This is a genomic window from Onishia taeanensis (assembly GCF_003268885.1).
GTDB lineage: Bacteria > Pseudomonadota > Gammaproteobacteria > Pseudomonadales > Halomonadaceae > Onishia > Onishia taeanensis_A.
The window spans coordinates 225,991-453,629 of record NZ_QLSX01000001.1; the positions used below are offsets into that span (position 1 = coordinate 225,991).

A 227,639-nucleotide genomic window follows, 5' to 3' on the forward strand; every position below is an offset into this window, starting at 1 on the left:
CCTCGAAGTCATCTGCAGCATCAGCGGCTCGCTAGTGCATGACTTTCAGGAAGGCCTATTGGATGCTGCCCTAGTGGTGCGCCACGGGCCGACCCAGACCGGCCGGCTGCTGGGACGCGAGCCGATGGTGTGGGTGGTGGCCGAGGACTGTTCGCTCGAGGAATGGGATACCCTGCCGCTGGCTCTGAACCCCGAAGGCTGCACCTTCCGTTCCCATGCCTTCGCGGCACTGGGTCCTACCGACTGGCGCTGGAACGTACGCTACTCCAGCCAGTCGCCCACCGGTATCAATCTGCCGGTTCAGGCGGGCCTGGCGGCCACCGTCAAGACCCCGCGAAGTGTCCCCGCAGGCTGTCGCATCGTCGGCGATGACGAAGGCCTGCCCTCGCTTGGGCATGTCGAGATCGAGCTGCATCGCACGCCGGGGCATTCAAGCGACGCCTTCACCGCCTTCTGCGACAAGCTGGAAGCCATCGTCACCGGCACCGCTTCGCTGGAATCGCTCAAGTATGTGGCAAGCGAAGGAGTGGGTGACTAGTCTTTCTTAGGCTTGGCCGCGCTTGGCCACTAATCAGGAGTCGCTTGTCATGGGGCATGACATTCAGTTGAAGCGTATCTATGCCGAACCGGAGGCCGACGACGGCTCACGCGTGCTAGTGGATCGGCTGTGGCCCCGGGGCAAACGGCGGGAAACGCTGGCACTGAGTGACTGGTACCGAGATGCCTCCCCTTCCAATGGCCTGCGCCGTGACTGGCACCAGGCCAAGATCAGCCATGGCGTCTTCACCCGCCGCTATCGCTGGGAAATGGCGGATGCCAAGGACTGCCTGCTGCCGCTGATGCGCTTGGCGCGCCGCGGGCGGCTGACGCTGCTGTCTGCGGCGCGCGACCTTGAACAATCTCACCTGCCGATCCTGCGCGAGGCGCTGCTGGAAGCACTTGCCAAGGAAGACCGCGAGGCAGACGGCACTGCCCCCAGCTCACCGCCCTGCTATGCGGCCTCGATGGCCACCGAGCCTGCAGCCGGCCAACGGCCGGACTCTTGACCCGACGCCGGCCGACGCTGAAACAACGCCGCGTGAAGCATCTAGCTAGACACCGGCCTGCCTCTAGCCAGTCGGCTTGCTGGCTGGCACCCTTTCGATCATGACCCGACGCCTGCTGATTGTGGCCCATGCGCCCTCCCCCAATACCCAGCGCCTGCGCGAGGCGGCCGACCGTGGCGCCCGCCACCCGGATCTCGACGACATCGAGGTGATGGTAAAGGCGCCGCTCGACGCCGGCCCCGACGATATTCGCGCCTGCGACGCCATCCTGCTCGGCACCACCGAAAACCTCGGCTACATGAGCGGAGCGTTGAAGGACTTCTTCGATCGCAGCTACTACGCCGTGCTCGAGGAAAAGCAGGGCCTGCCCTGCGCGCTCTACGTGCGTGCCGGCCATGACGGCACCGGCACCCGCCGGGCAGTGGAGTCGATCGTCACCGGGCTGCGCTGGCGGTGGGTGCAGGACCCGCTGATCCTGCGGGGTGACTGGCAGGACGCCTTCGCCGACCAGGTGGAAGAACTGGGGCTCTACCTGGCCGCCGGCCTGGATACCGGGATTTGGTGAGCGCCATGAAGCCGTCCTGATCCAGGCGCGCCGGGGGTTCCGACCCCGCCCATGGCCTGGCCAGCAGAAACCAGAACACTGTCACGCGCATGTCACCCTTCACTGAATAGACTGGAAACCTCACTCCCCAAGACACGACGAGGTTTCATGAAAGTCGCCCTCTCTTCCCTAGTCGCCGCTGGCCTGCTGTTTGCCGCGTCCGCCCAGGCGCAGCAGAACGTCTTCGACTATCCGCAAACCGATGACGCGCCGGCCAGCTTCAACGTGGTCAACGAGATCCCCGCCGGGAGTTTCACCAAGTACGAGATCAATGCCGAGCACGGTCAGTTGATTGTTGATCGTTACGTCTCGATGCCGGTGCGCTACCCCGCCAACTATGGGTCCATCACCAGTTCGGCAGGTGGCGATGGCGACCCGCTGGACGCGCTCGTACTGACCCGCGACAGCATCTATCCCGGCGCGGTGATCACGGTCAGGGCCATCGGCGTGCTGCGCATGGTCGACGACGGCGAGGCCGACGACAAGATCATTGCCGTGCCTACCAACGATGTGGACCCTACCTACGCCGACGTCATGGCGATCGAGGATCTGCCCAAGATGCAGGCCGAGCGCATCAACGCGTTCTTCCGCGTTTACAAGGACTTGCCGGATGGTGGCGACATCGAGCTGAACGGCTTCGGCGATGCCAGCGAAGCGCGCGACATCCTGACCCAGGCCTTCGACGCCTATCAGGCACAGCCGTAACGAGCACTGCAGTAACGAACACAGTACCCCGTAACGCAAACGGCGCCCCGAGGGGCGCCGTTATTGCTTCTACTGCAACCATCTAGCGGGTCGTTACTTCAAGCGCTCGAAGATGGTCGCTACGCCCTGGCCCATGCCGATGCACATGGTGGCAAGCCCCAGGCGGGTGTCCTGCTGTTCCATCACGTTGAGCAGGGTGGTGCAGATCCGCGACCCCGAGCAGCCCAGCGGGTGGCCAAGGGCGATGGCACCACCGTTCAGGTTGACCACCTCGTCCATGCGATCAAGCAGCCCGAGATCCTTGAGCACCGGCAGTGATTGGGCGGCAAAGGCCTCGTTGAGCTCGACGGTCTGGATGTCATCGATGGTCAGGCCGGCCGCCTTAAGCGCCTTCTTGGTCGCCGGCACCGGGCCATAGCCCATGATCGAGGCATCACAGCCGGCAACGCCAGTGGACAGCACCCGGGCGATCGGCTCGAGCCCCAGCGCCTGGGCGCGCTCGTAGCTCATCACCGCCATGCCGCTGGCACCCACCGACAGCGCCGAGGACGTCCCGGCAGTGACGGTGCCGTGGCGCGGGTCGAAGACCGGCTTCAGGGCGCCCATCGATTCGAGGCTGGCTTCGCCACGAATCACTTCGTCGCGGTCCACGCACACCTTGAAGCCCTCGGCGTTATGGCCCTCGACGCCGATGATCTCGTTGTCGAAGCGACCGGCATCGCTGGCTGCCTGGGCACGCTGGTGAGAGCGCACCCCGAAAGCGTCCTGCTGCTCGCGGCTGATGTTGTGCATCTTGCCCAGCAGCTCGGCGGTCAGGCCCATCATCATCGCCGCCTTGGCGGCATGCTTGCTGGTGGCCGGGTTCACATCGACGCCGTGCGTCATCGGCACGTGCTCCATGTGCTCGACGCCGCCGATGATGTAGAAGTCGCCCATGCCGGCCTTGATGTTGGCACTGGCAATATGCAACGCGCTCATCGAGGAGCCACACAGCCGGTTGACGGTCTGGGCCGGCACGCTGCGCGGGATGTCGGTCATGATCGCCGCGTTACGGGCGATATTCATGGCCTGCTCGAGGGTCTGATTGACACAGCCCCAGATCACATCATCGACTTCCTTGGGGTTGAGCCCCGGATTGCGATCGAACAGCGCCTGCATCACTGACGCCGACAGGTTCTCGGCGCGCACGTTGCGGAAGGCGCCGTGCTTGGCCTTGGCCATGGCGGTACGCACGCCGTCGACCACCACGATATCTCTCGGATTCAAACTCATCTGACAACCTCTCCTGTACGTGGTGGCTCAGGCCTTCCCGGCATCGGAATAGAAGCGCTCGCCGGCCTTGGCCATGGCGCGCAGTTTGTCGGTGGGGGCATAGAGCGGCCCCAGTTCCTCGGCCAGACGCTCGGCCTGGGCGACGAAGGCATCAAGGCCCATGGCGTCGATATAGCGCAGCGCGCCGCCGCGGAACGGCGGGAAGCCGATGCCGTAGATCAACGCCATGTCAGCCTCGGCCGGGGTGGCAACGATGTTGTCTTCCAGGCAGCGCACGGTCTCCAGGCACAGCGGGACCATCATGCGCGCGATGATCTCCTCGTCGGAGAAGTCCTGGCTTCCCTTAGCGAGACCCTTGACCAGGGAAAGCGCTGCATCGTCATCGACCTTCTTCGGCTTGCCCTTCTTGTCTTCCTCGTAGGCATAGAAGCCCTTGGCGTTCTTCTGGCCCAGACGGTCAGCCTCGAACATCGCCTGAATAGCCGTTTTTTCTTCGCGTGCCATGCGATCCGGGAAGCCTTCGGCCATCACGGCATTGGCGTGCACGGCGGTGTCCATGCCCACTACGTCGAGCAGGTAGGCGGGGCCCATCGGCCAGCCGAACTTCTCCATGACCTTGTCGACCCGGCGGAAGTCGGCGCCCTGCTCGACCAGCAGGCTGAAGCCGCCGAAATAGGGGAAGAGCACGCGGTTGACCAGGAAGCCCGGGCAGTCGTTGACCACGATCGGTGTCTTGCCCATGGCGCGGGCGTAGGACACGGTGGCGGCCACGGCCGCATCGCTGGTCTTCTCGCCGCGGATCACCTCGACCAGCGGCATGCGGTGCACCGGATTGAAGAAGTGCATGCCGCAGAAGTTCTCGGGCCGCTTGAGGTTCTCGGCCAAGCGGGTGATGGAGATGGTCGAGGTATTGGAGGCGAGAATGGTGTCCTCGCCGACCTGCCCTTCCACCTCTGTGAGCACGCCGTCCTTGACCTTGGGGTTCTCGACCACCGCCTCGACCACCAGATCGACGTGACCAAAATCGCCATAGGAAAGGGTCGGGCGAATGTTGGTGAGCTTTTCGGCCATCGTCTCGGTGGTCAGCTTGCCGCGCTCTACCTGCTTGGTGAACAGCTTGCGCGCTTCCTTGAGGCCAAGCTCGATGGCGTCGTCCTTGATATCCTTCATCAGGATCGGCGTGCCCTTCGAGGCGCTCTGGTAGGCGATGCCGCCGCCCATGATGCCGGCGCCCAGCACGGCGGTCTGGTTGACCGGTTGCGCCTGCTTGGCGTACTGGCTGCCCTTCTTCTTGACCACCTGATCGTTGATGAACAGCCCGACCAGGTTGTAGCAGACATCGGTTAGCGCCAGCTTGGCGAAGGCCTTGGCCTCGATGGCCTGGCAGCGCTCACGCCCTTCACCGGCGCCCTTCTGGATCACCTTGATGGCCTCGATGGGTGCCGGATAGTGCGGGCCCGCCTTGCCGGCCACATAGCCTTTGGCGGTCTCGAAGACCATCATCTGCTCGATGGCGTCGAGCTTGAGCGGCGAGGTCTTCTCGTCGCGGCGGGCCCGGTAATCGAGCTCGCCGGCATTGGCACGGGCCAGGATGTCCAGGGCCGCCGCCTCGAGACGCTCGCCCGGCACCACCGCATCCACGGCGCCGACCTTGAGGGCGGCGTCGGCGCGATTCTCGGTGCCACCGGCGATCCATTCGATGGCGTTATCGGCGCCGATCAGCCGCGGCAGGCGCACGCATCCGCCCCAGCCGGGCAGGATGCCGAGCTTGGTTTCGGGCAGGCCGATCTTGGCGGTGTCGGCCATGACGCGGAAGTCGGTGGTCAGCGTGACTTCGAAACCGCCGCCCAGTGCCAGGCCATTGATGGCGGTGACGGTGGGAAACGGCAGGTCTTCGATGGCGTTGAAGATGGCGTGCACTTGCTGGTTCATCTCGACCAGATAGTCCTCACCCTTCTCGAACAGGCCATGAAACTCGGTGATGTCGGCGCCAACGATGAAGGCGTCCTTGGCACTGGTGATCACCAGGCCGCTCAGGCCCTGGGTCGCGGCGATGGCCTCGACCGCCTCGCCAAGCTCTGCCACTACCGCGCTGGATAGCTTGTTGACCGACTCATCCTTCAAGTCGAAGGTGAGCGTGGCGATGGGCTCGCCCCCGTTATTGGTATCGCTCGCCACCGAAATGGCGTTGCCTTGATAGATCATCCATTCATCTCCAAACAGGGTTGGATGCCGGTGCCCGGCCGCGCATTCATACGGCCGTTTGATTATGGATCAGCTTGCGCCAGCCACCGCGAAGCGTCAAGTCCCACGGTCTTAGCGAAAGGTACTAATTAAAGGGCTTAGCTATAGGTACTGGTTAGAGGTGCTGGTTAACCGTATTGAATACAGGTGTTAGTGATAGGAGCCTAGCTGAAGCGCGAGACCCGTTCAGAGAAGGGCCTAGTCAGAAAGGAGGCGAGCCAGGAAAGCCGATAAGCCCAGAAAGCCAGGGAAAAAGGAAGGCATGAAAAATATGTCGCGCTGGCGAAGACTCTTCCAGACCGCCCGACGATGCGAACCCATTCGCATCGTCGGGCGTACCACGGCGCCAGTTGAACCCTCAACCGAGCGCCCACTGGCCGGGGCATAGCCCGTCGGGCATTAACCCGTGTTACGCAGCCCCGCGGAAATGCCCGCCATGGTCACCATCAGGGCGCGGGTCAGCGCCGGACTGATGGCGCCATCAGCATCCCGGTTACGCTGCAAAAGCTCGGCCTGGAGGCCATGCAGCGGGTCGATATAGGGATTGCGCACCTCGATGGCCTGGTGAATCAGCGGCGTGTTCTCCAGAAGCTCCTGCTGGTCGAGGATATCGAGCAACGCCGCCTGCAGCTTGGTGAAGCGCCCGCGAAGCTCACCGCCCAGTTCCAGCAGTCCCGGCTCGTCGACCAGGCGCCGCTCGTAGTAGGCGGCGATGTCGATATCGGCCTTGGCGGACAGCATCTCCAGCATGTCCAGATAAGTGCCGAAGAAGGGCCAGCGGCTGCGCATTTCCTGCAATCGCTCGAGGCCCCCGGGCTCGGCCAGGCGCTGGGCGAAGGCCTCGCCGCTGCCTAACCAGGCCGGCAGCATCAGGCGGGTCTGGGTCCAGGCGAAGATCCAGGGGATAGCACGCAGGGTCTCGACGCCACCGTCCTGGCGGCGCTTGGTGGGTCGCGAACCCAGCGGCAGGCGTCCCAAGGACCCTTCCGGCGTCACCGCGCGGAAATAGGGCACGAAATCCGGGTTCTCGCGCACCACGCCCACATAGGCCTTGTGCGCCACCGCGGCGAGGTGATCCATCTCCTCCCGCCAGGCCGGCTCGGGGGCCGGCGGCGGCAGCAACGTCGCTTCCAGCACCGCGCAGGCATAGATCTCCATCGAGCGCAGGGCAATGTCCGGCTGACCGAACTTGAAGCGGATCATCTCCCCCTGCTCGGTGACCCTGAGGCTGCCGTTCACCGAGCCCGGCGGCTGGGAAAGAATTGCCGCATGCGCCGGGCCGCCCCCGCGACCCACGGTGCCGCCACGACCATGGAACAGCGTCAGATCCACCCCATGGCGCTTGCAGACCTCGACCAGGGTCTCCTGCGCCCGGTACTGGGCCCAGGCGGCGGCCAGCTGGCCGGCGTCCTTGGCCGAGTCGGAGTAGCCGATCATCACTTCCTGCTCGTCGCCGGCCAGGCGACGATAGCCCGGCAGCGCCAGCAGCCGGTCGATGACGTCGCCGGCCCGGTTCAGGTCATCCAGGGTCTCGAACAGCGGCGCGATGGGCAGCGCCACGTCGCCGCCGACCTCCTTCATCAACAGCGCCACCGCCAACACGTCAGACGGCTGGCCGGCCATGGAAATGATGTAGGTGCCGAGTGCCTCGCGCTGCTCGGAGGCGATCACTCGGAAGGTATCGATAACTTCGCGGGTCTCGCCGGAGCATTCCCAGCGACGCGGAATCAGCGGGCGACGGGAGGTGAGCTCGCCGAGCAGGAAATCCTGGCGCTTCTCCTCATCCCAGTCCTGGTAGTGGCCAAGGCCCAGATAGTCGGTCAGCTCGTCGAATACCTGGGTATGGCGCGACGATTCCTGGCGCAGGTCGAGCTTGGTCAGGGTGACGCCGAATACGGCGACACGGCGCAGGGTGTCGAGCAGTACGCCGTTGGCGATGGTATCCAGGCCGACATCGCACAGCGAGCGGTAGCAGGACAGCAGCGGCGCATAGAGCTGGTCACGGTGCTCGATGATCGGCCCGCCTTCGTGGGGCTCGCCGTCGAGGCCGGCCTTGGCCCAGTCGCGGGTGGCCTCGACCTTGGTGGTGAGGCGCTTGAGCAGTTCCCGATAGGGTTCCGTGGCATCACCGACCTCGGCGCGCAGGGCACTGTTAGCTTTCCACATCGACAGCTCGGCCTTGAGCTGGTCGAGATCGCGCAGGTACAGATCCGCGGCCATCCAGCGGCCCAGCAGCAGGACCTCACGGGTGACCTTGGCGGTCACGTTGGGATTGCCGTCGCGGTCGCCACCCATCCAGGAGGCGAAGCGCAGCGGCGCGGCATCCAGCGGCAGACGCTCGCCGGCGGCGTCGAGCAACAGGCTGTCGAGGTCGCGATGGAAATCGGGCACCGCCTGCCACAGCGAGTTCTCGATCACCGCGAAGCCCCACTTGGCCTCATCGACCGGAGTAGGACGCTCGTGGCGGATCTCGTCGGTATGCCAGGCCTGGCTGATCAGCTCTTCCAGCCGGCCATGGACCCGGGTCAGTTTCTCGGGGGAGTCGACGGTCGACTCGAGCCCAGTCAGGCAGTCATCGATAGCGTCGTATTTCTGGATCAGGGTGCGGCGAATGACCTCGGTGGGATGGGCGGTCAGCACCAGCTCGACCCGCATGCTGGCCAGCGACTCGACCAGCTCGCGAGGCGAATGACCGGCCTTGCGCGCCCGGGCGATCAGGTCGCCAAGTTCGGGCTGGAAGCCCGGCTTGTAGTCCTCGACGCGACGGAAGCGCGCCCGGTAGTGCTGTTCGGCGATGTTGGCGAGGTTGAGGAACTGGTTGAAGGCCCGGGTGACCGGTAAGAGGTCGCGATCCGGCAGCCGACGCAGGTACTCGATCAGCTCACGGCGCCCTTCGGGATCGCCCTGCCGGCCGCGCTTGGCCAGGCCACGGATGGACTCGATCTTGTCGACGAAGCCCTCACCCAGGTCATCGGCGATGGTTCGCCCCAGGCTATCGCCCAGCACGCGAACATTGTCTCGCAAAGATTCATGCAGATCGCTGCTCACAGACATCCCTCCTGTCGGCTATTGGAATTGTTGACCCGCTACTGCAATGTGGCGAGGCCGTGCCGAACCTGTTGATTTGCCAACTGATCAGCTCGGCGTCTCGCCTTGTTTTTCACGCGCCTTGGCGTCCTGCCAGTGCGTTTCCATGTCCTCGAGTGCGGTCTGCCCGGGCGCCTTGCCCTCGGCGAGCAGGGCCGACTCCACGTGACGAAAACGCCGCTCGAACTTGGCGTTGGTGCCGCGCAGGCGTTGCTCGGGATCGGTCTTGAGGGTCCGTGCGAGATTGACCACCGCGAACAGCAGATCGCCGACTTCCTCGCCGGCATGCTCGTGATCGCCCGCGGCCAGCGCCTCCTCGACCTCGTCGAGTTCCTCGCGGATCTTGTCCAGCACGCCGCGATGATCGGGCCAGTCGAAACCGACCCGCGCGGCACGCTTGGAGAGTTTGGCGGCCCGGGACAGCGCCGGCAGGCTGCGCGGCACGTCATCGAGCACCGAAACGGCCTTGGCATCATGACGTGCTCGCTCGGCGCGCTCCTCGGCCTTGAGGGCCTCCCAGCGGGAATGCACCTGCCGGGTCTCGACCTCGGCGGCACGCTCGCCGTCGCGGCGCGAACTCAGGGTGCCGTCGGGAAAGACATGGGGATGGCGGCGCAGCATCTTGGCGGTCAGCACATGCACCACGTCATGAAAGTCGAACCGCCCTTCTTCATCGCCAAACTGGCTGTAATAGACCACCTGGAACAACAGATCGCCAAGCTCTCCGGGCAGTTCATCGAAGGCGCGGCGCTCGATGGCGTCGGCGACCTCATAGGCTTCCTCGAGGGTGTGCGGCACGATCGTGTCCCAGTCCTGCTTGAGATCCCAGGGGCAGCCCTGATCGGCATCGCGCAGCACCGACATCAGCGTCAGCAGGTCATCGAGGCTGTGGCGCTCGCTCATGAGCGCCCTCCCTTACCGCGAGCCTTGCCCTTGCCGCCGCTTCTCAGTCGCTTGACGTCGAGCACGTTGGAGAGCTGCTGGATGCGCGAGAACAGCCGCCCCAGGGTCTCCAGGCCATCGACTTCGAGGGTGATGGTCATCTTGGCCAGGCCCTCGATCTCATCGGTCTGGGTGTTCACGGAGAGCACGTTGACCTTGTCGTTGCCCAGTACGCCGGTGACGTCGCGCAAGAGGCCCGAGCGGTCCCAGGCTTCGATCTCGATATCCACCGGATAGCGGGTCGCGGCCCGTTCGCCCCACTCGACCTCGATGATGCGCTTGGGCTCGTCCAGGCGCAGCTGAAGAATGTTGGGGCAGTCCTGGCGGTGCACGGTGACGCCGCGGCCCTGGGTGATGAACCCCACGATATGTTCGCCGGGCACCGGATGACAGCAGTTAGCCATGCTGGTCTTGAGATTGCCGACCCCCAACACGGTGATGCCCTGATCGCCGGCGGCCGGCTTCTCGCGGCGCGGCTTGGCCAGCAGCCGGTCGAGCTGCTCCTGGTCATCGTGCTCGCCGAACAGCTGCTGGGCCTGATGCAGCACCTGGCCAATGCGCAGGTCGCCGGCGCCGATGGCGGCATACATGTCCTCGGGCGTGGTGTAGTTGACCTTCTGCGCCAGGGTGGTGAGATCGATATCCTCGACGTCGAGGCGCTTCATCTCCTTGTCGAAGAGCGCCTTGCCCTCCTCCAGGTTCTGGCCGCGCGCCTGCTGCTTGAACCAGGCCTGAATCTTGGCCCGGGCCCGGGAGGTGCGTACGAAGCCCACGGACGGGTTGAGCCAGTCGCGGCTGGGCCCACCCTTGGTAGCAGTCAGTATCTCGACCTGCTGGCCGGTCTTGAGTTCGTAGGTCAGCGGTACGATGCGGCCGTTGACCTTGGCGCCGCGACAGCGATGGCCAATCTCGGTGTGGACCCGGTAGGCGAAATCGATCGGCGTGGCGACCCTCGGCAGGTCGATCACGTGCCCGTCGGGGGTAAAGACGTAGATGCGATCCGGCGCCACATCGCTCGAGAGCCCTTCGCGCAGGTCGCCGAAGCCGCCGACTTCCTCCTGCCACTCGAGCACCTGACGCAGCCAGGCAATCTTGTCTTCGTAGCTGCGGCTCTTGGCCTTGGTGTCGTGGCCTTTGTAGCGCCAGTGGGCACAGACGCCGAGCTCCGCTTCCTCGTGCATGGCGAAGGTGCGGATCTGAATCTCGAGCACCTTGTTCTCGGGGCCGAACACGGCGGTATGCAGCGACTGGTAGCCGTTCTTCTTGGGGTTGGCGATGTAGTCGTCGAACTCGTTGGGCACGTGGTGCCAGCGAGAATGCACGATGCCGAGCACCGTGTAGCAGTCGGCCACCCGGGGCACCAGGATGCGCACGGCGCGCACGTCGTAGACCTGGGAGAAATCGATGTGCTTGCGCTGCATCTTCCGCCAGATCGAATAGATGTGCTTGGCACGGCCATCGACGTCGTACTCGTGGATGTTCTGCGCTTCCAGCAGCTCCTTGAGTGTACCCACGACATCGTTGATATAGCTTGTGCGGTCGAGACGCTTCTCGGCCAGCTGCTTGGCGATCGACTTGTACTCGGCCTCGTGGAGGTAGCGAAAGGACAGATCCTCGAGCTCCCACTTGAGATGGCCGATGCCCAGCCGATGCGCCAGCGGGGCATAGATATCGAACACCTCGCGAGCCACCCGCAGGCGCTTGTCGCGGGTGGTCTCCTTGACCTGACGCAGGGCGCAGGTGCGCTCGGCGATCTTGATCAACGCGACCCGCACGTCGTCGATCATGGTCACCAGCATGCGCCGCAGGTTGTCCTGCTGGCTGTACTGGGACATGTCCTGACTGGGCAGGGCCTGATGGCTGATCGCCGCCATGTGCAGCACGCCTTCGATCAGGGTGGCGACTTCCTGGCCGAAGCGCTTCTCGACGGCCTCGACCGAGATCAGCTTGACGCGCACCGAGCGATACAGCACGGCCGCTTCCAGAGCGGTCTGATCGAGCTTGAGTTCGCCGAGGATATCGGCCATTTCAAGGCCCATGCGATAGCTCGACCCGTTGCCAAGCCCAAACTGCTGCGCCTGGCTGGCCTCGTTGGCAAGGCTGCGCACCAATTCACAGGCTTCACGCATCCGCTCTGGGTCGGTCAGCACGGATTCCTCGCCGAGGCGAGCCAGCCATTGGTCGAGGTCCACCGCGCCGTCGTCGGTCAACGGCTGGTCATCACGCACCTTTACCATGGTGCTTCACTCCTTTGGCATCTGCGCCGGCGTCACGTCGGACGCAGGAATTTCGGGATGCTCGAACAGCAAAACGGCCTCGAGGTGGGCGGTCTGCGCAAACATGTCGGCAACCGCCGAGCGCACCAGTCGATAGCCACCGGCGGCCAGGTGTGCCGCGTCGCGGGCAAGGGTAGCCGGATCACAGGAGACATAGAGAATCCGTGAGACCCGGGACGTGGCCAGCTGACGCGACAAGGCCTCTGCGCCTTCCCGGGGCGGGTCCAGCACCACCAGATCCCAGTCGGTCTCATCGAGTAGCGCGCGGACCTGATCTTCACGCGTCAGGTCCGCCTGGCGGGCGCTAACCCCGGAAAGATCGTTGCGCCGGGCATTGGCGGCCAGGCGCTCGACCATCAGCGGGTTGCCTTCCACGCCGGTCACCATGCCGGTGTATGCGGCCAGTGCCAGGCTGAAGTTGCCCACCCCGGCGAAGCAGTCGAGCACTCGCTCGCCGGATTTAGGCGCCAGCCACTCAAGCGCCGTGTCGACCAGGCGCTGGTTGACCTCGGCGTTGACCTGCAGGAAGTCACCCGGCGCAAAGCCGAGTACCAGCTCTCGCACAGGTTCACGCACAGATTCACGCGCCGGTTCCTGGGCGTTCTCGCGTTCAGTCGCGGCCAGCATCACCCCATAGTGAAGATCAGGCACCTCAGTGAGCCACTCAAGGCGCGGCGACTCGCGGCCAAGCAGCCAGCCAAGCGATAGCTCGTGGGCCGCGGCAAAGGCTTGCCAGCGCTGTGCATCGTCTGGCTGAGCGCGCAGCTGACGCACCACCAGGCAGACGCCTCCATCGCTTGCGATAAGCTCAAGATGCCCTACCTGACGCGGCGCATCGAGGCTCGCGAGCTGCTCGCGAAGCGGCGCCAGCAAGGCCTCGAGGGCCGGCACCAGCACCGGACACGCTGCCATGTCGATCAGGTGGTGGCTACCTCGGGCGCGAAAGCCCAGGTGGATGCGGCCCTCGGCATCGACCTTGACGCCAAGCCGTGCACGCCGCCGGTAGCCGAGCCCTTCGGAGGTCAGCAGCGCCGGTGCGTCACCCAAGGTGAGCCCCTGACGTGCCAGTTGCTCGACCAGCACCTGCTGCTTGTGGTGGCGCTGGGCCTCGAGAGCCTGGTGCTGTAGATCGCAGCCGCCGCAAACGCCGAAATGCGCACAGGGCGGCGTCACACGCTCAGGCGCCGCCTTCAGCACTTCCCGCACATGCGCCTCATCAAAGCGCTGACGGCTCTTGTGAACGGCTATTTCAACCCGTTCACCGGGCAGGGCACGATCGACGAACAGGGTCTTTCCGGCCGCATCGCGCGCCACGCCTCGGCCATCGTGGGCGAGGCGCATAATCTCCACGCCCCGGTCGTCGGAAGCCGTCTGCTGAGCCCGGCGGGGCGTCGGTGCTTTCCTGGCAGCGGGTTTTGGCGTGCGGCGCTTGCCTAGCATCGCCATCTTATTGCTCCGGCGCATAGAGGCCGGTGGACAGGTAGCGATCGCCGCGATCGCAGACGATGAAGGCGATCACCGCATTCTCGACCTCCTCGGCGACCTTCAGGGCACCGGCCAGGGCACCACCCGAGGAAACGCCAGCGAAGATGCCCTCTTCCCGCGCCAGGCGGCGCATATGCTCTTCGGCCTCGGTCTGACCGATATCGATCACCCGATCGACCCGCGCAGGCTCGAAGATGCTCGGCAGGTAAGCCTCGGGCCAGCGGCGGATACCGGCGATGCTGGCGCCGTCCTCGGGCTGCAGGCCGATGATCTGCACCTCGGGGTTCTGCTCCTTGAGATAGCGAGACACGCCCATGATGGTGCCGGTGGTACCCATCGAGCTGATGAAGTGGGTAATGCTGCCCTCGGTCTGGCGCCACAGCTCTGGCCCAGTGGTGCGATAGTGCGCCATGGGGTTATCGGGGTTGGCGAACTGATTGAGGGGCTTGCCCTCACCACGAGCGATCATGGTCTCGGCCAGGTCCCGAGCGCCTTCCATGCCCTGCTCTTGAGTCACAGGGATAAGCTCGGCGCCGAAGGCCGCCATGGCCTGCTTGCGCTCGCTGGAGGCATTGTCGGGCATGATCAGCACCATACGATAGCCCTTCATGGCGGCCGCCATGGCCAGCGCAATGCCGGTATTGCCGGACGTGGCCTCGACCAGGGTATCCCCGGGGGTAATCTCGCCGCGTGACTCGGCCTCGGCGATCATCGAAAGTGCCGGCCGGTCCTTGACCGACCCCGCCGGGTTGTTGCCCTCGAGCTTGGCCAGCAGCGTGTTGTTGCGTCCGGCAGCGATGCGCTTCAGGCGCACCAGCGGGGTGTTGCCGACCACATCCTCGAGCGTGGGAAATTGCATCTAACCTTCCTTCTGGAAAAGTCTTTGGCGCCATTATATCGCCGGGCGTGTCCCGGTGACAGGGATCGGCCATGGCTGTGGCATACTGCATGCAAATGAAGTTTCTAGAGAGTCATGCATGTCGATCAAGACGCGCCTGCTGCTGTGGCTGATGTTACTGCCGCTGGGGTTGCTGGCCATCACCTCTGCCCTGAACCTGACCCACGAGGCCAATGAGCGTCGCTCATCGCTTCAGCAACACCTGATGGACAGCACGTCCCTGACCGCCAAGGCGATGAGTGAGGCGCTGGACGATCAACAGGACGATGCCCTGAGAACGCTGGGCGAGGCCCTGCTCGAGATCGAAGAAATACGCTCGGTGCGCCTCTTTACGGCGGCCGGCACGCCCCTATTGTCGCTCGGCCAGCCTCCCCGCTCCTCGGCACGCCCCCCAACCGAGCCGACGCTTGATACCAATGGCGCCGGCTGGCAACTGACGCTGCCCTTAAGCAGTCCTCACGCCGAGTGGCTGGCAGTTGAAGTCGAGACCCTTGGCCTTACGCTGAGCACCTATCGTCATCTGCTGATCCACGGGCTGGGCCTGCTGCTGGCTGGCCTGGGCCTCTTTCTGCTGGCCTATTCGCTGAGCCGCCGCACCACCGAGCCCTTGGTCGCGATCCAGGCGGCACTGGATCGCCTCAATCGCGGTGATCATGGGATTCGGCTATCCGAAACGGGGCCCGAAGAGACGGTCAAGCTCATGGTGGGAGTAAACGCCCTTCGCGATCACCTGGAGCGTGTCCAGGAAGACATGCAGGCGCAGATCGAGCAGAACACCCAGGACCTTCAGGAATCGATGGAGACCATCGAGGTCAAGAACATCGAACTCGACATCGCCCACCGTCGTGCCCTGGAAGCCAGCCGCATCAAGTCCGAATTCCTGGCCAACATGAGTCACGAGATCCGCACGCCGCTCAACGGCATCATCGGCTTCTGTCAGCTACTAGGCCGCTCACGGCTCGATAGTCGCCAGCAGGATTGGCTTGAACACATGCAGAAGACCTCGGACAGCCTGTTGCTGCTGGTCAATGACATCCTCGATTTCTCCAAGATCGAGGCGGGAAAGCTCGAGTTGGAGACCGTCCATCTGGACATGGTCAATCTGGTCGATGATGTACTGGGAATGCAGGCGCCCCAGGCCCATCAGAAGGGGCTTCACCTGCTGGGCCTGGTCTTCGACGACGTGCCGACCGACCTGCAGGGGGACCCGCTGCGCATTCGCCAGGTGCTGACCAACCTGGTGAACAACGCCATCAAGTTCACCGAAAGTGGCGAGGTCATCGTGCGCGTGATGCTCGAGGAATCCCGAGATCATCAGGACACCCTCAGGGTCAACGTCAGCGACACCGGCATCGGCCTGCCCAAGGAACAGCGCGATCGGCTGTTCAAGGCCTTCAGTCAGGCCAACTCGAGTGACACCCGTCAGTTCGGCGGCACGGGGCTTGGCCTGGTGATCTGTCGCCAGTTGATCGAGCAGATGGGCGGTGCTATCACCATGTCCAGCGAACCCGGCAACGGTTCGACCTTCTCCTTCAATCTGCCACTGGCCACGCGCACGAACATCGCACTCCGGAGCTCGACCTCGGCGGTCGAGTGGTGGCCCTTTACGAGCCTCACCTCGCGACCCGGCGCGCCATTAACCACCTGCTCTCGACCTGGAACGCCAAGGTCCCGATTCTGGGTGACGGCGGCCATATCTCTCCACCCTCGCCGCCGGATCTGGTGCTTGCCAGTCTCGACGCCAAGGATCTGGCCCCCGAGCGGTTGGCAAGCTGGCAGGCCTGCCTGGATGAAACCACCTGCCCGACCATCCTGATGGCCAACACCAGCCCATACGATATGCCAGAGCTACGCCTGCCACTGGGCGGCGAGACGCTGACCAAGCCCATCTCGCGCCAGGTGCTGGCCGACACGATCAAGCGACAGCTCGGCCTGACGGCGACATCCAAGCTTCCGGTGCCGCAAACCGCGTTGCCGAAACTTGCCGCTGCAGACTTGCCGAGGGTGCTGGTGGTCGACGACGTGGCATCCAACCGCCTGCTGCTGCAGGAACTGCTGCGCGAAGCGGGCATCATGTCACTGCTGGCCTCCAGCGGAGAAGAAGCCCTGGCACTGGCCCAGAGTGAGCGTGTTGACCTTGTCTTGATGGACATCCGCATGCCCGGCATGGATGGCGAAGCCACTCTGGAGGCGCTACGTCAACTAGGTGGCGTATGGAAGACCTGTCCGGTCATCGCGGTCACCGCTCACGCACGGGAGGAGGAGCGACAACGCCTGCTTTCATGCGGCATGCACGATGTGCTGATCAAGCCCGTCGACGCCAAGGTACTGGTCAAGCTTCTCAGCCAGCACCTGGCGCTGACCCTGCCGGCCCCGCGTCAGGGTAATGGCGGGACATCGGGGATGGCACCCGGCGAGAGCCATGTCGAGGCTGACGGTGAGCTGGCGGTCGTGGACATGCAGATGGGCGCCAGGCTTGCCGGCGGGCGGGAGGACTTGGCGCGCAAGACATTGACGCTGCTGCTGGAAAGCCTCGATGAGAGCGAAGCCAGCCTGGATACGGCCTGGCAGGCCGAGGACGAAGAGGCCCTGCTTGACGCCATCCATCACCTGAACGGCGCCTGCCGCTATTGCGGTGTGCCGCAACTGGCGCTGCTCGCCGAGACCCTGGAGACCCGGCTGCGGGTGCAGGGTGTGGCGGCAGTCGGGTCCCTGCTCAATGAGCTGTACGCCGCCATGGGGCGCCTGCGCGCCTGGCAGTCGCGACAGGCTTAGACCTCGGGACCCATGTTCTCAAGACCGACATTCTCAAGACCCATGATCTCAGGATTCATGAGCGCACAAAGCCCGTTACCCTTCCAGTACCACCAGCGCCATCGCCAGCTCGGCCTCATCTGAGATCGAGAGATGCATGCCGGTCACGCCCAGCCCCTCGGCAAGAACCTGGGCCTGGCCGGAGAGCACCAGCGAAGGCCGACCCAGGCTGTCGTTGACCACCTGGATCTCGGCCCAGCGCATGCCCTGTCGCATGCCGGTACCCAAGGCCTTGACGAAGGCCTCCTTGGCGGCAAAACGCTTGGCCAGATAGGCCGCGGGTTGGCCGTGCTCGGCGAGGCGCGCCTGCTCATGAGGGCCGAGCACACGCGCCGCGAAGCGATCACCATGACGCAACATGGCCGTCTCGAAGCGTGCCACCCTGGCGATATCGGTCCCGATGCCAAGGATCATGTCGGCTAGCCCTCAGCGTGGTCATGCCCATGATCGTGGTCATGATGATCATGGTCGTGATCGTGCGTTTCCATGGCGGCCACCAGGCCGGCTTCCTGACCGGCGATCGCCAGACGCTTCATGTCGGCCACGGCTTCCTTGAGGCCCACAAACAGCGAACGGGCGATGATCGCATGGCCGATGTTGAGTTCGGTGAGCCCGGGAATGGCGGCGATCGCTTCGACGTTGTGGTAATGCAGGCCGTGGCCGGCATTGACCACCAGCCCAAGCTCCAACGCCATCTCGGTGGCGGCGCTCAGGCGCGCGTACTCGCGCCGGGCCTCATCGCCGGACGCCTCGGCATAGGCTCCGGTGTGCAGCTCGATCACAGGCGCCCCCACTTCCTTGGCCGCTTCGATCTGCACGGGCTCAGGATCGATGAACAGCGACACCTCGCAGCCAACGGCGGCCAAGCGCTTGCAGGCGGCAGCGATGGTCTCACGGGCACCGGCCACATCAAGCCCACCCTCAGTGGTCAGCTCTGCGCGCTTTTCTGGCACCAGGCAGACATGCGCCGGGCGAATTTCCTCGGCCAGTTCAAGCATCGCCGGCGTCACTGCCATCTCGAGGTTCATGCGCGTGTTGAGTACCTCACTCAAGAGGCGAACGTCGCGCTCCTGAATGTGGCGGCGGTCCTCACGCAGGTGCACGGTAATGCCATCGGCCCCGGCCTCCTCGGCGAGCAAAGCCGCCTGAACGGGATCGGGAAACCGCGTGCCGCGGGCCTGGCGCAGGGTGGCAATGTGATCGATGTTGACGCCGAGCAGGATACGAGGGGGGAGCATGGCAATCTCTCCAGTAAATCGTCAGGGGAAAATCAGCGGATAGGGGCAAGTAAATCGGGGCAAGACTTCAGCCGGAACGGCGGCGCGCAGCCAGCTGCTGCATCAGTTCGCGGGCCCGCAGGGGACGCTCGCCAAGCAGCGGCGCTAGCGCGGCCCGGGCCAATGAGCGTGCCGGCGCAGCAAGCCCCGGCGCCGCCCAGTCACCCTGCTCCAGCAGTTTGAGCGTGCGACCATCGAGACCGCCACTGTTACCTGGCGCCAGGGGGCTGAAGCGACGCGCTTCAGCCCGGTAGATATAACGAGTCTGGGGGTCTAGCTCGACGCCGTCGAGATCACAGAACACCGGCTCGCCGTCCAGCGCCTCGAGCAGGGCAAATTCCAGACGCCGCAGCGCACCGGCCCGCTCGCCGGGCAGCGGTAATTCCTTCAGGGCGGCGCCATAGAAGGCAAAGACCTCGGCCACCGGCAGTTCCAGCGGCAGCAGCCGGGTCAAGAGCTCGTTGGCATAAAAGCCGCACAGCAGCCCCTCGCCGGCGAGCATGGGCGCACTGCCGGTGCTCTCCATCAGGCGCAGGCGCTTCAACTCGCCTGCCCCCACCCAGGTCAGGTGCAGGGGCGTGAAGGGTTGCAGGCGCGACCGAGAGCGGCTACCCGGCCGCTGCACGCCCTGGGCCACGGCGCGAATACGGCCATGGTCCAGGGTCAGCAGGTCAACCAGGGCACTGGTCTCACGGTAGGGACGCTTGTGCAGCAGAAACGCCGGCTGGGGCTGCATAACAGGGCTCAGTCGAGGTCGTAGCCCAGGCTCTTCAAGGCCCGCTCATCGTCGGACCAGCCGCGCTTGACCTTGACCCACAGGTTGAGCATCACCTTGGCATCGAAGGCGCGCTCCATCTCCAGGCGCGCCTCGCGACCGATCTTCTTGATGCGATCGCCGGCTTCACCGATCAGGATCTTCTTCTGCCCCTGACGCTCGACCATCATCAGCGCACTGATATGCAGAGTGCCGCGCTGATCGGTCTTGAATTCCTCGATCTCGACGGTCATCTGATACGGCAGCTCGTCACCCAGCTGACGCATGACCTTCTCGCGCACCAGCTCAGCGGCCAGGAAGCGTGAGCTCTTGTCGGTGATCTGGTCATCGGGGAAGTGATGAATGCCTTCCGGCAGGTGCTTGGCGACCTCGGCCTCGAGCTCGGGCACATTGGTGCCGTGCTTGGCCGAGATCGGCAGGATGGCGGCAAAGTCGCGCTTGGCACCGACCTGTTCGAGCCAGGGCAACAGGCTCGCCTTGTCCTCAAGCCAGTCGACCTTGTTGACGGCGAGAATCACTGGTGCGGTGACATGCGTCAGCTTGTCGAGCACCACCTGGTCTTCCGGCGCCCAGCGGGTGCGGTCGATGATGAAGACCACGCAGTCGATGTCGCGCAGGGCCTGGGTGGCCGCCTGGTTCATGAAGCGATTGATCGCCTTGTTGCGATCCTTCGACATGATATGCATGCCCGGGGTGTCGACGTAGATGAACTGGGTCTCGTCTTCGGTCTTGATGCCCATCACCTGGTGGCGCGTGGTCTGCGGGCGCCGTGAGGTGATGGAGACCTTCTGACCGAGGATGCGATTCATCAGCGTCGACTTGCCGACGTTGGGACGCCCGACGATGGCGACGAAGCCACAGGATTGCGTCATGAGCGACCTCCACGGGGATCAAGGCGAGTCAGGGCAAGCTCGGCGGCCTGCTGTTCGGCATGGCGACGGCTGGAGCCTACCCCCACGGTGTGCTCGTCGATCATCTCGATGTGGCACTCGACGGTGAAGGTCTGGGCATGCGCCTCGCCATCCACGGTGACCACCTCATAGCGCGGCAGCGGTGACTGGCGCGACTGCAGGAACTCCTGCAGGCGGGTCTTGGGGTCTTTCTGGGTGTCCTGCAGGTCCAGCGCCTCCAGGCGCGTCGCGAACCAGGACAGCACGCGGGTCTTGGCCACGTCCATGCCGGCATCCAGATAGATGGCGCCGATCACGGCCTCGACGGCATCGGCAAGAATCGAATCACGACGATGACCGCCGCTCTTCATCTCGCCGGAGCCCAGCCGCAGGCATTCACCCACGGAAAACTCGCGGCCCAGTTCGGCAAGGGTCTGCCCCTTGACCAGGCGGGCACGCAGGCGCGAAAGCTGGCCTTCGCGAGCTTCCGGAAAGCGCCGGAAAAGCGCCTCGGCGATCACGAAGTTGACGATCGAATCGCCGAGGAACTCGAGCCGTTCGTTGTTCTGGCCGCCAAAGCTGCGATGGGTCATGGCCAGCTCCAGCAGGCCGGGGTCGGCGAACTCATGGCCGACCCGGCGGCTGAAGGCATTCAAGGGGTTGCTCACGAAACTCCTGCTACTCTCTGAAAGGTTGTCATCATCGATGGGCATTGGCATCTCACCGGACGCGGCCCATCGGGCCGCGCCAGGATCAGTCGATCACCCGGACCTCGCTGAAGCTCGGCAATCCGCCGTTCCAGTGCATCCACACCGCGAAGGCCTCGCCAACGATGTTTTCCTCCGGCACGAAGCCCCAGTAGCGGCTGTCGTTGGAGTGGTCACGGTTGTCGCCCATCATGAAATAATGCCCCTCGGGCACGCGCAGTTCGCGCATCTGCGGCCCTGGGTCACGAAAATCATTGTAAATGGGGTGTGTGGTATCGCCCAAGCTTTCCTGGAGCAACACCTCTTCGAGCTGGTCGGTATCGCTTTCATCGACCAGTTGCTTGGGGACCGCCTCACCATTGATATAGAGCTGCTTGCCCTCGTAGCGAATGCGATCACCCGGCAGGCCAATCACCCGCTTGATGAAGTTGACCGAAGGGTCCTGGGGAAAACGAAACACCATCACGTCTCCCCGCTCAGGCTCGCCAATATCGATCAGCTTGGTGTTGGTCACCGGCAGACGCAGACCATAGGTGAACTTGTTGACCAGGATGAAATCGCCGATCTCAAGAGTCGGGCGCATCGACCCCGAGGGAATCTGGAAGGGCTCGACGACGAAGCTGCGCACCACCAGCACCACCAGCAGCACCGGGAAGAAGGAACGCGCATAGTCGACGAGCCAAGGCTCCTTGGCGCTCTTGACGGTGCCCTTATCCGCCGAAGCGTATGCCACACCGCCCTCTTGACTGCCTGAGTGGTGGCCAGATTCGTGACCAGACCCATGCGCCAGCTCTTGCCCTTCGCCGGCGGCGAGCGCCATGCGCTGTTGGCGGCGCTTGGACCACCAGACACTGTCGAGCAACCAGATCAACCCGGTGACCGTGACGGCCACCACCAGCAGAAGCGAAAAATCCATTTGTCAGTGTTTCCTAGTCGTTCACCTTGAGCACGGCGAGGAAGGCATCTTGCGGGATCTCGACCCGACCCACCTGTTTCATGCGTTTCTTACCCGCTTTCTGCTTCTCGAGCAGTTTCTTCTTGCGGGATGCGTCGCCGCCATAGCACTTGGCGGTCACGTTCTTGCGCAGTGCCTTGACCGTCGAACGGGCCACGACCTGTCCGCCGATCGCCGCCTGAATCGCAACGTCGAACATCTGGCGCGGGATCAGCTCTTTCATCTTTTCGACCAGCAGGCGACCACGGGAATGAGCATGATCACGGTGGATGATCACCGCAAGGGCATCGACTCGATCGCCGTTGATCAGCACGTCCAGGCGAACCAGCTTGGCGGCCTCGAAGCGCTCGAAGCTGTAATCAAGTGACGCATAGCCCTTGGTGATCGACTTCAGACGGTCGAAGAAGTCCATCACCACCTCGGACATGGGCAGTTCGTAGGTCAGCTGAATCTGACTGCCCAGGAACTGCATGTCGAGCTGGGTGCCGCGGCGCTGCTCACATTCGGTGATGACGTTACCGACGAATTCCTGGGGCACCAGAATGCTGGCCCGCACCACCGGCTCACGCATCTCGTCGACGTTGGCCATATCCGGCAGCTTGGAGGGGTTGGAGACGTAGTTGACCTCGCCGTTATCCATCGCCAGTTCGTAGACCACCGTGGGCGCCGTGGTCAGCAGGTCGAGATTGTATTCCCGCTCCAGGCGCTCCTGGATGATCTCCATGTGCAGGGTGCCGAGGAAGCCGACACGAAAGCCGAAGCCCAGAGCGTCAGAGTTCTCGGGCTCATAGCCCAGGGATGCATCATTGAGTGCCAGTTTTTCGAGGGCATCGCGGAAGTCCTCGTAGTCATCGGCGCTGACCGGGAACATGCCCGCATAGACCTGCGGCTTGACCTTCTGGAAGCCTGGCAGGCGCGGCACATCCGGCGTCTTGGTGTGGGTGATGGTGTCACCCACCGGAGCGCCATGAATATCCTTGATGCCGGCGACCACAAAACCGACCTCACCGGCCCGTAGGATGCCGGTTTCCTTGCGCAGCGGCGTGAAGATACCCACCTCGCCGACCGGCCAATCGCGGCCTGTCGAGGTCATGCGGATCTTTTCGCCCTTCTTCAGGGTGCCGTCGAAGACCCGCACCAGCGAGACCACGCCCAGATAGTTGTCGAACCAGGAGTCGACGATCAGCGCCTGCAGCGGTGCGTCCCGGTCTCCCTTGGGTGCCGGAATGTCGCGCACCAGACGCTCGAGCAGGCCTTCCATGCCCATGCCGCTCTTGGCTGAAACCTGACAGGCATCGGTGGCGTCCAGGCCGATGATCTCTTCGATCTCCTTGCTCACCTTGTCCGGGTCGGCCTGGGGCAAGTCCATCTTGTTGAGTACCGGCAACACCTCGAGACCCTGCTCCACGGCGGTGTAGCAGTTAGCCACGGACTGCGCCTCGACCCCCTGACCGGCATCGACCACCAGCAGTGCGCCCTCACAGGCGTAGAGCGAACGGGAGACTTCATAGGAGAAATCGACGTGCCCCGGGGTATCGATGAAGTTGAGCTGGTAAGTCTTACCATCTTCAGCCTGGTAATCCAGGGTGACCGACTGTGCCTTGATGGTGATGCCACGCTCGCGCTCGATATCCATCGAGTCGAGCACCTGCTCCTTGAGCTCGCGATCGGTCAGGCCGCCGCAGATCTGGATGATGCGATCCGAGAGGGTCGACTTGCCATGATCGATGTGGGCGATGATCGAGAAGTTACGGATCAAGCTCAGGTCTTTGCTCGTTGCGTTGTTGCTCATGCACAGTCATCCGGTTCTTGGTACGCATCCCGGCGACCATCGGGCAAGGCCCGATGGGTGGGGCGTCTTGAAAAAGAATGCCGGCATTGTACCGGCAAGGGCTCGACAGGAACAGCGACGCCGCCGGGAAGGTCCTTCCAACGAACGACGGGGCCCGCAGGCCCCGTCGATGGTGTCGAGTGAGGTTACTCGTCGGCCTCGAGCCGCAGCGCGACATACAGGGAGCGGCCCTCACGATAGAGGCGCACCGGCACGGCGCGGCCAGCTTCCAGAGAGTCGATGACCGACATCAGCTGTTTCGGCGAGGAAATGGCCTGATGATCGACAGACACCAGCACATCTCCCGGGCGAATGCCCGCCTGCTGAGCGACGCCACCGGGTTCGACCGATTCGACACCTACGCCGCCGTCGATACCCAGGCGCTCGAGGATCTGATCATCGAGAGCGCTGACGGTCAGTCCCAGACGCGTCTGGCTGTTGCTGGACTGGCTAGAGGCCTGATCGCCATTTGGCGCATCCGGCCAGTCACCGACGGTGACCGTGATCTCACGCTGGCGGCCATCGCGCATCACGTCAAGGTCAACGTCGTCGCCCGGGCGCACCCGTCCAATCAGTCGCGGCAAGGTGCTGGAGCGGTCGACGTCCTGACCGTTGACACCCACGATCACGTCGCCGGCTTCCAGGCCATCGCGAGCGGCAGGACCCTCGGGGTCGAGATCAGCGATCAGCGCCCCATTCTGGCCATCCAGACCGAAAGACTCGGCCAGGTCCTGCGAGACCGGCTGGATCACCACGCCCAACCAGCCGCGGCTGACACGCCCTTCGCTCTTGAGCTGGTCGGCGACGTCCATGGCGACGGTGATCGGAATCGCGAACGAGAGGCCCATGTAGCCACCGTTACGGGTAAAGATCTGCGAGTTGATGCCCACGACCTCACCATCGAGATTGAACAGCGGCCCGCCGGAGTTACCCGGGTTGATGGCCACGTCGGTCTGGATGAAGGGCACGTAGGCGTCGGACGGCAACGTGCGGTTGATGGCACTGACGATGCCAGCGGTCACCGAGTGATCGAAACCGAAGGGCGAGCCGATGGCCGCGACCCACTCACCCACCTCAAGGGTATCGGAGTTACCGATCTCGAGCGTCGGCAGGTTGTCGGCATCGACCTTGAGGAGGGCCACGTCGGTCTTGGTATCAGCCCCGACCAGCTCGGCCTTGAGCTCCCGGCGGTCATTGAGACGCACCAGGATCTCATCGGCATCCTTGACCACATGCGCGTTGGTCATGATGTAGCCGTCTTCGCTGATCACGAAGCCCGACCCCAACGACTGACGCTCGTGTTCCTGCTTCTGGCCACCACCCGGCATGGGCAGCTGGTCGCCGAAGAAGCGCCGGAATATCTCGGGAATATCCTCACCGCCGGGGCCGTGATAGGAGAAACCGCCCGAGGAGACGGTGCGCGTCGTCGAGATATTGACCACACCCGGGGCGGCCTGATCGACCAGCTCGGTGAAGTCAGGTAATTCCCGAGCCTGGGCCGAGGCACAGGCCAGAGACAGCATTAACAGCAAGGCAAACACGAAAGAATGGCGAAGTGTGCGTTCCATAATCACTCCTGCAACAGCATGGAAAGGCAATGCGTGGATCGGCAATGGTGAGTGCCAGCGACCCCGCTTCGGCGGAGTCTCGGCCATTCCTATGAACTATCCCTAATATAATCGTTATATGTTGTTGGCTTAGCCGGTGCTCACGGCGGCGAAGGGTCGAGTAGCACCGGTCGATAGACGGGAGATTGGTACCTACCCCACAGGGCCAGGCCGAGCACGCCGCAGGCAAGCCCGGCGAGAAAGATCACCGGCACCAGCGGGTGGCCGGGCTTAAGCCAAGCCTCGGCCGCGCCACCGGCCAGCAATGACGTCGCCAACGGCAGGCCATAGATCGCCAGGGCGCCTTCCAGGAAACGCCGAGCCGGCAGGCCAATACGTACTGTCTGCCCTACCGAAAGCTCAGATGAGGTCGCGATGGTGAACTGCCGGGGACGAACTTTGCGCTTGGTGGCCAGCAGGCCTGTGCCGCAGCCCTGTCGGGAAGCACAGCCCGCACAGCCGCTCTGGGTGAGCACGCTGACACGGACACCTTCCGGCAGGAGAGCATCGACCCGTGCCGTGGCGTCGAGCCAGTGTCCCGAGTTCATGCCAACGCTGAGGCTCATGGCGCTTCCTCTGGGGTCAATTCGTCGTTCGAAGCCTCGCCGCTGCGCGCTTGGCTACTGCTCTCGGCACCGGTAAGGCTCACCTGCTCGACCACCCTGATCAGAACGTCAGGCGGCAACTCCCCCATTGCCACCACCTGCATGGGCTGGCCGCCCAAGACCATATGCCGGACCGCCGCGTAAGAGATGCCAAGGCGGTGCAGGCCAGGAGCTAGGGCAGGACGCTCGGGGTCGAGAGGCTCGACGAACATGCTGAGGCTGGAGAGGCCATCGCTGTAGAGGCGGTGATGCACCGCATCGGCATGACGGGCATCGGCCGTGGCCACCGGCTGAGGGACGAACCCGGGCGGTAGCCAACCGGGCTGCCAGGCATCGTTGGGCGGGGTGCGCACCCGGTCCATTTCGATCCGACCCTCAAACACCGATGGATGTTCGATGTCGGTGATCTGGAAGGTTTCGAGTACCCGCCCTTGGGTGTCGAGCAACATCTGCTTGAGGGGCAGCGCCGTCATCTTGTCGAGCCACAGACGCTGCCCGAAGCGCATATCATCGAGCGGCTCGATATCCAGACGAACGGCGGCACGGCCGGCAATTCGCTCCTCGCCGCCAAGGCTCAGACGATAGTGGTCACCAAGTTTGGCCATGATCGCCTGTGGCGAGGCCGGCGCCTTGGCGTCGCCTGACGCCCAGCCGCCGCGACCGATTCGGCCACGGCGCTCGAATATAACGGGGTCGCCATCCAGAAAGCGCGCCACCTCATGCTCGACGCCGTCACGGATATTATGGGTCAGGGCCAGCGTCCGCACACCGTCGCTGCCGATGCGCACGGCACGCGCCTTGAACTCATAGCAGTGGTTGGCCCAGAGACTGCGGTCGAACCATTCACTGGCCGTGGTCGGCGCTGACTGCTCCAGCAGTCGCTGGCAGTCATACCCATCGGCTGCCTCATCGGCCGCCAGGGCCGACGTCATCGGCCAAGCCATTGCCAGCAAGGCCGAGAACGTCAACACGTGGGAAAGCGATCGCCGGCGAACGAGATCTCGGCTCATGACAGGGGGTACCAGCATCAACGCAGGCCCAGCGACTCTTGGCCTGAAGCCCTCAGCAGCGGCATCCAGGCATCGCCGCTGCGATATGCCGCGCCTTCCGCATGGCGGTCGAGGTAGGACTGCAGCAAGCGGGCCTGCTGCTGATCGCCGCGCTGCGACTGACGAACGCTGGGCGCCATCATCATCGGTGATTCGACGGTGGCTCCGACATTCATCAAGCCACGGTCGGCCGCGGACGACTGAAACAGCGGCAGGTCGACCAAGGACGGTCGCTGTATCTGATTAGAGACGCCACTGCCCCCGCTCGGCGCGCTGACCAGGCCAGACTGCCCCGGCTGGGCACGCTCGTCGGACGAGTTATAGAACTGTACGCCGGTAATCACCATCAACGAGACCGCGGCCGCGGCAGCGGCACTGCCGGCAAAGGATCCAGCACGGGAAAACAGGCTGCGCGACAGCGCAACAGGCACTTCCATTTCCGGTGACGGCTCATCGGCGAGCCTCGCCATGATGCCTGCCGACAGATCGGTGGACACGTCGATGTCCCGGTCACGCTGCATCAGGCTGCGAGCCAGATGGTAGCGGCGCCAGGTCTCGGCGACCTCAGGAGACTCGTCCAGCGTCTTGAGCACCCGAGGAAGTTCGAGATCGTCTGCCTCGCTGTCCATCAAGGCAGACAATGACTCCTGTGAATTCTGATTCATCACTTACACCCTCACACTTTAAGGCGTGTCGCCCTTAGATCAGTTGTCGACTCGAGTGGTGACAACGTGCCTTTACGACCTGCCTACCCGGATGAGCAAGACGGTTATCGTCAGACCATCTCTTCTCAGGCATTGCCACCGCAATACATTCGACCCATGCATGTGACGCCACAAGGCGACAACAGTTCAGCCTCGGGGTCAAAAATGCTGGCATCGATTATTCATGCACCATGTCCTGCGTCCTGGCGGTCACCACCAGCGGCTGGATATGGCGATCGACGGCCTCACGCGCACGGAAGATACGTGAACGCACCGTGCCAACCGGGCAGTCCATGATGTGGGCAATGTCTTCATAGGACAGGCCATCGAATTCACGCAGGGTAATCGCCGTGCGCAGATCCTCTGGCAGGTTCTCGATCGCCTCGAAGACCGCCGCTTCCAGCTGGTCACGTGCGATGGACGCTTCCGGTGACTCGATATCGGACAGCCGACCGCTCTGATCGATGATCTCGGCATCGACAATGTCCATATCACTGCCCGGAGGACGTCGCCCGCGGGATACCAGGTGATTCTTGGCGGTATTGATGGCGATACGATATAGCCAGGTGTAGAAGGCGCTATCGGCACGAAATTTACCTAGCGCTCGGTAGGCCTTAATGAAAGCCTCCTGCGCCACATCCTGGACCTCGGCGTGGTCATGCACGTAACGGCCGATCAGGCCAATGATCTTGTGCTGATACTTCTTTACTAGCAGGTCGAAGGCCCTGGTATCTCCCCGCTGAGCTCGTTCAACGAGCTGCTGATCGGTTTCCCGGGTATCCATTCAGCCCCCCTTTATGCAGGCAGGGCGTACAATCGACGCGCCGAGGGGCAGCCCCACGGGGAGGCACCGTCCGAGGGCCGAACTCTCGGTGAACGCTGGAGGCAAACAAGCAGTCATAACGTCTATGTGGAAACCTGGTGGCATTCGATGATGATTATCCGTCAGTGTTCCTGTTTATTGGCATTCCATCAAGCACACAGCATGCCAGCGGTAACGAACCGCTGGGACAGCAGTCACCGGCAACGAGTTCCCTGTCGCCGTTGATTTTCACTAGGCCCGCGGGCGATAGTAGATGTCTATTCATCATTTTCACGCGCGTATTCACGTCACAGGTAGCGGCATGTCACAACAGCAGGTCAACAACCTCAACGTCCTGGCCCAGGATGTCCTGATCACCCCCGAGACGCTCAAGCAGGAAATCCCCCTGACCGACGCCGCCGAACGCACGGTCATCGATGGCCGCGAGACCATCCAGCGCATTCTGGATGGCAGCGATCCCCGACTGCTGGTCGTCGTCGGCCCCTGCTCCATCCATGACGTGGACGCGGCGCTCGATTACGCCCGCCGTCTGCGTCGCTTGGCTGATGAGGTCAAGGACAGCCTGTACATCGTGATGCGGGTCTACTTCGAGAAGCCGCGCACCACCGTCGGCTGGAAAGGCCTGATTAACGACCCGCACCTCAACGGCTCCTTCGAGATCGAGGAAGGCCTGCACATTGCGCGCCGGCTGCTAGTGGAGCTCGCCGAGATGGGCCTGCCGTTAGCCACCGAGGCCCTCGATCCGATCTCCCCGCAGTATCTTCAAGACTGCATCAGCTGGTCGGCGATTGGCGCCCGCACCACCGAGTCCCAGACCCACCGCGAGATGGCCTCCGGCCTCTCCTGCCCGGTAGGCTTCAAGAACGGCACCGATGGCAGCCTCGACGTGGCGGTCAACGCCCTGCAGTCGGTGGCGCACCCGCACAACTTCCTCGGCATCGACCAGGCCGGCCAGGTCGCGATCATTCGCACCCGCGGCAACGCCTATGGCCATGTCGTGCTGCGCGGCGGCAACGGTAAGCCCAACTATGACAGCGTCAGTGTGGCGCTTGCCGAGAAGGAACTGGAAAAGGAAGGCATCAAGCCGAACATCATGATCGACTGTTCGCATGCCAACTCCAACAAGGATCCGGCGCTACAGTCACTAGTGATGGAAAACGTCACCAATCAGATCCTCGAGGGCAACCGTTCGATCATTGGCCTGATGGTCGAATCTCATATCGGCTGGGGTAGCCAAAAGATCAAGGGCGACAAAGCAGACCTGACCTACGGCGTCTCGATTACCGATGCCTGCATCGACTGGGACACCACCGTTTCCACCTTCACCGCCATGAACGAAAAGCTGACACCGGTACTGGCCAAGCGTCGTGACTAGTGCTGTCCGATGCGCATCCAGCATTTGCCGGCATCGGCTTTGATATGAAAACGCCCGCGATCATCGCGGGCGTTTTTCATTACCTGGCTACGTCTGCCGTTTATTTCCCACTTGGCCTCCTGGCCATGGAACCCGTTGGGGCCCCTATCCCTGACAAGCGACCTTTTCCAAACTCAGCTTCCAAACTCAGCAAGCGCCACTGCCGAGACGCCTCAGCCGCCCTGCACCACGCCATCGATCTCGCGGGTAAAAGGCGGCAGACCGTCGAGCAGCGCCTGGCCATAGCGGCGCGTCAGCACCCGCCGGTCGAGAAGCGTAATGCGACCGCGATCGTCTTCCTTGCGAATCAGTCGACCACAGGCCTGCACCAGTTTGATCGAGGCATCCGGCACGGTGATGCGCATGAAGGGATTGCCGCCACGGCTCTCGATCCATTCGGCCAGGGTCGCGCCCACCGGATCGTCGGGGACCGCGAAGGGCAGACGAGTGATCACCACATGGGTCAGGTACTTTCCAGGTAGGTCGATGCCCTCGGCAAAGCTCGCCAGGCCGAAGATGATGCTGCCCTCCCCCGCGTCGACCCGGGCGCGATGGCGCTCGATCAGCTCGCGCTTGGGCAGTCGATCCTGGGCCAGCACCCGCTCGCGATAGGCTCGCGGCAGCGCCTTCTCGACGGCGCGCAGCTGGGCCCGCGACGAGAACAGCATCAGCACGGCTTCGTCGTCCCCTAGCCCCTGCACGAAGTCGACGATGGCACGCTCGTGACCCTCACGATCGCCAGGATCTACCGCTTCGCGGGGAACGCTCAGCACCGCCCGGGAATAATCGAAGGGACTCGGCAGACGCTGATAGCGGTAGCGGTTGGCGAGCCCTGCACGCTCCTGAAGGCGCTCGAAACGCCCCAGGGCGGTGAGGGTCGCCGAGGTCACTACTGCGCCATGACAGCTGCCCCACAGGGTGCGTGCCAGGGTATTGGCCGCCGAGACCGGGCTGGCCGCAAAGACCAGCTCCGGCTCGCCGCTGACCTGTTCGAAGCTCAGCCAGCGGGCCCGCGGTGGCTCCTGGGTGTCATCGACCTCGCTGAAGGCCAGCCACAGGGCGTGGGCCTCGAGGGCGCGGCCATGCAACAGGGCGATCAGCGGCAGCCAGGGCTCGGCCTGCTCACGGGGCAGCCCGGTGGATTTCTCCGGATCGAGGCTCTCGCGCAGGATATCGGCCATGGTCTCGAGATTGCGCAACAGCTCGGCGAAGACCGTCACCAGGGCACCGGCCTGCTCGCGCAGCGCCTCGGGGGCGCGACCCATGTCGAAACGCAGCTGGCGAGTCTCTTCACCAGCGCCATTGGGCAGTTCGGCGAGCTGATGGCCAAGCGCGAAGACCTCGCCCAGACGTGGCTCAAGCGCGGCAATCGCCTCAGGGAAGCCGCCCAGCAGGCGCGCCAGGGTCGGTTGAACGCCGAGCGCGGTATTGAGCTCTGTCAGCGATTTCTTGAGCGTGCGCAGCCAGCGCAGGGCGCCGTTGACGGCGAAGCGATGGGTGAAGTGGCCGATTGCCTTGTCGGGCAGATGATGCCCTTCGTCGAAGACGTAGATGCAATCGGAGGGGCTTGGCAGCACCGCGCCCCCGCCCAATGCCAGGTCGGCGAGCACCAGGTCGTGGTTGGCGACGATGATGTCGGCGCTGTCCAGGTAGCGTCGGGCGCGGAAGAAGGCGCAGGCGCTGAAGTGGTCGCAGCGCCGGTTGGTGCACTGACGGTGGTCGGTGGTCAGGCGCCGCCACTGAGGGTCGGCGATGGCCACCGGCCAGCTGTCGCGGTCCCCTTCCCAGCGGCCGTTGCCGTAGGACTCGGCCAACTCCTTGACCAGCGCATGAAAGTCGTCGCCGTCGCGGGACTCCATCGCCTGCTCGAACAGCGACAGGGTGGGGTTGTCCTCGACGCCATCCAGCGCCTGTTCGAGCTTGGCGACACAGATATAGCGACCGCGCCCTTTGGCCAGGGCATAGTCGAAGTCGAGACCGCTGTGCTTTTTGAGGGCCGGTAAGTCCTGATGAAGCACCTGCTCCTGCAGCGCCACGGTGGCGGTGGAGACCACCAGCCGCTTGCCGCGCGCCTTGGCCACTGGAAGCGCCGCCAACAGGTAGGCCAGGGTCTTGCCGGTACCGGTGCCAGCCTCGAGCACGCAGACGTGCTCATTGGAGGTCCGCTTGCCGGCATCATCGGCCTGAATCCCCGCCAGAGTGCGGGCGATCTCGGCGATCATCAGCCGCTGACCGTAGCGCGGCGTCAGCTCGAGGCCCTCGAGAACCCGCCGGTAGGCGGTCTGGATGTCGCCCTTGAGCGCCTCGTCCAGCATCGTCGATATCGTCCTTACGGCCTTCGCCGTTACAGCGTGCCTTCCGGCGGGTGCTCGCAGGGCAGTTTGTCGTTGATGTAGCGCTCGATCTCGGGCAGCGAGAAGGCGTCTTCCTCACCCACGAAACTGATCGACACGCCCTTGGCGCCGGCGCGACCGGTGCGGCCGATGCGGTGCACGTAGTCTTCTGGATCTTCCGGCAGGGTGTAGTTGATCACGTGGCTGACGTCTTCAATGTGAATGCCGCGACCGGCCACATCTGTCGCCACCAGCACCCGCACATCGCCTTCGCGGAAGCGCTCGAGGGTCTCGATGCGCTTGGTCTGCGGCACGTCACCGGAGAGCATCGCCACGTTGACGCCAGCTTCACGCAGCAGGTCGTCGAGCTTGCGCACCAGATCACGACGGTTGCAGAACACCATCACCCGCTCGAGGCTGTCGTCCTTCAGCAGGTTGATCAGCAGGCGTGACTTGTCCTCGTCGCTGACCAGGTAGACGTGCTGGTCGATGTCGGCCGCGTTGTCGACGGTGACCTCGATCTCCACATGCGCCGGGTCCTGAGTCCACTGGCTCGCCAGATTGAGGATATCCGGGGTGAAGGTCGCCGAGAACAGGAAGGTCTGACGCTCTTCCTTCTTGGGGGTGTGGCGAATGATCCGCTTGACGTCGGGAATGAACCCCATCGACAGCATGCGATCCGCCTCGTCGAGCACCAGCACCTCGACCTGGGTGAGGTCGACATCACGCTTCTCATGGAAGTCGAGCAGCCGGCCTGGAGTCGCCACCAGCACATCGACCTTCTTGGCCAGCTGATCGCGCTGCTCCTGGTAGTCCATGCCACCGACGACACTGGCCACATTCAGCTTGGTAAACCGCGCCAGAGCCTTGGCATCCTTTTCGATCTGCAGCGCCAGCTCACGGGTCGGTGCGATGATCAGGGCGCGCGGTGCTCCGGGCTTCTGACCGTCGGGCGTCTCTTCCTCGAGGAAGTAGGCCATCATCGAGATCAAAAAGGCGGCGGTCTTGCCGGTGCCGGTCTGCGCCTTGCCGACCACGTCGCCGCCCAGCAGGGTCTGGGCCAACGCCTCGGCCTGAATGGGCGTGCAGTACTCGAAGCCCAGCGCATGGATGGCGCGCATCAGCGGCAGGGGCAGGTCGAAGTCGTGGAAACGCCACTTGCCCGCGACGGCAGGCACCTGGAACTGGCGAATGTCCCAGTTGGACTGTGACTTGCGCGGTTTGCGGCGCCGACGCTTCGGCTTGCGGGTCTGCGCCGGGGCGGGATTCTGTTCCGACTCGCTCATAGGCTGTGCTTAGGTCCCAATAACAGTGGATGTGATGCACTGACGCCAGGGTCAGGCCAGTTCCGGGTGAGGTATTGTACCAGCCCTTGACCGTCTCGGCTTGTCCGGGTGACATCTTGGCCAAGCAGGATGCCCCTTTGGCCGACGTTCGACGAAGCCAAGCTCGACGGCGCGATAGGCGATGACGCGCCAGGATGGTGAACGTGGATCTGCTGGCCGCTGCCGATGGCGCCCGGTGATTGCTGTTGATAGCGCCCGGTGATTGCTAGAATGGCCGTCGCTCAGGAAAGGACACGATGTCATGACACGCAGAAAGAAGACTCGCTCGCTGGCCGACAAGGTCACGATTCGCACCGGCCGGCGCAAGGATTACAAGCAGTGGCGCCACGACCATCCCGATGAGGTCGCTCCGTCGCGCCGCTTCACCGCCAAGAAGCAGGACCAGCGCAAGCAGCAGGCCGCCCGCAAGCTTGAGCGCATGCAGCGGGCGCAGTCGATCGAAATTCATCCGGACAAACACTCCCGACCCGACGGCGAGGACAAATAATGCGGCTGGTGTCGTTCAACATCAACGGGGTGCGGGCACGCCCGCACCAGCTCGAAGCCCTGGTTGCGTCCCACGCGCCGGACGTGATCGGGCTGCAGGAAACCAAGGTTCAGGACAGCGAGTTCCCCCGTGCGGCCCTGGAGGCGCTGGGTTACCACGTCTATTTCCATGGCCAGAAAGGCCACTATGGCGTGGCCCTGATGTGCCGCCAGGAGCCCGAAGAAGTCCATTACGGTTTCCCCGACGATGACGACGACGCCCAGCGGCGCATGATCGGCGTACGGCTGCGACTGGCCGATGGTGAAAGCCTTACCGTGTGGAACGGCTACTTCCCCCAGGGCGAGAATGTCGAACACCCCACCAAGTTTCCCTACAAGGAACGCTTCTACGCGCAGCTCTCGCGGCTGCTCGAGGAAGACTGCCAGCCGGACGAGCGCATCGCCATCATGGGCGACTTCAATATCTCGCCTGAGGATCGCGACATCGGCATTGGTGAATCCAACCGCAAGCGCTGGCTGCGCGAAGGCAAGACCAGCTTCCAGCCCGTCGAGCGCGGCTGGCTGACCCGGGTCAAGGACTGGGGCCTGACCGACAGCTATCGCCTGGTGCATCCGACCCGGGACGATCACTTCAGCTGGTTCGACTACCGCTCCAAGGGCTTCGATCGCGAGCCCAAGCGCGGCCTGCGCATCGACCACATCCTGGTCAGCCGCCCGCTGATCGACAAGGTCACCGATGCCGACATCGACTATGACCTGCGCGGCATGGAAAAGCCGTCAGATCACGCCCCGGTGTGGACCGAACTGGCGCTCTAGCGCTGATTGCCGCCCCGCCCTGGCTCGTCGTCTCGGCGAGCCATGACCCGCCTCTCAAGCTCTCCTGCTAGGCTACTGCGTTGCCACCGGATGCTGATCGAGGTAGCTCAGCCAGGCGCTGGCCTGCTCGCTACCCAGGGACTGCGCCCGTGACAGCGCCTCGCGAGCGGGCGCATCCTTTCCCCACCTCGCCGCCAGCTGGCCGATATATAGCCAGTCCTCAGCCTCGCCGCTCTGCTCGGCGACCCGTCGCCAGGCCTCAAGAGCCGAGGGGCGAACCCGCGCCTGCTGATAAGCCGTTGCTAACAGCCGCCGATGCGCCAGGCTGTCGCCAAGCCGGCCTTGCTCAAGCGCGGCCTTCAGCAGCTCAGCGGCACGCGCCGGAGTGCCGGCCGCCAGATGTAGCCGAATGCGTCGCTCAAGTGCGGCTTCGCCTTCGAGCACACCCTGGCGCCAGCCGGCTTCCCAGAGCGCGGCGGCGTGAGCGTGCTGCCCCAACCGCTGAGCGAGCCCGGCGGCCCGCCGCCATGTATCGGGGTTCTCCGGTGCGCGGGCCAACAGCCGCTCGAGCATGCGCAGTGCCTTGTCATCCTCGCCGGACTGCTGATAGATGCTGGCGGCCAGCATCAGGTGTGCGTCGCTCGGCGAGTCATCGCGCGCCAACCCTGCAGAGACCGAACCCTTCGCCGCCTCCCAGCGCTCTAGTCGCGCCTGCGCGCCGGCGAGTTGCCAGTAATCTGCGACGTCGCCCGGATGCTCGCCAAGCCAGTCTGACAGCAGGTCTGCCCCCCTAGCCTGCTGTCCGCCGCCAAGGCGCAGACTCGCCTCCCGGTGCTGCCAGTGCGCCCGCATGTCCGTGCCGATGCCGCGCACCGCTCGGGCCTTAGCGATGTGCTCGGCGGCTTCGACATAGGCTTTGCGGTGAACGGCGGCCTCGGAGGCCAACTGCAGATAGAGTGCCCGCGCCCAGCGATCGGCGGCGTTGCCGCCCGCCAGGCGCTCGGCCTGGGACAGCGCGCGCGCCTCAAGCGCCCTGATATCGCCAGAGCCGTCGGCCGCCTCGAGGTCCTGCTCGATCGACTCAATATCCCGCAGGATGCCGCCGGGCAGCGCCGGTGCGGCAAGGCAGGGGGCCGCGACCGCAATGGCCGTGAACAGCAGCGCTGCCAGCACGCGACGCATGGCAGACGCCGACGTTGTCATAGGCATGAACATGGACATGAGCACCGGCATGTACATCACCTCAGCTGGAATTCCAGGCGTTGACGAACCCGCCGCGACGAGCCGGCCGCAGGAAATTCCCAGCCGGCAATGGCGCGGGCGGCGGCTCGGTCGAAGACGCGAGCGGGGTCGGCCTCGACTACCGTGATCGAATCCCGTTCGACCTCGCCATCGGGGCGGATGGTGAAGGCCACCACCACATGCCCTTCCAGGCCGCGGCGCCGTGCCCGCGACGGATACTCAGGCGGCACCCGGCGCGTCGGTCGCGGTGCGGCGCTGACCGCTTGCTGGCCGGCCGCCTCCGCCTCTTCACTGCTTGCACCACCCCCGCTGGCCGCTGCCGTCTTGGCCTCCTCGACGGGCTTGGCGGCGTCTTCTGGCGGCGCGGTTGACTCGACCGGCTCGGGGGCGGGCTCGGGTTTATGTTCCGGCGTGGGCTCCGGTGTCGGCTCTGGCGTCGGCGCCGGTTCAGGGAGCTGCTCTTCCAGGGGGGGAAGGGTCATATCGGCAGGCACCGACGCTTGAGGCATTGCTGGCAGCTCGGGCTCAGGGAGCTCGATCGAGCTTTCCACCTGAGGAGACGGCGCAGGGGCCGGAGGCGGCGGCGCTGTCGCTGGAGCCTGCGGCGCTGGGCGCGGTGCGGCGCTGGCTGACGGCTGACTCGGCGCCTCGACCATGGCCATCGGCACGGAAGGCATATCAAGCGTTGGCGTATCGTCCGGCGGAGCCACCAGCAGCGCCAGCAGGGCGAAGAGCCCACCGACCAGCATGACGCCCCCCAGAAAGGCGACGAGGTGTCGCATCAGGAGGCCTCTCGACTGGCCGCTACTGCCATATTTTCGACGCCGGCCTCGCGCAGGCTATCCATGACCTCGATCAACAGGCCGGTGGTGGCGTCACGATCGGCCTGGATCACTACCGCCCCCTCATCGGTCACAAGGCCAGATACGGTGTCGCCCAGGCGGTGCAGATCCACCGGCTGGCCGTCGACCCAGACCGCCCCCTCGGCGGTGATGGCCACCATCACCTGGGCATCCGGTCGCGGTGTGGCGGCACTCGATTCGGGGCGCTGTATCTCGACACCGCTCTCCTTGATGAAGGACGTGGTGACGATGAAGAAGATCAGCATGATGAAGACCACGTCGAGCATGGGGGTCAGGTTGACCTCGCCCTCGCTGCCATGGTCGCCCTCCAGGCGACGCCTACGCATGGGAGTCCTCCGTGGCGCGAGCCATCCGATCGTGGAGTTTCTGGTCTTCGCGACGAATGATGTGTTCCAGACGGGTAGTGAACAGAAGCCCCACCACCGCCACCGCCATGCCGACCAGGGTCGGCAGCGTGGCGCGAGCGACGCCGTCGGACATCGCTCGCGCCTGATTGACCTCGCTGAGCGAGAGGCTATCGAAGACGCTGATCATGCCGGTCACCGTCCCCAGCAGCCCCAGCAGCGGGCAGACCGTCACCAGCCACTTGAGCCAGGGCAAGGGGCGACGCAGCCGTGCGATCAGCTCGCGGGTCCAGGCCTCGCGCAGGGTAAGGGCGCTCCAGCTGAGATGATCGTCCCGCGCCACCCAGCGCTGAATCAGCGCCCGCCGTGCCCGCCGGTAGGTCAGGCGGAAATACCACCAGCGCTCCAGCGCCAGGCTGAACAGCACCACGGCTACCAGGGCGATCGCCACCAGCACCGGCCCGCCGGCGCGAAACAGCCAGCTCAGCGGCTCAAGCCAGGTTGGCATGGGTCGCGGATCCTTTCTTGTTCATTTCAGCCGGGCTCGCAGCGGCCGGCGCGAGGCGCTCGGCAAGGGCGGCACTGGCGCGGCCTTCGATCACCCCGACCAGCGCACGACTGCGGCTTGAGAGCGCCGTATGAGCAAACAGCAGCGGCACCGCAGTGATCAGGCCCAGCACCGTGGTCACCAGCGCCTGGCTGATGCCGCCGGCCATCATCTGCGGATCCCCGGTGCCGAAGACCGTGATCGCCTGAAAGGTGCCGATCATGCCAGTCACCGTGCCCAGCAGGCCAAGCAGCGGGGCCACCGCTGCCAGCAGCTTGACCAGCGGCTGACCGCGTTCAAGCCGCGGCTGCTCGGCGAGCAGTGCCTCATCGAGGCGGGCCTCGAGGGCCTCTGGGGCATGATCACGGGACAGCGAGGCCAGGCGCCGAATCACTCGGCCCAGCGGATTGTCATCGTCGGGACGGCCAAGGTCCCTGAGCTGGCGACGCACGGCCAGACTGACCCAGACCAGGTAAGCGTACTGAACGATCGCTGCCAAGAGCCCCAGCGCCCCCAGAGTCACGACCACGTAGCCGACCACGCCGCCCTGTTGGAAACGTTCGAGCAGGCTCGGCTGCTGGGCAAGCACCTCCATTACCTGGCCCTGGGACGGGTCCATCACCACACGATCCCCACGGCCGGCCTGGAAGTTCTTGAGCGTTTCTGCAGCGGCCCCGGGCGTGTGAGCGCTCGCCGACAGCTGCCCGTCGGGGCCGGGACGATGCAGCAGTTGACCGTCGCTGAAGGCCAGCATGTCACCGACACGAATCACCTCCCGCGGCCGGCGTTCACCGCTCGCATCGGCCACCAGTGCGGTAACGCGCTGGGCCTGGGCGCTTGCCACGGTCAGCGACATCAGGCTGTCGGCCAGGGCCTCGAGATGCTCAAGACGTGGCAAGGCATCCTTGCCCAGTCGCGGCGGCAGGCGGGTATCGCCCAAGGTCAAGAAGCTGTCGGCGAGGTCATCACGCAGTGCGCTGGTCTGGCTCGCCAGCGTGCCGGCAATGGCATCCAGTTCGCCCCCCGCCTGACCACGTCGCTCGGCCAGCGCCTCGCGCCGGGCATCGAGTTCCGTCTGGCGAGCATCGAGACGTTCGCGACGCACCCGGGCCTCTTCCAGTTGCGACGTGACCTCGGCCAGGCGCGCCGACAGGGCATCGCGATCCTCGATCAGCGCCGACAGACGTGCCCGGTCGCGCGCCTCGGCGGCTTCGCGCTCCGCCTTGAGCGTCTGGATGGGCGAGGCCGAAAAGCCCTTCTGAGCCTGGTCCTGGGCCAGAACGTTCTGGACTAGAACGATCTGCATCAGGCCGAGAGAAACGGCGGCAACGGTCATGCGCAGGAGTCGCTTCATGCGTCACCCTCCTTCCCTGAGCGCTGATTCACGGCTGTCGAGGACGTTGACATGCGCGGGGCATCACTGACGGCCTGGGATATCGGCAGCGTCAGCAGTTCCGGTGCACGCTGATCGCGGGCAATCCGCAGCCCCTTGTCGAGCTCGGCCCGCTCGGCCCCATTGAGGGGCTGCCACTCTCCTGCCGCGGCCTTCCACACGCCGCCCTCTCGGCCATCAGGTGTCAGATAGTAGAGCCCGGCACGGCCGATACGCAGGAAATCGACCTCTCGCGACAACGATTCGTCTGCTCCCGCCTGTGAAGAGTCAGTTGGGGCATCATTCGCCCGGGCCTGCATCGAAGCGACATCCACAAGACCTCGCCAGGCATCCAGCTCACGACCGTAATCGAGCTCGCGCCGCCAAGCGGCCAGCACGCGATCGAGCGCCTCGGCGTGGCTCACCTCACCGTCGGCCAGTTGGGCCTCGAGGCTGTCCACCCGAGCCAGTCGCTCTTTCTTCAGGAACGGCAGATCCGCCTCGATCCACTGGCGCAGGCGTTCTACCAGGTCGCGAAGCATGCCCGGCAGCGCCTCGCGAGTGTCGCCAAAGGCGTCCAGAGCCGCTTCGCGCTCATCAAGCGTCGATGCTTGCTGATCGAGGCGCGGTGCCAGCTCGCGGTTATAGGCGGTTAACTGACGCAGCTCTGCTTGGCGCTCGCGTAATGCCTCGATATCGGCGCGAGTGGCGTCGTCGGCGGCATCGATGCGGGCTTGTAGCGCGGCCTGGGCTTCCTCGGCCGCCAGGGCCTCTTTGCTTAAGGTCTCTGCACTTAAGTTCTCTGCGCTCATGGCCTCATCGGCAGAAACCTGCGCGACCGGCGCGGCCAGGGCAAGCGACAGGGCCAGCCCTGCCTGCCATCGATTCAAGGTGTGTCGCACCATGTTCTCCTGCAAAGGGGTCGCAACAAGTGAATGACACGCTACCTCAAACAATAACAATTATCAATAACAGCCATAGCCTGAGCACTCGCTCTCAGGGCCGCGCAACAGGCCACCACATCGATAGAGCATACAAAAAAACCGGCCTCCCCGAAGGAAGGCCGGTCGCAGACGATCACGCCGCCATAGCGGCTTAGAGCTTGCTTTCGAGTGCCGGCAGCACTTCGAACGGGTCACCAACCAGGCCGCTGACTATCGAGAGCGCGACCTGGAAGATCCCGATCTTGCTACAGTTTGCTTTCGAGTTCCGGCAACACCTCGAAAAGGTCTCCAACCAGGCCGCTGACTATCGAGAGCGCAACCTGGAAGATCCCGATCTTGCTACAGTTTGCTTTCGAGTTCCGGCAACACTTCGAAAAGGTCGCCGACCAGGCCGTAATCAGCCACCTGGAAGATCGGCGCTTCCTCGTCCTGGTTGATGGCGACAATCACCTTGGAGTCCTTCATCCCCGCCAGGTGCTGGATGGCACCACTGATGCCCACGGCGATATACAGATCCGGAGCAACGATCTTGCCGGTCTGGCCGACCTGCATGTCGTTGTGCGCATAGCCGGCGTCCACTGCTGCACGCGAGGCACCGATGGCCGCGCCCAGCTTGTCGGCGATACCGTCGAGCAGCTTGAAGTTTTCGCCGTTGCCCATGCCGCGGCCACCGGAGATGACCACCTTGGCGGCGCCGAGTTCGGGCCGATCACTCTGGGCCAGTTCTTCCTTGAGGAAGCTCGACTGGGTGTTGTCCACCACCTTGTCGACTGACTCGATGCCGGCACTGCCGTCGGCCGCCACGGCATCAAAGGCAGTGGAGCGCACGGTCATCACCTTGAGGGCGTCATCGCTCTTGACGGTAGCAATGGCGTTGCCGGCGTAGATCGGGCGGCAGAAGGTGTCGACTCCCTCGACGGCAATGACATCGGAAAGCTGGGAGACATCCTTCAGCGCGGCGAGGCGCGGCATGACGTTCTTGCCGGTGGTCGAGGCGCTGGAAAGCACATGGCTGTAGTCATCGGCCAGTTCGACCAGCAGCGCGCCCAATGGCTCGGCCAACTGGTGGGCGTAAACGGCGTTATCCGCCACCCGCACTCGGCTGACACCATTGAGCTTGGCCGCGGCCTCGGCAATGGCGCTGACGCCTTCACCGGCCACCAGCACGTCGATATCGCCACCGCCGGCCTTGGCAATCTCCTGCGCTGCGGCTACCACATGGGCGGTAGTGCCGGCGAGCTGTCCGTCGTGATGGTCGGCGAGTACCAGAATGCTCATGAGATCACCTTGGCTTCGTTCTTGAGTTTGTCCACGAGCTCATCCACCGAGCCCACCTTGACGCCGCCCTTGCGCTCGGCCGGCGCCTCGACCTTGATCAGGCTGACCTTGCTGCCGGTGGCCACGCCGTAGTCTTCTGGCGTTTTGACGTCCAGCGGCTTCTTCTTGGCCTTCATGATATCCGGCAGCTTGGCGTAGCGCGGGTCGTTGAGGCGCAGGTCGGTGGTGACGATCGCCGGCAGCGACAGCTCGACGGTCTGCAGGCCGCCATCAATCTCGCGGGTCACCGCGACCTTCTCGCCCTGGACATCCACCTCGGAGGCGAAGGTGCCCTGGGGCATGCCGGCCAGCGCCGCCAGCATCTGGCCAGTCTGGTTGTTGTCGGTGTCGATGGCCTGCTTGCCGAGAATCACAAGCCCTGGCTGCTCTTCGTCGATCACACCCTTGAGCAGCTTGGCCACCGCGAGCGACTCGACCTTGTCATCGGTCTGCACGTGGATGGCGCGGTCAGCACCCAGCGCCATGGCCGTGCGCAGCTGTTCCTGAGCCGCCTTGGGCCCTACGGTCACGGCGACCACTTCGCTAGCCACGCCCTTTTCCTTGAGGCGGACCGCTTCTTCCACGGCGATCTCGCAGAAGGGGTTCATCGCCATCTTGACGTTGGTGAGATCGACGTCGGAGTGATCCGGCTTGACGCGGATCTTGACGTTGTAATCGATGACGCGTTTGACCGCGACCAATACTTTCATGGTGTCCTCGCTTTACGCTGGGGCCTCGCTGAGGCGTTACTCGGGGATGGCACGATCATGCATCGGCCGCCCCGTTATCACCGATGGGCAGGTCGTTATATTCATTCGTTAAGTGCATGATCAACCGACAGATCCCGGGCAGGTGGGTAATCTGCCACAGGGCCAGTTTCGCCACAATATTGACGGCATAAATGGCCTTGAAAGGGCCATAATTCCATCCATTGCTAGTCGGCAGCATCGTCGTCAAAAGCCACCGTAAAAGGAGGTGACAGAAGCGGCTTTCGTCGCTCGTCGAGCCCCGTGCTGCAACGCTTTCCTATCAGTATGCTTACCATGGACGAGACATGGAAGCAAACGACCGTTTAAAATTATATACTCTCGGCCAAGTCGGCTACCCGAGCGGGCTCTAATACCGCACAATAGTCATTATAAATCTGGCGCAATTCGCACGGGCATTGCCAGGCCGCGGCATCGAACAAGAGGAGAGATCAAGTGGAAGAGCAAGAACGCGAATACATGGATTTCGACGTGGTCATCGTCGGCGCCGGCCCTTCCGGCCTGGCGGCGGCCTGCCGTTTGATGCAGCAGGCGAACGAGGCCGAGCAGGAACTCTCGGTGTGCGTCGTGGAGAAAGGCTCTGAAGTCGGCGCTCATATCCTCTCGGGGGCGGTCTTCGAACCCCGCGCGCTGGCCGAACTTTTCCCCGACTGGGAAAGCCGCGGCGCTCCGCTGACCACGCCGGCCATTCGCGACGAACTCTATCTGCTCAAGGATGCCGACAAGGCCCAGCGACTGCCCAACGCCCTGGTGCCGAAGTCCATGCATAACACCGGCGGCGACCAGACGCGCTATGTCATAAGCGCCGGCAACCTGTGCCGCTGGCTGGGCGAGCAGGCTGAGGAGCTCGGCGTCGAGATCTTCCCGGGCTTTGCCGCTCAGGAAACCCTGCATGACGAGGACGGCACCGTGCGCGGCATTCTGGTCGGCGACATGGGCCTGGGCGCCGATGGCGAGCCCAAGGACGGCCACATGCCGGGCATGGAGCTGCGGGCCAAGTACACCCTGTTCGCCGAGGGCGCGCGCGGCCACCTGGGCAAGCGCCTGATCGACACGTTCGACCTGGACGCCGGCAAGGACCCCCAGCACTACGGCATCGGTCTCAAGGAGCTGTGGGATGTGCCCGCCGAGCAGCACGAGCCGGGGCTGGTGCTGCATGGCTCTGGCTGGCCGCTGGACAAGGACACTCACGGCGGCTGGTTTCTCTACCATGCCGAGAACCAGCAGGTAGTGGTCGGACTGATCATGGATCTTTCCTACCAGAACCCCTACCTGTCGCCCTTCGACGAGTTTCAGCGCATGAAGCACCACCCGGTGCTCAAGCAGTATCTGGAGGGCGGCAAGCGCGTGGCCTACGGCGCCCGTGCCATCGCCAAGGGCGGCCTCAACTGCCTGCCCAAGATGACCTTTCCGGGCGGGCTCTTGATCGGCTGTGATGCCGGCACCCTGAATTTTGCCAAGATCAAGGGCCTGCACACCGCCATGAAGTCCGGTCTGGTGGCCGCCGAGAGCGTCTTCGAGGCCTTGAAGGCCGGTGATGACGGCGGCAGTGACCTCCGCACCTTTACCGAGAAATGGGAAGCCAGCTGGGCCTACCAGGAGCTCAAGGAGAGCGCGAGCTTCGGTCCGGCGATCCACAAGTACGGCACCGTGGGTGGCGGCGCCTACAACTTCCTCGACCAGCTCCTGGGCGGCAAGCTGCCCAACGTCCACGACACCACCGCCGATTACGCGGCCCTCAAGAAGGCCAGCGAGTGCGAGAAGATCGAGTACCCCAAGCCAGATGGCAAGCTGTCCTTCGACAAGCCTTCCTCGGTGTTCCTCTCCAACACCAACCACGAGGAAGACCAGCCCTGCCACCTGCGCCTCACCGACCCCGAGGTGCCGGTAAGGGTCAACCTGCCGGAGTATGCCGAACCGGCAACCCGCTACTGCCCGGCCGGTGTCTACGAAATCGTCGAAGACGAGGCCGGCACGCCCAAGTTCCAGATCAACTTCCAGAACTGCGTGCACTGCAAGACCTGCGATATCAAGGACCCGTCCCAGAACATCACCTGGGTGGCGCCGGAAGGCGGGGGGGGGCCCAACTACCCCAACATGTAAGGGAAAGTCTGATTCATTGCTGCGCTCGCGACATGAAGCAGTTCTTTCCCTAATGTGAGATGACGCAATAAAAACGCCCCGCAGGCCACTGGCCTGCGGGGCGTTGTCGTTGAAGGGAGCTCGGCTCGCCTATCACTATCTGAGTCAGCCATCCCCGGTCGCGACAGGGCGGCCTGGATCGCGAATCCAATCGCTCCAGGAGCCGGCATAGAGGCGCGGCAGCGGACGACCGGCGATGGCGTAGGTGAGGATGTTGTGACAGGCGGTAACGCCGGAGCCGCAGTAGGCGATCATGCCGTCGGCAGCCTGAGCATCGACGTCAGCCAGCTCGGCGTTAAGCTTTGCCGCTGGCTTGAAGCGCCCGTCGGCGGTCAGGTTGTCGGCACTGGGTCGGCAGCGCGCGCCGGGAATATGACCAGCCACCGGGTCGATGGGCTCGACCTCGCCGTGAAAGCGCGGCAGGCCCCGAGCATCCACCAGCGCCGAGCGCCCCGGCGTGATGTCGGCGGCGGTCACCAGGGTGCTGTCATCAAAGTTCGGCCGCCAGTCACTCGAGGCAGGCGTGGCCACCTCGCCGGCCTCGAGCGCCCCGCCACTGGCCTGCCAGGCCGGCAGACCGCCGTCGAGCACGCGCACTTCGGCATGGCCCGCCCAGCAGGCCAGCATCCACCAGGCTCTGGCTGCGGCGAGCTGGCCGCCCATATCGTCATAGACCACCACCGGCACATCCGGCGTAATCCCCAACCGCTGGATCACTGCAGTAAAGGCCTCATGGCTCGGCAGGGGATGGCGGCCGCCCTCGCCTGCCGGCGCCGACAGATCGTGTTCCAGGGCCAGATGCTGGCTGCCTGGCAGGTGGCCGTCCCGCCACAGGGCTCGCCCGGCGTCAGCGTCATCGAGCCGGGCACGACAATCAAGCAACAGCGGTGGACGTGATGACGCCTGGGCAGCGGCAAGGGAAGCGCTATCGATCAGCGGTTGGTTCATGCAATGTCTCTCCTGACGTGCTCCTGACGTTCATGAGATGAGTCGCGGCCTACTCGGCGATCGGCGTCGCTGACAGCGGCTCGATGGGGGCACGGCTGGCGATCAGCCGGCGCTTACCGGCCTGAGCGAAGCGTACCTCGATGACAGGGTCTCGCGGGTCGCCCTCGACAAGGTCCACCTCGCCCTCACCGAACACCGCATGCCGCAGACGCTGGCCGACGCTGAAAAAGAAACCGGACGCCGATTCACTCGGGCTGTCGGCCTGGGGGGCAGACGGCTCGGTCCTGACCGTCACCGGAATCGAACGCCCTTGAGCAGTCAGATACCGCTCGGCCAGGGCCGGCTGCTCCACCGCCAGCGGCACCGGCGACTCGGCGACACCCTCGCCAGATCCAGCGTCCTGCGCATCGCCCTCGTTCAGCGCCTCGGCGAGGCGCTGGCAGTCCTGCCAGGCGGTCTCGGCGATGAAGCGGCTGGGGCGATGCTCGCCGCCGTCATGCAGCATCAGCAAGCGCTCTCGGGCGCGCGTGATGGCGACATAGAAGAGCCGGCGCTCTTCCTCGAGACGCTCATCGCTAAGCGGATTCTCGCGGCTGTAGTGGGGAAAATCTTCCTCGTTGGTTCCCCACAGGGCCACCAGTGGCCATTCAAGGCCCTTGGCGCCATGCACGGTGGTGATCAGCACGCCATCCTCGCGGCTCTCGACCGGTTCGCGCAGCAGGGCAATGAAAGCGTCGGGATCATGGGCTAGCTCGCCGGCCTGTTCAATCAGCACGTCGAGCAGGCGCACGTCCTCCTCGCCCTTCTCGCGGCGCGCCGCAGCGCGCTTCAAGACCTTCTCGGCGTCCAGCCGCTCGACCACATGGGTGAGCAGCTTGGCCGGCGGCCAGGCAGCCAGACGCGGCAGCTCGCAGAGCAGCTCCCAGCGACGCTTGAGGTTGCGACGCTGCAGGGGCTTCAGGCTTTGCAGCAGCGGGTCCTGGCGATCCGGCCAGCACTGGGTCTCGGCCAGACGCAGCGCCAGGGCACCGAGCCGTTCCCGGGCCACGAAAGGCGTGGGCTGGGCAAGCAGTAACTCGAGGTGTCCGGGGTCCCTGAGCAGTTCGGGTTGGCGGGCCAGCATCAGATAGCCGGCCAGGGCCTGGACCAGCGGCAGGCGGAATACGAAGCGGTCGTCCCGGGACAGCCGGAAGGGAATGCCTGCCCGCAGCAGGGTCAGCTGCACCGACACCGACAGCGCCCAACTGCGCACCAGCACACAGCTCTCCGAGAGCATCCGCCCCTGGCGCTGCCAGCCGACGAGCGCCTCGGCGAGCCGCTGCCCGCCCTGCGCCACCTGCAGCGTGGTGAACGGATTCTCGGGAATGGCCAGGCACAGCTGATCCGGACGACGCCGATTGGCAGCGATGGCGTGGTTGGCGGCCAGCGCCAGGGCATGGCCGTGGCGGAAAGTGGTCGAGAGCGGATAGTCCCGCGCCTCACCGAAGATGGCAGTGAAGTCGTCGAGCATGGTATCGGGGCGGGCCCCGCGCCATTCATAGATGCACTGGTTGGCATCGCCCACCGCCATCACCGCCGCCGTCTCACCGGCCAGCAGGGCCAGCAGCCGCTGCTGGGCGGCATTGATGTCCTGATACTCGTCGATGATGACTTCGTCGAGGAAGCCCTGCACCCGCGCCTTGAGCGCTGGCTCCCGCTCGAGTGCCTTGAGCGGGCGATACAGCAGATCGGCGTAGGTCATCTGGTGATGGTCGGCGAGCAGGGTCTCGACGGTATCGAAGGCCTCGACGAAGTGGCCGGTGTCGGCGCCGTAATCGAGACGCTCATGCAGCTCGCTGGGATCGGCAAGTTCGGCCTTGACCAGTTCGCAGAAATGGCCGAATGCCTCCAGGCGGTCGGGCTCCAGGGCATCCTCGAGCCGCGTCTGGTCACCGGCCAGCGTCTGCTGCACGGCCTGGCGCAACAGGCGCTCGCGCTGCCAGTCGGCGGCCAGCAACTGGCGCGGCGCCAGCGCCCCCCAGCGCGTCAGGCTCTGGGTCAGACGGTGGCCCAGCGAGTGAAAGGTGCGCACATCGGGCAGCGGCGTGCCGGCCGGCGCCCGAGCCACCAGCTTGGCGGTAAAATCCTCACGGGCGGCGCGATTGAACATCAGCACCAGCATGCGCCTGGGCGGCACGCCCGTGGCGAGCAGATGCAGCACCCGAGCCACCAGCGTAGTGGTCTTGCCGGCGCCGGCCACGGCGGCCACCCGAGCATGCCCGCCGGGGTGACCGACCACCGCCTGCTGCTCAGAGGTCAGCCTCACGGGCCCTCCTCGGCAAACCGACCCAGCGGCTGCCAGATGCCGGCACTCTCGATGCCAAGCTCCTGCTGGAGAGCGCCACCGTCGACGACCGTGTGGCTCTCGGCCTGCTCGACCAGCCGATAATAGACATTGCGGTGCAGCCGCGCCGACAGACCGAAACGCACCGGCACCGAGGGGATATCCCGGTCCAGCCTCAAGCGATGATCGCTATCCAGCGTCAGCCGGTCGCCGACGTTGGTGGTCAGGGTCCAGATGCCGTCATGGTGGTCGGCATCGACGATCAGGAAGGCGCAGTCCTCGACCTTGATTCGCCACTTTTCGACCGGCGTCAGCAGGTAGTGCGCCCCATCGTCCTCACGGCGTAAAATGGTCGAGAGCAGTCGCACCAACCGGCCACGGACAATCGGCTCGCCCTCGTGCCACCAGCGGCCGTCGGCACGGATGCATAGGTCCATCTCGCCCGACAGCGGCGGGTGCCAGTCCTCGAGCGGCGGAATCGCTCCATCGCCCTCGATGTGTCCCAGCAGGGGCTCTAGCGGCGGGTGATCGATCGGCATCGGATGTTCTCCTCGACGGCGGCGACGGGCTCAGATCAACCCGGATTGGGCCAGGGACTCTCTGAGGTCGTCAGGCGCCTCCGGCACGGCGGCACGGAAGAGTCGATAGAAATTGGCGGTGGTCTGCATGGCCACTTCGTCGACGCTGATGCCGCGCTCCTCGGCGATGCATTCCGCCACCTCGACGACCCACTGTGGCTCGTTGGGTTTGCCACGGTGCGGGACCGGCGCCAGGTAGGGACTATCGGTCTCGATCAGCAGGCGATCAAGCGGCACCTTGCGTGCCAGCTCGCGCACCGTCTTGGCATTGCGGAAGGTGACGATGCCGGACAGCGAGATGAAGAAACCGTGGCGAACCGCCTCACGCGCCATGTCCAGGTCCTCGGTGAAACAGTGCAGCACGCCGCCGATGTTGGGGTCAGTGTGCTCACGGATCAGCGCCAGGGTGTCCTCGCGGGCCTCGCGGGTGTGGATGATCACTGGCAGCTCGAGCTCGGTGGCGGCCATCAGATGGCGGCGAAAGCGCTCGTACTGCACCTCGCGAGACACACCATCGTAATGATAGTCGAGGCCAGTCTCGCCGATGGCGACCGCTTCATGACGCTCGGCGCACGCCGTGATGGACGCCACCGTCGGCTCGTCGGCCACCTCGTGCAGCGGATGCACGCCGGCGGAGATCACCACGTCGTCATGCGCGCGGGCGATCTCGGCGAGCCCGGGCACGTCTTCGAGGGTCACGGCGATGGCCAGGAACTGGCGCACATCGCGTGCTCGAGCGGCATCGAGGGCAGCATTCAGGTCGCCGTCATGGGCGCTCAGGTCGAGACGATCGAGATGGCAGTGGGAATCGACAAACATGGGTCACTCGGTCAGCGAAAAAGAGGGAAAACGAGAGAGCGTCACAGGGTATAGGTGGGAGCGCCCTTATCGAGCTGGCCGGCCAGCAGCGTCTCGATGCGGTCGCGCACGCCCTGGTCCTCGGCACGAAAATGCAGGCCAATGCCGGGTACCCGCCGCCCGGTTACGCCGGGCGGCGAAACCCAGACTACCTGCCCAGTCACCGGGTAGCGCTCGTCATCGCCGGGCAGGGTCAGCAACAGCAGGATTTCCTGGTCGAGCGTATAACGCTCACGGGTCGGCACGAAGATGCCGCCCCGCTCCAGCGAGGGCATGTAGGCCGACAGCAGGGTCGGCAGATCCTGAATCGTCAGTGACAGCGCTTTCTGACCGGCCATGATGATTCCTCGTGGTGAAAAGAACGACGAGAGTGGCGCTATGAGCGCAGCAGTGCCGACCAGCGCACCAGCCAGGCTTCCAGCACCAGTTGGGGGTTGGGGTTGCCGCCGGAGGCCAGCAAGCGACGCTGCTCGCGGGCGAAGTCGAGCAGCCTGAACCAGTCGCGCACCCGAGCATTCTTGACTGCCTGGCGGTATAGCGGCAGCAGATCGGGGTTGCGCAACGCCGCACTGTCACCGGACAGGCCCAGGCGGATCAGGTCCTCCAGCCAGCCGATACCGTACCACAGGATGGCCTCGACCGATTGACCGGCCAGTCGCGAGGCCTCGGCCACCGGCTCGGCGCCCCGCACCAGGGCATCGAACAGCTCATGCAGGGTCTGGCGCAGCTGACGGGCCTCACCGGTGGCGAGATCACGGGCCAACAGCGGCAGCCCGCCGGCCACCTGCAGCCAGAAGGCGGCATCCTGATGTTCTCCCAGCGCCTCGACGAGCCAGGCCTGGCACGCCTGTGGTTCGGGCGTGGCCAGCCGCCACTGCTGGCAGCGCGAGCGCACGGTGGGCATCAGCCGCGAGGGAATCTCCGCCAGCAGCACGAACAGGGTGCTGCCACCGGGCTCCTCGAGGCTCTTGAGCAAGGCGTTGGCAGCGGCCACGTTCATGGCCTCGGCGGGTTCGATCACGATGACCCGGTGGCCACCCTGCTGGGCGGTCTGATTGACGAAGGCGTTGACCTCGCGAATCGGGTCGATGCGAATCTGACGCCCCTTGTCAGCAGGGCTGACTCGCTTAAGGTCCGGATGATAGCCCGATGCCAACATCGCGCAGCTATGACAGTGCCCGCAGGCGACGTCTCCGGGATGATGGCAAAGAGTGCGGGCGATCAGCGCCTCGGCAAGCGCCTGAGGCCCGACGCCCTTTGGCCCGGAAAGCAGCAACGCATGGGGCAATCGCCCGCCATCCTGAAGGGCGACCAGCTGCTGCCATAGCTCGGTCTGCCAGGGCAGCGGCGCAGGCATGGTCTCGGCGCTCATCCGCCCTCCTCGGCCGGCCCCTGGCCCAGTTGACGCTCAAGTGTTGTGACAATCGAGGCCTGCACGGCCTCGAGCGACTGGCCGGCGTCGATGACGGCGAATCGCTCGGGGGCGGCTTCGGCTCGGGTGAGGTAGGCGTCGCGAACACGGGTGAAGAAGCCCAGCCGCTCGCGCTCGAAGCGGTCGCGCTGACCGCCCTGATCGTCAATGCGCGAGGCCAGGCGTTGCTGGGCGGCATCGGCCGGCATGTCAAGCAATAGTGTCAGATCCGGCGTCAGCTCACCCTGCACCAGGTGCTCCAGGGTGGCGATACGCGAGGGATCGAGACCCCGACCTCCGCCCTGGTAGGCAAAGGTGGCGTCGGTAAAGCGATCACAGACTACCCAGGCACCACGCGCAAGCGCCGGCCGAATGCAGCGCGCCAGGTGCTGGGCGCGTGCCGCAAATACCAGCAGCAGCTCGGCATCGTCATCCAACGGCTCATCGATATCCGGGTCGAGCAACAGGCCGCGAATGGCTTCGGCCCGGGGTGTGCCGCCGGGCTCGCGGGTGCGCACTACCTCGATGCCTCGCTCGCTGAGAAAACGACACACCAGCTCAACGTTGGTGGTCTTGCCTACGCCTTCGCCGCCTTCCAGGGTGATAAAGCGTCCGCGGGTGTCCATAAGGCTCCAGGCTCAGCGGTTGAGAATATAACGCCGCACGGCGGCATTGTGCTCGCGCAGGGTACGCGAGAAGTGATGGGTGCCGTCGCCCTTTGCCACGAAATACAGCGTATTGCCTGGCGCCGGATCCACCGCCGCCTCGAGGGCCGCTCGACCCGGCATGGCGATTGGCGTCGGCGGCAGGCCATCGATCACGTAGGTGTTGTAGGGCGTGGCCTCACGCAGGTCGGCCCGGGTGATGTTGCCGGCATAGTCCTCGCCCATACCGTAGATCACGGTGGGGTCGGTCTGCAGGCGCATGCCGCGCTCCATGCGACGCGCAAAGACCCCGGCGATGGCGCGGCGCTCCTGGCTGGCCCCGGTTTCCCGCTCGATCAGCGAGGCCATGATCAACGCCTCGTAGGGGCTGTCGATGGGTAACTGGCGATCCTTGTCGCGCCCTTCCCAGACCTCATCGAGAATGGCCTCCATACGTTCATGGGCTTGGCGCAGGATTTCCATATCCGTGACGCCCTTGTGATAGCGGTAGGTATCGGGGAAGAACCAGCCTTCGGGATGCTCGCCTTCGCGATCCAGCGCGGCCATGATCTCGGCATCGCTCATGCCCTGTGTCTCATGAACCAGCTTCTCGGCCTCATTCAGACGCGCGCGCATTTCAGCGAAGGTCCAGCCTTCAGGAATCGTCAGCGGGTAGGTCACCACTTGGTCGCTGCCCAGCAGGGCCAGCGCCTCACGGCCAGTCATGCCCGGCTCGAGCCGATACTCGCCAACCTTGAGACTGGGAACCGACGACGGGTCGAGGCGAGTCAGCAAGCGAAAGGCCCAAGGGTCTTCAAGAATACCGCGACTGGCCAGGTCCAGCACAACCTGATGGAAACCGGCCCCGGCAGGCACTTCGTAGAGGGTCGGCTCACTGATGTTGATCGGCACGACCAGCCGGCTTTCCCAATAACGATAACCGCCGATCGCCAACGCAGCCGTAACGGCTAGCAGGGCCAGCAGAATTTTTCCCACTCGCATGATGTCTCCTCAAGGAACCGCCGCCAGCCGGGATCAGGTCAGCGACGGATAGCCCAGCAGGCGCTGGGCGTCGTTCTGCAATCGGCGATGCGTCTCGCCAATCGTCCAGGTGATGAGCGCATGGCCATCGCTGTCATCGAGCCGGGTCACCGGCCACAGGCCTTGCAGGGAGTTACCAAGCCACAGAGCCTCGGCCTGCTCAAGACGCGCAGGCATCGCCTCGACTTCTGCGATCGAGCGCTCGTCGAGCAGTGCCTGACGCAGGGTGCCGGCGACGCCGCAGCGGTCGAGCCGCGGAGTTTCCAGGCGTCCGTTGCGCTGCCAGAAGAGGTTCATGCAGGTGGCCTCGATGATCTGCCCGTCGCTGTCGCAGAGCAGTCCCTCGGCGACGTCGGGATCCGACCACTCACCGCGGGCCAGCACGTTCTCCAGGCGGTTGAGGTGCTTGAGCCCGGCAAGCCGCGGCTGAATACCCAGCCGCAAGGCGCAGTGCCGAACCCGCACACCCTCACGCCAGCGTGCCTCGGCGGGAGCAAAAGGCAGGTGCTGAACCAGCAGGCGCGGCTCGGGATCAGCCGGCGCCAGATAGCCCCGCCCGCCGCTGCCACGCGTCACGATCAGCTTGAGCACACTCAGTCCGGCCGGCGCCCGAGCAGGCAACTGATCCAGCTCGTCACGCTGGGGGGCAGGAAAGCCCAGCCGCTCACAGCCACGCGTGAGGCGCGCCAGATGCGCGTCCCACAGCCGGGGGGTGCCGTCTCGTACCAGCACCGTTTCGAAGACGCCATCGCCGTAGGCCAGACCGCGGTCGTTCAGCGGCAGCGCTGCCTCACTCATCGTTTACTCAGACCCGGGTAAAGATCAGCGAACCGTTGGTGCCGCCGAAGCCGAAGGAGTTCGACAGCGTGGTGTCGATCTTCATCTCGCGGGCGGTATGCGGCACGTAATCCAGATCGCAGCCTTCCTGGGGGTTGTCCAGGTTGATGGTGGGAGGCGCCACCTGATCCCGGATCGCCAGCACACAGAACACCGCCTCGACGGCACCGGCGGCGCCCAGCAGGTGACCAATCATCGACTTGGTGGAGCTGACGGCCACGGACTTGGCGCCCTCGCCCATCACCTTCTCAACGGCCCGGCTCTCGGCCAGATCGCCGGCTGGCGTGGAGGTGCCATGGGCGTTGATGTAGTCGATGCTGGCGGGGTCGATGCCGGCATCGTGGACGGCGTTGCGCATCGACATGGCGGCACCGCTACCGTCTTCCGGCGGCGCCGTCATGTGGTAAGCATCGTCGCTCATGCCAAAGCCAGAGAGCTCGGCATAGATGGTCGCCCCGCGCGCCTTGGCATGCTCGTATTCCTCGAGCACCATGACGCCGGCACCATCGGACAACACGAAGCCATCGCGGTCCCGGTCCCAGGGCCGGCTGGCCGACTCGGGATCGTCATTGCGGGTCGACAGCGCCCGCGCCGCCGAGAAGCCGCCCAGACCCAGCGGCGTAGTGGCCATCTCCGCCCCGCCACAGACCATGACGTCGGCATCGCCGTAGGCGATGGTGCGCGCGCTGTACCCAATGTTGTGGGTACCGGTGGTGCAGGCGGTGGTAATGGCGATGTTAGGACCACGGAAACCGTGCTGTATCGCCAGGTTGCCGGAGATCATGTTGATGATCGAGCCGGGTACGAAGAACGGCGAGATGCGGCGCGCACCGCCCTTGTTAAGAGCGTTATGGTTATGCTCGATCATCGGCAGCCCGCCGATGCCGGAGCCAATCGCCACACCGATCCGGTGAGCGTTGTCTTCGGTGCACTCCAGGCCCGCGTCGCTGATGGCCTGTCCGCCGGCGGCAATGCCGTACTGAATGAACAGGTCCATCTTGCGCGCGTCCTTGGGGTTCAGATAAGGACTGATATCGAAGTCCTTCACCGACCCACCGAAGCGCGTGTTGAACCCGCTGGTATCGAAATGTTCGATGGCGGAAATACCGCTTTTGCCGGCGACAATGTTCGCCCAACTTTCATCGACGGTGTTTCCTACGGGCGTTACCAGACCAAGCCCAGTCACCACGACCCTTCTACGAGGCATCAGCTTCCCTCCAGACTATTCAGGTGGCATGCCGCAGCATACCGACGTTGCGGGAATTATACCTGAACTCCCCGGGGGTGTGTCTCCACCTGGGGGCTCCCACTCCGGCCGGCATATCGGCGTATCGCACCAAAAAAAACGGGAGCCACCCATCGATAGTCAGGGTGACTCCCGTGTCAGGTCACGTATGTGAACCTGGCGACCATTGAGGTCGCGATCTCAACGCCCGCTTACTGGTGGGTGTTGACGTAGTCGATCGCTTCCTGAACGGTGGTGATCTTCTCGGCTTCTTCGTCGGGAATTTCGGTATCGAATTCCTCTTCGAGCGCCATCACCAGCTCGACGGTATCAAGAGAATCGGCACCGAGATCTTCGGTAAAGGAAGAGGTGTTCTGGATATCTTCTTCCTTGACGTTCAGGCGCTCGGCCACAACCTTCTTCACGCGCTCTTCGATGGTGCTCATTAGTTACTCACTCCAGTCGTTCAAGATAGCCGTTAACTTACAGCCGGATAGAATCCGCAAGCCCAAAAAAGCTGCGGAGTAGTGTATAGACCGCTAGGGGCCTTCGCAACATGAGAGTCGGCCAAGCCGTCAGCGCATGTTCATGCCGCCGTTGACCTGCAGTGTTTCGCCGGTGATATAGCCGGCGGCGTCACTGGTCAAGAAGCCCACGGCCGCAGCAATTTCCTCGGGCTGACCGAGACGAGTCAGCGGAATCTGTGACATCAGGGCATCTTTCTGCGCCTGCGGCAGCGATTCCGTCATGTCGGTGGCGATGAAGCCAGGTGCCACATTGTTAACGGTGATGTTGCGCGAAGCAACCTCACGCGCCAGCGCACGGGAGAAGCCTTCCATGCCAGCCTTGGCCGCAGCATAGTTGCTCTGCCCCAGATTGCCCATGGTCGCGACTACCGAACTGATGCTGACGATACGCCCAAAGCGCGCCTTGGTCATGCCGCGAACGCATGCCTTGGTGACGCGATAGAGGGACTTCAGATTGGTGTCGATGACATCATCCCACTCGTCTTCCTTCATGCGCATCAGCAGGTTGTCGCGGGTGATCCCGGCGTTGTTGACCAGAATGGTCGGCGCGCCGAACTCATCGCCGACCGACTTGAGCAGCGCATCGATGCTGCTCTGGTCAGTAACGTCGAGCCTGCGGCCGGCACCCTCTATGCCCTGCTCCTTGAGATAGGCATCGATGGCCTCGGCGCCACGATCGCTGGTGGCCGTACCGATGACGACACGGCCCTGCCGGCCTAGTTCAAGGGCGATCGCACGACCGATGCCACGACTGGCACCCGTCACCAGGGCAATTCTAGATTCACTCATAATTCAATCCGCATTATTGCTGTCGTCTTGTAGCGACATGCCTCCACCTTATTCGGTAGCGGCACTGCGCGCCAGTTCGAGTGCGCTTTCCAGGCTGTCCGGATCGTTAACGGCCAGCCCCTTGACGGAGCGATTGATGCGCTTGCCAAGGCCGGTCAACACCTTGCCGGGCCCGCACTCGATGAATACTTCGGCGCCCTGCCCCGCCATCTTCTCGATGCAGGAGGTCCAGCGTACCGGCTGATAGAGCTGCTCGACCAGCCGGGTGCGCAGGGTGTCGACATCGGCATGAGCCTGGGCATCGACGTTCTGCACCACCGTATAGCGCGGAGGACGCATCTCGATGTCGCTCATGGCGCTCGACAGTCGGTCGGCAGCCGGGCGCATCAGGTCACAGTGCGAAGGCACCGACACCGGCAGCGGCAGCGCACGCTTGGCGCCCGCCTGCTGGCAGAGTGTGATAGCGCGCTCGACGGCAGCCTTGCCGCCGGCAATCACGACTTGGCCCGGCGCATTGTAGTTGACTGCGGCCACCACCTCACCTTGAGCCGCCTCGCGACAGGCCTGCTCCACGGCGCCATCATCGAGCCCGAGGATCGCGGCCATGCCACCGGTACCCGCGGGCACGGCTTCCTGCATGGCCTCACCACGCAGCCTGACCAGGCGCACCCCTTCGGCGAAGGGCAGCACGCCTGCACAGACCATGGCACTGTACTCGCCAAGGCTGTGTCCGGCCATGGTGCCAGGGCGCGGGCCTTCCAGCTCCTGCCAGACACGCCAGATGGCAACGCTTGCCGTCAGCAGCGCCGGCTGGGTGCAGGCAGTAGCGTCCAGGTTTTCGGCAGGTCCTTCCTGGACAACATGCCAAAGATCATAGCCCAGGGCGTCGGAGGCCTCTTCGAAGGTGGTTCGTACCACGCTGTATCGTTCAGCCAGCTCCCGCATCATGCCTACTTGCTGGGAGCCCTGCCCCGGGAACACGAGGGCCAGGGATTGCGTCATGACTTTCACCTTTACGTCTTCTATTCGTTGGTCTGACAACGGGCATCCATCCCGCTATCGCCTCGACCGCACGCGACCGACGCGATAACAGGGCGCCTTTCACCGAGTTCATGAGCCAGCTGTGACGGCAAGTCTTCTCTGACTTCCTTGATGGCACGTGAAATGGCATGGGCAAAGCCAATGGCATCGGCACTGCCATGACTCTTGACCACGATGCCGTCCAGCCCAAGCAGACTGGCGCCGTTATAGCGCACCGGGTCCAGCTCGCCACGCAGACGGCGCAGCGCAGGACGCGCCAGAAGCCCCACCAGCCGACTGCCCCAATGTGCTTCGAAGGTCTGCTGAACACGCTGAATAAGCATTTTCGCCAACCCTTCACTTGCCTTGAGCACGGCATTGCCAACGAAACCGTCGCACACTACCACATCTACAAGGCCAGAGTAGATACCATCGCCTTCGATAAACCCACGGTAATCCAGTTGAGCAAAATCGCGTAAGCGTGCATCCGCCTCACGAACGCTGGCGGTACCCTTGGTTCCTTCGATTCCCACATTGAGCAGCGCGACCCGCGGCTTTTTCAGGCCATCAATCCGTCGCGCCATGACCTCGCCCATCAACGCGAAGTCGACCAGCCGCTCGGCGTCGGCCTCGACGTTGGCCCCCAGGTCCAACAGATAGCAATGCCCCTTGCCCCGGGTCGGCACGGCCGTACTGATCGCCGGGCGTGGAATACCCGCCACCGTTCCCAACGCGCGACGCGCCAGCGCCATCAAGGCCCCCGTATTGCCGGCCGACACCGCTGCCTGAGCTTCACCGGAGGCCACACAGTCGAGCATCATCGAAAGGCTCGAATCCTTGGATCCGCGCAGAACACTCGAGGGTTTGGCGTCTTCGGCGACAACAGCAGGGGAATGGTGCAGGGTCAGGCGGGAAAGCGAGGATGCATCGCATCGCGACAGGTGCGCGAGCGCTTCATCGAGGGCGGGCTGCTGGCCGAACAGGCTCAGGTGCAGCTGAGGATGGGCCTGAAGAGCCCGAACGGCGGCTGACACGGTGGCACGGGGACCTAAGTCCCCGCCCATCGCGTCGATGGCGATTCTCACGTCAATACGCAGAGCGTCGCCAGCCGAAGCACTGACTTACGCTTCGACGACCTGACGACCACGGTAGAAACCGTCTGCAGCCACATGGTGGCGACGGTGAGTGGTGCCGGTTTCCTTGTCCTGAGACAGGGTCGGGGCGGTCAGTGAGTCGTGGGCACGACGCATGCCGCGCTTGGAACGGGTCTTACGGCTCTTTTGAACTGCCATGGGGTTTCACTCCAGAGTGCATCGATGATCTATCAGGATTTGCCTTTCAAGGTGCGCAGCACATCGAAAGGACTATCAGCAGGCGTTGCCGAGGCCTCGGACGCGTCGCCGCTGCTCAGCTGGTCTGATGAAACGCCACACTGCGCTTCATCGTGGTAAATCACCTGCGGCAGACTGAGGATCAATTCATCCTCGATCACCGTCAGGAGATTCAGCTGTTCGTCTTCCACCACTACCGGCTCATGTGTGCTCGGCAAATCGGCGGCAAGCGCATCGCTGCTGACCACACCCAACAGGAAATGGCTACTGACGTGGGTCGGCATTGGCTCCAGGCAGCGCCGGCAAGGCAACTGCACATCGGCTTCCAGCCGACCCTCAATCACTCGACGCCCTTGAGTGTCGATGGCGAAGTCCAGCCAGACTTGGCAATCGCCCTGCTGGGGTCCGGCATCTTGAGCTAGGCGCGCGAATTCATCGAGTGCCACAAGGCCTTCGATATGTTCGGCGTTGGCGGCGAGCCGATGGGGCTCAACCTTCAAGGGGAGTCGTGTGGTCAACATAGGCGCGCAATGATAGGCACTCCCCCGCCGGGTGTCAAAGCATCCTGGCAAGGCTGTATGCTTCCGGGTTCGAAGGGCACGCTTGACTGCCTCGATACGTTCATTTACTTGCCCCTCTGGAGACCGCATGACACGCCTGGTTCTCGCTTCAAGCTCCCCCTGGCGCCGCCAATTGCTCGAGCGCCTGGGCCTACCCTTCACCTGGGCAAGCCCCGAGATCGATGAAACGTCTCACCCCGGAGAAACACCCGTGGCCCTGGTACATCGCCTGGCGCTGAGCAAGGCCAGCCGCCTGGCCGACACCTTCTCCCACCACCTGGTCATCGGTTCCGATCAGGTAGCGGTGTTCGACGGCGAGATACTCGGCAAGCCTGGCAGCGAAGCCGCCGCTCGCGCCCAACTGCTGCGCTTTTCAGGCCAGCGTGTGCGCTTCCTGACCGGCCTTGCACTGCTCGATACTGCCGGCGCCCGCCACTGGCTCGCCCACGACACCTATGACGTGGTGTTTCGTCGCCTCGAGGAAGACGAGATCGCCCGCTACATTGCCCGCGAGCAGCCGCTGGACTGCGCCGGGAGTTTTCGCATGGAAGGCCTGGGCATCACCCTCTTCGAGCGTCTAGAAGGCGATGACCCCAACAGCTTGATCGGCCTGCCGTTGATCCGCCTCTGCGCCATGCTGAGAGAGGCAGGCCTCGATCCACTAGGCGCCGAGGCGACCGCCCAACGCCCTCAATAGGCCTGATAGCGCAGCGGTGACTGGGCCTGAGGCAGCCCCATCCATTCGGCGGCCACCCGCCCGAAGCGCCGAGTCAGGCGGTCGAAGGGGTCGAGCCCAGGGGTGTAGTCCTTGAGGCGTGGCGCTTCCAGACGCGCCCGAGCTACCCCATCCAGCGTGTCCAGCCGATCCACCAACCCAAGATTGACGGCCTGCTCACCGGTCCACACCAACCCTGAAAACAGCTCAGGGTCATCGGACAGCCGCTCTCCGCGGCCGGCCTTGACGTCATCGATGAACTGGCGATGGGTGGTATCGAGCACTTCCTGCCAAAACGCCCGCTGGCGAGGCGAAATGCCCTTGAAGGGATCAAGGAACGCCTTGTTATCGCCGGCAGTGAAGACCCGGCGCTCTATCCCCAGACGGTCGATGGCTTTCTCAAGGCCGAAGCCGGAGAAGATCACCCCGATAGAGCCCACCAGGCTTGCCGGCGCAGCGACGATCTGATCGGCCGCCGCCGCAATATAGTAGGCGCCGCTGGCACCGATATCTTCGACCACCGCAATGATCGGTTTGTCGCCCTGATCCCTCAATCGCATGATCTCTTCATAGATACGCTGCGACTGCACGGGGCTGCCGCCGGGGCTGTTGATATGCAACACCACCGCCGTTGCTCCTGGTGCCTCCCAGGCGCGCCTGAGCCCCTCGATGATGCGCTCGGCATTGGCCGGCGACTGGCTATCGATCACGCCTTGGACCTCGACGACACCCAGATGCTGCCCCGCCATCACCGACGGCTGCGCGGCCCTGTAGAAGCTATAGAAGGTCGTCGCGATCATGGTCAGGATCAGCGCGGCAAACAGGAACCGAAAGAACAGCTTCCAGCGACGTGAACGCCGCTGCTCAGTCAGCACGCCACCGACCCAGCGATCCATCATCTCGAGCTGGGCAAGGCGCTGGCGTTCGCGCAGGGTCTCGGCATCCTCGTCGCTCGCGGGCCCGGCACCTTTGGCGGCTTGCTGCTCGGCACGCCGCGCTTCTTCCCGGCTTAGCTCCGGCCCCTGGGTCCATCGATCCTGCGGTTTATCGTCACTCATGGGCATCCTGCTCAAGATCAAAAATGGCTTGGTGACACCATATTGGCATTTCTACCTCGGCGTCATCGCGACACTCACCGTGCAACGATAATGACAGCAGCCGCGCCAGTTCAGCCGTGAAGCCAGTCGATTAGCTCGGGAAAATTGTCGGCGGTAAAGGTGGGCCGGCTGGCGGCCAGTCGCTCGCGATCATGCACGCCGTAGGTCATAGCGACCCGATCCATCGACAGCGCCCGCGCCATCTCCAGATCATACTCAGTATCGCCCACCATCACGGCTTCGTCCGCCGACACCCCGAACTCGTCAAGGAGCTCTTCGAGCATGCGCGGATGCGGCTTGGAGCGCGTCTCGTCGGCAGTGCGGCTGGCATCGAACCAGGCCCCGCTGCCGTTTTCGGCAAACACCCGATCCAGCCCCCGCCGACTCTTGCCGGTGGCTACCGCCAATCGCATGTCGGCACGCTCACGAAGCCTTGCCACCCCGGCCTCGACTCCCGGGAAAAACGCCAGCGGCTCAGCCTCGGCGGCCACGAAATGATGCGCATAACGTTCACGCAGCCGTTCGGCCTGCTCAGCGCCGATGCCCGGGCACATCCGCGCGATGGCCTCCGGCAGACCAAGGCCAATGATGTCGCTTACGGCCTCTCCGGGCAGCTCGCCCCACCCCGCATCACGCGCGGCGGCCTGCATGCAGGCCACGATCCGCGCCTCGGAGTCCATCAGCGTGCCGTCCCAATCGAAGATCACCAGTCGATAACGCATAACTCTCCAATTTCCGGCTCGCCCATTTGCCCGCTTGCCGGTTTATTCGCCTGCTGGCTTGCAGCTCAATTTTCCTGACTCAGGACTGCTGGCGTGCCCGCGCGAGCACCGCAGTCAGTTCATCGCCCAGCGGCGCCTTGACGTGCACCGGCCGGCCGCTATCAGGCTCGGGGAAGGTCAGAGCCGCGGCATGCAGGAAGAGACGGTTGAGCCCGAACTTGGCAGCCAGCGCCTCGCCGCTACGGGTGCCGTACTTGTCATCACCGAGCAGCGGATGCCCGGCATGGGTAGCATGGACGCGGATCTGGTGGGTACGCCCGGTGACCGGCTCGGCCTCGATCAAGGTGGCATTGGCGAAGGTCTCGCGCACCCCGAAACGGGTTCTGGACACCTTTCCCGCCGGGTCGACCCGCACCCGGCGCTCGCCATTGCCGGCCTCGAAGCGATCCAGGCGCGCGCTGACATAGTCGCGCCGTGCCGGCCAGCGGCCGGCCACCAACGCCAGGTACTGTTTATCCATCTTGCGCCCCTTGAGCGACTCGTTGAGGGACAGCAGTGCAGGACGCGACTTGGCCAGTAGCAGGCAGCCCGAGGTATCCCGGTCCAGCCGATGCACCAGTTCCAGAAAGTCCAGGTCCTCGCGCACCTGGCGCAGGGCCTCGATCAGGCCAATCTTGACGCCGCTGCCGCCGTGAACGGCGAGCCCCGAGGGCTTGTTGATCACCAGCCAGCCCGGCCCCTCGACCAGCACGCTGCCGGCCAGCAGGTTGCGCAGGTTGTTGCTGACCTCGCGCACCGCCTCTTCCGGTGCCAACCGCAGTGGCGGCACCCGCACCAGGTCGTTGAGCTCGAGCCGATAGTCGACCTTGACCCGCTTCTTGTTGACCCGCACCTCACCCTTGCGCACGATCCGATAGATCAACGCCTTGGGCGCTCCCTTCAATCGGGTGCGCAGAAAGTTGTCGATGCGCTGCCCTACCTGGCCCTCGGTGACCTCAATCCACTGTACTTCTCGCCCCTCGGCCATTCGTTACTCCGTCTCACCTGGTCATGTCTTGCGCTCGATAGATCGGCCCATTCTACCGCACCGACGCCCTCACTGCGCCAATTGCTGCTATTGGGCATTGCTGTTATATTTCCAGTTCGCTCAAATGGGGCCAATAGCGCCCCACAATGGCGCCTGCACGTCAGACACGCAGGCCGGGGCCAGGAATCAGGCCGCCACGACGACTGCCCGAAGCAGGGTCGCGGCGCCACTGTAAGAAGAAAGCGAAACTTGAACGCCACGCCCGGACCCCGGGCCGTTCCCAAGACGGGACGACCCGCAGGCCACGGGAATACTCAACAGCGAGCCGGAGGCCGGCGTTGGCGAATCGATGTATGCCAGGTGTCTGGCGGTAGACCGCGGGGCCGGCAGGGCGTGATGCCCGCCGAAACATGTCCCGCCACCGCCGCGTACTCAACATGATCACGCTCGAACAGTCATGGGATCTACCCACTGCCCGAGCCGGGCGCACAAGCATCCGCGACATGCGCTGAGCACAAGCACGCAGCACCCAGAGGTTCGCCTTCGTCGACCGCTTACGGGCGCCATCCGGTGCGCGCCAGCAAGCGAGACAACATGAAACGGATGCTCATCAACGCGACCCAGCCAGAAGAGCTGCGGGTCGCTCTGGTCGATGGACAACGCCTTTACGACCTGGACATCGAATCCGGTGCCAGAGAACAGAAAAAAGCCAATATCTATCGCGGCAAGATCACTCGCGTAGAACCCTCCCTCGAAGCCGCCTTCGTCGATTTCGGCGCCGACCGCCACGGTTTCCTGCCGCTGAAGGAAATCTCCCGCGAGTACTTCGTCAAGGAGCCCAGCGGGCGCCCCAACATCAAGGAAGTGCTCAAGGAAGGCCAGGAAGTCATCGTCCAGGTCGATAAAGAAGAGCGCGGCAACAAGGGCGCCGCCCTGACCACCTTCATCAGCCTGGCCGGTCGTTTTCTGGTCCTGATGCCTAACAACCCGCGGGCCGGCGGCATTTCTCGCCGCATCGAAGGCGAAGAGCGTGCGCAGCTCAAGGACGCCATGGGACAGCTCACGCTGCCCGACAAGATGGGCGTGATCGTGCGCACGGCAGGGATCGGCCGCTCCTCCGAAGAGCTGCAGTGGGACCTGGACTACCTTGCCCAAGTGTGGGAATCCATCACCGAAGAAGCCGGTAAGCGTCCCGCTCCCTTCCTGATCTATCGCGAATCCAACGTCATCATCCGTGCCATGCGCGACTACCTGCGCAACGACATCGGCGAGGTATTGATCGACAGCCCCGAGGTGCATGAAGAAGCGCTGGCCTTCATCCGGCAGGTCATGCCCTCCTACCAGCAGAAGATCAAGCTGTACGCCGACGAAGTACCGCTGTTCTCGCGCTTCCAGATCGAATCCCAGATCGAGACCGCCTACCAGCGGGAAGTCAAACTGCCCTCTGGCGGCTCGATCGTCATCGATCACACCGAAGCCCTGGTCTCCATCGACATCAACTCGGCGCGCGCCACCCGCGGCAGCGATATCGAGGAAACTGCGCTGCAGACCAACAGCGAGGCGGCCGACGAGATTGCCCGCCAGCTGCGCCTGCGCGATATCGGCGGTCTGGTGGTCATCGACTTCATCGATATGAGCCCCGCACGCAACCAGCGTGAGGTCGAGAATCGCATGCGCGACGCCCTCAAGCTCGACCGCGCCCGCGTGCAGATCGGCCGTATCTCGCGCTTTGGCCTGATGGAAATGTCGCGCCAGCGCCTGCGCCCCTCGCTTGGCGAGACCAGCGGCGTGGTCTGCCCGCGCTGCGACGGTCAGGGCACCATCCGCGACGTGCGCTCGCTGTCGCTTTCCGTCATGCGCCTGCTCGAAGAAGAGGCGATGAAGGAACGCAGCGCCCAGATTCGTGCCATCCTGCCGGTGCCGGTGGCCACTTATCTGCTCAATGAGAAGCGTGCAGTGCTCGCCGAGATCGAGCGCCGACAGGGCGTGCGCCTGCTGGTGCTGCCCAACCCGGAAATGGACACCCCTCACTACGACGTACAGCGCCTGCGCGATGACCACGTCGATGAGGATGAGTCGGTCAAATCCAGCTATGAGCTGCCCACCGACAGCGAAGTTGGCAAGGAACCGGATGCGAGCATCGCCAAGCCGGTGCAGCGCGCCGAAGCCGCGGTCAAGAGCGTGATTCACACCGCCCCTGCCCCTGCCTCGCTGCAGGAAGAGCCTGCTGCCCCCGAGGCCAAGGCACCGGCCGCCGCCCCCCAGGCGCCGGCAGTTGACGAAAGCGGTGTAATCTCTCGCCTGTTCAAGGGCCTCGGCAAGCTGCTGGGCAGCGGTGAAGCCTCTCCCGCCTCGACAGGCAATCAAGCCGGCAGCGGCAAGCAGCAGGAAGAACAGCGCCAGACAAGCAATCGCAACGAGGATCGAGACAGCGAGTCTCGCCAGAACGGCAACAACCGTGGCGGCCGAGGCGGACGTGGAGGCAACAACCGCCGCGGCCGTGACGACAACCGCAACCAGGGCAACAAGAAGCCGGACAACCGCGGCGACGGCAACAGCGATAACCGTGACGCCAAGCCAGAGGGTCGCAGCGACGGCAACCGCCAGGGCGGCAATCGGGGCCGGGGACGCCAGGACGACGAGCGTCGCCAGCAGAAGCCCTCGACCAAGAGTCAGGGTGACAAGGGCCAGAACGACAAGCCCCAGACCGATAAGCCCCAGAGCGATAAAGCGCAAGGCGACAAGAAGTCGAGCCAGGGCGAGCGCAAGGACAAGCCTCAGCAGGCCGACAACAAGAAGCCGCAGTCCACTGACAAGTCCAATCAGGGAGAGCAGCCGGCCAAGGAAACCGCCAAGAGCGACGGCAAGCCTAAGCGCACTCGCAACAACCCGCGCAACCGGACCCGCAAGCAGGCCCTGAATCCTCAGGCCGAAGCCGAGCAGAAGCGTCTGCAGGCAGAGGCGCAACAGGCGGATTCCGAAGCGCCGAAGGACGAGGCCCAACAGGCCGAGACTGCCAAGCAGGAAGCCCCGAAGCCGCAAACCCAGAAGACTGATGACGAGCCCCAGCAGGCGTCTGCGAAAGAGCAGGCGCCGAAAGCCAAGCAGCCCAAAGCGGAAGAACTGAAGGCTGAAGAGGCCAAGGCTGAAGAGCCGAAGGCAGAGGCTCCGACACAGACGCAAGAGCAGACCAAGCAGGAAACGCCGCAGGCTGAAGAGCCCCAGCAAGCGACTCCGAAGCAGCAAGCGCCGAAAGCCAAGCAGCCTAAGCCTAAAGAAGCCAAGTCTGAAGAGCCGAAGGCAGCAGCCCCTAAGCAAGCACAGCCTGAGGTAGAGGCACCGGCACAAGAGGCATCCGAGCAGGAAGCGCCTAAGGCCGAGCAGCCGCAAGAAGTGCCTGAGTCTGAAGCACCTAAGCCTGAAGCGCCCAAGGCAGAGACTTCGGCACAAGAGGTTCCGGTACAAGAGGCAGGCGCGCAGCAAGCCCCGAAGGCCGAGCAGCCGCAAGAAGCGCCTGAGCCTGAAGCGCCTGAGCCTGAAGCGTCCAAGGCAGAGGCACCGGCACAAGAGGCATCCAAGCAGGAAGCCCCAAAGGCCGAGCAGACGCAGGAAGCGCCTGAGTCTGAAACCGCTACGCCTCAAACGTCCAAGGCAGAGGCACCGGCACAAGAGGCATCCAAGCAGGAAGCCCCAAAGGCCGAGCAGACACAGGAAGCGCCTGAGTCTGAAACCGCTACGCCTGAAACGCCCAAGGCTCCAAAGCAAGAGGAGTCTAAGCCCAAGGCGCGTCGCCGTCGCCGCGCTCATAACGACCCGCGCGAGATCCGTCGTCGTGAGCAGCAAGGCAAGTCCGACGACGGCCAGTCCTGATCGGCAGGCCCGGGGCAACCCGGGCCACCGCTGAAAGGCGGCAACCAAAAACGCCCGCAGGCTAAGCCTGCGGGCGTTTTTCATGGGCGCCTATTCGACCCTCAGAGCGGCCTATTCGAGCGACCTACTTGACCTGTCTACGCCGTGATACCGACCTGCCTCGGCTCGCGCTCGAGCGCCACACCAAAGCGTTCCAACACTCGCGAGGCGATGCTGTCGGCGAAGCGCAAAAGCCCCTCGGCATCGCCACCGCCATGATGGACCAGCACCAAAGCCTGGCGATCATGCACGCCGAAGGCGCCCTCGCGATGGCCCTTGAGCCCGCACTGATCGATCAGCCAGCCAGCCGCCAACTTGTAACGGTCGCCGGGCTGGGGGAAATGCGGCATCTCGGGATAGCGCTCAAGCAGTGTATGCGCCAGGTCAGCTTCGACCACCGGGTTCTTGAAGAAACTACCGGCATTGGCGAGCGCCGAGGGGTCTGGCAGCTTTTCACGGCGCAGGGCGCAGACCGCCTCGGCGACCTCAAGGGGCGTCGGTGTCGGCCCGACACGGCTCGCCAGGTCACCATAGCCCAGGCGAGCTGCCGCCTGCGTGGAAAGGCAAAGCTCGAGGCGCGTGATCACCACCTGGCCATCGAGGGCGCGCTTGAAGAGGCTATCCCGGTAGCCAAAGGCGCAGTCGGCAGCATCGAGCACCTGCTCGCGACCGTCGGCAAGATGCACCAGATGTACCCGCTCCAGCACCTCCGCGAGCTCGACGCCGTAGGCGCCGATATTCTGAATCGGGGCGGCACCACACTGACCGGGAATCAGCGCCAGGTTCTCGATACCCCATAGGCCCTGCCCGGCCAAGGTCATGACCAGCTCATGCCAGTTCATGCCGGCATCGACGTGCACCCTCACCCGCCTGTCATCCAGCGTCTCGCAGCGATAGTCGGCAAACTCAGGGTGAACCACCAGCCCCGGCAACCAACCGCCGAGGATCAGGTTACTGCCGCCTCCAAGCACGGTGACCGGCCAGCCGGCCGCGCGGGCCTCATGAAGCACCGCGACGAGCTCCTCCGGCGTCGAGGGCGCCACGAAGCGCTCGGCCACGCAGGGTAACCCCAGGGTGTTGGCGCCGCTAAGATCGTGATGCGGATGCCAGACGAGGCTCACGATGTCGAGTCCAGCCGCTTGCGCAGGACCCCGATGAGCCCATCGGCGGCGGCCTCGACCAGATCCAGCACTTCGCCGAAGCCGTCTTCACCGCCGTAGTAGGGGTCCGGCACCGCTGCTCCTTCACGACCGGCAAAATCGAGAAAGAGTCCGACGTGGGCGTCACAGTCGCTGGGACGCATCGCCAATAAATCGGCCAAATTGTCATGATCCATGGCCAACAGGTAATCGAAGCGCTCGAAGTCGGCGCGCTCGAGCTGGCGCGCCCGCAGGCCGCTAAGATCGATACCCCGGGTGGCAGCGGCTGCGGTGGCGCGGCGATCCGGCGCCTTGCCCACATGCCAGTCGCCGGTCCCACAGGAATCGATAGTCACGCTCTCGGCAAGGCCTGCCGCCTCGAGCTTGTGGCGCAGCATGCCCTCGGCGGTCGGCGAGCGGCAGATGTTGCCGAGGCAGACGAACAGCACGCGCATCTCAGCGCTCCTTTTTCTTTGGTGAAATGTCTTCTGGTGAGACGTTTTCTGATGGAATGTTTTCTGGTTGAGTGCCGGCAGACTGGGCGGCGGTGTGCGCGAACAGGGCGCGCACCCGCTCAAGGTCGGCCTGGGTATCGACGCCGGCGGGATGCGGCTCGCCGGCCAGGGCGACCTGGATACGGTGCCCGTTCTGCAGGGCGCGCAGTTGCTCGAGCTGTTCCAGCTGTTCCAGCGGCGCCGGGGCCCAGTGGCGATAGGCGGCCAGGAAGCTGGCGCGGTAGGCATAAAGGCCGATGTGGCGCAGCCAGGCATCCTGTGCAAGCAGTTCCGGCCGGCTGGCGAAGGCCTCCCGATCCCACGTTTCCCGATCCCAAGGGATAGGCGCGCGAGAGAAATACAGGGCGCGGCCGGCGAAGTCTCGCACCACCTTGACCACATTGGGGTTGAACAGCATCTCGACGTCGCTGATCGACTCGCCCAGGGTCGCGATGGACGCATCAGCGTCCTCCTCGAGTCGCGCGGCCACCTGGTCGATCAGGGCCGGCGGCAACAGCGGCTCATCCCCCTGGACGTTGACCAGGATGGCATCCTCGGCGAGCCCCAATCGTTCAGCGACTTCGGCGAGCCGGTCGGTGCCGGAAGGATGGTCGGCGGCGGTCATCACCACCTCGGCGCCGGCCTCCTCGGCTACCTCGCTAATGCGCGGGTCATCGGTGGCCACCACCACACGGCTTGCCTGGCTGGCCAGGGCCTGGCGCCAGACCCGGACCACCATAGGCTCACCGGCGATGTCGAGCAACGGCTTGCCAGGCAGCCGGCTGGAGGCAAAGCGAGCCGGGATCACGGCGACGAAGTCGCTCATGCCTGCCCCCCTGCCTCACCACGATTCGGAGCCGCCTTGCCGAGCTTCTCGTCGACGTCCATGACCCGAGCTTCCTCGGCCAGCATGACCGGAATGTCGTCGCGGACCGGGTACGCCAGGCCATCGAAGTGGCACTTGAGCTCTGCGTGTTCACGGTCGTACTTGAGCTTGCCCTGGCACTGTGGACAGACCAGCATGGCCAGCAATTCCTTATCCATCATTGTCTTTCCCCTTGCGCGACGCGCGTCAGCGCATCGAGTTGCGTGGCAAACCATTCGATAAAGCCGGCCGACGGACGGGCTTCCACGTCCAGCGCCCAGCAGCGCGCATCGGCGAAGCCACGGCACTTGACGGCATCCTTGGCGGTCATCACCACCGGCGCTTCATCGTCAAAGCGCAGATCCTGCGACGTGAAACGATGATGATCAGGCTTGGGATGCGGCGCCACCTTTAATCCCAGCCCCTCGAGGGTCGCGAAAAAGCGCGGCGGGTTGCCGATGCCGGCCAAGCCATGCACGTCGCAGGCGAAAGGCAACGGCGACAGCGGCAGGCGCTGATCGTCGCTGAGCCGTCGCCAGGCAACCGGATCAAGGGTCATGCTGAAGCGCTGCTCGGCTCCTTCGGCCCCCGCCACGTCACCGGGATCGGCACCGTTGACCACCAGCGCATCGACGCTCTCAAGCCTTGCGAGCGGCTCGCGCAGCGGCCCCGCCGGCAGGCAGCGGCCATTGCCAAAGCCACGTTGTCCGTCGACCACCACCAGTTCCAGGTCACGCCCCAGCGCCAGATGCTGCAGGCCATCATCACTGATCAGGATATCGCAGCCCTCGTCGAGCAGCCTCTCGGCGCCGCGGGCGCGCTTGGGGTCGACCACGACCGGCACGCCGGTCTGGGCCGCCAGCATCAGCGGCTCATCGCCGCAGACATCGACCGCTGTCGAGGCGGTGACGCGCAGCGGGTAGTCGGCGCTCTCGCCGCCATAGCCGCGCGACAGAATGCCCGGACAATAGCCCTGCTCGGCGAGATACCGCGCCAGCCAGGCCACCAGCGGCGACTTGCCGGTCCCACCCAGCGTCAGGTTGCCGACCACCACCACCGGCACGCCGGGATGATGGACCGGCCGTTTGCCGGACTGAAAATCGGCCAGACGACGAACCACCTGGCGGCGATAAAGAGCCTCCAACGGCCGCAGCAGGCCAAGCCAGGCAGCATCGCCGTACCAGGCGGCCAGCAGCGCCTCGCCGAGACGTTCGCTGACCCGGCTCCACACCGTCATGGCGTTTCCTGAAACTGCAGCTGATGCAGGGCGGCATAGGCGCCCTCGCGGGCGAGCAGCTCGGCATGGCTGCCCTGCTCGACGATCTCGCCCTGCTCCATCACCAGAATGCGATCGGCGCGCTCGATGGTCGAGAGCCGGTGCGCAATGACGAAGGTGGTCCGACCACGACAGACCTCTTCCAGGGCTTTCTGGATATAGCGCTCGGACTCGCTATCCAGCGCCGAGGTGGCCTCATCGAGAATCAGCAGCGGCGCATCCTTGAAGATCGCCCGTGCAATCGCCAGCCGCTGGCGCTGGCCGCCGGACAGCATGACGCCGTTGTCGCCCACCGGGGTGTCGTAGCCTTTCGGCAGTTCCATGATGAAATCATGGGCGAAGGCGGCACGAGCGGCGGCTTCAACGGCGTCCTGATCAGGATCATCGACGCCATAGGCGATGTTCTGGCCGATCGTGGTATTGAACAAGGTGACCTGCTGGGACACCAGCGCAATCTGACGACGCAGCGGTGACAGCTTGAAATCATCCAGTGCCACCCCATCGAGAGTGATAGCGCCCTCGCAGGGCCGATAGAAACGCGGCAGCAGGTTGACCAGGGTGGACTTACCACTGCCGGAGCGACCGACGATGGCGATCATCTGGCCCGGCGCGACATCGAGATCGATGCCTTTCAGTACCTCGTTCTGGCCCTCGGCGTAGGCAAAACGCACGCCCTCGAAGAGAACCCTCCCCGTCAGGCGGCCCGGCTCGGTGGTTCCCTGGTCGGGTTCGGCCGGCTCCGCGATCAGGCCAAACAGCTCGCCAGACGCGGCGATGCCCTTCTGGATGACGCTATTGACGTCGGTGAGCTGGCGCACGGGCTTGGCCATCAGCGAGGCCGCGGTGATGAAGGCCACGAACTCGCCCGGCGTCATGTCATCGAGCAGGGCCGGCGACATGGCCAGCCAGACAAGCCCCGCCAGGGCCAGTGCAACCAATAGCTGAATGACCGGCGTGCTGATGCCCTTGGTCAACGCCTCCTTCATGCTCTGGCGGCGGTTGTCATCGCTGGCCTTGGCGAAGCGACGCTTCTCATAGGCCTCAGCGCCATGGGTACGGACCACGCGATAACCCGACAGCGCCTCGGAGGCCACGTGGGTCACATCACCCATGGAGCGCTGTATGCGCCGGGACAGGCGCCGAAAGCGTTTGCTGGCATAGCTGACGACCAGCCCGATCAGCGGCGTGACCGCCATGAACACCAGGGTCAACATCGCATTGGTCCACAGCAGGTACCCCAGCAGACCGAGCACGAAGAGCCCCTCGCGCAGGATCACGGTGATGGCGTTACTGGCCGCCCCGGTGACCTGTTCAACGTGGTAGGTCACTCGTGAGACCAACTGACCGCTGGAATGCTCATCGAAGAAGCGCCCCGGCAGGTGCAGCATGTGATTGAAGACATCGCAGCGCAGGGCGTGCACCACGTTGCGCGCCACCTGGCTCATGAAGTAGGTGCCAAGAAAGGTCCCCAGCCCACGGGCTGCGAACATGCCCACCACGAACATCGGCAGGAAAAGGCGGAAGGCCGCATCCGGGTTCTGAATACCATCGATCAGGCGCTTCATCATCTCCGCCAGGGCCGTGCTGGACGCGGCGTAAATGGCATAGCCGAACACGGCCAGCATGAAAGAACGCCAATAGGGCCTGACATAGTCGAGCAGGCGCTTGTAGAGAGCCCATCCTGAGTCGTAGGTCACGGTGTCTCCGCTTGATTGGTACTGTCGTTTGCTTCGCGAGTCGCGATGCGCACACGGGTGATGTCCAGGGCAGCAGCCTGATCGAGAGCGGCCACCACTCGGCGGTGGGCGACCCGCCCATCGGCCTCGATCACGAGCCCATGGTCGCGGGCAGCATCGGCCTGGGCGGCCAGTGCCGCCGCCAGGTCACGCTGATCGACGGATGTCTCTCCGAGCCGATAGTCGCCGGCAGCACTGATCGAAAGCACCACCGGCGCGGTATCGGCCGGCGCCGCACTAGCGCTTTCGGGAAGTTCGAGTTCCAGAGCCTGGCGGGTCTCGAAGGTGGTCGAGACCATAAAGAAGATCAACAGCAGAAACACCACATCGATCAGGGGCGTCAGGTTGATCTCCACCGGCTCCCGGTGACGGCGCGGAAACTTCATGCGCCGCGAACTCCCTGACCCAAGGCCTCGTCACGCTCGGTGAGGGTCAACTCGCCCGGGTAGTGGGCCAGGAACTCCACCAGCTGGCTGGCCTGCTGCTCCATGCGCACGGTGATGTCCTCGACCCGGCGCTGGAAGAAACGGTGAAACATCAGCGCCGGTATCGCCACCGTCAGGCCCGCGGCGGTGGTCATCAATGCCTGGGAAATCCCGCCGGCAAGCTCTGCGGTGCGCCCGGCCCCCTGGGCACTGACCAGCACCGAGAACACCTCGATCATCCCGACCACGGTACCCAGCAGGCCAATCAGCGGCGTGATCGCGGCGATGGTACCCAACGGGCTCAGGAAGCGCTCCATGTCATGGATCACTGCGACGGCCGCCTCCTGCAGCCGGGCACGCACCTGATCATGGCCGAGCCGAGCATTGCGAAGCCCGGCGGCCAGCACGCCACCCAGCGGTGAGTGGCTTTCCAGCCAGTAAAGATTGACCTGCCCCTGAGCGACCAGGGCGCAGACCTCTCCGCCCAGCCCTGCCGGGGCGATGCGAGCAGCGCGCAAGGTCCACAGCCGCTCGATGATGATCACGGTAGCGACCAAGGAACAGCCCAGCAGCGGCAACATCAACCAACCACCGACCTCCAGTGCGCCGAGCATATCCATATCAGAGTCTCCCAAATGCCATGACCGCCGGGGACGCCATCGACGGTCATCTAGGGGCGAGATTCTACCCCATGGCAGCCGCCATCGACACCGCGTCGCCAGCTCGGTTGGCGCTCGGCGGTCACCACTGGCGCCTCGCCCGGGGTCAGCGTGACCGTCACCGCCCCGTCAAGCGCGGTATTCCAAAGGCAACTGCCCCGTCGGCGAAAGCGTCGCACCACCTCCGCGGCCGGGTGACCGAAACGGTTGTCACGCCCGGCACTGAAGATGACCTGGCGAGGATCCGTCGCCGTCGCGAAGGCCGCTCCCGAACTGGTGCGGCTGCCATGGTGCCCGGCGACCAGCACATCGATACGCTCGGGCAGAGCGGACAGCAGGCGACGTTCCACCGCCCGCCCGGCATCACCGGTGATCAATATCGCCTGTTCGCCGAGACGCACCAGCAGCACACAGGAGCGATCGTTGGCAGAAAGCGCATCGAGAGGCCCGGCCGGCGGCCAGAGTACCCGGAAGTCAACATCGCCGCTGCTCCAGCGCTGGCCGGCGACGCAGGGGCGGGAGTCGTGCCCGATGGCCTCCCCACTAGGCGCCAGCCACTCGCCCACCCGGTGATCGGCAAGCGCCGGCACGCCGCCCGCATGGTCCTGATCGCCGTGACTCACGATGACCCGCGAGAACGCCTGCCCAGGGGGCCAGAGTCCGGCTAGCGGCATGAAGCCAGAGCTGAAACGCGGCCCGGTGTCGTACAAGAGCCGCGTTGTCTGAATGCCGTTATCAGCATCGCCATCACGGCCACCCTGTGTACCGTCATTCACGCTGTCGTCGGCACGGGGCCGAATACTGGTGCGAATATCAGTACTGCGAGAGTCAGTCGTCAGTTCAATCGCCTGACCCTGGCCCACATCATAGACCTGCATCCGCAGACTCCCTTGGGCAGGCAGCGGCGCCTCAAGGGTGACAGGCACGGCAACCATCAGCAGTGAAACCGCCACTCGCAGTGACCGTGTCACACTCGGCAGCCCCCAGGCCAGGGCGACACCGGCGAGACACAGCGCCACCGGCAGACGTTGCCAGGCTGGCAGCGAAAGCAAGGGCGTGACCGCCACGGCGTCGCTCAAGCCGGCATGCAGCAGCGTCGTCAACGCCTCGAAAAGCAGCCAGCAGACATGGGCCAGGGGCGGCACCCCACTTAGCACCCAGACCAGCAGACCCAGCGGCACCATCAGCATGCTGACCCATGGGACTGCCAGCAGATTGATGATGGCCGACCCCGGCGCCAGCCGTCCGAAGGCGATCACCACTGCGGCGGCCATAAGCGGGGCCAGCAGTAGCTGGGTGCGAACCAGCGCCCAGGCCCAGCCCTTGAGGCCTTGGGGCCGGGAACGCCCCTGCCAGATCAGGATGAGCCAGGCCACGGCCAGAAAGGACAGCCACAGCCCCGGTCGCCAGAGCGACAGGGGGTCGACCAGCACGACCATCGAAAACGCCAGCCACCAGGCCTGCCAGGGTCCGGGCGCGTGACGCCCGCAGGCGACCCAGAGGCCAACCAGGGTCATGATCAAGGCACGAAGCGCAGGCGGCTCGAGACCCGCCAGCCAGGCATAACCGCCGGCCGCCGCGCCGGCCAGCACCCAGGGCCAGACCGCCATGCGCCAGCGTCCGGGCGTCACCCAGCGGGCCAGACCGCGCATCAGCCATAAAACGCAGGTCGCGACCAGTCCCACATGCAGCCCCGATACCACCACCAGGTGCGTGGTGCCACTGGCATTCAAGAGCGCCCAGTCATCATCATTGAGTCGCTCACCGGCTCCCAGCGTCAGGGCCGCCAGCCAGCGGCGACCAAGACCTTCGGGATAATGGCTATCGAGAAAGGTCAGAGCCGCCTGACGAGGTGAAAAAGGCGCGCCGGCCAAGCGCTCGGCCGGCGGTGAGTGCCGCACATAGCCGGTTGCTCCCAGCCCCTCGCGCCACAGCCAGGCGCGATAGTCGAAGGTGCCGGGGTTGGCGAAACCCGACGGCGGACGCAGCCGCACCGTCAGGCGCCAGCGCTCACCCACCGCCATGGCGGGGCCGTCGTAAACCGACAGTCGCACCCGCTCGAGGGCGTCACAGCTTGCAAGGCCAGGTTCCAGAGTATGGCAATCATCTACGGCAAAGCGCAGCCGGCTCGCCGGTTGACCGGCCTGATAGGCGAGGACGCGCCCCTCGAGCCGGAGCTCTTGCCCGACCAGGCCTCGGGGCAGTTCGGCGTCCCGCGTCAGCAGCAGCGAGCCACCGACCAGGGTGGCGGTGACGAACAGCACCAGGTGAGGCCACTGCCGGGGCAACCGCGCAAGAATCAGCAGCCCCGCCACGCCCCAGACCGCCAAGAGCCCGTCCGGTGTTTGGATGGCGAGCCCGGCCCCCACCATGGCGGCGATCGCCAACGGCATGCCAAGCCCACTGCGCATGGTACGCATGACAGTCTTCGGCCCTCCCTGGCCCTGTCTCACCCTCGAACCGGCCGAAGCCGTGGCGAGGGGCATGGCTTGTATGGATAATGGCTGCGGATCGTGTAATCCGTACCACCCATCGCCTGCGAGCCTGCCATGCCGCGCCGCTTCCTACAGCGCTACATGCCCCATCCCGATGCCCTCAAGGGTAATCGCTCGCTGCGCTTCATGCGCCATTTGATCGGCGATGCCTCGCTGTGGATGCTGTCGCGCCGCGCGGTGGCCAATGCCTTCATGGTCGGCGTGTTCTGCGCCCTGCTGCCGATCCCCTTTCAGATGGTCCTGGCCGCTGGCGGAGCCTGCCTGCTGCGCTGCAACCTGCCGCTCTCGATCGGGCTGGTATGGATCACCAACCCCTTGACCATGCCGATCATCTTCTACGGCAACTATCGTCTAGGCGCCTGGTTGCTTGCCACTCCGCCAAGAGCGGCACCCGATACCCTGTCGACGCAGTGGGTAGCCGAACAGCTTGTCGACATCCTGCCGGCCCTGGCGCTGGGCTCGCTGGTCGCGGCGGTGGTCGCCGGCCTCGCCGCCAACGCCGGCATCCGGTTGATCTGGCGCTGGCAGGTCTCACGCAGCTGGCAGCGACGCCGAAAGCAGCGCCGCCTGAGGGCCGCACTGACCGGCAAAGGCCGCAACGATGACTGCTGATCAGTTGATCAGCTGGTCAAGGCTGTGCGCGTCGATTCGTCACTGATCAGCCGATCGCTTTAGCCGCTGCTTCCTCTGGCGATGCTGAGGCCTGGGTGTTGGATAGCCACGTTAGCCATCAAAGGGTAGTTATCCAAGCTTGGCTATCCAGGCCCAGCTATCTACGCATCGCGATCCAACCTCAGCCGTCTACGCTCAACTGGCCGTTATCCAGCTTCATCACCCGATCCTGATGGGCGGCGAGACCGGTATCATGCGTCACCACCACAAAGGCACAGGCGGTCGTCTTGGCGAGCTCGTCCATCATCGCAAGGATGCTAGCGGCGGTGGTCTTGTCGAGATTGCCAGTGGGCTCATCCATGAGCACCAGGCTGGGATCAGTGATCAATGCACGGGCGATCGCCACCCGCTGACGCTCACCACCGGAGAGCTCACCGGGCTTGTGATCGCTTCGCTTGGCCATGCCGACGTGCTCGAGAATCTGTGCGGCACGCTCGCAGGCCTGCTTACGCGACTGACCGCGCACGATCAGCGGCAGTGCGGCGTTTTCCAGGGCAGTGAGCTCGGCTAACAAATGGTGGAACTGGTAGACGAAGCCGATATGGCGGTTACGAAAGCGCCCAAGCTGGCTTTCGCCCAGCTCGGCCAGTGACTGCCCCGCCACCTTGACGGTGCCAGCGCTGGGCCGGTCCAGACCACCCAGCAGGTTAAGCAGGGTCGTTTTGCCCGAACCGGAGCTGCCAACCACGGCCACCCGCTCACCGGCGCGCACCTCAAGATCCAGATTCTCGAGCACCGTCACATCCTGGGGCCCTTCATGATAGGTCCGCGTCAGTCCCTGGCACTCAAGCAGCACCTGGCCAGCCTTGGGGGAGGCGTGCTCCTCGGTCATGATTGTCTCCTTACTCATCGAGGGCCTCATTCGTAGCGCAGCACATCAGCCGGCTGGATGCGCGAGGCGCGCCAGGCCGGATACAGGGTAGACAGGAAGGTCAACCCGAAGGCCGCCGAGATAATCACGCCCACATCGGACCATTCCAGGCGAGACGGTAGGTAGCTGATGAAGTAGACGTTGGCGTCCAGGAAATGGATGCCAGTGGCCGCCTCGAACCAGGCGATCAGGTCGGCAATCGTCAGCGCCAGTGTCACCCCGACGCCCAGACCAATCAGGATACCGATGATACCAATCGCCAGCCCCTGGACGATGAAGATGCCCATGATCGAGCCGGGCGTCGCGCCGATGGTGCGCAGAATGGCGATATCCGCCTTCTTGTCGGTGACCACCATGACCAGGGTCGACACGATATTGAAGGCAGCGACGGCGACGATCACGGCCAACAGCAGACCGATCATGCGCTTCTCCATCTGGATCGCCTGGAAGAGGTTGCCGTGGGTCTGGGTCCAGTCGATGCCGCGATAGCCTGGCCCCAGTTCATCGATGATCTTGCGGGTCTCGCCATGGGCAGCGAAGAGGTCATCGAACTCCAGGCGCAGCCCTCCGACGGCATCGCCCATCCTCGCCAGGGTCTGCATGTCGGCGATATGGGCATAGGCCAGGCTGGCGTCCAGGTCGGCGCCGACGCTGAAGATCCCGCTCACGGTGAAGCGCTTCAGGCGCGGGAAGACCCCGCCCGGGGTGATCGAGGCCTCGGGTACCAGCAGGGTGACGCGGTCGCCCACTCCGACGCCCAGCCGCCTGGCCAGTAGCTCACCGAGCACCACCTTCCATTCCCCGGGCTTCAGGTCGTTGAGGCTACCCTGAACCATGTTCTCATCGATGATCGACACCTTGGCCTCGGCATCCGGGTCGATGCCATTGACCATGGCGCCTTCATTGCGCCCGCCGATCGAGAACATGCCCTGCTGCTGCACATAGGGCGCGGCGCCGATCACCCGCTCGCGCTGCATCAGGTGCTCAGCCAGCGGCTGCCAGTCGGTCATCCCTGACGGCGCCTCGATGCGGGTGTGGGGCACCATGCCCAGCACCCGGGATCGCAGTTCGTGATCGAAGCCGTTCATCACCGACAGCACCAGGATCAGCACGGCGACACCGAGCATCAACCCAAGCATCGAGGTCAGGGAAATGAAGGAAATAAAGTGATTGCGTCGCTTGGCGCGCACGTAGCGCAGCCCAAGCATAAATGGCAGACGGTCGAGCATCGCGATCGGTTCCTTGTCAGCGGGCGCTCATGGTACGGTTTTTTGCCTGGCGACGCATGTGCGCCACGAGGAGCAAGGCGATTATCCTGCGTCGGATCCCTTGCATCCCGGCGGCGCCCACCCTACATTGCGCCGTCCCCGGGGCAAGGCCCCGATGAGCATACCCGTGAGAAGACTGCGATGGCTAACCGCTTGTTCCCCGAATGGCATCAACAAGATGCCGTGCAACTGACCTGGCCGGGTGCCGACAGCGACTGGGCCCCCATGCTGTCGCGGATCGAAGCCACGCTCGAGCGTATGGTCGTGGCCATCGCCCGCTACCAGCGCGTGCTGATCAGTGTCGCCGATATCGACACCCACAGGCGCCTGGCGGCCACCTTTGCCCATCTCGGTGTCCCCGCGCACAGACTTGTGTTCTGCGTGGTGCCAAGCGATGACAGCTGGGCGCGGGACCACGGGCCGATCGCAGTCGAGCGTGATGGCAGGCTCACCCTGCTCGACTACTGCTTCACCGGCTGGGGCGGCAAGTTTCCCGCCGCGCGTGACGATGCCCTGAATCGTGCACTGGCCGATCAGGGCGTCTTCGCCGCACCGCTTGAATCCCGCGAGCTGATTCTTGAAGGCGGCGCCATCGAGAGCGATGGCGAAGGCACGCTTTTGACCACCGAAGCCTGCCTGCTCAATGAAAACCGCAACCCTGAACTGGACCGGGCAGCCATCGAGGCCCGGCTCGCCGAGGACTTCGGCGTGACCCGGGTGCTGTGGCTCGCACACGGCCATCTGGAGGGCGATGACACCGACAGCCATGTCGATACCCTGGCGCGCTTCTGCGACCCGCAGACCATCGCCTTTGTGCGCTGTGATGACCCCGAGGATGCGCACTATGCCGCGCTTTGCGCCATGGAAGATGAACTCAGGGCGCTGCGCCAGGCCGACGGTACGCCCTACCGGCTGATCCCGCTGCCCTGGCCACGGCCCTGCTTCGATCCAGAGGACGGCCACCGCCTGCCGGCCACCTACGCCAACTTTCTGATCATCAACGGCGCCGTGCTGGTGCCGACCTATGGCGATGCCACAGACAGCATCGCGCTTAGCGCATTGGCCACCGCCTTCCCCGACCGCGATCTGGTGCCCATCGACTGTCGTGAGGTGATCCGTCAGCACGGCAGCCTGCATTGCCTGACCATGCAGCTGCCTGAGGGCAGCCTGACCGCCTCTCACCTTGCCAGCGACGCTAGCCACGACGCTGACAACCATTCAGCCGCCGACGCTCAGGAGTGATCGCATGTCCCAGACCTTAACCGTTGGCCTGGTCCAGCAGCGCGCCTGGCCCGACAAGGCACAAAGCCTCGATGAGACCGAAGCGGGTGTCCGCGAGCTCGCAGCCCGGGGCGCCGAGCTGGTGCTGCTCCAGGAGCTGCATGCCAGCCACTATTTCTGTCAGTACGAGGACCCGGCGGTATTCGATCTGGCCGAGCCGCTGGACGGCCCCACCGGCAGCCGGCTGGCGGCGCTGGCCGCCGAGCTCGATATCGTGCTGGTCGGTTCGCTGTTCGAGCGCCGAGCCGCCGGGCTCTATCACAATACCGCAGTGGTCTATGACCGGGCGCAGGGCGCCGTCGGCCACTACCGCAAAATGCATATTCCCGACGATCCCGGGTTTTACGAGAAATTCTACTTCACCCCCGGAGACGCCGAGGGTGTCACCGCCGGGGACACGCTGGGCGGTTTTGCGCCCATCGACACCTCGGTCGGTCGCCTGGGTCTGCTGGTGTGCTGGGATCAGTGGTACCCGGAGGCGGCCCGCCTGATGGCCCTGGCCGGCGCCGAACTGCTGCTCTATCCCACCGCCATCGGCTGGACGCCCGCCGACGAGGCCGACGAGAAAGCCCGCCAGAAGGACGCCTGGACGCTCATCCAGCGCGCCCATGGCGTCGCCAACGGCCTGCCGGTGTTGGTCGCCAATCGCGTTGGCCACGAACCCGACCACAGCGGCGCCAGCGACGGCATCGACTTCTGGGGCGGCAGCTTCGTTTGCGGCCCTCAGGGCGAGCTGCTGGCCCATGCCGGCGAAGACAGCCAGCGCCTGCTGGTCGAAGTCGACATGAGCCGCGCCGAAGACACGCGACGCATCTGGCCCTTCCTGCGCGATCGGCGCATCGATGCCTACGGCGATCTGAGCCGACGCTTCAGGGACTGAACCAGCCCCGTGCTGCCCACCTGAGCCTTCCCTCCCGGTCTGGCCCTGCGCCGCCCACACCAAGAACCCCCGCCAGGATGCCTGACGGGGGTTCTTGGTACTGACTATCGTGCCGGGCCGCGGCGCTGCGGCCCTTAAACGCGTAAGCGCTTACTTCCAGAAATCGCGTATGGAGGCGATCCCCTGGGCACCTACGGCACGCGCATGGTTGGCATCGAAGCGGGTCATGCCACCCAGTGCGAAGACCGGCATGGCAGCGGTCTCCACCAGCTGCTGGAAGTCGTGCCAGCCAAGCGGCGCCGCATCCGGGTGGGTCGGCGTGGTGCGCAACGGCGACAGCGTCACGAAATCACAGCCGATTCGGCCGGCCTGCTCAAGCTGCTCACTGTTGTGGGTCGAGGCAGACTGCCACTTGCCCTGGGCCAGCGGGCGGCGCTCGAGACTCATCAGCCGCTCGCTGGTCAGGTGAATGCCGTCGGCGTCCACCTCATCAAGAAGCTCGGGTTCACCATTGAGCTGCAGGCGAGCACCATGCTTCCGGCACAGCGCCAGAGCGCCCTCGGCGCGAGCCAGATAGGCATCGCGATCCAGTTGCTTGGCACGCAACTGCACTAGACGCACCTTATCTTCGACCAGCGCCCGCTCGAGCTTGGTGAAGAAGACCTCATCGTCGTCCTCCTCCGCGGTGATCAGACACTCGGTAGGCAGGATCACCGCCCGCAGGATCGGCAGGTTGGCCGCCGGGAAGGGATAGCTGAACAGGTCATTCTTGTCGACCCAGCGCACGGCCTGACCCTCACGACCGAACGGCTCGCCGGAAAAGGCATGCACCTGCCACACGTCCAGCAGGATATGCTTGTCGGGATACTCATGATTGACCCGGATCAGCGGCTGGGCGCGCTGAATCTCGACGCCGAGCTCTTCGTGCAGCTCACGCTTCAGGGCCTCGAAGCCGGTTTCATAGGGCGCCAGCTTGCCGCCGGGAAATTCCCATAGGCCGCCCTGATCGACGTTGGAGGGGCGCCGGGCGATCAACACCTGGGTCGTATCCTCGCTGACGATGGCGGCGGCAGCCACATGTACCCTTCTCTTGACCATTGTGTGTATTACCTTTCAAACATGAATAACGCGCGACCCGCAGTGCGCCCTGAGGGGCATCGCGGCAACAGCAGGCCAGGCCTAGCTGCGGTAGTCGGCGTTGATGGAGACATAGTCGTGGGACAGATCAGAGGTCCAGACAGTGGCCTGGGCCTCTCCGCGTCCCAATCGAATGCGGATGGGAATCTCCTCGCCCGCCATCACGGCGCTGCCGGCGGCCTCCGTATAGCCGTCGGCACGTCCGCCCTGCTCGACCAGTCGCACGTCGCCCAAGTCGATCACCACTCGGTCGACATCGAAGTCAGCGACCGGGGCACGCCCCACCGCGGCCAGAATGCGACCCCAGTTGGCATCCGAGGCATAGAGCGCGGTCTTGACCAGCGGGGAATGCGCCACCGTGAAGGCCACGTCCAGGGCCTCCTGACGCGAGGTGGCCTCCTCGACCTCGAGGGTAACGAACTTGGTCGCCCCCTCACCGTCGCGGATGACCGCCTGAGCAAGTTCGATCAGCACCTCATCGAGGGCGGCGCGGAACGCCTCGAGCGCTTCGTCGCTCTCGAGCGTCGCACCCTGCCCGGTAGCCACCAGCATGCAGGCATCGTTGGTGGAGGTATCACTGTCCACGGTGATGCAGTTGAAGGAGCGGCTGACGCCGTCGCGCAACAAGGCTTCAAGCCGCCGCTGGGGAATGGCGGCGTCGGTCGCCACGAACCCGAGCATGGTGGCCATGTTGGGCTGGATCATCCCCGACCCTTTGCTGATGCCGGCGAGGGTCACCGTCTCGCCCTCGATGGTGAGCGTACGGGTCGCGCCCTTGGGCCGGGTATCGGTGGTCAGAATACCCTCGGCTGCATCCTCCCAGCCATCCTCGCGAAGCGCCTCGAGAGCCTGGGGCAATGCTCCCAGCAGTCGCTCCATGGGCATGGGCTCGCCGATCACACCGGTTGAGAACGGCAACACCGCCTCGCCCTCGACGCCGGCCAGCCGTGCGAGCTCGTCGCAGCTGGCCTTCGCATCACGCATGCCGGCGGCACCGGTCCCGGCATTGGCATTGCCGGTATTGATCACGAAGTAGCGCGGGGCCAGGCCCCGCTCGCAGCGTGCCGCCAGGTGACGCTTGGCCACCTGAACCGGCGCCGCACAGAATGCATTGCGGGTAAAGGTGCCGGCGACGCTGGCGCCCTCCGGCACCTCGATCACGACCAGGTCGCGACGCCCCGGTTTCTTGATACCCGCACTGGTGGTGCCAAGACGCAGGCCCTTGATCACCGGCATCTGCGGAAAGACCGTTTCACCCACTGCCATGCATTTACTCCCTCGTTCGTTGTCCGCCGGCGACGACGCCGGCAGCGATCAATTAAGCGTGCCGTGACACTGCTTGTACTTCTTGCCGGACCCGCAGGGGCAAGGCTCGTTGCGCCCCACCTTGGGCCCCTCGCGACGCACCGGACGACCATCGCCACCCTCGGTAGCCGGCTGATCGGCAGGCGCCTCAGCGGCGCTCGCCGCGGCTTCGTCATGGCGGCTGGCGGCGCCGGCCTGCTCACGAGCCAGCGTCTCACGGCGCTGCTGTTCGAGCTCCTCGACCTCTTCCTGGCGACGCACCTGGACGTGGCTCAGGATGCGCGTGATATCGGCCTTGATGTTGGCGAGCAGCCCTTGGAACAGCTCGAACGCTTCGCGCTTGTATTCCTGCTTGGGATTCTTCTGGGCGTAGCCGCGCAGATGGATACCGCGACGCAGGTGATCCATCGACTGGAGATGCTCCTTCCAGCGAGTATCCAGCACCTGCAACATCACCTGCTTCTCGAAGCGGCGCATCAGGGGCTCACCGACCGCGGCCACCTTTTCCTCATACAGCTTGCGGTGCGCCTCATGCAGACGCTCGCGCAGCTGCTCTTCGCTGAGGCGGGCATCCTCGGCGGACCATTGGGTCACCGGGGTATCGAGGTTGAACTCGGCCTTGAGGTGGGCCTCTAGCCCGGTCAGGTCCCACTGCTCGGGCAGACTCTGGGGCGGCACGAAGTCGCTGATCGCTTCGTCCAGCACCTCGTCGCGAATGCCCAGCACGTTCTCGGAGACCTCTTCGGCCTCGAGGATGTCGTTGCGCTGCTCGTAAATCACGCGACGCTGGTCGTTGGCCACGTCGTCGTATTCAAGCAGCTGCTTGCGGATATCGAAGTTGCGACCCTCGACCTTCTTCTGGGCACGCTCGACGGCGTTGGAGACCATCTTGTGCTCGATGGCCTCACCCCGTTCGAGCCCCAGCGCCTGCATCAATCGTTGTACCCGATCGGAACCGAACAGACGCATCAGGTTGTCTTCCAGCGACAGGAAGAAGCGCGTCGAACCCGGGTCCCCCTGACGGCCGGAGCGGCCGCGAAGCTGGTTGTCGATGCGCCGTGACTCGTGGCGTTCGGAGCCGACCACATGCAGGCCACCGGCGGCCAGCACGGCATCATGACGTTCCTGCCAGGCGGCCTTGATGGCCGCGATCTTAGCCTCGTCGGGGCTCTCGAGCTCGGCGACTTCAGCTTCCCAACTGCCGCCGAGCATGATGTCGGTACCGCGACCGGCCATGTTGGTGGCGATGGTCACCGCGCCGGGGCGACCGGCCTGGGCAATGATCTGCGCCTCGCTCTGGTGCTGTTTGGCGTTGAGCACGTTGAAGTTCATGCCGGCCTTGCGCATCAGATCGGCCAGATACTCCGAGGTTTCGATCGAGGCAGTACCCACCAACACCGGACGACCGGCCTCGGTTTCGGCCTGAACATCCTTGATGATCGCTTCGAACTTCTCCTCGCCGGTGAGATAGACCAGATCGTTAAGATCGCGACGAATCAGCGGGCGGTTGGTGGGAATCACCATCACATCCAGGCTGTAGATCTGGCGGAACTCGAAGGCCTCGGTATCGGCGGTCCCGGTCATGCCGGAAAGCTTCTCGTAGAGGCGGAAGTAGTTCTGGAACGTGGTCGAGGCCAGCGTCTGGCTCTCGCGCTGAACGGTGACGCCTTCCTTAGCCTCGACCGCCTGGTGCAGCCCCTCGGACCAGCGACGGCCAGGCATGCTGCGCCCAGTGTGCTCATCGACGATCACCACCTGGCCGTCGTCGATGATGTAGTCGACGTCGCGCTGGTAGAGATGCCGCGCACGCAGCGCCGAATGCATGTGCTGAAGCAGGTTGAGGTTCTGGGCGGCGTAGAGGGATTCATCCTCACCGAGCAGCTCTTCGCCGCGCAGCAGCGCTTCCACCTTGTGGTGGCCTTCCTCGGTAATATCGACCTGCTTCTGCTTCTCATCGAGCACGAAGTCGCCATCCGGCGGCACATCATCGTCTTCGCTCTGCTCGCCTCGCACCAGGTCAGTCGACAGGCGGTTGATCACCTTGTAGAGCTCGGTGTTTTCTTCCACCGGGCCGGAGATGATCAGCGGCGTGCGCGCCTCATCGATAAGGATGGAGTCGACCTCATCGACGATGGCGTAGTGAAGCCCGCGCTGAACCTTGTCCTCGAGGGAGAAGGCCATGTTATCGCGCAGGTAGTCGAAGCCGTACTCGTTGTTGGTGCCGTAGGTAATATCGCAGGCATAGGACTGGCGCTTTTCATCGGAATTCTGGCCGGAATAGATCGACCCCACCGTCAAATCCAGGCGTTCGTAGAGCGGACGCATCCACTCGGCGTCACGGCGCGCCAGATAGTCGTTGACCGTGACCACGTGCACGCCCTTGGCGGGCAGCGCATTCAGGTACACGGCAAGGGTGGCCACCAGCGTCTTGCCCTCGCCGGTCTTCATCTCGGCAATACGCCCGGTGTTCAGCGCCAGGCCGCCGATCATCTGCACATCGAAATGGCGCATGCCCATGACGCGTTTGCTGGCCTCACGCACCACGGCGAAGGCCTCGGGCAGCAGCGCGTCGAGTGACTCTCCCGCCGCCAGACGCTCGCGAAACTCACTGGTCTTGGCCCGGAGGCTGGCATCGTCGAGGGCCTCGAACTCCGCCTCCATGGCATTGATCTTGGCAACGACCTTGCCAAAGCGTTTGACCTCGCGGTCGTTCTTGGAGCCGACCACTTTGCGCAATAAATTATTAATCATGAAACGTCCGTTCTCTACCAAGCATCCGAATACGGGCCCGAGCACCTTGGCCAGGCACTGGCGCCCACTATCCGCCCAGCGGGCGGGCATATCAGACGGTTTGGCAAGGGGGGCCGCGACGGGTCAGCACATCATGGGCGGCGGCGGGAACCCGCACCACCTTGCGTGGCAGCGGGCGATTCGGCAACTGAAGGCGCCAGCGACGAAGCGGCCGCCAGCGGCGTTGGCTCGCCTGACGGCGGCTTTCAGCGCGGATGACCGCCGGCGCTAGCCAACAGATATGCACCACCCGCTCGATCAGGCGCACGCCGTCAGCCTGTACCAGGCCCGCCGGCAACAGGCAGCCCACCAGCAAGCCTGCCAGCCACCAGCGCGTGCGACGGCGCGAGGCCGTATCGGCAGGCCGACTTGGGCTAGCGTTAGTAGAGCCGTTCATGCTGTTGGAGGTCTCGCGGGCATGATAGATTGCCGGTTATCGTTTGGCGTCAAAAGTGCAGCCCATGAGTATAAAGGTTAAGCGTTTCCGCGCCCAGCCCGTCACGTCGCTGCTCGGCGGCCGCGGTGAGCTCGGCGGCCTGATGCGCATGGCCGGCCTGATCGACCGGGCCCAGCAGGAACTGCGCGAGCATCTTCCCGAGGAAGTCCGCGAGCACGTGTTCGTGGGCGGTTACCGGGACGGTAAGCTGACCCTGATCACCGATCGCGCGGTCTGGCTCACCTGGCTGCGCTACGAACAACCCCGGCTGTTGGACCTGCTGAGACGTCGGCCAGAATTCGAAGCCGTGCTGGGATTTACGCTCAAGGTCCGCCCGGTCCGCCCTCCCAAGGCCCCGCCGCGTCATAGCCGGCGGCTGTCGACCAGCGCCGCCGGAGAGATCGCCAGCTGCGCCGAAGATACCGAAGACCCACGGCTAAAGCGCGCCCTCGAGCGCCTGGCTTCCCACGCTGACGACCAGGACAAAGGCGCGGACAAGGACAAGGACTAGCCAGCCGGACTGATTTGACCTACGTGGGCTTTCGGCACGACCTTCCGCTCATGACCTTTCGCCACGAGCTATCAACCACGAACTATCAACCTCGCCCTATCACGCTTCGGCATAGCCCGCACAATCCATCCCACACGATCTATCCCAGGCACGCCCCATCCCATACAACCTAGCCCACACAACGTGTCCCGCACGACTCCCAAACGTCACTCACTAGCCCGGTTTGCGAGCGCCGTGTCCTGGGCACCCACAAAAAACGCCGCTTCCCAAACGGGAAACGGCGTCAAGCAATCATGTCATCAGCGGCTATCTTGCCTGCCATGACAACGACTCGGCGAGGGGTATGTGCCCCGAAGTATCAAGCCATGGCCGGAGCCGCGTAGGAGATCGGAGAGGTCTGGTGAGCATCCTCGAAGGTCACCAGCTCCCAAGCGTCAGTCTGAGCCAGCATGGCACGACAAAGCTGGTTGTTGAGCGCATGGCCGGACTTCACACCGCGGAATTCGCCAATCAGGCTGTGACCGAGCTGATAGAGATCGCCGATGGCGTCCAGCACCTTGTGCTTGACGAACTCGTCGTCGTAACGCAGGCCGCCTTCGTTGATGATGCGGTAATCATCAACCACCACCGCGTTGTCCAGGCTGCCGCCCAGCGCCAGGTTCTGGGAGCGCAGGAATTCCAGATCACGCATGAAACCGAAGGTACGGGCCCGGGACACTTCCTTGACGAAGGAGGTGGTGGAGAAGTCCACGACCGCCGTCTGGTTACGCAGCTCCGACACGGGATGATCGAAGTCGATGGAGAAAGAAACCTTGAAACCGTGATGAGGCAGGAAAATGGCTTCCTTATCGCCATCGCGGACCACTACTTCGCGCTTGATGCGAATGAAGGTCTTGGCCGCCGCCTGCTCTTCGATACCTGCTGACTGGATCAGGAACACGAAGGGACCCGCGCTGCCGTCCATGATCGGGACCTCGCCGGCGCTCAGTTCGACAAAGACGTTGTCGATACCCAGGCCTGCAAAGGCAGACATCAAGTGCTCGACCGTCGCTACCTTGACGTCACCCTGAGACAGGGACGTGCACAGCGAAGTGTCGGTCACGAGGTTGGCATTCGCCGGTATCTGCACCTCGGGGGTGAGATCGGTACGAACGAAGATAACGCCGGTATTGACCGGTGCCGGACGCAGGGTCAAACAGACCTTTTCGCCCGAATGTAGACCCACGCCAGTGGCGCGGATGGTGTTCTTGAGAGTACGTTGCTTAATCATGGGCAATCGCCGAGCCGTGATATGTAGTTATCAAACAGTGTTCACTATACCATCGAACGAATGTTTCAACAAAGAAAACTCACCCCGGCGAACCCTATGTCAACAATAGATTGGCTTAATCGGCCTGACGACGCAGAAATGCCGGGATATCCAGGTAGTCATCCATATCCTTGGCCTTGCGCTGATCGGCGCGAGCCTTGGCGGCTTCCTGGTCGGCCGTCTTAGCGGCCTGCTGACGCATCACCGCAGGCTGCTGCTGCAGGGTGCGATAATCGGTGGCCTCAGGACGCGAAGCTGCCGTTTCACGCGGAGCAGAGGCTGTCTTGGGTGCGCGACCATCGAGACCCGCTGCCACCACAGTGACACGCAGCTCGTCGGACATTTCCATGTCGATGGAAGTTCCGACCACGATGGTGGCATCCTGAGAGGCAAACTCCTGAACGGTCGCACCGACGTCATTGAACTCGCCGATGGACAGATCCGGACCTGCCGTGATGTTGACCAGAATGCCGCGGGCACCATGCAGATCGATATCTTCGAGCAGCGGGCTGCGAATCGCCTTTTCTGCGGCCTCTCGCGCACGGTTCTCGCCAGTAGCACCACCCGTGCCCATCATCGCCATGCCCATCTCTGACATCACGGTTCGCACGTCAGCAAAGTCGACGTTGATGATACCGGGGCTGGTGATCAGCTCGGCGATACCCTGGACGGCGCCCAGCAGCACGTCATTGGCGGCGCTGAAAGCGGTCAGCAGGCTGGCGCTCTTGCCAAGCACCGACAGCAGCTTCTCGTTGGGAATGGTGATCAGCGAGTCGACGTGTTCGGAGAGCTCTTTCATGCCCTCCTCGGCTGCGCGCATGCGCTTGGGTCCCTCGAAGGGGAACGGGCGGGTCACCACGGCAACGGTCAGGATGCCAAGCTCCTTGGCCACCTGAGCGACCACCGGTGCACCGCCGGTGCCGGTGCCACCGCCCATGCCGGCGGTGATGAACACCATGTCGGCACCTTGCAGCAACTCGGCGATGCGCTCGCGATCTTCCATCGCTGCCTGGCGACCAACCTCAGGATTGGCACCCGCGCCAAGTCCTTTGGTAATCTCGCTACCCAGTTGGAGGACAGTCTTGGCGGCCACACGCTTGAGGGCCTGAGCATCGGTATTGGCACAGATGAACTCTACGCCCTCGATATTGCTCTCGACCATGTGATTGACGGCATTGCCACCACCGCCACCAACACCGACCACTTTGATGACCGCACTGCTTGAAGGTGCGTTATCAACCAGTTCGAACATATGCCCCGTCTCCTGGACCGCATGCGGTCCGTGTCAGAAATTTCCTTTGAACCAGCCCTTGATTTTCTCTAGGGCCGGCATCGCTTCCTTGAATCCCCGGGAGACGTCCTCCCTTTTCGGCTGCGCCGAAACGACCCGGCCCTGACCCTGCCTAGCATCACGCATGCCGTAATGTAGCAAACCGACTCCTGTCGAATAAATCGGGTTACGCACCACATCGGCGAGCCCTCGAACGTTTTGAGGGCAAGCGATACGCACAGGCATGTGGAAGATCTCTTCGGCAAGCTCCACCACGCCTTCCATGCGTGATGTGCCGCCTGTCAGCACTACCCCAGCAGCGACCAGGTCTTCGAATCCACTGCGGCGCAACTCTTCTCGGACTAGCGTAAACAGTTCCTCGTAGCGTGGCTCGACCACCTCGGCCAGCGCCTGTCGCGACAGGTCTCGTGCGGGGCGGTCGCCGACGCTCGGCACCTTGATCATCTCATCGCTGGCGGCCAACTGGGTCAGCGCGCAGGCATACTTGACCTTGATGTTCTCTGCATACTGGGTCGGCGTACGCAGGGCCATGGCGATGTCATTGGTAACCTGATCACCGGCAATGGGGATGACCGCCGTATGGCGAATCGCCCCCTCGGTGAAGACCGCTATATCGGTCGTTCCGCCGCCGATATCGACCATGCAGACACCGAGTTCCCGCTCATCTTCGGTGAGCACCGCATGGCTTGATGCCAGTTGCTCAAGGATGATCGCATCGACTTCGAGACCGCAGCGCCGCACGCATTTCTCGATGTTCTGCACGGCATTGAGCGCCGCCGTTACCAGATGCACCCGTGCCTCGAGGCGCACACCCGACATCCCCAGCGGCTCGCGAATGCCTTCCTGGGTATCGATGGCAAACTCCTGAGGCAACACGTGCAGCACACGCTGGCCCTCGGATATCGCTCTCGCTCGCGCCGAATCAATCACGCGCTCGATGTCGGAATAGGACACTTCGCGATCCTTGATGGCGACTACGCCATCGGAATTCATCGAACTGATATGACTACCGGCAATGCCGACATAGACCGAATGAATGTCGCAGCCGGCCATCAACTCGGCTTCCTCGACGGCTCGCTGAATCGATTGAACGGTCGATTCGATATTGATCACCACACCCTTCTTCATCCCCCGGGAGGGATGCGACCCGATGCCGGCAATTTCGATGCCGCCATCGTCGCTGGGCTGACCGACGATCGCCACCACCTTGGATGTTCCGATATCCAGCCCGACTACCATATTAGAAGCGTTGGAATGTCCTGCCATGGGTCGGGAATACTCCTAGAAACTGTCCGGATGATCATCCGTGAATCCGCAAAAAAGTTGCATTGAGGCAATTATAGGAACAACTACCCTACTTTCACCACCCCAGCATAAAAACCTGCCACACAATAAGCGGTTTTTTCACGGAAAGAAACACCTTGAACTCCCACCTGGCGGGAGCTGCACCGAAAAAAGGTGTCCGTCCTCATTCAATCTTCACGGCTCGACTGGTGCAGTCTCACCGTGCCAGGCAACCGCCACGCCGTTGGGGTATCGCAGATCGATGTAGCGGATTTGCGACGCCTCGCTTCCCAATTGACGACGCCATGCAGACTCGAGTCGTGCCAGCCGAGCATCCCGATCGCTGCGCCCCAGCATGATCCAGACACCGCTACCGAACTGCATACGCCAGGCCCCTCGAGGCTCAAGGCGCAGCTGACGAATGTCGACGCCCAGCGTCGCGAGCTGTTGCCGCAAACGGTCATAATAAGCCAGTACTTCAGCCCCACTGCCATCCGGCCCAGCCAAGTCGGGCAGCCCCTCTGGGGGGGCCACCGAGCCGAAAGCGAAGGGCTCACCGCGGGAATTGAGCAGTTCATCATCATGCCAGCGTGCCACCGGTTCCTGCTCGAAGAGCTCCAGGGTCAGGGCATCAGGCCACTGACGCGACACCCTCACCTCGTCAAGCCAGCCGATATCACGCACTCGCTGACGCAGGTCGCCGAGATCAAGTGCCAGCCACGACTGCCCTTCAACCAGCGGCGCCAGCTGGTCACGCAAATAGTCGGCGTTGACGTGCTCGAGCTCGCCACGAATCGATACTCGCTCAATGGGGCGGTCCAGCCACAGCCACATCACGCGGCCGCCGGCTACCAGCAGCACGATGAACAGGATCAGGCCCAGCCAGGGCCCTCGGGAGCGCTCCATTACCGGTCAGGTCTCCCGCGCAGCGTTGAGGCTGCTTTCGAGAATGCGCAGCACCAGCGAATCGAAGCCGATGCCAGCATGAGCCGCCGCTTGCGGCACCAGGCTATGATCGGTCATGCCCGGCACGGTGTTGACCTCGAGCAGCCAGAAATGCCCGTCGGCGTCACGCATCACATCGACCCGCCCCCAGCCGTCAGCTCCGATAGCCTCGAAGGCGTGACGGCTCAAGTCGCCAAGCGCCGCTTCGTCTTCAGCACCGAGGCCGCACGGCAGATGATACAGGGTCTCGTTGGAAAGATACTTGGCCTCGTAGTCATAGAAGCCGCTAGGGACTTCAACCCGGATCGCCGGCAGCACGCTGTCGCCAAGCAGCGACACCGTATATTCGGGGCCCCTGACGAAGCGTTCCGCCATCACGGCGGCATCGAAACGCGAGGCGTCACGATACGCGGCCTCGAGGGCTTCGGGGCTCTCGACGATGGTGATACCCAGAGTCGACCCCTCGTGTACCGGCTTGACGATCAGCGGCAGACCCAGCGTTTCGCAGACGGCCCGCCAGTCAGATGCAGCGTCCAGGTTCAGGCTCTCGGGCGTGGGCAGCCCGGCATTGTGCCAGACGGCCTTGGTGCGCTGCTTGTCCATGCCCAGCGCAGAGGCCAGCACGCCGCTGCCGGTAAAGGGAATTTCGAGCAGCGACAGCGCCCCCTGGAGGGTGCCGTCTTCGCCTACGCCCCCGTGCAGGGCGATGAAGACCCGATCCGGTTCCAGCGCCTGCAGGCCCGGCAGGCCGTTTTCGGCCAGGTCATAGCCAATGGCATCGACGCCGCTACGCTTGAGAGAGGCAAGGATCGCACTGCCGCTGATCAGCGACACCTCGCGCTCGGCGGATGCACCACCATAAACGACGACCACCCGGCCAAAGCGCTCGGCGCCCGTTCCTGGGCTCGTCATCATTGCATCATCCGTCATAGCACCACCTTATCGAGCTCGAGGCGTTGTTCGGCGAGCCCCAGCGCGATGCCGCCGACATCGCCGGCGCCCTGGGTGATCAGGATATCGTCGGGGCGCAGAATGCGTTTGAGCAGGTCGGGGAGTTCCGCCTTGTGTTCGACGAACAGCGGATCGACCCGACCGCGCTGGCGAATCGAACCGGCCAGCGTCTTGCCCTCGGCGCCGGGAATCGGCGTCTCGCCTGCGGCATAGACGTCCAGCAACACCAACGTATCGACCCCCGACAGCACCCGCACGAAGTCCTCGTACAGGTCACGGGTACGCGAATAGCGGTGCGGCTGATAGACCATCACCAGTCGCCGCTCGGGCCAGCCGGCACGGATCGCCCGAATCACCATTTCCACTTCGCGGGGATGGTGGCCGTAGTCATCAACCAGCATGACCTCGCCCTCACCGCTCGGCGCCGGAAAGTTGCCATGCACCTGGAAGCGGCGACCGACGCCGGCAAAGCTGGCCAGGCCGCTGAGGATAGCGGCGTCAGAGACACCGGCATCGCAGGCCACGGCAATCGCCGCCAGGGCATTGAGGGCATTGTGTTCACCCGGCATCGCCAGGCGCACCGCCAGCGGCGACTGACCGTCCGGGCGCAGCGCGGTAAAACGCACTTCACCGGCGTCCTGGACGAACTCGGTGATGCGATAGTCGGCGTCTTCGCTGAAGCCGTAGGTGACGAACTGGCGATGCACTTGGCTCAACAGGCCCCGCACGTGCTCGTCGTCGATGCACAGCACGGCCAGGCCGTAGAACGGCAGATTGTGCAGGAACTCGACGAAGGTGCCCTTGAGGCGTTCGAAGTCGCCGCCGTAGGTGCTCATGTGGTCGGCGTCGATGTTGGTGACGATGGACACCATCGGCTGCAAATGCAGGAAAGACGCGTCCGATTCGTCGGCCTCGGCGACCAGATAGTCACCTTCGCCGAGACGCGCATTGGTGCCGGCACTGGTCAGCTTGCCACCAATCACGAAGGTCGGGTCCAGCCCGCCCTCGGCCAGCAGCGTCGAGGTGATACTGGTGGTGGTGGTCTTGCCATGGGTGCCGGCCACGGCGATGCCGTGGCGAAAGCGCATCAGCTCGGCGAGCATCTCGGCGCGGCGCACCACCGGCACGCGGTGCTCCTGGGCCCAGCGGATCTCCGGATTCGAGGGATCGATGGCCGTGGAGACTACCACCACATCGGCCTGCTCGACGTTCTCGGCGGCATGCCCCAGCGCCACGCGAATGCCGCACTGGCGAAGATGGGCAACCACCGGGGATTCCTTCACATCGCTACCGCTGACCTGGTAGCCCTGATTGGCCAGCACCTCGGCGATGCCGCACATGCCGGCGCCACCGATGCCGACAAAATGGATGCGCCGGATGCGCCGCATGCCGGGCCCTCGGACGTCACCGCCAGCCAGCGGGGATTGCTTGCTATCGTTCACTGTCTATCTCCATGCAACCGGCCACCAGGCGATCGACGGCATCCAGCCGAGCGTTGGCTCGGGCGCGGCTCGCCATGGTGGCCAGGGTATCGGGGACCAAGAGCGTCTCGAGCCGCGCGGCGAGCGCGGCCGGCGTGATCTCGGCCTGAGGCATCAGTTCACCGGCGCCGACATCCAGCAGCACCCGGGCATTGGCAGTCTGGTGGTCATCCACCGCATGCGGGAAAGGCACCAGCAGCGCAGGCTTGGCGGCCGCCGCCAGCTCGGCCACGGTCAGGGCGCCTGCACGACATACCACCAGATCGGCCCAGTCATAGGCGGCGGCCATGTCATCAATAAAGGCACTGACCTCGGCGGTCACGTCATGGGCGGCATAGCTCTCGCGGGTCGCCGCGTCCTTGTCGCGCCCGGCCTGATGACGAACCTCGGGTCGTTTTTCCGGTGCGAGCTTGGAAAGCGCCGCCGGCAGATGATCGTTGAGCGCCTTGGCACCCAGAGACCCCCCCACTACCAGCAGGCGAAGCGGACGACTGCGCAGCGTGGCCTCATCCCGGGGCGTCTCGCCCAGGGCGGCGATCTCGGGGCGCACCGGGTTGCCGATCACCTCGGCATGGCCTGAAAAGGCGCCCGGGAAGGCGGCATAGACCCGCCGCGCAAGCCGAGAAAGCACCTTGTTGGTCATGCCGGCCACGGCATTCTGTTCGTGGATCAGCAGCGGACAACGGGTCAGCCAGGCCGCCAGGCCGCCAGGGCCACTGGCAAAACCGCCCATTCCCACCACCAGGTCCGGCTTGAAACGGGCGATCACCCCCCGGGCCTGCCAGATGGCTCGGCTCAGCCGCCAGGGGGCCGAAAGCCATCCCGCCGGCCCGTTGCCGCGCAGGCCGGCAATGTCGATGTGGTGAAGCGTAATATCGGCCTCGGGCACTAGGCGATTCTCGATGCCCCGCGGGCTGCCGAGCCACTCGATGCGCACGCCACGGGCCTCGAGGCCGCGAGCCAGCGACAGCGCCGGGATCACATGCCCGCCGGTGCCGCCGGCCATGATCAGCACCCGCTCAAGTCTTGGTTCGTTCACGCGCGCTCTCCCTGCGGGTCGGTGTCTGGTTAGGCTGGGCCTTGCCCGGCGAGGGCTTGGGAGCCGTCGGGCGAGCCCGACGCACGGCCTGTCGAGTCTCGATATCGACCCTCAGCACCAGCGCCACCATGACGGCGCTGATCACCAGGCTCGAGCCGCCGTAGCTCAGAAGCGGCAGGGTCAGGCCCTTGGTCGGCAGCATGCCGGTACTCACCGCGATGTTAATGAAAGCCTGAGCGCCGATGATAAGAGCAATACCGTAGCTGAGGTAGGCAGCGAACGGCAATTTGGCCAGCTCCGCGCGCCGACCCACCGCCATCGCCCGAATGACCAGCAGGGCAAAGAGCCCGACCACCGTTATGGCGCCTACCAGACCGAGCTCTTCGGCAATGACCGCGAAGACGAAATCGGTATGTGCCTCAGGCAGGTAGAAAAGCTTCTGCACGCTGTTACCCAGCCCCAGACCGAACCAGTGGCCGCGGCCATAGGCAATCAACGCCTGGGTCAACTGATAGCCGCTGGCGAACTGATCCGCCCAGGGGTCTGAGAAACTGGTCAGCCTCGCCATGCGATAGGGTTCGGCGATCGCCAGCAGAAGTCCAAGAGCCGCCAACAGCACCAACAGCAGCAGGAAGCGCCACATCGGCGCCCCTGCCATCAGCAGCATGCCCATCACGCAGCCGGTTATCACCACCACCGAGCCATAGTCGGGCTCGAGAATCAGCAGGAAGGCGACCACCCCCGTCACCAGCAACGGCCGCAGGAAGGCGCCCCAGGTCTTGCGCACCGCCGGCAGGTAACGCTCGAGATAGCCGGCCATGTAAGCGATCATGCACAGCTTGGCGATCTCGGAGGGTTGCAAATTTACGGGTAGGCCGGGAACCGACAGCCAGCGGGTACTGCCGTTGACCTCGCGACCGACGACCAGCACCACCAGCAGCAGGAAGATGGCGACGCCCAGCAGCAGCTGGCCATTGACCCGCCACCAGCCAAGCGGCACCCACAGCACCGCATAGCCGACCGCAATCGCCACCAGCACGAAGAGACCATGGCGAATACTGAAGTAGAAGGGATTGCCGGTAAGTCCTGATGCGACTTCGCTGGAAGCCGAGGTGACCATCACCCAACCCACCAGCATCAGCGCAAGAGCCGACAGCAGCAACCAGCCATCGAAGGGCTGATGCGCGGTGGACAACCGTTCGCGTAGCCCTTTCATGTGCCCTCTCCCAGCGTCTTGAGTACCCAGTCACGAAAGGCGTCCCCGCGAGCCATATAGTTGGGGAACTGATCGAGGCTCGCACAGGCCGGTGAGAGCAGCACCGCATCCCCGGGCCGAGCAATGGCATGCGCCCGCACCAGTGCTGATACCAGATCATCGACCCGGGTTACGGTCACACCCTCTTCCAAGGCCGCGGCCAGACGCTCGGCATCGGCACCGAATACCACCACCTCACGGGCATAACGCGCCAGCGGCGCGGCCAGCGGAGCAAAATCAGCTCCCTTGCCCACGCCGCCGGCCAACAGCACCAGGCGGCCGTCGAGTGTCGGCCCCAGGCCTTCGATGGCGGCCAGAGTGGCGCCGACGTTGGTGCCCTTGGAATCGTTGATCCAGGCGATGTCGTTGACCTTGGCCACCAGCTCGCCACGGTGGGCAAGCCCGGCAAAACGCTCTAGCACCGTCCGCATGGCGGCAAGCGGCAGCCCCAGGCGACGCCCCATGGCCATCGCGGCCAGGGCATTGGCCTGGTTGTGACGCCCGGGCAAGCGCACCGCAGCAGCCGGCATCAACGGGGTGTCGCCGTGCATCAGCCAGGGCACCGTGCCCTGGCCGTCGTCATGCGCCGCAATCCCCCAGTCATCATCGGCTGGCGCCTCGGTAGTGAAACGATCCAGCGCCGGTAGCGGCGAAGTCGGCCAGGTCATGGGGTCATCGGCGTTGACGACGCCATGAGCCGCTCCGCGGAAGATACCGAGCTTGGCGGCACGATAGCCCGCCAGGTCGCCATGGCGATCCAGGTGGTCTTCGCAGAGGTTGAGAAAGGCCACCGTCTCGGCGCCGAGCCAAGGCGTGGTCTCGAGCTGGAAGCTCGACAGCTCCAGCACGTAGAGCTCGGCATCGGGCATCTCTGCCAGCAGCTCCAGCGCCGGCGTTCCCAGGTTGCCGCCCACCGCGACGCGCCGGCCGGCCTCACGGGCCATATCGCCGAGCAGGGTGGTCACGGTGGACTTGGCGTTGGCGCCGGTAATGGCGGCGATGGGGGCGCGGGCCGCGCGCACGAAGAGCGCGATTTCGCCGATCAGCCGCGGCCGGCCTTCGCCGTCGAGGGCCTCCAACGCCGGCAAGCCAGGCGTCCTGGGGTCGACCCCGGGGCTCAGCACCACCTCCTTGGCCGCCGACATGTCTAGCTCGTCAAGCGGCCCACAGTGGATAGCCACACCCGGATGCTCCGCTTGTACGTCCTCGAGACCCGGCGGTAGCGTGCGGGTATCGGCGATCATGAAGGGAGTACCCAGACGCGACAGGTGTCGCGCAATGGCGCGGCCCGAGACGCCGAGCCCCACCACCAGGGTCATCCCCTTGGGGACCACAGCCATCAGCGCACCTTCAGGGTCGCGAGTCCCAGCAGCACCAGCACCACGGTGATGATCCAGAAACGCACGATCACCCGCGGCTCGGGCCAACCCTTGAGCTCGAAGTGGTGGTGCAGCGGCGCCATGCGGAAGATGCGCCGTCCGGTGAGCTTGTAGGAGCCGACCTGCAGAATCACCGACACCGTCTCCATGACGAAGACCCCGCCCATGATGAACAGCACGATTTCCTGGCGCACGATCACCGCCACGACACCAAGGGCAGCGCCAAGCGCCAGTGCACCCACGTCACCCATGAAGACCTGGGCCGGATAGGTGTTGAACCACAGGAAACCGAGGCCGGCACCGGCGATGGTGCCGCAGAACACGGCGAGCTCACCGGCGCCGGGAATCAGCGGGATATGCAGGTAGGTGGCGAAGACGGTGTTGCCGCTGGCGTAGGCAAACACGGAGAGGCCCATGGCCACCAGCACGGTGGGCATGATCGCCAGGCCGTCCAGACCGTCGGTGAGGTTGACGGCATTGGAGCTGCCGACGATCACCAGATAGGTCAGCACCACGAAGAACAGGCCCAGCGGCACCACCACATCCTTGAACAACGGCACGATCAAACTGGTTTCAACCGGGCTTGCCGCCGTCAGATAGAGAAGCACTGCGGCGCCCAGGCCGATCACCGACTGCCAGAAGTACTTCCAGCGGGCCGGCAGACCACGGGGGTTCTTCTCGACCACCTTGCGGAAGTCATCGACCCAGCCGATGGCGCCGAAGCCCAGGGTGACGCCGAGCACGATCCAGACATAGTGGTTGGTCAAATCGCCCCACAGGAGGGTGCTGACGGCCATCGCCATCAGAATCATCGCCCCGCCCATGGTGGGCGTACCGGCCTTGGAAAGGTGTGACTGGGGGCCGTCATCGCGCACGGCCTGACCGATCTGGCGCTCGACCAGACGACGGATCATCATCGGCCCCAGCCAAAGGCAAAGCAGCAGGGCCGTCAAGGTCCCCAGGATCATGCGCAGGGTCAGGTAGCTGAAGACGTTGAAGGCGTTATTGTAGTGCGCCAGTAGCTCGGCGAGAAAAAGCAGCATGGGTCGCGTTCACCTTGATGCATCCAGGCGCAGCTCGGCAATCAGGCGTTCCATGCCGGCGCTGCGCGAGCCCTTGACCAATACGCTGGCCCCGGGCGGAAGATGGTTGTGGGCATGGCGTGCAAGCGCCTGCCAATCGTTGAAATGACACCCGCCTTCACCGAAGGCCTGGCTAGCCGGCTCGGCCGGCGCGCCCAGAGTGCCGAGGAAATCGATCCCTCGTTCCCGCGCATGGCGCCCGACCTCGGCATGCAGCCGATCGGACGCCGCTCCCAGTTCGCCCATGGCCCCCAGCAGACACCAGCGGGGACCAGGTAGCTCGGCCAGCAGGTCTATCGCCGCCTTCACCGCACCGGGGTTGGCATTATACGTATCGTCGAGCAAACGTGAATCACGGATTCCCGGCACCGCCATCAGGCGGCCGGACATCGGCGCCGCTGCCGACAGACCCGCCATCAGCGAGGCCTCATCGAGGCCCATGGCAACAGCGGCCGCAGCGGCGGCCAGGGCGTTGGCCACATTGTGACGGCCAAGCAAGCCAAGCTGCACACGACCCAGCGAGCGTTCGTCGACGAGAAGCGTGAACGCATAGCGACCCTCGCCATCGCAGGCGAGGTCTGCCGCCCGCACACGTGCACCTTCCTCGAAGCCGAAGTCCAGCACCTCGCGGGGCTCGGCCAGGCGCCGCCACAGCGGATAGAAAACATCGTCACGGTTGAGCACTGCGACCCCGCCGGCACCGAGGCCGGCGAGGATTTCGGCTTTGGCCTGGGCGATGCGCCCCATGCCGCCAAACTCGCCGACATGCGCGCCGGTTACGTTGGTAATCACCGCCACCTGAGGGGCGGCCAAGAGTGTTGTCCAGGCGATCTCACCGAGATGATTGGCGCCGAGTTCAAGCACGGCGTGCCGATGCTCGGGGGCGAGGCCCAGCAGGGTCAGCGGTGCGCCGATGTCGTTGTTGAGGTTGCCGCGGGTCGCGAGTCCCTCGCCGCCTGCCGCGAGCAGCGTGGCAAGCAGCTCCTTGACCGTGGTCTTGCCGCTGTTACCGGTGACGGCCACCAAGGGGCCGCCCCAGGCCTGGCGACGGGCCTTGGCCAGCACGCCCAGCGCCAGCCGGGTATCGGCAACCACGAGTTGGGGCAGCGGGTCCTCTACCGGTCGTGAGACTACCGCGGCGAGCGCCCCGGCTTCCCGCGCCTTGGCGAGGTAATCGTGGGCGTCGAAGCGCTCGCCGACCAGCGCCACCAGCACCTGGCCGGGCGCCAGCGCCCGCGTATCGGTGGTGATGCCCGCGACCGGCGATGACGGCTCGACCGGACAGGGCGCGCCCATCAGCTCGGCCAGCTCGCCCAGGGTCTCAAGGCCCGCGCCGCTCATGAACGCGACTCCGGCCCAGCATCCCCGGGCAAGGACGCGAGGTCATCCAGGGCCTGGGTGATCTCCTTGGCATCGGAAAAGTCATGACGCACGCCGCCAATCTCCTGATACGTCTCGTGGCCCTTGCCCGCGACCAGTACCACGTCGTCCGAACCGGCGGCTTCGAGACAGGCCCGAATCGCCGCGCGACGTCCCTCGATGCACCAGGCCACGTCCCGCTGGGCCGGTTCCAGCCCCTCGAGGATCTGGCCTCGAATCGCCGCCGCATCCTCGCCCCGCGGGTTGTCGTCGGTAATCACCAGCCGGTCAGCGTGGGAAGCGGCCGCACGGGCCATCAGCGGTCGCTTGCCGCGATCGCGATCACCGCCGCAGCCGAACAGGCACCACAGTTGGCCGGACTTGCCCAGGTGCGCCCGCAGCGCGGCCAGGGCATTGTCCAGCGCATCCGGCGTATGGGCGTAATCGACCACCACTGACGGCTGGCCAGGCCTGGAGAGCGGCTGCATGCGCCCCGGTACCGGGGCCAGCTGCCCCGCGGCCACGCTGATATCCTCAAGAGATCCCCCGAGGCCGTAGAGTGTGGCCATCGCCAGCAGGACGTTGTCTAAGTTGAAACGTCCCATCAGTGACAGCGCCAGCGCGAACTCCCCATCGGGACTGGCGATCAGTGCTCGCTGGCCGTCGGGGCGCGGCTCCCAATCGAGCACTCTGAAGGTGGTGGCTTCGTCCTCGCCGGTGGCCAGCACCCGGACGCCCTTGGGCAGACCGGCCAACATCAGCCTCGCCAGCGAATCATCGCCATTGACCACGGCCAGCTCGAGCTCGGAGCGCTTGAAGAGCTTCGCCTTGGCGGCGGCATAGTCGGCCATGCCGCTGTGGTAATCAAGATGATCGCGGGTCAGGTTGGTGAACACCGCGGCCTGCACCCTGCAACCCTCGAGGCGCTGCTGATCGAGGGCGTGAGACGACACCTCCATGGCCACGCGGTTAAGGCCCTGGGCGGCCATCTCAGCGAGGCTTTCCTGCAGCGCCAGGGGGCCCGGCGTGGTCAGGCCGCTATCCACCAACGCCCCCGGGCGCCCGCTACCCAGCGTGCCGATCAGTCCGCAGGGACGACCCACGGCCTCACTCAGGGCAGCGATGTAGTGCGTTACCGAACTCTTGCCGTTGGTGCCGGTGACGCCGATCAGCTGCTGGTGCTCCGGCACCTGAAACAGTGCCCGGCCGAGCTCACCTACGCAGTAACTGAGGCCGGTCAGCATCAGCACCCGTGGATCATCGGCTTCCTCATAGGGAGGCGTCTCGGCATCGAAATGGCAAAGCACCAGCGCGGCGCCGGCCTCCAGCGCCTGGGTCAGATAGTCACGGCCATCGACATGCACGCCGGGCAGCGCGATGAAGACATCGCCCGGGGTCACATGCCGGCTGTCCTGGATCAACCGGCGCGGCCCCTCGGGCTGGGCGGGAAGCGCAGCGGTGATGCCGGGCCAGAAGGCCTCGAGGCTGGCGAGGAGTCGCGAGTTGTCAACCTGCATGCGTGTCTCCTGGAATCAAGGGGCGTCGGCGGACGAGAGAGTATCTTGGTCGGGCGGCACATCGAGCAGGCGCAAGGCGTTGCCGACGACGGTCGAGAACACCGGCGCCGCGACCAGGCCGCCATAGTAGTCTCCCCCACGGGGATGGTCGATCATCACGACCGTGACGAGTCGCGGATCGGAGGCCGGGGCGATGCCGACGAAGAGGCCGCGGTAGGCGTCCTCTTCGTAGCCGCCTCCGGACGCCTTGTGCACGGTACCGGTCTTGCCGGCCACCCGGTAGCCAGGCACAACGCCACGGTGCGCGCCGGTGTCAGGCTGCACCACCTGCTCCATCATGCCAAGCAGTTCATCGGCGACCCGCGGCTCAATGACGACAGACCCCTCGGGCGGCTCATCGCGCTTGAGAAGCGAAGGAGGCAAGCGGCGCCCATGGTTGGCAATCGCCGTATAGGCGCTGGCCAACTGCAGGGCCGACACTGACAGGCCGTAGCCGTAGGCCAGGCTGGCACGCTGGCTGTCGGCCAAACGCACCGGGGCCGGCAGGGTGCCGTCGGCTTCCCCCGGGAAGCCCGTGCCCGGCGACTGGCCGAGCCCAAGGCGGCGGTAGGTATCGACCACTGCCGTATCGGGCAGGTCGAGGGCAATGCGGCTCATGCCGATGTTCGAGGACTTCCTGAGAATTCCGCCCAGGGTCAGCTTGCCGTAGTTGCGAAAGTCGCGGATGGTGAAGCGGTTATCCAGACGCATCCAGCCAGGCGACGTATCGACCACGGTATCGGGCGAATAGCGATCGGTCTCGAGGGCCGCGGACATGGCCAGCGGCTTCATCACCGAGCCTGGCTCGAAGACGTCTACGATGGCCTGGTTGCGCAGGCTGCGGGGATCGAGGCCGGCACGGTTGTTGGGGTTGTAGGACGGCTGGTTGGCCATCGCCAGCACTTCGCCGGTGCGAGCATCCATCATCACCAGGGTGCCGCCGTCGGCGTTACGCTCCTGAACGGCCGCCTTGAGCTCCCGGTAGGCCATGTACTGCAGTCGCTGATCCATCGCCAGGACCAGCTCACCGCCGGGGTCGGCCTCCTTGAGCAGGTGCAGATCACGTACCAGGCGGCCCCGACGATCCTTGAGCACCCGGCGCTTGCCCGGCGTCCCTGACAGATAATCGTTATAAGCAAGCTCCAGCCCCTCCTGCCCACGATCGTCGACGTTGGTCACGCCAAGCAGCTGGGCCGAGGCCTCGCCCGACGGATAGTAGCGACGATATTCGAGCTGGCGATAGATGCCCGGCAGGTTGAGATCGAGAATCTCCTGAGCATCGGCGGGCGTCATCTGACGGCGCAGATACATGAACTCACGCTCGGAATAACGGGCGATACGCGCATTCAGGTCATCCAGGTCGACATCCAGGGCTTTCGCCAGCACCAGACGCTGAATGTCGTCCGGCGGCAACTCCTGAGGATTGGCCCAGAGACTGACCACCGGCGTGGAGATCGCCAACGGCTCGCCGTTGCGGTCGGTGATCATGCCCCGATGAGCGCTGATCGATTCGACGCGCAAGGTGCGGGCATCGCCCTGCCCCTGCAAAAAGGAGCGGTCGATAACGTGCAGGTAGGCGATACGCGCGCCGAGCATGCACAGGGCCAGCAGGATCAGCCCCAGCATCAGCCGGTAGCGAAAAGCGCCCAAGGGAGCGCTGGGAGGCGGGCGACGTGGTGTGGCAGCGCGGCGCTGGGTCGTGCTCATGGGCCGATCACCTCAACCCTCTCGATATCGGGTAGGCGCATCTCCAACCGCTCACTGGAAAGTCGCTCGATACGCGCCGGGCTTGACCAGGCACTCTCCTCGAGCAGCAGCTGCCCCCACTCGGTCTGTAGCTGGTTCTGCTCGCGCTCGAGCTGCTGAAGGCGGGCGTATTGCACGCGGGTCAAATGGCTGGTGGTGGTGACTGCCAAGGCACTCACCAAGGCCGCCACAACCAGCAGCAGTACCAGCAGGAGGCGCAGCTTCGGAAGTTGGCTCGCCTCCAGGCCTGGCATCCAGACTCGTCCCTGGCTCATGTCGCTCCTTTTAGCTGCTGCGTCTCGGCTGCTGCCTCTTGGCGGCTAGCGGATTGCGGGGTGCTGGCTATTTCAGCTTGCGCGCCACTCGCATCACGGCACTGCGCGCACGGGGATTCCCCTCGACTTCGGCGGCATTGGCCCGCCGGGCCTTGCCGACGGCTTCAAGGCGGCGATTGAGCTGATCATCGCGGATCGGCATGCCGCGGGGCAAGTGGGTGTCGCCACGCACATGCTCGCGGATGAAGCGCTTGACGCGCCGATCCTCGAGGGAATGAAAGCTGATGACCACCAGATGCCCGCCCGGCGCCAGGGCCTCCAGTGCGGCGTCGAGCGCGGCATCGAGTTGTTCGAGCTCGCCGTTGACATGGATGCGCAATGCCTGGAAGGCACGCGTCGCCGGATGCTTGCCCTTTTCCCAGGCGGGGTGCGCCGTCTTGATGACTTCCGCCAGATCGCCGGTGCGAGTAAAAGGGCGCTCCTGACGGCGCTCGACGATGGCCCGAGCCAGACGCTTGGCGAAGCGCTCTTCGCCATGGGTCTTGAATACCCAGGCGATGTCCTCGACCTTGGCCCGCGAAAGCCAGTCGGCCGCACTCTCGCCGTGATCGGGGTCCATACGCATGTCCAGCGGACCATCGCGCATGAAACTGAAGCCACGCTCCGGGTCGTCGAGCTGGGGAGAGGACACACCCACATCAAGCAGGATGCCGGATAGCCGGCCGTGCAGATCGTGCGCGGTGGCGATCTCACCGAGCCTTGCGAACTCACCCCGCTCGATGGCAAAGCGGGCATCATCGATGCTGGCCGCTTCCGCCAGCGCCTGAGGATCGCGATCAATGGCCAGCAGACGTCCTTCTGGCGCCAGGCGCGAGAGGATCAGGCGGGAGTGCCCGCCGCGTCCGAAGGTGCCGTCGAGATAGGCACCGGCGGGGTCGACGAGCAGGGCATCGACCGCCCCGTCGAGCAGCACGCTTTCATGGAGAAAGGAAGACGGGGCCGCGGCGTTCTCAGGTGAGGTCATGCAGGTCTCGATACGAACATAAACACCGGCCGACCATCTCATGGCCAGCCGGTGATGGGGAATGGAAGGGAGTCGGCCGATAAGCCGGGTTCTGTCGTGGACAGTCATTCCTCTAGGAAAGGCGTCGCCACCTTTCTCAAGCAACCTACCCGAACCCAGCGCGGGCCACGCCAATGGGTTCCTATTTGGTCTTGCTCCGAGTGGGGTTTACCATGCCACGCTCTGTTGCCAGGCGCGCGGTGCGCTCTTACCGCACCCTTTCACCCTTACCGGCCTCCCGAAGGAGACGTAGGCGGTCTACTCTCTGCTGCACTGGCCGTCGGCTCACGCCGCCCAGGCGTTACCTGGCACTCTGCCCTATGGAGCCCGGACTTTCCTCCCCCGATGACCTGCTAGAGGCCCTCAGCGGCGACTGTCTGGCTGACTCCCAGCGGCGAAGAATACCAGCGCAGCCATCCCCCCTCAAGCGATGACTGCATGACCGAGCCACGTCACCCGGCCTCGTCCTTGAGCGCCTGGGCACGGGCGTACCAGGCCTTCTTGGCGCCGCCGAGCAAGCGGGTGGTGATCGCCGCCGCCTGCTTGACGCCCACCCCTTCGGCGAGCAGCGCCTTGAGCAGCGTCTCGGCCTCGACCAGCGCCTCATCGTCGTCCGTCTTGGGCGAGGCGCCGGCCACCATCACCACAAATTCGCCCCGCGCCTGATCCGGGTCCTCCTCCATTCGCGACAGTAGCGAGGTAGCATCGCCATCGAGGAAGGTCTCGAAGGTCTTGGTCAGTTCCCGGGCGAGTACCACTCGCCGCGCGCCGAAACTGCCGGCGATGTCCTCGAGAGTATCGCGAATACGGTGAGGGGATTCGTAGAAGATCAGGGTTTCTTCCCGCTCAACCAGCGCCGAAAGGCGGCCGCGGCGGCCGCTGCCCTTGGCCGGCAAAAAGCCCTGAAAGAGGAAACGGTCGGTAGGCAGCCCCGCCGCAGAGAGTGCCGCGACGAAAGCACAGGCCCCAGGAATCGGCACCACTCGATAGCCGCTGGCACGCAGCTCGCGGACCAGCAAGAAGCCGGGATCACAGATCAGCGGCGTGCCGGCATCGCTGATCAAGGCCACATCCTCGCCGGCGGCAAGCCGCGCCTTGAGCTGCGCGACGCGCCCGCTTTCATTGTGCTCGTGCAGCGAGAGCATTGGCCGCTCAAGGCCCAGATGGCGCAGCAGGCGCGCACTGTGGCGGGTATCCTCGGCGGCAATCACAGCGACATCAGCCAGCACCTGACGGGCCCTGGGCGACAGATCGTCGAGATTCCCAATCGGCGTGGCGACCACGTACAATGCTCCAATATCTGAAACTGTCATTACGATTCCGAAAGCGGGTTATCTAAGGAAGGGATTCATGAACACATCGTCACGCGGCTTGCTGGCTGCGGCGCTGCTTGCACTGATGGTCAGCGGCTGCGCCGCGCCCAGTCTGATGTCGACCGAGCGTTCGCCGGAGGCCTTGCTCAGCCAGGCCGAGCAGCAGGCCCCCGGCCAGGCAGCCGACAGCCGCCTCGAGGCGGCCACCATCCTAGCACGCCGTGGCGAGGCGGCTAAGGCCAAGGAGATCGCTACCCAGCTCGACGACACCGCCCTCAGCGCCGAGCGTCGCCAGGAATGGGCGCTGCTGCTGTCGCGCCTGGGGTTAGAGGCCGAAGACGGCTGGAGCGTGATTCAGGCCACCGACCTGCTTGAAGCCGGCGCGCAATTGGACCAGGACGCCGCCAATAACCTGCGCTACCGCCGCGGCCTGGCGCTGGGCATGCTCGACGAACCGCTGGCCGCGACCCAGGCCATGCTGAAGGCCCAGGCAGCCACCGGCAGCGATGTCCCCAACGACGCTATCTGGAAGCAGCTAAACCGTCTCTCGGCACAGGATCTGATGACACTGCGCAGCAACGCCGATGAGCTGACGCAGGGCTGGCTGTCGCTGCTCGAGCTGCAACGCCAGAGCGGTGGCGATATTGATAAACTGCTCGGCCAACTGTCGAACTGGCGCGACGCCAACCGCAATCATCCGGCTGCCCGCAAGCCGCCCGCCGAGCTGCTGGCCCTGCGCGATCTGCGCGGCACTCGGGTCGAGCGCATCGCCATCCTGCTGCCCGAGTCGGGCCCGCTGGCCTCCGTCGCCGGGCGCATCCGCCGCGGCATCGAGACCCGCCACGAACAGGCCGGCCAACAGGGCGCTTTCACCCCCAAGCTGGATTTCATCGACTCGAGCCAACAGGATCTGAACACCCTGTATGCCGAAGCCACCATGCGTGGCGCCCAGGTCGTGATCGGCCCTCTGGCCAAGAGCAAGGTCGAAGAGCTGGAAAAGCGCCAGCGACTGCCGCTGCCGACACTCGCCCTGAACTACGGCACTGCCGAGCGCAACGCCGCCGAAAACCTCTTCCAATACGGCCTTTCCGTCGAGGATGAGGCACGCCAGGTGGCCATCCGCGCTGCTCGCGACGGCCACCGTCGCGCGGCGGCCATGGTGCCCAACAATGACTGGGGGCGTCGAGTCGGCACAGCCTTCCGTGAGACCTGGGAAGACCAGGGCGGCGACATCGGACACTTGATGCACTACGACCCAGAAGCCCTGGTCAATAACAGCGTCAAGCGTCTGCTCAGCCTGAGTGGACCGGTAGACATGATGTTTCTGCTCGGACTGCCAAGCTACGCTCGCCAGATCCCACCCACGCTCGACTACCAGAAACAGCCGGACCTGCCGGTCTACGCGACATCTCAGGCCTACGAGGGGCGGCCTCAGCCGCGATCCGATAGCGACCTGAACGGCGTGCGTTTCGTCGAGATCCCCTGGCTGATTCCCGATGCAGCCGTTGGCGGCGTCGAGGCACTACCTTTCTATGCAAGCTATCGCACCCTGTCCGCAGAAGCCGACGACCCCGCGCTGCTCAAGCTGATGGCCATGGGCGTCGACGCCTATGAACTCGGCGTGCGTCTCCCCCAGTTCCAGGCCATTAGCGGCAGCGAGCTGTTCGGCGCTACCGGTACCTTGCGCGCCGCCAATGATGGCCGCATCCAGCGTCAGCTGCCTTGGGCGGAGTTCATCGACGGCTTGCCACAGCCGCCCCTGGAAGCCGAAGGCGAACGAATGATCGACACCGATTCAGGCAATCGCCGGCCGGCCGGTCAGACAGACGGCAGAGGCAATACCGGCGCCAGCGATGGCGAGCTTGACAACAGTGGGTTAGGCAATGGTGACCTGAGCAATGGCGAGCTCCGCTGACGCAAGGGCGCGCGGCGCTGCCATCGAGGCCCTGGCCAACGACTGGCTAGCCGCCCGCGGCCTCACCCCGGTCGCCCGTAACCAGCACGCCAAGGGCGGCGAGTTGGACCTGGTGATGCGCGAGGGCGAGACCCTGGTGTTCGTCGAGGTTCGTCATCGTCGCGACAGCCGTCACGGTCACCCGCTGGAGACGGTGACGACCAGCAAGCAGCGTCGCCTAATCAAGGCGGCGCGTTTTTATCTCGCCCGCAACGGGCTATCATGTCCCTGCCGCTTCGATGTGGTCGCCGTCACCGGCAGCGCCCCGGACCTGGAGTTTCTCTGGGTCAAGGGCGCCTTCGAAGCGTTCTGATCGCTACAGGACCAGGAAGCCAAGATGGATTTCCAATCACGAATTCTCGGACACTTCAACGCCAGCATCGACACCAAGACCTACGCCAGTGAAGTGTTACCGCCCTTCATCGAGGTCGCCAGCCAGATGATGGTTCAGTGCCTGGTGAGCGAAGGCAAGATTCTGGCCTGCGGCAACGGCGGCAGCGCCGGTGATAGCCAGCACTTCTCCTCCGAACTGCTCAACCGCTTCGAACGTGAACGCCCGAGTCTGCCGGCTCTGGCACTGACCACCGACACCTCGACCCTGACCTCCATTGCCAACGACTACAGCTACAACGAGGTCTATTCAAAGCAGATTCGCGCCCTCGGACAGCCCGGCGACGTGCTGCTGGCCATCTCCACCAGTGGCAACTCGGCCAACGTGGTCCAGGCCATCCAGGCCGCCCATGACCGGGACATGACCGTGGTCGCCCTGACTGGCCGCGACGGCGGCGACATGGCATCGCTACTGGGTCAGGAGGACTGTGAAATCCGCGTGCCCGCCACATCTACTGCGCGCATTCAGGAAGTACACCTCTTGGTCATCCACTGTCTGTGTGATTTGATCGACGAACAACTCTTCGGCCCAAGCGAGTGATCCCCATGCGTAACGCGATTATCCCCACTCTTGTTCTTGCCCTGACCCTAGGCCTTGGCGGCTGCACCACCATTGCCAACGTGGCCAACGATGGCCCGATTGGCGAGAACTATGGCGAACGCACCCTGGGCAGCAAGGTCGAGGACGAGAGCATCCAGACCAAGGTCAGCGTCAACCTGGGCAAGACCGACGCCCGACTGGCCGATGCCCGCATCAACGTCGACGTCTTCAATGGCGTGGTACTGCTGACCGGCCAGGTGCCGAGCGATGAGCTCAAGAATAAGGCCACCAGCGTCGCCGAACAGGTGCGCAACGTGCGCCAGGTACACAACCAGCTGGCGATTGCCGCCAACCTGCCGATGAGCCAACGCCTGTCCGACGGCTGGCTGTCCACCCGCCTCAAGACTAACCTGGCGACCAACGAGAACATCGACGCGAGCCGCGTCAACATCGTGGTGGAAAACGCAAGCGTCTATCTGATGGGCTTGGTGACCCGCGCCGAAAGCGAGCGCATCGTTTCCGCCGTATCCGCTGCGGGAGGCGTGCAACGGATCGTCAAGGTCTTCGAATACCTCGACTGACCCGCGCTCTGCAGAGCATCATGACGCAAACACAAAACGGCAGGCCCTCGGGCCTGCCGTTTTGTGTTCAAGGGCTTTTTTAATCAAGAGACCTACTTTAGAGACTTACTCAAGAGACCCACTTTAGAGAAAGTCTCCGCCCTCTCAGGGAAAAAGTATCAGCTGAGTCTACTTGATGACGCGCAGCGATGGCCGACCCTTGGGCGGCGTCTTGGGCGCGCCCTCGTCGTCAATGCTGGTTTCGTCTCCAGTATCCTCGACGCTCGACAGTGACGGGCGCTCGTCAGATGCCGTTTCACCACTCTCGGCGTCAGTCTCTTCCGCCTCATGGCCCGGCATGACCGGCTCGTGACCGAACACCATGCCCACGCCGTTTTCACGGGCATAGAGCGCGATCAAGGCATCGATCGGCACCATCACCCGCATTGGCTTGCCGCCAAAGCGAGCGCTGAAGCTGATCGCATCGTTTTCCATGAACAGTTCTTCAACGGCCTGCGGCGCGATATTCAGCACGATCTGACCGTTCTGCACGAACTGTTCCGGCACCTCGACGCCAGGCTGTTTGGCATCGACGACGACATGAGGCGTCTGATCGTTGTCCAGGAGCCATTGATACAGAGCCCTAGCGAGATAGGGGCGACTCGATAGCATCTCGGGCCTCCATTGTCTGTGGTCCGGGCCCTATGGCCCGGTCCGTGGTATATCAGGTACGCATCTCGCGCTCGGCTTCCGACAGCGAGGCCTTGAAGGACTCACGCTCGAAAGTGCGCTCCATATAATTCATCAGCGGCTTGACCTGTTTCTCAGGAAGCTCGATCCCCAGTACCGGCAGTCGCCAAAGAAGCGGTGCCAGGCAGCAATCCACCAGCGAGAATTCCTCGCTCATGAAGAACGGCATATCCTCAAAGATCGGCGAGATGCCGATCAGGCTCTCACGCAGTTCCTTTCGCGCCTTCTCGGCATCCTTCTTGCTGCCCTGCTGGATCTGTTCGATCAGCGGGCACCACTCCCGCTCGATGCGATGCATCCACAGGCGGCTCTGCGCCCGGGCTACCGGATAGACAGGCAGCAGCGGAGGATGCGGAAACCGCTCATCCAGATACTCCATCATCACCTTGGACTCATAGAGCACCAGATCACGATCCAATAGCGTCGGCACGCTATTGTACGGATTGAGATCCGCCAGCTCTTCGGGATGACTGTCTTCCTTGACTTCCAGGATGTCGACGGCAACCCCTTTTTCTGCCAGCACGATTCTCACGCGATGACTGAAGTGATCATCGCTACCGGAGTAGAAGGTCATCGACGACCGCTTGGCCACAACACCCATTTAACATTCCTCGCAACAGTTCGAGCCTGGATGATAACACGTTGACCGCGCTTCCAGGCGCCGAGACCCGCGATACGGGTCATGGAAAATAGACAAGGGCGCATGCCCAACGGCCATGCGCCCCCATGCTACCACTGAGTCGTCTCAGTGGATGTCGCGCCAGTACTCTCGCTTGAGCAGATAGGCGATGACGCCGAAGATAAAGATAAAAATCAACACCTTGGGCCCCAGCGCTTGGGCCTGAAGCTTGGAGGGCTCACCGACGTAGGCCAGGAAGTTGGTCAGATCATAAACCGCCCGATCAAACGCCTCCGGCTCCAGCTTACCCGCCTGGGTCACCTTGAGCACATCGCAGGACTGATACTTGCCCGTCAGCGGGTCAGGCTCATGCCCGGGCACCGGCCGATCAGTCTCGGCACAGACCATCTCCTGCACGCCCTGCAGCGGCTCCAGCGCATTGGGCATACCTACCAGCGGGAACACCGTATTATTCACACCCAGCGGGCGCTCCGGGTCCTTGTAGAAGCTGCGCAGATAGGTATAGATCCAGTCCGTGCCGCGCAGACGCGCCTCGAGGGTCAGGTCCGGCGGCGCGGCGCCGAACCAGGAGGTGGCGTCGCCCTTCTGCATGGCATTGCGCATCTGGTCATTGAATGCCAGGTCCTCGGAAAAGATCAGCTTCTGCTCGACTAGATCCTGAGGGATGCCCAGGTCCTCGGCTGCCCGGGAATAGCGCTGATACTGCAGAGAGTGACAGCCCATGCAGTAGTTGGTAAATAGCTTCATGCCATTCTGCAGCGACGCCCTGTCGGACAGATCCGGGGTCATCTCGTCGAAATGGACTGCCTGACCGCCCGCAGCAAACCCGGTCATCGGCATCAGCGCCACGAGCAAGGCGACGAGCAAGGCAAACATGTGCTTTTTCATTAGCCAGTCACCCTTTCCGGTACGGGCTTGGTGGTCTCCAGCCGCGTGTAGATCGGCATCAGCAGGAAGAAGGCGAAATACACCGCCGTGCAGACCTGAGCCACCAGGGTCCTCCCCGGCGTCGACGGCAGCACGCCAATCACACCGAGCACCACGAAACTGATCGCAAACAGCGCCAGCATGATCTTCGACAGCCAACCCTTGTAGCGCATGGAAAGTACGGGGCTCTTGTCCAGCCAGGGCAGTACGAAGAGGATCGCGATCGCGCTCCCCATGACCATTACCCCCAGGAACTTGGAGTCCAGGCCGAACAGCGAGAAGGTGATGGCGCGCAGCATCGCGTAGAAAGGCGTGAAGTACCAAACCGGCGCGATATGGTTGGGTGTCTTCAACGGGTCGGAGGGCTCGAAATTGGGCTGCTCCAGGAAGTACCCACCCCCTTCCGGGAAATAGAAGATCACCACACAGAACACAAACAGGAATACCGCCACCCCCACCAAATCCTTGACCGTGTAGTAGGGATGGAACGGAATACCGTCCAGTGGCTTGCCGGACTCATCCTTCTTGGCCTTGATGTCGACGCCGTCCGGATTGTTGGAGCCAACCTCGTGGAGCGCCAGTATGTGCAGCACCACCAGACCGAGGATCACGATCGGCAGGGCCACTACATGCAGCGCAAAGAAGCGATTCAGGGTGATCCCGGAGATCAGGAAATCACCGCGAATCCACTGCGTCAGGTCCGCCCCCACCACCGGGATGGCCGAGAAAAGCGAGATAATGACCTGAGCCCCCCAGTAGGACATCTGCCCCCAAGGCAGCAGATACCCCATGAAGGCTTCGGCCATCAGCGCCAGATAGATGGTCATGCCAAAGATCCACACCAGCTCCCGAGGCGCCTTGTAGGAGCCATAGAGCAGCGCGCGGAACATGTGCAGGTAGATCACCACGAAGAATGCCGTGGCCCCGGTGGAGTGCATATAGCGAATCAGCCAGCCGAATTCGACATCTCGCATGATGTACTCAACCGACGCGAAGGCCCCTTCCGCGGAAGGGTTGTAGCTCATGGTCAGCCACACTCCGGTCAGAATCTGGTTGACCAGCACCAGCAGGGCCAGTGAGCCGAAGAAGTACCAAAAATTGAAATTCTTGGGTGCATAGTACTTGGCCAGATGCTCTTCCCACATCTGGGTGGCAGGAAAGCGATCATCGATCCAGCGCATGATGCCGCGTTCTGCCTTGGCGCGATTCGGATTACCCATCAGGCCGCCCCCTTGTCTTCGCCGACAACGATAATGTTGTCATTGTCATAGCGATGCGGTGGCACTTCCAGGTTCAAGGGGGCCGGTACCCCGGTGAACACCCGACCCGCCAGATCGAAGCGCGAGCCATGACAGGGGCAAAAATAGCCACCCGGCCAATCACCGCCTAAATCGGCAGCACCGGGCTCAGGCCTGAAGGTTGGTGAGCAGCCAAGGTGCGTGCAGATGCCCACCAGCACCAGGATCTCGGGCTTGATGGAGCGCAGCTCAGGGTCCACGTAGCTCGGCTGCTGCGGCGCCGAGGACTCGGGGTCCCGCAGGCGGGAAGGATCGATGCTCTTGATCTGTTCGATCATGGTGTCGTCGCGCCGCACTACCCAGACGGGCTTGCCACGCCACGCGACGGTCATCTGCTGGCCGGATTCGAGCTTGGATACATCCGCTTCCACCGGAGCCCCTGCCGCACGCGCCTTGGCACTGGGCTGCCAGGAGGCAACGAAAGGGACCGCGACGCCCACCGCGCCCACCGCCCCAACGACGGTCGTAGCACCGACGAGAAAGCGACGCCGCCCTTTGTTCACGCCCTTATCCGCCATCTTGTCATGCCCCCTATCCAATCACCCGCTGCCTAACCGCGCCAGTCACTGTCGCGACCTACGGATAAGATGATCTTCATGTTAGGAAACCGCCTGAACTAAAACAAGCGAAAGCCTTGCCACATGACGCAGCATAGCTGACTCAAATCATTGAACGGGCATAAAAAAACGCCCGGCCCCCAACGGGGACCGGGCGTTCTGACGCACTCTCGAAACGTTTAACGCTTGGAGAACTGCGGGCTGCGGCGTGCTTTGCGCAGGCCGACTTTCTTACGCTCGACTTCGCGGGCGTCACGAGTGACGTAACCGGCTTCACGCAGCGGCCCGCGGAAGTCTTCGTTGTATTGCATCAGGGCACGAGTGATGCCGTGGCGGATAGCGCCGGCCTGAGCCGAGCCGCCGCCACCCTTGACGGTCACGTAGACGTCGAACTGGTCCAGAGTCTCGGTCAGCTCGAGCGGCTGACGGACGACCATGCGGCCAGTGACGCGACCGAAGAACTCGTTGAGTTCGCGGCTATTGACGGTGATTTTGCCGGTGCCCGGCTTGAGGAAGACGCGTGCGGTGGACGTCTTGCGGCGACCGGTACCGTAATACTGTTGAGTCATGGCAATCTACCCCTTAGATGTTCAGTTCTTGCGGCTGCTGGGCGGCATGCGGATGCTCGGTACCGGCATAGACCTTGAGTTTCGAGTACATGGCGCGACCCAGCGGGCCTTTCGGCAGCATGCCCTTGACGGCAGACTCGATGACGCGCTCGGGAGCGTGATCGATCATCTTCTCGAAGGTCATGGAGCGCAGGCCACCCGGATAACCGGTGTGACGATAGTAGGTCTTGGCCTGTGCCTTGTTGCCGGTGACCGTCACCTTCTCGGCGTTGACCACGACGATGTAATCGCCGGTGTCGACGTGCGGGGTGTATTCCGGCTTGTGCTTGCCACGCAGGCGGCGAGCGATCTCGGTGGCCAGGCGACCGAGAGTCTTGTCCGTAGCGTCGACGACGTACCAGTCGCGCTCGACGGACTGCGGCTTAGCAGAAAACGTCTTCATGGGTTGAATCACCAATTGTCGCATGGGGCAGGACGAAAACGTCTAATGACGCCGCCTACCATCCCTATTTTTCTTGGTTGTCGACCACTTGCCACAGAGGCAAATCGAGCGACAACGTTCGAGCGAGCGCGCAGTGTACATGACTCGTTCGATCAGGTTAAGAGTCCACGCGGGAAATTCACGGCTTATGCGCCAGCGCCAGATACTCGTGGGACTGCATTTCCTGCAGCCTCGAGAGGGTGCGATCGAACTCGAAACCAAGGCTGCCTTCGGTGTAAAGCGACTCGACCGGCACTTCGGCGGACATCAGAAGCTTCACTGCTCGGTCATAGAACTCGTCGACCATATTGATGAAACGCCGCGCCTGGTCGTCGCTACCCCGGCCCATGCGCGGCACGCCGGACACCAGCACGGTATGAAACTCGCGGGCCAGCTCGATGTAATCATTCTGGCTACGAGGACCGTCACACAGCTCGGCGAAGTCGAACCACACCACATCTTCATGCAGGCGGCGCGAACGCAGCAACCGATGATTGATCTCGATACGTTCATCCTGCTCGCCATCGTGCCCGGCGAGCTCGCGAAAGCTGCGCGCGAGCTCGTCGTCGGCGGCCTCATCCAGCGGTGCGTGGAAGATGGCGGCACGCTGCAGGGCGCGCAGCCGATAGTCGACACCCGAGTCGACGTTGACCACCTCGCAATGACGCTCGAGCAAATCGATGGCGGGCAGGAAACGCGCCCGCTGCAGGCCATCCTTGTACAGCTCGGAAGGCACGATATTGGAGGTCGTTACCAGCACCACGCCGTGCTCGAACAGCGACTCGAGCAGGGTCGCAAGAATCATGGCGTCGGTGATGTCCTTGACGAAGAACTCGTCGAAGCAGATCACCCTCGCCTCACGGGCGAACTTGGCGGCGATCAGCTTCAGCGGGTCCTTCTCGCCCTTGTAGTGCTCGAGTTCGTTGTGCACTCGCTGCATGAAGCGGTGAAAATGGGTGCGCATCTTCTCGGAAAACGGCAGCGCCTCGTAGAAGGTATCGACCAGATAGGTCTTGCCCCGACCGACGCCTCCCCAGAAATACAGGCCCATCACCGCCGGCGGCGCTTCGAAGGGCGAGGCGGTCTGCTTGGCGCCGAACAGCCCGGCGACCCGGGACTTGAGTCCCTTTCGCTCATCGGCGGGCGGGCGCGGCGCTCGCTGGGGCGTGGTCAGCAGATCATCATAGAGCCGCTGCAGATGACGAACCGCCTGCTCCTGGGCTTTATCGTAGGCGAATCCCTCGCGTTCAAGGTCGGCCTGGTAGCGAGCCAGGGGCGTGCCCGCTTGAGCGGACGCAGAAGAACCAGCGGAAGTCGTTGTCGCACACATCAGCGTCTTGGCTACCTCGGACGGTGGTGATCGAAAGCGAACATTATACGTATCGAGACGTCGAGCGCACAGGGCAGCCATGATGGCAGCGCCTGCGCATTGACCTGAGTCTCGCTCTCCCTCATATAATGGAGCCAGGGGAGGCGCAGGTCGCGACCTCGATAACGCGCCACCCCCGGCAGTCAAGTACCGGTGCCGGGAAGACAGAACCATAAGGGGAACGACGTGTACGAGAGCAACATCGACTGGATCCTGGCCCTGGCCTGCGGGCTTGCCGGCATCGGCATCGGCGCGCTGGGCTATCACCTGCTCAACGCCAACGTGGCGCGCAATCAGAAGGTCCGCCAACGCCTGGCCGAGACTGAACTCGAGCTTCACCAGGTCAAGGACTCGCTGAACGATCATTTCGTGCGAGCGGCCGACCTGGTGGCCAGCATTCAGCGCCAGAGCCGCGAGCTGGAACAACAGCTGGCGCAGGGGGCCGATCAGCTCGGCCAAGACCAGCAGGTCAAGCGCCGCCTCCATCCGGAGACCGACGCGACGGAGCCTGATGAAACCCTGGACATGCCGCGCGACTATGCCGACGGCGGGCACGGCACTCTCTCCGAGGACTTTGGCCTGCAGCGCGGCGAGGAGCAGAATCCCGCCCAGCCTCCCCGCTACTGATCTCGCTGACGCCTAGCGACACAAGCGAGAGGTTTGCCAAAAACGACGAAAGCGCCGGCCTTGATGGCCGGCGCTTTCGTTTGCGGGGTCGTTTTCAGGGCAGTTTCAGGCCGGATTGTCGATATCCACGAAACGGTGGGTAACACCATGCTCGGCGGCCAACCATTCTCCCATGGCCTGAACGCCGTAGCGCTCGGTGGCATGATGACCCGCCGCCAGATAGCCGATGCCCAGCTCGCGTGCCAGGTGAGTGGTCCGCTCGGAAATCTCGCCCGAGATGAAGACATCCGCGCCTGCCGCATGAGCCGCGGCGATCATGTCCTGAGCGCCGCCGGTGCACCAGGCGATACGCTTGACCGGCCCTTGGTGCCCTTCGATCAGAAGCGGCTCCCGACCGAGCTGCTTGGCGACATGCTTTGCCAAGCCACGCTCGTCGAGGGCCTGGTCATTGTCACCCGAACCGGCCAGCGCCTCGCCGGGGTGGCCCAGCCACAATAGCCCTTCGCCCAGCTCACCATCGGCACAGCCGTCGACGACCAGGCCCAGCCGCTCGGCCAGGCAGGCATTGTTGCCAAGCTCGGGATGAGCATCCAGCGGCAGATGATAGGCCAGCAGGTTGATATCGTTAGCCAGCAAGGCCGCCAGCCGGCGCCGCTTCATGCCGACCACCTCGACCGGCTCGTTCTTCCAGAAGTAGCCGTGATGAACCAGCAGCAGATCCGCCTGCCAGGCAATCGCCTCATCGACCAGCGCCTGACAGGCGGTGACGCCAGTCATCACGCGGGTCACTCGGCTGCGTCCCTCGACCTGCAGGCCATTGATAGTGTAATCCTTGAAGCGCGCCGCCTGCAGACGCTCGTCGCAGGCAGTGACCAGGGCATCGCGAGATATCATTCGGGCCTCCGGGCATCGGTACATGAGCAATGATACAATCCGCCAATTGTACCGGCTGCGTCGGCCCCCAGCGACCGCCACCGATGACAAGGATTCTTCATGCGTCGTTTTCTCCTGCCCCTCGTCTGGCCAACCGTGGCCGGTGTCCTGGTTGCCATCGTGCTGCTGATTGCTTTCCCGAAGCTCAGCGGTCAAGCCCCTTCCGTGTCGCCGCCGGCCGCCAGCCCACAGCCCGTGCAAGAGACTGCGACGCCCCCCGAGGTCAAACGCCCGGCTCCCGAGGTCAAGAATGCCCCGGCATTATCACGAAATGCCGGCCCGGTCAGCTATTCAGAGGCGGTGGAGAGAGCGGCACCTGCCGTGGTCAACATCTACTCTTCGCGCATCGTCGAAAGTGAGCAGCACCCGCTGATGTCGGACCCGTTTTTCCGTCAGTTCTTCGGCAAGGACACGCCCAGCCGCCAGCGCATGCTCTCGAGCCTGGGGTCGGGGGTCATCATCAGCGATGAGGGCTACGTGCTGACCAACCATCATGTCATCAAGGGGGCCGATCAGATCCAGGTGGCGCTGCGCGACGGCCGCGAAACGCTCGCCGAGGTCATCGGCACCGACCCGGAGAGCGACCTGGCCGTGCTGCGCATCGATCTCGAAGATCTTCCGGTCATCGCGCTCTCCGACTCGTCACAGGCAGCCGTGGGCGATGTGGCCCTGGCCATCGGCAACCCCTTCGGGGTCGGCCAGACCGTGACCATGGGCATCGTTAGTGCCACCGGCCGCAGTCACCTAGGCCTGAATGCCTATGAGGATTTCATTCAGACCGACGCGGCGATCAATCCGGGGAACTCCGGCGGCGCCCTGATCAACCCCGAAGGCGCGCTGGTCGGCATCAACACCGCTATCTTCTCCCGCTCCGGCGGCTCCCAGGGCATCGGCTTCGCCATTCCGGCCAACCTGGCCCGGGAAATTCTCAACGAGCTGGTCACTCAGGGCCGGGTGATTCGTGGCTGGCTAGGCATCGAAGCCCAGGAGATGACCCGCGAGCTGGCCGCCTCCTTCGGCCTGGACTCCGTCGTAGGGGTCGTGATCTCGGGCATAGTACCGGATGGCCCAGCCGATGCTGCCGGCCTGCAGCCCGGCGATGTGCTGATCAAGGTCGACGGCCGCACCATCCGCGATGCCCGGGCGGTGATGACCGACATCGCCGCCATCGCTCCTGGCACCAAGCTGCCGCTAAGTCTGGTGCGCAACGGCGAGCGTATAGACGTGACCCTCGAGGTCGGCGAGCGCCCCACCGCCGAGGTCAGCCAACCTCAGTCTCAGCCCTAGCCCCGGCCCTAGACGGTAACCAGGCGTTGTCTGACAGGGAGCTGCCTTATATGAGAGGCAGCGCTTCCAAGCGCGGCCGAACAACAGCATCGGCACGCCTGGATGGACACCTATCTAAAAGAACAGCAGACCTAAAAGAACGTCAGGTCTAAAGGAAAGGCAGGCACTAGACGGATACCAAAAGGCCCCGCCAATGGCAGGGCCTTTTTGCTGTGCAAGCACCGCTGATTCGCCTCAATCCTTGATGCGATACTCGGCAGAGCGCGCATGTGCGGTGAGCGATTCGCCCCGGGCGAGCACCGACGCAGTGCGCCCAAGCATCGAGGCACCGTCCGCCGAACAGTGAATGATCGAGGAACGTTTCTGGAAGTCATAGACCCCGAGCGGCGAGGAGAAGCGCGCGGTACCGGACGTCGGCAGCACGTGATTCGGGCCGGCGCAGTAGTCGCCCAGGGCCTCGGCGGTATAGCGGCCCATGAAGATCGCACCCGCATGGCGAATCTCAGGCAGCAACGCGTCGGGGTCCTCTAGCGAGAGTTCGAGATGCTCAGGCGCGATGCGGTTGATCAGCGCAACAGCCTCGTCGCGGTCGCGACAGGTGATCAGTGCCCCACGCCCGGCCAGAGAATCACGAATGATCGGCGCACGCTCCATGGTCGGCAGCAGGCGCGTCATGGCCTCCTCGACCGCTACCACATGCTCGGCGTCCCAACTGACGAAGATCGCCTGAGCGTCTTCGTCGTGCTCGGCCTGGGAGAAGAGGTCCATGGCCAGCCAATCCGGGTCGGTCGCGCCGTCGGAGATCACCAGAATCTCCGAGGGGCCGGCGATCATGTCGATGCCGACCTGACCAAACACGGCGCGCTTGGCGGTGGCCACATAGATATTGCCAGGCCCCACGATCTTGTCGACTCGCGGCACCGTCTCGGAGCCATAGGCGAGCGCTGCCACGGCCTGGGCGCCGCCCAGGGTAAAGACCCAGTCGACGCCCGCCAGGTGGGCCGCCGCCAACACCAGCTCGTTGAGGATGCCATCCGGGGTGGGCACCACCATCACGATCTCGCGCACGCCGGCGACATGGGCCGGAATCGCGTTCATCAGCACCGATGAAGGATAGGCAGCCTTGCCGCCGGGCACGTAGATGCCTGCGCGGTCCAGCGGCATGACCTGCTGGCCAAGCACGGTGCCGTCATCCTCGGTGTACTGCCAGGAACCCGGCTTCTGGTGTTCGTGATAGACCCGCACGCGCTCGGCAGCTGCCGCCAGCGCCTCACGCTGCTCGGCAGGCAGCCCGTCAAAGGCCTGGCGCAGCCGCGCAGCGCCGATGGTCAGCTCATCCATACTCTGGGCCGACAGGCGATCGAAGCGGTTGGTGTACTCGACAAGCGCCGCATCACCGCGCTCACGCACCCCGCGCAGGATTTCCTCGACCCGCGACTGCACCTCGGCGTCGGACACGCCTTCCCAGGCCAGCAGCGCCTCGAGGCGGGCATCGAAATCGGCATCCTGCGTGGACAAGCGGGAGATCTCGAGGGAAGCGGCAACGGAATCGGTCATGATGCTCTCTACACAGACGATGGAAAAACAGGACAGGCGACCAGCATGTGTCGCCGCAAAGCGGCTGGCAAGCGGCTCGGCCCTATGGCGCCAAGACATTCACGCTATTGCGCCATAAGGACCGGGCTCACCCAACAACCCTCGAGCAATGCCATGAGGTTGCGGGCAAGGGTCACAGGCAGGCTTGCACTGCTACCGACAAGTACAGACAAGTACAGACAAGTACAGAAAGGCTCGTACGTCATGGCCTCGCTGCATTGGTCTCGCTGTCTTGGTCGCACTTCGTTAGCGGCAGTACTTACCCGCAGTACTTACCAGCAGTACTTACCCGCCATATACGGCAGCGACATCTTAGTCGCGCCGACTGGCCACAGCTTCGCGCAGCCGGTTGAGCAAGGGCTTCAGGCGATCATGCTTCATGGTCATCGCGGCCTGGTTGACGACCAACCGGGTGCTGATATCCGCGATTTTCTCGCGGGGCTCCATGCCGTTGGCGCGCAGGGTATTGCCGGTATCGACGATGTCGACGATCTCGTCGGCCAGGTTCATCAGCGGCGCCAGTTCCATCGCTCCGTAGAGCTTGATGACCTCGGCCTGGATACCCTGTTCGGCATAGTAGCGACGCGCCACCGAGACGAACTTGGTGGCCACCCGACGACGGGCGCGGGCCGGCTCGGCACCAGTGATCCCGGCGGTCATCAGCTTGCAGCGCGCGATCTCGAGATCCAGCGGCTCATAGAGCCCCTCGGCGCCATGTTCGAGCAGCACATCCTTGCCGGCGACGCCCAGGTCGGCAGCACCCAGCTGCACATAGGTCGGCACATCGGTCGCGCGAATCACCACCAGCTTGACGTCCGGCAGGTTGGTATCGAACAGCAGCTTGCGGCTCTTGCCCAGGTCTTCGGCGGGCCAGATGCCGGCATCGGCCAGCAGCGGCAGGGTCTCGTCGAGAATACGGCCCTTCGAGAGGGCCAGAATCAGTTGCTTGGACATGATGGGGTTCGCAATTCCGTGGATGACTAGCCGGGCACGCGACGGATCTTGGCGCCCAGCAACTGCAGCTTTTCCTCGATGCATTCATAGCCGCGGTCGATATGATAAATACGATCAACCAGGGTCTCGCCCTTAGCGATCATCGCCGCTACCACCAACGAGGCCGAGGCCCGCAGGTCGGTCGCCATCACCGGCGCACCTGAGAGCTGATCGACGCCGGTGACCACCGCGGTGTTGCCTTCGAGAGCGATCTTGGCGCCCATTCGGTTGAGTTCCTGGACGTGCATGAAGCGGTTCTCGAAGATTGTCTCGACGACCCGCCCGGTGCCTTCGGCCACCGCATTCATGGCCACGAACTGCGCCTGCATGTCGGTAGGAAAGGCCGGATAAGGCGCGGTGCGTACATTGACCGCCTTCGGGCGCTGCCCCTTCATGTCGAGCTCGATCCAGTCCTCACCGGTGGTGACATGGCCACCCGCTTCCTCGAGCTTGGCGAGCACGGCCTCGAGAATATCGGCACGGGTCCGGCGGACCCTGACTCGACCACGGGTCACCGCGGCAGCCACCAGGAAGGTACCGGTCTCGATGCGGTCGGGCATGATGTCGTGATAGCAGCCGTGTAGCTGCTCGACGCCCTCGACGGTGATGGTATCGGTACCGTGACCGCGAATCCGTGCACCCATCTTGATGAGGCACTCGGCGAGATCGGCTATCTCGGGTTCCTTGGCGGCGTTCTCGAGCACCGTAGTGCCCTCGGCAAGCGTGGCGGCCATCAATAGGTTCTCGGTGCCGGTCACGGTCACCACGTCAAAGAAGATCGTCGCACCCTTGAGACGCCCACCCGGCGCCGTGGCACGAATGTAGCCATTCTCGACGTTGATGTCGGCACCCATCGCCTCCAGGCCACGGATATGCAGGTCGACCGGGCGCGAGCCGATGGCACAACCACCCGGCAACGACACGTCGGCTTTACCGAAGCGCGCCAGCAGCGGCCCCAGCACCAGGATCGAGGCGCGCATCTTCTTGACCAGGTCATAAGGCGCATGACACTCGGTCACCTCAGAGGCATCGAGCTGGATGGCCATCTTGTCGCCCATCACCAGATCGACGCCCATGCGCCCAAGCAGTTCGAGAGAGGTCGTGATGTCCTGCAGGTGCGGCAAGTTGCCGAGCGTCACGGGCCCTTGCGCCAGCAACGACGAACACAGGATCGGCAGGGCCGAGTTCTTGGCACCACTGGCCCATACCTCGCCATCGAGGGGGCCATTGCCGGTAATGATCAGCTTATCCATGAAAGTCCGTCACTCAAGCCCCGGCATTTTCGGCGGCGGTCTGCCACTGGGTCGGGGTATAGGTCTTGATGCTGACGGCATGCAGAGCGCCGCTGGCGATTTCTTCGGAGAGCGCACCATAGATCAGCTGCTGTCGTTTGACCGGCGTCAGGCCATTGAAGACCTCGCCCACGGCGACGACCTGAAAGTTGCAGCCTTCACCCTGGATATGAAAGTCGCAGTCGGCAATGCGCGTCTCAAGCAGCGCCTTGACGTCTTGGGGTTGCATGGGGATGCCTCCTTGGAAACACGGGAAGGGTGCGGTGCAGACACGTCACCGCATCACGAGACGAGAAAGGCCACATGGTAATCAAAAGCGCCGTCGATGGCGATGGCAGAAAACACCGGGGCCTTTGACCAGGGCCGGGGCCAACGAATGACCAGGGCCGCGGCCGACGAACTCAGTCGGCCGGAGCAGTCGCGTCGGCATCAGCCTGCGGCAGGAGAGAGTCCAGACCAGCCAGCGCCGTGAGTTTGGCCAGCGCCGGGGAAAGCTGCACCCCCTCTACCTCAATACCGGCACGCTGGGCACTGCGCAGCCACTCGAGCATGACGCTCAGCGCGGCGCTGCTGACCCTGTCGACGCCGCGCAGGTCAAACTGCAGCGCGTCGGTGACGGGCTGGTCGGCGATCCACTTGGCACCAGCGGCGGCCAGCGGGGCGGCGACGTCGAAATCCACGTCGCCGCTGACGGCAAGCTCTCCCTCGGCGACCTCGAGGCTCACATCATGCTCGTCGAACAGACGGGTCATGCGCCCTGGCCTTCGTCGCTGACATCAACATCGGGTGACCATTGGTCGATGGTGGCATCGTAATCACGGCCGTTGTCGCGCATGGCCTGATCGAACTGGTTGCGGAAGGTCAGCCCCAGATTGATGCCATTGACGATCACGTTGACGACCTTCCACTGTCCGTTATCCAGGCGCAAGGAATAGCTGACCGGGTAAACGGTGCCATCGTTGGCGACCACCTCCATGTCGACACTGGCCTGATCGGACTGACGAGAGTCCTGCTGCTGATCAAGCACCCGCACCTCGCGGTAGTCGAAGGTCACCAGGCCCTTGGCATAGGTATCGATCAGGGTCTGGCGGAAGGTGTCGACGAAACGCGAACGCTGAGCGGGGCTTGCGTTGCGGAAATAGCGACCCATGACGCTGGCCCCGATATAGCGAAAGTCGGCCACATCGTTAAGGCTGTCATCGACCAGCGATTCCAGCTCGCTCAGGTTCTCGGAAAAGTAGCCGCGACGGCCCTCGATCTTGCCCATCAGATTGTCGATGCTTTCGCGGATCAGCTGCTCCGGCGTCTCGTCGGGCGCCTTGGATTGGGCCTGAGCCGGCAGCATCGCCAGGCACAGCAACAGGGCCAAAACACAGCGGAATAAAAAGGTCGATTGAGCTCGCATAAGTCGTCTCTCAAGGCAGATCATGATTAATTCGTGGCCATATTGGCCACGAATTGCTGGATCAGTTGCTCCAACACCAGCGCCGACTGGGTATCGCTGATGGTGTCACCGTCGGCCAGGGTATCGGGATCACCGCCCACCGATAGGCCGATATACTGCTCACCCAGCAGTCCAGAGGTGAGAATCGAGGCCGTGGTATCACGGGACAGCTGCCCTTCCAGGCGGCTGTCGAGGGCCAGGGTCACACGGGCGTCATACCACTCGGTATCCAGCTCGATATTCTCCACCCGACCCACGGTAACACCCGCCATGGTGACCCGTGCTCGCGACTTGAGGCCGCCGATATTGGCGAAATTAGCCTGCAGCGTATAAGTGTCCTTACCACCGCCGACGGACAGGCCGCTGACGCTCACTCCCAGGAAGATAACCCCGAGAATCCCGGCCAGCATGAACAGCCCGACCCCAAACTCCATCATCTTGCTGCGCTTCATCCCAGTTCTCCAAACATCAGCGCGGTCAGCACGAAATCCAGTCCCAATACCGCCAGCGAGGAATACACCACCGTTCTTGTGGTAGCGCGTGAAATGCCTTCCGAGGTCGGCACCAGGTCATAGCCCTGGAACACCGCGATCCAGGTCACGACCAGAGCGAACACCAGGCTCTTGAGCATGCCATTGCCGATGTCATCGACGAAGTCGACGCTGGACTGCATGTTGCCCCAGTAAGAGCCTTCATAGACACCGAGCCACTCGACGCCCACCAGATGGCCGCCCCAGATACCAATGACGCTGAAGCCGACGGTCAGCAGCGGCAGCGACACGAAGCCCGCCCAGAGGCGCGGCGCCACCACCCGTTTGAGCGGGTCGACGCCAATCATCTCCATGCTGCTCAGCTGCTCGGTCGCCTTCATCAGGCCGATCTCGGCGGTCAGTGCCGAACCGGCACGCCCGGCAAACAGCAGAGCCGCCACCACCGGCGCCAACTCGCGCAACAGCGACAGTGAAACCATCTGCCCCAGGGCATCCTCGGCCCCGAAATCCACCAGAATGGTAAAGCCCTGCAGGGCCAGCACCATACCGATGAACAGCCCCGACACCAGAATGATGGCCAGCGACAGTACGCCGATAAAGTGCATCTGGCGCAGCCACAGCTTAAAGCCTTCAAGGGAGGGACGCCCCACCAGCGACTGTCCGAGGAACATGCCAGCACGGCCCAGCGCCTCGACCAAATCACAGCCATGGCGCCCCAGGCGGGTTATTCGCGTCATCATCGCATCTCTCCCGCATTCCCCGCATTGAGCATGTCGAGGTAGAAATCGTCGGCTGGATAATGGAACGGCACCGGCCCATCGGGCTCGCCGTGCATGAACTGGCTGACGCGAGGATCCTGATCGACGTTGAGGCTCTCCGGCGTGCCGTGAGCCATCACCTTGCCGTCGGCGATCACATAGACGTAGTCGGCGATCGACAGCGTCTCCTTGATATCATGCGAGACCACCACAGCGGTGAGTCCCAGCGCATCATTGACGCGACGAATCAGTTGCACCAGTACTCCCATGGAAATGGGGTCCTGGCCGACGAAGGGCTCATCATAGAGGATAAGCTCCGGATCCAGCGCCAGCGCCCGCGCCAGTGCTACCCGTCGGGCCATGCCGCCGGACAGTTCAGCGGGCATCAGCTCGCGGGCGCCGCGAAGCCCCACCGCTTCGAGCTTCATCAGCACCACGTCGCGAATCATCGCGTCGGGCAGGTCCGTATGCACGCGCAGCGGAAAGGCCACATTCTCGAAAACGCTCAGGTCCGAGAACAGCGCGCCGCTTTGGAACAACATGCCCATCCGACGGCGCAGCGCGAACAGTTTCTTGCGGGACAGGGCGTGGACATCATGACCGTCGATCGTCACTCGCCCGGCATCCGGCGCCAGTTGGCCACCGATCAGCTTGAGCAGAGTCGTCTTGCCGGAGCCGCTCGGCCCCATGATCGCGGTAATCTTGCCGCGGGGGATGGTGAGATCCACGCCCCGAAAGATATCCCTATCGCCACGTGAGAAGCGCAGCCCTTCGACCACCACCAAGGGCGAATCATTCATGGCGTCCTAACCTCCACCCGAAAATTATCGAACATTGTATATTAACCGCCACGATCACCGCTAGCGCCAAGGGCGCGACCGGCGATGTCACCTTGATTCGCGACGCCCCAACGCGTTTAATTGGCCGCTCTTCCCTGACCGACACGGACCCCTTTTGATGATGCTGCTACCCCTGTCTGCCGTCGCGCTTGGCTTCGTAGGCCTTTTATGGAGTGCCGACCGCTTCGTGGGAGCCGCGGCCGCCACCGCCTACCGCGCCGGCATGAGTACGCTGCTGATCGGCATGACCATCGTCGCGCTGGGCACCTCGGCCCCCGAAATCATCGTCGCCATCATGGCTTCGCTGGACGGCACGCCCGATCTCGCCACCGGCAACGCCCTGGGGTCCAACATCGCCAATATCGGTCTGGTGCTCGGCATTACCGCCTTGATCGTGCCCATTCCGGTGCGCTTCTCGATCGTACGCCGCGAACTCCCCCTGCTGCTCGGCGCCACCGGTCTTGCCGGCTATGCGCTGGCGGATGGCGACCTTGGCCTCTATGACGCCCTGCTGCTCGCCGCCCTGCTGGTATTCAGCCTGTGGTGGCTGTTCCGGGCCGATGGCGGTACTGGCAGTGAAGAAACCCAGGACGGTGAGATTCCCGACATGGCCCTGCCCAAGGCACTGATCTGGCTGGCGGGCACCCTGGTGCTCCTGGTAGCAAGCTCGCGACTGTTGGTGTGGGGCGCCAGCGAGATTGCCAGCGCCTTCGGCGTCAGCGAACTGGTGATCGGCCTGACGGTGGTAGCCATCGGCACCAGCCTGCCGGAACTTGCCGCCTGCGTGGCCAGCGCCCTCAAGCGCCACCACGATATCGCCATCGGCAACGTCATCGGCTCCAACCTCTTCAACATGCTGGCCGTGCTGCCCATGCCCGGCCTGCTGGCGCCGGGCCCGGTCGATGCCCACGCCATCAGCCGCGATTACCCCACCATGCTGCTGCTGACCCTGCTGCTCGGCAGCTGGCTGCTCTGGCAGCGTCGCGGCAGCCTGGGCCGCATCCCCGGCGCCCTGCTGACCTTGATCTATGTCGGCTACCTGGGTCTGCTGATCCAGTCCAGCATGACCGGCGCTTGAGTGAAACCTGACAACGGGCAACAATTTCGTCATGACTGACACCAACGACTCGCCCTACCGGGCCAGCGCCCGCCGCACCCTCAACATCGAGCGCGACGCCATCGAGGCGCTCAACGCCCGCATCGACGCCAACTTCGATCGCGCCTGCGACCTGCTGCTCGGCTGCCAGGGCCGCGTGGTGGTAACCGGCATGGGCAAGTCCGGCCATATCGGCGGCAAAATCGCAGCGACGCTTGCCAGCACCGGCACCCCGGCCTTCTTCGTCCACCCAGGCGAAGCCAGCCACGGCGACCTGGGCATGATTACCCCTGGCGATGTGGTCGTGGCCCTTTCCAATTCCGGCGAAACCGCTGAGGTGACGGCCCTTCTACCGCTGCTCAAGCGCATGGGCGTTCCGCTGATCAGCATGACCGGCCGCCCGGACTCGACCCTGGCCCGCCACGCCGAGGCCCACCTCGACTCAGGCGTGGAGCGCGAAGCCTGCCCGCTGGACCTGGCGCCGACCGCATCGACCACCGCTGCCCTGGTCCTGGGCGACGCCCTGGCGGTAGCGCTTCTCGAGGCCCGCGGCTTCACCGCCGAAGACTTTGCGCTCTCGCATCCCGGCGGCAGCCTGGGCAGAAGACTGCTGCTCACCGTGGGCGATCTCATGCACCAGGGCGAACGCCTGCCTCAGGTACCGCTGGGAAGCCCACTGCGTGATGCGCTGATCGAGATCACCCGTCAGGGGCTCGGCTTCACCTGTGTGATCGACAGCGATGGCCTGCTCGCCGGCGTCTATACCGATGGCGATCTGCGTCGCACCCTCGACCAGCACAGCGACCTGCACGCCCTGAGCGTCGATGAGGTCATGACCTCGCCCGGCAAGCGCACCCGCGCCGACGTGCTTGCAGCCGAAGCCGTGCGTATCATGGAGGGCAGCCGCATCAGCGCCCTCGCCGTCGTCGATGCGCAAGGGCGCCCGATTGGCGCCCTGCACATGCACGACCTGCTGAGAAGCGGCGTCATCTAAGGAGATGTCATGACACCCGATTCCACGCTTGCGCCAGAACTTACCGGTCGCGCCCGTCAGATCCGCCTGCTGGCACTGGACGTGGACGGTATCCTCACCGACGGTCGCCTCTACTTTCAGGCCGACGGCATCGAGATCAAAGCTTTCCACACCCAGGATGGGCACGGCATCAAGCTGCTGCGCCAGGCCGGCATCGAGGTCGCCCTGATCACCGGACGCGAATCGCCGATGGTCACTCAGCGCGCCGCCGCCCTAGGAATAGAACACGTCTTCCAGCACCGCGACGACAAGCTCATCGCCCTGCGCGAACTGACCCAGAGCCTGGGTCTCGAGCTGTCTCAGGCCGCCTACTGCGGCGATGATCTTCAGGATCTGGCCGCTATCCAGGCCGCAGGCCTCGGCATCAGCGTGCCCAACGCGCCCTCCTACGTGCGCCAGACGGCCGACTGGGTCACCGCACGCAGCGGCGGCCACGGCGCCGTACGCGATATCTGCGACACCCTGCTCGACATCCAGGGCCACTGGACCGCGGTGATCGAGTCCTACGCCGCCGGCGCGTCAGGACACGCAACCGTGGCCCCCGGTCGCAGCTGATGGCAATGCGCCTGCCTCGCCCCTCGCCCCGCGTCTGGCTAGCCCTGCTGCTGGTCGCGCTGGGCGGCGTCCTGACATTCATCGAGCAGAGCGATGTGCCCACGCCGGGACCGGTGCCGACGGACAGCGCCGGCGAGCCCGATTTCTATCTCGAGGGCGTGACCCTGACCCGCTTCGATGAAGAAGGCCGGCCTCATCAGCGCCTGGTAACACCGCGACTGGTGCACACCCCGAACAACGACTTGACCCGCGCCGAGACACCCAAGGCTCGCCTGCTCGATAGCGATGGCGACCTGTGGCTGGCGAGCGGCCTGGAAGGTACGCTGGGCGCAGACGGCAACCCGCTGGTGCTGCGCGGCGATGCACACCTCGAGTCCCCCGGAGAAGGCTGGCAGCTGGACACCGACGTTCTGCACGTCGATACCGTCACCAACCACGCCTGGAGCGACGGCGAAGCCCACATCACCCAGCCACCCCAGCGCATGCGGGGTGACAAGCTGGATGTATGGTTCGATGATGACCTGATGCGCCTGACCGGCAACGTTCACGGTTTCCACCCTCCTAAGGAGCAAGCCCCATGATGAGACGCGACCTTACACGCCGGGCTCTTGGCCTGCTGCTACCCGCCCTGCTGAGCCTGGGCGCATTACCGGCACTGGCCCTCGAGGGCGACGCCAGCGCACCCATCGAGATCGTCGCCGACCGCCTGGAACTCGATGACCAGGCGGGGACCGCCGTCTACACCGGCGATGTCGACATGCGCCAGGGCAGCATGAAGCTGACCGGTCAGAAGGTCACCATCAGCCGCACCGATCAGGGCGAAGTGTCCCGCATCGACGCCACCGGCAACCGGGCCTACATCGAACAGAAGCCGAGCCCCGATGCGCCGCTGGCGAAGGGCTGGGGTCGCACCATCATCTATCACACCCTCGAGCGCCGGGTAGAGCTGATCAATCAGGCAGAGCTTCATCGCGGCCAGGACACGTTCACCGGCGCCAAGGTCGACTACTATCTCGATCGTCGCGTGGTCGAAGCCACCAGCAATGGCAATAGCGATGGTGATCAAGACCAGCGCGTGCGCATGACCCTGACACCTCAGCAATAAGGCCCATCATGAAGACCCTGAGCGTTCGCCACCTGGCCAAAAGCTACAAACGCCGCCGTGTGGTCAAGGACATCAGCCTGTCCATCGACCAGGGCCAGATCGTCGGCCTGCTGGGGCCCAACGGCGCAGGCAAGACCACCTCGTTCTACATGATCGTCGGGCTGGTGCGTGCCGATGCCGGCACGGTGCACATCGATGACCTGGACCTGTCCGCAGCCGCCATGCACGAGCGGGCGCAGGCCGGTATCGGTTACCTGCCCCAGGAAGCCTCGATCTTTCGCAAGCTGTCGGTCAAGGACAACATCCTGGCCATTCTCGAGACCCGCCGCGACCTCGACCGTGCCGGTCGCCAGACCCGACTCGAGGAACTGCTGGCCGAGTTTCACATCGACCACATCCGCGACAACACCGGCATGAGCCTGTCCGGTGGCGAGCGCCGCCGAGTCGAGATCGCTCGTGCGCTGGCCACCGAGCCGGCCTTCATCCTGCTCGATGAGCCCTTCGCTGGCGTCGACCCGATCTCGGTATCCGACATCAAGTCGATCATCCGTGCCCTGCGCGCACGCGGCATCGGCGTACTGATCACCGACCACAACGTGCGTGAGACCCTGGATATCTGCGACAGCGCCTACATCGTCGGCGACGGTGAAATCATTGCCGCAGGCGATACCGAGGCCATCCTCGCCAACCAGAAGGTCAGGGACGTCTACCTGGGCGAGGATTTCCGGCTCTAGGCCTCACTGCAGCGCTCTAGATGCCAATCTGGCGCAGGAACCCCACCTCCCCCGACGACACAAAGCCCCTGCCTGACATTCGAAATGCGAATCTTTGCCTGTCAATGGCATGTTTATTGCTAATGATTTGCTCTCAGTGGCTTGCATGGCATCCGGCCAGGGGCTAAGTTATCCATTCCATTTTGCTGACACGCGCCACGCCATGGTCATGAAACCCTCGTTGCAACTCCGCGTCGGCACCCAGCTGACCATGACACCTCAGCTCCAGCAGGCGATCGCGCTGCTGCAACTCTCGACCCTGGATTTGCGCCAGGAGATTCAGCAGGCGCTGGAATCCAACCCCATGCTGGAACTCGATGAGGCCTATGGCGAGCAGGACGTTGCCGAGCCACGTGAGGATGACTGGTCTACCGAGATTCCAAGCGAGTTGTCTACCGACAGCGACTGGTCTGATACCTATCAGGACATGGCGGCCTCAGGAGCCGGCTCAGAGGGCCCCGACCTCGATCGCAATGCCATCGGTGTCAGCCTGCGCGACCATCTCGCCTGGCAACTGGCCATGGCCGACGTCAATGATACCGAACGCCAGATTGCCGAGAGCCTGATCGATGCCGTGGCCCCCAGCGGCTACCTGGAAGGCAGCCTCGACGAATTGACTCAGGGCCTGCGTGCCCAGGGGCTCGACAGCCTCAAGACCAGTGACGTCGAACGGGTCCTGCTGCGCCTGCAGCAGTTCGAGCCCACCGGTATCTTTGCCCGCGACCTGCGCGAGTGCCTGCTACTCCAACTTGGCGCCCTGCCGGCAGACATTCCCCTGCTTCCCCAGGCCAAGCGCCTGATTCGCCAGTTTCTCGAGGCCCTGGCCAGCGATGATCGCAAGCTGCTCAAGCGGCGGTTGCGACTGGACGACGAGCAGCTAGGCCAGGTGATCGCCCTGATCCGCTCACTCGATCCGCGACCCGGCCAGGCGTTCGACAACGACGGCAGCGATTATGTGATTCCCGACCTGATCGCCCGGCACAGCCATGAGGGGTGGCATATCGAGCTCAACCCCGAGGCACTGCCGCGGATGCGCATCCAGCCGGATTATGCCGCACTGATTCGTCGTGCCGACAAGAGCGACGACAACACCTTCATGAAGCAGCATCTGCAGGAGGCTCGCTGGCTGATCAAGAGCTTGTCGAGCCGCAACGACACCCTGCTGCGCGTGGGGCGCGAAATCATGGTTCGCCAACTCGATTTCCTCGATAAGGGCGAAGAGGCCATGAAGCCCCTGATCCTGGCCGACATCGCCGCACAGGTCGAAATGCATGAATCGACGATCTCGCGGGTCACCACGCAGAAATTCATCCATACCCCGCGGGGCGTTTTTGAGCTGAAGTATTTCTTCTCGAGCCAGGTCGGCGGCGAAGGCGGTGACGCGCATTCCAGTACGGCCATTCGCGCGCGGCTAAAGAAGCTGATCGGCAGCGAGCCGCCGCGCAAGCCGCTCTCAGACAGCAAGCTGGTCGATCTGCTGGCCGATAGTGGTATACAGGTAGCCAGGCGTACCGTGGCCAAGTATCGAGAAGCGCTGGGCATCCCACCTTCCAGTGAGCGCAAGCGGCTTTCATGATGCCGTGAAGAACCGCACCTTAACGGCATAACCTGTTGACCTGGCGGTGGAAAAACACCGAAAGTAATCGCGTAGGAAAAGCGCCTTGAGAAGGGGTATGCAGCGCGCCAAAAAGGGTTACAATCGATTGGCCAACCGCAGGATAAGGAGCGTGCCATGCAAGTCAACATCACCGGACATCACGTCGAACTCACCGACGCACTGCGTGACTATGTGAACGAGAAGCTCGCCCGCCTGGAGCGTCATTACGACAACATCACCACGGTTCAGGCCACCCTTTCCATCGAGAAAGAGCGCCAGCAGGCCGCCTGCACCCTGCATGCAGCCGGTGCTGAATTGCATGCCGAAGCCGAAGACACAGATATGTACGCCGCGATTGACGCCCTCGCCGACAAGCTCGACCGTCAGCTTGTCAAGCACAAGGAAAAAACACAGGCGCGCGCCCAAGGCGCCAGCGTTCGCTGACATCATGACGTTGGAATCCATCCTGCCCCCCGAGCGCGCCCTGTTCGGCGTGCCCGGGGGAAGCAAGAAGCGTGTGCTGGAATTCTTCAGCACCTTCATCGCCCAGAATACGCCCAGCCTGGACAGCCAGGAGGTCTTCAGTCGCCTGGTTGGTCGCGAGCGGCTGGGCAGCACGGGCATCGGACATGGCGTTGCCATTCCGCATGCCCGAAACCCGCACTGCAAGTCACCTCTGGCCGGTTTCCTCAAGCTCAGCGAGCCTGTTGACTTCGATGCCATCGACGGCGAGCCCGTTGATCTGGTCTTCGTGCTGCTGGTCCCTGAACAGGCCGATGACGCTCACCTCGCCCTGCTCGGCCAAGTCGCGGCGGTCATGAACGACCCCGAGACGCGCCAGCAGCTGCGTAAGAGCGAGACCCAGCGCCAGCTTTACGAGACCTTGCTGGACGCCATCCGCCGCCACGCAAGCGAAGACCGTTCTGGCTAACAGCCAGACCTGCGCCTTGCGCGACGCACTCACACGCTCACTGATCACCACCGCCCACTGACCCGGCCAGCAGGAGATATGCATGCAGCTCGTGATCATCAGCGGCCGCTCCGGTTCAGGCAAGTCGATTGCCCTGCAGGCCCTGGAAGACCTGGGCTACTACGCGATCGACAACCTACCCGCCATGCTGCTGAGTTCCCTGGTCGACGAGCTGCAGCGCGACGCGACGCGACGCTCTTCCAGCGCCGTCAGCATCGATGCCCGCAACCTTCCGGATGCCCTTGAGCGCTTCCCGAGCCTACTCGCCGATCTTCAGGCCCGCGGCATCCAGTGTCAGGTGGTCTATCTGACCGCCGAATCGAAGATCCTGCTCGAGCGCTATTCGGCCACCCGACGGCGCCACCCGCTGACGCGCGACAGCCAGATGACGCTGGCCGAGGCCATCGACAGCGAAGAGGGCGCTCTCGCCGAGATCCTGGATCTCGCCGACCTGATCATCGACACCTCCCGGCTGTCGGTTCACGAGCTGCGGGGCCGTATCTGCGAGCAGGTTGCCCAGCATCACGACCAGCAGATGACTCTGACGTTCGAATCTTTCGGCTTCAAGGGCGGCGTACCACTGGATGCCGATACCGTGTTCGATGCTCGCTGTCTTCCCAACCCCTACTGGGACCCGCGACTGCGTCAGTCTACCGGCCGCGACCCGGAGATCATCGAGTTTCTCGAGGGGTACGAAGACGTGGACCGGCTAGCCAGCGACATCATCGACTGGCTGACCCGCTGGCTGCCAGCCTACCAGGCCAGTCACCGCAGCTACATGACGGTGGCCATTGGCTGCACCGGAGGCCAACATCGCTCGGTCTATCTCGCCGAGCGGCTGGCCCGCCACTTCGCAACACACCACCCCGGAGTGCGGCTGCGCCACCGTGAACTGGGTATCCACACCGCCATCTCTCAGCCCGACTCTTCAGGACAGCAAGGACGCTGACGGCCATGCCAAGACGTGAGCTCACCCTCGTCAACAAGCGCGGCCTGCATGCGCGTGCAGCGACCAAGCTGGTGCAGTGCTGCCAGGCCTATAAGGCCTGCGTCACCGTGCATCATCAGGGCCGAGACGCCGATGCCGCCAACGTCATGGCGCTGTTGATGCTCGCCGCTCCCTGTGGCAGCGCGTTGGAGATCCATGCCGAGGGCGATGACGCCGAGGCCGTGCTGGCGGCCGTCGAAGCGCTGTTCGAGGCGCGCTTCGACGAGGATGCCTGAGCCGCAGCGGCCAATCTCAGCGCGTGCGCCACCGTTTTTGTTCTGACCGGCAAGACCGCAAAAAGCCACCCCGAAGGGTGGCTTTTGTTTTGGCTAGCTGGGCATTGGAATAGGGCTGACCTCGCCATAGGCCGTACCCTGTTGGCTAACCGCCGGCGATCGTCATCTCGTCGATCAGCCAACTGCCGCTATGCACGCTACCGCGAGTATCGATATCGTCGCCGACCCCGATCAGTCCCGCGAACATCTTCGGCAGGCTGCCGGCAATGGTGAATTCCTCAACCGGATACTGGATGCGGCCATTCTCGACCCAGAAGCCCGCGGCACCGCGCGAGTAGTCTCCGGTCACGCCGTTGACCCCCTGCCCCATCAGCTCGGTGACCAGCACACCGCGATCCATTTTCGCAAGCAGCGCTTCACGGCTCTCGAGCGGCGCTTCTAGACGCAGATTTCGCGCCCCGCCGGCATTACCGGTAGTGGTCATGTTCAACCGCTTGGCGCTGTAAGCCGAGAGCATATAGCTGGCGATGCGCCCCTGGTCGATGAACACATTGTCACGGGTGTAGACGCCGTCATTGTCGAAGGGGCTGCTGGCCATGGCGCCCATTTCCCGGGGCCGCTCAAAGAGGCTGAACCAGTCCGGAAAGAGGCTGTCGCCGAGCCGATCACAAAGGAAAGAGGACTCGCGGTACAGGGCACCACCGGCCAGCGCTCCCATCAGATGGCCGATCAGGCCGCCGGCCAGGCTGGGGTCGAACATCACCGGGAAGCGACCGGTCACCGGGCGCTGGGCCCCCAGGCGCCGCAGGGTGCGCTCAGCGGCCGAGGCACCGATTGCCTCGGCGCTGGCGAGCTTGCGGGGGTCACGTTCGCTGGAGTAGTCATAGTCGCGCTGCATGCCGTTGTCGTCCTCGGCGATCAGCATGCAGGACAGCGAGTGGCGGCTGCCGCGCTGGCTGCCGAGAAAACCGTGGCTATTGGCATAGACACGCACGCCTTCGCCGCTGGAGAGATCCGCACCCTCGGACTTGCTGATCCCTTCCACCGCCCGGCCGGCCGCTTCGCAGGCCAAGGCGCGCTCGATGGCTTCATCGGTGGTCAACGGCCAGGGATGGTGGACATCGAGGTCCGGCAGCTCGCGGGCCATCAGTTCGGCCGGCGCCAGGCCGGCAAAGCCGTCCTCACCGGTGTGGCGCGCGATGGCCATGGCCTGATCCACGGCGGCGCGGATGGAGGCTTCGCCGGCATCCGACGACGATGCCGTGCCCTTGCGTTTGCCCACATAGACGGTCACCGCGATGCCCTGATCACGGGACAGCTCGACGGTTTCCACCTCACCAAGGCGCACGCTGACGCCGATTCCCTGATCGACGCTGGCCCCCACCTCGCAGGCATCGGCCCCCAGGGAGCGCGCCTGGTCGAGCGCGGCCTGGGCCCGGGACTCCAGCAATGCCTGCTGGGCGGCGGCATCGAAAGCCTGAGTCATCTTGGTCTCCTTGTCGCGAGGCTGGCTGGTATACTGCGCCAACCTCCCAATGCTGATGGTAATGGCATGTCAATTGAAACGCCCGCCGACCACGACGGTCGGCAAAGCAAGACCCAGCGCAAACAGGAAATGCAGGCCCTGCAGGCGCTGGGCGAGAAGATCATCGCCCTCTCCGACGCATGGCGTGCGCGGCTACCTCTCTCCGATGAGCTGCTGGCGGCTATCGAGGAAACCGCGCGCATCCGCTCCCATGAGGGGCGTCGCCGACATATGCAGTACATCGGCAAGCTGATGCGTCGCGAGGACGTGGCCGGCATCCAGGCGGTCTTCGACGAGTTCGAGCAGGAACAGCTGCGGCGTGATCACGCTTTCCACCGCCTGGAAGGTCTGCGTGACCGGCTGATCGACGATGATGAGGCCCTCGAGCCCTTCATCGTTGACCACCCCGACGTCGACCGACAGGCGCTGCGCCAGCTGATCCGCAACGCACGCCGCGAGCGTGACCAGGAGAAGCCGCCAGCCAGCGCGCGCAAGCTGTTCAAGCTGATTCGCGATACGGCCGGCCTGTAATCACAGGCAGCGCCCTCAACGCACCCCCATCGGCCCGGCAGCGGCGTTGACTTCACCCTCACAATGCCTATGCCGAGCCGCTGGGACGCGAGCTCAGCCGCCTGGTTCACGAATCGGTGCCGCCGACGGTCAGCTCATCGAGCTTCAGGGTTGGCTGACCGACCCCCACCGGCACACCCTGCCCTTCCTTGCCGCAGACGCCGATACCGGTATCGAGCTCAAGGTCATGGCCGATCATCGAGACACGGCCCATGGCTTCGGGGCCGTTGCCGATCAGGGTCGCGCCCTTGACCGGCGCGGTGATCTTGCCGTCCTCGATCAGGTAGGCTTCGCTCGCCGAGAACACGAACTTGCCCGAGGTGATATCCACCTGACCACCGCCGAAGCTGACCGCATAAATGCCCCGCTTGACGCTTTTGAGGATATCCGCGGGATCGTCCTTTCCGGCCAGCATGTAGGTGTTGGTCATGCGCGGCATGGGCATGTGGGCATAGGATTCACGGCGCGCATTGCCGGTGGGCGACATGCCCATCAGGCGTGCATTCAGCTTGTCTTGCATGTAGCCGGTCAGCACACCGTCTTCGATCAGCGGCGTGTACTGACCCGGCGTACCTTCGTCGTCGATGCTCATCGAGCCGCGGCGATCGCTCAGGGTCGCATCGTCGACTACGGTCACGCCGGGGGCGGCGACCCGCTCGCCCATTCGGCCGGCGAACGCCGAGCTGCCCTTGCGGTTGAAGTCGCCTTCGAGGCCGTGTCCCACCGCCTCATGCAGCAGAATGCCGGGCCAGCCCGCGCCCAGCACTACCGGCATCTGGCCGGCCGGGGCGTCGATGGCCTCGAGATTGACCAGCGCCTGTCGCACGGCTTCGGTAGCGAAGCGCTTGGGTGCGCCCTCGTCGCGCAGTCTCGCCATCGGGTAGCGGCCGCCACCACCGGCGCTGCCGCGTTCGCGGCGACCGTCACGCACGGCGATCACGCTGACATTGAGACGCACCAGAGGGCGAATATCCGCGCCCAGGGTGCCGTCACTGGCGCGCACCAGCACCACCTCGTGCACGCCGGTCAGGGAGGCGCTGACCTGGCTGACCGCCGAGTCCGCCGCGCGGGCGACCCGGTCGGCTTCCTTGAGCATCGCGATCTTCTCTTCCGCCGAGAGGCCGGACAGCGGATCGATCCCTGCATAGCGCTGCGAAGCGGCGGTCAATTGCGGGGCGACCTGGGTCAGCCGCGAGCCGCTACGCGCGATGCCGGACGCGGTGCGCCCGGTTTCGCGAAGCGCATCGGCGCTGACCTGGTTGGAATAGGCAAAGCCGGTCTTTTCGCCGGACATGGCGCGCACGCCGACGCCGCCATCGATGTTGTAACTGGCATCCTTGACCTCGCCATCTTCCAGCACCCAGCTCTCGTGCCAGCTGCGTTGAAAGTAGAGATCGGCAAAGTCGACGCCGGGCCCCAGGGCATGACCGAGGCCGGTATCGAGCGCCGCCAGGTCGAGGCCACCTGGGGCCAGCAGGGTGCTGACGGCAGTGTCCAGCATGTCCTGGGAAGAGAGTTCGGAGGACTTGAGCATCATTCGGCACTTTCCAGAGAAATCCGCGGATCGGTCCAAGGACCTTGCACGCGGTAGTGGATTCGGGTCACGCGGTCGATGGCACGACCGAACAGGCGCTGAGCGAGGAAGACGGCCCCGCCGATGACCGGACCACCGGCCACCAGCGCCGCCACCGGCAACGCCTGTGTCACTGGTACTGTGATCGCAAGGCGCTGATCGAGTTCACGTCGCGCCAGGTCAACCTGACCCTCGAGACTGAACTGCGTCGCCGGCGCTTCGATCTGCACGGGACCATGGGTCTCGAGAATCCCACCATACAGCGTCGCACTGCCGTTGACACGATCGAAGGCCGTGCCCTGCCCGGTGACATCGGAGAAATCCAGCCGCAGGCGGCGCAGCAGGTTATCGAAATTGAGCAACCCTATCAGCTTGGCGGAGCCCGACTGCAAGTTGAGGAAGCGGCCATCGAGCAGTTTGACATCGAGACTCCCGCGGGAACGCACCAGCGCAAACTGCCAGGGCGCCCCAGGCCAGGCTAGCTGCGACTCGACGTGAGTCTCGGCATTGCGAATCGGCACGTCCTGGCCAAGTGTGGCCAGCGCCGTGCCCAGGTCACCGCCATCCAGGCGCAGGCGAGAACGCGTCAGGCTCGAGTCGGATCCGGCGGCTTCCCAGATCAGCTCGCCCCGCGCACTCACCTGACCAAGCGTCAGGCCAAGCGGGGCAAGCACAAGCTGAGACGGCGAAGCCTTCCAACTCAGATTCAGGGGCCCCAGGGTGCTGCCAAGCCGCGTCATCTCGGCCACCCGCAACCGGCCGTCAGGCACGGCATCGAGCCAGTCCGGCAGTGGTGTCGGCGCTGGTGCAACGGCGACTTCGTCGAACACCTGGGTGGGGGCCTCTGGGGCCGGCCACAGGCCGTCGAGCGACAGCCGCGAAAGGTCTACATTGATGGGTCTGGCCGCGGATGGACGATAGTCGGCCTCGCCCTTGGCGATGCTGCCATCCAGCGCCATGCGCCAGTTGCCGCCGCCCAGCGCATCGGCGCTCGCCTGCAGGGTTCCCAGGCAGTGGTTGTTCAGCGACAGACAAGGCGTGGACAGGTCAATGGCATCCAGTGAGCCTGCGGCCGTGCCCTGACCGCCGCTCAGGTGCTGCAACGACAGCCCGGTCAGCGCGTCGATCCATGGCGATACCGGCAGTCGGTTGGTCTGCCACTGCACCGACCAGCCAGGGTCTCGCTGCCAGCCAGGCTCGAGCGGCCAGTTCTCAAGCCAAAGCTGTCCCTGAGCCCCCATTGGAGCGTTGCGCCAGCGCATCCGTGCGCGATCGCGCAGGACCATCTCGCCCCGCTCGCGAGCCCGGTCAATGCTAAGCGTCAGCGGCACCGTCTCGCTGGCCGTCTTGCCAAAGGGATCCGGCAGGTTCAACGCGAGCCCCTCGAGGCGACTATCCAGCGTCACGGTCGGCTTCTCGCCATTGACCGGCATGCGTAGCGTGTAGGGGAAATAGCCACTCATCAATGGCGCCAGGTACGGCGTGCCTGCCCATTCCAGCAGGCCGCGGGCCAGGGCCCGACCATTCAGCGTCATCGTCTGGGCATCGCCGTCGAAGCGGGCCAGCAACGGGCCCTCGAAGGCCCGGGCACCAAGCTCGCCGTATAACCCTCCCCGACCATCGCGATAACGATACTCAACATCGCCATTCACGTTGAAGACGTTAAGCCCCACGGGCTCTAGGCCCAGGCGAGGCTCATCAACGCTGGCGTTAACATCCAGCGACAGCGCATCGGGAGCACCGAGATCCATTGCCAAATCGACCTTGCCGGTGACATTGCCCTGGCCGTTCCAGTCTTCCCGGCCGATATCCAGGCCGGGAATCGCCGCGAGAAAGTCCAGCAGCGCCGTGGTGCTGCCCTCGGCCTGACCGGAAACCTCGAGATGCTCACCGTTCAGGCTGACTGCCGCATCCTGAGCCTGTAGGCCGACCAGGCTGGCTTTTTCGACGTCGGCCGACAGCCGCTGATTCTCAAGGCGCAGTTGACCTTTGACACCATTGAGTGCCGGCCAGCCGGGTGCGAATGGCAGGGTGCCATCACGAATATCCAGCGCAAGCGACAGGTCCACGTCTTCGGTGCGAACATCATCGACCAGAGGCAGGTTCAGCGACAGGCTGCCGTCATCGACGAAGCCAGCGACGCCACGCCCCAGCCACTCGGTGAGTTCCGGGGGAAGTGCCTTGACCGGCAACCAGTCAAGTAGATCGCCACTGGAGGCATCGACATCGGCAAAGGCAAGGTCCAGGGCCAGATGACCGGGTTCGGTGCGCCCCACTTCCAGATCGAAGCTGCCTGTCACCGGCGCACCGTGCCATCCGACCGCCAGATCACGGCCGGTGACGCTGACGCCATCGCCCTGGTAGGCCCAACTGACCTTCCCGGAGGCCGACGATAGCGCCATCGGCGCCGCAAAGACATCAGGGAAATTTAGCGAAGCCGGCTCGTCTCCGGTGTCGGCGAAGCGGATATGGCCGGACAGATCCTCTGCCTCGACCCAGGCATCCAGGGGGCCTCCGCCCGGTGCGCCCTGCCAGGTATCGACCGCGACATCATAAAGCTCGCCGAAAGCGCGCCAATGGCCGTCGCGCTGTCCCACCTTGAGGCCGCCCACCTGCCCTCTCGGCGCCAGGCGAGCCAGGACCCGCTGCAGGCCCTCGGGCAAGGGAGCGCGTTCACGCCATGCCGCCAGGGCGGCGAGATCAAACGCGCTGGTGTTAAGCCACCAGCCATCGCCGTCTCCGCTAGCCTGCCAGTGCCTGGGTAAGGGCCGACCGGCGGCGTCAGCCTTGCCTATGGCGACCGTCTCATCGGCGGGCGGCAGGGTGGCGTCTGGCTTTTGACCAGCGCCCTCAACGGCCACATCCTCCAAACCTGGTTCAGAGCCTTGCTCAGAAGCTTGCCCGGAGCCATCTCCAGAACCAAGTGATTCTCCATCAGACGTGACGACGGCGCCAGCAGGCGCGCTGGCGTTCGATACCGTCACATCGGTTTCCGCATCGCCCTGGGTGTTCAACCAGGCCTGCCAGCCGTCGTCTCCCCGCAGCCACTGGCCGGTGACACGAATATCCTGAAGATCCAGCGGCCGCTGCTCGTGACTCAGGCGCAACCTGGGCACATCCACATCCAGGCGCACATCCTCCAAGGCGCCGTGCCGCCAGCGCCCCCACAGCTTGGCCTCACCGCGCGCCTCATCGACCTTCAGTGGCTCATTGCGGCTGAGCACCCCGGCCAGTTCCACCAGGTGATCGAGTTCCATACGCGCCTGCAGGGCGGCATTGAAATCAGCCAGTCCTCCCTGGCCAGGCAATACCTCGAGCACCGCCGTCAGGGTCGCATCGGGATTGTCGGCCACGTGCAGCTGGCCCTCGATATGGGCACGACCGGCATCGCCGGCCATCAGCAGACGGGGCGCATCGAACGCCAGGCGACGATCAAGCCCGTGCAGCACGACGCGCACGTTCTCGACTGCCAAGCGCTGGCGCAGCAGAACCCCGACCCAATAGTCGAGTCTCTCGAGCGTAAAACGGCCATCAGGGATGATTTCCGGCGGCAGCTCAGCGGGCTGCGGCCATTGCCAGCTGCGATCCGGGTTCTGGTAGAGATGCACGGTGACGCCGCGAATGTTGGCATCATCGACCCGGGGCATGCCGAGCAGGCTGGCGACGCCGTCGAGGCGCAGGCGCGCACTGTCGATTTCCAGCAGCGGCCGCGCCGGCTCGGTGCGTGAGACCAGGGTAAGGTTATCGAGGCTCAGCGACGGATCGAGGCCGTGAAAGCCACCGCTAAGCTGCCCCATGTCGAGCTCGGCGTTGAATCGATCCGAGAGCAGGCTCTCGACTTCTGGGCGAAAGCGATCCAGCTCGCCGGCCGCCAGACGCAGTGACAGCAGCAAAACGGCGAGCAAGGCCAACAGGATGGCAACGGTGGTCAATGCCCAGCGCGACAGGAGGCGAAACGGGCTCATGGCACGCCTCCTACATCAGCACGATATCGTACTGTTCCTGAGAATAGTGGGCTTCCACCTGGAAACGTATGGTTTTGCCGATAAACACTTCCAGGTCGGCAACCGAGGCCGACTCCTCGTCGAGCAGGCGATCAACCACCGCCTGGGCGGCCAGCACCATGTAGGTCTCGGCGCTGTAGGCACGGTCTTCGCGCAGTATCTCGCGAAATATCTCGTAACACACCGATTCCGGTGTCTTGAGGGTGCCACGGCCATGGCACACCGGACAGGCTTCGCAGAGAGTCTGCTCGAGGCTCTCGCGGGTGCGCTTGCGTGTCAGCTGCACCAGGCCAAGCTCGGTGACGCCGGTGCACTTGGTCTTGGCATGGTCGCGTTCGAGCGACTTTTCGAGCATGCGCAGCACCTGGCGCTGATGCTCGGTGTCATCCATGTCGATGAAGTCGATGATGATGATCCCGCCGAGGTTTCTGAGCCTTAACTGGCGAGCGATCGCCGTGGCAGCCTCGAGGTTGGTCTTGAAAATCGTCTCCTCGAGGTTGCGATGGCCGACATAGCCGCCGGTGTTGACGTCGATGGTGGTCATCGCCTCGGTGGGATCGATCACCAGATAGCCCCCGGACTTCAACTGCACCTTGCGCCCCAGGGCCTTCTGAATTTCGTCCTCGACGCTGTAGAGATCGAAGATCGGCCGTTCGCCAGGATAGTACTCGATGCGCGATTCGTTACCGGGCATGAACTCGCGGGCGAACTCGACCAGCTTCTGAAAGTTTTCCCGAGAATCGATGCGCACCCGCTCAATCTCGTCGCGCATCACATCGCGCAGGGTGCGGATGAACAGCGGCAAGTCATCGTAGATCACGCTGGGTATACCGGCGGTGTGCTTGCGTTCGCCAACCTTGCGCCACAGCCGCAGCAGGAAGTGCATATCGGCGTAGAGCTCGTCTCGGGTCACGCCTTCGGCGGCGGTGCGAATAATGAAGCCGCCGGTGACCTCGATATCCTGCTCGGCCTGGCAGGACTCGGTCAGCTGACGCAGGCGCTCCCGCTCGCCCTCGTCCTCGATGCGCTGGGAGACGCCGTTGTGGGGCGAGTCCGGCATATAGACCAGATAGCGCGAAGGCACGGAAAGATGAGTGGTAAGCCGTGCGCCTTTCGAGCCAATCGGGTCCTTGGTGGCCTGCACCACCAGCGGCTGGCCCTCCTGGAGCAACTGACTGATCGACACCTGCTCGTCGAGCGGCGTGTTGGGCGCCATGACCTCGTGAGCATGAATAAAGGCGGCGCGATCGATGCCAATGTCGACGAAGGCGGCCTGCATGCCGGGCAGCACCCGCACCACTTTGCCCCGATAGATATTGCCGACGATGCCCCTTCGCCCGCTGCGCTCGATAAAGGCTTCCTGCAGGACGCCGTTCTCGACCACTGCCACGCGCGTTTCCATGGGCGTTAGATTGATCAGTACTTCACCGCTCATGCGGGCTTCCTTAATCATTTGCTCATACGGGTATTATGACACAGCTGCCTGGCCACTCATCCACAGCGCCACGCCCTGGCGCGCAAGCAGTTCGGCGGTTTCATAAAGCGGCAGGCCCACCACGGCGCTATGACTGCCTTCGATATGGGACACGAACACCGCTGCCCGACCCTGAATGCCATAGCCCCCGGCCTTGTCCCGGGGCTCGCCGGTCGCCCAATAGGCGGCCGCCTCAGCGGGACTGATCGCACGCAGGGTGACCCGGGTCGTGACGCAGATATCCAGCAGTCCCTGAGGGCCACTCACCGCCACCCCCGTAAGCACTTCATGGGTGTTGCCAGAGAGCGCCGCCAGCATCTCGAGGGCATGGGCGCGGTCGCGGGGCTTGCCGAGGATTTCGCCGTCGAGCACCACCGCCGTATCCGACCCTAGCACCGGAAGTTCAGAGAGGACTGCACCGGCAAGCGCCTTTTCGCGCGCCAGACGACAGACATAGTCACGGGGAAGCTCTCCCGGCAACGGCGTCTCGTCGATATCGACCGGGCGCACCTCACAGTCAACGTCGATCGACGCCAATAGCTCGAGTCGGCGCGGGGACGCCGAGGCCAGACACAGAATAGCCACGCACTCCTCCTTTGAGTGACAGGCCTCCGTCAGGACACGGCAAAGCGACGGCGCAGGGCCTGCAGCATGGTGAACAGCCAGGGCCACAGAACAGCGCCGATCAATGACGGCAGCAGGAAGGCCAGATGAATGGAAAAGGGACCAAACAGGGTCATCAACCACTGCTCGACCAGTTGCACGATGCCGAGCAGCACGAAGATCAGCACCGCCTGCTGCACCAGCGAATAGGCGCGCATGCGCTGATAGACCAGGGCAACCAGAAAGGCCAAGAGTGACAGCGCCAGGGCATTCAGACCAAGCGGCGAACCCTCGATAAGATCAAGCAGAATGCCCAGCACGAAACCATGAAAGACCCCGATGCGCTGGGGCATCACCATGCACCAGAAGACCAGCATCAGACCCAGCCAATCGGGCCGCCACATCAGCCACTTGTCGGCGAGCGGCATGACCTGCAGGCACAGTGCCAGCAGCAGGGTCGACCACACCAGCAGGTATCCGCGCAGTCCCATGGCAGCCATCAGCGCATCAACTCCTTTGGCAGAGGATCGAGGTCAAAGTCGTCCGTCCAAAGCGAATCCCCGGCGGCGACATCGACATCCGGTGGAAACAGCAGCAGGAAGTGCCTGGCGCGTTGCAGCTTCGCCACCGGCGTGGCCATCACCGTAGCAAAGGGCTTGCCAGGGTCATGCGCCACCTCACTGACACGCGCCACCGGATAGCCGACCGGGAAGCGACCGGCGAGTCCCGAGGACACCAGCAGGTCGCCTTCGCGAATATCAGCGGTGTCGGGCACATGCAGTACGCGCATGGCGTCAAAGCGCCCCGTGCCCTGAATGATGAACCGCAGCCCGTTGCGGTTTACCTGCACCGGCATCGCATGATTGGCATCGGCCACCATCAGCACCCGGCTGGTATAGGCCGAGACCGAGGTGACCTGCCCCACCAGCCCGGAAGCATCCATCACCGGCTGCCCCACATAGACCCCATCGCGACGGCCGCGATCGACGACCATCTGCTGGGTGAAGGGATCTGAATCCAGCGACAGGAGTTCCGCGGTGAGAAAAGGAATATCATCGCGCTGGGTAGCGTTCAGGAGTTCGCGCAACCGCACGTTTTCTGCGGTCAGGCTGGCCATCCGCTGGACACGATGTGACAGGGTCAGCAACTGCTGACGAAGCTGGCGATTCTCATCGACAAGGGCGCGCTGATCAGACATCGCGAGCGAGCCCCATGACAGGACATCACTGGGCAGACTGACCAGCCACTGCACGGGCGCAACCACGGTCGACAGCTGTGCCCGCAAGGCTTCGACCCGCGACAATTGATGTTCGGCAAACATCAACGAAAGCGCCAGCACCGCACACAGCAGCATGCGGTAACCGGGCACTGGCGCGTGCGTGAACAGCGGTTTGATAAGCGTTCCCCCGGGTCACGGTCTAGCGAACTGATCAGTCGCTGGAGAGTAGCTCGAAGGTATGCTGATCGATCATTTCCAGCGCCTTGCCGCCACCACGCGCCACGCAGGTCAGCGGATCTTCGGCGACGATCACCGGCAGGCCGGTTTCCTCGGAAATGAGCTTGTCCAGGTCGCGCAGCAGAGCACCGCCGCCAGTCAGCACCAGGCCGCGCTCGGCGATGTCCGAGGCAAGCTCGGGGGGAGACTGTTCGAGGGCACTCTTCACGGCCGTGACGATGGCCGCCAGCGTTTCCTGCAAGGCATCGAGGGCCTCGTGGGAGTTCAGCGTGAAGCTGCGCGGAATGCCCTCGGCCAGGTTGCGACCGCGCACGTCGATCTCGCGCAGCTCACCGCCCGGGTAGGCGCAACCGATCTCTTCCTTGATGCGCTCGGCAGTCGCCTCACCGATCAGGCTGCCGTAATGACGGCGCACATAGGCGGTGATGGCCTCGTCGAAGCGGTCGCCGCCGACGCGGATGGATTCCGAGTAGACCACGCCGTTGAGCGAGATAATCGCGATTTCGCTGGTACCGCCACCGATATCGACGACCATCGAGCCTTGGGCCTCTTCGACCGGCAGGCCGGCACCGATCGCCGCCGCCATCGGCTCCTCGATCAGGAACACCTCACGGGCGCCAGCGCCCTCGGCAGATTCCTTGATCGCACGGCGCTCGACTTGAGTCGACATGCAAGGCACGCAGACCAGCACCCGCGGACTCGGCGTCAAGAAGGTGCTTTGGTGCACCTTGCGGATAAAGTGCTGAAGCATCTGCTCGGTCACGGTGAAATCGGCGATCACGCCATCCTTCATCGGCCGGATGGCAGTGATATTGCCCGGCGTACGGCCCAGCATGCGCTTGGCATCAATGCCCACAGCAGCCACGGTGCGCATATTGCCCGATTGGCGAATCGCCACCACGGAAGGCTCATCGAGCACGATGCCCCGTCCGCGAACATAGATCAGCGTGTTGGCCGTACCCAAGTCGATCGAGAGATCGCTGGAGAACAGCCCACGTAAACGTTTAAACATGGAAGTCTTTCACCTAGTGCAGACCGGAACCCTGTGCGGACGCAAACGGTACCATCGCCGCTTTAATGCAGCAAGCGACATCGGGGGCGGACGCGAGAGTGGAAGCCCTGCCAGTTGGCCCAGGATATGGTACATTTTGCGGTTATTTACTGCGGCAGACGCCAGCTCGGCGCCGCCGCCACGATCCATGCTCAAGGGATATCCACCATGGCGCTTGAACCGCAAGACGTGCAGCGCGCGGCGCATCTGGCCCGACTGGGCCTTGATGAGACAGACGCCGACCGCTATGTCGACGACCTGACCCGTATTCTCGAGATGGCCGACCAGCTTCAGGCGGTCGACACCGACGGCGTGGCCCCGTTGGCGCACCCGTTGGATGCCACTCAGCGTCTGCGCGCCGACGAGGTCACCGAGACCGACCAGCGCGAGCGCTTCCAACGCAACGCCCCGGCGGTAGAGAACGGCCTCTACCTGGTGCCCCGCGTCGTCGAATGAGCCCTGCTCGCTGCCTGAATGCCTCATCTGGAGCCAAGCCTCAATGCATGACATGACCCTGACCGAGCTTGCCCGCGCCCTCGAGGCCGGCGAGTTCACCAGCCGCCAATTGACCGAATCGTTGCTCGCACGCGTCGAGCGCCTCGACGGCGACCTCAACAGCTTCATCAGCGTGACCGCCGAGCAGGCACTGGCCGCCGCCGATGCCGCCGACGCCGCCCGCGGCCGCGGCGAAGCCGGCCCGCTCACCGGCCTTCCGCTGGCCCTGAAAGACATCTTCTGCACCCAGGATGTACGGACCAGCTGTGGCTCGAAGATGCTCGACAATTTCGTTGCGCCCTATGACGCGCATGTGGTCGAGAAGCTCAAGACCGCCGGCACCGTGAGCCTTGGCAAGACCAACATGGACGAGTTCGCCATGGGCTCCTCCAACGAAAACAGCTACTACGGCCCGGTCAAGAACCCCTGGGATCTCTCAGCCGTGCCCGGTGGCAGCTCCGGTGGCAGTGCCGCCGCCGTGGCTGCAGGCCTGGTACCGGCGGCGCTGGGTACCGACACCGGCGGCTCGATTCGCCAGCCGGCCGCCTTCTGCGGCATTACCGGTCTGAAGCCCACCTATGGGCGCGTCTCCCGCTACGGCATGGTGGCCTACGCCTCGAGCCTCGATCAGGCCGGCCCCATGGCCCGCACCGCCGAGGACTGCGCACTGCTGCTGAGCGCCATCGCCGGGCATGACCTGCGCGACTCCACTAGCGTGGCCCGTGGTGTGCCCGACTATCGCGCCGAGCTTGGCGCGTCGCTGTCCGGCCTCAAGATCGGCCTACCCAAGGAATACTTCGGCGATGGCCTGGACCCGGCGGTTGAGAGCGCCATTCGCGAGGCGGTCAAGGTCTACGAATCCCTCGGCGCTACCGTGCAGGAAGTCAGCCTGCCGCATACCCATCACGCCATCCCAGCCTACTACGTCATCGCCCCGGCCGAGGCGTCCTCGAACCTGTCCCGCTATGACGGCGTGCGCTTCGGTCATCGCTGCGACGCGCCCAAGGATCTCGAGGATCTCTACAAGCGCTCCCGGGCCGAAGGCTTCGGCGACGAGGTCAAGCGCCGCATCCTGATCGGCACTCACACCCTCTCCGAAGGCTTCTTCGACGCCTACTACAAGAAGGCCCAACAGGTTCGCCGCCTGATCCGCCAGGATTTCATGGACGCCTTCGAGGAAGTCGACGTGCTGATGGGCCCGTCGACGCCGACGCCGGCCTTTGACCTGGGCGCCAACAAGGACCCGGTGTCCATGTACCTGCAGGACATCTACACCATTGCCATCAACCTGGCGGGCATTCCCGGCATCAGCGTGCCGGCAGGCGCCGTCAACGGCCGCCCGGTGGGTCTGCAGATCCTCGGCCCGCACTTCGCCGAATCGCAGCTACTCAACGTCGCCCACCAGTTCCAGCAGGTCACCGACTGGCACCAGCAACGCCCGGCCTTCGGCAAGGAGAACGCATGATGCAATGGGAAACCGTGATCGGCCTAGAGGTCCACGTCCAGCTGGCCACCCGCTCGAAGATCTTCTCCGGGGCCTCCACCGCCTTCGGCGCCGAGCCCAACAGCCAGGCCTGCGCCGTTGATCTGGGCCTGCCCGGGGTCCTGCCGGTGCTCAACGAGTCCGCCGTGGCCATGGCGGTGCAGTTCGGGCTCGGCATCGATGCCGAGATTCCCGAGGTCTCGATCTTCGATCGCAAGAACTACTTCTACCCGGACCTGCCCAAGGGCTACCAGACCAGCCAGATGTATCACCCGATCGTCGGGCCGGGCGAGGTCGAGATCACCCTCGATGACGGCGAAACGAAGCGCATCCGCGTTCATCACGCCCACCTTGAGGAAGACGCCGGCAAGTCGCTGCACGAGGACTTCCATGGCATGACCGGGGTCGACCTGAACCGCGCCGGCACACCGCTTCTGGAGATCGTCTCAGAGCCCGACATGCGCTCTGCCAAGGAAGCCGCGGCCTACCTGAAGGCGATCCATTCCATCGTCACCTACCTTGGCATCTCGGATGGCAACATGGCCGAGGGCTCGATGCGCTGCGACGTCAACGTCTCGGTGCGCCCCAAGGGGCAGGAGGCCTTCGGCACCCGCGCCGAGATCAAGAACGTCAACTCCTTCCGCTTCGTCGAGCGCGCCATCGCCTTCGAGGTCGAGCGCCAGGTAGAACTGCTCGAAGACGGCGGCAAGGTCGTACAGGAAACGCGCCTGTACGACCCCGATGCCGACGAGACCCGCAGCATGCGCACCAAGGAGGAGGCCAACGACTACCGTTACTTCCCCTGCCCCGACCTGCTGCCAGTGGTGCTCGATGACGCCTACGTGGACCACCTGCGCACCTCGCTGCCGGAACTGCCCGCAGAGAAACGCGCACGCTTCCAGGGCGAGCTGGGGCTGTCCGCCTACGATGCCGGCGTGCTCTCGGCGACACGCGCCATGGCCGATTTCTTCGAGGGGGTGAAGGACGTCTGCGGCGATGCCAAGCTGGCCGCCAACTGGGTACAGGGCGAATTCGCCGGCCGCCTCAACAAGGAAGGCCTGGAGATCGCCTCGAGCCCGGTATCGGCTACCCAACTCGGCGAGCTAGTGGCCCGGGTCAAGGACGAGACCATCAACGGCAAGGCCGCCAAGCAGGTCTTCGCCGCGCTGTGGGACGGTGAAGGCGACAGCGCCGATGCAATCATCGAGGCCCGCGGCCTCAAGCAGGTCACCGACACCGGCGCCATCGAGGCGATGATCGATCAGGTGATCGCTGACAGCCCGGTGCAGGTCGCCCAGTATCGCGATGCAGAACCGGATAAGCGCGGCAAGATGATCGGCTACTTCGTCGGCCAGGTAATGAAGGCCTCCCGCGGCACCGCGAATCCCCAGCAGGTCAACGGCTTACTCAAGGAAAAGCTCGACGCCCTGTGCTGAACCATCCAAGGCACTGAATGGCAGGCGTGGGAAGTGAATCCCGCGCGCTGCCCGCAACGCAAGACGCCCCCTTTGAAGGGGGCGTCGTCGTATACGGCGGTGTCACTACCATCAGGCCCGGTCAGCCGCTCTTGTGCGCCTCGATCTGCTCTCGCAGGGCTTCCGCTTCGGCGGTCAAGGAGGCATTGGCGTGCATGTCGCCATTGCGGGCGGCTTCCATGGCCTGCTCAAGCTTGCGCTCATAGGCCTTCTGCAGCTTCTTGGTCGGGTCGCTCTTGAAGATCCCAAACATGGCGTCGCTCCTGAAGTAATGTCCCTGCAGACTACGCCAATTTATGTACAATATCGATACAGGTATTGTACATCGCTATGCCTTCCCGCCTCCCCACTCTTCGACCATTCCCCTAGACGATTTGGTGCCCCATGCGCCCCGCTACCCGCCAGACTCTTTAAGAACCGTCATGTGCTGTTAGTGACGAGGGTGCGCCTAAGCCCCACTCTCTCTGTTTCCATCCGTCGCCCGGAACGGCGACGTCCTTCGACCCTCCCCACCCGGCATGGAAGCCCTACGGGCCAGCCAGACTTCCCCTCAAGGGGGCTTGCCATGAAGACACTTACCTACCGGACTCTGGAGGGCGATGAACAGTCATTGCCCCTAGAAGCCATTGACCGCCTGCGCGCCGCCCTTCACGGCAGCGTGATCACCCCGGACGATGCCAGCTATGACATGCTGCGCCAGCTGTGGAATGGCATGCTGGACCGGCACCCTGCACTGATCGCCCGCTGCCTGGGCGCCAATGACGTCGCCCAGGCCATTAACTTCGCCCGCGATCATGCCATGCGGCTCAGCGTGCGGGGAGGTGGCCATCATATCGCCGGCAATGCCATCGCCGAGCAAGGCATGACTATCGACCTTTCGGCGCTGCGCAACGTGCGGGTGGATCCGCGCCGACGGACTGCCCGGGTCGATCCTGGCGCCCTGCTCGGCGATCTCGACCGGGAGACCCAGGCCTTCGGGCTGGCCACACCACTGGGCATCAACGCCACTACCGGGGTCGCTGGCCTCTGCCTGGGCGGGGGATTCGGCTGGCTGACGCGGCGCCACGGCCTGACCGCTGACAATCTACTGAGCGCCGACATTGTCACCGCCGATGGTCAGCGCCACTGGGTCTCGGCCAGCGAGGAGCCCGACCTTTTCTGGGCCATTCGCGGTGGCGGCGGCAACTTCGGCGTAGTGACCTCCTTCGAGTTCCAGCTCCACCCGGTGGGCCCCGACGTTTACGCGGGCCTGGTGGTCTACCCCTTCGATCAGGCCGAGCGGGTGATGCGCGCCTGGCGGGACTTCACCCAGACCGCTCCTGACGAACTCAGCGTCTGGGCAGTGCTCCGCCAGGCCCCACCGCTGCCCTTCCTGCCCGAATCTGCCCATGGCCAACCGGTAGTGGTATTTGCCCTGCTCTATGCCGGTGAGATCGCCGAGGGCGAACGCCTGGCGGCTCCAGTACGTGCCTTCGGCACCCCGCTCGGCGAGCATCTCGGCGCCCAGCCCTACACCGCTTTCCAGTCGGCCTTCGACCCCCTGCTCACCCCGGGCGCACGCAACTATTGGAAGTCCCACGATTTCGCTCGGCTCGATGATGAGGCTCTCGCGGCGCTGATCCGCGCGGCCGAGACACTGCCCGGCCCGGAGTGCGAGATCTTCGCTGCCCAGTTGGGCGGCGCTATGGCCCGGGTTGAGCCCAGCGCCACCGCCTACGCGGGACGCAACGCCACCTATGTCGTGAATGTTCATGGCCGTTGGCAAGCCGCCGAGGACGATGCCCGCTGCCGCGACTGGGCCCGCCAGGCCTTTACGTCCCTGGCGCCCTTCGCCACGGGCGGCGGTTATGTGAACTTCCTCACCGAGGATGAAGGCGACCGGGTGGCGGCGGCCTACGGGATCAACTTTGCCCGCCTACAGGCCATCAAGCAGCAGGTCGACCCCGGCAACCTATTCCGCATGAACCTCAACATCCCTCCGCAAGTCGGCGAGGTGGCAGCCTGACAGGCCAGCGGGAAAGCGGGAAAGCGGGAAAGCGGGAAAGCGCCGAGAACCGTGCGGCAGACTGGAAGGCACAGTGACCGGATAATCATGACGACACGGGCGCCACCAGGCGTCCGGCATGGGAATGGAAACAGGCATGGGAACCGGCATGGAAAATATCGAAGGCCGACAGCATGCCGGCCCCTTCGCATCAGCCCTGAGAGTCACCCTGAGACGTTGCCTGACCAGCCTGCCACTGGGGCTGGCCGTTCTGCATCAACACCCGGTTGCCCTGGGGCGCCTCATCGAGGCGGGCGCTGAAGACCTGACCATCGACCCGGTATTCCACGTCATACCCCAGGTGCTCCTGACGGGTATCGGTGACGGTGTGGCACTCTTGTCGGGTGGTGGTGCTGGTCTGACCGGCCTCGATGCGCCCCTGAACCTCGCGCCCCGCCAGGCCACCGCCCACGGCACCGGCCACAGTGGCGATCTTCTTGCCATTACCACCGCCGACCTGATTGCCGAGCAGGCCGCCGACGATGGCACCCGCGGCGGTGCCGATAATGCGATTGGGGTCGCGGCTGGGCGCCTGCTGGCTGACCACCACGTTCTCGCAGACCTGGCGCGGCGTCTCGACGGTTCGCGTCGCCGCCTCGACCTGCAGGATGTCGGCATAGACCGGCTCAGGCGCTTGGGAATAGCTGCTGACCTGATAGGCCCCCACCGCCAAGCCGCCAAGACCGAGAACTGACAGGGTGCTACCAATCACGATGGACTTGTTCATCACTCGCTCCTCAAACACGACACAGGGGTCGACCACACAGGGGTCGACATGGATAAGAGTCGGCTCGGGGGAATCCAAAAACTGGAATCTCGCCCCCGGGGCACGCGCTGGCGCCAGGCGAGGTGACGGGAAAGGATGAGACGGGGACTCGGGCGACATCCTGCCGCTGACGAGTCGGAGACGGGCGGAGTATAGCGCAGGGATCATAAAGCAGACACGTGAATCACGGCAGCTGTGCGGTGTTTCCACACTTGCCGACGGCCTGTCGCCATCGGCAGACGCAGTGAGACGATGCCCTCAGCCGGCGCCATTCATGCGCCCAAACGAGCAAAGGCCCGGAGCCGTCATGGCGACCCCGGGCCCAGCAGACATGACCCATTGAGGATTAGCGCGCCTGAACTTCTGACCATAGCTGCTGGAAGATCTGCAGCTCGTCGCCTGCAAGGCTCGGGATGAAGCGCAGCCGCTGCATGTCCTCGTCGCTTGGCTGCACCGGCGGCTGGGTCAGCACCGCGTCCAGATACGGCTCAGCAGCCGCATTGGGGCTTGCGTAGTAGTTGTAGTTCGACAGCTGGGCGCCTACCTTCGCTTCGAGCAGGAAGTCGATGAAGGCATGGGCGAGATCGGGGTTTGGCGCCTCGGCGGGAATCATCATGGTATCGACCCACATCTCGGCTCCTTCATCGGGGATCATGAAGGCGGTATTGGCGAAACCCTCGGGATCTTCTTCCTTGAAAGCCAGATAGTCGCCGTTGAAGCTCATCGCCGCATGCACCACGCCGCGGGACAGCTGCTGCAGCGCCGGGGTGCCGTCGGTGAAGCCGCTAAAGGTGTCACGTCCCTTGGTCTCGATCAGAAGCTTCGCCGCCTCCCGCCAGGCATCCAGGCCGGTGCAGTCATAGCCATGGCCGAGATAGGCGCAGGCCCCACCCATGGTCACCTGCCCATCGCCCGCTACCGCGAAGGGGTAATCCGGATTCTCGTCCGCATCAAACAGCAGCGACCAGCTCTTCGGCGCGTCGGGGAAGGTGTCGGTGTTGTAGATGATGCCGGTGGTGCCCCACTGGTAGGGCACGCTGTAGTCGCCGCCCGGGTCATAACCGGGGTCTTGGAAGGTGTCCATGACGTTATCGAGGTGCGAAAGCTTCGTCTTGTCCAGGGGCTGCACCAGGCCGGTCTCGATCAGGCGCGGCACATAGTAGTTGGACGGCACGATCACGTCATACTGGGACACGCCGCCAGCATTGAGCTTGGCAAACATTTCCGGCAAAGAGTTGAAGTAGTTCTGCACCACCTCGACATCGTAGCGCTCCTCGAAGGCATCGATGATCGCCGGGTCCATGTACTCGGTCCAGTTGAACAGATAGAGCTTGTCGTCTGCGGCCTGAGCGCCGCCGGCCAGCATCAGGCCGATGAGTGGCCAGGCCAGGCGGACCGACCGAACGAAGGGACGAGGAAGCGAATGCGGCATGCGTGACTCTCCTGAGTAGCGATGATGTGATGTTAAGCGGGATGAGATCGGCGAAACCGGCAGGGTGCCACGTCAAGGCCTTCCTGGCGACATCACCGTGGGGCCAGGTCACGGCCGCTGGCCCGGAGCGGTCGTGGCAGAGGCTCGCTAGCCACGCCCCGAACGCTGACGGCCTAGCAGCAGGCTGGCCACGGCGACCAGCACTACGGCAGCGATCATCAGCGTCGCAATGGCATTGATCTCCGGCGAGACGCCCTTGCGGATCGCCCCCCAGATATAGATCGGCAGCGTCGCGCTCTCGGGGCCTGCGGTGAAGAAGCTGATCACGAAATCATCCAGCGACAGCGTGAATGACAGAAAGGCCCCTGAGATCAACGCGGGCCTCAGGGTCGGCACCAGAAAATGGCGGGCCCGTTGCCAGGGCGAGGCATAGAGATCCTTGGCCGCTTCGAACAGGCTCGGGTCGAGCCCCACCAGCCGCGAATAGACGATCAGCGCCACGAAGGGAACCTGGAAGGAAACATGGGCGATGACCATGGTGCCAAGCCCCGGTGACAGCCAGCCGGTCAGGCGCTCCACCTGCACGAAAAAGGCCATTTCGGCGATGCCGAAGACGATATCCGGCAGCACCAGGGGCAGATAGATCAGCACCACCAGCCAGCCCAGCCTTCGCCAGCGATGGTGGAACATGCCATAGCCGATCAGGGTGCCGAGCAGCAGTGCAATCAGTGAAGAAACCACCGCCAGCAGCAGGCTATTGCCAAGCGCAGTGAGCAGCGCCTCATTGCCCATCAGCCGGTGATACCAGCGCAGCGAGACGCCGGTAAAGTGGGCGGCACTGTTGGAGGCGTTGAAGGAGTAGAGCACCACCACCGCCAGTGGCAGATAGAGAAACACCAGCGTCAACCACCAGAAGGCGCGCAAGCCTCGATGCAGTCCACGACGGGTCATATCACCACCTCATCGCCACCGCCCAGGCGCCTGCCCAGCCGTCTCATCACATAGAGCCCGGCAAAGGTCGCCAACAGCATCAGGATCGCGCCGGCAGCCCCCAGCGGCCAGTTGGCGCCACCGGCAAACTGCCGCGCCACCAGGTTGCCAAGCAGCATGTGCTTGCCACCGCCCAGCAGCTCAGAGACCACATACATGCCGAAGGCGGGAATCGCCACCAGCACACCGCCGGCCAGCAGCCCCGGCAGGGTCTGGGGAAAAACCGCATGTCGAAAGGTCCACAGCGGCGAGGCATAGAGGTCCTGAGCCGCCTCCACCTGAGAGGTATCGAGCTTCTCGAAGGCGGCATAGAGCGGCAGCACCATGAACGGCAGGAAGTTATAGACAAGCCCTAGGGTCACCGCGACATTGGACGGATAAAGCCCCATGTTGGGCGGTATCAGGCTCAGCGACTCGGCAAGACCCGCCAGGGGCGTGCCAGGCGCCAGCAGGTTCATCCAGCCAAAGGTGCGAATCACCTGATTGGTCCAGGACGGCACCACCAGCGCCAGTAGCATCACCGGCCGCCAGCGCGCATTGGCAGTGCTGATGTGGTAGGCCAGCGGATAGCTGATCGCCACTACCAGCAGGGTCGCGACCAGAGTCTGCGCGAGCGAACGCAGCAGGGTGTAGAGATTAGCCGGGCTCCAGCCCAGGATGCCATAGCCGGCCAGCCGCTCGAAGGCATCCAGCGTCAGCGGCATCTGGGGCTGACCATAGGGCCCGTTGGTCATGAAAGCCACCCCCATCAGGTAGATGCCGGGCAGCACCAGAAAGATCAGCAGCCAGAGCGCCCCCGGTGCCACGGTGAGCAGCAGATGGCGAGTATCGCCAAGGGCCCTGCGCGCGCCGGGAGCGTGCGAAACGCCGGCCCCGCTCATGTGCCCTCCTCGCCAGTCAGCGTCACCAGGTCCTCGGCCGCTACCGATACGCAGACGCGATCCCCTACGCCGGGCAACTGCCGCCCCCGGTTATTGACCATCGCCTGCAGCTCGGCATCGCCCACCGCCAGGCGGTATTCGGCGTGGCTGCCCCGGTACAGGCAGTCGGTGACGCGTGCCGGCAGGCAGTTGGCGCCGGCCTGGTCCGATGGCAGCAAATCCACCGTCTCGGGGCGGATCAGCAGCAGCGAGTCCGCATCCGGGGTCTCTGGTGGCTCGGACGCCGGCGACTCAACCGTCAGCGCCCCCAGGTCGGTGTTGAGCCGCACTCCGTGCCGCGAGTGAATGGGAAAGAGGTTGTCATGGCCCATGAAGCGCGCCACGAAGGCGTTCGCCGGCCGCTCATAGACCTCGCGGGGCGAACCGACCTGCTGGATGCAGCCACCGTCGAGCACGGCGATGCGATCCGACATCACCATGGCTTCCTGCTGATCGTGGGTGACGAAGAGAAAGGTCATGCCCAGGCGCTCCTGGACGCGCTTTAGCTCGACCTGGAGCTGACCGCGAAGCCCGGCATCCAGCGCTGACAGCGGCTCATCGAGCAGCAGCACATCCGGCTCACAGACCAGCGCCCTAGCCAGGGCAATGCGCTGACGCTGGCCGCCAGAGAGCTGGTCCACTCTGCGCTCGATAAGCTCGCCAAGCTGGATGAAGCGGGCAATCTCGGCAACCCGCGACTCCCGCTCGGGCTTGGCCACCCCCTGCATGCGCAGCCCAAAGGCCAGGTTTTCGCGCACCGACAGGTGCGGAAAAAGCGCATAGGACTGGAAGACGGTGTTGACGCTGCGCCGATGAGCCGGCACCTGGGTGATATCGCGCCCGCCAAGGGTCAGGCGGCCGGCGTCCGGCGACTCGAGCCCGGCAAGAATGCGCAATAGCGTCGTCTTGCCGCAGCCCGAGGGTCCGAGCAGGGTGAAGAACTCCCCCTCGCGGATCGTGAGATCGACGCCGTCCAGCGCCACGGAGTCGGGGCCGAAGCGCTTATGCAGGCCCTCGAGGGCGATCGCCGCAGCGCGGCGCGGCGTCGGGCCCTTGTCAGTCAGGCCCTGGCGGGGCGGGGCGCTCGCCGTGCTGGTTTCGCTCATCGCTCTCCTCGTCTTGTCGCATGCCGGCCTTCGCCGACCGGATCATGGCCGGTCGCGCAGTCTATAGAACTGTGCCGCCGGGACCAATAGGGACAGGCGCCTTGCCGCTGTTACGCCATATTTTACTCACGTTGGTGTGAGTAAAGTTGGATTTTTCGTACGTGCCAGCCGCGCCATGCTGTGGACATACCCCACAGCGCCTGACCAGGAGGCTCCATGCTGCATTCCGACGTTGAGACCGACCCCACCAGCACCTCGGCTCCCGATACCCTGTCGTCCGCCTTCTGGATGCCCTATACCGCCAACCGCGATTTCCGCAACCATCCGCGGATGGTGACCGGCGCCGAAGGACGCTACTTCATCGATGCCAAGGGTCGCCGGCTGTTCGACTCCCTCTCCGGCCTGTGGACCTGCGGCGCCGGCCATAACCGCGCCGAGATAAAGGACGCAGTGTCGCACCAGCTGGGCAGCCTCGACTTCGCCCCCGGCTTTCAGGTCGGCCATCCGCTGGCCTTTGCGCTTGCCGACAAGGTCGCCGAGCTGACGCCGGCCGGCCTCGATCACGTATTCTTCACCAACTCGGGCTCCGAGGCCGCCGACACCTCGGTGAAGATGGCCAAGGCCTACTGGCGCCTCAAGGGGCGCCCCGAGAAGACGCGGCTAATCGGTCGCGCCAAGGGCTATCATGGCGTCAACATCGGCGGTACCAGCCTTGGGGGTATCGGCGCCAATCGCAAGCACTACGGTCCGCTTCTCGACGTCAGTCACCTGCCGCACACCCTGCAACAGAGTCTGGCCTTCACCCGCGGCCAGGCTGAGACCGGCTGGGAACTGGCCAACGCCCTGCTCGACCAGATCGCCCTGCACGACGCCTCGACCATCGCCGCGGTGATCGTCGAGCCGATGTCTGGCTCCGGCGGTGTCATCGTACCGCCCAAGGGCTATCTGGAGCGACTGCGGGCGATCTGCGACGCCCATGACATCCTGCTGATTTTCGACGAGGTGATCACTGCCTTCGGCCGCTGCGGCGCACGCACCGGCGCCGAGGCCTTTGGCGTCACGCCAGACATCATGAACGTGGCCAAGCAGCTGACCAACGGCGCGGTGCCGATGGGCGCGGTGATCGCCTCCCACGAGGTCTTCTCGGCCTTCATGGACGGCACCGCACCGGCCCACGCCATCGAGTTCCCCCACGGCTACACCTACAGCGGCCACCCGGTGGCCTGCGCTGCGGGCCTGGCGGCGCTTGCGCTGTTCGAGCGCGAGGACTTCCCGGCCCAGGTGCGCACCATCGCCCCGGCCTTCGAGAACAAGCTGCATGCCCTGCGCGGCAGGCGTCACGTGGTCGACATCCGCAACTATGGCCTGGCCGGCGCCATCCAGCTTGCCCCGAGGGATGGCGACCCGACGATCCGCCCACGGGATGCCCATCTGGCGCTATGGGAAGCGGGCTTCTATGTCCGCTTCGGCGGCGACACCCTGCAGTTCGGCCCTCCGTTCTCGACCACCGAGGACGAGCTCGAGCGGCTCTTCGAGGCCGTGGCGACTACTCTCGACACCCTGGACTGAACGCCCTTTATTCTTTGTGCTCTTTGCCCTCTGCCCTTTCTTCAGGAGCTCTCATGCAACAGATCGCCCACTTCATCAACGGCCAGTCGCAGACCAGCGAAGCCACGCTGCCCGTCACCAACCCGGCTACCGGCCAGGTTATCCGCCAGGTCGCCAAGGCCGATGCCGCCATCGTCGAGCGCGCCATCGCGGCGGCCCGGGAGGCCTTCCCAGCCTGGCGGGACACTCCGCCGGCCAAGCGCGCCCAGGTCATGTACCGCTTCAAGCAGCTGCTCGAGGAGCACGCCGACCGCCTCGTCCAGCTGATCAGCGAGGAGCACGGCAAGACCGTCGAGGACGCCATGGGCGAGCTCCGGCGCGGCATCGAGAACGTCGAGTACGCCTGTGGCGTGCCGGAGCTGCTCAAGGGGGAGTACTCCCATAACGCCGGCCCGGGCATCGATGCCTGGTCAAACTTTCAGCCGCTCGGCGTGGTGGCGGGCATCACGCCCTTCAACTTCCCGGCCATGGTGCCGCTGTGGATGTACCCCATGGCGATTGCCTGCGGCAACACCTTCATCCTCAAGCCCTCGGAGAAGGATCCTTCCTCGGTGCTGGCGATCGCCGAACTGCTCGGCGAGGCAGGGGCCCCGCCGGGGGTGCTCAACGTGCTGCAGGGCGATCGCGTGGCCGTCGAGGGTCTGCTCGATTCCCCCGAGGTCGAGGCGATCTCCTTCGTCGGCTCGACGCCCATCGCCGCGTCCCTGTACGCCCGCGGCTCGGCCGGCGGCAAGCGCGTCCAGGCGCTGGGCGGGGCCAAGAATCATGCTGTGGTGCTGCCGGATGCAGATCTCGACAATGCCGCCAACACGCTGATGGGCGCGGCCTTTGGCAGCGCCGGCGAGCGCTGCATGGCGATCTCGGTGGCCGTATGCGTGGGCGATGACAGCGCCGACCGGCTGATCGAGGCCCTGGTGCCGAAGATCCAGGCCCTGAAGATCGGCCCCGGCACCCAGCGAGGCCTCGACATGGGAGCCCTGGTGACCGCCGAACACCGCGACAAGGTGATGGGCTATCTGGAAATCGGCACCCAGGAAGGAGCCCGCCTGGTTGCGGACGGCCGCAGCCTGACGGTTCCCGGCCATGAAGACGGCTACTTCCTCGGCGGCTGCCTGTTCGACCGGGTGACGCCCGAGATGCGCATCTATCAGGAGGAGATCTTCGGCCCGGTGCTGTGCGTGGTGCGGGTGGAGAGCCTCGATGAGGCCATCGCCCTGATCAACGCCCACGAGTACGGCAACGGCACCTGCCTGTTCACCGCTGACGGCGAGGCGGCCAGGCGCTTCGCCGATCGCATCCAGGTGGGCATGGTCGGCATCAATGTCCCGCTGCCGGTGCCGGTGGCCTACCACAGCTTCGGCGGCTGGAAGCGCTCACTGTTTGGTGACCTGCACGCCTATGGCCCGGACGCAGTGCGCTTCTACACCCGGCGCAAGGCGATCTCCCAGCGCTGGCCGTCAGCCTTCGAAACCACTCACGCCGAGTTTCACTTCCCCTCCGGTAGCTGATATAAGTTGTCAGGACCGGAAACGGCCGGCCCTTCGGGGCCGGCCGTTGTCGTTGAAGCCGCCGCCCCTCAGGACTGGTTGGCCAACTCGTCGAGAAAGGCTTCGAGGACCCGATGGGGGCGCCGGTCGCGGCGGGTGATGGTGACGAAAGGGGTGCTGAAGCGACAGCCTGGCAGGTCGAGTTCCCGAAGCCGCCCGGCGGCGACCCAGTGGGCGGCCAGGTGGTCCGGCAGGTAGCCGAGGTAGGCCCCGGTGAGAATCATAAAGGCCGCGCCCTCGCGATCACTGGCGGTGGCGGTGCCGGTGAGCGGGGCATGGGCCGCCCGCGCCGCTTCCGGCAACGGATAGCCGGGGATCACCGCCTCGAAGCCGGCGAGTTGCTCCGTCGTCAGGTCAGCATCAGGGGCGGCGTAGAGCGGGTGGGTATCGGCGCAATAAAGCCGTGAGGCCTCATCGTAGAGCGGGCGCGCCTCGAGGCTCGCCAGCAGGTTGACCTCGGGCACCACGCCGATATGCAGCCGGGCATCGAGCACTCCCTGAGCGATGCTGTCCGGTGCTTCCATGTGGATATTCACCACCACCTCAGGTCCCTTGGCCTTTAGGGCGGCCAGGGCATGTGTGATACGCATCTGCGGCAGGCTGACCAGGTTATCGGTGATGCCGATATTGAGCTCGCCGCGCAGGGTGCGGTGCAGGCCGTTGACCTCGGTGCGGAAGGTCTCCAGGGAAGCCAGCAGGGTCAGCCCGGCCCGATAGACCTGACGCCCCTCCTCGGTGAGTGCAAAGCCGCCGCGTCCGCGCTGACACAGGCGCAGGCCCAGGCGTTTTTCGAGATCGCTCATGTGCAGGCTGATCGCCGAGCGGGAGATGCCTAGCTCGCCCTCGGCGGCGGTGAAGCCTCCGCACTCGACTACCGCCTTGAACACGCGGATCAGGCGCACCTCGAAGTCGCTGACCCGCCCAAGCGGCGGCGCTACGTGCTCGGCCATGGGTCAGTCCTGACCGCAGCGCTGCCCGCAGACCGGGCAGGCCGGATCGCGGGGCACCCGGAAGCGCCGCCATTCACCGGTGAGGCCATCGAAGGTGGAAAGCCCTTGATGGGCGCTACCGGCACCGCTGAGCAGCTTGACCGCCTCCAAAGCCTGAAAGCTCCCGATCAGCCCGACCAGGGGTGCTACCACGCCGTTCTCGGCGCAGCGCAGCTCCTCGTCATCGACGGGTTCTCCTGGCTTGCTAGGCGGATAGAGGCAGGCATAGCAGGGGCTTTCCGGGTCGCGAGGATCGAAGACCGCAAGCTGTCCACCGAAGCGAATCGCCGCTCCAGAGACCAGCGGCCGCCCTTCCGCCTGGCAGGCGGCGTTGATGGCATAGCGCGAGGCGAAGCGATCGGTGCAGTCGAGCACCAGATCCGCTGCCTGGACGGCGAGTGCCAGCGCCTCGCCGTCGAGGCGCTCGGTGACGGCGGTGATCCGGCAGTCAGGGTTGAGCGCCAGCGCGGCATCGCGAGCCGATTCGGCCTTGAGGCGGCCGATGTCCGCCTGGCCGTGGGCGACCTGGCGCTGCAGATTGGAAAGCTCGACCGCGTCATCGTCGGCCAGCGTCAAGCGGCCGACCCCCGCTGCCGCCAGGTAAAGCGCCACCGGCGAGCCCAGCCCGCCAGCGCCGATCACCAGCGCATGGCTTGCAAGGAGACGCTCCTGGCCTTCGATCTCGATCGGATCGAGCATGATCTGGCGGCTATAGCGCAGCAGCGCCTGGTCGTTCATCGTCACGTGTCTTCTGGGCCTTTTATCTCAGGTCCTGCTTGGTTCCCGGCCGACGTCAATCGGCCTGCGTCAATCGGCCTGCGTCGGCGCTCAGTGCCGAGGGCTAGGTGCTATGAGCCAAGTGCTAGGTGCTAATGCCAAGTATCGATACTAAGTGCTCAGTACTCTTCGAGCTGCTCGACATCCGGGACATGCAGGGTAAATTCTTCCTTAACCTCTTCCATGACCACATAGCTCTTCGACTCCTTGACGCCGGGCAGGGTCAGCACCACCTCGCCAAGCAGCTGGCGGTAGGCCGACATCTCGGGAATCCGGCACTTGAGGATATAGTCGAACTGCCCCGAGACCAGGTGACACTCCTGGACCTGCGGCAGCTTGCGCACGGCACGCCGGAACTCGTCGAACACCGCAGGCGACTGGCTCTCGAGACTGATCTCGACGAACACCAGCAGCTTGGCCTTCAGGGCCCTGGGGTCGAGCACTGCCTTGTAGCCGCGAATGATCCCGGAGCGCTCCAGGCGCTTGACGCGCTCCAGGCACGGCGTGGTGGATAGCCCCACCTGAGCGGCCAGGTCGACATAGGAAATGCGGGCATTGTCCTGGAGGGCACGCAGGATCTTCAGGTCGATACGGTCAAGCGAGCGGGTCTTGGCTTTCATGGTCATCCAGTGTCCAAGCTCGATACGCAGACAACGACTGACGCGTCGCCGCCGGATCGCCTGCGCATCATGGCTTCCATAGTTGTTGGAAGGGGGGATCGACGAAAACCTCAGTGATTGGTCGGGCCACATGAAGGCTTGCCAGAGAGGTTCGTCATTCTCTCCCATGTTTCCCATACAAGTACCATATCCGCTCCAGGCGGTGCGAGTCGCACCACCAACGCTCTTTTAAAGCGAGCCTATGCGGACCAGCGCCCCAGGCTGACCCGATCGCGCGCGCCCAGATCCTGAAGGGTCGTGACGTCCGAATAGCCCGCCTGCTCGAGCGCCTGAAGCACCGCCGCGCCCTGCTCGAGGCCATGCTCGAGCAGCAGCCAAGCCTCCGGCTCGAGGTGAGCACGAGCCTCGCGGGCAAGCCAATAAAGGTCGGCCAGCCCCTCGTCGCCGGCCACCAGCGCCGAGCGTGGTTCGAAACGCACGTCACCCTGCGCGAGATGGGGGTCATCGTCGGCAAGGTACGGCGGGTTGGCTACCACCAGTGAAAAGCGCTCACCCTCAAGCGCTGCGAACCAGTCGCTCTCGAGGAAGCGGACCCGCGACAGCCCCAGATAAGCGGCGTTGTCTGTGGCCAAGGCGACGGCCTGCGGCGACAGGTCGACGCCGGTCACCTGCCAGCCGGGGCGCTCACTGGCGAACGCAAGCGCGATGGCGCCGCTGCCGGTACCGAGGTCCAGTAGCTTGCCGCCTTCGGCGGCGCCACGAGCGAGCGCCGCCTCGACCAGGCATTCGGTATCAGGGCGCGGAATGAGGGTGGCATCAGAGGTCTTGAGAGTCAGCCCCCAGAACTCGCGTTCACCGACCAGGTGAGCCACCGGCCTACCCTGCCCCCTCGCCGCGACGAGAGCCTCGAAGCGCGCGCGCACCAGGGGCTCGGCGTCGCGATCGCCCCAGGTGTAGAGCCAGGCACGGCTGACACCGAGCACGTGGCACAGCAGCACCTCGGCATCCAGCCTTGGGCTCGGCGAAGCTGCTGCCTTGAGACGCTGGGCGGCGCGGGCCAACAGCACGTCGAACCGCATCAGGCGTTCTCCTTTGCGCATCAGGCTTTCTTTTTGACCCATCAGGCTTCCTGCTGCAGGGCAGCGAGCTGCTCGGCCTGATACTCGTGGAGCAGGGGTTCGATGATCTCGCCAAGCTCGCCGGTCATCACCTCGTTAAGCTTGTAGAGCGTCAGGTTGATGCGGTGATCGGTGACTCGCCCCTGAGGAAAGTTATAGGTGCGAATGCGCTCGCTGCGATCCCCGGAGCCGACCAGCGAGCGACGGGTATCGGCCTGCTCGCGCTGCTGACTCTCCTGGGCGCTCTGCTTGAGCCGCGCGGCCAGCAGCGACATGGCCTTGGCGCGGTTCTTGTGCTGACTGCGCTCTTCCTGACACTCGACCACCACGCCGCTGGGCAGGTGAGTGATGCGGATCGCCGAATCGGTGGTGTTGACGTGCTGGCCGCCAGCACCGCTGGAGCGGAAGGTATCGACGCGCAGGTCGTTGGTGTTGATGTCGATATCGCCGACCTGGTCGGCCTCAGGCATCACCGCCACGGTGCAGGCCGAGGTATGAATGCGCCCCTGGGATTCGGTCGCCGGCACCCGCTGCACCCGGTGTGCGCCGGATTCGAACTTGAGCCGGGCATAGACGCCCTCACCCTTGACCCGCGAGATCAGCTCCTTGTAGCCCCCCTGCTCGCCGTGGCTGGCACTGATCACCTCGACCTTCCAGCCGTGCTTTTCGGCGTAGCGGGAATACATGCGGAACAGATCACCGGCAAACAGCGCCGCCTCGTCGCCGCCGGTACCGGCGCGCACCTCCAGATAGATGCTGCGGCCGTCGTCCGGGTCCTTGGGCACCAGCAGCCGCTTGAGCGCCTCCTCGAGCGACGCCAGACGCTCCTGACCTTCGGCCTGCTCGAGCTCGGCCAGCTCGCGCATCTCGGCGTCGCTGTCTTCGAGCAGGGCCTGGGCGGCCTCGACATTGCCCTCGGTGGCGCGGAACTCCTGCCAGGTAGCCACCAACTCCTCGAGTTCGGCATATTCCCGGGAATAGTCGCGGAAGCGCGGCTGGTCGGCGATGACGTCGGGCTCGGCCAGCAGGGCCGAGAGTTCCTCGAAGCGCTCGGCAAAGGTATCCAGGCGCTGACGCAGTGTGGCTTTCATGAAGGGTCCTGTTGTCTGGTGCCGGTCATCGAGGGTCCTGGGGACCGCGCTCGACGTCGAAAAGCAGCGCCTCGGCGGCCTCGATCAGATCCTGGCGTTCGGCCCCGGAGGCCTCGCGCAGACCAAGGGTGGGGGCGTGCATGAGCTTGTTGGTCAGCTGACGAGCCAGGCGTGCAACGACCTTCTCCGGGTCGTCCCCGCGTGTCAGCTGCGCCAGCGCCTGTTCCTCGGACTCGGCGCGCATCTGCTCGCCCTGCTGCCGGTAGCGGCGAATCAAGTCACCGGCGCCGCGCACCCGGCGCTCGTGCTGCCAGCTACCTACGCCGTGCTCGATCAACACTTCAGCCTGATCGGCAGCCACCTGACGATGACGGCGGTTCTCTTCGATAACCTCTTGAAGGTCATCGACGGTATAAAGGAAGACATCATCCAGTTCGCCGACCTGCGGCTCAATGTCACGGGGCACGGCGATATCCACCATGAACACTGGCCGGTGGCGGCGCATCTTGATCGCCCGCTCGACCATGCCCTTGCCGAGAATCGGCAGCGGCGCTGCTGTGGATGAAATGACGATGTCGGCACGAGCCAAGGCATCGGGAATCTCGTTGAGGGAGATCGCCTCGCCGCCGAAGGAGTCCGCCAACTGCGCGGCCCGCTCACGGGTGCGGTTGGCCACGATCAGCGTTCGCACCCCCGCCTCCCGCAGGTGGCGGGCGACCAGCTCGATGGTTTCGCCGGCGCCGATCAACAGCGCCGTGGAGCGCTTGAGGTCATCGAAGATGCGACTGGCCATGCTCACCGCAGCGTAGGCCACCGACACCGGGTTTTCGCCGATGCCCGTCTCGGTGCGCACCTGCTTGGCTATCGCGAAGGTGTGCTGAAACAGCCGTTCGAGCTCGCCGCCCAGCCCCTGGTGGCTGCGCGCCACCTGATAGGCATCCTTGAGCTGGCCAAGGATCTGCGGCTCGCCGAGCACCATGGAGTCCAGCCCCACGGCGACCCGCATCAGGTGACGGGCCGCGTCGCCGTCAAGATAATGGTAGGCCGCAGCCGACAGCTGTTCGACGCTGAGCGCATGAAAGCGACTCAGCCATTCGAGAATCGCCGCCTCACCATCGCGCTCGATCACGCAATAGAGTTCGGTGCGATTGCAGGTCGACAGCAGCGCGGCCTCATGCACCTCGGTCAGAGCGCATAGCTCGGTCAGAGCCGCTTCCAGCTGCGCCGGGGTAAAGGCGACTTGCTCGCGCACCTCGACCGCTGCTGTCTTATGATTGATGCCAAGGGCCAAAAGCGTCATGCAATCAGAGTCTTCGCTCAAGGGGGTGGGTGCGAATCACGGCGCACGCCACGAGGCGCAGCGCGACAGCAGGGTAGCCTGTCTAACACCTATATTTACGCCTGGGGAGTGGTCGCCGGATCGTCCGAAGACAGCAATTCTATCACAGCCCACCCATGGGACACGCCCCCATGGCTTTGCCCTTGCCCGGCAAGCCGTTATGCTGAACGCTGATTCCCTTGACGAGACGATCATGCGCGCACGCCTGCTCAAGACGGCCCTCATCACGGCGACCCTCGCGCTGCTTACGGCCTGCCAGGGCATGCCGATGACCCACGATGCCAACGATCCCGGCATCGACGACCCCATGCGGGGAGCGCCGCCGGTCACTCAGGGCCTGGATGCCCAGGGCCTGGAAACCCTGCTGGTGGCAGAGCTGGCCGGTCGTCGCGGCCAGTATGAACGCGCCGCGCAGGGGTATCTTGACGCCGCCGAGCGCTATGACTCCGCAGCGCTGAGCGAGCGCGCCACCCTAGCGGCCCGTTTCAGCCAGCAGCCCGAGCTGTTCGAGACAGCCGCCCGCCGCTGGCATCAGCGCGCCCCCGACGCAGAGGCCCCGCTGCGCCTGCTGGCGAGCCTTGCCCAGCAGCGCGGTGACTGGCAAACCGCTCTGGAATCACGGCTGACACTGGTTGCACAAGGCGAGCCGGGGGAGCTTGCAAGCTTCGCCGAACAGGCGCTGACTCAGGGTGCTGACCCACAGCCACTGGCGATTCGTCTACGCCGCCACCTGCTGGTGGCCGATGGCGATACCCCCTACGCTTACGACGCCGTGCTGGCTACCGCCCTGCTCGAAGCCGCCGGTGGCGAAGCCGAGCGGGCCGACGCACGGCTTGCCGACCTGGCCCGCACTCATCCCGAGCTTCCCGCCCTGTGGCTCACCCGCGCACGCATTTCCATGCAGCGAGGTAACCCGACTGCTGCGCGTCGCGCCGCCCAGCGCGGCCTGGAGACCTCTCCCGACGATACTCGCTTCCTGCTGCTGCTGGCCCGAAGCGAGCTGGCGCTGGGTCGAGTCGACGCCGCGGAGCGCCAGACCGATCGCCTACTGGCTCAGCAGGATGAGCATCCTGAACTGCGCCTGGGGCTGGCCCGCCTGTTCCTCGAAGCCAACCAACCTGCTCCAGCCCGCCGCCTGCTGCTGCCGCTGATCGACGACGACGCCACGCCTCCGGCGGCCTTCCTGCTGCTGGGCAGCATCGCCGAGCAGCAGGGCGAGGTCGACAATGCCCTGCTCTATTACCGCCAGGTGCCAGAGGGCGATCAGTTTCTCAGTGCCCGCCTGCAGGCGGCGCGCATGTTGATCGATGCGGATCGCCTGGCCGATGCCCTGGATTTCCTGCGACTCGAGCGGCTGCGCCATGACGATCAGGCCGCCAATATCGCCTCCCTAGAGGTCGAGCTGCTTGATCAGGAGGGTGAGCGCGCCGCCGCCGATGAGGTGCTCGCCGAGGCCCGCGACCACCACCCCGACGACAACGGCCTGCTATATATGCAGGCGATGCGCAAATTCAACACCGGCGACCTGGACGGCATGGAAGCCGATCTGCGCGAGCTGATCAAGCGCCGGCCCGACAACGCCATGGCCTTGAATGCGCTGGGCTTTACCCTGGCCGATATGACCACGCGCTTCGATGAAGCCTATGAGTTGATCGAGCGGGCCCATCGCCTGGCGCCCGACAATCCGGCCATCCTCGACAGTCTTGGCTGGGTCCTGCACAAGCAGGGGGAGAATGCCCGCGCCCTGCCCTATCTCGAGCAGGCCTACGCAATGATGCCGGATCAGGAAATTGCCGCCCATCTCGCCGAGGTGCTCTGGTCCCTTGAGCGCACCGCCGATGCTCGTCGCCTGGTCGAACGTGGCCTGTCACGCTTCGAGGACCGCCCCAAGCTTGATGAGCTGATACAGCGTATCCCCGCCCTGGCGCCCTGAGGGCGCCGTCGAAAGGATCGCCCCTTACCCCTGGCCGACACCCGAAACCGAGAGAGCCCGATGACCCGACGCTTCGTCCTTTTGATCGCCCTGGTCCTACTGGCCGGCTGTGCCACCCGTGGACCTGTCACCAGCGGCAGCGCCGAGCGCGGCCCCTGGCAGGATCAGGTCGCCCGCGTACAAGCCCTGACCAGTTGGACACTGGCCGGCAAGGTGGGGCTGCATACCGCCGATGAAAGCACTAGCGCCAACCTGGACTGGCGTCAGACGCCCAACTATTACCGGCTGCTGATCAGCGGGCCCTTCGGTGCCGGCCGCAGCACCCTCGAGGGCACCGCCCAGAAGGTGACGCTGACCACCAGTGAAGGCCGCGTGAGCGCCGCAAGCGCCGAGGCGCTGCTCGACCAGGAACTGGGCTGGTCACTGCCGGTGTCATCGCTGGATCACTGGGTCCGCGGTCTGCCCGCCCCGGGCGATGCCTTTGAACGCGATACCGACGCCCTGGGCTACCCCACCCAACTGACCCAGGCCGGCTGGACCATCGACTACTCGGGCTGGATGCCGGCCAATGGGCTATGGCTGCCACGCCGCCTGAATATGCAGCGCACCGGCATCGAGGCCACCCTGATCATCAACGCCTGGCAGCCGGAGGCCAAGGGTGACTGAGACCAGAACATCAGACGCTGCCGTTAAACCTTCTCAGAACACAATCAGCTTGCCAGCACCCGCCAAGCTCAACCGCATGCTGCATATCACCGGGCGCCGCGCCGACGGCTATCATGAGCTGCAGACCCTGTTCCAGTTTCTGGATGTCGGCGACACCCTGCACTTCACTCCCCGAAACGATGACGCTATCCGTCTGACGCCGGCTCTCGCCGGCGTGGCCGCCGAGGATAACCTGGTGGTGCGCGCCGCCCGCCTGCTGCAAGCCGAGACCGGCTGTCGCCGCGGTGTCGATATTCACTTGGTCAAGCGCCTGCCAATGGGGGGAGGTCTTGGCGGCGGCAGCTCCAACGCCGCCACCACCCTGCTCGCCCTGAATCGACTCTGGGCGCTCGGTCTCGACGAGGAGCGTCTGGCCACGCTGGGGCTGAGCCTTGGCGCCGATGTTCCCGTCTTCGTGCGTGGTCACGCCGCCTGGGCCGAAGGCGTCGGCGAACGCCTGACGCCGGTCACCCTGGACACCCCTCACTTCGTGGTGATTCACCCCGGCGTATCGGTCGCGACGGCGCGGGTCTTCCAGGCGCCTGAATTGACACGCGACACTGCGGCCATTAGACTTTCGCGCGCAATTGAGGGGGGCGCGTCGTGCTGGAGAAACGACTGCGAGACCACGGTTCGCAGGCTTTATCCGCAGGTCGACGAAGCCATCAGCTGGTTGGCCCAGCGGGCGCCGACCATGCTGACCGGCACTGGCGCTTGCCTGTTCGGAAGTTTGACGAACGTCGAAGAGGCCGCTAGCATAGCGCGCCAAGTCGACCCACGCTGGCACGCCTTCACGGCGCAAGGCATGAACGTCTCCCCTCTGCACAAGGCTCTGGGGTGAGGCAATCTGCCTAGATTGCCCGCACGACGGCTCTTGTTCCCAGGCATTTCTCCCGGGAAAGAGTGTAAGCAGAGTCGACAGGCAAGGTTACTGGGGTATAGCCAAGTGGTAAGGCACCGGTTTCTGGTACCGGCATTCGCAGGTTCGAGTCCTGCTACCCCAGCCATTCCCTCCCGAGTCGACCGCCCGTCAACATCCCTCATAGAGATTCCCAAGACTCCAAAGGTGGCTGCGCGTGTCTAAATTGATGGTTTTCGCCGGGAACGCCAATCCCGAACTTGCCCGCAAGATTGCCGAAGGACTCGACAATCGCCTAGGCCACGCCACGGTAGGCCAGTTCAGCGACGGCGAAATCGCGGTCGAAATCAACGAGAACGTCCGCGGCAAGGACGTTTTCGTACTGCAGTCCACCTGCGCGCCCACCAACGACAACATCATGGAACTGGTCCTGATGATTGATGCGTTGCGTCGCGCCTCTGCCGCCCGCATCACGGCGGTGGTTCCCTACTTCGGCTACGCACGCCAGGACCGCCGCGTCCGCTCGGCCCGCGTGCCCATCTCCGCCAAGATCGTCGCCGACATGATGGTCAAGGCCGGCGTTGACCGGGTGATGACCATGGATCTGCACGCCGATCAGATTCAGGGCTTCTTCGATGTGCCCGTCGACAACGTCTACGGCTCACCGATCCTGCTCGACGATATCGAGCGCCAGAATTACGAAGACCTGGTCGTGGTCTCCCCGGACGTGGGCGGCGTGGTTCGCGCCCGGGCTATCGCCAAGCAGCTCAATGCTGATCTCGCCATCATCGACAAGCGTCGCCCCCAGGCCAACCAGGCTCAGGTAATGCATATCATCGGCGAGATCGAAAACCGCACCTGCGTGGTGGTGGACGACATGATCGATACCGCCGGCACCCTGTGCAAGGCCGGTGAGGCGCTCAAGGCGCACGGCGCACGCCGCGTGGTGGCCTACGCCACTCACCCGATCCTGTCCGGTCCGGCCGTCGACAACATCACCGGCTCGGTGCTCGACGAGGTCGTGGTGGCCGACACCATCCCGCTGTCCGAATCAGCACGCCGGAGCGGCAAGATCCGCCAGCTGTCGGTGGCCGGTCTGATCGCCGAGGCGATCCGCCGCGTCAGCAACGAAGAATCCGTCAGCGCGATGTTCCACTGACGTCCCGACAAGGGACAAACGGAACACCGCGCAGGATACGCGCGCCGTCAGGCGCTCTTGGAAACGTCAACGCTTGGTCGCGGGCTTGGCGTTCTCCTCATCAAACCACTGAGGTTTCATTCAATGTCCGATTTCAATCTTAATGCCAGCGTTCGCCACGACCTGGGGAAAGGTGCGAGCCGCCGCCTGCGTCGTGCGGACCTCGCCATCCCGGCGATCATCTACGGCGGTGAGACGGCTCCCAAGTCTATCGCCATCGACAAGGCCCCGTTCTACAAGGCCATCGAAGATGAGTCCTTCTTCTCCTCCGTGATCACACTGGACGTGGAAGGTCAGAAGGAGCAGGTCGTGGTTCGTGACCTGCAGCGTCACCCCTTCAAGCCGCTGGTGACTCACGCCGACTTCCTGCGCGTCGACGCTACCCACGAGCTGACCCTGCATGTTCCGCTGCACGTGGTGGGTGAAGACACCAGCCAGGCGATCAAGGACGAGGACGGCGAGCTGCACGTGCTGGCTTCCGACGTCGAGATCAGCTGCCTGCCGAAGGATCTCCCCGAGTATCTGGAAGTGGATATCAGCAACCTCGAGCTGGGCACCACCCTGCACCTGTCCGACCTTGTCGTCCCGGCGGGCGTGACCCTGGTTGCACTGACCCACGGCGAAGATCACGACAACGCCGTACTGAGCGTGACCAAGGCCAAGGTTCGGGCCGAGGAAAGCGAAGAAGGCGAAGAAGCCGACGCACCGGCAGCGAAGCCGGCTGAAGACGAAGGCGAAACCGAGTAATCGGCGGCGCCTGCGGGCATGCCGGCTAGCCGTCATGCCCGTGCTGTCTTCTGAAAATCAAGCGCTTCGGCGCTTGATTTTTTTTGCCTGTCACAAGCCCTACCTGTAGCCCCTCGAACACACGCCCCCGAACACGCGAGGACACCGGCATGAGTCAGCTGAAAGCGATTATCGGCCTTGGCAACCCGGGTGCCGACTACGATGCCACCCGGCACAATGCCGGCGCCTGGCTGATAGAGTCCCTGGCACGCGATCATCACGTCGCCCTGCGCCCAGAGCGCAAGTTCCTGGGTCTCTATTCGAAGATCACTCTGGCCGGCCAGGACCTGCACCTCTTGTACCCACAGACCTTCATGAACAAGAGCGGCGGCTCCGTGTCCGCCCTGGCCAAGTTCTTCAAGCTTGCCCCCGAAGAGCTGCTGGTCGCCCACGACGAGCTCGATATCGCCCCCGGCACTGCCCGCTATAAGCAAGGCGGTGGACACGGCGGCCATAACGGTCTGCGCGACATCATCGCCTCGCTGGGCAACGCCAAGGACTTCCACCGGCTGCGCATCGGCATCGGCCACCCCGGTGACGCCCGCCAGGTCGTCAACTATGTGCTGGGTCGTCCCGGCAAGGCAGAACGCACCGCCATCGACGCCTCCATCGACGAGATCGAACGCACTCTGCCGGATGCCGTCAGCGGTGACTGGGCGCGAGCCATGAACCGGCTGCACAGCTTCAAGGGGTGACGACACAACCGCTACTCGCGCGCTGAGGCTTGCCTGGCCGAACCGTTGCCCGCCAGTTTTTCGCTGGGCACGGCGCTGCTAGAGAAGGTCTGCCGTGTGGCGTAGAATGCCCGCCATCGTTTTTCCACCGAATTCCAGGAACACACCATGGGTTTCAACTGCGGTATCGTCGGCCTGCCCAACGTCGGCAAGTCCACCCTCTTCAATGCCCTGACCAAGTCGGGCATCGACGCCGAAAACTTCCCCTTCTGCACCATCGAGCCCAACGTCGGCATCGTGCCGATGCCGGACCCGCGCCTCGACAAGCTGGCTGAGATCGTCAAGCCCCAGAAGGTGCTGCCCACCACCATGGAGTTCGTCGATATCGCGGGCCTCGTCGCCGGTGCTTCCAAGGGTGAGGGCCTGGGCAACAAGTTCCTGGCCAACATCCGCGAAACCGACGCCATCGCTCACGTGGTGCGCTGCTTCGATAACGACAACGTCATCCACGTCGCCAACCAGGTCGACCCCGAGGCGGACATCGAGATCATTAACATGGAGCTGGCGCTTGCCGATCTCGATACCGTCGAGCGCGCCATCCAGCGCCTGGTGCGGGTCGCCAAGGGCGGCGACAAGGACGCCATCGCCACCAAGGCGATCCTTGAGCGCATCCAGCCTCACCTGGCCGAGGGCCAGCCGCTGCGCAGCTTCGGCCTCGATGCTGACGAGCAGCAGCAGCTTAAGAGCTTTGGTTTCCTGACTCTGAAGCCGACCATGTACATCGCCAACGTCAACGACGATGGCTTCGAGAACAACCCCTATCTCGACAAGGTGCGCGAGATCGCCAGCGCCGAGGGCGCTATGGTGGTGCCGGTCTGCAACCAGATCGAGGCCGAGATTGCCGAACTCGAAGACGAAGAACGCGCCATGTTCCTCGACGAGCTGGGGATGGACGAGCCCGGCCTTGATCGCGTGATTCGTGCCGGCTATGAACTGCTGGGACTGCAGACCTACTTCACCGCCGGGGTCAAGGAAGTGCGCGCCTGGACCGTCAAGGTCGGCGCCACCGCCCCGGAAGGCGCTGGCGTGATCCACACCGACTTCCAGAAAGGCTTCATTCGCGCCGAAGTGGTCGGCTACGACGATTTCGTGTCACTGGGAGGCGAGCAGGGTGCCAAGGATGCCGGCAAGTGGCGCCTGGAAGGCAAGGAGTACATCCTCAAAGACGGCGACGTGGTGCACTTCCGCTTCAACGTCTAAGCCCTGAGCGCCGAAGACCTGATCGGCATGCCCCGGCGCAGAGGTTTTGACTCAAAGCGATGAAAAAAGCCGATGTATCATGCTCTTATGGTTGACGAATCACAGCCTCTTGAGTAACATTCATCGCCGTTGGCTACATAGCTCAGCTGGTTAGAGCACATCACTCATAATGATGGGGTCCCCTGTTCGAATCAGGGTGTAGCCACCAGAACTCGTAAAAACGCCCGAACGGCTAGCCGTTCGGGCGTTTTTTTTGACCCGTTCAGGCATACGTGACATCAATAGAGCTCAGCCCGACATGCCCGCCTGCTCCAGGCTTGGGCTGGCGCGCGAGTCGATTCAAAGGATTGTGACGATGTGGATTCCGCTGGCCTTCGTGCTGCTCTTCTCGACCGGTTTCATCTGTGCCCGACTGGGCACCATGGATGCAGAGCCCTTTACCCTACTCTTGGTGCGCAGCCTGCTGGTGCTCCCGGTACTGGGCGCCATCCTGTGGGTACGCCGGCTGCCAAGCCAATGGGGCAGCCGTGCACAGCGAGGCTGCCAAATGGGCGTGGGCATGCTGCTGCACGGCGCCTACCTGGGCGGCGTCTTCGCCGCGGTCAAGGCCGGGCTACCCGCCGGGCTCACGGCACTGCTGGTCAGCCTGCACCCACTGGCCACGGCGGCCCTGTCGTTGCCGCTGCTCGGGGTGCGCCTGGGCCCCAGGCAATGGAGCGGCCTTGCATTGGGCGCGCTGGGCGCCAGCTTGGTGCTGGGAGGCGGGTTGGAGGTATCTCAAGGATGGCCATTGATTGGCCTGACCTGGTGCTTGGTCGCACTGGTCGGCATCTCCAGCGCCACCCTATGGCAGAAGCGACTGAGCGGCGGCATGGGAATGGTCGAGGGGTTGATCTTTCAGTATCTGGGGGCGGCGCTGGTATTCAGCATCGCCGCCACTTGGGTCGGCAGTTTCACCTTTGACCCCACCCCTCGCCTGCTGCTGACACTTGCCTGGCTGGTCGGGGCGATCTCGGTGGGTGCCATCTGGCTACTGATGATGATGATCGCCCGCGGCGAAGCGCACCAGGTCGCCCGCACCTTCTTCCTCGTCCCGCCCTGCGCGGCGGTAATGGCCTGGCTGCTGTTCGACGAGCAGTGGACGGCCCCCATGATAATCGGCGCTGCCCTGGTGGTGGCGGGGCTGGCCCTCGACCGTCCGGGGACTAATCAAGCCAGTGCTGCCCGAGCCGGCGCGGCTCAGCCCCGCACCACCCAACCCGAGCCAGCTCAAGACGATGCCCCCGCCTCCGAGCAAGCAGGCAAAGAGAATGCCCGGCCCCGCACTCGCACTGACTAAGGCCGGGACCGGGGCCGGGACCGGGGCCGGGCGACCCAGATCGCGATCACACGAGCTCAGCGCGATTCAGATAAGCGGTCAGCACCCGAATCAACCGCTCGGCGTCCTCGCTGCCGGCGGTCTCGCGGATTGAATGCATGCCCCACTGGGCGACGCCCACGTCAAGCGTCGGCACACCGAGTTCGGTGGCGGTGATCGGCCCGATGGTACTGCCACACCCCATGTCGGCGCGGGTGACGAAGGTCTGCACCGGCACCTCGGCCTCTCGGCACAGGTCATGAAACAGCGCCGAGGTGGCGCTGTTGGTCGCATAGCGCTGGCTGGCGTTGACCTTGATCACCGGGCCGCCGTTAATAGCCGGGCCATGGCCGGCATCGTGCTTGTCCTTGAAATTCGGATGCAGCGCATGGGCATTGTCGCAGGAGATCATTCTGGATGCCTGGATCAGGCGAATAAAGCCCTCGTCGCCGGCCTCGCCAAGCTGAGCATTGACGCGACGCAACACATCACCGAGGAAGGGCCCCTGGGCACCGGAAGCGCTGGCGCTACCGACCTCTTCATGGTCGTTGGCCACCAGCAATGCGCCCTGCTCACCGTTGCAATCAAGCAATGCTTCCATGCCGATGAAACAGGACAGCAGGTTATCAAGGCGAGCACTGGCGATAAGCTCGCCTCGAGCGCCCACTCGCGCCGGGGGCTGGGTGTCGTAGAGCGCCAGTTCGAAGTCCAGCGGCTCGGCGTCCTGAATGCCGTGCTGCGCGTCAAGCCAGCCCCTCAGCAGGTCGTTGAAGTCATCGCTGTCTCCGCCTTGCAACAAAACCGCCGCCATCTCGGTCTGAGGGTTGATGGAACGGTTGCTGTTGGCCTCACGATCGAGATGAATCGCCAGACTCGGCACCGTTGCCACCGGCCAGTCGACGTTGAGCAGCACGCCTTCGATGCGCCCATCGGGGCGGCGCAAGTGGACGCGGCCGGCAAGCCCCAGATCGCGATCGAACCAGGGTGCCAGCAGCGCCCCGCCATAGACCTGCACGCCGAGCTGCAGCCAGCCGGCGCTGCGCTGAGCGGCATGGGGCTTCAAATGCAGCCCCGGGCTATCGGTGTGGGCCCCGATCATGCGCAGCGCATCGAGTCGACCCTTAGGCAGCTGCACCGCAATAATCGAAGCGTCGTTGCGGGTCACGTAGATCCGCTCACCGGCAGCGAGCGTCCAGGGTTGTGTCTCATCCAGGCGACGATAGCCGGCAGCTTCTAGGCGTTCAGCCATGTTGGCAACCGCGTGCCAGGGCGTTGGCGAGTGCTCGAGAAAGTCGAGCAGGCGATCCACGGGGGAGGCGTGATGCATGTTCATCCTCTTGGAGGGTCTGTGTCTGGCGACACAGGCTGCTACAATGCCCTCTCGGCTGTCGAGAGGCGGGTGACGAGCCAGGCTCAGCTAGGGACGAAGTGTACATGAAACCGGGAGTGCTTCATTGATGAGACGGATTGCAGCCATTTGGCGGATAGGCGCCATCACCCTGATGCTGATGACGCTGAGCGCCATGGCGATGGCCCAGCCGCACCCCAGCGAGGCGCAGCAGCAGGTGGCGCCAGAAATCGCCGACTCTCTTCGCTACGGCCACTACGCGGATGTCAGCCTGACCGACAGCTGGTCGCAGCGTGTCTTCCAGCGCTACCTGGATATTCTCGACCCGCAGCGAGCCTACCTGCTCAAGCGCGACGTCAATGAATTCCGCGACAGTCTAAGCGATCGCATCGACGACGTGCTTTACGACGGCGACCTGGAGCCTGCCTTCGCACTCTACGAGCGCTATCAGGAACGCCTCGAGGCACGTCTCGAGTGGATCCTGGCCAAGCTCGATGACGGCCTCGACTACCGCTACGATACCGACCAGCGGCTGGCACTGGATCGCAAGGATGCGCCCTGGGCCGAGAAACAAGACGCCCTCGACCAACTGTGGAACAAGCGCCTCAAGAACTCGGCCCTGACCATGATGCTCAGCGGTCAGGAAGAAGCCGAGGTAGAAAAAACGCTGCGTGATCGCTTTGAAGGCCAGCTGAACCGCATACGCCAGACCAATTCCGAAGATATCTTCGGCCTGTTCATGGCGTCCGTTACCGGCACCATCGACCCCCATACCGAATACCTGTCACCGCGTCAGGGCGAATCCTTCGATATCCAGATGCGTCTGTCCCTCGAGGGTATCGGCGCCCTTTTGCAGGCCGATGGCGAATACGTCAAGGTCTCGAGCCTGGTGGCGGGTGGCCCCGCCGAGAAGGCCGGCGTGCTCCAGCCCGCCGACCGCATCGTCGCCGTCGGCCAGGGCGATGACGGCGAGATGACTAACGTGGTCGGCATGCGCCTCGATGACGTGGTTGATCTGATTCGCGGCCCCAAGGGGTCCAAGGTGCTGCTGGACGTGGTGCCCGCCCAGTCGGTGGACACGACACGCTCGCATATCGTCGAAATCGTGCGTGACACCGTCAACCTTGAGGACCAGGCGGCGAGCAGCGAGGTCATCGAGGTCAAACGCGAAGACGGTACTCACCGCATCGGTGTGATCGACGTTCCCACCTTCTACGTCGACTTCGACGCCTGGCAGGCCGGCGAAGAAGATTACCGCAGCACCACCCGCGACGTGGCCAAGGAGATTCGTTCCCTCAAGGCACAGAACGTCGAGGGTATCGTACTCGACCTGCGCGATAACGGTGGCGGCGCCCTGCAGGAAGCCAATTCACTGATCGGCCTGTTCATCGACCGTGGTCCCACCGTGCAGGTACGCGACGCCAGCGGTCGCATCAGCCTGTATGGCGACACCGACAGTGGCGTTCTCTATGACGGCCCGCTGACGGTGCTGGTCAACCGCCTGTCGGCCTCCGCATCTGAGATCCTGGCCGGTGCCATTCAGGACTATGGCCGTGGCCTGATAGTGGGCAGCCGGACCTTCGGCAAGGGCACCGTGCAGACCCTCAATGAACTCAGCCACGGCGAGGTCAAGCTGACGCGAGCCAAGTTCTATCGTATCTCCGGGGAAAGCACCCAGCACCGCGGCGTCGAGCCCGATATTACGTTCCCGAGCCTGATCGATCCGGAAGTGATCGGTGAGAGCAGCCTCGACAACGCCCTGCCCTGGGACACCGTGCGTGCAGTACAGTACCGCCTCTACGGGACTCCGTGGCGTCATTTTGAAGCCCTGGCCGCGTCACATCGCGAGCGCATCGCCACGCACCCCAACTTCGTCTATCTGGAAAAACAGGCCGAGCTTTCCCGCCAGCTGCGCGATCAGCTCACCAGTGTCAGCCTGAATCGCGAGCAGCGTCAGCGCGAAATGCAGGCCCAGGAAGCCGAGCAGCTGTCGCTTGAGAATCAGCGCCGTCGCGCGCTGGGACTCGAGGAGCTCGAAGACTGGAGCGACGCGCGTGGCGCCGCCGATGAATCAGCGTCTGCTGAGCCATTGAACAGCGGGGAGCCCGCCCCCATCGACCGGGCCCAGCTCATCGAGAGTGCCGAGATCCTGCTCGACTACGCGCATCTAAGCGAGGACGACAGCAAGGATGGGCGCCAGCTCAGCAGCATGGAGTAACCTCTCCCTTAACGAAGGGCGCACCCAGCGGGGGCGCCCTTTTTCATCACTCTCCCTCAACGCTCGCCCTTCCCGCTTCTTTCTGCCCTCACAGCTTCCCTGTCGCATTGCCCAGAGTCCGGGGGCAGCCCCTTCCTGTCTATTCAGACTGCGCAGAGCACTCACTAGAACTCAATGTGACGCCAGGCCTCACCTCACCCGTGTCCCCGCACTGGGCCTAGAGAGACTCAATCATCAACCGACGGTTCTTTCAGGGCATGTAGCAGCGGGAAGACAAGGGGTAACTGACAGCCCTGACCATCAGGGGGCCTCGATAAGCGACACCCGACTCCTGCGCTTGCGGGGATCATCGCGCAGCCGTAACGGATGTCAGAAGGGATAACGCTAGGGACAGGGGGGAGCTTGCAGTGGGTCGCCGAAACAGGCATCAGCTATCGGGAGCCATTCGCGCCCTGAGACGACTCACGGCCTGGCTGTGCAGCTGGCAGACACGGGATTCGGTCACGCCGAGCACTGCACCGATTTCCTTGAGGTTCAGTTCTTCCTGATAGTAGAGCGCCATCAGCTGCTTTTCTCGCTCCGGCAAGGCACTGATGGCCTCTACCAGCTGTTCGCGCTGCTGGCTATCGACCAGTGCCGCAAAAGGAGACTGCGGCCCGCCTGCTCCGGCCTGGGGTTCGCCGCTTTCGGCTACCAGCTCCTCGAACGGCAACAGGTGGCCGTTATTGGTATCGCTCAACAGCTGGCGGTAGACATCCATCGGCATGTCGAGATCGGCGGCAATTTCCCGCTCCTCCGGCGGCCTGCCTAACTGCTGTTCGAGACGACGCACGCTGGCATCCACGCTGCGGGCATTGCGCCTTACGCTGCGTGGCATCCAGTCCCGGGTTCTCAGCTCGTCGATCATGGCGCCGCGAATGCGCTGGCTGGCGAAGGTGGTAAAGCTGGCACCCGCCTTGGCGTCAAAGCGTCCGAGGGCGTCCAGCAACCCCACCATACCCGCCTGAATCAGATCATCCAGCTCGACCGCTGCCGGTAGCTTGACCTGCAGCGTCAGTGCCTGACGCCGGACCACGGGCAGGTACTGCTCGAGCATTGCATTTTGATCGATCTTGCCCTGTGCCGTGTACATCCTGTTGCCTCAAGGACCGACATGGAGCCGGAAAGCGTGGTTAGGACGACACTCCGTAAAACCGGAGTTCGATGCACTCTATTATTCAGCCTGTGCCGCTTGGCAGAAGGGTGAAATAGCCCCTAATGATGGCGGTTATTTCGCTGATGAAGCGCCTGGGCCTCGATAATTGACGATGACCTGCAGACTTTCGACCTTGACTGCTCGACGCTGGCCGTTCGGTAGCAGAAAGCGAAAATGCACCGCACGTCCAGCCTGCCAGGACATGGGGGCGGAACGCCGCCCCCGGGACGAGGTTAATGACAGGCATTCGCTGCCCTGACATAGCCATGCACGGAGCGCCTGGCCGGGCGGCAAGCGAAACCGCCAGCTGACCTCGCTGACCTGTCGTCCTGCCAGTCGTGAAGAGTGAGGCGGCGAGAAAGCCTCAGAACTTGCCACTCGCCCCGGCACCGCCACGGTCACCGAAGGGGCATTGGCCACCCAACTGCCGGCGGCCAGACACGCTGGCACCATTCCCAGCATCATCGCGACGCAGACTAAACGGATTGCCCAGTACCGGCTCATGGCGCCAGCACCAGAAGGTCGATATCGAAAGCCTCGCGGGCCGCTTGCTGCAGATTGTTGAGCAAACCGCGCCGCGAGGCCACCGGCGGATGCAGTGCCAGCATGCGCCGAGGCCCGCCGCCACGCCGGACGGCCTGCATCAAATTGAAGGCCTGACGAAAACCGTCGCCGTCGGTATCGACCCACAAAGCCCAGCGCTTCTCCTGGTTAGCAAGTTGGGCCAGTCGCGGGCTGTGGGCGTCGCAGGCCACGACCTGCCAGGCCGCCGGATCACCGACCCAGCGCTGCCCCCGGCGTGACCAGCTGACCAATGCCGCCTGTGCACGCTCGACGCCATCGACTTTGGGAAGCCCCAGCACCATCAGCGGAATGGTAGGAATAGGTTCTGGCTCAGGCGCCGGTTCCGGCCCGGGTTTCGATTCCGGCTCCGGCTCGGGCTCTGACGCCTGGGCCGAGCCGACCATGTCCGGGGCATCCGGTCCGCGGTCGGCGTCATCAGCCGGTGGCTGATCATCTGAGCGCACGGCCTCCTCCGGCACTTCATCGCCAGAGGCTTCTCGTTCCTGAGCCCAGCGGCGCAGGCCGGCTGCCTGATCACTCATACTCAACGCCCTGCCTGTTCACTGAAGTGGCGAATCGCTTCGCGGGCATCCAGTACCTGTATCAATCCCTCCAACAGGCTCTTGGCGCGACGTGGCCGACGACCCGCCTGCAGTCGCAACAGGTGCGCACGCACGTCCATGGCCCAATCATCTTCGGCATGCTCGAGATGCAGCGCCAAGGCGGCAATGCCCGTCGCCATGAACACCCTTAACTCGCTGTCGATGGCAAGCGGCCCATGCCCGGCGAGCTGCCGTGATGCCTGGCGAGCAAGTGTCGGCAGCTCATCGTTGTAAAGCTGCTTGAGCAATGCCTCTCGGCCAGACTCGATCGACCACCAGGCTGGCGACAAGGCGTAACGACGGGTCAGCATCATGCCGCTATCACGCCCGCGCACCTCAGCGAACCAGGCACACAAGGCATCGCCGCTGGCTTCACCTGCCCCGTAACTGAGGACGTCAAGCCGGCTCAGCATGACCTTGGCCGCCTGGCCACGAGAGCGAATCAGCGCAGGTTCGATGGCCTGTGCCTCATCGGCAAGCCCGGCAAGGGGCAGACGCTCGCCGCGATACAGCACGCGGCTGTTGCCCTGTGCCTGGCTCAACCAACCGCTGCTACGCGCTTGAAGCCAAGCTCTTGCCCGGGCATCGGGCAGCCGGGGCAGCAAATGAGCGCTCACTCCCAATGTCGTCTCGGCCCACTCCATGCGCGCGCATTGACCCGCCATCAGCCGGTGCTCGGGGAACGGCTGTACCGCCGGGCGCCCCTCGTCATCGACGGCCAGATGAGGTAACACCCAGTCCTCACCCTGAAGCGTCGATGACCGCGCCCACAAAAGCGTAGACACCGACGCTGGCACCCGCTCATGAAGGGGCGCCAGGCGCTCTGAATGCAGGCTCGGCGGCAGTGAGCTGATCGCCCAAGCATCGGCAAGGGTGGCGAAACCGGGCACCTGGGCATGCAGCATTTCCCAGATACTGCCAAGCGCCCTGCCCTGGCCAAGCAGCGCCGGTGCACCTCGACTGGCACTGGCATGAGAATCATCGGCCTGGGCGTCGGCGAAGGGTGAAGGGACGCCTGCCTCCAGCGCCTCTCGGATCAGCGCCTGCGCATCAGCCAGTCCCAGATCTTCGGGCACCCGCTGGCCGTGAGACACGAAGTGCAGGGTCAATCCATGGCGGATAAGAGTATCCAGAGCGCCGCCCAGTCTAGCGGCCTCGTCCTGCTTGGTGAGGATGGCATCCTCAAGGCGTCCGCCAACGGCGCGGGCAGACTGTAAGTAAGTGGTCACCACCTCATCGATCGTCTCGCCCTGGCTGGCGGCATTGAGCAGCAACACCAAGCGTACGGCACGACTGTCGCCGCGCAGGTGAGCGATCTGTTCAAGCAGCCGGCGATCACGCTGGCTCATGCCCACGGTATCGACGATGACCAGGTGCTTGTCGACCAGTTGCGGCAAGAGACTTTCCAGGGGACGATCGGCTTCGAGCGCGTGCATCTCGATGCCCATCAGGTCAGCGTAGATACGCAACTGGTCCTGGGCGCCGATGCGGTAGGCGTCGGTAGTGACCAGAACCGCCTGCTCAGGGCCGTGGCGCATCACATAGCGGGCGGCGAGCTTGGCCGTCGTGGTGGTCTTGCCGACACCGGTTGGACCCACCAGGGCAATCACCCCACCCTGGTCGAGCAGCGCCTCGGGCTCCGATGCGACAGCAAGCCGGGCCACCAATTGACGTTGCAGCCACGCCCGCTGGTTCTCGAGGGAGGTGCCGGCAAGTTCCGAAGGCAGGGCCGCCAGTAACTCAGCGACCAACTCATGACCGAAGCCCGATGCCAGCAAGCGGCGGCGCAGATCAGACGCGGGTCCGGGCCCGGCGCGGTCTTGCTGGCCGAGCATTTCGCGCATTTCCTGCATTTCACCCAGCAGTTGCTGGCTAAGGGCAGCGAAGTCCTGCGGCGTTGAGACACTCGCCGCAGGGCGAGTCGGGGGGGCCTCGACGGCTGGCTGTGCTCTCTGCGCCATCAGTCCGGAAGAGGCGCGATGAGCGGCTCGCCAGTCAAGACCGCCGTTACTTCCAGCGGTGGCCGCCGGTCGCGAGGCAGGCGGTGCCTCACGGGCAGCCGGTTCTGATGTCGCCATGGCGTCACCTGTATCGTCGGCCATCGCCAGGATCTCGACGCCGTCTTCGACCGGGCGATTAGCGAGGATAAGTGCGTCATCACCCAGCAGCGCACGCACCTGGCGCATAGCCTCGCGGCTGTTCGCCCCCAGGAAGCGTTTCACGCTCATCGATCACCTCCCACCATGCTGGTGATCCTGAGCGTGCGGTCGTCGGGTATTTCGGCCTGAGACATCACCACCAGGTGGCGCAGGCGCCGGCGCAGAAAGCGCGACAGCAGCGCACGCAGGCTGTGCTGGACCACCAACACCGGGGGCTCACCGCTCTGATCCTGACGCTCCAGTGCCTTGGAGGCTTGATCCATCAGGGTTTCGGCGAGTCCGGGTTCGAGCGCCCCACCACTGTTCATGGCCTGCATCAGCACCTGCTCAAGTTTGGCATCCAGGCCGATCACATGCAGATCGCCCTGGACCGGAAACCATTGCTGAGTGATCGCACGTCCCAGGGCGACCCGCACCATGGCCGTAAGATCGCTGACATCTACCTGGCCACCGCCATGTTCGGCCAGAGTATCGAGAATGGTGCGCATATCGCGAATCGACACATCTTCCTCGAGCAATTGCTGAAGCAGCCGCTGCAATTGTGTGAGGTTGACGATCTTCGGCACCACATCTTCGACCAGGGTCTTGTCTTCCTCGCCCAGCTTGTCGAGTAGCTGTTGAACCTCTTGTCGACCCAACATCTCGCCGGCATGCTGATGCAGCAAGTGGTTGAGATGCGTGGCGACGACGGTGCCGGCATCGACCACGGTGTAACCGTATACCTGGGCGTGTTCGCGCTGCGCGGCCTCGATCCACACAGCGGGCAGCCCAAAGGCGGGATCCTCGGTCCGAGTGCCTTCGAGCTGACCCGAGACCTGGCCTGGGTCGATGGCCAGCCACTTGCCGGGATAGGCTTCGGCTTGACCGATCTCTACCCCCTTGAGGGTAATCACATAGGTGTTGGCCCCCAGCTCGAGATTGTCGCGGATATGCACGACGGGCGGCAGGAAGCCCACCTCCTGAGCATATTTCTTGCGTACGCTCTTGATGCGGCCTAGCAGCTCGCCCTGCTGGCGGTGGTCAACCAGAGGAATCAGCCGGTGTCCCACCTCGAGGCCCAGAGTGTCGACCAGCTGGACATCGTCCCAGCTTGCTTCAGGTGCTTCCTGAGCGGGGGGAGGCGCGGTTTTGACCGCTTCCTCGGTCACGCGGTTTTGTTCGTTGCGCTGCAGCCACCAGGCCAGGCTTCCGAGCAGCACGGTAAAAGTCAGGAACACCAGGTTGGGCATGCCCGGCACCAGCCCCAGCATCCCCATGACGCCAGCGGCCAGCCACAACACCTGAGGGTTGATGAATAGCTGACTGATCATCTGCTGGCCGACATCTTGATCGGTAGTGACCCTAGAGACGGTCACGCCAGCAGCGGTGGAGATCACCAGCGCAGGGATCTGTGCGACCAAGCCGTCACCGATGGTCAGCAGAGTATAGGTCTTGGCGGCAGTGCCGAAGTCCAGGTCATGCTGCATCATGCCGATCAACAGCCCACCGATGATGTTGACCACCATGATGACAAGCCCCGCCATGGCGTCACCACGCACGAACTTGCTGGCACCGTCCATGGAACCGTAGAAGTCGGCCTCCTGAGACACATCGGAGCGACGTTGGCGGGCTTCGTCCTCACCAATCAGGCCGGCATTGAGGTCGGCATCGATCGCCATCTGCTTGCCGGGCATGGCGTCGAGCATGAAGCGAGCCCCCACTTCGGCGATACGCCCAGCGCCCTTGGTGATGACCATGAAGTTGATGATGACCAGGATCAGGAACACCACCAAGCCAACAGCGAAGTTGCCGCCGACCAAAAACTGACCAAACGCCTCGATGACCTTGCCTGCCGAGTCGCCGCCCTGGTGGCCTTCCATCAGCACCACACGCGTCGAGGCCACATTCAATGACAGGCGCAACAGAGTGGTGAACAGCAGCACTGCCGGAAAGGCTGCAAAGTCGAGCGGCTTCTGGGTGAACATGCTGACCAATAGCACCATCACCGCCAAGGCGATGTTAAAGGTGAAAAACAGGTCCAGCGCGAAGGGAGGCAGCGGCAGGATCATCATCGACAGGATCATGATGATCAGCAACGGGCCTGCCAGCAGCTTCATCCGCATGTCACCCAACAGATCCATGCGGCCCAGATAGTTAGTCAGCGCTCTCATCGAGGCTCCTTGGTGATTTCATCGCTCGGGGCGTCAGGCTAGGACCCATCATCCAACTCGCTGGGGACCGGCAGATCATGAGGTGTCTCTGGTATCTCACCGCCATCCACGCGCACGCTCTTGAGGCGCATAGACCAGGCCAGGACCTCGGCCACGGCCGTATAAAGCGCCATGGGCACCTCTCCATCGAGATCGACATGGCCATGCAGGGCTCGCGCCAGCGGTGGGGCTTCGAGCATCGGGACACCATGTTCTTCACCCAGCTCACGAATCCGTTTGGCCACCTCATCGGCGCCCTTGGCCACCACCCGCGGCGCAGCCATCTTGCTCTGGTCGTAGCTAAGTGCCACGGCGTAGTGTGTCGGGTTGGTCACGATAACGTCGGCTTCTGGCACCTTGCTCATCATGCGGTTGCGAGCCATGGCCTGTTGCTGAGAGCGAATGCGCCCTTTGACTTGAGGGTCACCCTCGGACTCCTTGTGCTCCCGCTTGACCTCGTCCTTACTCATGCGCAACTTCTTGGCATGACTCCAGAGCTGGAAAGGGACGTCGATGAGAACCGGCACAATCAAGGTCAGTATCATCAAGCCACAGGCCGTCGCAGCAAGGCTCATGGCATTGGCCAGGGCTTGCTTGACGGGCTGATTCATTAGCGACATGAACTCGCCAAGATGAGTCACCAGAAACCAGGCCCCCACCCCTCCTACCAGGACCGCCTTGGCGATTGCCTTGGCCAGTTCCGCCAGTGCTTGAGTCGAGAAAAGCCGCTTCAGCCCCTTGAGGGGGTTCATCTTGGAGAGCTGAGGCTGCAGCGACTTGGCTGATATCAGCCATCCACCCAGCAAGGCCGGCGCGACCAGAGCCACGCACACCAGTAAGAAGAATAACGGCATCAGCGTGAACAAGGCGTTTTGCCCAAGCGTCCAGGCATGGGTGAGCATGGGCATCACTTCGAACGCCTGTCGACGCTCGAACAGAAACGACTGCTCCATAACCGTGCCAAGCTCGTTGTACAAGGTGTTGCCCATCGACCACAAACCAATGACACCGGCCAACAGGAGCAAGAAGGTCGCCAGTTCGCGCGAACGAGCTACCTGACCGTCTTCACGCGCCTTCTGTTCTCGTCGTGGTGTGGCATCTTCTGTCTTTTCGTCATCACTGCTTTCATCGGCCATAAGCCATAACCAGCGGGCACTTCCAGAGAGGGCAATTCGATGCTGATCATTGTCGAGAAAGCGAGGAAGGGGCGATGCGTCAAATAGCGCGACGTATTAGGCCTTATTCGGGCGCATGCGCCGTATCAGCAAGCCGGGGGAAGCTTAAGCGGTAGGAAAGAAAATAGACAAACACAGCACGGGAGGCATGAAGCTCCGCCGAACATGACGATGTCCGGCGGGGCTCAAGGTTTAGAAACCCAGTTCATCCAGGAGGTCATCGACCTGGTCCTGACTACTCACTACATCCGGCGCCTCTGACTTGACTTGAGGGCCATTCAGCAGTGAGGCCTCACGCTTGGCGTCGGCCTCCCACTGCCCTTCGGCGCGACGCTTCATCTCGTCGCGACCCTGTTCGGCGGGCACGCTGTCGAGCAGCACCTGTACCAGCTGATGCTCGATCTCACGGATGACATCCATCATCTTCTTGATCACTTGGCCCGTCAGATCCTGAAAGTCCTGGGCCATCATGATTTCCATCAACTCCTTCTGCGTCCCTTGAGTCTTCTCGGGCACCTCCGCTAGATAGCTGCGCGTATCAATGACCAGCTCGCGAGCTTCATCCAGTTCTTTCGGTGCGTCGAACCACTCAGCCCAGCGCTTGTCGAGCGACGAGGCGCGGGACTCGAGATCATCCTGCAGCGGCTGAGCCCGATCGATGGCATTGAGTGCTCGGTCCGCCGCCTGTTCGGTCATCGAGGCCACGTAGTTCAGACGATCCCTCGCATCAGGAATCGCCTCGGCCGCCTTCTCGATTTCCTGGTCAAGCCCGAGCTCGCGCATGTTCTCACGCAGCATGCGCGTCAGCTGCCCAATGCGCTTCACCAGGTCTTCGCTGCCACCGCCGGGGGTAGACGCCTGTTGAGCATTTTCGCTCATGATCGTTTCTCCTGCCGAGGGCAAGCCCCTCGTCGTGATTACATGCCGAGCTTTTCGAAGATCTTGTTCAGCTTCTCATCGAGCGTCGCGGCGGTGAACGGCTTGACCACATAGCCATTGGCGCCTGCTTGAGCGGCGGCAATGATGTTTTCCTTCTTGGCTTCAGCGGTCACCATTAGCACCGGCAACTCTTTCAGGCTATCGTCGCTACGGATCTGCTTGAGCATCTCCAGACCATCGAGGTTGGGCATGTTCCAATCCGATACCACAAATTCAAAGCCGCCCTGCTTGAGCTTGTTCAGACCGTCCTGACCATCCTCGGCCTCTTCCACATTCGTGAACCCCAGCTCCTTGAGCAGGCTGCGCACGATACGCCGCATGGTGGGAAAATCATCCACCACCAGAATTTTCATATCCTTATTGGCCATTTCAACCTCTTGCGTCATGTCGTCGTTATCAAGACCGGCGAAGGTGCCGGCCCGTTATCAGAATTCTTCCCAGTCGTCTTCCGTCGTGGCCTTGTCACGGGTTGCCGGCACCTGGTGCGCGGCCGCCGAGCGAGTCAGCCCAGAGCGACGTTCTTCCGTACGACCAGGCGGTAGGGAGGCACTCTCAGCGGGCAATGCCTGAGGGACGCCGCCCGCCAGGCGGAAGACCGCCACCGCCTGCTCGAGACGGCTGGCCTGCTCCTCGAGAGAGGTCGCCGCCGCCGCCTGCTGCACCAGCGACGCATTCTGCTGCGTCACCTGATCCATCTGGCCAACCGCTTGTGTGACCTGCTCGATGCCATCGCTCTGTTCCTGCGAAGCAGCCGAGATTTCATCCATGATGTCGGTCACACGCTTAACGGCATCCACCACCTCTTGCATGGTTTGCCCTGCCTGCTCGACCAGGGTGGAGCCTTGTTTGACCTGGCCCACGGAGTCATCAATCAGGGTCTTGATTTCCTTGGCTGCCGAAGCGCTACGTCCCGCCAAATTGCGAACTTCCCCCGCCACCACGGCAAAGCCTCGACCCTGCTCACCAGCCCTTGCGGCCTCGACCGAGGCATTAAGCGCCAGGATATTGGTCTGGAAGGCAATCGAATCGATGACGCCAGTGATATCGGCAATTTTCTGAGAGCTTTGCGAAATACCATGCATGGTGGTAATTACGCGATCAACCACCTCGCCCCCCTTACCCGCCGTGCTCGACGCTTCGAGCGCAAGACCGCTGGCCTGACGCGCGTTGTCGGCATTCTGCTTAACAGTGGTGGTCAGCTCTTCCATGCTGGAAGCGGTCTGCTGAAGCGAAGCCGCCTGTTCTTCGGTGCGCGATGACAGGTCGGCGTTGCCGCTGGCGATCTCGCGCGTACCCACATGAATCGAGCTGCTGCTCTCACGGACCGTACCCACCGTCTTGGAAGGCCCCTGCTGCATATCGCGCATGGCGGCGAACAGCTTACCAATCTCGTTTCGGGTGGTGGCGCGGATGTCTTCGGTGAGATCCGCCTTGGCGATACGCTCAAGAGTGACCACCGCAGAGTTCAGCGGCTGGATGACGATGCTGCGCAGTGCCACATAGATCAGCACGAGAATAGCGGCCGTAATCAGCAAGGCAGCAAGACCGATACGCTCATATAGCGTCGTGCTGTGCTCATAGTCTGCCATCAGATTATCGCCACGCTCACCGGCATAGCGCACGAAGTCCGTTATCCCTTTATCGGCGGCTTCGTTTAGGCCGGTCAAGCGCTCCTGCAGGCTCCGGTACCGGTCGAGATCACCTGCCAGCAAGGCCTCAGACTGTTGGCGCACAGCACCCAAGTAGTTGCCAAAGTCCTCACTGATGCGCTCGGTAAGTGCCTTGCCTCGAGACTTGCTGGGGACAGCAGAGAAATTATCGAAACGGTCTTCGGCACGATCGATCTGATCGCCGATTTGCGCGAGTCTCTGATCTTGGTTCTCTCTGTCTTGCACCAGCTTCGCATACGCGACCGCGATATCGACTCGCGCACCGCTCAACAAGGCATCTGCACGGTTGATTTCGTTGAGCTGCGAGACATTGATGCGATCCATGGTCACCAGGGTCTCGTTTGCCATTCTGGCGACCCTTCCTCCAAGGCTCGAGACCAGAAGAATGAGCAAGGCAAACAACACCAGAACGGACGCCATCGCGTTTTTGATACTGATATTGCGAAAGAAGGACATCATGCCGTCAATTCCTGTGTAGGTGTTTGGGGCTTGCTGTGCGAATCAAACACGCTGCGCACGGCCTGCTGCTGCCACCAGTTTCAGCAAACGTGGGGCGATAGCATCGAGAGGCAGCACTTCGTCGGCGGCCCCCAAGGCGATGGCTTCACGCGGCATACCGAATACAACGCAACTGTCCTCGTCCTGAGCCACTGTTGCGGAGCCGGCATTGCGCATGGTCAATAAACCAGCAGCACCATCCTTACCCATGCCAGTCAGCAGCACGCCTATGGCATTACGTCCGGCCTGCTGAGCTGCGGATTCGAAGAGCACATCTACCGACGGGCGGTGACGATTGACCGGAGGACCGCTATCGAGACGCACCACATAGTTGGCACCGCTCCGCGCTAACTTGAGGTGCTGATCGCCCGGAGCTATATAGGCATGGCCCGGCAAAACGCGCTCCCCGTCATGGGCTTCCTTGACGCGAATCTGGCAAAGCTTGTCTAAACGCTCGGCAAAAGATCGAGTGAAGCCGCCCGGCATGTGCTGGGTAATCAGGATCGCAGGGGCATTGGAAGGCAAAGGCTCAAGCACATTGCGAATGGCTTCGGTGCCGCCCGTTGAAGCCCCAATGATCAACAGCTTCTCACTCGACACCAATGGTGCCTTGAGCGTCTGCGGAGCCGGACGGTCCTTTTGGCGCACTTGCCGAGGACGAGAACGCGCCGCGGCACGAATTTTTTCGGCGATCAACTCGCCATAGTCCATCATGCCGCTGCGAATGCCCATGGAGGGTTTGGCCAGAAAGTCCAGCGCGCCAAGCTCAAGAGCACGCAAGGTCACTTCTGACCCCGCCTGAGTCAGCGACGAGACCATCAGCACCGGCATGGGGCGCAGGCGCATCAGGCGCTCGAGAAAGTCCAGGCCGTCCATGCGTGGCATTTCCACGTCCAGGGTCAGTACATCTGGGTTGTGCTGCTTGATCAGATCTCGTGCCACTAACGGATCTGGTGCTACAGCCACCACTTCCATGTCAGGCTGGCTATTGATGATTTCGCTGAGCAGGTCGCGTATCAACGCCGAATCATCGACGCAAAGCACCTTGATCCTGGCTGAGCTCAAGGCAAATCTCCTTTATTAAGTGCCGGCTGCCGCGACGAACGCGTCACTAGCCGGCATCTTTCATGTTATCGGCTGCCGTGAAGCCAGCTTTAGCAGCCCAATGCACCGGCAGACCACATCAGCTCACAACAGCCAGTGCATCAGGCACGAGGTGACAGGGTATAAACGGTCTGGCCACGCAGCCGGAATGCATCGCTGATATAGGAAAAGTTCTCAGAATGCCCGGCGAACAGCAGGCCATCAGGCTTCAACAGCGGGGCAAACCGCTGGAGAATCTTCGCCTGCGTCGACTTGTCGAAGTAGATCATCACGTTGCGGCAGAAGATGGCATCGAAGGGGCCTTCGATAGGCCACCTAGGGGCAAGCAGGTTCAATGACTTGAACTCGACCATCGATGCAACTTCAGGCCGTACCCGGGCAAAACCGGCCCGCTGACCACTGCCCTTCTGAAAGAAACGCTTGATTCGCCCCTGCTCGAGCTTGGCGACCTGGTCCATGGCATAGATGCCGTCCCTTGCTCGGTTGAGCGCATCGGAGTCGATGTCGGTGGCCACCACCTGGCACTGGTCGGCCCGTGCACCCAAGGCTTCGCGCAGCGTCATGGCAATCGAATAAGGCTCTTCACCCGTTGATGCCGCAGCACTCCAGACACGCACGGTATCCCGCCGCTCGGCCACATGCTGGGAAAGCAGGGGAAAGTGGTGCGCCTCGCGAAAGAATGCCGTCAGGTTGGTGGTCAAGGCGTTGGTGAAGGCTTCCCATTCGCGAGCCTCTGGTTGCCGCTCGAGGCGGGCCAGATAATCACTGAAGTGAGTAAGGCCATGATGACGCAACCGCTTGGCAAGACGGCTATAAACCATCTCGCGCTTGTGCTCAGCGAGCACGATACCCGCTCGCTGATAGATGAGTTCACGGATGCGAGTGAAATCCTTCTCGGTTAACACTAGATCCCGCTCGGCCATGGAGGTCGACCAACCTCCATGGCCGGCCGCCTCATGGGGTACGTGACTGTTCAAAACGCCTCCCAGTCATCGTTGGCATTCGCCAGCTGACGATTCTGTTTCAACGCCTGATTTGAGCTACGCGAAGGTTGCTGGCTTGAGGACGAGGATGACCGCTCGCCACGACCTGAGGACTGCCCAAGCGCCGGCATCTCGCTTACCTTATTCGGTAGCCGCTGGACTGTTTCCGCACCAACGCCGTGCAGCCGGAAAGCGGCAATGGCCGTACTCAGAATCAGGGTCTGGTGTTCAAGCTGTGAGGCGGCACGTGCCGAGGATTGCACCCGAGTGGCATTCTGCTGAGTCACCTCGTCCATCTGCGCGATCGCCTGATTGATCTGAGTAATACCGCTGCTCTGTTCCTCTGAGGCAGCGGTAATCTCGCTCATGATGTCATTGACACGCGTCGCTGCTGACACCACTTCACCGATGGCTTCTTCTGCTGATTTGACCAGGCCGGCGCCACTGTCGATTTCCTTGGCCGAGCCAGAGATCAGGCCGCGAATCTCCTTGGACGCCGAACTGCTGCGACCGGCCAGGCTACGAACCTCTTCGGCGACCACGGCAAAGCCACGACCGTGTTCGCCAGCGCGCGCCGCCTCTACTGAAGCGTTGAGTGCCAGAATATTGGTCTGGAAGGCAATCGAATCGATGACGTCGATAATCTCGGTCATCTTGCGCGAGCTTGCCGTAATGCGCTCCATGGTCTCGACGACCTGATTCATCAGCTCACCGGCATTGCCCACCTGGGTGGCATTCTCCACCGCGAGGGTGCTGGCCTGACGCGCATTGTCGGCGTTCTGCCTAACCGTGGCAGTCATTTCTTCCATGCTGGAGGCAGTTTGTTGCAAAGAAGCGGCCTGCTGCTCAGTGCGCGATGACAGGTCTTCGTTGCCCTGCGCGATATCGCGAGCCGCTGGCTCGACCACCGTCACGCTGCCGTTGACGTCATCAATGATCGTGCCGAGGCTCTTGCGCATCGTATTCAGAGCAACAATCAGCCGACCGGCCTCATCATCGCGGTGCGCCGGCATGTTGGCGGCGAGATTGCCCGCGGCGATCTGCTGAGTGAACTGCATCGATTCACGCAGCGGCTTGACCAGGGCCCGAATAGTCAGCATACCCAGCAGACCAAGCAGCAGCAGCCCGACAGCCAGCAACGCCCCCAGAATGAAGATCATCTGCTGCTGATCGGCCTCAGCCAGCTCGGCTATGCTGGCAGCATGTGCCTGCTTGTCGGCCACCAGGTCATTGATGGTATTGGAGAGCTCGTCTCCCTTGGGGCGCAACACCTCGTTGAAGGCGACATAGGCCTTGTAAAAATCACCCGAGTCGAGCGTTTCTACCGCGGCATTCAGCCCCTCATCGATATAGACATCGAGACCGTCGGCGAATGTCTGCTCTGTGGCCGAGAGGTTGGCACTATCACCGACGAAATCGCCCCAGGCACCTTCGAGTTTTGTCACCAGTTCACCGATCGTCACCTTGAGACTGGCCACATCGGCAGACATCGGGTTACTGACAGGTCCATCGAGCCGGTCACGCCCCTGGGTCATCAGCTGTTCAATACGCTGTAATCGCGCCACGTCTTCCAGGCCGTCCTGATTGATCTCATTGAGTCGCTCGCCGGCAACGTTGAGACTAAAAAGCCCCAGGCCACCGCTGGCCACCAGCAGTAATGCCGAAACACCAACCATGGTCGTCAAGCGCGAGCGCATACTGCGCAGATTGATTTGCCGGAGCCGACTCAGCACGCCTCGACGACGCAATCGGCCGCGATCGAGTGTCAGGTGCTTGCCCCGCCCCTCGCGGATCAGCGCATAACTTCGCTCCGCTTCCTCGATAGCCTCGCGTTCCGCCTTAACCCTTAGTGAGGCATAGCCAACGAGCTCACCGTCCTCAATGATCGGAGTGACACTGGCATGAACCCAGTAATGATCCCCATCCTTACGGCGGTTCTTGACCAGCCCTGCCCAGCTCTCCCCTGCCTTGAGGGTCTCCCACATGTTGGCGAAGGCTTCCACCGGCATGTCGGGATGGCGCACCAAGTTGTGCGGCGACCCTAGCAACTCTTCCTGGGAGAAGCCGCTGATCTTGATGAAAGCCGGGTTGGCATAGGTGATGCGTCCCTTGGTATCCGTTCTCGAGATCAGGAAGTCATCTTCTTTCAGCTCTACTTCCCGCTGCGTGACAGGTTGGTTATTGCGCATCTCTTCCCCCTTGCATTGGACCCTGCAGGGTCCTGACAGACTTGGTTGTTATATTCAGATTCAACGAGTTGAAGCGGTACCAGGCAGTTCTCATCGCCTAGAATGACGACCAGTCGTCGTCAGGCAACGCCGAGGACCTGGACGTCCGATTCGGTTGCTGACCAGGCTTGCCGATGAGCTGAGGCATCCAGCGTGCGAGCTCGGCGTCATCGTCGTGCCGATGATTCCGTGTCGCATGGTCGGTGCTAAAAGCAGGTGCCGATTCGCTTGCCTGGCTGCCAAGACGGAAGGTCGCAACGGCCGTTCGCAGCTGCTCGGCCTCTCGCTCCAGCTCGCTGGCGGCATTGGCTGCCTGCTCGACCAGCACCGCGTTCTGCTGCGTCACCTGATCCATCTGAGTCACTGCCTGGTTAACCTGACCGATGCCATTACTCTGCTCTTGGGAGGCAGCAGCAATTTCATCCATGATGTCGCTGACGCGCTGAACGGCGGATACGATCGCCTCCATGGTCTGGCCCGCGCGATCCACGAGCGCCGTCCCTTCTGTTACGCGGGCCACCGAGGCTTCGATCAGGCTGCGAATCTCCTTTGACGCCCCGCTACTGCGGCCGGCTAAGTTGCGCACTTCCTCAGCAACGACGGCAAAGCCGCGGCCATGCTCGCCAGCCCGCGCCGCCTCGACCGATGCATTGAGAGCCAGGATATTGGTCTGAAAGGCGATCGAGTCGATCACCTTGATGATCTCGCTGACCTGATGTGAGCTGTCATTGATGCCGCGCATGGTGCCCACCACCTCGCTTACCACCTCACCGCCGCGACGCGCGGTCTGGGAAGCCTCAACAGCCAACTGACTGGCCTGGCGAGCATTATCGGCATTCTGGCTAACCGTAGAGGTCAACTCTTCCATGCTCGAGGCCGTTTCCTGCAGAGAAGCGGCCTGCTGCTCGGTCCGAGATGACAGGTCGGTGTTGCCCAGCGAAATTTCCTGCGAATGGCGGTGTATGGTCTGGCCACCTTGGCGAACTTTGCCGACGGTAAGCCCAATACTTTGCTGCATGTGATCCATCGCCGCGAAAAGACGACCAATCTCGTTATTTCCTCGCTGCTCGACGGCCCCCGATAAATCCCCCTTGGCCATGCGCTCGAAATGCCCGACCGCCCGTTCCAGCGGACGGATAACGTTCACCGTTACACCCCACAGCACCAAGGCAATGGTGATGAACGTCACGCCTAATACGAGAAAGATGCCGCCCTCGACCAATGGGGCTTTATCGGCCTCCGATCCCAGGTCACTAACGGCATAGAACCCAAGCGCACTGAGCACGAGAATCAGGCTGGAGAACATCACCAACACCAGCCCCCAGCTCATCCGCACCGTCATATTGTCAATTAACTTCATGAACCCCTCTTCCCTTCAATGGCGTCATACCGCTCTCACGCCGTCCTTAATTGAGCGTCGCCACCGCCCCCGTAGGCCGGCAGCCACAACCCTCGCCGTGTCGTCAGGGCGAAATGATGGGGCGGTTGTTGTAGTTATTATCTTGCTAATATTATTTTTCTAACAATTCGCTCATGAATAAACTCGTCACATGTCGAACGTACTATCTAAACTAAAGGGATTATCGGCCGGAGGCGGGCAGGTCTTTAGGCAGGAAGCGCAAGGCGCGAAAAAAAATGCAACAAAACAGCATCGCCCGACAGTGGCCGGGCGATGAAAGTGACAATATCAGGCAACATCAGGCGTCGATGGTATCCACCAGCGCCATTTCCTCACTGGTCAACAGCTTGTCGATATCGACCAATACCAGCATGCGATCTTCGAGGCTGCCAAGACCGCTCAAATAATCGGAAGACAAGGAAACCCCAAACTCCGGAGCCGGCTTGATCTGCTCAGGCGTCAGCGTCATCACGTCGGAGACCCCATCCACAACGATACCGACGATCCGCTCGCCTACATTGACAACGATCACCACCGTCTGGCCGCCGTACTCGACATTTTCCAGGTGGAACTTGATGCGCAGATCAACGATCGGAACGATCACACCGCGCAGGTTGGTCACCCCTTTGATGAAGTCCGGCGCATTGGCAATGCGCGTGACATTCTCATAGCCGCGAATCTCCTGCACCTTGAGAATATCGATGGCATATTCTTCATCACCCAGTGAAAACACCAGGAACTCACGGCTATGTGCCTCTGTAGCAGCAGCACTGGCGGCATTCAGGTCTGTCATTATACTTCTACCTCCTTGGCAGGCGTGGTCTGGCGACGGGCGCTCTGCGCCTCTCTCTTGGTACGGCTCAGGCGATGCAGGTCAGTGACATCTAGGATCAAGGCCACGCTGCCATCGCCGAGTATGGTGGCCGCGGACACGCCGGGCACCTTGCGATAATTGGTTTCCAGGTTCTTGACCACCACTTGCTGCTGGCCGATCAAGTCATCCACCAGCAACGCATAACGGCGACCTTCGCCCTGCACGATCACGGCAATGCAATCGGTCGGCTCGGTCTCGGCTTCGGACACGTCTAGGGCCTGATGAACGGCGACAACCGGTAGGTACTCATCTCGCACCTTCATCACCACGTCATCACCGGCCATGGCATAAATGTCTTCCTTGCGCGGCTGAAGTGACTCCAGCACCGTACCGAGGGGAAGAATAAACATCTCCTTCCCGACTTTGATGGACATGCCATCAAGGATTGCCAGGGTGAGCGGCAACACGATGCGGGTTGTGGTGCCCTGCCCCTGACGAGACTGAATCTCGACATGACCACCCATAGCCTGGATGTTGCGCTTGACCACATCCATGCCGACACCGCGCCCCGAGACATCACTGACCTGATCAGCGGTAGAAAAACCGGGCGCGAAGATCAGCTGCCAGACATCGTCATCACTCATGTTCTCAGCGGTGGGAACGCCGTTGGCCTCAGCCTTGGCCAGCAACTTCTCTCGATTCAGGCCAGCGCCATCGTCTTTAACCTCAATCAGGATATTACCGCCCTGATGTTGTGCAGAGAGAGTCAGACGTCCGGTACGAGACTTGCCTGCCGCCTCGCGCTTATCCGGAGACTCGATGCCGTGATCAAGGCTATTACGGACCAGGTGCGTTAGCGGGTCGATAATGCGCTCGGTGAGGCTCTTGTCGAGCTCAGTGGACTCACCCTCAGTGACCAGCTCCACATTCTTGTCGAGCTTGGCGGCGAGGTCTCGCACCAGCCGCGGGAAGCGACTGAAGACATAGTCCATCGGCACCATACGGATCGACATGACGGCCTCTTGCAGGTCACGCGCATTGCGCTGCAGAAGACTCATGCCATTGACCAATGAACCAGCCTGAGTCGCATCCATTTCACTGACGGTCTGATCCAGCATCGACTGGGTAATGATCAGCTCACCGACCAGGTTGATGATCTGATCGACCTTGTTGACCGGCACGCGAATCGAAGACTCACCCCCACTCGCGGCCTTGGCTTTGGCCTTGGCTTTATCCTGCGCTTTGGCGGCAGGCTTACCGGACTCCGCCTTGGCCGGTTGCTCAGGCGTCTTTTCCGGTGGTTTTGCTGTCACCTCACCTTGTTGCTGACCACCTTTTTCAGACTCTTCCTCTGACTTAGCCGAGCCTGACGTAGGCTCGGCTTCTGAAACGCCGGCCGCTGGGTCGCCAGCCGCTGGGTCGCCAGCCGCCGGGGCGCCGGCCGCAACTATTTCGAGCTGCTCGGGCTCGACGATGAAGCACATCACCATTTCGATATCATCGACGCTGGTCGAGGTCTCCAGCAGCACCTCGTAGCGACTGCTGTCACCGCGACGCTCGATGATTTCACCAAAGTTGGCCAGCTCCTCGACCAGCAGCTCCCGATCCTTGTCGGCGATACCCAGCAACGCGATATTCAGCCGACCCTCTGCACTGCCATCGCTTGCGCCAGACGACTCGCTCTCAGGCTGGGGATTCCGCTCAGGCTCAGCTTTGGCTGCTGGTGCAGCTCCCGGCGCATCATGACCGACCTTCTTGCCCATCTCATCAAGAGCAAGTTGTTTTAAGGTCTGACAGATGCGCTCGAAGGCTTCAGGGTCGGGTTCATCACCCTGTCGATAGGCATCAAGTTGATCGTGCAGCATATCCTTGGCTTCCAAAAAGGTGTCGACGATATCTCTGCGTAGCACCAGCTCGCCGTGACGCGTGTAATCGAGCAGGTTCTCGAGCAGATGGGTAGTGTGCTGCAAGACATCGAAGCCGAAAGTGCCGGCACCACCCTTTATTGAATGCGCCGCTCGAAAGATCGCATTTAGCTGTTCTGGATCGGGCTCGTCGACATCCAGCTCAAGCAGATGCCTCTCCATATCACCGAGCAGCTCTTCGGCTTCTTCAAAGAATGTTTCGTAAAATTCACTGATATCCATGTTCGTCCCCGAACTGATCATATAACCGGCCGACAGGAGTCATTGAGCGCCTACCGGCTGGCTCACGCCCTCTAGGAATTCGTCAATCGGCAAGGAATTTCCCTGCTCATTCTTTATGGGCGGCTGCCCTACCCTTTCGCCTCGAGCGCCTTGATTTCGGATGTGATCGGCCACTTGCTGATACAACACCACTAGCGCAATACGACGATTAATCGCATCACCGGGCTCGCTATCCGGAATCGGCACTTGGTCGCCCATACCTGCGACTCTCAGCAGCCGGTCAGGCTCAAGCCCTCCAGCGACCAACTCTCGGCGCGAAGCATTGGCGCGGTCGCTAGAGAGCTCCCAATTGCTGTAGCCCTGCAGCCCACCCAGATACGGCACGTTATCGGTATGGCCACTGATACTGATCGGATTTGGCACTTCATTGAGGAGAGGCGCCAGCGTCCGAAGCAAACGGCGCATGTAAGGGGCGACCTGATCGCTCCCCAGTTCAAACATTGGGCGTTTGTCAGTATCGACCAACTGGATGCGCAAGCCCTCGCGCGTCATGTCAAAGCGAAGCTGGTTGCGCAATTCACGCAATACAGGGTCGGCCTGAATGGCGTTTTCCACGCTGCGGCGCAGATCCTTGAAGCGCTGCTGCATTTCGCTTGGCCGATGATCAATGCGCCGATCAATGCGCTCACGCTCACCTTCGGTAGTGGTCGGGTCGGGGCCACCACCAGGGATGACATTGCGAGTATTGGCTTGCTTTTCGCCACCCGCGATAGCTGTCAGTAATGGCGTACTAAAATACTCGGCCACGCCCTGACGCTGCTCTCGACTCGCTGAAGAGAGGATCCACAGGACCAAAAAAAGCGCCATCAAAGCCGTCATGAAATCGGCCAGGGCAATTTTCCAGCTACCACCATGGTGACCATGAACGACTTTCTTGCGCCGGATGATAATGGGGGGGCCCTGCGAACTCATGCGCCTCCCGTTCCAGCAGCGGCCTTGGCGGATCGCACATGCTCTTCAAGCTCGGCAAAGCCGGGACGTTCGTCGCTGTGCAGCGCTTTGCGGCCAAATTCCACGGCAAGTTGCGGCGCATAGCCATTGAGACTGGCAAGCAGCGTCACGCGAATGCACTGCAGCATCTTGACGCCTTCCTGAACCTGACGGTCAATGCGGCTCGACAGTGGATTGAAGAAGCCATAGCCAAGCAAGATACCGAGAAAAGTCCCCACCAGGGCATGAGCAATCATCACCCCCATCTGCTCGGGTCCGGCATCCGCGGAGCTCAGTGCTTTCACCACCCCCATGACCGCCGCCACGATACCGAATGCCGGAAGGCCATCACCGACCTTTGCCAAGGCATCAGCAGGGATGTGTGCCTCGTGCTCGAAGGCTTCAATCTCATGAAGCATCAGCTCATCCAGCTGATGGGGATCCATGCCGCCACTGACCATCAGGCGTAAATAGTCAGTGATAAAATTCATGATCATGGGATCATTGACGACCCGCGGATGCTCGGTGAACAGCGGGCTATCCTCAGGCGCATCGATATCTCGCTCGATACCCAGCATTCCTTCGCGACGGACCTTGCTCAGCAGCTTGTACAACACTGCCATGACTTCCATATAGGTCTGCTTGTCATACTTGGCCGTACGCTTGAGCTTGGAAAAGCTCTTGATCGTCGCCTTCATTGCCTTGCCGTTGTTGGCGGCAATAAACGCGCCAAAGGCGCCGCCACAGATCATCAGGATCTCGGTCGGCTGATACAAAGGGCCCAACTTGCCGCCGGCCAGCGCAAAGCCGCCGAATACCGATAGCGTTACGATAATAAATCCAAGAGGTATAAACACAAGCTACGTCCTTCACTGCGGCGAATAGCGTCTTATATGTCTATCGGCAAGGTGTCGGCGGCCTTGAGGCCCAGAAGCGAAAAAAGGTCGGCCAGGGAGCGACCCAACGAAAAAGCCCTGGCGGTCGGGCCAGGGCTTAAGCAGGGAGGCAATGTCCTACACCAAGCTTTTACTCACGACATGCGCGATGCTGCGGCACGATGCTCAGGTGTGGCCAAGCTGGAGGTGGGCGCTGCGTCTTTCCCCTTGGCCATACGCTTGCGAGTCTTACCTGCCCTTGAGGGCGGCTGACAGATCCCGCACACAAACTCCTGAGTCGGCGTATGCGCATGAGCCACGTATTGACCACGGCACGATGTGCAGGTAGCCAGCTCCAGCAGCTCACTCTCGAAGAAGCGCACCAACGTCCAAGCACGCGTCAGGCCCAGAACCGGCTCGGCGCCGTCCAGGCCGACTTGCTCGAGGTAAAGCCGAAAGGCCTTGACAAAGGCCTCCATACGATCACATTCACAATCTTCTAGCAGGCGGTAGTAGTAATTATAAAAAAGCGACGAGTGAATATTAGGAAGCCATGTAATAAACCAGTCCGTGGAAAATGGCAGCATCCCCTTGGGAGGCGACATGCCGCGCACCTCCTTATAAAGCCTGATTAACCGACCGCGACTGAGGTCAGTTTCGGTTTCCAGTACCTGCAGCCGGGCACCAAGCTCAATCAACTCAACAGCCATCTGGATCTGCTGCATCTCCATCACTAGGCTCTTTTCACTCATGCCATGCCTCCCGTTGAATGGCATGTCGAAGTGGATGGAGCCTGTGACAGGATCATTGACGCATGCGTATGAATAAGGCCATGTTCGCGCCTCTGCCGAACCAGAGCCTGCAATTGAGTAGCGTCACCCAAGCTTAACTGGCAAAGCAATTGGTTAGTGCGTGAGAGCTGCCCCAGCTGCCGCGCCGAGAGTGAGGTTAGAAGGTCCGCCATCTCTCCATCGACCTTGAGCCGAAACATGGCCGTGGCCCGATCGTCGGCTAGTAGGCGCTGCGCCAATAGCAAATACGACAGATTCAAATCCTGGATTTCATCCAGGAGCTGCTCATTAACCATTCCTGACCCCTGCGAAGGCATGCAATTATCAAACGATCAGTCCTTGTCTGACTAGATGTGTCAGCTTTTTTTATGGGACTGTCTGATCTATCTTTTGCTCATTGTTAGTTTTTTAGCATTACATTTTCAACCGTACGCAAGCGAACCTTTGCTGACGGGTTACAAACAGGTAACGGGGGAAAAGCGGGGGTAAAAGGCCGTAAATTGCGAAACCTGCCCCATGCAGGCGATGAAAAAATGCCAGCTGCGGGCAATGCAAATTTCCTTAATACACATTTTTTTTCTTTTCTTTACATGAAAAGAAATTAGTTTGCTCATTACTGGCCAAGCTTCCGGAAGGCTGGAAGAACATAAGGATCATAATCATTAACAACATGACGCGATCCCCCCATGCATCAATCGGATTGGGGCGCCAGGTCACGCACCCAGACCAGTAATTCAGCAATAACCTGGTAGAGTTCTGGCGGGATCTTTTCATCAAGGTCGAGCTGCATCAGCATGTTGACCAATGCAGGCGCATCGTGGACAAAAATATCGTTTTCCCTGGCCGCTTCGATGATGCGATCCGCCATGTCGCCGTAGCCCTTGGCAACGACATGCGGCGCCCGTTCACCTTGATGGTAGGCTAACGCCACCGCTTGGCGCCGCTCGCCCCGAGAGTTAGCGCTCACACCGAGTCTCCTTTGCCTTGCCGCTCGACCATATGCAAGCCTACGGCCTCAAAGCCACAGGCCTGCAAACGCGAGCGCAAGTCAGCCTCACCAGTATGCAGCCGGGCCAGAACCTCCTGATTCTCGGCAGACAACGTAATATCCAGCTGCTTGGGAGCAAAACGCAGCATCACATCCAGACTCCCCAGTCCCGCCACCTGCAGCGACATTTGCGTCTGCCACGCCCCCTGATCGGCTTCTTCGTCAGCCTCATCGGATGTTGATTGCTCGCCACCGCGCTGTCCTCCCTGCGGCATCTGTACGACGAGCGCCATAAACACCCCCGACCAGACATCCCCTTCCCAGCGCAACACCGGCGACGGAGTCGCGAGCATTTCCAGTTGATGACGCACCACGTTCTGCTGTGCGTCATCAAGGCCATCTACACTCGCCGAGGCATGATGTGAACGCTCCGCACCAGCGGCAGGCAGGGGTATTTCTGCACGCTCAGCGCCACCAACTTGTTGGTAAGCCTGATGCGTCGGGCTTCCGCCAGCAGGGTTAGGACTAACGCCTGACGTCTGCGCCATTGAAGAAGCATTAGACCCAAGAGATGCTCCGGCTCCTGCGTGGGCTACTGAACTGGCGGAGCCGCCCGTCGCAACAGGCACTGAACCGCCTCCCCCACGTTGAGCGCTGGCCTCTGGGCCAGCCATCGGCACGGAGCCCACAAGAATGCTCGCCCAGGCGGAACCCGACAGAGACGCGGGCGCAGGCAATGGCATTGACATCGGCGACGGCGCCGACGTAACTGGCGTCAACTGTTGAAAGAGGTTGGCGCTATTAGCGCGGCTCATCTGAGGTTCGAGCGCCAGTTGCTGTCGAGGCAGCTCGCCACGGTACCACTTGGCCAAATGTGATTCGTAAAAAAGCCCACTTGTCTCGATGCTCTGCTGTAGACGGGAGGCGACTTGAGTCGATGGCGCCGTACTCGCCTCGGCTGGCAGCAAGGGGCCCTGTACGCGCAGCGTGGAGGGTGGCGCCGGAAAACGCTCGAGCACGCTGGCGATGGTTTGCGCCGATGCGCTGAAGTGCGTTTGGGTGGAAGGCTGAGCACCGGGCCGGGATAGATCGGAAGGAGAGACCCCCTGCCCCTGGGAACGGCCAACTAACGGCGATGGAACCGTTCCCTGTCTAGGGTCTAGCCGAGAGTCACTGCGCAGTGCTTGAACGGCATCGCTCGGGCTCGAAGGCTGCACCGGAGCATTGAGCTCCCGCGGCACGGGCACATCGACCCGCTTCCCCAATACCTGATGGAGCAGGGTATCGATCAAAGGCGTTATGCCACTCAAGCATCACCCTTCTTGAATCGCGAAGGACCGCCAAGCACCTGAGACCCCGCCGCGCCTCCATATGCGCTATCAACCGAACGCTTACGCCGGCTGGCATCCAGCAGTGCGCCAAGCTCGTCGCGCCGCTTGTTTAGGCGACGGCGAATTTCCAAGTCATCTTCGAGAATACGCTCGAGCAATTTCGCTTTGCGCTCGCGCTGCACGATATCCAATGTTTTATCGGCCTCGATTCTCGATAGCCGTTCGACTTCGATGACGTAGTCAGCCTCTTCCTCAAGCAGGCGGCTCCAGTCTTCCTCGCAGGCAAAGGCGAGCATTCGGCTAGAGCGCTCCAACAGCGCCTCATAACCGGAAATAATATCGTCATGGGCACCATTGCCTTCTTCGAACCGCCGCTCAGTCATGTCACACCCCGTCAGACCGGCCACCGATCTCGCGCCAGGCAGAACCGATATTTTCGAGAAGTGCCGAGGCCTCATCAAGACGTTCGAGGTCATTACGTAGATTAGCTTCCATTAGCAGGCGAGCCACGTAGTCGTAAAGCGACCACAGCCGCTCAGCAATTTCCCCGCCCTTTTCCGCATCGAGTGCGGCCTGCAGGCCGTTATTGACAATATCTAACGCCTTGGAAATAGCGAGGCCCTTCTCCGGCACATTGCCATCCTGCATATGGATGCGTGCCTTACGAATCGATGCCTGCGCACCGTCAAACAGCATGGCAATGAGCTGATGCGGTGTAGCCGACATGACGCCGCTCTCAACGCCGACGCGAGCGTAGGCCTTGGCTCCCTTGCTGTAAGCGGCGGCTCCTCTCATGGCACTCATGGTCCTTTCCTCGTATTCAGCATAATTGGTGACTGACGCTTCTGGTGCTGTTCAGGCAGTTAGTTTCTACCCAGCTGAGCGTTCATATTGTCGAACTGTTGAGTCAAGTAGCTACTCGTCGAGTTCATATTGGCGATCATGCTGTCCAGTTGAGCGAACTGTTCACGATAGCGAGCAATCGTATCGTTGATATTTTCCTCAGTGCGCGTGTAGCGTTCACCCAAGCGTTCGATGCTATCTTCAAGGCCCTGCGTCGAGTTGGCGATCAAGCCACCTTCTTCCAACATGCGCCCCAGCACGCCATCGACCTGACCAGCCAAGCCTCCTGCCTCATCGGTACCGGTGAAAAAATCACTGAGGGCGGCCAGGTCATTGTCGACTGCATCTCCTAGCTTTTCTTCATCGAGCTCGAGCGTCCCATCGACCTGAAGACTAATGCCGACATCCGAAAGCACCTGGAACGTGCCATCCCCGGCACTGCCGCCCAAGGCATTACGAAGTTGAGACTCGACACTACGCAGCGTGCTATCGCCCAGCAGCTCACCCGCGTCACCGGTTTCTGCATTGAAGCTGGTCAGATCCGCCATCTTCTCCTGCAGCTTGTTGTAGCTGTCGACGAAGCCTTTAACCGCAGACTTCACAGCACCGCTGTCACGCTCGACGCCAAGGGTCGCGCTACCCGTCTCGGCAATGGAGAGCGTCACGCCCTGCACCGCCCCTTCGACGGTATTGGACTGGCTGGAGATAGAGATACCATTGACGCTCAATGCGGCATCAACTGCTTCAACAGTTTGCGTCATGGTGTCGGGATCGGTGCCGTTATAACTTAGCAGTCCGCCAAGTTCACTTGCCGTCCCGCCATCATCAAAGCTGACGCTCATCTGCGACTCGGTACCCGTTGCTTCAGATGTCAGCACCAGGCGATAGGGGTTGGCCGCATCACCATCATTGACGATTGAGGCCTGTACGCCGGCACCGGAGGCATTGATACTGTCTCGCACATCTTCAAGTGAGCTATCGGCAGCGATATCAATAGTCGTGCCATCATCGCTGCCTACACTCAAGGTTAGCGTTCCGGCGGAATCCAATTCTCGAGTTTTATCATCCACACCATCAGCGGCAAGGCTCTGGGCCCTAGCAAGCTGAGTCACCTCAATATCGTATCTGCCGGGCGCAGCGTCGCTGCCCCCTGCTGCCGTCACGGCATCGCCAGTTACCTCGCTGGTCACGCCCTGAAAGAACTCGGCCTCATTTAGCTTAGCGGCAGCATCTTGAAACTGGGTCAGCGCACTCTCAAGCTGACCATAAGCAGAAATCTGCGACTGGTAGCTCTGCTGTTGCTGCGTGATGGGCGCGAGCTTTTCACGCTCAGCGCTTTTGAGCTGATCAAGCAGCCCATTGAGATCGAGTCCCGAGCCGATACCCAGGGATGAAATCGTCGCCATGCCGGTGCCTCCTGTTGCGAGCCATTCTGCCAAGTAGAGCGCCACCGCGAGGGGCCGAATAGCTTCTTAAATTGCCGTTATTTCACCTATCGGCGCCCAGCATCAGAACTTGAGGAACACATTACGCAATCTGCCCTTGGTCATTGAGACCGCCACCGCACCCTCAAGCAGTCCGTGTTCAAGAATCGCTTGCCGGCACGACAACCCTCTCGGTTGGCTTGCCAAGCTGGGCCAACGCCCTTCCCTCCAGCATGGCACCCAGCGTCTTCGGCTCAGGCGCAGCGATATGCTCGGTCAGCAGAACGCGGGAAGGCTGCCCCTGCGCATCCACCCGCAACACCCAGGCCAACTCACCACCGGCATAGCGCACCAGGGTACCGATAGGAGCGATGCCAAAGTGACGGACATAGCGCTGAACCCAGCGCTGATCGAACAGTTGCGGCTGTTCCAGCAGGTGTTTATAGATGGCATCGATAGCCCAGGCAGGACGGTCAGGGCGCTCACGCCCCATCGCATCGACGACGTCCACCACCGCCATTAGCCGCGCAAGCTCGTGCAGCTGTTCACCTTTTAATCCACGCGGGTAGCCAGAGCCGTCCAGGCGCTCGTTGGCACCGCCAACCACCGCCTGAGTGACCGCACGAGACAACCAGTTACATTGCGCAAGACTGCGCATGACACTCTCTACATGAACCTGAAGCTCGCGGTACTGAGCCTGATCCAGTGACGTTGCCTGACGTACGTTCTCCGGCAATAGCGCCTTGCCCAAGTCGTGCACCATGGCACAGGCCAACAAGGCCTTGCGCAGGTCCCGGGGCATGGAGTGCTGACCGGCGATATCCGCCAGCCGAACGGCCACGGCCAACCCATGCTGAACCAACACCGATTCACGCTGCATGCAGACAAGTGCAAAAAGCACCGCCTCCCGGTCTTCATCCAACAATGCCAATAGCCGATCGGCATGGCGTGACAACTGAATGGCATCCAGGTGGCGACCTTGCTTCAGCGCAAAGAGCTGGTTATCCAGGTAGGCGGCAAGGCGTGACAGCCTTCGCGCCATGGGCGTGGCAAATTCACGATGATGCACTGCCGATTGAACGGGCTTCTGCTCACTCGCCTGAAACAACGGGGAAGGTTCCTTTGTCGGCTTCCCTTCACTGGCACTTTCTCTGGCACGCCGGGCCGCTTCACGCTCGATCTCACGCACGAAGAACCAGAGCTGCCTTTCTTGCTCGGGGCTGCATCCGATGAACTCAAAGCCCGCCAACATGACTTGGCGATCATGGTCCGAGTGATCGTGACGCAAGGCCCCATTGACCTCCAACTGACTGCCATTGGGAAAGATCAGCTTGAGCCGTATTGTCGATGATGCAGAGGCCAGCACAGACCCCGTTCCCAACGGCAGAACCACCAGCGCACCTTCAAGCGAAAGATTCTTGAGCATCCCCTGCAAAGGCTCATGGCCTTGTGAATGCCCCAGCAGCACGGTGGTGTCCATGCTCATGGTCAACTCGGCACGGAAATTGTCACGACGCTGCAACACCTCCAACTGCTCAGGGTAAGGCGCCTCGCATAACAGACGACCCTCGAGCTCGTAGGCCTGCGAGATGTTCAGCACCGGCGTACGCACCAGCTTGGATCGCGCCTGGCCCAGCAACCGGAAGCCAAGCCCACGCTTCAGGTCCCCCGCCACCTCACGAATGGCGCTAATATCCAATACCAGCGATTCATCCGCGCGAACCTCCATCAACAAGACGGGCAGCGGCTGGCTCACTGGCTTATCAAGCATCAGCGAAGCGCCACCCGGCTCGCTCAAGACATCCAGCAACCCTTGAATATCACGCGCACTGTTTACCGGCTCGTAGTCGCTAGCAGCTTCTGCCATCCCATCCTCGTCTCTTCGATTGTACTGCCCACGCAGCGGCCGCTGTGCGGGCAGGAACGTCCATGTTTTTTGCCATCGGCTTGATATAACAAATCTTTAAGGCTGCTAAAGACCGGCTAACGGCGCTCACCGGCCCGCGCCCGTTATGCTCGTCAGCGACTCGAACCGCCCCTCAGTGGAAAAGCTCAGACGGAAATAGCCCTCTACGCCGTGCTTGCCAACTACCCTGCTCAAGGCACTAGCGGGAAATGCCACCCGGCGCCCATCCAAAGCCTGGGCATATACCTGCTGCACCTGCCCCTCGTAGTAATCCAGGCATTGCTTACGGCTTAGACTCAGCCAGATATCGACACTCGGCACCACGCACTCCTTGTTTATGCTAATTCACTGCCCACGCTCTTGGCTTGCGATGGCCGCGCCATGAGGAAATACTGTGAAGTGGACCCCATTCACTGGACCACCTGACAGGCGAGCTAAGCTCTGACCGGGTTGTCATCAGGCGTCAGGCCGCCTGGATCAGTGGTTGATCGAAGTACACCTCATCGGGTGTTGCATCGTCCAGGCCCTGATGGGGCCGCTCCTTGTTGAACCAAGTGAAGTAACGCTTCAGCTCCTCACGCAGGTGAGCGCCATCTTCGAAGGCCTTCAGGTAGACGCACTCGTACTTCACGCTGCGCCAGAGTCGCTCCACGAAGATGTTGTCCTGGTAACAGCCCTTGCCATCCATGCTGATCCGAACGTCATGGGCCTCCAGCACCTCGGTGAAGGCCTGGCTGGTGAACTGGCAGCCTTGATCGGAGTTGAAGATCTCGGGCGGCCCGTGGCGTGCCAGGGCATCCTCCAGGGCGTCGATGCAGAAGTCCGCATCCAGGGTGTTCGATACTCGCCAGGCCAGCACACGACGGCTGCACCAGTCCATGATGGCCACCAGGTACATGAACCCGCGTGCCAGGGGGATATAGGTCACATCGGTCGCCCACACCTGGTTGGGGCGGTCGATGACACGCCCCCGCAGCAGGTAGGGATAGATCCGATGCCCCTCCCGGGGGCGACTGGTGCACGGCTTGGGATACACCGCTTGTAGCCCCATCTGGCGCATCAGTCGCTGGACACGCTTGCGGTTCACCGGGTGGCCCAGACGGTTGAGATGAACCGTCATCCGCCGAGAACCATAGACCGGCGTGCGCAGGTGTTCCTCGTCGATCAGGCGCATCAGTTCCAGATCGTAGACCCGCAGGGCCTTGCGCCGGTAGTACACCGAGGAGCGACTGATGCCGAGCAACTGGCACTGGCGTCGGAGGCTGATGTCGGGCGCCTGCGGCTCGACCCGTGCCAGGCGCTGGGCCCGGCTCAACGATCGAGCCTGCGTGATAAAAAATCGCGTTCCACCGTCAGCTTGCCGATCTCACGGTAGAGCGTGTCGATCTCCTCCTGGGTCTTCTGGGCCGCCTTGCCGTCGCCCTTGCCCTCGAAGATCCCGGTGGCGTTGTCCAGCAACTCGCGCTTCCACTGGCTCACCATAGTCGGATGGATCTCGAAGCGGGCAGCGATTTCCGACGTGGTCTCATCGCCCTTGAGGGCGGCGAGGGCCACCTTGGCCTTGAAGTCGGCGCTGTATTGCCTGCGTTTCCTGCTCATGATCAGGTTCTCCTGTCGGCATGATCAGAGCTTAGCGCCTGGTCCGAATTTCGAGGTCCACTTCACTGATGAAGCTACTTTACCGGCTAAGCGTCGTTAGCACCGTACCTCAATCACAGGTGGTGCCATGCAGCAGCGCGAAATGGGCGACGTACGCGGGACTTCCAGCCACGCTCATAATGAAAACGAAAGCGAAAACCAAAACGAACCCCGGCAGCCCGGCCTCTTCGCTGCCGCAAGCACCACTCTTCCCCCCTCGGCCTGACCCTCAATCAAAGGCTGAATCAAAAAATCTGCATCAAGCCCTAAAGCTTTCTCGGCACCTTCCGATAACTAAGGTAACGGCCAACGGCGCCGTTGTGGCAGGCCCGGCGTGACTCGCTCAGCCGACAACGCGGCCGGCCAATGGAGCCCTCAAAAACAGGAAGGACATCATTATGTCAATGGGAATCAACACCAACATCACCTCGATGATCGGTCAGCAAAACCTGAACGAGTCTAAGAGCGCCCTGACTACCTCCATGGAGCGCCTGTCCTCCGGCCTGCGTATCAACAGCGCCAAGGACGACGCCGCCGGCCAGGCCATCGCCAACCGCATGTCCAGCCAGATCACCGGTCTGAGCCAGGCACAGCGTAACGCCAACGACGGTATCTCCGTTGCCCAGACCGCTGAAGGCGCCCTAAACCAGGTCAACGATAACCTGCAGCGAGTTCGTGAGCTGACCGTTCAGGCCCAGAATGGCACCAACTCTTCTGAAGACTTGACATCAATCCAAGATGAAATCAATCAGCGCCTGAATGAGATTGATCGTATTTCAGAGCAAACAGACTTTAACGGCACAAAAGTTTTATCTGAAACAAGAGATCTCAATATTCAGGTTGGTGCTAATGATAGCGAGCAGATTGCCGTTAGCCTAGAAAAAATTGACAAGGCATCTTTGAGCCTTGGTGGGTTTACTGTCGAAGAAAATGCTGTGCGCGCCGGTGATGCCATCGCAACAATAGATGATGGCTCAGGTACTAATGAAGTAGCCGTTGACCTGTCTCAAGCAGCTTCTGATCTAAGTGGTGCTTTGGGTGCTTCTGTATTGGAAAGCGATCTGACTCTTCGCCAAACTCAAGACGCTAGCGGCAACCCAGAAGCCGGCAGTTATGTCATTGAGTTTCAAGGAGAAAGCTATGCAGCTTATCAAAATAATACAACAACCGGTGATAACGAAAACGAGTTTGGTGTAGCGGTAGTCGATGACGGTAGTGGCTCTAATGATGTAGCTGTAAAAGTCGGCGTTAATGATGCAGACGCAACAGTCGGTTACGTACAAAACAGTGATGGCGACTTGGTTGAAGTTACCGACGCATTTGCTGATGACGGCGGTAACGATAACTTTGCGAGTGTTGCTGCAGACATCACTACTGGCGAAACTGCATTTAATGGCGCAGCCACAGCCGACCCCTTAGCAGCGCTGGATAGCGCCCTGAGTACCGTTGATAGCCTGCGCTCTGACCTTGGTGCGGTACAGAACCGTTTTGAGTCTGCGATCACCAACCTGCAGACTAACGAAACCAACCTGTCTGCTGCTCGTTCACGCATCGAAGACGCCGACTACGCAACAGAGGTGGCTGACATGACCAAGAACCAGATCTTGCAACAGGCCGGTACCTCCGTGCTGGCCCAGGCCAATCAGCTGCCGCAGTCTGTGCTGTCTCTGCTGGGTTAAACCGGCCCTTAGCAACATCATGCATGACAACGAACAGGCCTCCATTGGAGGCCTGTTTTTTTCGGGACGAATTGAGTAAGGCCAGATTAATGACGCAGACAAACGACGCTATTCCGGCACGGGAGATCATGGACGATATCATGCCCAAGCTGGCGTCCATTCAGAGCTTCGTCGATCACAGGCTATCGGCAAGCATCCAGCGTCAAGACAACGTCAATGAGCGCAAGCGAGAGGAAAACCTGAAAGCAGAGCTTGAAATGGAGCTCACCATCATCCGCATGAATATCGATAACCTCATCAAGCGGCATGAACCGACCCTCTCTCGCTTGGGCGTTAGCCGCCAGTCCTGTGGACCAGATATTGACATCGATAAGCACGAAGCGGCCGCCATCGAACACTTGAAGCGACTGTATCAGCGCATTCGCACGCTATACGCCGATTCATGACGCCTTGATGTCATCCAAATAAATGGAAAGCCCATGCCAGATGCAAAACAGGAAGCCGTATCCGCCCCCATGCGGGAGAGCGATTATCAGCGAGTGATTGATGAGCTAGAAAAGCTTATCCAGGGCACCAAGCAGCTAATCGAACGCTTCGACAGCACCGGCATGGATGAAGAGATGCAGGAAGACTACGACAAACTGCTGACCATTTATGATCAGGCCATAAAGGATCAGGCCCACTACACTCAGGCGATGCTGAAAGAGTAAGCCTTGCATATCTTTCTAAGGGCTACGCTTGGGCGCAAACGTAACGCTCAGCACCTCTTTCCCCTCAGTGACCCGCCCTTCCGTCTCCACCCCTGTCTCTACCCCTCTACTCTTCTCCCTCACCTAGTATCCTCTTGCCGCCACAACGCTACACAAAAGCGAAAGCCTACAAGTGTACGATCACTTCGACCCGCCGATTCGCCGAACGCCCTTCTTGCGACTCGTTGCTTGCCAAGGGCTGGGTATCGCCATAGCCGATCACTCACAGCCGCGCACCTTCGACACCGGCTGCCTGTAGCTGGCGAAGAATGGCGGTAGCACGAGCCGCGTACTTTTGACCTGCTCTAAACACAGGGCAACGATCAACAAGGAAAGGCCCCAAAATTAGCTCAGTAATATCAAAAAAAAGCTTAAGTCACTCACCTGACTGCCGATAACCGTTACACAGTGATAACTGAATCGACCTAGAAGCAAGGAAGCAAGATGGTATCGATACGTACCAACCTTATGGCACTGACTGGCCAGCAACACCAAGCTCAGTCGCAGAGCAACCTGAGCACCGCCCTGGAGCGCTTATCTTCGGGTTTACGCATCAACGGTGCCAAGGATGATGCGGCAGGGCAAGGAATTGCTAACCGGATGCAATCTAATATCAATGCCCATTCCACCATCGCCCGCGGTATGAACGATGGCATCAGCTTGATGCAGACAGCAGAAGGCGGGCTGAATAGTATCAATGAGATGCTGCAGCGCGGGCGAGAACTGGCTGTAAAAGCGGCAACGAGCACGCTATCAGACAGTGACAGACTAGCAATCCAAAATGAGTTAATTCAGATACGCGAACAGATTGACTATACGTCAAAAAATACTGAAGCATTTGATAAAACACCTTTAGCCCCTTTGCCACCAGAGACGCCTGCTGATCAGCTGGGTAATGTTCAAAGTATCCGCAATATAGACCCAAAGCTTGGAGAAAGGCAGGCTTCTGGTGAAGTGCCTTTAGGGTTCGTGCCAACTGACGTGCAAAAATTTGAAATTGAAACATGGGATATTGGAAACAATGATGATATTCAGGTTTTTACCCGCAGTGGTAAGCACCTAGTAGGCACACCGTTAGGTGCTGGTTCTACATGGGAAACTCGTTATATCGACACAGAGACTGAGTTAGAGAATAAGTTGTTCACGCCTGAAAATGGTTTTCCTGATGATGCGAGCTACGACGATAGCGATTTATTTGATGGCTCTGAATTTTTCAACATCACAACTCCCCGTGAGATGTCACATAATGGCATGAAATTTACTTATAGTGGTGATGGTAATGCATCAGATAGTAACTCTTACGAAACGCTTGCCATAGAAAACGTTACGGAACCTCTTTTTGTAGTGGTGACAGGAGGAGGAGAGTTTGTGATTGAAGAGTTTAAATGGGAGGATTCGCCACCACTTGAACCTATACCTACGAGTGAACCTGTGGATGTTGTGACCAGTGCAAGTTTTGGCGATAGTGCCAAAAAGGTCACCATTGAACCTTCACCTTCTGATAGCGAAACACTGGGTATTGCAAGTATTGACCTGAGCCAGCAAGAGAGTGCTAGTGATGCTTTGGCACTTTTTGATCAGGCCATCCAGACAGTTGACGGCTACCGTAGCCAGTACGGTGCCTTGACCAATCGTTTTGAAGGCGCAATCGAGAATCATCGTCAGCAGGAGATTACCACATCAGCGGCTCAATCAAGAATTCAGGATGCGGACTACGCAGTGGAAGTCGCCAACATGACCAAGGCGCAAATTCTTCAGCAGGCTGGCACTTCCGTACTGGCTCAGGCCAACCAGATTCCGCAGTCTGTGCTGTCTCTGCTGGGTTAAACGATCAACTAGCCACGTCTAGTATGACAATGAACAAGCTACCACATGGAGTTCATGTTTTTAAGAGCTCCCCGAATGGCGCCAGTTATCGTCCCTACTCCGGTACGCGTCTGGTAGGCGATTTCTGCCCAAACTGGCGTCTCTACAAAGCTTTGTGGATCACACTCTGACGATCAGCATTAGACAGCGAGACAACACTGGGCGAAGTGGGCAGGAAGAAAGTCTCAATGATGAACTGGAGTTACCCCAGCCCACCTGCAACAGCCTACAAATGCACGATCACTTCCACGCGCCGGTTGGCCGAACGCCCTTCTGGTGTATCGTTGCCTTCCAGCGGCCGGGTATCGCCATAGCCGATCGCTCTTAGCCGTTTAGCGTCTACCCCGGCCGCCTGCAGCTGGCGAAGTATCGCCGTAGCACGGGCTGAAGATAGCTCCCAGTTGGACGGAAAACGCTCGGTGGCGATGTCGCGGCTGTCGGTATGGCCCTCCACCGACACGGTGCCGTCGTAGCGCTGAATGATACTTACCAGCCGATTGACGACATCCTCCCCAATCTCGGTCAGGTCCGCCGCGGCCGATTCAAAGACCAGCCGGTCCTGAATGCGCAGATTAATGCCTTCCGAAACACTGGAGACTTCCACGCCTTCCAGGCTTGGCAACACCTTGGCATCGGCGAGCTGCGAATCAATGGCATCGCTAAGGTCTCTCGCGGACGCTACCGCCTCAGGCGATAAGCGGACCGTGTTGGCGGGTGCAGCCGGGGTGACGACGACTTTCATATCACCGAGCGCCGCTAGATCAAGGCGCTGATCGAGCATCACCGAGGGCGGAGGAGCAAACCCTTTTGCAACGCCATACGACGGAAGAAGTGCCAGGGCACCAGAGGGGTCAATCTGCCTGACCGGAGTCGGCAGATGTTCTGCCAGAGCCAAGGGCTCGCGAGTCGTGACCTGTGTCTCGGACTGAGAGGCAGCCATTCCGTCCACCGCGGGCTGCTGCCAGGCCTGGATGGCACCGGCTAACATCAGCGCGCCCTCGGTCTGGACGCGCGGCGCGTCACCTGGAAGGAAGGTGGGCGATCCGTTGCCAATACCTAGCGCCACGACAATAGCTCCAGAAGAGACTTGTTCGGCTAAGGGTCCATCCGACAGCTGCTCATTTGGCTCGTCGGCGCTGTTTGCGGCGGCGACCGCCAATAGCAGGGCAAACAGGGCAACCAGCAGCGTCATGACATCGATGTAGCTGAGCATCCAGACACCGCTGGTGTCCTCGGGGCCGGCGTCGTCGAGAATATCGTGCTTGCCAGTTCGCCCCTGTTTTACCTCACGCATTGTGGCGGGCCTTTCTCATCATCTTGGGCAACCGTCGGCGTGGTTTTCCGCTGGTTACCTGACCACCCGAGGCGCTATCGGATTCTTCACTCAACTCATCACGAAGCTCGTCGCGATGGTTGGCCATTAACGACTTGAGCGTTTCTTCAATGAACGACGGCAAACGCCGGCGCGACATTAACGATACGCCTTCGAGAATCATGTTCATGGCGATCAGGCGCTCTTCCGTGCGACGCTCGAGCTTCACGGCGATCGGCTTGAAAACCAGGTTGGCCAACACGATGCCGTAAAAGGTCGTCAGCAGTGCTACGGCCATGCGCTCACCGATAACGCCAATCTGTGCGGCATCCATCCCCTCCAGCATATTGACCAGCCCGACCAGGGTGCCAATCATGCCGAAGGCCGGCGCATAAAGCGCCATGGTGCGAAAGATCTGTGCTTCGGCTCGCTCGCGGGCTTTTAGGCGGGCGATCCGCCAGCTCAGCAAGTCAATGATTTCTTCTTCCCGGGTATTGTCGATCACCAACTGAATACCGGTGCGCATGAAAGGGTTGCGTAAGCTGTCCAGCCTTTTCTCTACCCCTCGTACATCGCCAGAAAACCATAGCTTTGCCAGCCCCACCAGCTCTTGAAGGTCTTCTTCGACGCGGCTGTTCTCGCGACGGAATACCAGCCCAACCAGCCGCACGACCCGCACCACCTCACGCAGGGGATAACTAATAAAAGTGGCGGCCAGCGTGCCGGTCAGCACGATGGCAAGCCCTGGTAGGTTGATGAAGCTCGAGGGTGCCTGCGCACTCAGCAGTAGCACACTTGCCAGCATCATCAAGCTGGCTGCAATACCAATCAGTGTGGAGGGGTTCATGATCTGGATATCCGCCTGGGTCGCTGATAAGGAAAAGGAAAACCGGGAGAGCGTGGCATGGCTGGCAGCGTACTTGCCCTACAGGTGCCCGCCTGGGCTCGCTAAAGTTTCTGCATGGGCCGTCGATAACTGTCGTTGAGTAAAAAAACAACCTCAGTACCTGAAGGGCTCACCAGCATGACATCACCGATCAATGAATCAGGCACTCTGCATGCAATGCCGGCGCTCCAAGAGCTCACGCCACGACAACGCATCGACAGCGCTCTTGCGCAATTGCCACCAGCCGGCGAATCCGCCGCTGATGGGCGTGGTGCCTCAACGGCAAGTTCGTCTGCCGTCACCGGCTCGCCAGGTGCAGGCGAACTCGTTGCGCCTATCCAGCGTATCAACGAGGTCATGCGCAGTTATGGGATCGAGTTTTCGCTCGATGAACATCCGTCTCGTGTGGTTACGCGAATCGTCGATCGCGTCAGCGGTGACGTCATTCGCCAGATCCCATCAGAAGAAGTGCTGCGAATCGCGAAGCAGCTTGACGAGCTTCAAGGCCGCCTGATCAGCTTCGAAGCTTGAGTAGGCTATATAAGCCCCAAGCGTCAACTTCCTGGTTCTGGCTTCTGGATGCTGCGACCAAAGGGCTTGCTGGCCCTCGGCATGGCAAGCAAGGCCTGCGATGCTGGAATGGCCAAAGCCCCCAGCCAGTCAGGAAATAGCCCGTCAGGAATTAGCCCGTCAGGAATGTTCGCTGCAAGACGGGCATCTACGCCTACAACGTCAAACCTCGGGTCTACCGCACGTAATGCCAGCAGGCCTTACTAGACCTGCATATTCATCACGTCCTTATAGGCGGTAACGAGGCGGTTGCGAACCTGCACGCCCATTTCGAACGCCACACTGGCTTTCTGCATGTCGACCATCACGTCATTCAAAGCAACATCGCTGTCCCCTGACAGGAAGGCGGTGCGCTGGCCGGCCGCCGTCTGCTGCATCTCGTTGATGCGCTGCAGCGATGAGCTGAGCTCATCGGCAAAGCCCCCCTGCCCTACCGATGTGGACACGGACTGCCCCTTGAGCTGCTCGCCGCTGGCCTGAGCGGAAAGGCTCTGCATCTGCTGGAGCGCCGACTGAATCGAAGGAGAACTCATGGGCTTAGCCTCATCGTGGGAGTAGTGGGTGAAGCCTAGCAGGAACTCTTGGCACCCCATTCAGCCAATTGGCGACAAAACCGCAGGCTTTTCTGACCTTTGTCGTTGCCGCAGCTAAGGATAATAGCGTTCATCACAGTACTAACCAAAACGGCACTGACCCACTTGCGCTGGCAGACACGGTCCTGATGGAAGCAGTACCGACGGAAACAGTACTGATTAGACGTAGCACTGCCCGAACTAGTACCGCCCGACTCGGGACGGACACCCGCGATGAACGGATGTTGACATGTCTTCTGCCCACACCTTTGAGCACATCACGACACGCACTGCCGATCGCTGCCGGAGGCTTTCATGAGCAACGGGGCCACGGCCACCGATTCTGCACGCCAGGGCAATGCGTCCTCTGCCAGCGCACAGCGCGGGGCGGCACAACCAGCTTTCGATCGAATCAAGGATCAATTGAAGCGCAACCCCATGTTGCCATTGCTGATTGCACTGGCGGCGGTGATTGCGATAGTGATCGCCCTGCTGATGTGGGCTCAATCACCGGACTACCGGGTGCTTTATAGCAATTTGAGCGAAGCAGACGGTGGCCGCATCATCAACGAACTCGACAGCCGCCAGGTGCCCTATCAGTTTGCTGCTGGGGGCAGTGCCTTGCTGGTGCCGAGCGACAAAGTCAACACGTTGCGCCTCCAACTGGCCGAGCAAGGGCTTCCCCAGGGCGGCAATGTCGGCTTCGAGATCATGGACGACCAGGCCTTCGGCATCAGTCAATTTGCCGAACAGGTCAATTTCCAGCGCGGGTTGGAAGGCGAACTCGCAAGCTCAATGGAAGCCCTAGGCCCCGTGTCCAAGGCCCGCATCCATTTAGCAATGGCCCAACCTTCGGTATTCGTTCGCGAAGAAAAACCCGCCAAAGCGTCCGTCGTTTTGACCCTGCAACCCGGCAGAGTCTTGGGTGAGGGGCAGATCAACGCCATCACTCACATGGTGTCCAGCAGCGTTCCTGATCTGGCTTTAGAGAATGTGACCGTTGTCGATCAGAACGGTCGCCTGCTTTCACAACCGGACGGGGCCAGTAGCGGCCTCAACGGTACACAGCTGGATTACGTCGCCGAGGTAGAAAACTCTTACCAGCGACGCATAGAAAACATTCTCAAGCCCATTCTGGGCGACCAGAACATCCATGCTCAGGTGACCGCGCAGGTCGATTTCTCACGTCGAGAGGAAACGGCTGAACGCTACGGCCCCAACCAGGACCCCAATCAAGCCGCCATCAGAAGTGCACAGGTCAGTGGCACCTATTCGGGTGGTAATGAGCTAGCTCAAGGGGTGCCTGGGGCACTCACCAATACGCCACCGGGCGCCGCCGCCTCGCCGATCGATCAGGCCAACGCGGATGCCGGTGCTGGCGGAAACGATGGCGCCAACGGCAATGGTGAGGACGATGGCGGCGAACCGCCAAGTCGCTTGAGTCAAGACAACGTCATCAATTACGAAGTCGATCGTAACGTTACCCATATCCAGTATCAGCGCGGTGATATCGAACGCCTGACCGCCGCGGTCGTGGTCAACTACCGCGAGCAGATGAATGACGAAGGCCAGATGGAAATGGTCGCGCTGGACGATGCCGAGATCGCCCAAATAGAGCGCCTGGTGCGACAAGCCATCGGTTTCTCGCAAGGCCGTGGCGATGCGATCGAAATCGTCAACAGCCCGTTCACTGGCCAGGATGACAACACGGTCGAACTGGCGTGGTGGCAACAGTCTGACGTCCAGCAAATGGCCTTCAAGCTGGGACGCTACCTGCTGGTGGGTCTTGCCATCCTGCTGCTGTATCTCTTGATACTGCGCCCGCTGATCAAGCGCTATACCGAGCAGCCAAGCCTGCCTGGTGCCGGCCAGGTGTCTAGCTCCGGCCAAACCATCAGCACCTCGGTCGGCCAGGACGGTGATGAAAGTAATGCCAACAGTGTCGCAGGCGATGAAGGCCCGGCGGAGACCTATACAGCGCCCAGACGACCGCGCAAGTCCGCGACCTACGAGCAAAACCTTCAAGATCTTCGTGAGATGGCGCAGGAAGATCCCCGCATGGTCGCGATGATCGCACGCAGCTGGATGAACAAAGATGAGTAAAGACGCGAGCAAGCTCAGTGGCGCCCGTAAAAGCGCCATCCTGATGTTGTCACTGGATGAAGACAGTGCCGCCGAGGTCTTCAAGTTTTATTCGGCGCAAGAGGTCCAGAACATCAGTCAGCAGATGGCTGAACTCGGCCAGATCTCACATGAAGATATGCGTGTGGTACTCAATGAGTTCCGTCGGGAGATCGACGAATACGCCTCTATCAACGTCAACTCCAGCGATCATATCCGCTCCGTCCTGACCAAGGCACTGGGCAGCGAGCGCGCAACGAGCCTGATCGAGGATGTACTCGAATCCAAGGGCGCGACCTCTGGCATAGATGCACTGAACCTGATGGAAGCCTCGGTCGTGTGCGAAATGATTCGCGACGAACATCCGCAGATCATTGCCACCATCCTTGTGCATCTGGAGCGCAACCAGGCCGCCGATATTCTGGAGCTGCTCGATGACAAATTGCGTAATGATGTGGTCCTGCGCATCGCCACTTTCAGCGGCGTGCAGCCGGCAGCACTGCAGGAACTGACCGAAGTACTTGGCAACATGCTGGACGGTCAGAACCTCAAGCGCAGCAAGATGGGCGGCGTAAGAACGGCGGCCGAGATCCTCAACCTGATGAACTCCAGCCAGGAAGAGACCGTTATCGAAACCGTACGAGCTCACAGCGAAGACCTTGCTCAGCGCATCATCGACGAAATGTTCCTGTTCGAGAACCTGGAAGATATCGACGACCGCGGCATTCAGATGCTGCTCAAGGAGATCGAGACCAACTCCCTGGTGGTGGCACTGAAGGGGGCGCCAGACACCCTGATGGAGAAATTCATGCGCAACATGTCGCAGCGAGCTGCCCAGCTGCTGCGTGAAGACATGGAAGCGCGTGGCCCGATTCGCCTGTCCCAGGTAGAAGCCGAACAGAAGTCCATTCTGCAAGTCGTCAGGCGCCTCGCCGATAGCGGCGAAGTGGTACTGAGCGGAGGAGACGACAGCTATGTCTGATCCTGACGGCCGCTGGAATGACCAATGGCGCCCCTGGCAAATGGACGAGCTCAAGGAACGTGCACGCAGCGCTCCTGCTGCACGTCCTGCCGACCTGGAGCGCCAAGCCAGAATCCGGCGTCGCGCTCAGGAGCATCAGGCGGCTCTTGAGGCCGAACGGCAACGGATACACGACGAAGCACGCGATAAAGGCTACCAGGATGGCTTCGAAGCAGGGCGCAAGGAAGGACACGAAGAGGGGCTGAAACAAGGCCGCGCGAAAGGCGAAGAAGAGTTGCGCCAGAAGACGCAAGACACCATTGCCCCTCTGCAGCCCCTGGCCGCTCGCTTCGGCGAAGCCATTGCCCAACTCGATGACGAAATCGCCGATGCGTTGGTCAACTTGGCCATTGCGACGGGACGTCAACTTGCGGGGGATGCCTTGAAGGCCAGTCCCGAGCAGATTCTGGACATTGTGCGTGAACTGATTCATGTCGAGCCGGCGCTGTCCGGTAAGCCAAGACTCTGGTTGCATCCAGAGGATATGACCATCGTGGAAGAGCAGCTTGGCCACGAGATCGAAAGTGCAGGCTGGCAGCTACAACCGGACGACCAGCTCAGCCGTGGTGGATGTAGGGTCACGAGCCAGAGCGGCGAACTGGATGCCAGTTGGGAATCGCGCTTCGAGGCCATCTCTGACCAGGTACGCCACCGGTTACCTGCTCACTCAGCAGTCTCTCAAGAGCAAGAGCAAGAGCAAGAGCAAGACCAGGAGACCGAAGCATGAATGCCGCCGAGCGCGCGACCACACACCAGACCCACTGGCGAGAAACCCTCGACCGGGTCATGGCGCGCGTTGAAGCATTGCCTAGCTACCGGGCCAGCGGCCGGATCACTCGTGCGACGGGGCTGGTGCTCGAAGCCGTAGGGCTTCGGGTGCCGCTGGGAAGCGCCTGTCGCATCGAGCTGAGTGCGGACAGCACCCATGCCAAGGCGCGCTACGCCGAAGCCGAGGTAGTGGGTTTTTCCGGCGAAAAACTGTTCCTGATGCCTCTCGCCGAGATCAGCGGCCTGACGCCAGGTGCCCGCGTCCTTCCTCTCGGCGATGGCGGAGCACAAACTGCCCGGCGTTTCCCGTTGGGGGCATCCTTGCTCGGACGAGTCGTCGATGGCAACGGCAAGCCTCTAGACGGTGCAAGATCATTACAGGACGCTCCCCATGCACCACTGGCCACGCCGCCACTGAACCCGCTGGCACGTGCGCCGATAGAGAAACAGATCGATGTCGGCATCCGCGCCATCAATGCGCTATTAAGCGTTGGCCGCGGTCAGCGTATGGGGCTTTTTGCCGGCTCTGGCGTCGGCAAGTCGGTGCTGCTTGGGATGATGGCCCGTTACACCAAGGCCGACGTGATTGTCGTGGGGCTGATTGGCGAACGTGGCCGAGAGGTACAAGATTTCATCGACAACATCCTCGGTGAAGAAGGGCGCAAGCGGTCCGTGGTCGTGGCGGCGCCTGCCGACACTTCTCCTCTGCAACGTCTGCAGGGTGCCTCCTATGCCACTCGCCTTGCAGAAGGCTTTCGCGATGAAGGCAAGAATGTGCTGCTGATCATGGACTCGCTGACACGCTATGCCATGGCACAGCGTGAAATTGCCTTGGCGATCGGTGAGCCCCCCGCGACCAAAGGCTATCCCGCTTCGGTGTTCGCCAAACTGCCCGGGCTGGTCGAGCGTGCAGGCAATGGCGAAAAGGGTGGCGGATCGATCACTGCCTTTTATACGGTCTTGACCGAAGGCGATGATCAACAAGACCCTATCGCCGATTCGGCGCGTGCCATCTTGGATGGCCATATCGTGCTGTCACGCGCGCTAGCCGAATCAGGCCACTACCCCGCTATCGACATCGAAGCATCGATCAGTCGCGCGATGGGGGCCATCACGGATCATGCACAGCAGCAGCAGGCACGGCTTTTCAAGCAGCATTTTTCACGCTATCAGCGCAACCGCGACCTGATCAGCGTTGGCGCTTATAGCCCCGGTCATGACCCACAGCTTGATCAGGCCGTTCAGCTATTCCCACACCTGGAACACTTCCTGCAGCAGCAAATTGAAGAACGTACCGACGTGGCAGAAGCCAAGCAGTCCTTATCGGCTATCGTTGGAGGTGGAAGATGAGTGCATCCTTACCGCTCGATACCCTGACAGAGCTGGCCAGAGAGGCTCGAGATGCAGCCGGCCAGACGCTGGCCAACGAACGACGCTCCCAGCAGCAGGCTGCGACACAATTGGACACCCTGCGACGCTACCGGCTTGAGTACGCCACTCGTCTGCAGAATGCCATGCATAACGGCATAGACCCGGCGACGCTGCACAACTATCAGCAGTTCCTGGCCTCCCTCGATGCCGCCGTAGACCGAGCTCGCGCGGCGCTCGAGGATCACTCGCAACGTGTCGAAGGCTGTCAGCAGCATTGGCGGGAAGAGCAGAAGCGCTTGACGTCCTACGATACCTTGGCGAATCGCCGCCAGGAAAAGGCGCGGCGTCTAGAGCAACGCCAGGAACAACGCCACAACGATGAAATGAGCAGCAATAGCCTGTTGCGTCGCACACCCGATGATCGGGGCCTCTAGGAGATTACATGGATATCATGGACGTAATGTCAGCCCCTTCATCCTCGAGCAAAGCCACTGGGCGGCAGGCCAACGGGGCACAGCAAGGCACCACTCAGGACTTTGGGGCGCTGCTGTCTCAACGCCAGACCCGCGCCGACGGCAAACAGGACGCTTCCTCGCCTCAGGCCTTGCCGGCATCGCAAGACACATCGCTAGCGCGCCTTAAGCAAGCGGTTGCGGCGCTGAGTCCAGAGCAGCTAAGTGCCTTGAAAGACCAACTTCAGCAATCCCCTGCTCAGGATGCCCTCAGCGCTTCACAACGAGAGGCACTGGCCGCCCTTCTCGATGGTGAGCCTCTGGGCGAGAAAGCTGCCCAAGACCTGAGCAAGGTCCTGTCAGCACTTGAGTCATTGCCAAACAACGGCCAGCAGAGCCCGACTTCAGACCCGGATAGCTCTCAGACCTGGGTGAGTGACGTCGACACGGATGGAACCGACCCATCCGTAGCGAGCGGCATCGCACCTGATGCGACGCCAATCACCGACATCAAGGATGGCCCCCTGGGCCTGTCCGTGATTGCCGCGCGAATGAATCTCATCGACCAGGCTGGCAGTTCCAGTAATGGCAACAAATTAGCGCTGGCAGGCCAAGCCGCGGCGAATGGTGACGGCCGCCGAGATCAGACGACTCTCAGTCAGCCTGCACTCAATGCAGCAGATTGGCTCAACCGTAATGCGATGGCCCAGGCAGTCGGTGATTCCGCCGCGACCGCTGCCAACCGTCAAAGCATGCCAGGAATCGTCACCTCGGATAGCGCGGCAGCCGCCCTGATGGCAGATGGCGCCGATGCTCGCAGCGCCGCCTTCACGCCTTCATCCGCTAGCTCGGATATGCTGGCGGCGCTTTCATCTGGAGACCGTCTTAGCGGCATGGCCGGTGCAGGGGCCAACTCGGCATCCGTCAGCACATCTGCCCAGGCCCAGGTCGGCAGCGGGGCCTTGACCGCCCCGGTCGCCAGTCAGCAATGGCAGCAGCAACTGGGCCAGCAACTGCTTGGCATGACCCAGCGCGGTGACCAGCAGATGGAGTTAAAGCTTCACCCTGCCGACCTAGGCCCCCTGTCCGTCAGTCTCAAAGTCGCGGAACATGGTGGTGCCCAAGCCCAGTTCCTGTCGGCTCACGCCCAGGTTCGCAACGCCCTTGAGCAAGCCATTCCTCAACTGAGAGAAGCACTGGCACAGCAGGGCATCACCCTTGGCGACACCTCGGTAGGACACCAGGCATCCGGCCAGCATTCCCAGGAACAGGGCCTTGCGGGTCGTCAGTCACAGGGAACTGGCATCATCGGTGAAAATGATGAAGGTGGGGTGGACCCGCGCTCAATGCTGAGCCCATCAGCCACCAGCCTGATAGATGGGCGCGTGGATCTGTATGCCTGACTGGCACTGACGGAAACATTCTCCTCCGTCACCTGTTCCACATCGTCTCGTCTTCTCCAGCTGGTAAATGAGTGACCAGTGACAAAATCGTGAGTTGAGTGCTTTACGGTGGCCTATTCGCGCCACCGTTTTATCTCTTTAGCCCGCATACTCCCTAGCCAAAGGGCATCAACTACGACAATGGCGGAATAAATGGCAAAATCTTCGACCTCTTCAGGGAAAAAATGGCTTCTGGTCGTGTTGCTGATGGTTCTTGTGTCATCCGCGACGGCAGCTGGTGTCTACCTTCTGATGGATACGGGTAGCCAGGCACAAGCCGCCGAAAATGCCGAACCTGAGCCCGTGACGGCTCCCGACCCCATTTTCGTCAAAATTGATCCCTTCACTGTCAACATCAGTGGCGACGACTACGGCAACCGTTTCCTGTATATAGGCCTGACTCTGCAGGTCGACGACGAGACAACACGCGACCTGCTAGTGAACCACATGCCTCAGGTACGCAGTCGAATGCTGATGCTATTTGCCGATCAAAGCGTCGAGGAGTTGACCTCTCCAGACGGGAAAACCCGTCTTTCGGATCAAGTCATGAGCCTGTTCGATACCCCCTTGACCGAGCCACAACCCGAGCTGGCGATCAGTGATGTGCTGTTCACCGATTTTATTGTGCAATAACTCATAGTGCCCAAGCGCCATGTCTCAAGATGATCTGCTATCGCAGGAAGAAATCGACGCCCTGCTCAAGGGCGTAAGCGGCGAAGAGGACAGTTCCTCTGACGCCGCTGGCAATGAATCGCGGGTAAAACCCTTCGACCCGGCCAACCAGCACCGGGTGATCCGTGAGCGCTTGCATGCCCTGGATATCATCAACGAACGCTTTGCGCGGCACTTCCGCATGAGCCTCTTCAACCTGATCAGACGCAGTGCCGACATTACTGTCGACTCCGTGCGCTACCAGAGCTACAGCGATTTCACGCGCAACGTACCCGTCCCGACCAACATCAACATGATCACCATGAAGCCATTGCGCGGCTCGGCGTTGGTGGTGTTTCCACCCAGTCTGGTGTTCATGGTCGTGGACAACCTGTTCGGCGGTGACGGTCGCTTCGTGACCAAATCCGAGGGGCGTGAGTTCACCAACACCGAACAGCGCATCATTCAGCGGATTCTCAACCTGGCCATTGAAGCCTATCAGGAGGCTTGGCGATCAGTATATCCGCTTGAAATCAGCTATATGCGCTCCGAGATTCAGGCGAAGTTTGCCAATATCACCAACTCTCCTAACGAGATCGTGGTCAACACCACTTTTCATCTTGAGGTGGGTAATCTGGCGAGTGACTTCCAGATTTGTATGCCCTATTCGATGATCGAACCGCTCAGGGATATTCTGACTAATCCGCAAAACGATAGCTTCGGTAGCGGTGACAAGACTTGGACCAAGCGGATGGCAGGTGAGATCCGCCACTCCGAAGTCGAGTTGGTTGCCGAATTTGTCGATATCCCCGCCCGCATTTCTCGCGTAATGAGCCTGCAAGTTGGCGATGTGCTGCCAATCGAGCTTCCCCAGACCGTGGGCGCCAGCGTCGATGGTGTTCCGGTCATGGAGTGCGAGTACGGCAGTCAGAAGGAACAACGAGCTCTGCGTGTGCTGCGCATGATCGATCACGCCTCAATGTCCGGCAACACCCCGGATACCTTCATCAAGGGATCCGAGACATCCAAGGAAAGTAACGATGAGTGACCCGAACAAACCCGATCAGAACTCTATCCCCGATGATTGGGCCGACGCCATGGCCGAGCAAGAAGATGCCACTGCTTCGGGTAACGAACAGTCGGCCGAAGATGATCCATGGGCAGCCGCACTCGCAGAACAGGGCGATGCCGAGGCGAGTGACCAGGGTGATGCCAAAGGTCGTGAAGTGGGAGAAGAAGCAGGCGAAAGTAAAGAGGCGACCTCGGCAGGTAGCCAAGTCTTTCGCCAGCTAGGTGATGGAGCCGACAGTGGTACGGCTCGCGATCTTGATATGATCATGGACATCCCGGTCAAACTGAGCGTGGAGCTTGGCCGCACCAAGATCACCATCAAACAGTTGCTCGAGCTTGCGCAGGGCTCCGTGATCGAACTGGATGGTCTCGCCGGCGAACCGATGGATATCCTGATCAACGGTTACCTGATCGCTCAGGGCGAGGTCGTGGTAGTCGACGACAAATATGGTATTCGTATCACGGAGATCATCACGCCTTCGGAGCGGGTACAGAAACTGAATCGATGAGTCTGTCAGCCTCCACCACCGGCTCCGCTGCCGATATGTCGTCGGCTGGGATCGATACCCTTGCCACCGGCAGCGATAGCCTGATCGGGCTCGCGGTTATCGGTAAGGTAGGGCTGGTCCTAGCCCTTATGATCGGTGTAATCCTGCTTGGAAGCCGCCTGATACGCCGGATAGGTCCCCGCAGTTTGCGTGCCGGCCAACGTATCAAGGTGGTCAGCTCGGCGGCCGTCGGTCAGCGTGAGCGTGTGGTCGTCGTCGAGGTTGAAGGCACTTGGTTGGTGCTGGGCGTCGGCGGAGGTCAGGTCAACAAACTGCATGAGCTCACAGCCCCAGCGCTTTCTGATCCTTCTTCATCTCCCTCCTCGGCATCTGAAGATAGCGGTAAAGGGTTCGCCGAACGCTTTGCCACTGCCTTGCGACACAATACCGGCACCATGCTGAAGAACCACCGAGAAAACGGACGGGAAGACTCATGAGCCCACTTTCCGGTTCCAGATTACCCGCCTATGTCTTGACCCTCGGCCTAGTGATCATAGCGCTCGTGGCGATCCTGCTACCCGAGACGGCCTGGGCACAATCGCTTCCCGGCATTGTATCGCGCCCTACTGGGGACGGCGGGCAACAGTGGTCCATCAAGCTGCAGACACTGCTGCTTCTCAGCAGCATGGCCTTTCTGCCGGCCGCCTTGCTGATGATGACCTGCTTCACGCGTATCATTATCGTCCTCGGCCTGTTGCGAACCGCCATGGGCACCCAATCTGCCCCGCCCAACCAAGTATTGCTCGGCCTTGCCCTTTTTCTGACATTCTTCGTCATGTCGCCGGTGCTCAACGATATTTATCAGACCGCTTGGGTACCCATGGCTAATGATGACATCGCCTTTCCTCGCTTCTTTGAGCTGGCAAGTCAGCCGTTGCGTGAATTCATGATGGGTCAGACCCGCGAGCCTGACCTGGCTCTCTTTGCACGCCTGGCCGACATAGGCCCCATGCAAGGCCCCGAAGACGTGCCTATGCGCGTATTGTTGCCGTCTTTCGTCACCAGTGAATTAAAAACTGCCTTCCAGATTGGCTTCACGCTGTTCATCCCCTTCCTCATCATCGACTTGGTCATCGCCAGCGTGCTGATGGCACTGGGCATGATGATGGTGCCCCCTGCGACAATTTCACTGCCCTTCAAGCTGATGCTGTTCGTTCTGGTCGATGGCTGGCAGCTGTTAATGGGCTCACTAGCGCAGAGCTTTTATTTATGACACCGGCATCAACATCATCGCACCAGGCAAACAGCGCGGGCGATGCGTCTGATGTTTTAACGTCTAAGTTGTAAGGAGCAACGCCCATGAGCCCAGAGATGGTAATGAGCATGGCCTATCAGGGTATGCGCGTGACGCTGTTCATGGCCGCCCCACTGCTGCTGACGGCACTGCTGATTGGTCTGCTGGTCAG

Annotated in this window: 215 protein-coding genes, 2 tRNA genes and 1 other RNA gene (2 of these 218 only partly in view); 68 read left to right on the plus strand and 150 right to left on the minus strand. The window is 63.0% G+C overall.

Going from position 1 to position 227,639, the window contains the following annotated elements; genetic code table 11:
- The 4 genes from BCL93_RS01080 to BCL93_RS01095 form a co-directional block, all read left to right on the plus strand.
- A protein-coding gene (locus BCL93_RS01080; RefSeq protein ID WP_112053264.1) for a LysR family transcriptional regulator crosses the window boundary here: on the plus strand, nucleotides 1–538 show its 3' portion. 356 nt of this gene lie to the left of the window's left edge; only the last 538 of its 894 coding nucleotides appear in the window; its start codon lies beyond the left edge, outside the window; its stop codon occupies nucleotides 536–538.
- Between the two features lie 49 nt (nucleotides 539–587).
- The gene (locus BCL93_RS01085; protein WP_112053265.1) at nucleotides 588–1,046 is read left to right on the plus strand and encodes a DUF488 domain-containing protein; all 459 of its coding nucleotides are present in this window, start codon (nucleotides 588–590) and stop codon (nucleotides 1,044–1,046) included.
- Between the two features lie 100 nt (nucleotides 1,047–1,146).
- Nucleotides 1,147–1,611, plus strand: a complete 465-nt coding sequence (locus BCL93_RS01090) for a flavodoxin family protein (RefSeq protein WP_112053587.1) — start codon at nucleotides 1,147–1,149, stop codon at nucleotides 1,609–1,611.
- Between the two features lie 147 nt (nucleotides 1,612–1,758).
- On the plus strand, nucleotides 1,759–2,355 hold the full coding sequence (locus BCL93_RS01095; protein WP_112053266.1) for an inorganic diphosphatase: 597 nt from the start codon (nucleotides 1,759–1,761) through the stop codon (nucleotides 2,353–2,355).
- A 93-nt stretch (nucleotides 2,356–2,448) separates the two neighbouring features.
- On the opposite strand, the gene fadA is transcribed toward BCL93_RS01095, so the two are convergent.
- From fadA to cysM, 7 genes are all read right to left on the minus strand, one after another.
- Complete coding sequence (gene fadA / locus BCL93_RS01100; protein WP_112053267.1) at nucleotides 2,449–3,627, minus strand: acetyl-CoA C-acyltransferase FadA; 1,179 nt, start codon at nucleotides 3,625–3,627, stop codon at nucleotides 2,449–2,451.
- 27 nt (nucleotides 3,628–3,654) lie between these two features.
- On the minus strand, nucleotides 3,655–5,832 hold the full coding sequence (gene fadB / locus BCL93_RS01105; RefSeq protein WP_112053268.1) for a fatty acid oxidation complex subunit alpha FadB: 2,178 nt from the start codon (nucleotides 5,830–5,832) through the stop codon (nucleotides 3,655–3,657).
- A 438-nt stretch (nucleotides 5,833–6,270) separates the two neighbouring features.
- The gene (ppc, locus tag BCL93_RS01110; protein ID WP_112053269.1) at nucleotides 6,271–8,919 is read right to left on the minus strand and encodes a phosphoenolpyruvate carboxylase; all 2,649 of its coding nucleotides are present in this window, start codon (nucleotides 8,917–8,919) and stop codon (nucleotides 6,271–6,273) included.
- A gap of 87 nt (nucleotides 8,920–9,006) precedes the next feature.
- Nucleotides 9,007–9,861, minus strand: a complete 855-nt coding sequence (gene mazG / locus BCL93_RS01115) for a nucleoside triphosphate pyrophosphohydrolase (protein WP_112053270.1) — start codon at nucleotides 9,859–9,861, stop codon at nucleotides 9,007–9,009.
- On the minus strand, nucleotides 9,858–12,137 hold the full coding sequence (relA, locus tag BCL93_RS01120; RefSeq protein WP_112053271.1) for a GTP diphosphokinase: 2,280 nt from the start codon (nucleotides 12,135–12,137) through the stop codon (nucleotides 9,858–9,860). The genes mazG and relA overlap by 4 nt, the downstream gene beginning before the upstream one ends.
- 6 nt (nucleotides 12,138–12,143) lie before the next feature.
- Nucleotides 12,144–13,622 (minus strand): 23S rRNA (uracil(1939)-C(5))-methyltransferase RlmD, encoded by a 1,479-nt coding sequence (gene rlmD, locus BCL93_RS01125; protein WP_112053272.1) that lies wholly within the window; start codon nucleotides 13,620–13,622, stop codon nucleotides 12,144–12,146.
- Nucleotide 13,623: 1 nt separating this feature from the next.
- Nucleotides 13,624–14,520 (minus strand): cysteine synthase CysM, encoded by an 897-nt coding sequence (gene cysM / locus BCL93_RS01130; RefSeq protein WP_112053273.1) that lies wholly within the window; start codon nucleotides 14,518–14,520, stop codon nucleotides 13,624–13,626.
- 118 nt (nucleotides 14,521–14,638) lie between these two features.
- Between cysM and BCL93_RS17405 the strand changes: the two genes are divergently transcribed.
- Both BCL93_RS17405 and BCL93_RS17410 read left to right on the plus strand, forming a co-directional pair.
- Entirely contained in the window at nucleotides 14,639–16,375 is a 1,737-nt protein-coding gene (locus tag BCL93_RS17405) for an ATP-binding protein (protein ID WP_258395870.1), read from the plus strand.
- Nucleotides 16,282–17,334: a response regulator gene (locus BCL93_RS17410; protein ID WP_258395871.1), complete on the plus strand. Its 1,053-nt coding sequence runs from the start codon at nucleotides 16,282–16,284 to the stop codon at nucleotides 17,332–17,334. Before BCL93_RS17405 ends, BCL93_RS17410 begins: the two co-directional genes overlap by 94 nt.
- A gap of 75 nt (nucleotides 17,335–17,409) precedes the next feature.
- Here the strand turns inward: BCL93_RS17410 and acpS are convergent, their stop codons facing one another.
- The 12 genes from acpS to rpoE all read right to left on the minus strand — a co-directional run bounded on the left by acpS (nucleotide 17,410) and on the right by rpoE (nucleotide 28,557).
- Nucleotides 17,410–17,787, minus strand: coding sequence for a holo-ACP synthase (acpS, locus tag BCL93_RS01140; protein WP_112053274.1), 378 nt, complete (start codon nucleotides 17,785–17,787; stop codon nucleotides 17,410–17,412).
- Between the two features lie 5 nt (nucleotides 17,788–17,792).
- On the minus strand, nucleotides 17,793–18,611 hold the full coding sequence (gene pdxJ, locus BCL93_RS01145) for a pyridoxine 5'-phosphate synthase (protein ID WP_112053275.1): 819 nt from the start codon (nucleotides 18,609–18,611) through the stop codon (nucleotides 17,793–17,795).
- Nucleotides 18,612–18,678: 67 nt separating this feature from the next.
- Complete coding sequence (gene recO / locus BCL93_RS01150) at nucleotides 18,679–19,386, minus strand: DNA repair protein RecO (protein WP_112053276.1); 708 nt, start codon at nucleotides 19,384–19,386, stop codon at nucleotides 18,679–18,681.
- An 8-nt stretch (nucleotides 19,387–19,394) separates the two neighbouring features.
- Nucleotides 19,395–20,297, minus strand: a complete 903-nt coding sequence (era, locus tag BCL93_RS01155; RefSeq protein ID WP_112053277.1) for a GTPase Era — start codon at nucleotides 20,295–20,297, stop codon at nucleotides 19,395–19,397.
- Nucleotides 20,294–20,983 (minus strand): ribonuclease III, encoded by a 690-nt coding sequence (rnc, locus tag BCL93_RS01160; RefSeq protein WP_112053278.1) that lies wholly within the window; start codon nucleotides 20,981–20,983, stop codon nucleotides 20,294–20,296. Before rnc ends, era begins: the two co-directional genes overlap by 4 nt.
- Before the next feature lie 85 nt (nucleotides 20,984–21,068).
- Entirely contained in the window at nucleotides 21,069–21,938 is an 870-nt protein-coding gene (lepB, locus tag BCL93_RS01165; RefSeq protein ID WP_112053279.1) for a signal peptidase I, read from the minus strand.
- A 13-nt stretch (nucleotides 21,939–21,951) separates the two neighbouring features.
- Complete coding sequence (lepA, locus tag BCL93_RS01170; protein WP_112053280.1) at nucleotides 21,952–23,769, minus strand: translation elongation factor 4; 1,818 nt, start codon at nucleotides 23,767–23,769, stop codon at nucleotides 21,952–21,954.
- Nucleotides 23,770–23,954: 185 nt separating this feature from the next.
- Nucleotides 23,955–25,376, minus strand: coding sequence for a DegQ family serine endoprotease (locus BCL93_RS01175; protein ID WP_112053281.1), 1,422 nt, complete (start codon nucleotides 25,374–25,376; stop codon nucleotides 23,955–23,957).
- A 140-nt stretch (nucleotides 25,377–25,516) separates the two neighbouring features.
- Nucleotides 25,517–25,981: a SoxR reducing system RseC family protein gene (locus tag BCL93_RS01180; RefSeq protein WP_112053282.1), complete on the minus strand. Its 465-nt coding sequence runs from the start codon at nucleotides 25,979–25,981 to the stop codon at nucleotides 25,517–25,519.
- Entirely contained in the window at nucleotides 25,978–27,030 is a 1,053-nt protein-coding gene (locus BCL93_RS01185) for a MucB/RseB C-terminal domain-containing protein (RefSeq protein ID WP_258395872.1), read from the minus strand. The genes BCL93_RS01180 and BCL93_RS01185 overlap by 4 nt, the downstream gene beginning before the upstream one ends.
- A 17-nt stretch (nucleotides 27,031–27,047) precedes the next feature.
- Nucleotides 27,048–27,734 carry a sigma-E factor negative regulatory protein gene (locus BCL93_RS01190; protein ID WP_112053283.1) on the minus strand — a complete coding sequence of 229 codons (687 nt, stop codon included), beginning with the start codon at nucleotides 27,732–27,734 and terminating at the stop codon, nucleotides 27,048–27,050.
- A gap of 217 nt (nucleotides 27,735–27,951) precedes the next feature.
- Complete coding sequence (rpoE, locus tag BCL93_RS01195) at nucleotides 27,952–28,557, minus strand: RNA polymerase sigma factor RpoE (RefSeq protein ID WP_112053284.1); 606 nt, start codon at nucleotides 28,555–28,557, stop codon at nucleotides 27,952–27,954.
- A 340-nt stretch (nucleotides 28,558–28,897) separates the two neighbouring features.
- Between rpoE and BCL93_RS01200 the strand changes: the two genes are divergently transcribed.
- Entirely contained in the window at nucleotides 28,898–29,971 is a 1,074-nt protein-coding gene (locus BCL93_RS01200) for a 3-deoxy-7-phosphoheptulonate synthase (protein ID WP_112053285.1), read from the plus strand.
- A 212-nt stretch (nucleotides 29,972–30,183) separates the two neighbouring features.
- On the opposite strand, the gene dinG is transcribed toward BCL93_RS01200, so the two are convergent.
- Nucleotides 30,184–32,325 carry an ATP-dependent DNA helicase DinG gene (gene dinG, locus BCL93_RS01205; protein ID WP_112053286.1) on the minus strand — a complete coding sequence of 714 codons (2,142 nt, stop codon included), beginning with the start codon at nucleotides 32,323–32,325 and terminating at the stop codon, nucleotides 30,184–30,186.
- A gap of 29 nt (nucleotides 32,326–32,354) precedes the next feature.
- Nucleotides 32,355–33,629, minus strand: a complete 1,275-nt coding sequence (gene rhlB / locus BCL93_RS01210; protein ID WP_112053287.1) for an ATP-dependent RNA helicase RhlB — start codon at nucleotides 33,627–33,629, stop codon at nucleotides 32,355–32,357.
- Nucleotides 33,630–33,930: 301 nt separating this feature from the next.
- Between rhlB and BCL93_RS01215 the strand changes: the two genes are divergently transcribed.
- Together BCL93_RS01215 and xthA are read left to right on the plus strand one after the other, a co-directional pair.
- Entirely contained in the window at nucleotides 33,931–34,176 is a 246-nt protein-coding gene (locus BCL93_RS01215) for a hypothetical protein (RefSeq protein ID WP_112053288.1), read from the plus strand.
- Entirely contained in the window at nucleotides 34,176–34,991 is an 816-nt protein-coding gene (gene xthA / locus BCL93_RS01220; RefSeq protein WP_112053289.1) for an exodeoxyribonuclease III, read from the plus strand. The genes BCL93_RS01215 and xthA overlap by 1 nt, the downstream gene beginning before the upstream one ends.
- 72 nt (nucleotides 34,992–35,063) lie before the next feature.
- On the opposite strand, the gene BCL93_RS01225 is transcribed toward xthA, so the two are convergent.
- From BCL93_RS01225 to BCL93_RS01265, 9 genes are all read right to left on the minus strand, one after another.
- Nucleotides 35,064–36,224, minus strand: a complete 1,161-nt coding sequence (locus BCL93_RS01225; protein WP_181463003.1) for a tetratricopeptide repeat protein — start codon at nucleotides 36,222–36,224, stop codon at nucleotides 35,064–35,066.
- 5 nt (nucleotides 36,225–36,229) lie between these two features.
- On the minus strand, nucleotides 36,230–37,015 hold the full coding sequence (locus BCL93_RS01230; RefSeq protein WP_112053291.1) for an energy transducer TonB: 786 nt from the start codon (nucleotides 37,013–37,015) through the stop codon (nucleotides 36,230–36,232).
- A complete protein-coding gene (locus BCL93_RS01235) occupies nucleotides 37,015–37,422 on the minus strand; it encodes an ExbD/TolR family protein (protein ID WP_112053292.1) in 408 nt (135 codons plus the stop codon). Before BCL93_RS01235 ends, BCL93_RS01230 begins: the two co-directional genes overlap by 1 nt.
- A complete protein-coding gene (locus BCL93_RS01240) occupies nucleotides 37,415–37,948 on the minus strand; it encodes a MotA/TolQ/ExbB proton channel family protein (protein ID WP_112053293.1) in 534 nt (177 codons plus the stop codon). The genes BCL93_RS01235 and BCL93_RS01240 overlap by 8 nt, the downstream gene beginning before the upstream one ends.
- Complete coding sequence (locus BCL93_RS01245) at nucleotides 37,932–39,341, minus strand: MotA/TolQ/ExbB proton channel family protein (protein WP_112053294.1); 1,410 nt, start codon at nucleotides 39,339–39,341, stop codon at nucleotides 37,932–37,934. The genes BCL93_RS01240 and BCL93_RS01245 overlap by 17 nt, the downstream gene beginning before the upstream one ends.
- Entirely contained in the window at nucleotides 39,338–40,264 is a 927-nt protein-coding gene (locus tag BCL93_RS01250) for a DUF3450 domain-containing protein (protein ID WP_258395873.1), read from the minus strand. Before BCL93_RS01250 ends, BCL93_RS01245 begins: the two co-directional genes overlap by 4 nt.
- A gap of 378 nt (nucleotides 40,265–40,642) precedes the next feature.
- Nucleotides 40,643–41,581, minus strand: a complete 939-nt coding sequence (locus tag BCL93_RS01255) for an electron transfer flavoprotein subunit alpha/FixB family protein (RefSeq protein ID WP_112053295.1) — start codon at nucleotides 41,579–41,581, stop codon at nucleotides 40,643–40,645.
- Nucleotides 41,578–42,330 carry an electron transfer flavoprotein subunit beta/FixA family protein gene (locus BCL93_RS01260; RefSeq protein WP_112053296.1) on the minus strand — a complete coding sequence of 251 codons (753 nt, stop codon included), beginning with the start codon at nucleotides 42,328–42,330 and terminating at the stop codon, nucleotides 41,578–41,580. The genes BCL93_RS01255 and BCL93_RS01260 overlap by 4 nt, the downstream gene beginning before the upstream one ends.
- A gap of 55 nt (nucleotides 42,331–42,385) precedes the next feature.
- Nucleotides 42,386–42,577, minus strand: coding sequence for a hypothetical protein (locus tag BCL93_RS01265; RefSeq protein WP_146742458.1), 192 nt, complete (start codon nucleotides 42,575–42,577; stop codon nucleotides 42,386–42,388).
- 245 nt (nucleotides 42,578–42,822) lie between these two features.
- Here BCL93_RS01265 and BCL93_RS01270 point away from each other — a divergent pair, with 245 nt between their 5' ends.
- Nucleotides 42,823–44,490, plus strand: coding sequence for an electron transfer flavoprotein-ubiquinone oxidoreductase (locus tag BCL93_RS01270; protein ID WP_112053298.1), 1,668 nt, complete (start codon nucleotides 42,823–42,825; stop codon nucleotides 44,488–44,490).
- 144 nt (nucleotides 44,491–44,634) lie between these two features.
- Here BCL93_RS01270 and BCL93_RS01275 read toward each other — a convergent pair whose 3' ends face one another.
- The 16 genes from BCL93_RS01275 to BCL93_RS01350 form a co-directional block, all read right to left on the minus strand.
- Complete coding sequence (locus tag BCL93_RS01275; RefSeq protein WP_112053299.1) at nucleotides 44,635–45,477, minus strand: sulfurtransferase; 843 nt, start codon at nucleotides 45,475–45,477, stop codon at nucleotides 44,635–44,637.
- 49 nt (nucleotides 45,478–45,526) lie between these two features.
- Nucleotides 45,527–47,782: an ATP-dependent helicase gene (locus BCL93_RS01280; protein ID WP_112053300.1), complete on the minus strand. Its 2,256-nt coding sequence runs from the start codon at nucleotides 47,780–47,782 to the stop codon at nucleotides 45,527–45,529.
- The gene (locus BCL93_RS01285) at nucleotides 47,779–48,339 is read right to left on the minus strand and encodes a DUF1285 domain-containing protein (RefSeq protein WP_112053301.1); all 561 of its coding nucleotides are present in this window, start codon (nucleotides 48,337–48,339) and stop codon (nucleotides 47,779–47,781) included. Before BCL93_RS01285 ends, BCL93_RS01280 begins: the two co-directional genes overlap by 4 nt.
- Before the next feature lie 30 nt (nucleotides 48,340–48,369).
- A complete protein-coding gene (locus tag BCL93_RS01290; protein ID WP_112053302.1) occupies nucleotides 48,370–49,197 on the minus strand; it encodes a TatD family hydrolase in 828 nt (275 codons plus the stop codon).
- 41 nt (nucleotides 49,198–49,238) lie between these two features.
- Nucleotides 49,239–49,574 carry a PilZ domain-containing protein gene (locus BCL93_RS01295; RefSeq protein ID WP_112053303.1) on the minus strand — a complete coding sequence of 112 codons (336 nt, stop codon included), beginning with the start codon at nucleotides 49,572–49,574 and terminating at the stop codon, nucleotides 49,239–49,241.
- A gap of 38 nt (nucleotides 49,575–49,612) precedes the next feature.
- Entirely contained in the window at nucleotides 49,613–50,608 is a 996-nt protein-coding gene (locus BCL93_RS01300; RefSeq protein WP_258395874.1) for a DNA polymerase III subunit delta', read from the minus strand.
- Nucleotides 50,605–51,273: a dTMP kinase gene (gene tmk, locus BCL93_RS01305; RefSeq protein WP_112053304.1), complete on the minus strand. Its 669-nt coding sequence runs from the start codon at nucleotides 51,271–51,273 to the stop codon at nucleotides 50,605–50,607. Before tmk ends, BCL93_RS01300 begins: the two co-directional genes overlap by 4 nt.
- Before the next feature lie 12 nt (nucleotides 51,274–51,285).
- Nucleotides 51,286–52,293, minus strand: a complete 1,008-nt coding sequence (gene mltG / locus BCL93_RS01310; protein WP_112053305.1) for an endolytic transglycosylase MltG — start codon at nucleotides 52,291–52,293, stop codon at nucleotides 51,286–51,288.
- 33 nt (nucleotides 52,294–52,326) lie between these two features.
- Nucleotides 52,327–53,130 carry an aminodeoxychorismate lyase gene (gene pabC / locus BCL93_RS01315; RefSeq protein ID WP_112053306.1) on the minus strand — a complete coding sequence of 268 codons (804 nt, stop codon included), beginning with the start codon at nucleotides 53,128–53,130 and terminating at the stop codon, nucleotides 52,327–52,329.
- Nucleotides 53,131–53,137: 7 nt separating this feature from the next.
- Nucleotides 53,138–54,376: a beta-ketoacyl-ACP synthase II gene (fabF, locus tag BCL93_RS01320; protein WP_112053307.1), complete on the minus strand. Its 1,239-nt coding sequence runs from the start codon at nucleotides 54,374–54,376 to the stop codon at nucleotides 53,138–53,140.
- 230 nt (nucleotides 54,377–54,606) lie between these two features.
- Nucleotides 54,607–54,840 carry an acyl carrier protein gene (gene acpP, locus BCL93_RS01325; RefSeq protein WP_112053308.1) on the minus strand — a complete coding sequence of 78 codons (234 nt, stop codon included), beginning with the start codon at nucleotides 54,838–54,840 and terminating at the stop codon, nucleotides 54,607–54,609.
- A gap of 129 nt (nucleotides 54,841–54,969) precedes the next feature.
- Entirely contained in the window at nucleotides 54,970–55,713 is a 744-nt protein-coding gene (gene fabG, locus BCL93_RS01330) for a 3-oxoacyl-ACP reductase FabG (protein WP_112053309.1), read from the minus strand.
- A 45-nt stretch (nucleotides 55,714–55,758) separates the two neighbouring features.
- On the minus strand, nucleotides 55,759–56,712 hold the full coding sequence (gene fabD / locus BCL93_RS01335) for an ACP S-malonyltransferase (RefSeq protein WP_112053310.1): 954 nt from the start codon (nucleotides 56,710–56,712) through the stop codon (nucleotides 55,759–55,761).
- A 20-nt stretch (nucleotides 56,713–56,732) separates the two neighbouring features.
- Entirely contained in the window at nucleotides 56,733–57,815 is a 1,083-nt protein-coding gene (gene plsX, locus BCL93_RS01340; protein ID WP_112053311.1) for a phosphate acyltransferase PlsX, read from the minus strand.
- A gap of 36 nt (nucleotides 57,816–57,851) precedes the next feature.
- Nucleotides 57,852–58,022, minus strand: coding sequence for a 50S ribosomal protein L32 (gene rpmF / locus BCL93_RS01345; protein ID WP_112053312.1), 171 nt, complete (start codon nucleotides 58,020–58,022; stop codon nucleotides 57,852–57,854).
- 32 nt (nucleotides 58,023–58,054) lie between these two features.
- The gene (locus BCL93_RS01350) at nucleotides 58,055–58,582 is read right to left on the minus strand and encodes a YceD family protein (protein WP_112053313.1); all 528 of its coding nucleotides are present in this window, start codon (nucleotides 58,580–58,582) and stop codon (nucleotides 58,055–58,057) included.
- A gap of 127 nt (nucleotides 58,583–58,709) precedes the next feature.
- Here BCL93_RS01350 and BCL93_RS01355 point away from each other — a divergent pair, with 127 nt between their 5' ends.
- Nucleotides 58,710–59,318 carry a Maf family protein gene (locus tag BCL93_RS01355; RefSeq protein ID WP_112053314.1) on the plus strand — a complete coding sequence of 203 codons (609 nt, stop codon included), beginning with the start codon at nucleotides 58,710–58,712 and terminating at the stop codon, nucleotides 59,316–59,318.
- Here BCL93_RS01355 and sppA read toward each other — a convergent pair.
- The 3 genes from sppA to rluC form a co-directional block, all read right to left on the minus strand.
- Nucleotides 59,312–60,394 carry a signal peptide peptidase SppA gene (sppA, locus tag BCL93_RS01360; RefSeq protein WP_112053315.1) on the minus strand — a complete coding sequence of 361 codons (1,083 nt, stop codon included), beginning with the start codon at nucleotides 60,392–60,394 and terminating at the stop codon, nucleotides 59,312–59,314. The genes BCL93_RS01355 and sppA overlap by 7 nt on opposite strands.
- A 110-nt stretch (nucleotides 60,395–60,504) precedes the next feature.
- Nucleotides 60,505–61,155: an HAD family hydrolase gene (locus BCL93_RS01365; RefSeq protein ID WP_112053316.1), complete on the minus strand. Its 651-nt coding sequence runs from the start codon at nucleotides 61,153–61,155 to the stop codon at nucleotides 60,505–60,507.
- Between the two features lie 79 nt (nucleotides 61,156–61,234).
- A complete protein-coding gene (rluC, locus tag BCL93_RS01370; RefSeq protein WP_112053317.1) occupies nucleotides 61,235–62,182 on the minus strand; it encodes a 23S rRNA pseudouridine(955/2504/2580) synthase RluC in 948 nt (315 codons plus the stop codon).
- A gap of 594 nt (nucleotides 62,183–62,776) precedes the next feature.
- On the opposite strand from rluC, the gene rne reads away from it, so the two are divergent.
- Nucleotides 62,777–66,052, plus strand: coding sequence for a ribonuclease E (rne, locus tag BCL93_RS01375; RefSeq protein WP_112053318.1), 3,276 nt, complete (start codon nucleotides 62,777–62,779; stop codon nucleotides 66,050–66,052).
- A gap of 137 nt (nucleotides 66,053–66,189) precedes the next feature.
- Here rne and murB read toward each other — a convergent pair whose 3' ends face one another.
- The 9 genes from murB to BCL93_RS01420 are packed head-to-tail and all read right to left on the minus strand — an operon-like array spanning nucleotide 66,190 to nucleotide 75,105.
- Nucleotides 66,190–67,212 (minus strand): UDP-N-acetylmuramate dehydrogenase, encoded by a 1,023-nt coding sequence (murB, locus tag BCL93_RS01380; RefSeq protein ID WP_425339107.1) that lies wholly within the window; start codon nucleotides 67,210–67,212, stop codon nucleotides 66,190–66,192.
- A complete protein-coding gene (locus BCL93_RS01385) occupies nucleotides 67,209–67,685 on the minus strand; it encodes a low molecular weight protein-tyrosine-phosphatase (protein ID WP_112053320.1) in 477 nt (158 codons plus the stop codon). The genes murB and BCL93_RS01385 overlap by 4 nt, the downstream gene beginning before the upstream one ends.
- Nucleotide 67,686: 1 nt before the next feature.
- Nucleotides 67,687–68,550 (minus strand): 3-deoxy-manno-octulosonate cytidylyltransferase, encoded by an 864-nt coding sequence (gene kdsB / locus BCL93_RS01390; RefSeq protein ID WP_112053321.1) that lies wholly within the window; start codon nucleotides 68,548–68,550, stop codon nucleotides 67,687–67,689.
- Nucleotides 68,547–68,768 (minus strand): Trm112 family protein, encoded by a 222-nt coding sequence (locus BCL93_RS01395; protein WP_112053322.1) that lies wholly within the window; start codon nucleotides 68,766–68,768, stop codon nucleotides 68,547–68,549. The genes kdsB and BCL93_RS01395 overlap by 4 nt, the downstream gene beginning before the upstream one ends.
- Nucleotides 68,768–69,826, minus strand: coding sequence for a tetraacyldisaccharide 4'-kinase (gene lpxK / locus BCL93_RS01400; protein ID WP_112053323.1), 1,059 nt, complete (start codon nucleotides 69,824–69,826; stop codon nucleotides 68,768–68,770). Before lpxK ends, BCL93_RS01395 begins: the two co-directional genes overlap by 1 nt.
- Nucleotides 69,823–71,562: a lipid A export permease/ATP-binding protein MsbA gene (msbA, locus tag BCL93_RS01405; protein ID WP_112053324.1), complete on the minus strand. Its 1,740-nt coding sequence runs from the start codon at nucleotides 71,560–71,562 to the stop codon at nucleotides 69,823–69,825. The genes lpxK and msbA overlap by 4 nt, the downstream gene beginning before the upstream one ends.
- Nucleotides 71,559–71,987 (minus strand): ExbD/TolR family protein, encoded by a 429-nt coding sequence (locus BCL93_RS01410; RefSeq protein ID WP_112053325.1) that lies wholly within the window; start codon nucleotides 71,985–71,987, stop codon nucleotides 71,559–71,561. The genes msbA and BCL93_RS01410 overlap by 4 nt, the downstream gene beginning before the upstream one ends.
- On the minus strand, nucleotides 71,984–72,646 hold the full coding sequence (locus BCL93_RS01415; RefSeq protein WP_220086216.1) for a MotA/TolQ/ExbB proton channel family protein: 663 nt from the start codon (nucleotides 72,644–72,646) through the stop codon (nucleotides 71,984–71,986). Before BCL93_RS01415 ends, BCL93_RS01410 begins: the two co-directional genes overlap by 4 nt.
- 50 nt (nucleotides 72,647–72,696) lie before the next feature.
- Nucleotides 72,697–75,105 (minus strand): DNA internalization-related competence protein ComEC/Rec2, encoded by a 2,409-nt coding sequence (locus tag BCL93_RS01420; protein WP_309251205.1) that lies wholly within the window; start codon nucleotides 75,103–75,105, stop codon nucleotides 72,697–72,699.
- 129 nt (nucleotides 75,106–75,234) lie between these two features.
- On the opposite strand from BCL93_RS01420, the gene BCL93_RS01425 reads away from it, so the two are divergent.
- Nucleotides 75,235–75,792, plus strand: a complete 558-nt coding sequence (locus BCL93_RS01425) for a DUF2062 domain-containing protein (RefSeq protein WP_112053326.1) — start codon at nucleotides 75,235–75,237, stop codon at nucleotides 75,790–75,792.
- A 181-nt stretch (nucleotides 75,793–75,973) separates the two neighbouring features.
- On the opposite strand, the gene BCL93_RS01430 is transcribed toward BCL93_RS01425, so the two are convergent.
- Nucleotides 75,974–76,684, minus strand: a complete 711-nt coding sequence (locus tag BCL93_RS01430; RefSeq protein ID WP_112053327.1) for an ABC transporter ATP-binding protein — start codon at nucleotides 76,682–76,684, stop codon at nucleotides 75,974–75,976.
- Between the two features lie 26 nt (nucleotides 76,685–76,710).
- Nucleotides 76,711–77,952: a lipoprotein-releasing ABC transporter permease subunit gene (locus BCL93_RS01435; RefSeq protein WP_112053328.1), complete on the minus strand. Its 1,242-nt coding sequence runs from the start codon at nucleotides 77,950–77,952 to the stop codon at nucleotides 76,711–76,713.
- A gap of 180 nt (nucleotides 77,953–78,132) precedes the next feature.
- Between BCL93_RS01435 and BCL93_RS01440 the strand changes: the two genes are divergently transcribed.
- Both BCL93_RS01440 and BCL93_RS01445 read left to right on the plus strand, forming a co-directional pair.
- Nucleotides 78,133–79,233, plus strand: coding sequence for an agmatine deiminase family protein (locus BCL93_RS01440; protein ID WP_112053329.1), 1,101 nt, complete (start codon nucleotides 78,133–78,135; stop codon nucleotides 79,231–79,233).
- Between the two features lie 4 nt (nucleotides 79,234–79,237).
- Nucleotides 79,238–80,152, plus strand: a complete 915-nt coding sequence (locus tag BCL93_RS01445; RefSeq protein WP_112053330.1) for a carbon-nitrogen hydrolase — start codon at nucleotides 79,238–79,240, stop codon at nucleotides 80,150–80,152.
- A 150-nt stretch (nucleotides 80,153–80,302) separates the two neighbouring features.
- Here BCL93_RS01445 and BCL93_RS01450 read toward each other — a convergent pair whose 3' ends face one another.
- From BCL93_RS01450 to BCL93_RS01465, 4 genes are all read right to left on the minus strand, one after another.
- Nucleotides 80,303–81,250, minus strand: a complete 948-nt coding sequence (locus BCL93_RS01450; protein WP_112053331.1) for a Nudix family hydrolase — start codon at nucleotides 81,248–81,250, stop codon at nucleotides 80,303–80,305.
- Nucleotides 81,251–81,331: 81 nt separating this feature from the next.
- Complete coding sequence (gene argJ, locus BCL93_RS01455) at nucleotides 81,332–82,555, minus strand: bifunctional glutamate N-acetyltransferase/amino-acid acetyltransferase ArgJ (RefSeq protein ID WP_112053332.1); 1,224 nt, start codon at nucleotides 82,553–82,555, stop codon at nucleotides 81,332–81,334.
- Nucleotides 82,556–82,603: 48 nt separating this feature from the next.
- On the minus strand, nucleotides 82,604–85,345 hold the full coding sequence (gene secA, locus BCL93_RS01460; RefSeq protein ID WP_112053333.1) for a preprotein translocase subunit SecA: 2,742 nt from the start codon (nucleotides 85,343–85,345) through the stop codon (nucleotides 82,604–82,606).
- 91 nt (nucleotides 85,346–85,436) lie between these two features.
- Nucleotides 85,437–85,781 carry a hypothetical protein gene (locus BCL93_RS01465; RefSeq protein WP_112053334.1) on the minus strand — a complete coding sequence of 115 codons (345 nt, stop codon included), beginning with the start codon at nucleotides 85,779–85,781 and terminating at the stop codon, nucleotides 85,437–85,439.
- Nucleotides 85,782–85,845: 64 nt separating this feature from the next.
- On the opposite strand from BCL93_RS01465, the gene BCL93_RS01470 reads away from it, so the two are divergent.
- Nucleotides 85,846–86,331, plus strand: coding sequence for a DUF721 domain-containing protein (locus BCL93_RS01470; RefSeq protein ID WP_112053335.1), 486 nt, complete (start codon nucleotides 85,846–85,848; stop codon nucleotides 86,329–86,331).
- Between the two features lie 358 nt (nucleotides 86,332–86,689).
- On the opposite strand, the gene lpxC is transcribed toward BCL93_RS01470, so the two are convergent.
- From lpxC to rsmI, 17 genes are all read right to left on the minus strand, one after another.
- Entirely contained in the window at nucleotides 86,690–87,601 is a 912-nt protein-coding gene (gene lpxC, locus BCL93_RS01475; protein ID WP_112053336.1) for a UDP-3-O-acyl-N-acetylglucosamine deacetylase, read from the minus strand.
- Nucleotides 87,602–87,716: 115 nt separating this feature from the next.
- Nucleotides 87,717–88,892, minus strand: coding sequence for a cell division protein FtsZ (gene ftsZ / locus BCL93_RS01480; protein ID WP_112053337.1), 1,176 nt, complete (start codon nucleotides 88,890–88,892; stop codon nucleotides 87,717–87,719).
- A gap of 33 nt (nucleotides 88,893–88,925) precedes the next feature.
- The gene (gene ftsA, locus BCL93_RS01485) at nucleotides 88,926–90,197 is read right to left on the minus strand and encodes a cell division protein FtsA (RefSeq protein ID WP_112053338.1); all 1,272 of its coding nucleotides are present in this window, start codon (nucleotides 90,195–90,197) and stop codon (nucleotides 88,926–88,928) included.
- Nucleotides 90,198–90,410: 213 nt separating this feature from the next.
- Nucleotides 90,411–91,121 (minus strand): cell division protein FtsQ/DivIB, encoded by a 711-nt coding sequence (locus BCL93_RS01490; RefSeq protein WP_112053339.1) that lies wholly within the window; start codon nucleotides 91,119–91,121, stop codon nucleotides 90,411–90,413.
- 6 nt (nucleotides 91,122–91,127) lie between these two features.
- Entirely contained in the window at nucleotides 91,128–92,090 is a 963-nt protein-coding gene (locus BCL93_RS01495; RefSeq protein ID WP_304525276.1) for a D-alanine--D-alanine ligase, read from the minus strand.
- The gene (gene murC / locus BCL93_RS01500; RefSeq protein WP_112053594.1) at nucleotides 92,087–93,499 is read right to left on the minus strand and encodes a UDP-N-acetylmuramate--L-alanine ligase; all 1,413 of its coding nucleotides are present in this window, start codon (nucleotides 93,497–93,499) and stop codon (nucleotides 92,087–92,089) included. The genes BCL93_RS01495 and murC overlap by 4 nt, the downstream gene beginning before the upstream one ends.
- 43 nt (nucleotides 93,500–93,542) lie before the next feature.
- Nucleotides 93,543–94,598 (minus strand): undecaprenyldiphospho-muramoylpentapeptide beta-N-acetylglucosaminyltransferase, encoded by a 1,056-nt coding sequence (gene murG, locus BCL93_RS01505; protein WP_112053595.1) that lies wholly within the window; start codon nucleotides 94,596–94,598, stop codon nucleotides 93,543–93,545.
- 13 nt (nucleotides 94,599–94,611) lie between these two features.
- The gene (gene ftsW, locus BCL93_RS01510; RefSeq protein WP_112053340.1) at nucleotides 94,612–95,847 is read right to left on the minus strand and encodes a putative lipid II flippase FtsW; all 1,236 of its coding nucleotides are present in this window, start codon (nucleotides 95,845–95,847) and stop codon (nucleotides 94,612–94,614) included.
- Nucleotides 95,844–97,226: a UDP-N-acetylmuramoyl-L-alanine--D-glutamate ligase gene (gene murD / locus BCL93_RS01515; protein WP_112053341.1), complete on the minus strand. Its 1,383-nt coding sequence runs from the start codon at nucleotides 97,224–97,226 to the stop codon at nucleotides 95,844–95,846. The genes ftsW and murD overlap by 4 nt, the downstream gene beginning before the upstream one ends.
- Complete coding sequence (mraY, locus tag BCL93_RS01520) at nucleotides 97,226–98,308, minus strand: phospho-N-acetylmuramoyl-pentapeptide-transferase (protein ID WP_112053342.1); 1,083 nt, start codon at nucleotides 98,306–98,308, stop codon at nucleotides 97,226–97,228. The genes murD and mraY overlap by 1 nt, the downstream gene beginning before the upstream one ends.
- Before the next feature lie 9 nt (nucleotides 98,309–98,317).
- Nucleotides 98,318–99,688 carry a UDP-N-acetylmuramoyl-tripeptide--D-alanyl-D-alanine ligase gene (locus BCL93_RS01525; RefSeq protein WP_112053343.1) on the minus strand — a complete coding sequence of 457 codons (1,371 nt, stop codon included), beginning with the start codon at nucleotides 99,686–99,688 and terminating at the stop codon, nucleotides 98,318–98,320.
- Complete coding sequence (locus tag BCL93_RS01530) at nucleotides 99,685–101,223, minus strand: UDP-N-acetylmuramoyl-L-alanyl-D-glutamate--2,6-diaminopimelate ligase (protein WP_112053344.1); 1,539 nt, start codon at nucleotides 101,221–101,223, stop codon at nucleotides 99,685–99,687. Before BCL93_RS01530 ends, BCL93_RS01525 begins: the two co-directional genes overlap by 4 nt.
- Nucleotides 101,224–101,238: 15 nt before the next feature.
- Nucleotides 101,239–102,969, minus strand: coding sequence for a peptidoglycan D,D-transpeptidase FtsI family protein (locus tag BCL93_RS01535; protein WP_112053345.1), 1,731 nt, complete (start codon nucleotides 102,967–102,969; stop codon nucleotides 101,239–101,241).
- Complete coding sequence (gene ftsL, locus BCL93_RS01540) at nucleotides 102,966–103,283, minus strand: cell division protein FtsL (protein ID WP_112053346.1); 318 nt, start codon at nucleotides 103,281–103,283, stop codon at nucleotides 102,966–102,968. Before ftsL ends, BCL93_RS01535 begins: the two co-directional genes overlap by 4 nt.
- A gap of 67 nt (nucleotides 103,284–103,350) precedes the next feature.
- Nucleotides 103,351–104,307, minus strand: a complete 957-nt coding sequence (gene rsmH, locus BCL93_RS01545) for a 16S rRNA (cytosine(1402)-N(4))-methyltransferase RsmH (protein ID WP_181463004.1) — start codon at nucleotides 104,305–104,307, stop codon at nucleotides 103,351–103,353.
- 64 nt (nucleotides 104,308–104,371) lie between these two features.
- An RNA gene (rnpB, locus tag BCL93_RS01550) (RNase P RNA component class A) lies at nucleotides 104,372–104,735 on the minus strand.
- A 63-nt stretch (nucleotides 104,736–104,798) separates the two neighbouring features.
- Nucleotides 104,799–105,659: a 16S rRNA (cytidine(1402)-2'-O)-methyltransferase gene (rsmI, locus tag BCL93_RS01555; RefSeq protein ID WP_112053348.1), complete on the minus strand. Its 861-nt coding sequence runs from the start codon at nucleotides 105,657–105,659 to the stop codon at nucleotides 104,799–104,801.
- Between the two features lie 37 nt (nucleotides 105,660–105,696).
- Here rsmI and BCL93_RS01560 point away from each other — a divergent pair, with 37 nt between their 5' ends.
- Genes BCL93_RS01560 through BCL93_RS01575 form a run of 4 tightly spaced genes read left to right on the plus strand, consistent with a single transcriptional unit; the run spans nucleotide 105,697 to nucleotide 109,125 of the window.
- A complete protein-coding gene (locus tag BCL93_RS01560; protein WP_112053349.1) occupies nucleotides 105,697–107,574 on the plus strand; it encodes a penicillin-binding protein activator in 1,878 nt (625 codons plus the stop codon).
- Nucleotides 107,558–107,926, plus strand: coding sequence for a YraN family protein (locus BCL93_RS01565; protein ID WP_112053350.1), 369 nt, complete (start codon nucleotides 107,558–107,560; stop codon nucleotides 107,924–107,926). Before BCL93_RS01560 ends, BCL93_RS01565 begins: the two co-directional genes overlap by 17 nt.
- A gap of 24 nt (nucleotides 107,927–107,950) precedes the next feature.
- Nucleotides 107,951–108,544: a phosphoheptose isomerase gene (locus BCL93_RS01570; protein WP_092524643.1), complete on the plus strand. Its 594-nt coding sequence runs from the start codon at nucleotides 107,951–107,953 to the stop codon at nucleotides 108,542–108,544.
- 5 nt (nucleotides 108,545–108,549) lie between these two features.
- Nucleotides 108,550–109,125 carry a BON domain-containing protein gene (locus BCL93_RS01575; protein ID WP_112053351.1) on the plus strand — a complete coding sequence of 192 codons (576 nt, stop codon included), beginning with the start codon at nucleotides 108,550–108,552 and terminating at the stop codon, nucleotides 109,123–109,125.
- Nucleotides 109,126–109,293: 168 nt separating this feature from the next.
- Here the strand turns inward: BCL93_RS01575 and BCL93_RS01580 are convergent, their stop codons facing one another.
- The 8 genes from BCL93_RS01580 to zapE all read right to left on the minus strand — a co-directional run bounded on the left by BCL93_RS01580 (nucleotide 109,294) and on the right by zapE (nucleotide 115,656).
- Nucleotides 109,294–109,776 (minus strand): ClpXP protease specificity-enhancing factor, encoded by a 483-nt coding sequence (locus BCL93_RS01580; RefSeq protein ID WP_112053352.1) that lies wholly within the window; start codon nucleotides 109,774–109,776, stop codon nucleotides 109,294–109,296.
- A 52-nt stretch (nucleotides 109,777–109,828) separates the two neighbouring features.
- Entirely contained in the window at nucleotides 109,829–110,455 is a 627-nt protein-coding gene (sspA, locus tag BCL93_RS01585) for a stringent starvation protein SspA (protein ID WP_112053353.1), read from the minus strand.
- Nucleotides 110,456–110,599: 144 nt separating this feature from the next.
- Nucleotides 110,600–111,382 carry a cytochrome c1 gene (locus tag BCL93_RS01590; protein ID WP_112053354.1) on the minus strand — a complete coding sequence of 261 codons (783 nt, stop codon included), beginning with the start codon at nucleotides 111,380–111,382 and terminating at the stop codon, nucleotides 110,600–110,602.
- On the minus strand, nucleotides 111,382–112,641 hold the full coding sequence (locus BCL93_RS01595) for a cytochrome b (RefSeq protein WP_112053355.1): 1,260 nt from the start codon (nucleotides 112,639–112,641) through the stop codon (nucleotides 111,382–111,384). The genes BCL93_RS01590 and BCL93_RS01595 overlap by 1 nt, the downstream gene beginning before the upstream one ends.
- Complete coding sequence (gene petA, locus BCL93_RS01600) at nucleotides 112,641–113,237, minus strand: ubiquinol-cytochrome c reductase iron-sulfur subunit (RefSeq protein WP_112053356.1); 597 nt, start codon at nucleotides 113,235–113,237, stop codon at nucleotides 112,641–112,643. The genes BCL93_RS01595 and petA overlap by 1 nt, the downstream gene beginning before the upstream one ends.
- A gap of 218 nt (nucleotides 113,238–113,455) precedes the next feature.
- The gene (gene rpsI, locus BCL93_RS01605) at nucleotides 113,456–113,845 is read right to left on the minus strand and encodes a 30S ribosomal protein S9 (RefSeq protein ID WP_112053357.1); all 390 of its coding nucleotides are present in this window, start codon (nucleotides 113,843–113,845) and stop codon (nucleotides 113,456–113,458) included.
- A gap of 13 nt (nucleotides 113,846–113,858) precedes the next feature.
- The gene (rplM, locus tag BCL93_RS01610) at nucleotides 113,859–114,287 is read right to left on the minus strand and encodes a 50S ribosomal protein L13 (RefSeq protein WP_112053358.1); all 429 of its coding nucleotides are present in this window, start codon (nucleotides 114,285–114,287) and stop codon (nucleotides 113,859–113,861) included.
- Between the two features lie 178 nt (nucleotides 114,288–114,465).
- On the minus strand, nucleotides 114,466–115,656 hold the full coding sequence (zapE, locus tag BCL93_RS01615) for a cell division protein ZapE (protein WP_112053359.1): 1,191 nt from the start codon (nucleotides 115,654–115,656) through the stop codon (nucleotides 114,466–114,468).
- 225 nt (nucleotides 115,657–115,881) lie between these two features.
- Here zapE and BCL93_RS01620 point away from each other — a divergent pair, with 225 nt between their 5' ends.
- A complete protein-coding gene (locus BCL93_RS01620; protein WP_112053360.1) occupies nucleotides 115,882–116,322 on the plus strand; it encodes a YhcB family protein in 441 nt (146 codons plus the stop codon).
- 105 nt (nucleotides 116,323–116,427) lie between these two features.
- Here the strand turns inward: BCL93_RS01620 and BCL93_RS01625 are convergent, their stop codons facing one another.
- On the minus strand, nucleotides 116,428–117,216 hold the full coding sequence (locus BCL93_RS01625; RefSeq protein WP_112053361.1) for a Nif3-like dinuclear metal center hexameric protein: 789 nt from the start codon (nucleotides 117,214–117,216) through the stop codon (nucleotides 116,428–116,430).
- A gap of 99 nt (nucleotides 117,217–117,315) precedes the next feature.
- Between BCL93_RS01625 and BCL93_RS01630 the strand changes: the two genes are divergently transcribed.
- Nucleotides 117,316–118,542 carry a Do family serine endopeptidase gene (locus tag BCL93_RS01630; protein WP_112053362.1) on the plus strand — a complete coding sequence of 409 codons (1,227 nt, stop codon included), beginning with the start codon at nucleotides 117,316–117,318 and terminating at the stop codon, nucleotides 118,540–118,542.
- 234 nt (nucleotides 118,543–118,776) lie between these two features.
- On the opposite strand, the gene hisD is transcribed toward BCL93_RS01630, so the two are convergent.
- From hisD to BCL93_RS01675, 9 genes are all read right to left on the minus strand, one after another.
- A complete protein-coding gene (hisD, locus tag BCL93_RS01635; RefSeq protein ID WP_112053363.1) occupies nucleotides 118,777–120,099 on the minus strand; it encodes a histidinol dehydrogenase in 1,323 nt (440 codons plus the stop codon).
- A 351-nt stretch (nucleotides 120,100–120,450) separates the two neighbouring features.
- Nucleotides 120,451–121,092: an ATP phosphoribosyltransferase gene (gene hisG, locus BCL93_RS01640; protein WP_112053364.1), complete on the minus strand. Its 642-nt coding sequence runs from the start codon at nucleotides 121,090–121,092 to the stop codon at nucleotides 120,451–120,453.
- Nucleotides 121,093–121,118: 26 nt separating this feature from the next.
- The gene (murA, locus tag BCL93_RS01645) at nucleotides 121,119–122,384 is read right to left on the minus strand and encodes a UDP-N-acetylglucosamine 1-carboxyvinyltransferase (RefSeq protein ID WP_112053365.1); all 1,266 of its coding nucleotides are present in this window, start codon (nucleotides 122,382–122,384) and stop codon (nucleotides 121,119–121,121) included.
- A gap of 13 nt (nucleotides 122,385–122,397) precedes the next feature.
- Nucleotides 122,398–122,652, minus strand: coding sequence for a BolA family protein (locus tag BCL93_RS01650; RefSeq protein WP_092524674.1), 255 nt, complete (start codon nucleotides 122,650–122,652; stop codon nucleotides 122,398–122,400).
- Between the two features lie 172 nt (nucleotides 122,653–122,824).
- Nucleotides 122,825–123,175, minus strand: a complete 351-nt coding sequence (locus BCL93_RS01655) for an STAS domain-containing protein (protein ID WP_112053366.1) — start codon at nucleotides 123,173–123,175, stop codon at nucleotides 122,825–122,827.
- Nucleotides 123,172–123,828 carry an MlaC/ttg2D family ABC transporter substrate-binding protein gene (locus BCL93_RS01660; protein WP_112053367.1) on the minus strand — a complete coding sequence of 219 codons (657 nt, stop codon included), beginning with the start codon at nucleotides 123,826–123,828 and terminating at the stop codon, nucleotides 123,172–123,174. The genes BCL93_RS01655 and BCL93_RS01660 overlap by 4 nt, the downstream gene beginning before the upstream one ends.
- Before the next feature lie 26 nt (nucleotides 123,829–123,854).
- Nucleotides 123,855–124,319 (minus strand): outer membrane lipid asymmetry maintenance protein MlaD, encoded by a 465-nt coding sequence (gene mlaD, locus BCL93_RS01665; protein ID WP_112053368.1) that lies wholly within the window; start codon nucleotides 124,317–124,319, stop codon nucleotides 123,855–123,857.
- Nucleotides 124,316–125,098, minus strand: a complete 783-nt coding sequence (mlaE, locus tag BCL93_RS01670) for a lipid asymmetry maintenance ABC transporter permease subunit MlaE (RefSeq protein ID WP_112053369.1) — start codon at nucleotides 125,096–125,098, stop codon at nucleotides 124,316–124,318. Before mlaE ends, mlaD begins: the two co-directional genes overlap by 4 nt.
- Nucleotides 125,095–125,916, minus strand: a complete 822-nt coding sequence (locus tag BCL93_RS01675) for an ABC transporter ATP-binding protein (protein WP_112053370.1) — start codon at nucleotides 125,914–125,916, stop codon at nucleotides 125,095–125,097. The genes mlaE and BCL93_RS01675 overlap by 4 nt, the downstream gene beginning before the upstream one ends.
- A 157-nt stretch (nucleotides 125,917–126,073) precedes the next feature.
- On the opposite strand from BCL93_RS01675, the gene BCL93_RS01680 reads away from it, so the two are divergent.
- From BCL93_RS01680 to BCL93_RS01730, 11 genes are all read left to right on the plus strand, one after another.
- A complete protein-coding gene (locus BCL93_RS01680) occupies nucleotides 126,074–127,033 on the plus strand; it encodes a calcium/sodium antiporter (RefSeq protein ID WP_309251206.1) in 960 nt (319 codons plus the stop codon).
- A gap of 31 nt (nucleotides 127,034–127,064) precedes the next feature.
- A complete protein-coding gene (locus BCL93_RS01685; protein WP_112053371.1) occupies nucleotides 127,065–128,045 on the plus strand; it encodes a KpsF/GutQ family sugar-phosphate isomerase in 981 nt (326 codons plus the stop codon).
- A gap of 9 nt (nucleotides 128,046–128,054) precedes the next feature.
- Nucleotides 128,055–128,639, plus strand: coding sequence for a KdsC family phosphatase (locus BCL93_RS01690; protein ID WP_112053372.1), 585 nt, complete (start codon nucleotides 128,055–128,057; stop codon nucleotides 128,637–128,639).
- Complete coding sequence (gene lptC / locus BCL93_RS01695; RefSeq protein ID WP_112053373.1) at nucleotides 128,639–129,220, plus strand: LPS export ABC transporter periplasmic protein LptC; 582 nt, start codon at nucleotides 128,639–128,641, stop codon at nucleotides 129,218–129,220. Before BCL93_RS01690 ends, lptC begins: the two co-directional genes overlap by 1 nt.
- Entirely contained in the window at nucleotides 129,217–129,744 is a 528-nt protein-coding gene (lptA, locus tag BCL93_RS01700; RefSeq protein WP_112053374.1) for a lipopolysaccharide transport periplasmic protein LptA, read from the plus strand. Before lptC ends, lptA begins: the two co-directional genes overlap by 4 nt.
- A gap of 8 nt (nucleotides 129,745–129,752) precedes the next feature.
- The gene (gene lptB, locus BCL93_RS01705) at nucleotides 129,753–130,478 is read left to right on the plus strand and encodes an LPS export ABC transporter ATP-binding protein (protein ID WP_112053375.1); all 726 of its coding nucleotides are present in this window, start codon (nucleotides 129,753–129,755) and stop codon (nucleotides 130,476–130,478) included.
- Nucleotides 130,479–130,680: 202 nt separating this feature from the next.
- Nucleotides 130,681–132,093 carry an RNA polymerase factor sigma-54 gene (locus BCL93_RS01710; RefSeq protein ID WP_112053376.1) on the plus strand — a complete coding sequence of 471 codons (1,413 nt, stop codon included), beginning with the start codon at nucleotides 130,681–130,683 and terminating at the stop codon, nucleotides 132,091–132,093.
- Nucleotides 132,094–132,249: 156 nt separating this feature from the next.
- Nucleotides 132,250–132,558, plus strand: coding sequence for a ribosome hibernation-promoting factor, HPF/YfiA family (hpf, locus tag BCL93_RS01715; RefSeq protein ID WP_112053377.1), 309 nt, complete (start codon nucleotides 132,250–132,252; stop codon nucleotides 132,556–132,558).
- Nucleotides 132,559–132,562: 4 nt separating this feature from the next.
- Complete coding sequence (locus tag BCL93_RS01720) at nucleotides 132,563–133,045, plus strand: PTS sugar transporter subunit IIA (RefSeq protein ID WP_112053378.1); 483 nt, start codon at nucleotides 132,563–132,565, stop codon at nucleotides 133,043–133,045.
- 82 nt (nucleotides 133,046–133,127) lie between these two features.
- Entirely contained in the window at nucleotides 133,128–134,033 is a 906-nt protein-coding gene (rapZ, locus tag BCL93_RS01725) for an RNase adapter RapZ (RefSeq protein ID WP_112053379.1), read from the plus strand.
- Between the two features lie 5 nt (nucleotides 134,034–134,038).
- On the plus strand, nucleotides 134,039–134,308 hold the full coding sequence (locus BCL93_RS01730; RefSeq protein ID WP_112053380.1) for an HPr family phosphocarrier protein: 270 nt from the start codon (nucleotides 134,039–134,041) through the stop codon (nucleotides 134,306–134,308).
- A gap of 145 nt (nucleotides 134,309–134,453) precedes the next feature.
- Here the strand turns inward: BCL93_RS01730 and pmbA are convergent, their stop codons facing one another.
- Nucleotides 134,454–135,794 carry a metalloprotease PmbA gene (gene pmbA, locus BCL93_RS01735; protein ID WP_112053381.1) on the minus strand — a complete coding sequence of 447 codons (1,341 nt, stop codon included), beginning with the start codon at nucleotides 135,792–135,794 and terminating at the stop codon, nucleotides 134,454–134,456.
- Between the two features lie 66 nt (nucleotides 135,795–135,860).
- On the opposite strand from pmbA, the gene yjgA reads away from it, so the two are divergent.
- Nucleotides 135,861–136,364, plus strand: coding sequence for a ribosome biogenesis factor YjgA (gene yjgA, locus BCL93_RS01740; protein WP_112053382.1), 504 nt, complete (start codon nucleotides 135,861–135,863; stop codon nucleotides 136,362–136,364).
- A 106-nt stretch (nucleotides 136,365–136,470) separates the two neighbouring features.
- On the opposite strand, the gene tldD is transcribed toward yjgA, so the two are convergent.
- Genes tldD through BCL93_RS01775 form a run of 7 tightly spaced genes read right to left on the minus strand, consistent with a single transcriptional unit; the run spans nucleotide 136,471 to nucleotide 146,525 of the window.
- On the minus strand, nucleotides 136,471–137,940 hold the full coding sequence (gene tldD, locus BCL93_RS01745) for a metalloprotease TldD (RefSeq protein ID WP_258395889.1): 1,470 nt from the start codon (nucleotides 137,938–137,940) through the stop codon (nucleotides 136,471–136,473).
- The gene (locus tag BCL93_RS01750; protein ID WP_112053383.1) at nucleotides 137,937–141,941 is read right to left on the minus strand and encodes a YhdP family protein; all 4,005 of its coding nucleotides are present in this window, start codon (nucleotides 141,939–141,941) and stop codon (nucleotides 137,937–137,939) included. Before BCL93_RS01750 ends, tldD begins: the two co-directional genes overlap by 4 nt.
- A 10-nt stretch (nucleotides 141,942–141,951) precedes the next feature.
- A complete protein-coding gene (gene rng, locus BCL93_RS01755; RefSeq protein WP_112053384.1) occupies nucleotides 141,952–143,415 on the minus strand; it encodes a ribonuclease G in 1,464 nt (487 codons plus the stop codon).
- A gap of 33 nt (nucleotides 143,416–143,448) precedes the next feature.
- On the minus strand, nucleotides 143,449–144,033 hold the full coding sequence (locus BCL93_RS01760; RefSeq protein ID WP_112053598.1) for a Maf family protein: 585 nt from the start codon (nucleotides 144,031–144,033) through the stop codon (nucleotides 143,449–143,451).
- Between the two features lie 35 nt (nucleotides 144,034–144,068).
- Nucleotides 144,069–144,557 (minus strand): rod shape-determining protein MreD, encoded by a 489-nt coding sequence (mreD, locus tag BCL93_RS01765; RefSeq protein WP_112053385.1) that lies wholly within the window; start codon nucleotides 144,555–144,557, stop codon nucleotides 144,069–144,071.
- Nucleotides 144,557–145,453, minus strand: a complete 897-nt coding sequence (gene mreC, locus BCL93_RS01770; protein ID WP_258395931.1) for a rod shape-determining protein MreC — start codon at nucleotides 145,451–145,453, stop codon at nucleotides 144,557–144,559. Before mreC ends, mreD begins: the two co-directional genes overlap by 1 nt.
- Before the next feature lie 34 nt (nucleotides 145,454–145,487).
- The gene (locus tag BCL93_RS01775; RefSeq protein ID WP_112053387.1) at nucleotides 145,488–146,525 is read right to left on the minus strand and encodes a rod shape-determining protein; all 1,038 of its coding nucleotides are present in this window, start codon (nucleotides 146,523–146,525) and stop codon (nucleotides 145,488–145,490) included.
- Between the two features lie 207 nt (nucleotides 146,526–146,732).
- Here BCL93_RS01775 and gatC point away from each other — a divergent pair, with 207 nt between their 5' ends.
- From gatC to gatB, 3 genes are read left to right on the plus strand one after another with little or no spacing between them, the layout of a single operon-like run.
- Nucleotides 146,733–147,020: an Asp-tRNA(Asn)/Glu-tRNA(Gln) amidotransferase subunit GatC gene (gatC, locus tag BCL93_RS01780; protein ID WP_112053388.1), complete on the plus strand. Its 288-nt coding sequence runs from the start codon at nucleotides 146,733–146,735 to the stop codon at nucleotides 147,018–147,020.
- A gap of 43 nt (nucleotides 147,021–147,063) precedes the next feature.
- Nucleotides 147,064–148,524, plus strand: a complete 1,461-nt coding sequence (gene gatA, locus BCL93_RS01785) for an Asp-tRNA(Asn)/Glu-tRNA(Gln) amidotransferase subunit GatA (RefSeq protein ID WP_112053389.1) — start codon at nucleotides 147,064–147,066, stop codon at nucleotides 148,522–148,524.
- Nucleotides 148,524–149,978 carry an Asp-tRNA(Asn)/Glu-tRNA(Gln) amidotransferase subunit GatB gene (gatB, locus tag BCL93_RS01790; RefSeq protein ID WP_112053599.1) on the plus strand — a complete coding sequence of 485 codons (1,455 nt, stop codon included), beginning with the start codon at nucleotides 148,524–148,526 and terminating at the stop codon, nucleotides 149,976–149,978. The genes gatA and gatB overlap by 1 nt, the downstream gene beginning before the upstream one ends.
- Nucleotides 149,979–150,099: 121 nt before the next feature.
- Here gatB and BCL93_RS01795 read toward each other — a convergent pair whose 3' ends face one another.
- A complete protein-coding gene (locus tag BCL93_RS01795; RefSeq protein ID WP_112053390.1) occupies nucleotides 150,100–150,270 on the minus strand; it encodes a DUF6435 family protein in 171 nt (56 codons plus the stop codon).
- 312 nt (nucleotides 150,271–150,582) lie between these two features.
- Between BCL93_RS01795 and BCL93_RS01800 the strand changes: the two genes are divergently transcribed.
- Nucleotides 150,583–152,022 (plus strand): FAD-binding oxidoreductase, encoded by a 1,440-nt coding sequence (locus BCL93_RS01800; RefSeq protein WP_112053391.1) that lies wholly within the window; start codon nucleotides 150,583–150,585, stop codon nucleotides 152,020–152,022.
- Between the two features lie 190 nt (nucleotides 152,023–152,212).
- Here BCL93_RS01800 and BCL93_RS01805 read toward each other — a convergent pair whose 3' ends face one another.
- From BCL93_RS01805 to BCL93_RS01825, 5 genes are all read right to left on the minus strand, one after another.
- The gene (locus BCL93_RS01805; protein ID WP_112053392.1) at nucleotides 152,213–152,788 is read right to left on the minus strand and encodes a glycine zipper 2TM domain-containing protein; all 576 of its coding nucleotides are present in this window, start codon (nucleotides 152,786–152,788) and stop codon (nucleotides 152,213–152,215) included.
- A 385-nt stretch (nucleotides 152,789–153,173) separates the two neighbouring features.
- Nucleotides 153,174–154,259 (minus strand): ABC transporter substrate-binding protein, encoded by a 1,086-nt coding sequence (locus tag BCL93_RS01810; RefSeq protein WP_112053393.1) that lies wholly within the window; start codon nucleotides 154,257–154,259, stop codon nucleotides 153,174–153,176.
- Nucleotides 154,260–154,406: 147 nt separating this feature from the next.
- Entirely contained in the window at nucleotides 154,407–155,210 is an 804-nt protein-coding gene (locus BCL93_RS01815) for an ABC transporter permease (protein ID WP_112053394.1), read from the minus strand.
- The gene (locus BCL93_RS01820; RefSeq protein ID WP_112053395.1) at nucleotides 155,207–156,130 is read right to left on the minus strand and encodes an ABC transporter permease; all 924 of its coding nucleotides are present in this window, start codon (nucleotides 156,128–156,130) and stop codon (nucleotides 155,207–155,209) included. Before BCL93_RS01820 ends, BCL93_RS01815 begins: the two co-directional genes overlap by 4 nt.
- Nucleotides 156,127–157,275 (minus strand): ABC transporter ATP-binding protein, encoded by a 1,149-nt coding sequence (locus tag BCL93_RS01825; RefSeq protein ID WP_112053396.1) that lies wholly within the window; start codon nucleotides 157,273–157,275, stop codon nucleotides 156,127–156,129. Before BCL93_RS01825 ends, BCL93_RS01820 begins: the two co-directional genes overlap by 4 nt.
- 216 nt (nucleotides 157,276–157,491) lie before the next feature.
- Between BCL93_RS01825 and BCL93_RS01830 the strand changes: the two genes are divergently transcribed.
- The gene (locus tag BCL93_RS01830; RefSeq protein WP_112053397.1) at nucleotides 157,492–158,844 is read left to right on the plus strand and encodes an aspartate aminotransferase family protein; all 1,353 of its coding nucleotides are present in this window, start codon (nucleotides 157,492–157,494) and stop codon (nucleotides 158,842–158,844) included.
- A gap of 53 nt (nucleotides 158,845–158,897) precedes the next feature.
- Nucleotides 158,898–160,391, plus strand: a complete 1,494-nt coding sequence (locus BCL93_RS01835; RefSeq protein ID WP_112053398.1) for a CoA-acylating methylmalonate-semialdehyde dehydrogenase — start codon at nucleotides 158,898–158,900, stop codon at nucleotides 160,389–160,391.
- 68 nt (nucleotides 160,392–160,459) lie between these two features.
- On the opposite strand, the gene BCL93_RS01840 is transcribed toward BCL93_RS01835, so the two are convergent.
- The 6 genes from BCL93_RS01840 to hemA form a co-directional block, all read right to left on the minus strand.
- On the minus strand, nucleotides 160,460–161,380 hold the full coding sequence (locus BCL93_RS01840) for a LysR family transcriptional regulator (RefSeq protein ID WP_112053399.1): 921 nt from the start codon (nucleotides 161,378–161,380) through the stop codon (nucleotides 160,460–160,462).
- 3 nt (nucleotides 161,381–161,383) lie between these two features.
- Entirely contained in the window at nucleotides 161,384–162,157 is a 774-nt protein-coding gene (locus BCL93_RS01845) for a HesA/MoeB/ThiF family protein (RefSeq protein ID WP_112053400.1), read from the minus strand.
- A 158-nt stretch (nucleotides 162,158–162,315) separates the two neighbouring features.
- The gene (locus BCL93_RS01850; RefSeq protein WP_112053401.1) at nucleotides 162,316–162,816 is read right to left on the minus strand and encodes an Lrp/AsnC ligand binding domain-containing protein; all 501 of its coding nucleotides are present in this window, start codon (nucleotides 162,814–162,816) and stop codon (nucleotides 162,316–162,318) included.
- 239 nt (nucleotides 162,817–163,055) lie between these two features.
- On the minus strand, nucleotides 163,056–163,895 hold the full coding sequence (prmC, locus tag BCL93_RS01855; protein WP_112053600.1) for a peptide chain release factor N(5)-glutamine methyltransferase: 840 nt from the start codon (nucleotides 163,893–163,895) through the stop codon (nucleotides 163,056–163,058).
- Between the two features lie 41 nt (nucleotides 163,896–163,936).
- Complete coding sequence (gene prfA / locus BCL93_RS01860; RefSeq protein ID WP_112053402.1) at nucleotides 163,937–165,025, minus strand: peptide chain release factor 1; 1,089 nt, start codon at nucleotides 165,023–165,025, stop codon at nucleotides 163,937–163,939.
- Nucleotides 165,026–165,050: 25 nt separating this feature from the next.
- The gene (gene hemA, locus BCL93_RS01865; RefSeq protein ID WP_112053403.1) at nucleotides 165,051–166,325 is read right to left on the minus strand and encodes a glutamyl-tRNA reductase; all 1,275 of its coding nucleotides are present in this window, start codon (nucleotides 166,323–166,325) and stop codon (nucleotides 165,051–165,053) included.
- Nucleotides 166,326–166,557: 232 nt separating this feature from the next.
- On the opposite strand from hemA, the gene BCL93_RS01870 reads away from it, so the two are divergent.
- The 10 genes from BCL93_RS01870 (at nucleotide 166,558) to BCL93_RS01915 (ending at nucleotide 175,118) form a co-directional block, all read left to right on the plus strand.
- A complete protein-coding gene (locus tag BCL93_RS01870; RefSeq protein WP_112053601.1) occupies nucleotides 166,558–168,297 on the plus strand; it encodes a tetratricopeptide repeat protein in 1,740 nt (579 codons plus the stop codon).
- Nucleotides 168,298–168,357: 60 nt separating this feature from the next.
- Nucleotides 168,358–168,963 carry a lipoprotein insertase outer membrane protein LolB gene (gene lolB, locus BCL93_RS01875; RefSeq protein WP_112053404.1) on the plus strand — a complete coding sequence of 202 codons (606 nt, stop codon included), beginning with the start codon at nucleotides 168,358–168,360 and terminating at the stop codon, nucleotides 168,961–168,963.
- The gene (ispE, locus tag BCL93_RS01880; protein WP_258395891.1) at nucleotides 168,956–169,843 is read left to right on the plus strand and encodes a 4-(cytidine 5'-diphospho)-2-C-methyl-D-erythritol kinase; all 888 of its coding nucleotides are present in this window, start codon (nucleotides 168,956–168,958) and stop codon (nucleotides 169,841–169,843) included. Before lolB ends, ispE begins: the two co-directional genes overlap by 8 nt.
- A gap of 91 nt (nucleotides 169,844–169,934) precedes the next feature.
- A tRNA-Gln gene (locus tag BCL93_RS01885) sits at nucleotides 169,935–170,009 on the plus strand.
- Between the two features lie 69 nt (nucleotides 170,010–170,078).
- Nucleotides 170,079–171,020: a ribose-phosphate pyrophosphokinase gene (locus BCL93_RS01890; protein WP_181463005.1), complete on the plus strand. Its 942-nt coding sequence runs from the start codon at nucleotides 170,079–170,081 to the stop codon at nucleotides 171,018–171,020.
- A gap of 123 nt (nucleotides 171,021–171,143) precedes the next feature.
- Nucleotides 171,144–171,806 carry a 50S ribosomal protein L25/general stress protein Ctc gene (locus BCL93_RS01895; protein ID WP_112053407.1) on the plus strand — a complete coding sequence of 221 codons (663 nt, stop codon included), beginning with the start codon at nucleotides 171,144–171,146 and terminating at the stop codon, nucleotides 171,804–171,806.
- A gap of 149 nt (nucleotides 171,807–171,955) precedes the next feature.
- Nucleotides 171,956–172,540, plus strand: coding sequence for an aminoacyl-tRNA hydrolase (gene pth / locus BCL93_RS01900; RefSeq protein WP_112053408.1), 585 nt, complete (start codon nucleotides 171,956–171,958; stop codon nucleotides 172,538–172,540).
- Nucleotides 172,541–172,687: 147 nt separating this feature from the next.
- Entirely contained in the window at nucleotides 172,688–173,779 is a 1,092-nt protein-coding gene (gene ychF / locus BCL93_RS01905) for a redox-regulated ATPase YchF (protein ID WP_112053409.1), read from the plus strand.
- A 131-nt stretch (nucleotides 173,780–173,910) separates the two neighbouring features.
- Nucleotides 173,911–173,987, plus strand: a tRNA-Met gene (locus BCL93_RS01910).
- Between the two features lie 147 nt (nucleotides 173,988–174,134).
- Nucleotides 174,135–175,118, plus strand: coding sequence for a DMT family transporter (locus BCL93_RS01915; protein WP_181463006.1), 984 nt, complete (start codon nucleotides 174,135–174,137; stop codon nucleotides 175,116–175,118).
- Nucleotides 175,119–175,164: 46 nt separating this feature from the next.
- Here BCL93_RS01915 and BCL93_RS01920 read toward each other — a convergent pair whose 3' ends face one another.
- A complete protein-coding gene (locus BCL93_RS01920) occupies nucleotides 175,165–176,463 on the minus strand; it encodes a M18 family aminopeptidase (protein ID WP_112053411.1) in 1,299 nt (432 codons plus the stop codon).
- Between the two features lie 130 nt (nucleotides 176,464–176,593).
- On the opposite strand from BCL93_RS01920, the gene BCL93_RS01925 reads away from it, so the two are divergent.
- Nucleotides 176,594–178,702: a carboxy terminal-processing peptidase gene (locus BCL93_RS01925; RefSeq protein WP_112053412.1), complete on the plus strand. Its 2,109-nt coding sequence runs from the start codon at nucleotides 176,594–176,596 to the stop codon at nucleotides 178,700–178,702.
- Nucleotides 178,703–179,129: 427 nt separating this feature from the next.
- Here the strand turns inward: BCL93_RS01925 and BCL93_RS01930 are convergent, their stop codons facing one another.
- From BCL93_RS01930 to BCL93_RS02060, 27 genes are all read right to left on the minus strand, one after another.
- Nucleotides 179,130–179,834, minus strand: a complete 705-nt coding sequence (locus tag BCL93_RS01930; protein WP_112053413.1) for an RNA polymerase sigma factor FliA — start codon at nucleotides 179,832–179,834, stop codon at nucleotides 179,130–179,132.
- Nucleotides 179,835–179,969: 135 nt separating this feature from the next.
- Nucleotides 179,970–180,401, minus strand: a complete 432-nt coding sequence (locus BCL93_RS17680) for a flagellar protein FlhE (RefSeq protein WP_112053414.1) — start codon at nucleotides 180,399–180,401, stop codon at nucleotides 179,970–179,972.
- Nucleotides 180,398–181,003 (minus strand): hypothetical protein, encoded by a 606-nt coding sequence (locus BCL93_RS01940; RefSeq protein WP_112053415.1) that lies wholly within the window; start codon nucleotides 181,001–181,003, stop codon nucleotides 180,398–180,400. The genes BCL93_RS17680 and BCL93_RS01940 overlap by 4 nt, the downstream gene beginning before the upstream one ends.
- A gap of 2 nt (nucleotides 181,004–181,005) precedes the next feature.
- Entirely contained in the window at nucleotides 181,006–183,291 is a 2,286-nt protein-coding gene (gene flhF / locus BCL93_RS01945; protein WP_112053416.1) for a flagellar biosynthesis protein FlhF, read from the minus strand.
- On the minus strand, nucleotides 183,288–185,372 hold the full coding sequence (gene flhA / locus BCL93_RS01950; RefSeq protein WP_112053417.1) for a flagellar biosynthesis protein FlhA: 2,085 nt from the start codon (nucleotides 185,370–185,372) through the stop codon (nucleotides 183,288–183,290). Before flhA ends, flhF begins: the two co-directional genes overlap by 4 nt.
- A gap of 38 nt (nucleotides 185,373–185,410) precedes the next feature.
- On the minus strand, nucleotides 185,411–186,547 hold the full coding sequence (gene flhB, locus BCL93_RS01955; protein WP_112053418.1) for a flagellar biosynthesis protein FlhB: 1,137 nt from the start codon (nucleotides 186,545–186,547) through the stop codon (nucleotides 185,411–185,413).
- A gap of 231 nt (nucleotides 186,548–186,778) precedes the next feature.
- Nucleotides 186,779–187,465 (minus strand): protein phosphatase CheZ, encoded by a 687-nt coding sequence (cheZ, locus tag BCL93_RS01960; protein ID WP_112053419.1) that lies wholly within the window; start codon nucleotides 187,463–187,465, stop codon nucleotides 186,779–186,781.
- A gap of 38 nt (nucleotides 187,466–187,503) precedes the next feature.
- On the minus strand, nucleotides 187,504–187,893 hold the full coding sequence (gene cheY, locus BCL93_RS01965; protein ID WP_112053420.1) for a chemotaxis response regulator CheY: 390 nt from the start codon (nucleotides 187,891–187,893) through the stop codon (nucleotides 187,504–187,506).
- A gap of 57 nt (nucleotides 187,894–187,950) precedes the next feature.
- The gene (locus BCL93_RS01970) at nucleotides 187,951–189,654 is read right to left on the minus strand and encodes a methyl-accepting chemotaxis protein (protein ID WP_112053421.1); all 1,704 of its coding nucleotides are present in this window, start codon (nucleotides 189,652–189,654) and stop codon (nucleotides 187,951–187,953) included.
- Between the two features lie 42 nt (nucleotides 189,655–189,696).
- Entirely contained in the window at nucleotides 189,697–190,758 is a 1,062-nt protein-coding gene (locus BCL93_RS01975) for a protein-glutamate methylesterase/protein-glutamine glutaminase (protein WP_112053422.1), read from the minus strand.
- Between the two features lie 140 nt (nucleotides 190,759–190,898).
- Complete coding sequence (locus BCL93_RS01980; RefSeq protein ID WP_112053423.1) at nucleotides 190,899–191,720, minus strand: CheR family methyltransferase; 822 nt, start codon at nucleotides 191,718–191,720, stop codon at nucleotides 190,899–190,901.
- 50 nt (nucleotides 191,721–191,770) lie between these two features.
- Entirely contained in the window at nucleotides 191,771–193,969 is a 2,199-nt protein-coding gene (locus BCL93_RS01985) for a methyl-accepting chemotaxis protein (protein WP_112053424.1), read from the minus strand.
- A 97-nt stretch (nucleotides 193,970–194,066) separates the two neighbouring features.
- Nucleotides 194,067–195,368, minus strand: a complete 1,302-nt coding sequence (locus tag BCL93_RS01990; protein ID WP_112053425.1) for a methyl-accepting chemotaxis protein — start codon at nucleotides 195,366–195,368, stop codon at nucleotides 194,067–194,069.
- A 337-nt stretch (nucleotides 195,369–195,705) separates the two neighbouring features.
- Nucleotides 195,706–196,200 (minus strand): chemotaxis protein CheW, encoded by a 495-nt coding sequence (gene cheW / locus BCL93_RS01995; RefSeq protein ID WP_112053426.1) that lies wholly within the window; start codon nucleotides 196,198–196,200, stop codon nucleotides 195,706–195,708.
- A complete protein-coding gene (gene cheA / locus BCL93_RS02000) occupies nucleotides 196,200–198,368 on the minus strand; it encodes a chemotaxis protein CheA (RefSeq protein ID WP_112053427.1) in 2,169 nt (722 codons plus the stop codon). Before cheA ends, cheW begins: the two co-directional genes overlap by 1 nt.
- A gap of 39 nt (nucleotides 198,369–198,407) precedes the next feature.
- Entirely contained in the window at nucleotides 198,408–199,340 is a 933-nt protein-coding gene (gene motB, locus BCL93_RS02005) for a flagellar motor protein MotB (protein WP_112053428.1), read from the minus strand.
- Nucleotides 199,337–200,215, minus strand: coding sequence for a flagellar motor stator protein MotA (motA, locus tag BCL93_RS02010; RefSeq protein WP_112053429.1), 879 nt, complete (start codon nucleotides 200,213–200,215; stop codon nucleotides 199,337–199,339). Before motA ends, motB begins: the two co-directional genes overlap by 4 nt.
- Nucleotides 200,216–200,388: 173 nt before the next feature.
- On the minus strand, nucleotides 200,389–200,985 hold the full coding sequence (gene flhC, locus BCL93_RS02015; RefSeq protein WP_112053430.1) for a flagellar transcriptional regulator FlhC: 597 nt from the start codon (nucleotides 200,983–200,985) through the stop codon (nucleotides 200,389–200,391).
- Nucleotides 200,982–201,341 carry a flagellar transcriptional regulator FlhD gene (gene flhD / locus BCL93_RS02020; protein WP_309251207.1) on the minus strand — a complete coding sequence of 120 codons (360 nt, stop codon included), beginning with the start codon at nucleotides 201,339–201,341 and terminating at the stop codon, nucleotides 200,982–200,984. Before flhD ends, flhC begins: the two co-directional genes overlap by 4 nt.
- Nucleotides 201,342–201,715: 374 nt before the next feature.
- Entirely contained in the window at nucleotides 201,716–201,991 is a 276-nt protein-coding gene (locus BCL93_RS02025; RefSeq protein WP_112053432.1) for an EscU/YscU/HrcU family type III secretion system export apparatus switch protein, read from the minus strand.
- Nucleotides 201,988–202,383 carry a flagellar hook-length control protein FliK gene (locus BCL93_RS17210; protein WP_181463008.1) on the minus strand — a complete coding sequence of 132 codons (396 nt, stop codon included), beginning with the start codon at nucleotides 202,381–202,383 and terminating at the stop codon, nucleotides 201,988–201,990. The genes BCL93_RS02025 and BCL93_RS17210 overlap by 4 nt, the downstream gene beginning before the upstream one ends.
- Before the next feature lie 935 nt (nucleotides 202,384–203,318).
- Complete coding sequence (fliT, locus tag BCL93_RS02035; protein ID WP_258395893.1) at nucleotides 203,319–203,750, minus strand: flagellar protein FliT; 432 nt, start codon at nucleotides 203,748–203,750, stop codon at nucleotides 203,319–203,321.
- Entirely contained in the window at nucleotides 203,728–204,147 is a 420-nt protein-coding gene (gene fliS, locus BCL93_RS02040; protein ID WP_112053435.1) for a flagellar export chaperone FliS, read from the minus strand. Before fliS ends, fliT begins: the two co-directional genes overlap by 23 nt.
- Before the next feature lie 59 nt (nucleotides 204,148–204,206).
- A complete protein-coding gene (gene fliD, locus BCL93_RS02045; RefSeq protein ID WP_112053436.1) occupies nucleotides 204,207–205,592 on the minus strand; it encodes a flagellar filament capping protein FliD in 1,386 nt (461 codons plus the stop codon).
- 178 nt (nucleotides 205,593–205,770) lie between these two features.
- The gene (locus BCL93_RS02050) at nucleotides 205,771–207,477 is read right to left on the minus strand and encodes an HD domain-containing phosphohydrolase (RefSeq protein WP_112053437.1); all 1,707 of its coding nucleotides are present in this window, start codon (nucleotides 207,475–207,477) and stop codon (nucleotides 205,771–205,773) included.
- A 126-nt stretch (nucleotides 207,478–207,603) separates the two neighbouring features.
- Nucleotides 207,604–207,840 carry a DUF2835 family protein gene (locus BCL93_RS02055; RefSeq protein ID WP_309251208.1) on the minus strand — a complete coding sequence of 79 codons (237 nt, stop codon included), beginning with the start codon at nucleotides 207,838–207,840 and terminating at the stop codon, nucleotides 207,604–207,606.
- A gap of 139 nt (nucleotides 207,841–207,979) precedes the next feature.
- Nucleotides 207,980–209,115 (minus strand): IS3 family transposase gene (locus BCL93_RS02060; RefSeq protein WP_112053439.1). Its coding sequence is split into 2 segments (ribosomal slippage): nucleotides 207,980–208,842 and nucleotides 208,842–209,115, totalling 1,137 coding nucleotides; the frame shifts between segments, so codons are not numbered across the junction.
- 437 nt (nucleotides 209,116–209,552) lie between these two features.
- On the opposite strand from BCL93_RS02060, the gene BCL93_RS02065 reads away from it, so the two are divergent.
- From BCL93_RS02065 to BCL93_RS17610, 4 genes are all read left to right on the plus strand, one after another.
- Complete coding sequence (locus BCL93_RS02065) at nucleotides 209,553–210,833, plus strand: FliC/FljB family flagellin (RefSeq protein ID WP_112053440.1); 1,281 nt, start codon at nucleotides 209,553–209,555, stop codon at nucleotides 210,831–210,833.
- An 89-nt stretch (nucleotides 210,834–210,922) separates the two neighbouring features.
- Nucleotides 210,923–211,279 (plus strand): hypothetical protein, encoded by a 357-nt coding sequence (locus tag BCL93_RS02070; RefSeq protein ID WP_146742461.1) that lies wholly within the window; start codon nucleotides 210,923–210,925, stop codon nucleotides 211,277–211,279.
- 33 nt (nucleotides 211,280–211,312) lie between these two features.
- Nucleotides 211,313–211,543, plus strand: coding sequence for a hypothetical protein (locus BCL93_RS02075; RefSeq protein WP_258395894.1), 231 nt, complete (start codon nucleotides 211,313–211,315; stop codon nucleotides 211,541–211,543).
- A gap of 483 nt (nucleotides 211,544–212,026) precedes the next feature.
- On the plus strand, nucleotides 212,027–213,409 hold the full coding sequence (locus BCL93_RS17610) for a flagellin (RefSeq protein ID WP_112053442.1): 1,383 nt from the start codon (nucleotides 212,027–212,029) through the stop codon (nucleotides 213,407–213,409).
- Between the two features lie 265 nt (nucleotides 213,410–213,674).
- On the opposite strand, the gene BCL93_RS02085 is transcribed toward BCL93_RS17610, so the two are convergent.
- A complete protein-coding gene (locus tag BCL93_RS02085; protein WP_112053443.1) occupies nucleotides 213,675–214,742 on the minus strand; it encodes an OmpA/MotB family protein in 1,068 nt (355 codons plus the stop codon).
- Complete coding sequence (locus tag BCL93_RS02090; RefSeq protein ID WP_112053444.1) at nucleotides 214,735–215,607, minus strand: motility protein A; 873 nt, start codon at nucleotides 215,605–215,607, stop codon at nucleotides 214,735–214,737. The genes BCL93_RS02085 and BCL93_RS02090 overlap by 8 nt, the downstream gene beginning before the upstream one ends.
- Before the next feature lie 177 nt (nucleotides 215,608–215,784).
- Here BCL93_RS02090 and BCL93_RS02095 point away from each other — a divergent pair, with 177 nt between their 5' ends.
- Nucleotides 215,785–216,177 carry a flagellar protein FlaG gene (locus tag BCL93_RS02095; protein ID WP_112053445.1) on the plus strand — a complete coding sequence of 131 codons (393 nt, stop codon included), beginning with the start codon at nucleotides 215,785–215,787 and terminating at the stop codon, nucleotides 216,175–216,177.
- Nucleotides 216,178–216,419: 242 nt separating this feature from the next.
- Here the strand turns inward: BCL93_RS02095 and fliE are convergent, their stop codons facing one another.
- Nucleotides 216,420–216,749, minus strand: a complete 330-nt coding sequence (gene fliE / locus BCL93_RS02100; RefSeq protein WP_112053603.1) for a flagellar hook-basal body complex protein FliE — start codon at nucleotides 216,747–216,749, stop codon at nucleotides 216,420–216,422.
- A gap of 354 nt (nucleotides 216,750–217,103) precedes the next feature.
- On the opposite strand from fliE, the gene fliF reads away from it, so the two are divergent.
- From fliF to fliQ, 12 genes are all read left to right on the plus strand, one after another.
- The gene (gene fliF, locus BCL93_RS02105; RefSeq protein WP_112053446.1) at nucleotides 217,104–218,891 is read left to right on the plus strand and encodes a flagellar basal-body MS-ring/collar protein FliF; all 1,788 of its coding nucleotides are present in this window, start codon (nucleotides 217,104–217,106) and stop codon (nucleotides 218,889–218,891) included.
- Nucleotides 218,884–219,891: a flagellar motor switch protein FliG gene (gene fliG / locus BCL93_RS02110; RefSeq protein WP_112053447.1), complete on the plus strand. Its 1,008-nt coding sequence runs from the start codon at nucleotides 218,884–218,886 to the stop codon at nucleotides 219,889–219,891. The genes fliF and fliG overlap by 8 nt, the downstream gene beginning before the upstream one ends.
- Nucleotides 219,884–220,657: a flagellar assembly protein FliH gene (gene fliH, locus BCL93_RS02115; protein ID WP_112053448.1), complete on the plus strand. Its 774-nt coding sequence runs from the start codon at nucleotides 219,884–219,886 to the stop codon at nucleotides 220,655–220,657. The genes fliG and fliH overlap by 8 nt, the downstream gene beginning before the upstream one ends.
- Nucleotides 220,654–222,048, plus strand: coding sequence for a flagellar protein export ATPase FliI (gene fliI, locus BCL93_RS02120; protein WP_112053449.1), 1,395 nt, complete (start codon nucleotides 220,654–220,656; stop codon nucleotides 222,046–222,048). Before fliH ends, fliI begins: the two co-directional genes overlap by 4 nt.
- On the plus strand, nucleotides 222,045–222,503 hold the full coding sequence (fliJ, locus tag BCL93_RS02125; protein ID WP_112053450.1) for a flagellar export protein FliJ: 459 nt from the start codon (nucleotides 222,045–222,047) through the stop codon (nucleotides 222,501–222,503). Before fliI ends, fliJ begins: the two co-directional genes overlap by 4 nt.
- Before the next feature lie 8 nt (nucleotides 222,504–222,511).
- Entirely contained in the window at nucleotides 222,512–223,924 is a 1,413-nt protein-coding gene (locus BCL93_RS17335) for a flagellar hook-length control protein FliK (RefSeq protein WP_220086217.1), read from the plus strand.
- A 192-nt stretch (nucleotides 223,925–224,116) separates the two neighbouring features.
- Nucleotides 224,117–224,596 (plus strand): flagellar basal body-associated protein FliL, encoded by a 480-nt coding sequence (fliL, locus tag BCL93_RS02135; protein ID WP_112053451.1) that lies wholly within the window; start codon nucleotides 224,117–224,119, stop codon nucleotides 224,594–224,596.
- 19 nt (nucleotides 224,597–224,615) lie between these two features.
- Nucleotides 224,616–225,662, plus strand: a complete 1,047-nt coding sequence (gene fliM / locus BCL93_RS02140) for a flagellar motor switch protein FliM (RefSeq protein WP_112053452.1) — start codon at nucleotides 224,616–224,618, stop codon at nucleotides 225,660–225,662.
- Complete coding sequence (fliN, locus tag BCL93_RS02145; protein WP_112053453.1) at nucleotides 225,655–226,194, plus strand: flagellar motor switch protein FliN; 540 nt, start codon at nucleotides 225,655–225,657, stop codon at nucleotides 226,192–226,194. Before fliM ends, fliN begins: the two co-directional genes overlap by 8 nt.
- Nucleotides 226,191–226,670: a flagellar biosynthetic protein FliO gene (gene fliO / locus BCL93_RS02150; RefSeq protein WP_112053454.1), complete on the plus strand. Its 480-nt coding sequence runs from the start codon at nucleotides 226,191–226,193 to the stop codon at nucleotides 226,668–226,670. The genes fliN and fliO overlap by 4 nt, the downstream gene beginning before the upstream one ends.
- Nucleotides 226,667–227,446: a flagellar type III secretion system pore protein FliP gene (gene fliP / locus BCL93_RS02155; protein WP_112053455.1), complete on the plus strand. Its 780-nt coding sequence runs from the start codon at nucleotides 226,667–226,669 to the stop codon at nucleotides 227,444–227,446. Before fliO ends, fliP begins: the two co-directional genes overlap by 4 nt.
- Nucleotides 227,447–227,532: 86 nt before the next feature.
- Nucleotides 227,533–227,639, plus strand: partial view of a flagellar biosynthesis protein FliQ gene (gene fliQ, locus BCL93_RS02160; protein ID WP_092524835.1) — the 5' portion only. It continues 163 nt past the right edge of the window; 107 of the gene's 270 nt are visible here — the first part of the coding sequence; the start codon lies at nucleotides 227,533–227,535; the stop codon falls past the right edge of the window.

Coding starts and splice junctions, on each gene's coding strand:
- BCL93_RS01085 (WP_112053265.1), top strand. CDS start 588: ATGGGGCATGACATTCAGTTGAAGCGTATCTATGCCGAACCGGAGGCC.
- BCL93_RS01090 (WP_112053587.1), top strand. CDS start 1,147: ATGACCCGACGCCTGCTGATTGTGGCCCATGCGCCCTCCCCCAATACC.
- BCL93_RS01095 (WP_112053266.1), top strand. CDS start 1,759: ATGAAAGTCGCCCTCTCTTCCCTAGTCGCCGCTGGCCTGCTGTTTGCC.
- fadA (WP_112053267.1), bottom strand. CDS start 3,627: ATGAGTTTGAATCCGAGAGATATCGTGGTGGTCGACGGCGTGCGTACC.
- fadB (WP_112053268.1), bottom strand. CDS start 5,832: ATGATCTATCAAGGCAACGCCATTTCGGTGGCGAGCGATACCAATAAC.
- mazG (WP_112053270.1), bottom strand. CDS start 9,861: ATGAGCGAGCGCCACAGCCTCGATGACCTGCTGACGCTGATGTCGGTG.
- relA (WP_112053271.1), bottom strand. CDS start 12,137: ATGGTAAAGGTGCGTGATGACCAGCCGTTGACCGACGACGGCGCGGTG.
- rlmD (WP_112053272.1), bottom strand. CDS start 13,622: ATGGCGATGCTAGGCAAGCGCCGCACGCCAAAACCCGCTGCCAGGAAA.
- cysM (WP_112053273.1), bottom strand. CDS start 14,520: ATGCAATTTCCCACGCTCGAGGATGTGGTCGGCAACACCCCGCTGGTG.
- BCL93_RS17405 (WP_258395870.1), top strand. CDS start 14,639: ATGTCGATCAAGACGCGCCTGCTGCTGTGGCTGATGTTACTGCCGCTG.
- acpS (WP_112053274.1), bottom strand. CDS start 17,787: ATGATCCTTGGCATCGGGACCGATATCGCCAGGGTGGCACGCTTCGAG.
- pdxJ (WP_112053275.1), bottom strand. CDS start 18,611: ATGCTCCCCCCTCGTATCCTGCTCGGCGTCAACATCGATCACATTGCC.
- recO (WP_112053276.1), bottom strand. CDS start 19,386: ATGCAGCCCCAGCCGGCGTTTCTGCTGCACAAGCGTCCCTACCGTGAG.
- era (WP_112053277.1), bottom strand. CDS start 20,297: ATGACGCAATCCTGTGGCTTCGTCGCCATCGTCGGGCGTCCCAACGTC.
- lepB (WP_112053279.1), bottom strand. CDS start 21,938: ATGGATTTTTCGCTTCTGCTGGTGGTGGCCGTCACGGTCACCGGGTTG.
- lepA (WP_112053280.1), bottom strand. CDS start 23,769: ATGAGCAACAACGCAACGAGCAAAGACCTGAGCTTGATCCGTAACTTC.
- BCL93_RS01175 (WP_112053281.1), bottom strand. CDS start 25,376: ATGGAACGCACACTTCGCCATTCTTTCGTGTTTGCCTTGCTGTTAATG.
- BCL93_RS01180 (WP_112053282.1), bottom strand. CDS start 25,981: ATGAGCCTCAGCGTTGGCATGAACTCGGGACACTGGCTCGACGCCACG.
- BCL93_RS01185 (WP_258395872.1), bottom strand. CDS start 27,030: ATGAGCCGAGATCTCGTTCGCCGGCGATCGCTTTCCCACGTGTTGACG.
- BCL93_RS01190 (WP_112053283.1), bottom strand. CDS start 27,734: ATGAATCAGAATTCACAGGAGTCATTGTCTGCCTTGATGGACAGCGAG.
- rpoE (WP_112053284.1), bottom strand. CDS start 28,557: ATGGATACCCGGGAAACCGATCAGCAGCTCGTTGAACGAGCTCAGCGG.
- BCL93_RS01200 (WP_112053285.1), top strand. CDS start 28,898: ATGTCACAACAGCAGGTCAACAACCTCAACGTCCTGGCCCAGGATGTC.
- dinG (WP_112053286.1), bottom strand. CDS start 32,325: ATGCTGGACGAGGCGCTCAAGGGCGACATCCAGACCGCCTACCGGCGG.
- rhlB (WP_112053287.1), bottom strand. CDS start 33,629: ATGAGCGAGTCGGAACAGAATCCCGCCCCGGCGCAGACCCGCAAGCCG.
- BCL93_RS01215 (WP_112053288.1), top strand. CDS start 33,931: ATGACACGCAGAAAGAAGACTCGCTCGCTGGCCGACAAGGTCACGATT.
- xthA (WP_112053289.1), top strand. CDS start 34,176: ATGCGGCTGGTGTCGTTCAACATCAACGGGGTGCGGGCACGCCCGCAC.
- BCL93_RS01225 (WP_181463003.1), bottom strand. CDS start 36,224: ATGCCGGTGCTCATGTCCATGTTCATGCCTATGACAACGTCGGCGTCT.
- BCL93_RS01230 (WP_112053291.1), bottom strand. CDS start 37,015: ATGCGACACCTCGTCGCCTTTCTGGGGGGCGTCATGCTGGTCGGTGGG.
- BCL93_RS01235 (WP_112053292.1), bottom strand. CDS start 37,422: ATGCGTAGGCGTCGCCTGGAGGGCGACCATGGCAGCGAGGGCGAGGTC.
- BCL93_RS01240 (WP_112053293.1), bottom strand. CDS start 37,948: ATGCCAACCTGGCTTGAGCCGCTGAGCTGGCTGTTTCGCGCCGGCGGG.
- BCL93_RS01245 (WP_112053294.1), bottom strand. CDS start 39,341: ATGAAGCGACTCCTGCGCATGACCGTTGCCGCCGTTTCTCTCGGCCTG.
- BCL93_RS01250 (WP_258395873.1), bottom strand. CDS start 40,264: ATGGTGCGACACACCTTGAATCGATGGCAGGCAGGGCTGGCCCTGTCG.
- BCL93_RS01255 (WP_112053295.1), bottom strand. CDS start 41,581: ATGAGCATTCTGGTACTCGCCGACCATCACGACGGACAGCTCGCCGGC.
- BCL93_RS01260 (WP_112053296.1), bottom strand. CDS start 42,330: ATGAAAGTATTGGTCGCGGTCAAACGCGTCATCGATTACAACGTCAAG.
- BCL93_RS01275 (WP_112053299.1), bottom strand. CDS start 45,477: ATGAACCAACCGCTGATCGATAGCGCTTCCCTTGCCGCTGCCCAGGCG.
- BCL93_RS01285 (WP_112053301.1), bottom strand. CDS start 48,339: ATGCCGATCGATCACCCGCCGCTAGAGCCCCTGCTGGGACACATCGAG.
- BCL93_RS01290 (WP_112053302.1), bottom strand. CDS start 49,197: ATGTTTGTCGATTCCCACTGCCATCTCGATCGTCTCGACCTGAGCGCC.
- BCL93_RS01295 (WP_112053303.1), bottom strand. CDS start 49,574: ATGGCCGGTCAGAAAGCGCTGTCACTGACGATTCAGGATCTGCCGACC.
- BCL93_RS01300 (WP_258395874.1), bottom strand. CDS start 50,608: ATGAGCGCCGAGACCATGCCTGCGCCGCTGCCCTGGCAGACCGAGCTA.
- tmk (WP_112053304.1), bottom strand. CDS start 51,273: ATGGACACCCGCGGACGCTTTATCACCCTGGAAGGCGGCGAAGGCGTA.
- mltG (WP_112053305.1), bottom strand. CDS start 52,293: ATGCGAGTGGGAAAAATTCTGCTGGCCCTGCTAGCCGTTACGGCTGCG.
- pabC (WP_112053306.1), bottom strand. CDS start 53,130: ATGAGTGAGGCAGCGCTGCCGCTGAACGACCGCGGTCTGGCCTACGGC.
- fabF (WP_112053307.1), bottom strand. CDS start 54,376: ATGCCTCGTAGAAGGGTCGTGGTGACTGGGCTTGGTCTGGTAACGCCC.
- acpP (WP_112053308.1), bottom strand. CDS start 54,840: ATGAGCACCATCGAAGAGCGCGTGAAGAAGGTTGTGGCCGAGCGCCTG.
- fabD (WP_112053310.1), bottom strand. CDS start 56,712: ATGACGCAATCCCTGGCCCTCGTGTTCCCGGGGCAGGGCTCCCAGCAA.
- rpmF (WP_112053312.1), bottom strand. CDS start 58,022: ATGGCAGTTCAAAAGAGCCGTAAGACCCGTTCCAAGCGCGGCATGCGT.
- BCL93_RS01350 (WP_112053313.1), bottom strand. CDS start 58,582: ATGTTGACCACACGACTCCCCTTGAAGGTTGAGCCCCATCGGCTCGCC.
- BCL93_RS01355 (WP_112053314.1), top strand. CDS start 58,710: ATGACACGCCTGGTTCTCGCTTCAAGCTCCCCCTGGCGCCGCCAATTG.
- sppA (WP_112053315.1), bottom strand. CDS start 60,394: ATGAGTGACGATAAACCGCAGGATCGATGGACCCAGGGGCCGGAGCTA.
- BCL93_RS01365 (WP_112053316.1), bottom strand. CDS start 61,155: ATGCGTTATCGACTGGTGATCTTCGATTGGGACGGCACGCTGATGGAC.
- rluC (WP_112053317.1), bottom strand. CDS start 62,182: ATGGCCGAGGGGCGAGAAGTACAGTGGATTGAGGTCACCGAGGGCCAG.
- rne (WP_112053318.1), top strand. CDS start 62,777: ATGAAACGGATGCTCATCAACGCGACCCAGCCAGAAGAGCTGCGGGTC.
- BCL93_RS01385 (WP_112053320.1), bottom strand. CDS start 67,685: ATGCGCGTGCTGTTCGTCTGCCTCGGCAACATCTGCCGCTCGCCGACC.
- kdsB (WP_112053321.1), bottom strand. CDS start 68,550: ATGAGCGACTTCGTCGCCGTGATCCCGGCTCGCTTTGCCTCCAGCCGG.
- BCL93_RS01395 (WP_112053322.1), bottom strand. CDS start 68,768: ATGGATAAGGAATTGCTGGCCATGCTGGTCTGTCCACAGTGCCAGGGC.
- lpxK (WP_112053323.1), bottom strand. CDS start 69,826: ATGACGGTGTGGAGCCGGGTCAGCGAACGTCTCGGCGAGGCGCTGCTG.
- BCL93_RS01410 (WP_112053325.1), bottom strand. CDS start 71,987: ATGAAGTTTCCGCGCCGTCACCGGGAGCCGGTGGAGATCAACCTGACG.
- BCL93_RS01415 (WP_220086216.1), bottom strand. CDS start 72,646: ATGGATATGCTCGGCGCACTGGAGGTCGGTGGTTGGTTGATGTTGCCG.
- BCL93_RS01420 (WP_309251205.1), bottom strand. CDS start 75,105: ATGCGTACCATGCGCAGTGGGCTTGGCATGCCGTTGGCGATCGCCGCC.
- BCL93_RS01425 (WP_112053326.1), top strand. CDS start 75,235: ATGCCGCGCCGCTTCCTACAGCGCTACATGCCCCATCCCGATGCCCTC.
- BCL93_RS01430 (WP_112053327.1), bottom strand. CDS start 76,684: ATGACCGAGGAGCACGCCTCCCCCAAGGCTGGCCAGGTGCTGCTTGAG.
- BCL93_RS01435 (WP_112053328.1), bottom strand. CDS start 77,952: ATGCTCGACCGTCTGCCATTTATGCTTGGGCTGCGCTACGTGCGCGCC.
- BCL93_RS01440 (WP_112053329.1), top strand. CDS start 78,133: ATGGCTAACCGCTTGTTCCCCGAATGGCATCAACAAGATGCCGTGCAA.
- BCL93_RS01445 (WP_112053330.1), top strand. CDS start 79,238: ATGTCCCAGACCTTAACCGTTGGCCTGGTCCAGCAGCGCGCCTGGCCC.
- BCL93_RS01450 (WP_112053331.1), bottom strand. CDS start 81,250: ATGGTCAAGAGAAGGGTACATGTGGCTGCCGCCGCCATCGTCAGCGAG.
- argJ (WP_112053332.1), bottom strand. CDS start 82,555: ATGGCAGTGGGTGAAACGGTCTTTCCGCAGATGCCGGTGATCAAGGGC.
- secA (WP_112053333.1), bottom strand. CDS start 85,345: ATGATTAATAATTTATTGCGCAAAGTGGTCGGCTCCAAGAACGACCGC.
- BCL93_RS01465 (WP_112053334.1), bottom strand. CDS start 85,781: ATGAACGGCTCTACTAACGCTAGCCCAAGTCGGCCTGCCGATACGGCC.
- BCL93_RS01470 (WP_112053335.1), top strand. CDS start 85,846: ATGAGTATAAAGGTTAAGCGTTTCCGCGCCCAGCCCGTCACGTCGCTG.
- lpxC (WP_112053336.1), bottom strand. CDS start 87,601: ATGATTAAGCAACGTACTCTCAAGAACACCATCCGCGCCACTGGCGTG.
- ftsZ (WP_112053337.1), bottom strand. CDS start 88,892: ATGTTCGAACTGGTTGATAACGCACCTTCAAGCAGTGCGGTCATCAAA.
- ftsA (WP_112053338.1), bottom strand. CDS start 90,197: ATGGCAGGACATTCCAACGCTTCTAATATGGTAGTCGGGCTGGATATC.
- BCL93_RS01490 (WP_112053339.1), bottom strand. CDS start 91,121: ATGGAGCGCTCCCGAGGGCCCTGGCTGGGCCTGATCCTGTTCATCGTG.
- BCL93_RS01495 (WP_304525276.1), bottom strand. CDS start 92,090: ATGACGGATGATGCAATGATGACGAGCCCAGGAACGGGCGCCGAGCGC.
- murC (WP_112053594.1), bottom strand. CDS start 93,499: ATGCGGCGCATCCGGCGCATCCATTTTGTCGGCATCGGTGGCGCCGGC.
- murG (WP_112053595.1), bottom strand. CDS start 94,598: ATGGCCGGCGGCACCGGCGGGCATGTGATCCCGGCGCTGTCGCTGGCT.
- ftsW (WP_112053340.1), bottom strand. CDS start 95,847: ATGAAAGGGCTACGCGAACGGTTGTCCACCGCGCATCAGCCCTTCGAT.
- murD (WP_112053341.1), bottom strand. CDS start 97,226: ATGGCTGTGGTCCCCAAGGGGATGACCCTGGTGGTGGGGCTCGGCGTC.
- mraY (WP_112053342.1), bottom strand. CDS start 98,308: ATGCTGCTTTTTCTCGCCGAGCTACTGGCGCACTACAATAACGCCTTC.
- BCL93_RS01525 (WP_112053343.1), bottom strand. CDS start 99,688: ATGAGCGGCGCGGGCCTTGAGACCCTGGGCGAGCTGGCCGAGCTGATG.
- BCL93_RS01530 (WP_112053344.1), bottom strand. CDS start 101,223: ATGCAGGTTGACAACTCGCGACTCCTCGCCAGCCTCGAGGCCTTCTGG.
- BCL93_RS01535 (WP_112053345.1), bottom strand. CDS start 102,969: ATGAGCACGACCCAGCGCCGCGCTGCCACACCACGTCGCCCGCCTCCC.
- ftsL (WP_112053346.1), bottom strand. CDS start 103,283: ATGAGCCAGGGACGAGTCTGGATGCCAGGCCTGGAGGCGAGCCAACTT.
- rsmH (WP_181463004.1), bottom strand. CDS start 104,307: ATGACCTCACCTGAGAACGCCGCGGCCCCGTCTTCCTTTCTCCATGAA.
- rsmI (WP_112053348.1), bottom strand. CDS start 105,659: ATGACAGTTTCAGATATTGGAGCATTGTACGTGGTCGCCACGCCGATT.
- BCL93_RS01560 (WP_112053349.1), top strand. CDS start 105,697: ATGAACACATCGTCACGCGGCTTGCTGGCTGCGGCGCTGCTTGCACTG.
- BCL93_RS01565 (WP_112053350.1), top strand. CDS start 107,558: ATGGCGAGCTCCGCTGACGCAAGGGCGCGCGGCGCTGCCATCGAGGCC.
- BCL93_RS01570 (WP_092524643.1), top strand. CDS start 107,951: ATGGATTTCCAATCACGAATTCTCGGACACTTCAACGCCAGCATCGAC.
- BCL93_RS01575 (WP_112053351.1), top strand. CDS start 108,550: ATGCGTAACGCGATTATCCCCACTCTTGTTCTTGCCCTGACCCTAGGC.
- BCL93_RS01580 (WP_112053352.1), bottom strand. CDS start 109,776: ATGCTATCGAGTCGCCCCTATCTCGCTAGGGCTCTGTATCAATGGCTC.
- sspA (WP_112053353.1), bottom strand. CDS start 110,455: ATGGGTGTTGTGGCCAAGCGGTCGTCGATGACCTTCTACTCCGGTAGC.
- BCL93_RS01590 (WP_112053354.1), bottom strand. CDS start 111,382: ATGAAAAAGCACATGTTTGCCTTGCTCGTCGCCTTGCTCGTGGCGCTG.
- BCL93_RS01595 (WP_112053355.1), bottom strand. CDS start 112,641: ATGGGTAATCCGAATCGCGCCAAGGCAGAACGCGGCATCATGCGCTGG.
- petA (WP_112053356.1), bottom strand. CDS start 113,237: ATGGCGGATAAGGGCGTGAACAAAGGGCGGCGTCGCTTTCTCGTCGGT.
- rpsI (WP_112053357.1), bottom strand. CDS start 113,845: ATGACTCAACAGTATTACGGTACCGGTCGCCGCAAGACGTCCACCGCA.
- rplM (WP_112053358.1), bottom strand. CDS start 114,287: ATGAAGACGTTTTCTGCTAAGCCGCAGTCCGTCGAGCGCGACTGGTAC.
- zapE (WP_112053359.1), bottom strand. CDS start 115,656: ATGTGTGCGACAACGACTTCCGCTGGTTCTTCTGCGTCCGCTCAAGCG.
- BCL93_RS01625 (WP_112053361.1), bottom strand. CDS start 117,216: ATGATATCTCGCGATGCCCTGGTCACTGCCTGCGACGAGCGTCTGCAG.
- BCL93_RS01630 (WP_112053362.1), top strand. CDS start 117,316: ATGCGTCGTTTTCTCCTGCCCCTCGTCTGGCCAACCGTGGCCGGTGTC.
- hisD (WP_112053363.1), bottom strand. CDS start 120,099: ATGACCGATTCCGTTGCCGCTTCCCTCGAGATCTCCCGCTTGTCCACG.
- hisG (WP_112053364.1), bottom strand. CDS start 121,092: ATGTCCAAGCAACTGATTCTGGCCCTCTCGAAGGGCCGTATTCTCGAC.
- murA (WP_112053365.1), bottom strand. CDS start 122,384: ATGGATAAGCTGATCATTACCGGCAATGGCCCCCTCGATGGCGAGGTA.
- BCL93_RS01650 (WP_092524674.1), bottom strand. CDS start 122,652: ATGCAACCCCAAGACGTCAAGGCGCTGCTTGAGACGCGCATTGCCGAC.
- BCL93_RS01655 (WP_112053366.1), bottom strand. CDS start 123,175: ATGACCCGTCTGTTCGACGAGCATGATGTGAGCCTCGAGGTCGCCGAG.
- BCL93_RS01660 (WP_112053367.1), bottom strand. CDS start 123,828: ATGCGAGCTCAATCGACCTTTTTATTCCGCTGTGTTTTGGCCCTGTTG.
- mlaD (WP_112053368.1), bottom strand. CDS start 124,319: ATGAAGCGCAGCAAGATGATGGAGTTTGGGGTCGGGCTGTTCATGCTG.
- mlaE (WP_112053369.1), bottom strand. CDS start 125,098: ATGATGACGCGAATAACCCGCCTGGGGCGCCATGGCTGTGATTTGGTC.
- BCL93_RS01675 (WP_112053370.1), bottom strand. CDS start 125,916: ATGAATGATTCGCCCTTGGTGGTGGTCGAAGGGCTGCGCTTCTCACGT.
- BCL93_RS01680 (WP_309251206.1), top strand. CDS start 126,074: ATGATGCTGCTACCCCTGTCTGCCGTCGCGCTTGGCTTCGTAGGCCTT.
- BCL93_RS01685 (WP_112053371.1), top strand. CDS start 127,065: ATGACTGACACCAACGACTCGCCCTACCGGGCCAGCGCCCGCCGCACC.
- BCL93_RS01690 (WP_112053372.1), top strand. CDS start 128,055: ATGACACCCGATTCCACGCTTGCGCCAGAACTTACCGGTCGCGCCCGT.
- lptC (WP_112053373.1), top strand. CDS start 128,639: ATGGCAATGCGCCTGCCTCGCCCCTCGCCCCGCGTCTGGCTAGCCCTG.
- lptA (WP_112053374.1), top strand. CDS start 129,217: ATGATGAGACGCGACCTTACACGCCGGGCTCTTGGCCTGCTGCTACCC.
- lptB (WP_112053375.1), top strand. CDS start 129,753: ATGAAGACCCTGAGCGTTCGCCACCTGGCCAAAAGCTACAAACGCCGC.
- BCL93_RS01710 (WP_112053376.1), top strand. CDS start 130,681: ATGGTCATGAAACCCTCGTTGCAACTCCGCGTCGGCACCCAGCTGACC.
- hpf (WP_112053377.1), top strand. CDS start 132,250: ATGCAAGTCAACATCACCGGACATCACGTCGAACTCACCGACGCACTG.
- BCL93_RS01720 (WP_112053378.1), top strand. CDS start 132,563: ATGACGTTGGAATCCATCCTGCCCCCCGAGCGCGCCCTGTTCGGCGTG.
- rapZ (WP_112053379.1), top strand. CDS start 133,128: ATGCAGCTCGTGATCATCAGCGGCCGCTCCGGTTCAGGCAAGTCGATT.
- BCL93_RS01730 (WP_112053380.1), top strand. CDS start 134,039: ATGCCAAGACGTGAGCTCACCCTCGTCAACAAGCGCGGCCTGCATGCG.
- pmbA (WP_112053381.1), bottom strand. CDS start 135,794: ATGACTCAGGCTTTCGATGCCGCCGCCCAGCAGGCATTGCTGGAGTCC.
- yjgA (WP_112053382.1), top strand. CDS start 135,861: ATGTCAATTGAAACGCCCGCCGACCACGACGGTCGGCAAAGCAAGACC.
- tldD (WP_258395889.1), bottom strand. CDS start 137,940: ATGATGCTCAAGTCCTCCGAACTCTCTTCCCAGGACATGCTGGACACT.
- BCL93_RS01750 (WP_112053383.1), bottom strand. CDS start 141,941: ATGAGCCCGTTTCGCCTCCTGTCGCGCTGGGCATTGACCACCGTTGCC.
- rng (WP_112053384.1), bottom strand. CDS start 143,415: ATGAGCGGTGAAGTACTGATCAATCTAACGCCCATGGAAACGCGCGTG.
- mreD (WP_112053385.1), bottom strand. CDS start 144,557: ATGGCTGCCATGGGACTGCGCGGATACCTGCTGGTGTGGTCGACCCTG.
- BCL93_RS01775 (WP_112053387.1), bottom strand. CDS start 146,525: ATGTTTAAACGTTTACGTGGGCTGTTCTCCAGCGATCTCTCGATCGAC.
- gatC (WP_112053388.1), top strand. CDS start 146,733: ATGGCGCTTGAACCGCAAGACGTGCAGCGCGCGGCGCATCTGGCCCGA.
- gatA (WP_112053389.1), top strand. CDS start 147,064: ATGCATGACATGACCCTGACCGAGCTTGCCCGCGCCCTCGAGGCCGGC.
- gatB (WP_112053599.1), top strand. CDS start 148,524: ATGCAATGGGAAACCGTGATCGGCCTAGAGGTCCACGTCCAGCTGGCC.
- BCL93_RS01795 (WP_112053390.1), bottom strand. CDS start 150,270: ATGTTTGGGATCTTCAAGAGCGACCCGACCAAGAAGCTGCAGAAGGCC.
- BCL93_RS01800 (WP_112053391.1), top strand. CDS start 150,583: ATGAAGACACTTACCTACCGGACTCTGGAGGGCGATGAACAGTCATTG.
- BCL93_RS01805 (WP_112053392.1), bottom strand. CDS start 152,788: ATGAACAAGTCCATCGTGATTGGTAGCACCCTGTCAGTTCTCGGTCTT.
- BCL93_RS01810 (WP_112053393.1), bottom strand. CDS start 154,259: ATGCCGCATTCGCTTCCTCGTCCCTTCGTTCGGTCGGTCCGCCTGGCC.
- BCL93_RS01815 (WP_112053394.1), bottom strand. CDS start 155,210: ATGACCCGTCGTGGACTGCATCGAGGCTTGCGCGCCTTCTGGTGGTTG.
- BCL93_RS01820 (WP_112053395.1), bottom strand. CDS start 156,130: ATGAGCGGGGCCGGCGTTTCGCACGCTCCCGGCGCGCGCAGGGCCCTT.
- BCL93_RS01825 (WP_112053396.1), bottom strand. CDS start 157,275: ATGAGCGAAACCAGCACGGCGAGCGCCCCGCCCCGCCAGGGCCTGACT.
- BCL93_RS01830 (WP_112053397.1), top strand. CDS start 157,492: ATGCTGCATTCCGACGTTGAGACCGACCCCACCAGCACCTCGGCTCCC.
- BCL93_RS01835 (WP_112053398.1), top strand. CDS start 158,898: ATGCAACAGATCGCCCACTTCATCAACGGCCAGTCGCAGACCAGCGAA.
- BCL93_RS01840 (WP_112053399.1), bottom strand. CDS start 161,380: ATGGCCGAGCACGTAGCGCCGCCGCTTGGGCGGGTCAGCGACTTCGAG.
- BCL93_RS01845 (WP_112053400.1), bottom strand. CDS start 162,157: ATGAACGACCAGGCGCTGCTGCGCTATAGCCGCCAGATCATGCTCGAT.
- BCL93_RS01850 (WP_112053401.1), bottom strand. CDS start 162,816: ATGAAAGCCAAGACCCGCTCGCTTGACCGTATCGACCTGAAGATCCTG.
- prmC (WP_112053600.1), bottom strand. CDS start 163,895: ATGCGGTTCGACGTGCTGTTGGCCCGCGCCGCCCAGCGTCTCAAGGCA.
- prfA (WP_112053402.1), bottom strand. CDS start 165,025: ATGAAAGCCACACTGCGTCAGCGCCTGGATACCTTTGCCGAGCGCTTC.
- hemA (WP_112053403.1), bottom strand. CDS start 166,325: ATGACGCTTTTGGCCCTTGGCATCAATCATAAGACAGCAGCGGTCGAG.
- BCL93_RS01870 (WP_112053601.1), top strand. CDS start 166,558: ATGCGCGCACGCCTGCTCAAGACGGCCCTCATCACGGCGACCCTCGCG.
- lolB (WP_112053404.1), top strand. CDS start 168,358: ATGACCCGACGCTTCGTCCTTTTGATCGCCCTGGTCCTACTGGCCGGC.
- BCL93_RS01895 (WP_112053407.1), top strand. CDS start 171,144: ATGTCCGATTTCAATCTTAATGCCAGCGTTCGCCACGACCTGGGGAAA.
- pth (WP_112053408.1), top strand. CDS start 171,956: ATGAGTCAGCTGAAAGCGATTATCGGCCTTGGCAACCCGGGTGCCGAC.
- ychF (WP_112053409.1), top strand. CDS start 172,688: ATGGGTTTCAACTGCGGTATCGTCGGCCTGCCCAACGTCGGCAAGTCC.
- BCL93_RS01915 (WP_181463006.1), top strand. CDS start 174,135: ATGTGGATTCCGCTGGCCTTCGTGCTGCTCTTCTCGACCGGTTTCATC.
- BCL93_RS01920 (WP_112053411.1), bottom strand. CDS start 176,463: ATGCATCACGCCTCCCCCGTGGATCGCCTGCTCGACTTTCTCGAGCAC.
- BCL93_RS01925 (WP_112053412.1), top strand. CDS start 176,594: ATGAGACGGATTGCAGCCATTTGGCGGATAGGCGCCATCACCCTGATG.
- BCL93_RS01930 (WP_112053413.1), bottom strand. CDS start 179,834: ATGTACACGGCACAGGGCAAGATCGATCAAAATGCAATGCTCGAGCAG.
- BCL93_RS17680 (WP_112053414.1), bottom strand. CDS start 180,401: ATGAGCCGGTACTGGGCAATCCGTTTAGTCTGCGTCGCGATGATGCTG.
- BCL93_RS01940 (WP_112053415.1), bottom strand. CDS start 181,003: ATGAGTGATCAGGCAGCCGGCCTGCGCCGCTGGGCTCAGGAACGAGAA.
- flhF (WP_112053416.1), bottom strand. CDS start 183,291: ATGAGCGTGAAACGCTTCCTGGGGGCGAACAGCCGCGAGGCTATGCGC.
- flhA (WP_112053417.1), bottom strand. CDS start 185,372: ATGAGAGCGCTGACTAACTATCTGGGCCGCATGGATCTGTTGGGTGAC.
- flhB (WP_112053418.1), bottom strand. CDS start 186,547: ATGGCCGATGAAAGCAGTGATGACGAAAAGACAGAAGATGCCACACCA.
- cheZ (WP_112053419.1), bottom strand. CDS start 187,465: ATGAGCGAAAATGCTCAACAGGCGTCTACCCCCGGCGGTGGCAGCGAA.
- cheY (WP_112053420.1), bottom strand. CDS start 187,893: ATGGCCAATAAGGATATGAAAATTCTGGTGGTGGATGATTTTCCCACC.
- BCL93_RS01970 (WP_112053421.1), bottom strand. CDS start 189,654: ATGATGTCCTTCTTTCGCAATATCAGTATCAAAAACGCGATGGCGTCC.
- BCL93_RS01980 (WP_112053423.1), bottom strand. CDS start 191,720: ATGGCCGAGCGGGATCTAGTGTTAACCGAGAAGGATTTCACTCGCATC.
- BCL93_RS01985 (WP_112053424.1), bottom strand. CDS start 193,969: ATGCGCAATAACCAACCTGTCACGCAGCGGGAAGTAGAGCTGAAAGAA.
- BCL93_RS01990 (WP_112053425.1), bottom strand. CDS start 195,368: ATGAAGTTAATTGACAATATGACGGTGCGGATGAGCTGGGGGCTGGTG.
- cheW (WP_112053426.1), bottom strand. CDS start 196,200: ATGACAGACCTGAATGCCGCCAGTGCTGCTGCTACAGAGGCACATAGC.
- cheA (WP_112053427.1), bottom strand. CDS start 198,368: ATGGATATCAGTGAATTTTACGAAACATTCTTTGAAGAAGCCGAAGAG.
- motB (WP_112053428.1), bottom strand. CDS start 199,340: ATGAGTTCGCAGGGCCCCCCCATTATCATCCGGCGCAAGAAAGTCGTT.
- flhC (WP_112053430.1), bottom strand. CDS start 200,985: ATGAGTGAAAAGAGCCTAGTGATGGAGATGCAGCAGATCCAGATGGCT.
- flhD (WP_309251207.1), bottom strand. CDS start 201,341: ATGCCTTCGCAGGGGTCAGGAATGGTTAATGAGCAGCTCCTGGATGAA.
- fliS (WP_112053435.1), bottom strand. CDS start 204,147: ATGAGTGCCATGAGAGGAGCCGCCGCTTACAGCAAGGGAGCCAAGGCC.
- fliD (WP_112053436.1), bottom strand. CDS start 205,592: ATGGCGACGATTTCATCCCTGGGTATCGGCTCGGGACTCGATCTCAAT.
- BCL93_RS02050 (WP_112053437.1), bottom strand. CDS start 207,477: ATGGCAGAAGCTGCTAGCGACTACGAGCCGGTAAACAGTGCGCGTGAT.
- BCL93_RS02065 (WP_112053440.1), top strand. CDS start 209,553: ATGTCAATGGGAATCAACACCAACATCACCTCGATGATCGGTCAGCAA.
- BCL93_RS02070 (WP_146742461.1), top strand. CDS start 210,923: ATGACGCAGACAAACGACGCTATTCCGGCACGGGAGATCATGGACGAT.
- BCL93_RS02075 (WP_258395894.1), top strand. CDS start 211,313: ATGCCAGATGCAAAACAGGAAGCCGTATCCGCCCCCATGCGGGAGAGC.
- BCL93_RS17610 (WP_112053442.1), top strand. CDS start 212,027: ATGGTATCGATACGTACCAACCTTATGGCACTGACTGGCCAGCAACAC.
- BCL93_RS02085 (WP_112053443.1), bottom strand. CDS start 214,742: ATGCGTGAGGTAAAACAGGGGCGAACTGGCAAGCACGATATTCTCGAC.
- BCL93_RS02090 (WP_112053444.1), bottom strand. CDS start 215,607: ATGAACCCCTCCACACTGATTGGTATTGCAGCCAGCTTGATGATGCTG.
- BCL93_RS02095 (WP_112053445.1), top strand. CDS start 215,785: ATGACATCACCGATCAATGAATCAGGCACTCTGCATGCAATGCCGGCG.
- fliE (WP_112053603.1), bottom strand. CDS start 216,749: ATGAGTTCTCCTTCGATTCAGTCGGCGCTCCAGCAGATGCAGAGCCTT.
- fliF (WP_112053446.1), top strand. CDS start 217,104: ATGAGCAACGGGGCCACGGCCACCGATTCTGCACGCCAGGGCAATGCG.
- fliG (WP_112053447.1), top strand. CDS start 218,884: ATGAGTAAAGACGCGAGCAAGCTCAGTGGCGCCCGTAAAAGCGCCATC.
- fliH (WP_112053448.1), top strand. CDS start 219,884: ATGTCTGATCCTGACGGCCGCTGGAATGACCAATGGCGCCCCTGGCAA.
- fliI (WP_112053449.1), top strand. CDS start 220,654: ATGAATGCCGCCGAGCGCGCGACCACACACCAGACCCACTGGCGAGAA.
- fliJ (WP_112053450.1), top strand. CDS start 222,045: ATGAGTGCATCCTTACCGCTCGATACCCTGACAGAGCTGGCCAGAGAG.
- BCL93_RS17335 (WP_220086217.1), top strand. CDS start 222,512: ATGGATATCATGGACGTAATGTCAGCCCCTTCATCCTCGAGCAAAGCC.
- fliL (WP_112053451.1), top strand. CDS start 224,117: ATGGCAAAATCTTCGACCTCTTCAGGGAAAAAATGGCTTCTGGTCGTG.
- fliM (WP_112053452.1), top strand. CDS start 224,616: ATGTCTCAAGATGATCTGCTATCGCAGGAAGAAATCGACGCCCTGCTC.
- fliN (WP_112053453.1), top strand. CDS start 225,655: ATGAGTGACCCGAACAAACCCGATCAGAACTCTATCCCCGATGATTGG.
- fliO (WP_112053454.1), top strand. CDS start 226,191: ATGAGTCTGTCAGCCTCCACCACCGGCTCCGCTGCCGATATGTCGTCG.
- fliP (WP_112053455.1), top strand. CDS start 226,667: ATGAGCCCACTTTCCGGTTCCAGATTACCCGCCTATGTCTTGACCCTC.